The organism is Sphingomonas sp. S6 (genome assembly GCF_043498045.1).
In the GTDB taxonomy this organism is placed as follows: domain Bacteria; phylum Pseudomonadota; class Alphaproteobacteria; order Sphingomonadales; family Sphingomonadaceae; genus Sphingomonas.
Map to the genome: position 1 here is coordinate 227218 of NZ_JBIEOE010000003.1, position 225314 is coordinate 452531.

Consider the following 225314-nt stretch of genomic DNA (forward strand, 5'->3'; position numbering starts at 1 on the left):
TGGACGCCGCTTTCGGTCTTGGCATAGCCATAGGCGTTCTCGCCCTTCACCAGCAACGTCGCGGACTTGATGCCCGCCTGTTCGCCGGCGTGATAGTCGATCAGCTCGACCTTCATGCCGCGGCGTTCGGCCCAGCGCGTGTACATGCGCTGGAGCATGCCCGCCCAGTCCTGGCTCTCGGTGCCGCCGGCGCCCGAGTTGATCTCGATATAAGTGTCGTTGGCGTCGGCCTCGCCCGCCAGCAGCGCCTGGATCTTGTCGTGGTCGGCGCGTTCCGCCAGCGCGGCAAGTGCCTCGACGCCCTCCGCCTCCATCGCGGCGTCGCCCTCGGCCTCGGCCATTTCGATGAGTTCGACGGTGTCGTCCATCTCGGACTGGATGGCGCGGGTGGCGGTGATCGCCTCGTCCAGGCGGCGGCGTTCGCGCATCACCTCCTGCGCGGCCTTGGGATCGTTCCACAGCGCCTGGTCCTCGACGCGCGCGTTCAGCTCGTCGAGACGACGCAGCGCGCGGTCCCAATCGAGGAACCGGCGCAGCAGCGCCAGCGCGTCATTGATACGGTCGACGTGGGACTGCGCTTCGGCGCGCATGAAACTTCTCCAATCAGAATCGTCATCCCAGCGCAGGCTGGGATCTCGTGCCGCAAGAGCGGGCTTCGCGGCGAAAGATGCCAGCCTTCGCTGGCATGACGTATATGGGACGGCGCTAGTAGATTCCGCCTTCCCTTTGCAAGAAATCGCTGTCGCGCTGGGTGTTGGTGGCGCGTTGCGGGGCGGCGGCGGTAGCGGTCGCGGCGGGCGTGGGCCCGCGGTGGATCGCGCGGCGCGGCTCGCTCTGCGGCTTGAACGCTTCCCAGATCACCGCCGCCTTGGGATCGGTGTCGGTCGGGAAGGTGCCATAGACCGGGCGGCCGGTGGCGCGATCGATGCGGACCATGCGGATGCCGGCGGGGGCGCGGAAGGGGATCTTGTCGAGCCCCTCATAGGCCTTCACCGCGAATTCCTTGAAGATCGGCGCGGCGAAGGTGCCGCCCTGCGCATAGCCGCCGAGGTTCGAAGGCGTATCGTAGCCGACGTAGAGGCCGCCGATGAACTGTGGCGTGCCGCCGACGAACCAGACGTCGGTCGGGCCGGTGGTGGTGCCGGTCTTGCCCATCATCGGCCGGTCGAGGTCGCGCAGCACGACGGCGGTGCCGCGCTGGATGACGCCTTCGGTGATGTGGACCATCTGGTAGGCGGTGAGCGGGTCGATCGCCTGGCGCGTGCGGTCGCCCGGGCGCGGCATCGGCTTGCCGTTGTAATCGGGGGCGTTGCAGCCGTCACAGCCGCGCCAGTTTTCCGGCCAGATGACCTTGCCGTGGCGGTCCTGCACGAAGTCGATCAGCGTCGGCGCATGCGCGCGGCCCTGGTTGATGAGCGTCGCATAGGCGTTGACCATGCGGCTGACGGTGGTGACGCCCGCGCCCAGCGCATTGGCGAGATAGGGCTGGTATTCGCCCACGCCCATCCGCTTCATGACGTCGACGACGCGCGGCATGCCGGTGGTCGCAGCGGCGCGCACCGTCATCAGGTTGCGCGACTGTTCGATGCCCCAGCGCATCGTATGCGGCCCCGCCCCGCGCGAATTGCCGAAGTTGCGGAAGCACTTCTGCCCCAGCCGCGCGCCCTGGTAGACGCAGAACGGGCCGTCGACGATGATGCTGGCGGGCGTCATGCCGTTTTCGAGCGCGGCGGAATAGACGATCGGCTTGATGGTCGATCCGGGCTGGCGCATCGCCTGCGTCGCGCGGTTGAACGCCTGCAACCGGCTGTCGAACCCGCCCTGCATCGCGAGCACGCGGCCGGTCTGCGGTTCTTCGACGACGAAGCCGCCGCTGATCTTCGGCACCGAGCGGATCGCGTAGCTGTTGCCCTGCGGCGCGACGGCGATGATGTCGCCGGCCTTCAGCGCGGCGAAGGCGGTGCCGCCACGCCCACGGACGGGCATCTGCGCCGCGCCGCGCGGCAGCGTGCCGGTCTTGCCGTCGGCGAAGCCGATCTGCCAAGCATCGCCCTCCCGCGCGATCACGATGGCCGCGCGCCAGTCCTTGTAATCGAGGCCGATGTTGGTGTTGAGCAGCGGCTGCAGCCAGCCGTCCGCGTCGTCCAGCGCGACGTGGCGCAGCGGGCCGGACCAGCCGCGCCCCGCATCGTAGCGGAGCAGGCCGTCGCGCAACGCCTGCGCGGCAAGGTCCTGCAACCGCGTGTCGAGGCTGCTGCGCACCCACAGGCCGCCGGCATAGACGCTGAACGGGCCATCGCGCTCGGTCTCGCCGAACTTGTCGATCAGCTGGCGGCGGACCTCTTCTACGAAATAGCCGCCGACGCGTTCGTATTTCGGCGTGCGGCGCAGGATGGTGCCGAGCGGTTCGGACACCGCCTGATCGTGCTGTGCTTGCGTGATGAAGCCGTTCTTCAGCATCTCGCCCAGCACGTAATTGCGGCGGGCGAGCGCGCGATCGGCGTGGCGGACGGGATCGTAGTTCGACGGGCCCTTGGGCAGGATGGCGAGATAGGCAAGCTGCGCGAGGTCGAGCTCGTTCAGCTCCTTGTCGAAATAGGCATGGCTCGCCGCCTCGACGCCGAAGGCGTTCCGGCCGAGCGCGATCTGGTTGAGGTACAGTTCCAGAATCTGCGGCTTGGTGAGCGTGTCCTCGATCTTATAGGCGAGGATCGCTTCCTTGAACTTGCGCGTCGGCGAATATTCGTTGCCGATCAGCAGGTTCTTGGCGACCTGTTGGGTGATGGTCGACCCGCCCTTGGCACGGCGGCCGGTGCCGAACTTGCGCACGTAATCGATCACCGCGCCGCCCAGGCCCGGATAATCGACGCCGTGATGTTCGAAGAAGGTCTTGTCCTCCGCCGCCAGGAAGGCGCGGACGAGCAATGGCGGATATTCGGCGTAGCTCAGCTCGACGCGGCGTTCGCGGGCGTAGGACTGGATCGGCGCGCCATCCGCACCGCGTACGTTGGTGGGCAACGGCGGTTCGTAGCTGCGCAGCTGGTCGACCGACGGCAATTGCCGCAGCACCGTCACCCACAGAACGCCATAGCCGACGACCGCCAGCACGGCGAGGATGGCGAGCCCCTTCACCCACCAGCGCCCCCAGGAGCGGCTGACGAGGCCACGCACGCCGCCGGCGTCGCGGAAGGCGGTGAATCGGCTGGTGCGGGGGGGATCGGACGCCATAGACTGGAGCGCGCATCTACACGGCTTTGGCCGCGCTTGCCAGCCTGTGGGCCGGCATACTGGCGCGAAGGCCGACGAGCCGATAGGCGGCGGCGATGCTCGTCGCGATCCTCCTCGTCCTGACGCTCGGCTATCAGGCGCTGATCCTGTGGCGCGGGCAGCTGATGGCGGGGTGGCGGATCAGCTTTGCTGCACGGCACCTGCGCTGGGCGTCGGGGCTGTGGCTGGGATACGGCCTGCCGGCGCTGCTGGGGCTGGCGGCGATCGGCGGTTTGGGGGCGATCGGGGGCATGCCCCTCGCCTTCCTGCCGCTGGCGCAGGCGCTCGGCCTGCCGCCGGGGGCGATTTCGGCGACGACGATCGCGCTGGGGCTGGCGGGCGGCAGCGCGCTGGGGCTGGCGCTGACCTGGTGGCGGGCGCGGCGCGGGCGCGGCCCCTGGACGATCGGCGATGCCAGCGCGCTGCTGCCGCGGCGCGACGGCGATCTGTGGCCGGCGGCGGTGCTGGCGCTATCGGCGGGGGTGACGGAGGAGCTGTTCTTTCGTCTGTGGCTGCCGCTGATCGTGACGCTGGCCTGCGGGTCGGGCGCGGTGGGGATGGGCGTGGGCACCGCCGCCTTTGCCGCGATGCACCGCTATCAGGGATGGGCCGGGATGGCGGCGAACCTGGTCGGCGGCGCATTGCTCGCGGCGCTGTACATGGGGACCGGCAGCCTGTGGGTGGCCATCGCGGTGCATGCGCTGGTCGACCTCAACGCGCTGGTGCTGCGGCCGTGGGTGGCGTCGCGGGTGCGGGCGTCGGATTGACGTCCCACTCCGTCACCCCGGCCAAAGAGCCGGGGTCCCGCTGATCCCGACGCCGCGGAACAAGCGGGACCCCGGGTCAAGCCCGGGGTGACGGAGTCAGTTCTTCAACCGCCAGCTGCTCATGAAGATTCGAGCCATGATGGCGAGGCGGGGGACGAGGACGCCGAGCGTCATGCCGCAGTTGAGGTCGATGGCGGTCGCTACGGCTTCAGGCTGGCTGTCAGAGCTTCATCGAGACGCACGCCCAAGGCGTTGAGACAGTTCGGAGACCGCATCTCGCGTCCGCCTTTCGTGACCACGAAATACAATGGCCCCGGCAATGGATGGACAGGCACGCTGCGACAGGAGATCTGCGCCATGCCTTCCGCCTCGACGCGAGACGACAATATGCGCAAGAGCGCGAGATCATAGGGTCGGATCGGCTTTGACGTCACGATCGGCGGCGCGGCGCTATAAGGATCGCACCCTCCTTCGGCTATGTTCAGCCTTCCCCGCTTCAGGTCCCATGTCAGCGTGGTCGTGGCGCAGAACTCGCGCGCATCGTATCGGACGATGCGCCAGTCGTCGCCTGCCCTTGCAAGTGCCGGAGATGTCGCAACAAGCGGCAGCGTGGCTGCGATGACGAATGCGGCAACCATGTGCCAAGCGTAACGCGACGTTCGGCGGCCGTCCACGCCCTTCAATTCTTCAGGCGCCAGCCGCTTTTGAAGATCCAGGCGATGATGGCGAGGCAGAGGATGAGGAAGCCCAATGTGACGCCGAGGCTGACGGCGATGTCGACGTCGCCCTTGCCGAAGAAGCTCCAGCGGAAGCCGCTGACGAGATAGACCACCGGGTTGAACAGGCTGACCGTCCGCCACGGCTGGGGCAGCATGTCGATCGAATAGAAGCTGCCGCCGAGGAACGTCAGCGGCGTGATCAGCAGCATCGGCACGAAATTCAGTTGCTCGAAGCTCTTCGCCCAGATGCCGAGGATGAAGCCGAACAGGCTGAACGCGATCGCGGTGAGCAGCAGGAAGGCGACCATCGCGGCGGGATGATCGACGCGGATCGGGACGAAGAAGGCCGAGGTGACGAGGATGATGACGCCCAGCACGACCGACTTGGTCGCCGCCGCGCCGACATAACCCAACACCATTTCCATCGCCGACACGGGGGCGGACAGCAGTTCGAAGATCGTGCCGGTGAATTTGGGGAAATAGATGCCGATCGAGGCATTGCCGACGCTCTGCGTGAGCAGCGACAGCATGATGAGGCCCGGCACGATGAAGCTGCCATAGCCCACCCCGTCCACCGTCTGCATCCGGCTGCCGATCGCGCCGCCGAAGACGATGAAATAGAGGCTGGTGGTGAGCACCGGCGCGACGAGGCTCTGCCAGAGCGTGCGCAATGCGCGGGCCATTTCGAAGCGATAAATCGCCCAGACGCCGTGGAGATTCATGCGCGGCCCGCCTTTCGGAAAGTCACAAAAGTCGCGTCAAAGAGGGTGTTTTGCGCGCTCATGCCCGCTCGCCTACCAGGTCGACGAAGATGTCCTCGAGGCTCGACTTGGAGGTTTCGAGGTCCTTGAACGCGATGTCGCGTGCGGAGAGTTCACGCAGGAGCGAGGGGATGCCGGTATGCTCCTCGGTCGCGTCGAAGACGTAGCGCAGCGTCTTGCCGTCGTTTTCGAGGGTGAGGTGCCAGCGATCGAGGCCATCGGGCACCGCCGACAGCGGTTCGACCAACGCGAGGTCGAGTTCGCGCTTGCCGAGCTTCTTCATGAGTGCCGATTTCTCGTCGACCAGCAGCAGCTGCCCCTTGTTGATGACGCCGACGCGGTCGGCCATTTCCTCGGCCTCTTCGATGTAATGCGTCGTCAGGATGATGGTGACGCCGCGTTCCCGCAGGCCGTGAACGAGCTTCCACATGTCGCGGCGCAGTGCCACGTCGACGCCGGCGGTGGGTTCGTCGAGGAACAGGATCTCGGGTTCGTGCGCGAGCGCCTTGGCGATCAGCACGCGGCGCTTCATGCCGCCCGACAGCTCCATGATCTTGGCGTCGCGCTTGTCCCACAGCGACAGGTCGCGGAGGATCTGTTCGATATAGGCGCTGTGGCCCGACCGCCCGAACAGCCGCCGCGAAAAGGTGACGGTGGCGAGCACGGTTTCGAACATGTCGACCGACAGTTCCTGCGGCACGAGGCCGATGCGGCGGCGCGCGGCCTTATAGTCGGTGATGGCGTCGTGGCCGGCGACGTGGATCGTGCCGGTCGACGGCGTGACGATGCCGCAGATGATGCTGATCAGCGTCGTCTTGCCGGCGCCATTGGGGCCGAGCAGCGCGAAGATTTCGCCCTTGTTGATCGTCAGGTCGACGCTGTGGAGTGCGGTGAAGCCACCCTTATAGGTCTTGGACACGCCGGACACGGCGAGGATCGGTTCCGGCATCGTTGCGCCCCCTTTGCGGGGCGGGAGATAGGGTCCTGAGTCGGCTGGGAAAAGGGGGGCACCGATCCGTCTGCGACCGGCGCCCGTCCGTCATTCCGCCGCGAGGGGGATTTCCGCCATTGCGTCGCGTGCGCGATCGGCGCTCATCACGCGGTTGCGGCCTGCGGATTTGGCGTCGTAAAGCGCGGCGTCGGCGGCGGCCATCAGCGCCGGGATCGTGCGGCCGTGGCGTTCCGAGGTGGCGACGCCGAGCGATGCCGAAATCGGGAAATTATAGGCGCTAGACAGCTCGGCGATCCGGCTGCGGATCACCTCGGCCCGGGCGACGGCGTGGTCGTGATCGCAATTGGGCAGGACGACGACGAGTTCCTCGCCGCCATAGCGACAGGCGACGTCGGTCTTGCGCAGCCCGACCAGCAGCAGCGGGCCGACGTCGCGCAAAATGTTGTCGCCGACGGCGTGCCCATGTTCGTCGTTGATGCTCTTGAAGTGATCGAGATCGATCATGATGATCGACGAGGCCGGCGCGGCGGGGCCGTTTCCGTCGAACAACCGTTCGAGCGCGTCCTCCATGTAGCGGCGATTGTACAGGCCGGTCAGCCCGTCGCGCAGCGCCTGGGTGCGCAGGCGTTCGCGCAGCGCGATGTTCGACAGCGCGAGCGACATGCCGTCGGCAAGCGCGGTGGCGACGAGGCGCAGTTCGCCGGTGTCGGCGGACTCCCCTTCCGGGGCGACCATCACCAGCATGCCGAGGATGTTGCCGCGCGCGATCATCGGCACCTCGATCGAGGCCGACGCGCCGTGGTGCGCATGCATGCAGCGCAGCGACTGGTCGCCATCGCCGTTGACGTGCGGCTTGCCCCGCTTGAGCGCCCAGCATTCGTTGGGCGTGATCGTCATCGGCAACAGCTGATCGGCGCGCGCGTCGCCCCACTGGGTGGACAAGTGCAGCCGGTCGCCCGAATTGTTGAAGACATACAGCGCGCCCGGCACGCTCGGCGCGAGCTGCGATGCGGTCGCCGACAGGATCAGATTGGCGTCGCGATGATCCTCCGCCGCCTGCAGCATGTCGTGCATGCCGAACAACAGCTCCAGCCGACGCCGGGTCGCCGCCTCGCTGGTCATCGCATCCAGGCGGCCGCGCGATTCGGCGATCACCCGACGGTAGGACCGGCCGATCGCCAGCGCGAGCAGGATGACCGACGCGATCTGAAACCAGAACAACAGGTTGAAGATCATCCAGATGCGCATCGATGCGGCCGCGGCATCCGCCCGGCTGCGATCGATCGCCTGCCCGACCGACGCCTGCACTTCCTCCATCGCCTGCTCCGCGGCGGGCAGGGTGAGGATACCGACCGCGCGCGCGTCATCGTGCGTTTCATAAGCGGCGACGGTGCGGCGCCACCCCTGTACCAGCGTCTGGATTTCGCCGTGGATGCCCGGATCCAGCGCATAGCTGCGCTGGTCGATACGCAGGCGCGGCACGATGGTTTCGACGTCGCGGAGCGAGGTGTAGAATTGCGCGATCGCCCTGCCATCATGGCGGACGCCCGCGACGTTGTGGAGCGCGTCCTCCGCGTTGGACAAAGCACGCGACAGATCGGCGAGCGCGGCGGCATGCGCGTCGAACCGGGTCCGCTGTTCGCGGCTGGCGTGGATCAGGGCGTAAGCGGTCAGCTGCGCAAGGACGATCGCGAGCGTGGCCAGCAGGATTGTCCGCGGTGCCGAGAACCGCCGGGATAGCGACCGGTCGAAATGCAAGCGCTTGAAGACCGTCATGAAATGTCCTTTCGACGGGACTATCATTCCGGACTTTGACAAAGTGCTAATGCGATAACCGGTCCGCTTACCGTGCCCGCGCCGCCTGTATCGCCTTCTCGATCTCCTCGATCGGCAGCGCGCCGGACAGGATGCGGTCGCCGACGACCCAACTCGGCGTGCCGTTCATGCCGAGCTTGACCGCAGTCTGCATGTTCTTCGCGATCTCGGCGGTGATGACGGGGCTTTGCAGGCCCGACAGGCTGACGCCCGCCTTCGTCGCCGCCGCCTGGATCGAGGCGTCGCTGACCGGGCCGCCGGCGTAGAGCGCGTCGTGGAAGGCCTGGAACTTGCCCTGCTGCGCGGCGAGCAGGCTGGCGCGGGCGGCGACGCGGCTTTCGTCGGACAGGATGGGCAGGTCGCGGTAGACGACGCGCAGCTTGGGATCGCGCTTGAGGAGATCGGCGATCATCGGCAGCGAGGCGCGGCAATAGCCGCAATTATAGTCGAAATATTCGACCAGCGTCACATCGCCCTTGGGGTTGCCGGCCCAGGCGCTGCCGAACGGGGTTTCGATATCGCGGCGATTGGCGGCGACGGCCTGGCCCGATTGCTGGTCCTGCAACTTCTGCATCGCCTGCGGAATGATCTCGGGATGGCTGAGGACGTAGTCGTGGACGACGCGCTCGATCCGCGCCTGGTCGGGGCCGCCCGGCGAGGCGAAGCGATCGTAGCTCCAGACGGCGCCCGCGCCGATCACGGCGCCGAGAGCCGCGATCAGCGGGAAAGTGTATCGGGTCATCTCTTCTTATATTTCTTGGGGTTGTCGTCCATGTCGTTCTGCGCGGCCATGGCGATGTCCTGCGCCCGAATCCAGTCGGGCGTGTTCTTAGGGATATTGGCGAGCGCGTAGCGCGCGCTTTGTGCGGCGGTGCGCATGTCGCCGTCCATGCTGGCGCGTTCGGCGGTGGCAAGCGCGGCGCGCGCGGTGTCGCCGGTTAGTTCGTAGGCGGTGCCGAGCTGATACCAGGCGAAGGGATTCTGATCGTCGCGCCCGGTGGCGACGCGCAGCACGCGGATCGCTTCAGGATAATGCGTCTTGTCCTCGGTCGCGATTAGCGCGTGGCCGAAGGTGGTGGCGATCAGCGGGTTGTTGCGCGAGCCTTCGGTCGCGGCGCGCAGGGGCGCGATGGCGTCGGCGGGCTTGCCGGCTTCGAGCAGGATCTGGCCGCGGATTTCCTGGAAATAGGGATCGTCGGGCTTGGCCTTGATCAACGCCAGCGATTCGGCGTCGGCTTTGTCGGGATAGCCCGCCTTATGATAGGCATAGGCGCGGGCGTAATGCGCGTAGACGCTGGTGTCGGTGTCGGGGAAGTCGCGCAGCGTCCGCTCGGGCGGCATGACATAGCCTTCGAGCTTCGCCTTCACGCGGCGGAAGCGTTCCTCGAGCGCCGGATCGGACGGCGTATTCCACGACGGCGCGGCGGTGAGCACCGCGGTCAGATTGGCGATACGCTCGCCCGACAGCGGGTGGGTTTGCATGAACGGGTCGATATTCTCGACGCCGTAGCGATATTCCTGCTGCTGCAACGTCTTGAAGAAGGTGAGCATCCCCTTCCCCGTGATCCCGGCGGTAGTGAGGAAGCGCGCCCCGGCCGCGTCGGCGGAGGATTCCTGCGTACGGCTGAACGAGAGATACTTGCCCATGCCGGCCTGCTGGCCGAGCGCCATCAGCCCCGCCCCCGCCTCGCCCGCGCCGGCCGCGACGGCGGCGAGGCCGAGGACCATCGACAGAAGCGTGATGTGCATCGCAGGCTTGATGCCGGCATCGGCGAGGACGACGTGCCCGTCGGCGATATGCCCCAGTTCGTGCGCGATGACGCCCTGCACCTGGTTGGCGTTGGTCGCCGCCTGGAGCAGGCCCGAATGGACGTAGACGGTCTGGCCGCCCGCGACGAAGGCGTTGATCGAATCGTCGTTGATCAGCACGACCTTGACGTCGCGCGGCGACAGGCCCGCCGCCTTGACCAGCGGCGTGGACATGTCGGCGAACATCGCCTCCGTCTCGGCATCGCGCAGGATCGACTGGGCATAGGCCGGCTGGGCGGCCAGCAGCACGCTGGCGGCTGCGGCGATGACGAGGCGCTTCATGGCAGGCACGCACGCGATCATAGGCGGGGCGGACGGCGGGGTCACGGGCAAACGACGGATGCTGGCGGGCATGCGACGGATGGCTAGCGGCGGGCGGGTGAACGGGGGGTGAGCGGGGTTATCCAAGGCCGTCGCCCCAGCGAAGGCTGGGGCCTCCGGCGGCTCCTGCTGCGTGCGAGGGTTTGAAACCTCAACCCCGATCGTCGCCCCAGCGAAGGCTGGGGCCTCCCGCAGCTCCTGCTGGGTGCTATCACGGGGAGATCCCAGCCTTCGCTGGGATGACGGTTGGTGAGGCGACAGCGGATGCTGCGGGGGACGGTTGGCGGGCGTAGCGGCGCCCGCCCCCTCCCCTTACGCGGTGCGGTGTTCGCCCTTGACCCAGCGGACGGTGCCGGTGGAGGCGCGCATGACGACGCTTTCGGTGGTCATCTTGCCCTTGCGGCGCTTGACGCCTTCGAGCAGCGAGCCGTCGGTGACGCCGGTCGCGGCAAAGATGCAGTCGCCCTTCGCCAGTTCCTCGAGGTCATATTGCTTGTCGAGGTCGGCGATGCCCCATTTGCGCGCGCGGGCACGTTCGTCGTCGTTGCGGAACAGCAGCCGGCCCTTGAACTGGCCGCCGACGCAGCGCAGCGCGGCGCAGGCGAGCACACCCTCCGGCGCGCCGCCCGAGCCCATGTAGACGTCGATCGTCGTGTCCGGATCAGCGGTGGCGATGACACCCGCGACGTCGCCATCGCCGATCAGCATCACGCCGACGCCTAGCTCACGCAGCTCGGCGATCAGCGCTTCGTGGCGCGGGCGATCGAGGACGCAGGCGATGATCTCATTGGGAGCGACGCCCTTGGCCGCGGCGATCGCCTTGATGTTCTCGGTCGGCGACTTGTCGAGGTCGATGACGCCGGCGGGCAGGCCCGGGCCGACCGCGATCTTGTCCATATAGACGTCGGGCGCGTTGAGCAGGCCGCCGGCTTCGGCGATGGCGAGGACCGCGAGGCTGTTGGGGCCGGCCTTGGCGCAGATCGTCGTGCCTTCCAGCGGATCGAGCGCGATGTCGATCGCCGGGCCGTTTCCGCTGCCGACCTTTTCGCCGATGAACAGCATCGGCGCCTCGTCGCGCTCGCCCTCGCCGATCACGACGGTGCCGTCGATGTCGAGCTCGTTGAGCGCGGCGCGCATTGCCTCCACCGCCGCGGCATCCGCCGCCTTTTCGTCGCCGCGCCCGGTCAGCGTCGAGGCGGCGATCGCCGCCGCTTCGGTGACACGCACCATTTCGAGGACGAGAACCCGGTCGAGGAGCGTGCTGGCGTCGGACATGGGAGCCTTCCGTTTAACGTGTATAACGGGCCTGATAGACGCTGGCGGGGCGGGGTACAACGCTGATTCGACGGGGTGTGGCAGTGCGCCCCATTCGTCATCCCCGCGAAGGCGGGGATCCATAACCTCTGACGTCAGCGATAGAATCGAGACGATAGCGCGTCTGGATTCCCGCCTTCGCGGGAATGACGGAGTGGGTTGGGTGGAAACTCAGTCCCTCAGCAGGTCGTTGATGCTGGTCTTCGATCGCGTCTGGGCGTCGACGCGCTTGACGATGACGGCGCAGTACAGGGACGGCTTGCCGTCGCCGCCGCCCATCGAGCCGGGCACGACCACCGCATAGGGCGGCACTTCGCCCTTGAAGACTTCGCCCGTCTCGCGGTCGACGATCTTGGTCGACGCGCCGAGGTAGACGCCCATCGACAGCACCGCGCCTTCGCCGACACGGACGCCCTCGGCAACCTCGGCGCGGGCGCCGATGAAGGCGCCGTCGCCGATGATGACGGGATCGGCCTGGAGCGGTTCGAGCACGCCGCCGATGCCGGCGCCGCCCGACAAATGGACGTTCTTGCCGATCTGCGCGCACGAGCCGACGGTCGCCCAGGTGTCGACCATCGTGCCTTCGCCGACATAGGCGCCGATGTTGACGAAGCTCGGCATCAGGATCGCACCGGGGGCGACATAGGCGCCGCGACGCACGACGCTGCCCGGGACGGCGCGGAAACCGGCGGCGCGGAATTCCGCCTCACTCCAGCCGGAGAACTTGCTCGGCACCTTGTCGAACCAGTGGCCGGCGCCGGGGCCGTTATCGATCAGGCTGTTGTCGTTGAGACGGAACGAGAGCAGCACCGCCTTCTTGAGCCACTGGTTGACGCGCCAGCCGCCATTGCCGTCCGGTTCGGCGACGCGCGCCGTGCCGGCATCGAGCAGCGCGAGGGCGCTGTCGACCGCATTGCGCACCTCGCCCATCGTGCCGAAGCCCAGATCGGCGCGGGCCTCCCACGCGGAATCGATGACGGGCTGAAGATCCTGGCTCATGATGCCTCCATGACGTGTTGCAGCCACGGCGCGAGGTCGTGGACGGTGAAATCGATATGGTCGCGCGCGTCCTCCGGCCCCTGTTCGGAGCCATTGTCGATCCAGACCGTGGTCATGCCGATCGCCTTGGCGGGCGTGAGGTTGCGCGCCATGTCTTCGAAGAAGATCGCGCGGGTGGGATCGATACCGAAGGCGGCGCAGAGACCGGCGTAGGCTGAAGCGTGGGGTTTCGGCACCAGGTCCATCGCGTGGATGTCGTGCACCGCCTCGAACGCATCGCCCAGGCCCAGGCGGTCGAGGACGCGCAGCGCATAGGGCTTGTCGCCGTTGGTGAAGACGAGCTTGCGGCCGGGCAGTTGCGCGATCGCGGCGGCGAGCGGGGCGTCGGCCTCCAGCACGTCCATCTCGATCGCGTGGACATCGGCGAGGAAATCGTGTGGATCGACGTGGTGTTCGGCCATCAGCCCGGTCAGCGTCGTGCCGTGGCGGTGGAAATAGTCCTTCTGGAGCCGGCGCGCCTCGTCCCACGGCAGTTCGAGCAGCCGCGCGACATAATCGGTCATCCGCTGGTCGATCTGCGCGAACAGATTCGCGCGCGCCGGATAGAGCGTATTGTCCAGATCGAAGATCCAGGTGTCGATATGGGCGAGCGCGGGCAGCATCGTCGGCGCGTCTAGGCGGCACAGCGGGCGGGCACAAGCGAAGGCGAGGCGCTTTGGCTTGGGGAGCGGCAAGCAGGACTAGGATTGCGAGCGATCGTTCGCATTCCCATGTTAAGGGCATGACACGCTTTTCCCTGCTCGATCTGGTGCCCGTCGTCGAAGGCGGCACCGTCTCGCAATCGCTGGCCAATGCCGCCGATCTGGCGCGGCATGCCGAAACCTTGGGCTTCCAGCGATATTGGGTGGCGGAGCATCATGGCATGCGCGGTATCGCCAGCGCGGCGACCGCGGTGGTGATCGGCCATGTCGCGGCGGCGACCCAGACGATCCGCGTCGGCGCGGGCGGGATCATGCTGCCCAACCATGCGCCGCTGATCATCGCGGAGCAGTTCGGCACGCTGGACGCGCTGTTCCCAGGGCGGATCGACCTGGGGCTGGGCCGCGCGCCGGGATCGGACCAGCGCGTCGCGCAGGCGATGCGGCGGACGCTGGACAGCGACCCCAACGCCTTCCCTCGCGACGTGATGGAATTGCAGAGCTATTTCGCCGACGACGGACGGACCGGGATCGCGGCGACTCCCGGCGCGGGGGCGAACGTGCCGTTGTGGATTTTGGGGTCGAGCACGTTCGGGGCGCAGCTCGCGGCGGCGCTGGGGCTGCCGTATGCCTTCGCCTCGCACTTCGCGCCCGATGCGCTGGATGCGGCGCTGGCGATCTATCGGCGCGATTTCCGGCCCTCGGCACAGCTCGACCGGCCGTATGCGATGGCGGGGTTCAACGTCTTCGCCGCCGATACCGACGAAGAAGCGGAGCTGCTGGCGAGTTCGCAGCAGCAGTCGTTCGTGGCGCTGCGGACCGGCAATCCGCGCCAGCTGCCGCCACCGGTCGCCGGCTATCGCGCGTCGCTGGGGCCGCAGGGGTCGGGGATCCTCGACCATGTGCTGCAATGTTCGGCGGTGGGATCGCCCGACACCGTGGCGCGGCAGACCGCGGCGTTCCTCGAACGGACGGGCGTCGACGAGGTGATGGTGGCGAGCGCGATCTACGACCACGAGGCGCGCAAGCGGAGCCTGGCGATCACCGCCGAGGTGCTGAGCGGCCTGGCGGTGCCTGCCTGACGCGCGCGTGATGCGCGGCGCGGGCGAGCAGCGCGTCGAGGTCTTCGCGGGCGATGTCGAACGTCTCGTGCATGTCGGCAAGTGCGGCGTCGATGTCAGCAGTCGTGAAGGGTGACGCGGGCGCTGCGGCAACGCGGTGCGGATAGGCGTGGCCGGACACGCGGTGGAAGGCGAGTCCGGCGAGGACGAGCAGCGCCGAATCGAGCGCGACCGGCGATAGCGGAAACCACGGGCTCGCCGGCGTATGCGCGGCGGTCATCAGCACGACGCTCAAGGCCACCGCGCCGCCGGGCGGATGCAGGCAGCGCGCCAGCGACATGACGACGATCGCGCCGCCGACCGCGATCGCGGCGGCGAGCGCCGTATGCGGCACGAGCGCGACGACGAGCAGCGCCCACAGGCCCGAGACGGTGTTGCCGCCGATCACCGACCAGGGCTGCGCGAGCGGACTGGCGGGGACCGCGAAGACGAGCACCGCGCTCGCGCCGATCGGGGCGACGAGCAGGGGCGATACGCCCGCGTGGGTGGCGAGCGCGGCGATCAGGCCGGCGAACAGGATACCGCAGGCGGCGCCGAGGCCGGCGCGGAGGCGGTCGCCGAACTGGGCGCCGGCGAGGATCGGGCGGAAGGCGGGCATTGGGCGCGCGTTAGCGGGGGAGGTGGAGTGTCTGCAATCCTCCCCGGCACGGGGGTCGCGCCGGAGGCGTGGTGGAGGGGCTCGCCGCGAGTGTTGCGTTTGGGGAAGCCCCCCTCCGTCACCGCTGCGCGGTGCCACCTCCCCGTGCCGGGGAGGATTGGCCCGTCCGGCACCTGGACGTGTTCCGGGGTGACGGGGGAATCGGGGGGCCGTGCCGCGCTTCAGTTGGCGGCGGGCAGTCGCAGGCGGACGAGCAGGCCGCCGAGGTCCTCGCTTTCCTCCAGCGCGACGGTGCCGCCGTAGATTTCGGCGACGTCGCGGACGATCGCGAGGCCCAGCCCGGTGCCGGGCTTGCCCGTGTCGAGGCGGACGCCGCGGTCGAAGATGCGGATGCGGTCTTCCTCGGGGATGCCGACGCCATCGTCCTCGATCATGAGTTCGACGAAGCCCGCCTGGCCCGTCACCGTCACGAAGACGCTGCCGCCGCCATACTTCGCGGCATTCTCGACGAGGTTGCCGAGCATTTCGTCGAGGTCCTGCCGCTCGACATGGACCTGCAAGTCCTTGGGGCCGGTGATGTCGATGCGGACGTGGCGGTACAGCCGCGCCACCGCGCGTTCGACCGATTCGAGGCTGGGCCAGACGTCCGCACGGCTGTGCGCGGAGCCGCGGCGGCCGACGGCGCGGGCGCGGGCGAGGTGGTGGTCGACCTGGCGCCGCATCGTGCGCGCTTCGCGGATCACGGTGTCGGCGAGGTCTTCCGATTGGGCGGTCGCGGCATTCATGATGACCGTCAGCGGCGTCTTGAGCGCATGGGCGAGATTGCCGGCGTGGCGGCGCGCTTCTTCGGCCTGGCGTTCGTTATGTTCGATGAGCGCGTTCAGCTCCTCGACCATCGGCGCGACCTCGTCGGGCATGGCGGTGTCGATGCGGTTCGACTGGCCGGCGCGCATCCGCGCGATCTCTTCACGCACGCGGCGCAGCGGCCATAGCCCGTAAGAGGTCTGGAGCCACGCCAACACGACGAGGCCCAGCCCGAGCAGCGCGAAGCTGCGCACCAACGTTCGCCGCAGCACGGTGATCTGCGCGTCGAGCGTGCCGCGCCCCTGCGCGACCTGGAAGCGCCAATGGACCTTCGACCCCGGCAGCTGCGCGTCGCGTTCGACGATCCGCAGCTTTTCGTCGGGGAACTGGCGGCTGTCGTAGATGTGGATGTTGCGGTCTTCGTGCCGTCCGCCGAATTGCAGGCGCCGGTCCCACAGCGAGCGCGAGCGGAAGAAGGCGTCCCCGCCGACCTGCGCGCCGGGCGCCGACACCTGCCAGTAGAGGCCCGAATAGGGTTCGACGAAGCGCGGATCGGTGGCGGCGTCGCGGCTGAACAGCACCTCGCCATCGGGCCCGATCTCCGACGAGGCGAGTAGCGAACGCAGCACATATTGCAGCTGGTCGTCGAAGTTGCGCGTGACGGCGGATACCAGCACGCGATCGAGCGCGAAGCCGCCGCCGACGAGCAGCAGCCCGATCCACGCCGCCGCGATCAGGATCATGCGGCGCGACAGCGATCCGGTGGTCTTCGCGCGGGCGCGGGGCGGCGCTTCGGCGAGCGGGGGCGTATCCATGCGCGTCAGCTATGTCCGGCCGTGCCCTGCGCCGGTCAGGCGTCGGGGTCTTCGAGGCTGTAGCCGAGGCCGCGGATCGTGGTGATGACGTCCTGGCCCAGCTTCTTGCGGATGCGCGTTACGAACACTTCGATCGTGTTCGAATCGCGGTCGAAATCCTGATCGTAGATATGTTCGATCAGCTCGGTACGGCTGACCACCTTGCCCTTGTGATGGAGCAGGTAGCTGAGCAGCTTATATTCCTGCGCGGTCAGCTTCACCGGTTCGCCGGCCTTGGTGACTTTGCCCGATCGGGTGTCGAGGCGGACGTCGCCGGCGGTGAGCTCGCTCGACGCATTGCCCGACGCGCGGCGGATGAGCGCGCGCAGGCGGGCGATCAGTTCCTCGGTCTGGAACGGCTTGGCAACGTAATCGTCGGCGCCGGCATCGAGGCCCGCCACCTTGTCGGACCAGCTGTCGCGCGCAGTGAGGACGAGGACGGGCATCGTCTTGCCTTCCTTGCGCCAGCGATCGAGCACGGTCAGGCCATCGATCTCCGGCAGGCCGAGGTCGAGCACGATCGCGTCGTAATTCTCGGTGGAACCCAGGAAGTGCCCCTCTTCGCCGTCGGTGGCGAGATCGATGGCATAGCCCGCGCCTTCGAGCGTGTTCTTGAGCTGTGTTCCGAGATTCGGCTCGTCCTCGACGATCAGAACGCGCATGTCAGTCCCTCTTTATCTTCCGGTGCGGCCGATGATCTGGCCCGAGCGGCCATCGACATCGACCCATACCACGACGCCATCGCGCATGAACTTGAGCGTGTAAACCGAGCTGCCGAAATCGAGGTCGAAGCCCAGATATTCATAGCCCTTCATCGTCGGGATCACCCGCGCCTCGATCGCGCGCGGCGACAGCATCTCGCCCTTGCGGCGGGCGTCATAGGCCCGTTCCTGGTCGCTGCGACGCTGGTCGGGCGCCTGCGCGAACGCGGGCACCGGCGCGGCCAGGGCGAAGAGCAACACGGGCAGAACCATCTTCATGACGCCTTGCATAAGCGGGAGGCATTGAACACCCTGTGAATGACACGGTTGCATACCATTCAGGCACAAGCCCTCGCCACGCTTGCCGGGACACGCGCCGCCGCCTACCTGCGGGCGCATCATGGCTGCCCCCATTCTCGCTTACGAAGACCTTGGCGTTATCCAGGGCCACGGCTGGCTGTTCCGCCACCTCGACATCCATATCGGCGCACGCGACCGGCTGGCGCTGATCGGGCGCAACGGCGCCGGCAAGACGACGCTGCTGAAGCTGATCGCCGGTGCGATCGATGCCGACGAGGGGCGCCGCGTGATCGTGCCCGGCACGCGCGTGGTGCTGCTGGAGCAGGAGCCGAGCCTGGCAGGCTGCGCGACCCTGGCCGATTACGTGCTGCGCGGCGACGATGCGCCCTTGCCGCACGAGGCGGAGGCGATCGCCGACCAATTGGGCATCGACCTCAGCCGCGAGGCGGCGTCCGCGTCGGGCGGCGAGCGGCGGCGCGCGGCGATCGTGCGCGCGCTGGCGCAGGACCCCGACGTGCTGCTGCTCGACGAGCCGACCAACCACCTCGATATCGCCGCGATCGACTGGCTGGAGGAATGGCTGGGGCGGTTCAAGGGCGCGTTCGTCGTCATCAGCCACGACCGCACGTTCCTGACGCGGCTGACCAAGCAGACGCTCTGGATGGATCGCGGGTCGATCCGCCGCGCGGAGATCGGCTTCGGCGGGTTCGAGGCGTGGACCGAGCAGGTGTACGCCGAGGAAGAGCGCAATGCGCAGCGGCTCGACGCCAAGCTGAAGATCGAGGAGCATTGGCTGCAACGCGGCGTCACCGGGCGGCGGCGGCGCAACCAGGGGCGGCTTGCGAAGCTGAAGGAGATGCGCGCCGAACGCGCGGCGATGATCGGGCCGCAAGGGTCGGCGAACCTCGCGACGGCGGCGGACGATTCGAAGACCAAGGTCGTGATCGACGTGAAGCATGCGTCGAAGAGCTTTGGCGAGCGCGCGATCATCAAGGACCTCAACCTGCGTGTCACGCGCGGCGACCGGATCGGCATCGTCGGCCGCAACGGGGCGGGCAAGACGACGCTGCTCAAGCTGCTGACCGGCGAGATGGCGCCCGATGACGGCGAGGTGAAGCTCGCCAAGACGCTGGACGGCATCGTCATCGATCAGCAGCGCAGCCTGATGGCACCGACCAAGACGGTGCGCGAGGTGCTGGCCGATGGCGGCGACTGGATCGACGTGCTGGGGGTGCGCAAGCACATCCACGGTTACCTTAAGGAGTTCCTGTTCGACCCGAGCCTCGCTGAGGCGAAGGTCGGGACGCTGTCGGGCGGCGAGCGGTCGCGGCTGCTGCTGGCGCGCGAGTTTGCGCGCGAATCGAACCTGCTGGTGCTCGACGAGCCGACCAACGACCTCGATCTGGAGACGCTCGACCTGTTGCAGGAGGTGATCGCGGATTATGCGGGCACGGTACTGATCGTCAGCCACGACCGCGACTTCCTGGATCGCACGGTGACGGTGACGCTGGGGCTCGACGGATCGGGAACGGTCGACGTGGTCGCGGGCGGATATGAGGATTGGGAGCGGCAGCGCAAAAGCCCGGTCGCGGCCAAGAAGGCGGCGCCCAAGCCGGTTGCGGCCGCGCCGGTGCAGACGAAGACGAAGCTCAGCTACAAGGACCAGCGCGATTACGATCAGCTGCCCGCGCGGATCGAGGCGCTGGACGCGGCGATCGCGCGCGACGAGGCGGCGATGGCGGACCCGGCCTTGTACACGCGCGATCCCAAGCGCTTCGCGGCGCTGAGCGCGGCGATCGAGGCGGCGCGGGCGGAGAAGGACGCGGCGGAGATGCGGTGGCTGGAACTGGCGGAGCAGGTCGAGGGGATGGGGTAGCGCGCTACCCGCGTTCGCATCTGTCATTCCCGCGCAGGCGGGAATGACGGATGCGCTGACGTCGGTGAAGGCGCCGCAGCGGTAGCGGTTCTGGATTCCCGCCTTCGCGGGAATGACGGGGTTTGGGGTGGCGGACGGTTCGCCTCCCCTCTTTCGTCATCCCGGCGGATGCCGGGATCCATGGCTGCGGGCGGTTTGTAGGTCGCCCGCGCTCGCCGGTTTCGCCGGGTCCATGGATCCCGGCGTTCGCCGGGATGACGAAGGGGGGCATCTTTATTCGAGTTAGGGCAGGCTGCGCCCCAGGCGGCCTGCGACTTCGGTGACATATTGCCACGCCACGCGGCCCGAGCGGCTGCCGCGGCGGGTGGCCCAGTTGATCGCTTCCGCAGCGTCGAAGGGCAGGTCGTAGCGGGCGGCGTAGCCGGCGACGATCGCGCAATAGCCGTCCTGGTCGAGCGCGTGGAAGCCGAGGCTGAGGCCGAAGCGGTCGGCGAGCGCGAGCTGGTCGTCGATACTGTCGCGCGGGTTGATCGCGCTGCTTTGCTCCTCGATGTCGCGCGGCATCAGGTGGCGGCGGTTGGCGGTGACGAGCAGGCGGACGTTGGCGGGGCGCGCCTCTGCGCCGCCTTCGAGCAGCGAGCGCAGGATACGCCCTTCCGCAGGCGCTTCGACGCCGAGGTCGTCGAGGAACAGCGCGAAGGCGCGGGGGACGTTGGCGAGGCGGGCGAAGAGCTGCGGCAGCGTGTCGAGCGCCGCGACCTCGACCAGCGCGATGGCGCCGCCCTCCGCCTGCACCGCGCCGACCGCCGCCTTGACCAGCGCCGACTTGCCGGTGCCGCGCGCGCCCCACAGCAGCACGTCCTGCGCCGCAGCCCCGGCGGCAAGGCGGCGGAGGTTGTCGATCAGCGCGGTCTTCTGCTTGTCGATACCGACGAGCAATTCGGGCGACAGCGGCGCGAAGGCGCGGGCGGCGACCAGCACGTCGCCCCGCCAGACATACGCAGGGTGCGCGGCGGGGTCGGCGCCCGGCGGCGGCGGGGGCGACAGGCGGTCGAGGGCCGCGGCGATACGCAGCAGCGGGTCGGTGGCGGGATCGGCCATGGCGTGCGTCATGGCTTGGCCATCCGCCGCGCGCAAGCGGTCAGCGGGCGAGCGCTCGGGCATGCGCGGCGATACGCGGGTCGCCGGGGGCAAGCGCCAGCGCCTTGGCCGCGAGCTGGCGCGCGCCGGCAAGGTCGCCGTCCGCGGCGAGGGCGAGCGCATAAGCGTCGCACACGCCGGGGTTCATCGGCGACAGCGCATAGGCCGCGCGGGCGTAGCGGCGGGCCACTGCGCCGTCGTCGGTCGCCGCATAGCCGCGCGCGAGATCGGCGAGCAACGCGGCGTCGCGGTTGCCGGCGATGCGGCGCACCGCCTCCAGCGTCTCGATACCGGCATCGACCTCGCCAGTCTCGATCTGGAGTCGGCCACGCAGGCCTTGCGCGGTCAGGTTCTGCGGATTCTGTTCGAGGAACAGCGACAGCGCCGCCGCCGCCTGTTCGGGACGGCCCGCGCGACCCCAGGCGTCGACCAGTCGCAGCATCGTCGCCTCGTCGAACGACAGGCTCGCGGCGCGCGCGTAGACGGGTCCGGCTTCGGCATAGCGGCCCGCGGCGGCAAGCGTATCGCCGAGCGCGAGCTGTGCGGGCGGCGCGCCGGGGCTTTGCGCAACGAGGACACGCGCCTGGGCGATGGCGCCCGCGGTATCGCCGGCGGACAGCTGGCCGCGGATCACCTCGATCAGCGCATGTGGGTCGCCGGGATCGCCCGCCGCCGCGGCGCGCAGCGTGCCGACGGTGTCGTCGCTGGCGAAGCCGCCCGCGCTGTCGGCGGCGCCGCGCGCCGCGCGGTCGAGCAATTGCCCGGCGGTCAGGCGATCGCCGCGCGCTTCGTAGGCGCGGGCGGCGAGCGTCAGCGTATAGGCGTCGGCGTCACGACGCTGGATCGCGGGCCCCAGCCAGTCGAGCGCGCCAGCGGGATCGCCCGCGCGCAGCATTGCGTTGCCGAGCAGGCGGCGGACGACCAAATTGGCGGGCTGTGCCTCGGCAAGCCGGCGCCACGTACCGGTCGCGCCCTCGTACCGGCCGGCCTGGAGATCAACTCCGCCGTCAAGCAGCATCGCCCCCGGCGTGGCGGCGAGCGCGCCGCCGGCATGGTAGAGCATCGCGCGGGCGAGGCCCGGTTTGCCCGCGCGCGCGGCGAGGACGGCTTGCAGATACAGCGCCTGCGGATGGCCCGGCCGGGCGGCGAGCGCGGCGCGGGCCGCGTCGAGCAGATCGGCGTTGCGCCCCACCTCGCCCAGCGTCGCGGCATAGCCGATCAGCGCTGGCGTGTAATAGGCATCGCGCTGCAACGCCGCCTCGAACCACGGCAATGCGGCGGTGAGGCCGTAGCGGGTGCGCACCACCTCCGCCTGCAGGGTCAGCGGGCCGGGATCGCCGGGGGCGAGCCGCACCGCACGCGCCGCCGCCTGCGTGGCGCCGGTGAGTTCGCCGGCATCGAGGCGGATGCGGCCGAAGTCCATCACCGCCAGCGCGTCATTGGGATGCGTTGCGATCCAGTCGGTCAGCAGCCGGGCGCCCTGCCCCGCGTCGCCGCCGAGTGCGGTGGCGCGCGCACGGGCGCGGACCGCGTCGCCATCGTTGGCCGCGGCCTGATCGGCGCGATCGAGCGCACCCTGCGGGTCGCCCTGCAACAGCCGCGCCTGCGCTTGCAGTCCGGCGAGCGCCGCCGCCGGTTCGCCGAGCTTGCCGGCGCGCGCGAGCGTGCCCTCCGCCGCAGCGCCCTCGCCCAGCCGCAGATAGCTGCGCGCGAGCAGCAGCATCGCGGGGCGTGACGCGGGGTCGCCAGCCAGCGCGGCGAGCGCGTGATTGCGTGCGGCGCTGAAATTGCCGAGCCCGAAGGCGGTGCGCGCATCGGCAAGCGCCTGGGCAGGCGCTGGGCGCGATGTCGGGCGCAGCGCGAGTGCGGCCGCTGCGATCAGCACCAGTATGAGGACCCCGAGCGCAACCGCGCGGGCACGGGTGAACGTCGGCAGCGTGAGCCGCATCCCGCGCCGCCGCCGACGACGGCGCAGCATCGGATAGCGCGGATCAGCCATGCAGGTCGTAGCTTTTCAGGAGGTCGTACAACGTCGGGCGGCTGATGCCGAGCAGCCGCGACGCGCCCGAAATGTTGCCGCCCGCCTGCGCCAGCGCCTGGCGGATTGCCTGCCGGTCAGCCGCCTCGCGCGCGGTGCGCAGGTTGAGGGGCAGTCCGTCGTCGGACGCGGCGACGAGATCGAGGTCGGCAGCAGTGACCAGCTTGCCGTCCGCCATGATGACCGCGCGCTTGATGCGGTTTTCGAGCTCGCGGACGTTGCCGGGCCAGCCCCATGCCTCGATCGCGGCGAGCGCATCGGGGGCGAGGCCGGTGACCGGCAGCTTCATCGCCGCGGCATGACGGTGGACGAGCGCGCGCGCGAGCAGCGCGGCATCGCCCGGCCGTTCGGCGAGCGACGGGATGCGCACGACGATCTCGGCGAGGCGGTAATAGAGGTCGTCGCGAAAGCTTCCCCCGGCGACCATCGCATCGACGTCGCGGTGCGTCGCGCACACGATACGCGTGTCGACCGGAATGGCCTTGCGCCCGCCGATGCGTTCGATGACGCGTTCCTGCAGGAACCGCAGCAATTTGACCTGGAGCGGCAGCGGCACGTCGCCGATTTCGTCGAGGAACAAGGTGCCGCCCGCGGCCTGTTCGATCTTGCCGGGCGTCGTCTTCACCGCCCCCGTGAACGCGCCCTTTTCGTGGCCGAACAATTCGCTTTCGAGCAAGGTTTCGGGAATGGCGGCGCAGTTGATCGCGACGAAGGCACCGGTGCGCCGCGCAGACGCCTCGTGCAGCCCGCGCGCCAGCAATTCCTTGCCGGTGCCGCTGGCGCCGAGCAGCATGACCGAGACGTCGGCCGGCGCGACGCGTTCGACGGTACGCACCACCTTCACCATCGCATCCGAGGCGTAGATCAGGCCGCCGAATCCTGCGTGACCGGTATCCCGCGCGGCGAGGCGGCGGTTTTCCGCCTCGAGTCCGTGGACGTGAAAGGCGCGCGCGACGATCAGCCCCAGCGCGTCGATGTCGATCGGTTTGGCGTAGAAATCCCAGGCCCCCAGCGCGATGGCGTCCAGCGCACTCGCGCGGGCGCCATGGCCGGAGGCGACGATGATCTTGGTATCGGGTTTCAGCGCCAGCATCTCCGCCAGCGTTGCAAAGCCTTCGCTGGTGCCGTCGGGGTCGGGCGGCAAGCCGAGGTCGAGCGTGACGACGGCAGGTTCGTGGAGGCGCAACGCGTCGATCGCCTCGGCCCGGGTGGCGGCGGTGACGATCTCATAGCCTTCATAGGCCCAGCGCAACTGGCGTTGCAGTGCCAGGTCGTCCTCGACGACGAGCAGGACGGGACGCAACTCGCTCATGCCGCCGCCTCCAGTGCCGTCGCGGCCGGCAGCGTGATGCGGAACCGCGTTCCGGCGCCTTCGCGGCTGGTGACGGTCAGCGTGCCGCCCATCGCCGCCGCCAGTTCGCGCGCCTCATAGGCGCCGAGGCCAAAGCCGTCGGGCTTGGACGAGGCGAAGGCGCGGAACAATTGGTCGCGGATGAAGGCGGCGCTCATGCCACAGCCCTGATCGACCACGTCGATCTCGACGCGCGCGCCCTCCGTCGTGATCGCGATCGCGATCGGCGCGTCGGCGGGCGAGGCCTCGACGGCGTTCTGCAGCAGGTGACCGAGCAATTGTTCGAGCCGCCCGGGCTGCGCCAGTGCCGTCCCCTGCCCCGCGACCTCGATCGCGTGCTGCGCGCGGCGGGCGCCGGCCAGGCGCGCGGCGAGCGCAGCGACGTCGACCGGCTGTAGGGGTTCGGGCAGGCTGCGGTGATGCTGCGACAGGCGGGCGAGCAGCGCGTTCATACGGGCGGCGGAGTCCTTGAGGGTTTCGACCATGTCGGCGCGGAAGGCGGGATTGTCGGCATGCCGCTCCGCATTGCGCGCGACGAGACTGAGGCCGCTGACCATGTTCTTGATATCGTGGAGGATGAAGGCGAAGCGTCGGTTGAATTCGTCGAAGCGCGCGGCATCGGCGAGCGCGGCATGCGCGCGATCCTCGGCAAGGTAGCTCGCCGCCTGCCGTCCGGCGACACGCAGCAGATCCAGGTCTTCCCAGTCGAGCGCGCGGTCCACCGCCGGGCGGGCCAGCAGGATCGCCCCGATCAGGCTGGTGCCGTGCAGCAGGGGCACAAGCGCCCAGGCCTCGTCCTGCGCACACATCCAAGCCGGCACCGCCGCGCCCTCGCCCTCCGGTGCGTCGCCGCGGCGAACCTGGTCGAGCGCGATGATGCGACCGGTCGCGGACAGATAGGCGAAGAGCGCGGTGTCGCCCGCTGCCGCTTCGGGCGGGTGTTCGGGCCAATGCCATGCCGCCCCTGCCTCAAGGGCCATGCCGGCGGGGATCAGCAGCAGGCCGGCGGGCGATCCGGTCAGCTCCGCCATCGCGCGGACGATGCGGCGGTCGAGCGGGTCGGCGCCCTCGCCCGGCGAGCCCAGCGTTGCGGTAAAGCGCTGCCATTCGGCACGATAGTCATAGCGGTGGTCGAAGAAATGCTTGGCGACCTTCACCTTGGTCCAGGCGCGCAGCCAGGGCGTCGACAGCAAGGTCATCAGCGCCGTGGTCGCGCCGAGCACGATCGCGGTCTGCGCCACGCGCGCGGCATCGCCCGCATAGCGGCCGGCGACCTGCGTCGCGAGCAATGTCGCGCCGACATAGGCGGCGATCGCGGTCGCGACGAACAGCCGCATCGCGACGTCATGCGACAGCGACAGGCCGCGCCGATCGGCCTGCAACGGCACCGCGAGGAACACGGTGGCAGCGGTCAGGGCGACGCCGCGGACCACCACCACGGCGGGCGACGCGCCCCAGCCCCAGTCCGCCGCCGCGACGAGCAGGTCGAGGCCCCAGATGGTGGCGATCGCCGCCGCGATCAGCACGATCCGCCCGCGTTCCCGCTCGCGACCGACGAAGGCGAGCTGGTGGACCAGGATCAGCCCGCCGACCGCCGCCAGCATGCGCGCGATCAGCCGCAGGTCGGCGAGCGTCGCCAGCGTCGTCGCCGCGAACGGCAGCGTTTCGAGCAATGCGCACCCGATCGCCAGCGCGCTGACCGTCGCGGTCGCTGCGTAGAGCGCGTACACCGCCGCCGCGCCGGCGCCGGTCCGCCGGACCAGCACCAGCATCGCCGCGAGCCAGGTGAGGTTGCGCAACGACTGTACGACGCGGGTGACGAGGTCGGCTTCGCCGATTCCCGCCACCGCCAGCGCCCACAGCGCCGTCACCGCCAGCGCCGCGACCAGCATGCGACTGGGCAGGCCGACCGCCGCCGCCCGACGCGCCCAGGCCAGTGCCAGCGCTGCAAAGCCGAGCGCGGCGAGTGCATGCCCCCACAGGATCAGCATAACCATGGTGCTAGCGCGCGCCCGACGGCCACAGGATGACGCGCAACGTCTGCAACAGGATCAACAGGTCGAGGAACGGCGAATAGTTCTTGGCATAATAGAGGTCGTATTCGAGCTTGTGGCGCGCGTCCTCGATCGATGCGCCATAGGGGTAATTGATCTGCGCCCAGCCGGTGATGCCGGGCTTCACCATGTGCCGCTCGGCATAATATGGCAGCTGCTGCTCGAGCTGCGCGACGAATTGCGGGCGTTCGGGGCGCGGGCCGACGAAGCTCATTTCGCCCTTCAGCACCGACCAGGCCTGCGGCAGCTCGTCGATCCGTACCTTGCGAATGACGCGGCCGATGCGCGTGATGCGGGGATCGTCCTTTTCCGCCCAGACCGCCTGACCGGGCACCTCGGCATCCTGGCGCATCGAGCGCAGCTTCAGAATGTCGAAGCCCTGGTTGTACAGGCCGACGCGGCGCTGGCGGTAGAAGGCGGGGCCCTTCGATTCGAGGCGGATTGCCGCCGCGGTCAGCAGGATGACCGGCAGGGTCAGCGTGAGCAGCAGCAGGCTGACGGTGACGTCGAAGGCGCGTTTGAACGCGCTCGACACCATGCGGCCCGAGGCGAAACCGTCCGAGAAGATCAGCCACGACGGGTTGACCGAGCGGAGATCGATCCGCCCCGTCTCGCGTTCGAGGAAGCTTGAGATGTTGGTGACCGCGACGCCGGTGGTGCGGACACGCAACAGGTCCTGCAACGGCAGGGCGCCGCGGCGCTCCTCCAGCGCCAGCACCACTTCGGCAACCTGATTGTCGAGGACGTGCGCAGCTAGGTTGGGGATGGCGCCGCGCGGGATCGCATCCGGCACCGCCGACTCGCCATCGCGCATCGCGATGAAGCCGGCGACGATGACGTTGGCGCCGGGCTGCTGCGCCAGATCGCGGATACGGTTCGCCTGCGCGCCCGCCCCCAGCACGAGGATGCGCCGCTTGAGCAGGTCTCCACCGACGAGACGCCCGACGACGCCGCGCACGATGACGAGCAACACCGCCGCGATCAGCGTCGCATAGGCAAGGTTCGACCGCCACAGCGCCAGCGGCGGGATCAGGAAGAACAGGATCGACAGGCACGACACGCCGATCAGCAGCGCGACCGCCAACCGTGCCGCCGCGAAGCGGAGCGACAGGAGCGAGGCGACGCCATAGGCACCGACCGCGATCAGGGCGATCTGCAAGGCGAAGGCGAAGGACAGCAATTGCGGCAGGCGCGTCGTGATCGGATCGACGTGCATGCCGATCTGATAGGCGCGCAGCACCCAGCCGAGCTCGCCGGCCAGCACCAGCAACATCGCGTCGACCAGGCCGAGCAACAGCACGACATGCGGCACGTAATGCTTGAACAGGCGGATCATGCCCGGCTCCTCCGACGCCGTCCTGTAAGCTTTTCCGACAGGCTGTCAGCGGCGTCGCAGAAAAATACGAAGAAAGCTTGAACAAGCGGCGAGGATTATCGTTACGTTTCCGGTCCCTTCTGGTCTAAGCGGGGATGTCTTGGGAGTTTCCTGACCTTTATGACGATCGTTCCTGTGATCCTTTCGGGAGGATCCGGCACCCGGCTGTGGCCTATGTCGCGCCCCGAAATGCCTAAGCAGTTGCTGCCGCTGACCGCGGACGAGACGATGCTGCAACTGACCGCGCGGCGGGCGCATGGCGAGGCGTTTGCGGCGCCGATCGTCGTGGCCAATGCGCGGCATGCCGATGCGATCGACGAACAGCTCGCGGCCGCCGACGCCAAGCCGCAGGCGGTGATCCTGGAACCGGTCGGTCGCAACACCGCGCCGGCGATCGCGCTGGCGGCGCTGGCGGCGGGAGCGGAGGACGCGCTGCTCGTCATGCCATCCGACCACGTTATCGCGGATGTCGAGGCGTTCCGCGCCGCGGTCGACGCCGCAATGCCGATGGTCGCGGATGGCTGGCTGGTGACGTTCGGGATCGCGCCCGATGCGCCGGAAACCGGCTATGGCTGGATCCAGGTCGGCGACCGACTGGCCGAGGGTGTGCATCGCGTCGCGCGCTTCGTCGAAAAGCCGCCGCGGGATCGTGCCGAGGCGATGCTGGCGGCGGGCGACCATGTGTGGAACGGCGGCATCTTCCTGTTCCGCGCCGACATGTTCCTGGGCGCGCTGGCGGCGCATGCCCCGACGATCCTGACCGCGGCGCAGACGGCGATGCGCGATGCGCGGCGTGAGGGCGTGCGGGTCTATCCGGATGCGGACGCCTTCGGGGCGTCGCCGTCGGATTCGATCGATTATGCGGTGATGGAACGCGCCGATCGCGTGGCCGTGGTGCCGGTGGCGATGGGTTGGAGCGACGTCGGCAGCTGGGACGCGCTGCTCGCGATCAGCCCGTGCGACGAGCGTGGCAACCACCATCGCGGCGAGGTGCTGGCGATCGACACGAACAATTGCCTGATCCGATCGGACGGCGTCCGCATCTCGGCGGTGGGCGTCAGCGATCTGATCGTGGTGGCGTGCGGCAACGACGTGATGATCGTGCCGCGCGGCCGCAGTCAGGACGTCAAGAAACTGATCGAGGCGATGCAGAGGTAAGCGACGCGCCGGGCCGTCAGGCGATGACGGCCCGGGCAAACAGCGCGGCGATGCCCGCCGCGCCCATCAGCAGCTGGCGCAGCCGGAGCGCCGCGAAATAGGCCGGCGCGTTGCCGGCGATCGCGGCGCGGCGATCGAGAAAGCCCGCCGCGACATAGCCGACGAGCAGCAACAGCAATGCCGTCGATGCCTGTTCGACGACCAGCGCCAGACCGGCGAGCGTGAAATAGGCGATGCAGGTCGCGATCTCGACCGGCTTCGATGCCCCCGGATTGCCGAACCCGAAGCCGCGCCGCACCCCGGCGATAAAGGCGAGGATCAGCGCCCCCCAGATGATGCCGAGATGGGTCGCCCAGAATGGCCAGGGCGGCGGGAGCAGCCATGCGCCGATCCCGGCAGCGACTAGCGGCAGCATCGGGCCGTAGCCGAGGATGGCGCCGTCGGTGGGAATGTCGGTGCGGGTCGCGTCGTGGTTCATGGCCGGCGTAACGAGCGGGGCGCGGCGGGGTTGCGGGGTCAGTCCCGGGCAAAGATTTCGGTGTGCGGGATGGTCAGGTCGAGCGCCGGCAGCATGACGTCGTGGGGCTGGGCGAACAAGTCGTCACGCCATGATTGGGGGCCCAGGCGCTGGATGACGCGAGCCGTTTCCGTTTCGGGATCGACGAAGACGATCGTGTCGAGCGACGGCAGGTGGCGATACTGACCGAGCTTCTCGCCCTCATCGTTGCGGGTCGTCGAGGGAGACAGCACTTCGACGATCACGACGGGATCGGTGAAGACGCGCGCCTCTTCCCGCTCTCGTGTTGCCGGATTGCCGCAATAGACCGAAACGTCCGGGTAGCGGATGTCGGTGTCCGTGACGCGGACGCCCATATCGGAATTATACGGGCGACAGCCGGTGCCGCGGAGTTTGTTATGCAGAAAGGCGAAGATGTTACCAGCCACCCGCGAATGCGCGGGTGTGCCGCCGGTCATCGAGCGGATGACGCCATCGACCAACTCGTATTTCCGATCGCTCGGAAAATCGATGGCGAGGAACTCCTCGACCGTGATTGGCTTGTAGAGCGCGTCCTTCCGCATGGCCTCTAAATAGCATTGCCGAGCTGACAAACAAAGGGCCGGGGGATTGCGCCCCCGGCCCTCGTTTTGCTTGGCGGACAGCGGCGGAGCCGCTGTCTTGACGTCAGACCGGTCCGGCAGAGCCGGCCGGCTGGCCGTTCTGATTTGGTGTCGGGCGGAGCGATGCTCCGCCCGTCCCAAATCAGAAGTCCATGCCGCCCATGCCGCCCATGCCGCCGCCGCCGGGCATGGCCGGAGCCTTGTCCTCGGGCAGTTCCGAGACAGTCGCCTCGGTGGTGATGAGCAGGCCGGCGACCGAAGCTGCGTTCTGCAGCGCGGTGCGGACGACCTTGGTCGGATCGATCACGCCGGCGGCGACCAAGTTCTCATACTGGTCGGTCGCGGCGTTGAAGCCGAACGACGTGTCGGTCTGGTCGAGCAGCTTGCCCGAGACGACGGCGCCGTCATGGCCAGCGTTCTGCGCGATCTGACGCACCAGCGCGGTCAGCGACTTGCGGACGATGTCCACGCCGCGGGTCTGGTCTTCGTTGGCGCCGGTGACGCCTTCGAGCACCTTCGTCGCGTACAGCAGCGCCGTGCCGCCGCCCGGGACGATGCCCTCTTCGACGGCCGCGCGGGTCGCGTGCAGCGCATCGTCGACGCGGTCCTTGCGCTCCTTCACCTCGACCTCGGTCGCACCGCCGACCTTGATCACGGCAACGCCGCCGGCGAGCTTGGCGAGACGCTCCTGGAGCTTCTCACGGTCGTAATCGCTGGTGGTGTTCTCGATCTGCGCACGGATCGCCTCGGTGCGGCCCTTGATCGCGTCGGCTTCACCCGCACCATCGACGATGGTGGTGTTGTCCTTGTCGATCGTGACGCGCTTGGCGGTGCCGAGCATGCCGACGGTGACGCTCTCGAGCTTGATGCCGAGGTCTTCCGAGATCATCTCGCCCTTGGTCAGGATCGCGATGTCTTCCAGCATCGCCTTGCGACGATCGCCGAAGCCCGGAGCCTTGACCGCTGCGACCTTCAGGCCGCCGCGCAGCTTGTTGACGACGAGCGTGGCCAGAGCCTCACCCTCGATATCCTCGGCGATGATCAGGAGCGGACGACCCGACTGAACGACGGCTTCCAGGATCGGGAGCATCGCCTGCAGGTTGCTGAGCTTCTTCTCGTGGATCAGGATGTACGGGTCGTTCAGTTCGACCGTCATCTTTTCCGGGTTCGTGATGAAGTAGGGCGACAGGTAGCCGCGGTCGAACTGCATGCCTTCGACGACGTCGAGTTCGAATTCGAGGCCCTTGGCCTCTTCGACGGTGATGACGCCTTCCTTGCCGACCTTCTCCATCGCTTCCGCGATCTTCTCGCCGACTTCCTTGTCGCCATTGGCCGAGATGATGCCGACCTGCGCGACTTCCGACGAGCCCGAGACGGGCTTCGAACGGCTCTTCACGTCCTCGACCACCTTGGTGACGGCGATGTCGATGCCGCGCTTCAGGTCCATCGGGTTCATGCCGGCCGCAACCGACTTCATGCCCTCGCGCACGATCGCCTGGGCGAGCACGGTCGCGGTGGTGGTGCCGTCACCGGCGATGTCGTTGGTCTTCGAGGCCACTTCGCGCACCATCTGCGCGCCCATGTTCTCGAACTTGTCCTTGAGCTCGATTTCCTTGGCGACCGACACACCGTCCTTGGTGATGCGGGGCGCGCCGAAGCTCTTGTCGATCACGACGTTGCGGCCCTTCGGCCCCAGCGTGACCTTCACCGCGTCGGCGAGGATGTCGACGCCGCGCAGAATGCGTTCACGCGCGTCGCGGCCGAATTTTACGTCCTTGGCTGCCATGGTGGCTACCCTTTCGTGAAATGTGCGTCACCCCAGCGAAGGCTGGGGTCTTGCAGTAACAGGGAGACCCCAGCCTTCGCTGGGGTGACGAAATCGGATCAGCCGACGATCCCGAGGATGTCGCTTTCCTTCATGATCAGCAGGTCTTCGCCGTTGACCTTCACCTCGGTGCCCGACCACTTGCCGAACAGGATGCGGTCGCCAGCCTTGACGTCGAGCGGCGTGACCTTGCCGTCTTCGGCCTTCAGCCCGGTGCCGGCGGCGACGACCTCGCCCTCCTGCGGCTTTTCCTTGGCGGTGTCGGGGATGATGATCCCGCCGGCCGTCTTCTCTTCCGCCTCGACACGGCGGACGAGGACGCGGTCATGCAACGGACGAAAGTTCATTGCGAAGTCCCTCTTTTCAGTCAGTGTTACAAAAATCTGGCACTCACGATGCGCGAGTGCCAACGGCCGGGATATGTGGCGCGGGCCGGGGACCGTCAAGAGATCGGCGGGACGGGAACCGAAGAAAGTCGTCGACGTTTTGGCGCGGCTCGTCGCGCTGGCCCGAAAAGCGACGACTTAGCTGCCGTGTGCCGCGGTGCCGGTCGAGGCGAACAGCGCCGTCGCGGCACGCCGTTCGGGGGAATCGAACGGGCCATGGATCAGCGTGAAGGCGACCCGCCCGGCCAGATCCGCCTTGCCCTGCTTCACCAGCGATTCGGCGAGGAGCAGCCGCGGCATCGGTGCGGCGGGCAGACGGCGGATCACCTGCGCAAGGCCGAGCACCGCATCGTCGGACGGGGCCTGACCCGCATCGAGGAAGCTGCGGACATAGGCAAGGCGCGGCGCAGGGGCGTCCCGATCGAGCGCGATCGCCCGGCCGAGGAGCTGCCGCGCGGCGGTAAGGCCGGTCGTGCGATCGGTGCCGGTTGCGGCGATCGCCTTCAGCGTCAGCGCGCGCCCCTTCGAAGCAAGCGCCGCGGAATCCTCCGGGCGGCTGGCCAGCACGCGATCGGCGGCGGCAAGGCAGGCGTCGGCATGTCCGCCGCCGCATTCCGCCGTCGCGGCGACGCGCAGCGCGTCGGGATCGTCGACACCGGTGGTGGCGGCGCGGACGGTGTCGAGCCAGCCCTCGCCAAGGCCGCCCAGCGCGAGGCGCGCCTCGACCAGCGCCGAGTCTGCGGGCGAGAGTTGCGTGACGGCGGGCGGCGGCACATCGGGCTGCGGCGCCTGACCATGGGCGTAAGCGAAGTCGCGGCGCGCATACCGACCGATCTCGCGCTGCAAGGCGCCAAGGTCGCCGAAGACGGTCGCGGCCTCGGCGAGCGATGTGCCCTGCCGTACCGCGGCCATGTACCGCCGGAACTGGTCGCTGCGCTGCGGCGACAGCGCCGAATAGAGGAAGAAGTGGCTGACCAGCCAGGCGTGATAGGGCGACCAGCGCGCGGCATCACCGCTATCGGTCAGGTAGCGGCCGGTAAGAACGCCCGCCACGTCGACCGGCCCATAGGCGGTCAGCACCTGCTGGAACCGATCGGGCACGCGGGCATAGTCGATCGCGCCATCGGGCCGGATCGCGATCGACGAAAAGAGCGCGCCGATGCCATCCAGGTACCAGCGCGGATCGCTCGCCGGCGCATAGGTGAGGATGAAACGTTCGGCGTAGGCCGCATAAAGCGAGCGTTCCCACGCCACGCCCAGCGGATCACGACGCGCTGCCATCTTCGAACACAGCGCGACCGCGTCGGTCCCGGCATTCTGCACGACGTCGTCGCAATCCTCGTTGAAGGCACGCACGGTATTGAGCTTGATCGACGTATCGCGGCGCGACACGGCCATCACCTCGCCATCCTCGCGCGGGTCGTAATAGACGGTGGATGCGAAGGGCGCCATGAACGGCCCCTGCTGCCAGCGCGCATTCTGCAGACCCAGGCTCGACAGATCGGTGTCGGGATCGAGCAGCGTGATCTGCGGCCGGACCATGTCGTCGGCGCCGCCGCCCCGCCGGTACAAACGGGTCAGCAGCTGGTGCAGCCGTTCGATGTTGCGGGTGACGCGGATCAGCTCGTCGGCGCTCCCCTTGCTGTAGACGACAACATGCGCGCCATCGGCCCGGCGCCACGTGCCCCGCTTGCGGTCCTTCAGCCCTTGTACGACGATGTCCGGGCCGGGAGCCTTGTCGCCGGCCTTGGCCACAGGCGTGGGCGCGGTCGTCGCCTGCTGGGCCACGGCGGGACTCGCCATCGTGCAGGCGAGCAGGACGGTGTGGCAGCGGGCGCGGATCATGGCCTTGGGTCCCCTTGCGGTTCGACCGGATCGTAGCAGGGGAGCGCCCTGTCCGGAACGGTTCGAATCCGATGACGGCACAGTCTGCGCGCGCCGCGCGACCGCATGATGACACCTGACGACGACACGGCCGCCTTTCGGGCGGATCGAACGATTTCAGCGGCTTGGGCGCGAGCGAAGATGACAAGCATGATATGTTGTCTCTTGTTCAGCTTTTAGACAGCTTTGCTCGTGTCGGGACGGGGCGGGATGAGACACACGCGACCCTGCCAGCGCCGGCCGCAGCCGGGCGTGCTGATGCTTGCGCTGTTGGCGCTGTGCGCGCTGCTGGGCGGCGGCGGCATCGCGCAGGCGCATGTCCATCCGCTGCATGCCACCGCGCGCGACGGCACGGACCGGTCGACGACGCTGGCGACGGCGGACGCGGATTGCGCGCTCTGTTATGCCCGCGCGGCATTCGAACCGCTGCTGCCCGATGCGGTGCCGACCGCGATCGCGGCGGTGCCCGCGGCGGCGATCAGGCCGATCCAAGCCGTCGCCGCCTATCCCCTGCCCGCGCCGCGCGGCCATGGCTGGCGCAGTCGCGCGCCGCCGATCGACTCTCCGCTCTGATCCCCCCCTCGCGCGTCGCCGAGTGCGGCCGATGCGCGCCTGTGCCCGATTTCCCGGAGACGTCGATGCGTTCCTTCCTGTTCCTCGGCGCGGCCAGTGCCGCGCTGTTCCCCGCCTGCGCGCTCGCCCAGACCGCCGCCCCCACCCCGACGGCCGACACCGGCCGCGACATCATCGTGACCGCCAGCCCGATCCAGCACGATCGCGACGACACGCCCGCCATCTCTGCCAAGGTGGATGCCGAGGACATCCTGAAGGCCGGCGGTGCGAGCATTTCCGATGCGCTGGCCAAGGTACCCGGCATCGCCGCGACCGGCTTCGCGACCGGCGCCAGCCGCCCGATCATCCGCGGCATGGACGCGACGCGCGTGCGCATCCTGGAAGACGGGCTGAGCTCCTCCGACGTCTCCGACATCGGTCCCGACCATGGCATGCCGATCGATCCGCTCGCCGCGCGCAGCATCGAGGTGGTGCGCGGCGCGGGCACGCTGCGCTACGGCAGCCAGGCGATCGGCGGCGTGGTCAACGTGCTGAACGATCGCGTGCCGATGCACCTGTCCGACCGGCCGTTTTCGGGCGAGGTCAACGGCACCTATGGCACCGTATCCGATCTGTACCAGGGCGCGGCATTGGTCGATGCGACGGTCGGCGACCTGGCGCTGCACGCCGATGGCTTCGGCCGGCACGAGGGCAATTACGACACCCCGCTCGGCGTCCAGCAGAACAGCTTCTTCAAGGGCTTCGGCGGATCGGTCGGCGGGTCGTATTTCTTCGGCAGCAACAAGGACAGCCACGTCGGCGCGGCGATCACGCAATATGACGCGCAATACGGCATCCCCAGCGACACCACCTATATCGACATGCGCCAGACCAAGGTGATGACGCGATCGTCGTTCGCGCTGGGATCGGGCCTGCTCAAGTCGCTGAGCCTGGATGGCAGCTACGCCAATTACAGCCACGACGAAAAGGAGCCGGACGGCACGATCGACACGACGTTCCGCAACAAGGAATATAATGCACGCGCCGAGCTGCTGACCAACCGGATCGGCTTCATCGACAATACCGCGCTGGGCGTCGAATATCAGCACCGCAACTTCTCGGCGGTGGGCGACGACAGTTCGTACCTGTTCCCCGCGACGATGGAGAGCATCGCGGGATACGTCTTCACCGACACGAAGATCGCCGGGCCGCTGCACGTCGAGGCGTCGGGCCGGATCGAGCAGGTGCATCTGACCGGCACGCCCGCATCGAACGTCGCCGCCACGCCGCGCTACACGCCGCTGAGCGGTGCGATCGGCGCGCTGTACACGGTCAGCCCCGCGGTGAAGCTGGGCGTCACCTTCTCCAGCACCGGCCGCGCACCGGCGCTGACCGAATTGTTCGCGCGCGGCGGGCATGACGGGCCGAACACGTTCGAAACGGGCGATCCGCGGCTGAAGATCGAGCGCGCCAATTCGCTGGAGGGCACGCTGCGCATCCGGTCGGGCAAGTTCCGCTTCGACGGCAGCGTCTACAGTTCGTGGTTCAAGAACTACATCTACGGCGACCTGACCGGCCTGTATTGCACCGACGACGGCGCGTGCCAGGCGACGCAGGACGACGACCACGATCTGCGCGAGCTGAACTACCGCCAGCAGGGCGCGCATTTCCGCGGGTTCGAGGGCGAGGCGAGCTACGACCTCGTTCACACGTCGCACGGCGTATACCGGTTCAACGTGCTGGCCGATTACACGCGCGCGACGCTGGACGACGGCAACAACGTGCCGCGCATCCCGCCCTATCGCATCGGTGGCGGACTGAACTGGACCGGCGATCGGCTGGATGCCGGGTTCAACCTGATCTACGCCGGCCGCCAAGACAAGGCGGGCGTGTTCGATACGCCGACGCCGGGCTATGTCGCATTGGACGGCCAGCTGGCGGTGCGGCCGTTCGCCTCGCATCCCAATATGGAGATCGCGCTGGTCGGCCAGAACCTGACCAACGACACGCAGCGGCTAAGCACCGCGCTGAACAAGGACCTGGTGGTGATGCCGGGCCGCCGCCTGATGGCGACGCTGCGCATCGCGACCAACTGAGGCAAAAGGGGGAGCCGGCCACAGGGGCTGGCTCCCGATCCTCTCAGCCTCCGATATGCAGAGCGGTGCGCAGGAAGGCGTCGCTCTTGCCGAGCATGTCGGTGCGCACGTCGCTATCGTCGAGCTGGTGGGTGAGGCCCTTATATTCGACGAAGGTCACGGGCTTGCCCGCCCCCCGCAGCTTGCTGGCCATCAGGCGCGATTCGCCGATGCCGACATTCTGGTCGAGGTCGCCGTGGAACAGCAGCACCGGCGCGGCGATACGATCGACGTTCTGCGCGGGCGAGCCGTCACGGATATGGGCGCCGTGGCCGATGAAGCCGTCGACCAGTTCGAAATTGGTGAAGTTGCGATGTTCGCCGCGTAGCGTTTCGAGGTCGGTGACCGGCGCGATCGCGACGATCGCCTTGAACAGCGCAGGGTCGAGCACCGCCGATTGCAGCGCCGCATAGCCGCCGTAGGACCAGCCGACGATCGCGAGCTTGTCGGGCGCGGCGATGCCCTGCGACACTAGGTAGCGGCCGGCATCGTTGACGTCGCCGATCGCGGTGCGCCACGATTGGAAGCCGTTCTTTTGGAACCACGCCGCGCCATAGCCGGTCGAGCCGCGGAAATTGGGCTGGAGCACCGCATAGCCGCGCGCCGCGAAGAACTGCGGCAGCCAGTCGAAGCCCCATTCGTCGCGGTCGCCGGGGCCGCCGTGCGGCAGGACGATTGCGGGTAGCCCCTTGCCGCTGCTGCCGGCGGGCAGCGTGAGATAGGCGGGGATCATCGTGCCGTCCGCGGCCTTGAAGCTGATCGGCTTGACGCTGGCGAGCGTGCGACCGCCAAGCGGCGGGCGCACCGACAGGATCGGCGACAGCTTCTTCGCGGTGCGATCGAACAGATAGAAGCTGCCAGGATCGACGTCGCTGCCGGCGAACAGCACCAGCTTCTGTTCGTCGGCGCTGGCATCGACGATGCTGACGATCGGCTGTTTCGGCAAGGCGCGGCCGAGCGAGGCGGCGAGCGCCTTCAGCGCGGGATCGAAGATCACGCGTTCGCGCCGGTCGGTCGCGAAGCTGGCGCCGACGACGCGCTGCTGGCGGCCGATGCGGATGAGCGAATCGACGTCGACGTCCGGGCGGTCGAGCACCAGTTCGCGCTTCAGGCTGCCGTCGAGCGCGACGCGGTACAGCGCCTGGCGCCCGCCATGATCGTCGAAGCCGTAGGCGACATTGGCGTCGCGATCGACGGCATAGGGATCGAAGCCGTGCGATACGCCGCCATCGTCGTTGACCACGGACAGCGGCTGCCAGCTGCGATCGCCCGCCTTGCGGTACATGTAGGTCGTGCGGCCGCGCAGCATGCCGCTGTCGCTGGCGGCGGTGATGCCCATGATGCGGACGGTGCCGTGGCCGTCGGTGATATATTCGCTGGCGCGACCGCTGGGGCGTTCGACCTGCTGGCGGCGCAGCGTCGTCGTATCGACGCGCTCGACACCCAGGCCCGACGCGGTGGAGGCGGTGATCGAGCCGGTGGTCATCTGCGCACCGTAATCGCGCGTCATCAGCACCGAGCCGCCTTTCGCATCGCCGCCCGCCGCGTCATCGGCGAGGAAATCGATGATGCCGCCGCCGAACTGGCCAAAGCCGTCGATGCGGTCGCGCGTCTCGCCCGACAAGGGCTTCATGTCGCTGCCGTCGGCGTTGAGCGTCAGCACGCGGCTGTAGCCCAGCCGCATGCCGTTGGTCGTCATCAGCGTCGAGATGTTGCAGACGAGCCGCGTCGCGGTCGACCAGCTGCACCCCGTCAGCTGATCGGGCCGGCCGCTCGAGGTGAGGATCGGTCTGGGCGTGGCGTCGCCGGTCAGGTCGGCGACATAGAGCGCGGTGCCCGCCCCCGCCGCGGCGCGAACCATCGCGAGCCGCTTGCCGTCGGGGGAAATGCTGACCTGCCGGACGTCCTCACGCGCGCCGAATGCGCGTGCGTCGACAGCACCGGCACCGGTCTGCGCGCGCAACGCGCCGGCTCCGCCGATCGCCAACGCCAACGCCAATACCGCCACGCCGCCCAGCACGATACGCATACATCTTCCCCCCAAATACTTGCGCCCGACGCCGTTGTCGCGGTGCGCGCCAACAGGTTAGGCGAGGCGCAATCATTCCGCCAGTGGCATCCTGTTGCAGCGCCGCGCCGCAATGCTAGGCTCTTAAAAAATACTGGGGGTTACGCATGATGATCGGACTGGTCGCACTGGCGTTACAGGCCGCCGCACCTTCGGGCGGCAGTATAGATGCGGCAGGCAAGTGGGGCGTGGACTACAGCCCCGAACAGTGCATCATCAACCGGCAGTTTGGGTCCGGCCCGGTCAAGTCGTTCCTTGCCGTCGATGCAAGTCCGGTGACCGGCACCGGCAATATCGTCCTGCTCGTTCCCGGCGTTGCGACGAAGGGGACTTTCGGCACTGCCACGATGACCGTCGCCCCGGGCGGCGCAACGCTGCAGCAGATGTGGTTCGCGCGCGGATCGAAGGACGCGCGGGCGGCGATCGATATCGGAATCACCCAGGACGGCTGGGCCGCGATTGCGGCGGGCGACACGCTGACGATCAAGGGGCCGTTCGCGTCGCCCGTGTCCGTACCGGTCAAGGGGATCGACAAGGCGATCGCCGCCGCCAAGACGTGCGGCCGGACGCTGCTGCAATCCTGGGGCGCGGACCCCGATGCGATGATCGACACCTCCAGTCCGAAGAGTCCCGGAAACTGGATAAGCTATTCGGACTATCCAGCCGAAGCGCTGCGCAATGGCGAATCGGGTACGGTGAAGATCCTGCTGACGATCGATCCCAAGGGGCGGCCACGCGACTGCAAGGTGGTGGCGAGTTCGCGTTCGCCGTCGCTCGATGCGACGACATGCCGGATCATGACGGCGCGCGCCACGTTCGAACCCTCGTCGCGAGAGACGCGCTACGTGTTTAAGCGCACCGACTGGAGGGTGCCATGATGACGGCGGGCGCGATCATCGCCCTCGCCCTGCAAGCCGCGACTCCGGCGGCGCATGTCGACCGCTCCGCCGCCAAATGGGGCGTCGAATATGCACCAAACCAGTGCATCATCAACCGCGCGTTCGGGGATGGGCCGAAGCCCGCGATTCTGGCGATCGACGTCGATCCCCAATCCGATCGTGGCGACATCGTCCTGCTGATGCCGGAGAAAGCGTGGCGTGGCACATCCGGCACCGCCGCAGTCACGCTGACGCCCGGCGTGGCAAAGTTCCCGGCGCGTTGGGTCGGGGGCGCCACCGGACACGACATGTACGCCATAAAACTGTCACTCGCCGACGACCAGTGGAAGGCGGTGCCGACCGCCGAGACGCTGTTGGTCGATGCCGGTGCGGATCGCCCGATCGACGTTCCGATCAAGGGGATCGGCAAGGCCTTCGCCGCCGCCAAGACCTGTGGACGGGATCTGCTGCAATCCTGGGGTGCAGACCCGGATGCGATGATCGACCTGGAGCCGGCGGTCGCCGCACGGTTGTTTACGGCCGATGATTACCCGGTAGATGCGTTGCGTGGTGATCAGCAAGGCTTGGTCAAAACACTGGTGACAGTCGACGCACAGGGAAAACCCACAGCGTGCCGCGTCGTGGTCAGCTCCAAAATCGCCTCGCTGGACGACACGAGCTGTCGCGTGTTGATGACACGGGGCACCTTCCCATCCTCGGACAAACAGGTTCGCTATCATTACCATCGCACGCGCTGGGTGATCCCCGCCTACTGACCTATCCGTATTACCGGCCCAACACGCCCCGTTGCGCGGCGCCTCCGCCTGCTCTAGCGCTAGAGGCAACGATAAGGAGCATCGCGTGAAGCTGGTTCGGGGCGCTTGGAAGCTGCTGGTGGCGATCAAGGACGGGTTGGTCCTGATCGCGATGCTGTTGTTCTTCGGCTTGCTGTTCGCGGCGCTGAGCGCGCGGCCGGGGATGAAGGCGATCAGCCCAGGTGCGTTGGTGCTCGACCTCAACGGCACGATCGTGGAACAGCCCGAGGAACAGGCGCCGTTCGCGATGCTGTCCGGCCAGCAGGCGCCGCGCCAGTATCGGGCGCGCGACGTGCTGCGCGCGATCGACGCGGCGCGGACCGACGACCGGGTGAAGGCGCTGGTGCTCGACCTCGATCGCTTCGGCGGCGGCTATCCGGCGACGCTGAACGAGGTGGCCGACGCGATCCGCAAGTTCCGCGACACCAAGAAGCCGGTGCTGGCCTATGCCACCGCCTATACCGATGCGGGCTATCGCCTGGCCGCCAATGCCAGCGAGATCTGGGTCAATCCGCTGGGCGGCACGATCTTCATGGGGCCGGGCGGCAACCAGCTGTATTACAAGGGCCTGATCGACAAGCTGGGCGTCACCACGCACGTCTATCGCGTCGGCAAGTTCAAGAGCTTCGTCGAACCCTACACCCGCACCGACCAGAGCCCGGAGGCGCGCGAGGCGAGCCAGGCGCTGCTGGGATCGATCTTCGGCCAATGGAAGGAGGCGATCGCCAAGGCGCGGCCGCGCGCGCAGGTCGCGCAATTCCTCGCCAGCCCGGACAAGCTGATCGTCGCGGCGGGCGGCAATATCGCCGAGGCGAACAAGGCGGCGGGTATCGTCGACACGCTGGGCGATCGCACCGCCTTCGGTGCGCGCGTCGCGGCCATCGTCGGCGGCGATACCAAGAAGGCGGCGGGCTTCTACAACCGCATCGGCTTTGACAGCTGGGTCGCGGCGCATCCGCTGTCCAAGACCGGCGATGCGATCGGCGTCATCACCGTCGCGGGCGATATCGTCGACGGCGAAGGCGGTCCCGGCAGCGCCCATGGCGACACGATCGCCAAGCTGATCCTGAACGGCCTCGCCAAGAAGGACCTGAAGGCGCTGGTAGTGCGCGTCGATTCGCCGGGCGGATCGGTTCTGGCGTCGGAGCGCATCCGCCTCGCCATCCTGCAGGCCAAGCAGAAGGGCCTGCCGATCGTCGTATCGATGGGCGGGCTGGCCGCGTCGGGCGGCTATTGGGTGTCGACGCCGGGCGACGTGATCTTTGCCGAACCGTCGACGATCACCGGGTCGATCGGCATCTTCGGCATCATCCCGACGTTCGAGAAGACGCTGGCCAAGATCGGCATCTCCACCGATGGCGTGAAGACGACGCCGCTGTCGGGCCAGCCCGACGTCTATGCCGGCACCACGCCCGAGCTGGACGCGATCCTGCAGGCGGGGATCGAGAACGGCTATCGCCAGTTCCTGACCCGCGTCGCGCAGTCGCGCCACATGACCGTCGATCAGGTCAACGCCATCGCGCAGGGGCGCGTGTGGGACGGTGGCACCGCGCGGCAGATCAAGCTGGTCGACCGCTTCGGCGGGCTGGACGATGCGGTGGCGGAAGCCGCCAAGCGCGCCAAGCTGGACCCGGCCAAGGTCCATGCCGAATATCTGGAGAAGGAACCGAGTGCCGCCGCGCAGTTCGCCGCCGCGCTGGCCAGCCGCAAGGACGACGACGACGCGTCGAGCCCGTCGGCGGACGTGTTCGGGCGGATCGCGGCCGAGCGCCGCGGCCTCGTCGCGCAGGCGGTGGGTGACGTCAGCCGCCTCGCCCGCAGCGGATCGGTGCAGGCGCGCTGCCTGGAATGCGGCGGCATCGGGCCGAGCGCGACCGCCGAGAGCGACGCCAAGCTGTTCGACCTGGTGCTGGCGAAGCTGGGCTTCGGCGCATGATCGGGGTGCGCGCTGCGACGCCGGAGGATGCCGGCGCGATCGCCGCCATCTATGCGCCGCACGTGCTCGCCGGGACGGTGTCGTTCGAGACGGAGGCGCCGGACGCGCGCGCGATGCGGACGCGGATGGCATCGTCGCAGGGGCTCTACCCCTGGATGGTCGCGACCAACGGCGCGGAGACGGGCGGCGTGCTCGGCTATGCCTATGCAACGCGCTTTTCGGAACGCGAGGCGTATCGCTGGGCGGTCGAGACGACGATCTACGTCGCCGATGTCGCGCAGCGGCAGGGCGTCGGGCGGCTGCTGTACGAAGCGCTGATCGACACGCTGCGCGCGCAGGGCTTTACCCAGGCGATCGGCCGGATCGCACTGCCCAACAACCAGTCGATCAAGCTGCACGAGACGGTGGGCTTCCGCCGCGCTGGCGTGTTCCGCGAGATCGGCTACAAACAGGGCCAGTGGATCGACGTGGGCTATTGGCAATGCGAGCTGGCCGACCCCGCCAGCCCGCCTGCCGAGCCTAAGCGGTTTGCGGATGTGGGTGTCGTAAGGGTCTGAGGCGATGCGTCGGTGTGCTGCGGTCGTGCTTGCGTTGGGCGTGGCGGCGGCACCGGCCGCGGCACAGGACCGGCGAACCGTGGTGGAGCCGCAACTGCCCACCGCCGCCTGCGTCACGCTGTCCCCCACCTCCGGTGACCGGAGCCGCGATATCGAGGCGGCGTTGCGGCGCTGTCGCGGGGCCGCGGTGCGGCTCGGCCCCGGTCTTTACGACAGCGGGCCGATCGAGATGCCGGCACGCGTTACCTTGTGGCTCGACCCCGGTGCGACGCTGCGTGCGATCCCCGATCCGCGGCGGTTCGATGCCGGGCAGGGACTGTGTGGGACGATCGATACCAAGGGCCATGGCTGTCGCCCGCTGATCCACATCGCCGACGCCACCGATGCCGCGATCATGGGAGCAGGCACGATCGACGGCGCGGGCGGTGCGGCGATGGCGGGCGGCACCGAGACGTGGTGGCAGCTCGCACGCCGGGCGCAGCGTGAAGGCGGCAAGCAGAACGCGCCGCGGCTGGTGACGGTGGATGGCGGACGCAATCTGGTGCTGTACGCCACGCGCTTCGCCAATGCGGCGAACTTCCACGTTGCGGTCAATCACGTGCGCGGCTTCACCGCCTGGGGCGTGACGATCGATGCGCCCGCCGATGCGCGTAACACCGACGGCATCGATCCGGGTGCGAGCGAGGACGTGACTATCGCGCACAGCCGCTTCAGCACCGGCGACGACGATATCGCGATCAAGGCCGGCAACGGCGGCGGCGTGCGCTACGTCTCGATCCTCGACAGCCACGTCCATGCCGGGCACGGCGTGTCGATCGGCAGTGAGACGGTGAGCGGTGTGTCCGACGTACTGGTGCGCGGGCTGACGTTCGACGGCACGACATCGGGCCTGCGGATCAAGAGCGACCCAAGCCGCGGCGGGCTGGTGCAGCGCATACGCTATCAGGACATCTGCCTGCGCGGGGTGGCGCGGCCGATCGACTTCGACACGCGCTACGATCCCAAGGCGCAGGGCGGATCGATCCCCGTCTATCGCGACATCGTGCTGGCGAATGTGCAGGGCGATGGTGGCCAGCTGATCGCGCGCGGCTATGACGCGCGGCACCCGTTGGACGTGACGCTGGATGGCGTCCGCTTTCCCGCCGGCACGCCCTGGCAGGTCGCCAATGCGACGCTGCATATCGGACCGGGCGGCGCGACGCCGCTGCCGCCGGGTGTGACCGGCCCCGCCGCAACGGTCGGAACAGCTTGCGCGGGGGCGGGCAATGATACTGGCCATGTTGCTGGGTGCGGCGCAAGCGGCCGCGCCACAGCCGTTGCTCGATTGCACGCAGATTAGTCAGGCAGCCATGACGTCCCGCGAGGAAGGCGTTCCCGAACCCAGGCATGCCACCGATGTTCAGTTGATGGCGAGCCATTCGCTCTGCCATGGATGGGAGATCATCGACATGTGGCGGAGCGGGTACGCCGCATCGGGTGTGTGGCGAGCGCGGCGCAAGGTGATGGATTCGCTGGGTCGCCTGACCGTGACGACGACCGATGCCGCCGCCTGTCCGGCGGTGATGAACGTACTGAAGAATTTGAACGACGTACCCACCGTTTTGTCGGTGATTCCGGCCACCGCTCCTGCCCATTCACTATGGCCGCCGATCGTCTGGACAGACGGGACGAGGTATACCCTAAAGCTCTTATCCAGCGATCAGCCCGACCGATCGAGTGCGAGCATCACCGTGTCCAGTAACAACGGCGCATTGGCGGACTGGGCCGAGGCCAGCATGAAGCAGTTGGAACCCTGCTGGCGCCCCGCCGCCTGACCGTCCGTCAGGACGTACGGTCCAGATAATCGCGCAGCGCCAGCCAATGGTTGGCGCCCGCTTCCACCAGCACCACCGCGCCCGGCGTGGCATTCGCATCGATCAGGCGGGCGAGATTGCGGGTGCGGGCGATGCTTTCGAACTTGACGATCGCGCTCGCCGGGCCGGTGCCGCAGGGGGTGCCGGCCATTGGATCAAGGCGGGAGCCATACGCGCCGCGATACCAGGCGGCGAAATCGAAGTCCTTGGGCTGGCGCAGATGCGGGATCGATCGCAACTCGTCGGCAAGGCGGTTGGCGGGCACCGAGCCGAAGGGATCGACATGCGCGCGCAGCAGATGCGCGCCGAGCGCGTCGCGCATGTCATAGCCGGCGTCGATATCGGCGCGATATTCGTCGCGGGGGCTCATATCCCAGCCGGCAAACGCCGTCTTCGCATCGGTCGCGAGCTCCACCGCGTAGAGGTTCTCCTGGATGCGCCCTTGCGCGAACTGGTCGGCGGCGCGCTGCGACAGGAAGGCGCGATAGGCGGGGTCGGCGCTCTTGTCCGCCGAGGCGCCTTCGACCAGCACGATCGTCGGGTGGACGCGATCGAATGCCGCCTTGATCGCGCGTGCCGAGAGTGACTGCGCATCATACTCATGCGCGACCGCGACGAAGACGATCGTGGCGCCGTTGCGGCGATGATAGACCTGTGTGGCGGGTACAGCGATATCGGCGCGCGCGGCGCACAGGTCGCCGACGGGATCGCGCGGCGTCTGGCCGGTCGCCGGAGTTGCCGCGAGCGTGAGAAGGGCGAGAACCGTACCGATCGTCGTGCGCATGATCGTCTCCAGCCGCCGTATGCGGGTGGCGTCAGAATGCGCGCGGTTGGTGGCGGATTCGTGTCGGATCGACGGCAGACCGCCCTCACCCCCGCCCGCGATAGGCGGGGAGCGCGAGGTGATAGCGGATTGCGAAGGCGCGCAGCGTGAAACCGGCGGCGGCGGCGATGATCGCGGCGGGGGCGCCGGCGAGGCCGAGCAAGCCCAGCGCGACGTAGAGACCCGACGCCAGCGCGGCGGCGGTGACATAGAGTTCGGGGCGCATCAGGATCGAAGGCTCGCCCGCGAGCACGTCGCGGATGATGCCACCGACACACGCGGTCACCACGCCCATCAGCGCGGCGGGCAGCGGCGGGATGCCATAGCCCAGCGCCTTGGCCGCGCCGTAGACGGCATAGGCGGCGAGGCCGATCGCGTCGAACCAGGCGAGCGCCTCGTCCCGCCACCAGCGTTCGGGCGTCACCCAGATCGCCGCGGCCATCGCGAGGCAGACGGTCGCCGCGCGCGGATCATGGACCCAGAAGACCGGCGCACCGATCAACAGGTCGCGTACCGTCCCGCCGCCGACGCCGGTGATCAGCGCGAAAAAGGCCAGAGTCACCGCGGTCTGCCCGCGCTTTGCCGCGGCGAGCGCGCCCGAGGCGGCGAACACGGCGAGGCCGGCGACATCGAACCAGGGTGCGAAGGCGGGCAGGATCAGGTCGGCGGACAATTCGCCATGGGGCAAGGGCGGCAGCATCGCCGGCGACCCTAGGCGAAGCGGCAGCGCGATTGAACGGGTCGTGTGGCGTGATCGCCGGATCGGGTCAGAAGCGCCGACCGAACGAGACGTTGACCACGGGGTTGATCGGGCCGTTGCCCACGCCGCCGCGCTCGCCCGCGGTCGGGCGGGTCAGGCGACCGCCGATCTCATAGGCGCGGCCCTTCATTGCGCCGACCTCCAGCCCGATCGTGGTGTCGGCGAGCATCGTGCCCGTATAGCCGAAGGTCAGCGCCGGGGTGCGGCGCAGGCCGATGCGGCCGCCACCGGCGCCCAGCGTCGGCCGCTGCGAGAGCATCAGCGGGCGGTTGCCGACCTGCTCGCCCGCTCGCACGTCGTACAGACGTCCCCCGGCGGACAGGTGGAAGCCGCTGTCGGCGAAGGGATAATATTCGACCATCGAACTCGCGAGACGCTGATGCACGCGCTCATTGGGTCCCGCGCTGGTCGTCATCGTCGCCACCCGCAGCCGCAGCCGCGCGGTGAGCGGCGTCGAGCGGTCGAGCGTGCCGCCGAGCGCGATCGGCGCGAGCAGCGGCGTGCGCTGCGCCGCCATCGGCGCGGGCGCCGTCAGGATCGCGAGCGGCGCGACCTGGGCCTGCGCACCCGTGGCGGCCGCCGCCGCCAGCCCTGCCATCATCCACCCCGACCAACGCATAAGCCCCCGTTGCAGCGCGCGTTTGTGTCTGCCGTCGTTCCCGCGACGTATTCGCTGCACGACATAGACGACGCGGTATCAATCAAGGCACAATTGCGGCAGCCAGCCTCTGCGACGAGCCGTTGGATTCCATCGCCGAAGCGCGAAAGCGGCGGAACGACTGGTCAATCGCGCGTCATGTGGCTAAGGCCGCGGCCTCCATTCCCTTTGCAGAAAACAGAGCACGACCCATGGGTTTCCGCTGCGGCATCGTTGGCCTGCCCAACGTCGGCAAGTCCACGCTTTTCAACGCGCTGACCGAAACGGCAGCGGCGCAGGCGGCCAATTATCCGTTCTGCACGATCGAACCCAATGTCGGTAACGTCGCGGTGCCCGACCCGCGGCTGTACAAGCTCGCCGAGATCGCCGGCTCGGCGAAGATCATCGAGACGCAGCTCGCCTTCGTCGATATCGCCGGCCTGGTCCGCGGTGCGTCGAAGGGCGAAGGGCTCGGCAACCAGTTCCTGGGCAATATCCGCGAGGTGGACGCGATCGTCCACGTGCTGCGCTGCTTCACCGATGGCGACGTCACGCACGTCGAAGGCAAGGTCGATCCGATCGCCGATGCCGAGACGGTCGAGACCGAATTGATGCTGTCAGACCTCGAAAGCCTGGAAAAGCGCGTGCCCAACCTCATCAAAAAGGGGCAGCAGGGCGACAAGGAAGCCAAGATCGGCGCGGCCGTGCTCGGCCAGGCGCTGGAGCTGCTGCGCGACGGCAAGCCCGCGCGCCTAACCCAGCCCAAGGATGCCGAGGAAGCGCGCGTCTTCGCGCAGGCGCAGCTGATCACGGCGAAGCCCGTGCTCTACGTCTGCAACGTCGACGAAGCCGATGCGGCGAACGGCAATGCGCTGTCGGCCAAGGTGTTCGAAAAGGCGAAGGCGGAGGGTGCCGAGGCGGTCGTCGTCTCCGCGGCGATCGAAGCGGAGATCGCGACGATGGCGCCCGAGGATCGCGACGAGTTCCTGTCGGAATTGGGCTTGGAGGAAACCGGCCTCGCCCGCGTCATCACCGCCGGGTACAAACTACTGAAGCTGCTGACCTTCTTCACCGTCGGCCCCAAGGAAGCACGCGCCTGGACGGTCCATGCCGGCGCCAAGGCCCCCAATGCCGCGGGCGAGATCCACACCGATTTCGAACGCGGCTTCATTCGCGCCGAAACCATCGCCTTCGACGATTACGTCGCCTGCAAGGGCGAAGCGGGCGCGCGCGAGGCGGGCAAGCTGCGGCAGGAAGGCAAGGAATATGTCGTCCACGACGGCGACGTGATGCTGTTCCGGTTCAACGTGTAAGCGAGCGGGGCTGAGGCGCGGCCTGTGGGGTGCGCCTTTCCCCACTCTTTGCCATCCCCGCGGCGGCGGGGTTGACGTGGGATGGGCGGACGGAAGCGCCGCCGGCTCTACCCTTGTCGCCCCTCCCCGCTCGCGGCTAAAGGCAAGCAGGCCTGCCATGATCGGGGTGATCGCCGCGTGAACCTTCGTCCGACCGCTTTTCTCGCTACCCTCGCGCTCGGCGCCTGCGCGCTGCCCGCCACTCCGCCGGCGCTGTCGCCGGTGACGCAGCCCGCTCCTGCGCAAACGGCGGCCCTGCCTGCCGAGCCGGACGCGCCCCCCGCCCCGCTGCCGCGCATGACGACGCAGCCGGTGACGATCCTCGTGTCGATCGACGGCTTCCGGCCCGATTATCTCGACCGTGGCGTCACGCCCAATCTCAACGCGCTGGCGGCGGGCGGGGTGTCGGCGTCGATGCGGCCGTCCTTCCCGTCGGTGACCTTTCCCAACCATTGGACGCTGGTGACGGGCAAGGTGCCCGACCACCACGGCATCGTCGGCAACACGATGGAGGACGCCGCCCGCCCCGGCGAGACCTTCACCATGGCCGACGACGATCCCTTCTGGTGGAACCAGGCCGAACCGATCTGGGTCACTGCGGAAAAGGCGGGCATCCGCAGCGCGACGATGTTCTGGCCGGGCGCCAATGTCGGCTGGGGCGGCACGTTGCTGCCCGACAGTCATGGCGCGGTCGAGCATGCCACCCGGCCCGAGGACTGGCAGCAGTTCAACCAGGCGGTGACGGGCGAACAGCGGGTCGATTCGGTGATCGACTGGCTGCGACGCCCGGCGGCGACACGGCCGCGCTTCGTGACGCTGTATTTCGACATCGTCGACAGCGCCGGCCACGCTTATGGTCCGCAATCGCCCGAGGTGACGCAGGCCGCCGCCAAGGTCGACAGCCAGATCGGGCAGCTGGTGGCGGGGCTGCGCGACCTCAACCTCCCGGCCAATCTGGTCATCGTCGCCGACCACGGCATGTCCGCGACCAGCAGCACGCGCACGATCGCGATCGACCAAATCGCGGATCCGCGCACGTATCGCACGCTCAACAGCGGACCCTATATGGGTCTGTATCCCATGCCGGGGCGGCAGCTGGCGCTGGAGGCGGCGCTGCTGAAACCCCACGCGCACATGCAATGCTGGCGCAAGGGCGAGATCCCGGCGCGGTTGCGTTACGGCACCAATCCGCGCGTGCCGCCCTATATCTGCCTGGCCGAGCCGGGCTGGATGATCACCAAGACGGCGGTGAAGACCGCGTTCAGCGGCGGCGCGCATGGCTATGACAATCAGGCGCCCGACATGGCCGCGCTGTTCATTGCCAACGGCCCTGCGTTCGTCGGCGGCAAGCGCCTGGCCAGCTTCGACAATACCGACATCAACCCCTTGCTGCGCGATCTGCTGAACCTGCCCGCGGGCCAGGGGCTGGACGGGAACGACGCACCGTTTAGGCAGGTGCTTAAACGATAGGAGAGCGACGGGTGCAGTATTTCGAGGACATTGAGGTCGGCAGCACGGCGCGCTTCGGCGATTATGCCGTGACGCGGGACGAGGTGATCGCCTTTGCCGAGAAATACGACCCCCAGCCCTTTCACCTGTCCGACGAGGCGGCGGCGCAGACGCATTTCGGACGGCTGTCGGCGAGCGGCTGGCATACGTGCGCGATGACGATGGCGATGCTGGTCGAGCATCTGAAGGCGAACGACCAGGCGGGGCTAGGATCGCCCGGCATCGACGAACTGCGCTGGCTGAAGCCGGTCTATCCGGGCGATCGCCTACGCTGCGAAAGCGAGGTGCTGGAAAAGCGCCGGTCGGCGAGCCGTCCGGAAATGGGCATCTTCAAAAGCCGGATGACCGTATTCAACCAGCATGACGTGCCGGTGATGACGTTCGTGTCGAACGGACTGATTGCAACCCGCGAGCAATAGGGGCGCCGGCAGCGCGGCGCCCCCGCCAATCAGCGGCGACCGCGGTCGCCGCGCGGGCCGCCGCCGCGATTGCCGCCCCAGTTCCGATTGCCGTTCCAGTTGCGATTCCCGCCCCAATTGCGGTTGCCGTTCCAGTTGCGCTGGCCCTGCCAATTGGGTTGCGGATTGGGCGTAGGTGCCGCGCCGGTCGGCGGCTGGGGCGCAGGCGCGGGTTGGCTCGAGAAATTCTGGCGGTTGCCGCGCCAATTGCCGCGATTGCCCCAGTCCGGGCGGCCCGGATTGCCCACGCCCGGCCCGCCGGGGCCGCCCGGCCGATCGCCGCGCCAGCCGGGGCGACGGTCGAACCCGTTCCAGTCGTTGCGGAAGTTGCGGTCGCCGCGCCATTGGTTGCGGCGCTGCTCCCAGTAACGGCGCTGGCCATCGTTCCACCGATAGGGCCGGCGGTACTGATCGTAGACGTAGATGCCGGTGCCCGGATAATAATAGTCGCCATACCAGCCGAAATAGCTGGGATAGCCGCCATAGCCGTAGCCGCCGTAATACGGGTCGGCGAAGCCGTCGTCGTAATAGCCATAGCCGCCGGTCCCGTAACCGACCGACACGCCGCTATAGCCATAGCCGTCGGTGCAGGCGCTGGTGACGACACCGGTTCCGAACAACAGGCCGACCAATGCCAAACGCCTGAAGATCATGGATGCTCTCCCATCATCGAAGGGCGCCGGCGAGTCGGATTGGCGAATCGGGGACGCAACCTATTGTCGTTCAACGAGGGCGGATCGTCGCGGGTTCCGGCTGAATGGGTGATGAGCGGGCGATGAGGCGTGGCCGGCTGCTACCGCTGACGAAGCTGGGCGGTCGTACGTCGTTCGCGGCGGACCCGGTGTAGCGCTGCATTGCCCGTGCGCGGGTGGGGTTGAGGCAAATAGGGCTTCGCCCGCCGGATCGTCGTGCGGGTGAGCCTCGCTCAGTGCCCCTCGAACGCGAACAGCGCGTCGGCCTGCACGCCATCGGCGCGCAGGGCGTCTGCACCGCCGAGGTCGGGCAGGTCGATGACGAATTGCGCCTGATCGACGACGGCGCCCGCCTTGCGCAGCAGCCGTACCGCGGCGCGTGCGGTGCCGCCCGTGGCGATCAGGTCGTCGACCAGCAGCACGCGCTGGCCGGGCACCAGCGCATCTTCGTGCATCGCGATCCGGTCCTGCCCGTATTCGAGTGCATAATCTTCGGCGATCGTCGCGCCGGGCAGCTTACCGTCCTTGCGGATCAGCAGCACGCCTGCCTTCAGGGGCACGGCAAGCGCTGCCGCGAACAGGAAGCCGCGGGCTTCGATCCCGGCGATCAGGTCGACGGGACCGGTGGTGGCGGCGACCATGCGGTCGATCGTCGCGGCGAGGCCGGCGGGATCGAGCAGCAGCGTGGTGATGTCGCGGAACTGGATGCCGGGCTTGGGGAAGTCCGGGATCGTGCGGATCAGCGCTTTCAGATCGTCGTTCATGGGGGTGCTGTCGCGTGTGGCGGGTGCGGGGTCAATGGGAGACGCCCCCCTCCGTCATCCCGGCGCACGCCGGGATCCATGGCTGCGGCGTGGCTGGCGGTAGCGCACCGACACTCCCTTATCCTGTCCATGGATCCCGGCGTGCGCCGGGATGACGAACGAAGGTATGCCCCATGCCTCCCCAGAACCGTCATTCCCGCGCAGGCGGGAATCCATAACCTCTGACCTCGCGGCCGGAGGTGCGACGGTAGCGCGTCTGGATTCCCGCCTTCGCGGGAATGACGGGGGAGTGGGGGGCGGTCGTATTCTGCCCGCCCGCGAACGAAAAGGGCGGGCGGTGCCCTGTCGCACCGCCCGCCCCGTCCATCCGAACCGCCGGTCAGGCGATCGGGATCAATGCTTAATGTCGCGCCAGACGTTCTGATAGGCGCCCCAGGCGAGGAAGCAGAACACCAGCAGGAACAGCGCCGCGGCGAGGCCGGCACCATGGCGGGTGTTGAGGTTCGGCTCGGCGGTCCAGGTCAGGAAGGCGGCGACGTCACGGGCCATCTGGTCCTTGGTCGCCTTGGTGCCGTCCGAATAGGTCACCTGGCCGTCCTGCGTCAGCGGGGGCGGCATCGCGATGTTCAGGTTCGCGAACCAGGGATTGAAGTGCAGGCCCTTGGGCGTCGCCGCATCCGGGAACAGCTTGAGCAGTTCCTCGCCCTTCTCGTTCTTATACCCGGCCTGGTTACGATAGCCCATCAGCAGCGCGTGGACGTAGTTCGACCCGTCGTGGCGCGCCTTGGTCATCAGCGACAGGTCGGGCGGCAGCGCGTTGTTGTTCGCGGCGCGCGCGGCGACTTCGTTGGCGAAGGGCGACGGGAAGCGATCGCTGGCCACGTTCTTGCGCGTCGAGGCTTCGCCCGTCTCCGGGTTCACCGTCGGCTGTTCGATCACCCACTGGTTGGCGATCGCCTTCACTTCGGGTTCGCTGTAGCCGATCTTCTGCAGGTCGCGGAAGGCGACGTACTTCAGGCTGTGGCAGGCCGAGCAGACTTCCTTGTAGACCTGGAAGCCACGCTGCAGCTGCTGATTGTCATATTTGCCGAAGAAGCCGTTCGACGACAGCCCGATATTCTCGGGGTGCATGTGGAACAGCTGTTCGACGGTTTCCTTCGCCGGATCCTCGATCGCGGTCTTGGCAGTGCCGAAGAGCGCGAGCGCGAGGACGAAGATGAAGGCGGCGCCGACCAGGGAGGCGATGATGCGAGGCATGGTTCTGATTGTCCCCCAGTCGGTTCAGGCTTGCGCCGCGCTGTGCGCGAGGCTGGTGCCACCGTGCTTTGCCAGCACCGCTTCGGTGATCGAATTGGGCAGCGGGCGCGGACGCTCCGACCGGGCGACCCAGGGCAGGATGATGAGGAAGTGCGCGAAATAATAGGCCGAGGCGATCTGCCCCAGGATCACGTTGCGCGCATTCGCCTCTGCCCCGCCGACATAGCCGAGCACCAGCACGTCGAGCAGCAGGATGCCGAGGAAAATGCGGTACTTCGGACGGTAGTTCGCCGAGCGCACCGGCGACGTGTCGAGCCAGGGCAGGAAGAACAGCAGCAGGATCGAGCCGAACATCGCCAGCACGCCCCACAGCTTCGCGTCCAGGATGAAGTTCGCGGTGAAGCTCTTCAGAATCGCATAGAACGGCAGGAAGTACCATTCGGGCACGATATGCGCGGGCGTCGAGAGCGGGTTCGCCTCGATATAATTGTCCGGGTGGCCGAGCAGGTTCGGGCTGAAGAAGATCAGCAGCGCGAAGATCAGCATGAACACGCCGACGCCGACGCCGTCCTTCGCCGTGTAATAGGGATGGAAGGGCACCGTGTCCTGCTCACCCTTCACTTCGACGCCGGTCGGGTTGTTCGACCCCGGGATGTGCAGCGCCCAGATGTGCAGGATGATGACGCCCGCGATCACGAACGGCAGCAGATAGTGGAGCGAGAAGAAGCGGTTGAGCGTCGCATTGTCCGGTGCATAGCCGCCCAGCAGCCACACGCGGATCGTTTCGCCGACCAGCGGGATCGCCGAGAAGAAGCCGGTGATGACCTGCGCACCCCAGAAGCTCATCTGCCCCCAAGGGAGCACATAGCCCATGAACGCGGTGGCCATCATCAGCAGGAAGATGACGACGCCGAGCAGCCACACCATCTCGCGCGGCGCCTTGTACGAGCCGTAATAGAGCCCGCGGCCGATGTGGATGTAGACGACGGCGAGGAACATGGACGCGCCGTTGGCGTGCGCATAGCGCAGGAACCAGCCGGCGTTGACGTCGCGCATGATGCTTTCGACCGAGCCGAAGGCAACGCCCGCATTGGCGGCATAATGCATCGCCAGCACGATGCCGGTGATGATCTGGATCGCGAGCGCGGCACCGGCAAGAACGCCGAAGTTCCAGAAATAGTTGAGGTTGCGCGGCACCGGATAGCCCGCACCGACGGCATTGTAGACGAGGCGCGGCAACGGCAGCTTCTCGTCCAGCCAGCGCATCAGCGGCTGCTTGGGTTCGTAATGCTTGGCCCAGGGAAAGCTCATCTGTTCTACCTTTCCCTTAACCGACCGTCACGACGGTGTCGGAGTTGAACGCATAATCGGGCACGTGCAGGTTCTTGGGCGCCGGTCCCTGGCGAATGCGCGCCGCGGTGTCGTACGCCGAGCCGTGGCACGGGCAGAAATAGCCGCCGAACGGCCCCTTGTTCTCGCCCTCGCCCGCGCCCAGCGGCACGCAGCCGAGGTGGGTGCAGACGCCCAAAGTGATGAGCCAGTTTTCCTTGCCCGGCTTGGTGCGTTCGGCGAGCGTCTGGGGATCGCGCAGCGTCTTGATGTCGACCGCATTCGCCTCGGCGATTTCCTTCGGCGTCAGGTTACGCACGAACAGCGGCTGCTTGCGGAACTGCGCCTTGATCGCCTGGCCCGGCTGGATCTTGGACAGATCGACCTCGGTGGTCGACAGCGCCAGCACGTCCGCCGACGGGTTCATCTGGTTGATGAGCGGCAGCACGATCGCGAGCGCGCCCACCCCGGCGAACGACACGGCGGCGATATTGATGAAATCGCGACGGCGGGGATCGTGGACTTCCTCGTGGAACGGCGCCGGCGATTCACCGGGAGGTACCATGTCGTCAATCGCCATTCGTCTCTGCCCTTGCGTATGTTCTTGCGGAAGTGCCGGAGTGCAGCCCCACCGAACCCTGCCGTCCCCACGGCGGGCTGCTCGCCTGATAGACGGCGCCGCTGCGCTTTGCCAACAGCATTTTACGGCCGCCCGGCCCGTCGCTAAGGACGCGGGCCATGACCAGCCCCCTGCGCCTCGCCCTTTACCAGCCCGATATCGCCGGCAATGTCGGCGCGGTGATGCGCACCGCTGCCTGCCTGGGGGTAGCGCTGGACCTGATCGAGCCGATGGGTTTCCAGTGGGACGACAAGCGCGTCGCGCGGGCGGCGATGGACTATATCGACCATGTGTCGGTGACGCGGCATGCGGACTGGGAGACGTTCCAGGGACAGGCGCCGGGGCGGCTGGTACTGCTGACGACGCGTGGGGCGACGCCGCTGCATGACTTTGCGTTCCGCGCGGACGACGTGCTGCTGTTCGGCCGCGAGAGCGCGGGCGTGCCGGAGGAGGTGCATGCACGGGCCGATGCGCGCGTGGTGATCCCGATGGCGCCGGGGCTACGATCGATGAACCTGTCGGTGTCCGCGGCGATCGTCGCGGCGGAGGCGCTGCGGCAGACGGGGGGATGGCCGGGGTGAACGGCTGGTAGCCATTGGGTATCGGCACCAGACGCAATTCGCTGCGGGAACGTGAGCATGACGTGGTTACTAGAAGCACTTGTCGAGCCGATCGCAGGCGCGTTCGGCTATCACATCGGCCGGGGAAAACCGTGGTGGGTCGAATGTCTCGCGTCCTTAGGTTGCCTGCTCTCTCTATTGCTCATTGCTGGCGTCCTGATTTGGATCGTCCGTTAGCGCAGCGGCGGCCGCCACGGCGAGCAGGCGGGCTGAGACAATCCGCCCCATCGACACCCCCTCCCCCCCGCCGCTAAGCCGTTCCCCATGCTGAGCCTCGACGACCAACAGACCGCCGCCCGCCACTGGTTCGAATCGCTTAGGACACGCATCTGCGCGGCGTTCGAGAGCATCGAGCGCGAGGCGGGGTCGGATGCGGCGTTCGATTATACCCCTTGGGACCGCGTCGATCCGTCGGGAGAGCCGGGTGGCGGCGGCGTGCGCGGCGTGATGAAGGGGAAGGTGTTCGAGAAGGTCGGCGTCAACGTCTCGACCGTCGGCGGCACGTTCGAGGGCGAGTTCGGCAAGACGATTCACGGCGCCGGCGAGGACCCCCGCTTCTTCGCGACCGGGATCAGCCTGGTCGCGCACATGGCCAATCCGCACGTTCCGGCGGTGCATATGAACACGCGCTTCCTGCGCACGACCAAGCAATGGTTCGGCGGCGGTGCCGATCTCAACCCGCCGCTGCCAGTCGAGGGTGACACGGCGGAATTCCATGCCGTCCTGCAAGCCGCGTGCGATGCGCATGGGGCGGACTATTATCCGCGCTTCAAGGCGTGGGCGGACGATTACTTCTACTTGCCCCACCGGAAGGTACATCGCGGCGTCGGCGGCATCTTCTACGATCATCTGGAGGGCGATTTCGACGCCGACTTCGCGTTCACGCGCGCCGTGGGCGAGGCGTTCCTCGACGTCTATCCGCGCATCGTGCGGCGGCGGATGCACGACGCCTTCGACGCGAACGACGAGGCGCAGATGCTCGAATGGCGCGGGCGTTATGCTGAGTTCAACCTGGTCTATGACCGGGGCACGTTGTTCGGGCTGAAAACCGGCGGCAATATCGACGCGATCCTGATGAGCCTGCCGCCGCGCGCGAACTGGGCTTGATGTTGGGGGGCCTGAGGCGATGGCGCTGATCCCGGTCGACAGCGGCGATCTGGCGACGATCGTCACGACGCTGGAGATGACGCGGCGCCCGCCGCTGCGGCCCCTGCCCGCGTCGCCGCTGCGGCTGGTGCGCTGGGCAACGCCCGAACCGGAGAAATACCGGATGCTGTTCCGGCGGGTCGGCGGTCCGTGGCTATGGTATTCGCGGCTGGCGATGGACGATGCGGCGTTGACCGCGATCGTCCACGATTCCAACGTGGAGGTCTATGCCGTCACCGATCGCGCGGGAATCGAGGTGGGGCTGCTCGAACTGGATCTGCGCCATGCGGGCGCGTGCGAGCTGTCCTATGTCGGGCTGGTGCCCGAGCTGGCGGGGCATGGCCATGGCCGCTGGCTGATGGCGGAGGCGATGGCGCGCTGCTGGCGGCCGGGGATCGCGCGGGTGTGGGTGCATACCTGCACGCTCGATCACCCGTCGGCGCTGAATTTCTATCGGAAGCAGGGTTTCGTGGCGGTGAAGCGGACGATCGAGACGTTTCGCGACCCGCGGCGGCTGGGGCTGCTGCCGGTAGAGATGGGGGCGCACATTCCGTATTTCGGGTGACGTGTTGCAACCGTCACCCCAGCGCAGGCCGGGTCTCTCGCGGCGCCTGTCGCGCGCTACAACCGGCAGGTCCCAGCCTTCGCTGGGATGACGGATGCCCCCACGTCTAGCGCGGGCGCGTCCACAGGCCGGCGCGGGGCGTGTCGGGGATATCGTGCCGGCCGCGCGCCTCGATCGCCGACTGGATGATGAAGGCGATCTTTTCGCCCTTCGAGGTGGTCACGCGCGCATCCCACGCCGCCGGGCCGAGTGCGGCGACCTTGCGCCCGATCGTGCCGTAGATGCGCGCCGCCGCCAGCACCGCCCAGGCCGAGCGGAACGACAGCGCGCGCGTGCCGACGCGGGCGCTCGCCTCGAACGCCGCGGCGCGATCCGTCAGCCGCCGCGCCAGCTCGGCCAGCGCCGGGCGGTTTTCGGGCGCGAGAATGGCGTCGGGGGCAATGCCCTTCTCCGCCAGCCAGTCGGACGGCAGGTAACATCTGCCGCCGCGTGCATCCTCGTCGATATCGCGGGCGATGTTGGCGAGCTGGAAGGCGAGGCCCAGGTCGCAGGCGCGATCGAGCACCGCGTCATCGCCCGGATCGACGCCCATGATCACCGCCATCATGCAGCCGACGACGCCGGCGACATGGTAGCAATAGGTGAGCAGATCGTCCTCGGTACGAGGCCGCCAGCCGTCGCCGTCAAGGCGGAAGCCCTGGATCAGATCGTGCGCGAAGCGGCGCGGCAGGCGCGTTTCGGCAGCGACGATGCGCAGCGCGTCGAAGGCGGGGACGCCGACCGTCTCGCCGGCCAGCGCCGCGTCGGTCAGTGCCGCCATCTCCGCGATGCGGCGCGGCGCGTCCTCAACCGGGCGCAGGTCATGACCGTGATCCTGGCCGTCGGCGATATCGTCGCACGCGCGGCACCAGGCGTAGAGCAGCCACGCCCGTTCGCGCGTCGCCGGATCGAACAACAGGCTCGCCGCCGCGAAGCTCTTCGATCCCCTAGCGATCGATTCGTGGGCGGTCGCTACGATAGCGTCGCGGGAGGGCGCGTCGCGGCTGGGATGCGCCTCAGAGGTCAGACGTCTTCATCCGCACGATCGGCTGCGTCGGGACATGCGCCGCCATCTTGTCGAGCAGGCCGTCGAGCGTCGTGTCGACGATCAGCAGGTCGCGGTGCTGTGGGCGCAGGAATCCGACCTCCGCGGATTTTTCCCAGAAGGCGATCAGGTGATCGTAATAGCCCGCAACGTTGAGCAGGCCGACCGGATCGGCATGATAACCAAGCTGTGCCCAGCTGAGCGCTTCCCACAATTCGTCCATCGTGCCGGTGCCGCCGGGGATGGTGACGAAGCCGTCGGCAAGGTCGGTGAACGCGGCTTTTCGCGCGTGCATGCCGCTTACGACGTGCAATTCGGTGAGGCCGCGATGCGCGACCTCGGCATCGACCAGCGCCTGCGGGATCACGCCGATCACCTCGCCGCCCGCGCTGAGCGCGCTATCGGCGATCGCGCCCATCAGCCCCAGCCGGCCGCCGCCGTAGACGACGCCGATACCGCGCTCGGCGAGCGTACGCCCGATCGCACGCGCCGATTCGATATAGACGGGATCGGCCGGCGTCGCCGAGCCGCAATAGATAGCGAGACGTTTCATGGCGCTGCCGCTACGCCGATGCGTCGCCAGCGGCAAGCTCAGCGCGTCTCCATCCAGCGCTGGCGGAGCATGGCGAGCGTGTCGGGCGACGCATCGGGACGTGGGCTGGCGGACTTGCCGGCACGCAGCCGGGCGCGGTCGCGTTCGGGTGGATCGACCAGCCGGACGCGTACCGCGGCGGTGCCGCTCGCGCGGATGCCGAGCGCGTCGGCCGCGCCGCGCGACAGATCGATGATCCGCCCGCGGACGAAAGGGCCGCGATCGTTGACGCGCAACAGGATCGTGCGGCCGGTGTCGAGCGCGGTCACCTCGACATAGCTCGGCAGCGGCAGCGTCGTATGTGCGCCGCTGATCCCCTTGGCGCGGAACCGCTCGCCGCGCGCGGTGCGATTGCCCGATTCGCCGCCGTACCAGCCGGCATAGCCGAGCGCGTCATAACCCGGCGCGGGCGCGGGGACGTAGGTGACTCCACGGACGGTGTAGGGGCGGCCGATCTTGACCGGCACGTCGCTGACCGCGCGGCCGCCGCAGGCGGCGAGGAGGAGGGCGAGTGCCAACGGTATCAGACGCCGCATCACCTCCCCTCCCTGGCAGGGAGGGGCCGGGGGTGGGTCGGCCCGCCGCATTGCGCAACGGCGGCCACGATCGCTTCAGCCACGCCGTGAGGATTGGCGACGACATCGCTGTTCCAGAACCGGATCACCCGCCACCCCAATCCTTCGAGCCACCGCGTCCGCTCGTCGTCGCTGGCGCTATCGACGTGCTGGCTACCGTCGAACTCGATACCCAGCTTCACGCTGCGACACGCGAGATCGATGATGTATCGCCGGACTGGTAACTGCCGAGTGAAACGCGGCCGATGGCCCCGCAGTCGCAGCCAGATCAGCCGCTCGGCCTCCGTCGCGCCGGTGCGGAGCGCCCGGGCGTTGGCCGTCATATAGGGCGCGATCCGCGGCATCGCGTCAGGCTGGCCGATCGCGATGCGGAGGGCAACCCACCCCCGGCCCCTCCCTTGTCAGGGAGGGGAGAGATTACGCTTACCGACCCGACAGCATCAGCGCCGCGGTGGCCTTGGCGCTGCCGACGACGCCGGGGATGCCCGCGCCCGGGTGCGTGCCGGCACCGACGAAATAGAGGTTCGGGATATGGTCGTCGCGGTTGTGGACGCGGAAATAGGCGCTTTGCGTCAGGATCGGTTCGAGGCTGAAGGCGCTGCCGAGATGCGCGTTGAGGTCGGCGGCGAAGTCGCTCGGCGCGTAGCTGAACTTCGTCACGATCCGATCGTGGATGTCCGGGATCAGGCGGCGGCCGACCTCGTCGAGGATGCGCTTTTCGAGGATCGGGCCGATCTCGTTCCAGTCGACCGGGAATTTGCCCATGTGCGGCACGGGGGCGAGCGCGTAGAAGGTCGAGTGGCCCTCCGGCGCGAGGCTGGGGTCCGTGACGGTCGGGTGGTGGAGGTAGAGCGAGAAATCCTGGCTCAGCACGCCATGGTCGTAGATGTCCTCGAGCAGACCCTTATAACGCGGGCCGAACAGGATCATGTGGTGCGGAATGCCGGGCCACGCGCCCTTGATGCCGAAGTGAACGACGAACAGCGACGGCGAATAGCGCTTCTTTTCCAGCGCCGCCTTGGTGCGCTGGCCGCTGCGCGAAGTCTTCAGCAGATCGCGATAGGTGTGCATGATGTCGCTGTTCGCGGCGACGGCATCGGCCTGCATCGTCCAGCCGCTCTGCGTGGTGACGCCGGTCACCCGGTCGCCCAAAGTCTCGATCGCAGTGACGGGGTCGCCGAGGCGTAGCGTGCCGCCGATGCGTTCGAAATGCGCGACCATGCCGGCGACGAGGCGGTTGGTGCCGCCCCGCGCGAACCAGACGCCGCCGTCGCGCTCCAGCTTGTGGATCAGCGCGTAGATCGCGCTGGTCGTCATCGGATTGCCGCCGACCAGCAGCGTGTGGAAGGATAGCGCCTCGCGCAATTTCTCGTTCTTCACGAACTTCGACACGATCGAATAGACCGACCGCCATGCCTGGTATTTCGCCAGCGCCGGCGCCGCCTTCACCATCGACGCAAAGTCGAGGAAGGCGACATGGCCGAGCTTTTCATAGCCTTCGCGGTACACGCCCTCGGCATATTCGAGGAAGCGATGGTAGCCGGCGATGTCGGCGGGATCGAGCTTGCCGATCTCGCGCTGCAAGGCGGCTTCGTCGTTGGTGTAGTCGAAGTTCGTGCCGTCGGGCCAGTTGAGGCGGTAGAAAGGCGTCACCGGCTCCAAAGTGACGTCGCGCGCCATGTCGGCGCCGGTCAGTGCCCACAATTCCTGCAGACAGGCCGGATCGGTGATGACGGTCGGGCCGGCGTCGAAGGTGAAGCCGTCCTTTTCCCAATAATAGGCGCGGCCGCCCGGCCGATCGCGCGCTTCGACGATCGTCGTCGCGACCCCTGCCGATTGCAGCCGGATCGCCAGCGCCAGCCCGCCGAACCCCGATCCGATGACGATCGCCGACTTCATGTCCTATATCCCTGTCCTACCGCCATGCCGTCGACCGCAGCGCGTGCAGCGCGCGACCAACCGGCACCGGCGGTTTCCCTGTTACGATGCGAGCCTTGTCCCCGATGCTCGACCGCCCCGCATAGAAGCGGGTGATGAGCGCCGGGTCCAGACGGTAGAAGCGTTCGATGATGCGCCAGCGTTCCGCCGGATCGCCCGCACGGAACATCATCGTGTTGAGCATGCGGTAGAAGGCCCCGCGCCGCCAGTGTTCGCGCGCATGGGCATAGGCGAAGGTGGCGAGGCCCGCGCCGGACCAGTCGCCGCTGTCCGCCAGCGCGATGGCGAAGCGCACCGCGTCGGGCAGCGAATAGCCGGTCGCCGGCTGGAACAGGCCTGCGCGCATGCCCGCCTTGGCGATCCCCTTGCCGGTCGAGCGCCAATAGGCGTCGAAATCGCCACCCAAGGTGATCGGCAGCGACCCCGCCTCGCGCCGCACGACCTCTGCGCCCGCCCAGCCACGCGCCTGTGCATAATCGGCGATACGTGCGCGAAGGGCTGGCACGTCGAGACCGGGCGTGTCGCTGTAATAGGTGTCCTCGACAAACATCCGGTCGGGCGCGAAGGGCAGGCAATAGACGAAGCGATAGCCGTCGATCTGGTCGACGGTGGCGTCCATCACCCGCGGCCGCTCGATGCCGTGGGGTGCGGGGAGCGCCAGTTCGTGGCCGACGAACTTCTGCCAGCCCAATTCCAGCGTATCGAGGTCGCCGGGGCCGCGGCAGTCGATGACGCCGCCCGCCTCGATCCGGTCGCCGTCGCCCAGCACCACGGCGGTCGCGGACAGTGCCAGTACGCGCCGGCCGGTCATGATCGCCTGCGCCGGCAGCTTGGCGCGCAGCACGGCGTCGAACCGTTCGCTGGTGATCGAATAATAGGTCGCGTCGACATCACGCGTCAGATTTGGGAAGACTACGTCATAGCCGCGCCAGCCATGCACCACCATGTCCTGCACCAGCGCGCGATGGGCCTGGGCGACGTCGCTGCCGAAGAACGACCAGACGTGATCGCCGCCCAGCGTCGAGCCGCTTTCGACGATGCGCACGTCGCATGAGGGCGCGCGCGCCTTCACCCCCAGCGCGATCAGGCCACCGGCCAGCCCACCCCCGACGATCGCCAGGTCGCAACGGATCGTCGTGCCCATGGATGAGCGCGTAGCCGAAAGACGGGGGGGAGAGAACCCGGGTTCGGGGCGGAACTGTTGGTTCGATGAGGCGCGCGATCGGACGGCGCGCGGCGAGGCTTGCCACCTCCGGTTCGTCATTCACGCGAAGGCGGGAATCCATAACCTCTGACGTTTCCGCTGGAGGCGTGACGGCAGCGCGTCTGGATTCCCGCCTTCGCGGGAATGACGATGAGAGGAAGGCGGCAATGGCCCCACTCACGCCGTCACCCCTGACGTGTTCCAGGGTCCACCGGGTCGCAGAGGGACGGCAAGAGGCTCGAAACATCCCCCCGTCACCCCGGAACACGTCCGGGGTGACGGGGGGCAGAACGACGGGCCTGCGCATCACCCGGCAGGCGCCGCCTCACCATCAATCAGCCGCTTCCATACCGGCGTCATGCATGCCGTCACCGCCGCGCTCGTCCGTGCTACCGGCGCGCAGGCGAGCAGGCCTGCGCACATCCCCGCATCCAGTGCGGCATCGCCGCTGCGCCGTTTGAAGACGCAGCGTATGTCGCCGGTGCGGCGGTCGGTCTTGGTCACGATCCGCAGCCGTCTCGCCGCTTGGCGCCGTCCGGTCACCACGATATCCTCCGCCGACGGCTCCGCGACGGGCGTTACCGCCTGCACCGACAGCAGCAGCGCGAGCGCGATCACCGGCCCAGCGCCCGCACCAGCCGGATGCCGACATTGTCGATCCCCGGATTGACGTCCGAAAACAGCCGCCGGTGGCTGAAATGCTCCCAGGTCGCCTCGACCGCCCAGCGCCGGTCGATCCGCACGCCGATCGAGGCATTGGGGTTGAACAGCACGCGCGATCCGAAGCCGGTGCGGCTTTGATATATCTCGTAACGGCGCCATGCCTCGGCGCTGTCCAGGCCGGGCAGGAAGGGGTTGGGCAGGTAGCGATAGCCATCGTGGATCGTCACGCCGATGCCGATCTGCGCGTAGACACGGCCCTTAAAGGCATGCTGCCGCCATTCCGCGCCGAGGCTGGCGAAGCTCGTCTTGCCCGCGGTGTTGATCTGCGCCTTGGCGGTCAACCGCGGTTTGAGCACCCAGCGGATCGGCAGCATCTTGGTGCGATAGACGAGCTGGATATCGGTGGTGCCATGCTCTTCCATGCCCTCATACACCTCGCCCGGCCCTAGCGCGGGGAAGGTCAGCTGGCTGCCCAGCGGATGGAAGTTCGCGCCGTGCCGCAGCACGCCGATCGCCACTTCGGGCGCATGCATCGTTAAATCCTGCGCCATGGCCGGCATCGGGCCAAGCAGCATCGTGGCGCCCAACAGGCGCATCATCCCGGTCTTCATGGCGTGTGTCCCCTTCGTGCGGCTGTCGACCAGCCGGCCTCATTCGTGTATGAAGCTAAGAAATTTCTGTCAAACAGAAAGAATATGATGAAGGACGGATATTGGCTGCCGCCGCGCAAGGCGTGGCTCTGCCGGCTTGCGGGGTTGGCGTTTCTGATCGGCGCCGCGGTGATGCTGCCGGTGATCGCCTTTGCCGGGCTGACGCCGGGCGCGTCGCCGGGATGCGGCGGCGGCTACGGCTGCGTGTGGGGGGCGCGGCCGGTCACGCTGATCGACAGCGACGAGCGACTGCGCGTGGAGGCGTCGCCCGCCGCGCTGAAGGCGTTGAACGCCTTTGCCGCGCAGGGCCGGGTGCGCTGGGGCCTTGCGGGGATCGAGGCGATCGACGCTTTGCCCTTTGCCGCGTTGCTGTTCAGCGTCGGCGTGGCCCTGCGCCGCCTCGGTGGACGCGGTGCCGATCCGTTGCAGCGGGCATTGCTGTGGCTGCGCCGCGCCTCGATCGCCGCCATCGTCTGGACGCTCGCCCATGCGGTGTATCAGACCGCACTCGAATCGTGGCTGTCGCCCGGCACGCCGGCCGGACCGACCCTGTACACGAACATTTACCTCGCCGACATCGCTACCGGGCTGCTGCTCGCCATCGCCGCCTATGCCGCGATCTGGGCGATAGAAGCAGGGTTGCGCGCGCAACGCGATCTGGACGATTTCGTCTGATGCGCCCGCCGCTCGACCCCCGCACCCGAATCGCCCGCAAGGCGCGCCGCTGCCGACTGGCGGGCGTTCTGTTCCTCGCGATCGCAGCGCTCGCGGCGGCGACGATCCCGCTGGCCGGTCTCTGGCCGGCGCCGCGCATCCATTGCGGCGAACAAGGATGTAGTCGGACATCGGCCCCGGCAGAGCTGTTCGACACGGAGGATGCCGCCCGCCTGTCCCGCTCTCCCGCCGACCTCCGCCGCCTCGACGCCTATGTCGCCCGGGGCCCCGTCCGGCTGGCGTTGGCGGGAATCGAATTGATCGACGTCGGCCCGTTCGCCATCCTGATGGCCGCGGTCGGACTCGCGCTGCGCCGGCTCGGCGGGCCGCCGACCGATGCCTTCGCCCGGGCGCTGCCGTGGCTGCGCCGTGCGACGATCGCCGCGATCCTGTGGGCGATCGCACAGCCGCTGTCCGACGCGCTGCGCCAGATGCTGCTGTACCGGGGCACCTCTTGGGGGCCGCACTGGATTTTGCCCCTCGACGTCAATGCGATCGTGCCGCCGCTGCTGCTCGCCATCGCCGCCTATGCCACGGTCGGCGCGCTCGAATCGGGATTGCAGGCGCAGCGCGATCTGGACGATTTCGTCTGATGCCGGTCATCGTCAACCTCGACGTCATGCTCGCGCGCCGCAAGGTGCGGTCGAAGGAGCTTGCCGAAGCGATCGGCATCACCGAATCAAACCTGTCGCTGCTGAAGTCGGGCCGGGTGAAGGGCGTGCGCTTCGGCACGCTCGCCGCGATCTGCCGCTATCTGGAGTGCGAGCCGGGCGACATCCTGGGCTACGAGCCGTCGGACGACGACCTGAAGGCGGCGGACTGATCGAGCAGCCAGCGACGGAACGCCTGCATCGCCGGGCCTTCCTTGCGCGACAGCAGGCGGGTCAGCCAGTAGCGGCCGGCGTCGACCTCGATGGCGAAGGGCTGGACCAGGCGTTCGCTGGCGAGATCGCGCAGGCACATCGCGCGCGGGGCGAGCGCCACCCCCAGCCCCGCCGCCGCCGCGCCCGCCATCAGCGCCGAACTGTCGAACATCGGCCCGCGCAACGGCGGCGTGGCGGCGCCCGCCGCGGCGAACCACAGGCCCCATTCGCTGGGGCGATAGGAGCGCAGCAGCCGCTCGCGCGCCAGATCGGCCGGGCTGCTCAGCCGCGCCGCGACGGAGGGCGCGCACAACGGGGTCAGCGGCGCGTCGAGCACGGGCTCCGCCGCCGTACCATGCCACGCGCCGTCGCCGAAGCGGATCGCATAATCCAGGCCCTCGCCCGCCAGATCGACGCGGTTGTTGTTGATCGCGAGGCGCAGGTCGATGTGCGGATGCGTCGCGTCGAAATCGTCGATTCGCGCGATCAGCCAGCCGGTGGCGAAGGTGCCGACCACGCCGACGTGCAGCGGGTGGCGGAAGCGCCCGTCGGCATAGCCGTCCAGCGTCGCGCCAATCCGGTCGAACGTCTCGGCGAGCACCGGCACCAAGGCATGGCCGTCATCGGTCAGTGCGAGTCCGCGCGGCAACCGGTGGAACAGCCGCGTGCCGAGCCGGCGTTCGAGCTGCGCGACCTGGTGGCTGACCGCGCCCTGGCTGACGCACAATTCGATCGCTGCTCGGGTGAAGTTGAGATGCCGCGCCGCCGCCTCGAAGGCACGGAGCGCATTGAGGGGTAATTGAGCGCGGTCCATGAACCGAGGCATGAGGCGAATTCATGCCTGTGTCGAGAGAAGATGGTTTGTTGGCGGCCCCAGCACCGAGGCATTCTGCGCGGCGAAGGAGACCGCCGATGCTCGTTACCTTGTTTGCGGCCATGCTTGCCGCCGTTTCCCCGACCGCGGACGATCCGCTGACCCGTCCGCTCGCGGTCGAACAGGCGAAAGACTGGCTGCGCCCCGCCCCGCCGGTGCGGGTGTTCGGCAAGACCTATCTTGTGGGCTTCGGCGGGCTCAGCGTCGCGCTGATGGATACCGGCGACGGCCTGATCCTGATCGACGGGGCATTGCCGCAGGCCGAGCCGGCGATCCTCGCCAATGTCCGTAAACTGGGTTTCGACCCGCGGCGCATCCGCTACATCCTCAGCACCGAACCGCATTTCGACCACGCCGGTGGCCTCGCCGCACTGGCGCGCGATACCGGTGCGACGGTGGTCGCCAGTGCGCGCGGGGCGGAGGGACTGCGCAGCGGTCGGCTGGCCGCTGACGATCCGCAGCGCGGCTATGACAGTCGCTTTCCCGCGGTGCCGGCGGTGCGCACGATCCGCGATGGCGAGACGCTGCGGTTGGGCGATACGGTCGTTACCGCGCGGGCGACGCCGGGGCATACGATGGGCAGCATGAGCTGGAGCTGGCGTGCGTGCGAGGGGCGGGCGTGCAAGACCATCGTCTTCGCGAGCAGCCTCAACCCCGTGTCCGCGCCCGGCTATCGGTTCAGCGCGCCCGCCGCGCGGCCGGTGCTCGCGGCCTTTCGCCGTGGGCAGGCGGCGATGGCGGCGCTGCCGTGCGACCTGCTGATCACCGCGCATGCCGATCAGGACGATGCGACCGATCGCTTCCGCACCGCGCCCGGTGCCTGCCGTGCCTATGCCCGCGCGTCGGCGGTGAAGGTCGCCAAGCGGTTGCGAGACGAGCGGGTGCGCTAGGCGATCAGATCGGCTCCCCCGCCGCCCGCGCGCGCGCTTCGCGTGACGCTTCGGCGGCGGGGACAAGGCGATAGGCGGCGATCGCGCAGGTAAGCGTCACCGGCATGATCGCGAGCAGCGACAGCATGCCGACCGACAGGCTGCCCGACAGCGTCGAGATGCGGCCCGCCAGATACGGCCCCATCGCAAGGCCCATCAGCGTCGTGCCGATGAAGAAGGTCGCGGTCGCGGTGCCACGCATGCGGGGCAGCACCAGATCCTGCGTCGTCGCCGCCGCCGATCCCAACGCGCCGCTGGCGGTGAGGCCCGACAGGAACAGGCAGGGATAGAAGACCCAGACGCTGGAGGCGGTAAAGGCACCGATCAGGAACGGAATCGGCACGGTCGCGCCGAAGATCACGACGATCAGCCGCCCGGCGGGATCGGTACGGCGCAGACGGTCGGCCACGATGCCGCCGATGGTCAGCCCCAGGAACCCGGCCAGCGCGCCGCTGCTGCCGAGCAACAGGCCGGCTCGGGCCGGCGTCTCGCCCAAGGTGCGCAGCACATAAGGCGCCGCCCAGAAGCTGGCGGCGTAGCTGAGGAAGGAATTGAGACCGTAGGCGACGACGGTGCAGAGGAAGGCCGGCGTGCCGACAATCAGCGCGAATGTCGCGGGATCGCGGCGCTTGAGCGCGCAGGCCCAGGAGAAGACCGCATAGACGCCGATCCCGATCGCCAGCCATTGCGGCTTGGGTTCGCCGATGCCGATCAGGAAGGCGACGACCGCCACCACCGCGGCAAGACCGGTGAGATTGATGAGAAATGCCCGCGTGCCGCCGCGTGCCGCGCCGATCAGCGTGAGCGGCGGAATGATCGTGAGCAGTTCCTGGAAGAAGGCGCGGAAGGGGGCGGGATGCTTGTCCGGTTCGGGCAGCCCCTCGACCAGCCCGCGGATCGGTTCGCGGATCGTCGCGACCCACAGCGCCACGATCAGGCCGGGAATACCGACCGCAAGGAACGCCGCCTGCCACCCGACGAGACCCAAAGGCCCGCCGCCGGGATAGGCGCGGTTCCAGCCCTGGACGATCAGTCCGCCGATGAACAGCGATACGCCGCCGCCGACGTACAGGCCCGCCGAATAGATCGACAAGGCCGTCGCGCGCAGCCGCTTGGGGAAATAGTCGGAAATCAGCGAATAAGCGGCGGGACTCGCGGTCGCCTCGCCGATCCCGACGCCGATGCGCGCCGCGGCGAGCTGGCCACCGGTGCGCGAAAAGCCGGACAATGCAGTCATCGTCGACCAGAGCGCGAGGCCGACGGTCATGAGCCGCACGCGATGCCAGCTGTCCGCCAGGCGGCCAAGCGGAATGCCGAACAGCGCGTAGAACACCCCGAAGGCGGTGCCATAGAGGAAGCCGAGATCTTCGTCCTTCAGGTTCAGGTCGCGCTTGATGTCCTCTGCCAGGATCGAGATCACCTGCCGGTCAACAAAATTGAGGACATAGACGACGAACAGGATGGCAAGCACATACCAGGCGTAGCGCGGCGCGGGCGCCTGCGCCGCCACGTTCCCGGACGCGGTGGGACCAGCCATCGACCTCTCCTTCGATTTTTTCGAAGGCTAACAGAGGTTCCGGGGTCCGATAACCCCAAAAGCGATACCCGATATTCTAAAGTGTGTCTGGCGGTGTGCGCCTCACCGCTTCGGACGGCGACGCGTGACACGCTCCAGCCGATCGATCAGCGATTCGATCGTCGGCGGGGCGGCGGGGGCAGAGGGCTCCTCGGCGGCCAACTTGGTGGGCACGCGCAACGGCGGCACGGGGCGCACCGGCGTCAACGGCACGGACGGCAGTGCGCCGGGGTGGAAGGCGGCGAGCGGCAAATCGAGGTCCGCCGGAATCGGCTGTTCGACCGGCGGCGGGGGTGCCGGGCTGATGACAGGGCGCGCAAAAACGGCGTCGTCGTCATCCTCCAGATCCGCAGCCGACAGCGGGCGACGCGCGGGAGCGTCGGGGTGCGCGTCGGCGCGACGCAGGACGGGGACGCCATCGCTGGAAGCGGCGCGCGGTGCGAGCAGGCCACCCGGGCCGAACAGCAGGAACAGCGCCGACCAGGCGACCGCACCGGCCAGCGCGCCACCGGCCAGCGCCAGTACGGCGCGCGCGGTCGCGCCCAATGGCGGTTCCGCCGCGCCGATCAGCGACGGCAGGCCGCTGCGCCATACCCAATCCTCCAGCACGCTGGCAGGTAATGCGACGAACAGCCCGGCGACGGCCAGCGCGGCCACCGCGCCACCCACGGGGGCGATCCAGTGCATCATCGCGGCGCGCGACGGCATGGTCTGGGTCATAGGCTGGCCGGGGAATGCTGGCATGCTGTGTCCATCAGCGCGGCCGACGTGAGCCGCTGGTAAACGGGATCGTAACGACGAATGTTTGACGACCAGTTACGCTCCGCCTCGACGAATGCGCGCCCGCGGGCGCGTCGCGCGTCCCAGCCGCTGCGGTCGGCGAGCAGGCCGGCGAGCGCGGTGGCGATGGCGGCGGGATCGTCGGGGGCGAAGAGCGTGCCGGTGTCGCCGTCACGGATCAATTCGCGATGGCCGCCGACGTCGGACGCGGCGACCAGCTTGCCTTGCGCCATCGCCTCCAGGGGTTTGAGCGGCGTGACGAGATCGGTGAGGCGCATGCGCTTGCGCGGATAGGCGAGCACGTCGACGAGCGCGTAATAGCGCTCCACCTCGGTATGCGGTACGCGGCCGACGAAGCGGATCGCGTCCGCTGCCGGCGATGCCGCCGCCTGCGCGCGCAACGCCGCCTCCATCGGGCCGCCGCCGACGAGCAGCAGCCGCGCCTTGGGCCGAGCGGCAACCAGCGCCGGCATGGCGGCGATCAGATCGTCCAACCCCTCGTAATCGTAGAAGCTGCCGATGAAGCCGATCGTCTCGGCATCCTCCAGCCCCAAGGATGCGGCGAGCGCGGGATCGCGTGCGACCGGTTCGCCGAACAGCGTCAGGTCGACGCCGTTGGGCGAGACGACGATCTTGTCCGCCGCCACGCCGCGCGCGATCAGGTCACCACGCAGGCCGTCGCAGATCACGGCCACCGCATCGGCGCGCTGCACCGCCCAGCTCTCCATCGCCCGGGTAACGCGATATTTGGCCGACCCTTCGGTGCCCGTCCCGTTGCCGACCGCCGCATCCTCCCAAAAGGCGCGGATTTCGTAGACCAGCGGCAGGCCGCGTGCGCGCGCAACGCGCAACGCCGCGATCGCATCGAGCACGGGCGAATGGGCGTGGAGGATATCGGGGCGAAAGGCGTCGACCGCCGCATCGATCCGCCGGGCAAAGGCGGCAAGGCCGGCGACCTCGCCCAGCACGCCACCCTTTCGCGTTGCCTGGGTGCGATAAAAGGTCAGGCCATCGACCGATTCGACCGCGTCCGGCGCAACGCCGTGGCGTGGGCCGGTGACGGCGGCGACGTGCCAGCCGCGCGCCTCCTGCGCCTTCAGGATTGCGCGCGTGCGGAACGTATAGCCGCTTTGCAAGGGCAGTCCGTGGTCGAGGACATGGAGAATCCGCATGACCCAAGCCCTTGCACCCGCAGTGCTTAATGCCGCGTCAACCGCAGCCTAGCCGGCGGTAAAGGTCAGCCCCGCCTTGTCCTGCAAGCGATCGCGCAATCCGGTGCCGAGCAATGCGCCCGGCGTCCAGATGCCGCCCGCCCCCTCCGTCTCGATCAAACAGCGCGCGGTTTCGGCGATCATCTTGCTGGTCGAGCCGTAACCGGGATCGCGATCGCCGGTGACCACCGCGTCGAACCGTGCGCCATCGGGCATCAGGCCGACGAACAGCAGGTCGTAATGGCCGCTGTCGCGCTCCTCCTTGCTGGGGCCTTCGCCGGGCTTGGGGCCCTTGTCACCGGCGAGCGGGTTGAGCTTGGCGATCGCCTCCGCCGCGGCCTTGCCCATCTCGCCGAGCCCTGCGACCATCATCTCGTCATACACGAAGTCGGTGCCGTAGCGGTGGCCGAGCAGATAGTTGGTGCGGTGGACGTTCTTGGTGTTGATCGCCGCCATGATGAACGGTGCGACCCAGGTGTTGAGCGTCGCGTCGAATTCGGGGAGCATGCCGGTCGGCTGATGCGGGCCGCTGAAGCCGGGCGTCAGCGCGAACGGGCTGGTGAGCAGCGCGACGATCGACGGATCGCGCGCCGCGGCGGCGAGCGTCGCCTTCAGGCTGGCGGCGGTGCCACCCGAAAAGCCGCCCTTCATCGCGCGCACCCGGCCCTTCACCCGCGGCGCGGGCATGCCGTATTTGGCGCGCGCGCATTCCTGCAACGTCAGCACGCCGAGGTCGAAGGGGATCGAATCGAAGCCGCAGGAAAAGACGATGCGGGCACCGGTGCGCTGCGCCTCGGCATGATGCGCGTCGATCATGTGGCGCATCCACGCCGGCTCGCCGCACAGGTCGACATAGGCGGTGCCCGCAGCGACGCAGGCGGCGATCAGCGGGGCGCCGTAGAGCTGGTACGGGCCGACGGTGGTCAGCACGACCTCGGTCGATTCGGCCATCGCCTTCAGCGAGGCGGGATTGTCGGCATCGGCGACGACCATCGGCGTATCGGCAGGCGCGCCGATCAGGTCGCGCACCTCCTCCAGCTTGGCACGGCTGCGGCCCGCCATCGCCCAGCGGGTGACGCCCTGTTGGCTGAGATATTCGGCGACGAGACGCCCGGTGAAGCCGGTGGCGCCATAGACGATGATGTCGAAGTCGCGCATTGCCCTCTCCCGTTGCTTGACGTTCACGTCATGCGCTTTGGGGGACGTGGGGGCAAGGGGGTGGCCCTTTTCCCCTCTCCTTCGTCATCCCGGCCTGCGCCGGGATGGCGAGGGAGAGTGGGGCGCCCCTACCCTGCCCGTCATTCCCGCGAAGGCGGGAATCCAGAGCCGCTACCGGTGCGGCTCAAGCGGGACCTGCGCGTCTGGATTCCCGCCTTCGCGGGAATGACGGATGTGTGCGTGGGGGGGCGCCCCTTACGCCGCTTCGTTGAACTGCAACCGGGCGAGTCGCGCGTACAGCCCGCCGCGTTCGATCAGGCTGGCGTGAGTGCCGTCCTCGACGATGCGGCCCTGGTCCATCACCACGATCCGCTGTGCGGCGCGGACCGTCGCCAGCCGGTGCGCGATGACCAGCGTCGTGCGGTTCTGCATCAGCCGTTCGAGCGCCTGCTGCACCAGCCGTTCGCTGGCGGCATCGAGCGCACTGGTCGCCTCGTCGAGCAGCAGGATCGGCGCGTCGCGCAGCAGGGCGCGGGCGATCGTCACCCGCTGGCGCTGGCCGCCCGACAGACGCGCGCCGCCCTCGCCCAGGTGGGTGTCGAGCCCCTGCGGCAGCGTGCGCAGGAATTCGGCGGCGTTGGCCGCCTCCGCCGCGGCCCAGAGTTCGTCGTCACTCGCCTCCCACCGGCCATAGCGCAGATTGTCGCGCGCGCTGGCACCGAAGATCACCGCATCCTGCGGCACCATCGCCATCTGCGCCCGCACCGCGGCGGGGTCCGCCTCGCGCAGATCGACGCCGTCGAGCAGCACGCGGCCCGCGGCGGGATCGTAGAAGCGTTCGGCTAGCTGGAACAGCGTCGACTTGCCGGCGCCCGAGGGGCCGACCACCGCGACCGTTTCGCCCGGGCGGATGGTCAGCGTCAGGTCGTCGATCGCCGCTGCATCGGGGCGCGTGGGATAATGGAAGCGCACGCCTTCGAACGCGAGCGCCCCCGCCACCGGCACGGGCAAGGGGATCGGAGCGGCGGGCCGGGCGATCTCCGGCGTTTCGCGCAGCAGTTCGGCGATACGGCTTGCCGCGCCGGCGCCGCGCAGCAGGTCGCCATAGACTTCGGTCAGCGCGCCGAACGCGCCCGCAACGATGCCGCCCGTCACCACGAAGGCGAACATGCCGCCGCCCGACAGGCGCCCAGCGGTGACGTCGGCGACGCCCTCCCACACGACCAGCACGATCGACCCGAAGACGAGGCCAATCATGATCGCGGTCATCGCGGCGCGCAGCGCGATGCGGCGCTTCGCCGCGGCGAAGGTCGCGTCCACCGCCGCGCCGAACCGCGCCGCCTCGCGCGATTCCTGACCGAACGCCTGGACGATCTTCATCGCGCCCAGCGTCTCGGTCACCAGCGCGCCGACATCGGCGATCCGGTCCTGCGAGGTGCGCGAATGCGCGCGGATGCGCCGACCGAAGATGGTGATGGGCAGCACCACCAGCGGGATGCCGAGCAGCAGCATGCCGGCAAGCTTGGGCGACAGCACGAACAGATAGACCATGCCGCCGATGCCGGTCGCGGTGTTGCGCAACGCGATCGACACGGTGGTGCCGACGACCGTCTCGATGAGCGTCGTATCGGAGGTGAGACGCGAGGCGATTTCCGACGGGCGGTTTTCCTCGAAGAAGCGCGGCGTCAGCGCCAGCAGGTGCGCCTGCACCTTCAGCCGGAGGTCGGCGACGGCGCGCTCGCCCAGCCACGACACATGGTAGAAGCGGATCGCCGTCGCCACCGCGAGTACTGCGACGATCATGAGCAGGTAATGGAAGGACGCATCCACCGTCCCCTGCCCGCCCGCGACGAAGCCGCGGTCGATCACCCGCTTGAAGCCATAGGGGATGCCGATCGTTGCCGCCGAGGTGGTGGCGAGCGCGGCCAGCGCGATGGCGATGTGCCGGGGATAGCGCAGCGCGATATCCCATACGAGGCAAAGGTCGCCGAGCCGGCCCTTGCCGGCGGCGGGAGTGGGGGAAACGGGGGAACGCGCCATCGCTCGCGCCTAGCAGCCGGGGCAAGGCGGCTCAACGCCGCGCGCATTCACTCGGACTGGCGCTTATCGCGCGTCTCGGGCGTTCAGACGATTGCAGCACCCGCGAATGCCGTTACGTATACGGCAACCAATACAGGCTACGACACGATCATGCTCTACGACGCCTATGAAATGCAGCGCTCGATGCTGGCCGGGGCCAGCGCCATGGCGACCTTCGGCGCGGACTGGATGCGCAATCCGGCCAATCCCTGGTCCTATGTCGGTGGCGGCCAGCTGGTCAGCTCCGCGCTGGAGGTGTTCGCCCATGCCTCCGCGACGCGCGGCAAGCCGGCCTTCGGCCTCGACCACACCGTCATCGACGGCAACGAGGTGGCGGTGCATGAGGAGATCGTGCTGCAGAAGCCATTTGGCCAGCTGAAGCGCTTCCGCCGCGACGGCGTGGAGGGCGGGCCGAAGCTGCTGATCGTCGCGCCGATGTCGGGCCACTATGCGACGCTTCTGCGCGGTACGGTGGAACGGATGCTGCCGAGCGCGGACGTCTACATCACGGACTGGCGCGATGCGAAGCTGGTGCCGCTGAAGGACGGCCATTTCGACCTCGACGATTATATCGACTATTTGGTCGCCTTCCTGGAAGCGATGGGGCCGAACGAGGGCCAGGGCGGCACGCATATGCTCGCGGTCTGCCAGCCGTCGGTGCCCTGCTATGCCGCAGTCGCGCTGATGAGCGCGGACAAGCACCCCTGCCGACCCAAGACGCTGACGATGATGGGCGGACCGATCGACACGCGCGAGGCGCCGACCGCGGTCAACACGCTCGCCACCGAACGCCCGCACGCCTGGTTCGAACAGAATGTCGTCGTGACCGTGCCGATGATGTATCCGGGCGCGGGGCGGAAAGTGTATCCGGGCTTCCTGCAGCTCGCCGGCTTCATGTCGATGAACCTCGGCAATCACATGATGAGCCATTGGGAGATGTTCAAGCATCTGGTCCAGGGCGACGGCGAAAGCGCGCAGGCTACCAAAAACTTCTACGAGGAATATCGCGCGGTCTGCGACATGACGGCGGAATTCTACTTGCAGACGGTAGATCTGGTCTTCCAGACGCATGCCCTGCCGCGTGGCGAGATGCTGCACCGTGGACGCCGCGTCGATCCGGGCGCGATCACCGACGTCGCGGTGCTGGCGATCGAGGGCGAGCGCGACGACATTTCCGGGCTCGGGCAGACCAAGGCGGCGCTGACTCTCGCCACCAACCTGCCGGCCGAGCAAAAGCGCTATTACATGGCCGAGGGCGCCGGCCATTACGGCATTTTCAACGGCTCGCGCTGGCGCAACAAGGTGGCGCCGATCGTCGAGGAATGGATGGCGGCGCACGCCTGATACGCGAAGGGGCGGCTCCCGTCGGAACCGCCCCTCCCGTCGTTTACGAGGCCAGATGCCTCAGGCGACCGAGTCGACCACAGCGTGGCTGCTCGATTCGTCGCTGCGGATCGTGCCGCCGAACAGCATCTTGAGCCGGCCACCGATCGAGATGTCGGTTTCCCACAGTTCGGCGCTGTCGATGTCGAAACGCAGCAGCGTCAGGTTGGGGTCTTCCTTGCCGCCCGGGAACCAGGCTTCGACCTGATTATTCCAGAGCTTGTCGATCTGCGTGCGATCATCGTCACGGCTGACGTTGCCTGCGAGACACGCGAAGAAGTCGTGCCCCTTGCCGACGAACTGCGCCATGGCGTCGCCGCCCTTGGCAATGCGGTTGTCGCGACCGGCAAAGAAGAACAGCGTATTGGGCTGATCATCGTCGATTTGCGCGGTCATCGGCTCCGAATGCTCGCCGTCCATCAGGCCGATCATCACGAACGGGCTGGACTTCAGCTTGTCGAGGAACTTGGCGGCCACTTCCTGCGGGCTGTCTTGATCGGCCATGCATCGTCTCCTGTACCGGGGGTTCGGTCGAGAGAACGAGCGCATAGGGGGTTGGTTGCGCGGAAAGACCGCTTCGGCCACGATCGCCGGTGGCGGCAATCCTGCCGTCATAGCAGAGGAGTGGGCCTATGACGCTCGCCGATCTGTGCCTGATCCTAGGCGTGCTCTTCGCCTTCGGGACCTTGGTCCTGAAGATCATCGAAGTGGCGCGTAGCAGGTAAGGTGCCGGGCGGGGCTCGCGCTGACACGCGAGTCCCAAACGTTTTTGGGCCTCGGTCGCTGACACAACCGAGGCCCAAGCAGAGGGCGCCTATGACATCGCCAAAACCTACATACCCTTTCCGGGCCTAATTTTCAACTTATAGGACCTCGAACAATCCCGCCGCGCCCATGCCGCCGCCGACGCACATCGTGACGACGACATATTTCGCACCGCGGCGCTTGCCCTCGATCAGCGCGTGGCCGGTCATGCGGGCGCCGGACATGCCGTAGGGATGTCCAATCGAGATCGCGCCGCCGTTCACATTGAGCAATTCGTCGGGAATGCCGAGCTTGTCGCGGCAGTAGAGGACCTGGACGGCGAAGGCCTCGTTCAGTTCCCACAGGCCGATGTCCTTCATCGTCAGGCCGTTCTTTTCGAGCAGCTTCGGGATCGCGAAGACCGGGCCGATGCCCATTTCGTCGGGCTTGGTGCCCGCCACAGCCATGCCGACGTAGCGGCCGAGCGGGGTCAGCCCCTTCGCTGCGGCGACCTTTTCCTCCATCAGCACCGATGCCGAGGCACCGTCCGACAGCTGGCTGGCATTGCCCGCGGTGATGACGCCGTCCGGCCCGACCACCGGCTGCAACGCCTGCAGGCCTTCCAGCGTCGTATCGGCACGATTGCCCTCGTCCTTCGACAGCGTGACGTCCTTGGTGCTGACCTCCTTCGTCACCTTGTCGATGACGTTCATCGTCGCCGCCATCGGTACGATCTCGTCATCGAACTTGCCCGCCGCCTGCGCCGCGGCGGTGCGCTGCTGCGACTGGAGGCCGTAGGCGTCCTGCGCCTCGCGGCCGATGCCGTAGCGCTTGGCGACCGTTTCGGCGGTCTGCAGCATCGGCATATAGATGTCGTTGTGCATCGCGAGCAGCTGCTTGTCGGGGGCGACGCGCATCTGCGGAGTCTGGACCATGCTGATGCTTTCGACGCCGCCGCCGATCGCGACGTCCATGCCGTCGATCACGATCTGCTTGGCCGCCGTAGCGATCGCCATCAGGCCGCTGGCGCACTGACGATCGAGCGACATGCCCGACACGGTGATCGGCAGGCCGCCGCGCAATGCCGCCTGGCGCGCGATATTGCCTGCCTGATGCCCCTGCTGAAGCGCGGCGCCGAACACCACGTCCTCCACTTCGGCGCCGTCGATGCCAGCGCGCTTCACGGCATGTTCGATCGCATGGCCGGCCAGCGCCTGCGGCGTCGTGTTGTTGAAGGCGCCGCGATAGGCGCGGCCGATCGGCGTGCGGGCGGTGGAGACGATGACGGCGGAGCGCATGGGCTGGCTTCCTTGATGGGGCGCGACGCGGCGCGCGGGTTCGGTGACTATGGGGTTGGCGTCAGACGAAAATCTGGCTGATCCATTCGGCAATCAGGGCAGGCTTGTCCTGCCCTTCGATCTCGACGACGAAGTTGGTGGTCTGCTGGAACTGGCCGGGACGCTTTTCGTCGAAGGCGAGCAGCGTGAAACGGCCGCGCACGCGCGATCCCGAACGGACGGGGGTGAGGAAGCGGACCTTGTTGCCGCCGTAGTTGACGCCCATCCGCGCGCCCTCGATCTGCGGCGCGTCGGGCACCTTGCTGCTGAGCAGCGGCATCAGCGACAGCGTGAGAAAGCCATGCGCGATCGTGCCGCCGAAGGGCGTCTGCGCCGCTGCGACGGGATCGATATGGATGAACTGATGGTCGCCGGTCGCTTCGGCGAAGCGATCGATCATGTCCTGCGTTACTTCGACCCAGTCGGACACGGTTTCGGTGCCGACCCTGTCCTTCATCGCCTGCGCGGTGATCGTCGTCACGAAGAATCGCCCTCCCGATTGCGGCACGCGGATGGCGTTCCGCGTCGCGCCATCCTGTAGGCGGAGGCGGGGGCATTCCGCAAGCCCCTCTCCCGACCGAAAGCTTGAACCCTGGCATTCCTACGCGATGAATCGCGCCCAAGCGGACGGACCCGATGTTCGAAAAAGCCTAGGGCGCGGTGGCGTAGGGCATCACCAGCTTGCCGTCCGGGCCGGCGGTGTAGGTCGTCTGCGTCGGGTAGGCGATGCCGATCCCTTCCGCGGCAAAGCGGCGGATCAACGACACCATGATGCGGTCGCGCATCGGGTGTGCGGTCGCCCAATCGTCGCCCGGAATGTCGAATTGCAGCACGAAATCGAGGCTGGAGGCGCCGAAGGTTTCGAAGCTGGACCGCGCGACCTTGCCGCCTTCGCCCTCGACGATCTCACGCATGATCTGCGGCACGCGGGCGAGCGTATCGGGCGGCGTTTCGTAGGTGACGCCGATCGTGAACGCGAGCCGGATATGGTCGCGCACGCTGGTGTTCTGGATTTCCTTGTCGAGCAGCTGCTTGTTGCTGATTACGCGCAATTCGCCGGTGAAGGCGCGGATGCGCGTGCTCTTCAGGCCGATCGATTCGATGACGCCGTTGGTCGTGCCGTAGCTGATCTTGTCGCCGCGGCGGAACGGCCGATCGAAGATGATCGCGAGCGCGGCGAACAGGTCGCCGAAAATGCCCTGCGCGGCGAGACCGATGGCGATACCGCCGACGCCCAAACCGGCGATCAGCCCGGTGACGTTGACGCCGAGATTGTCGAGCACGACGACCAGCGCGATCGCGAACAGCGCGACGGTGACGAGCAGGCGGATGAGGCCCATCGCGCTGAGCAACGCCTCGCCCGAATAATGTTCGCTGCTGGTGCGGTGTTCGATCGCGCCGAGGATCAATTCACGCGCCCAGATCGCCGCCTGGAACACCGAGGCGACGGTCCACAGGAAGTTGATCGTCGTCGACACCTGGCTCGGCGCGCCGGCATAGCCCGCGACCAGTTTGGCGGCGAGCATGACGATGAAGAAGTTGTTGGTGCGCGCGATCGCCCGGCCGACGATCGCGCCCCAGCCGCGGCGCACGAGCGTTTCGGCAACGCCCGAGACATCCTTGCGTCGGCACAGGCGTTCGCCCAGCCGACGCAGGCCGTGCAACGCGACGACGATCACCACGCCGACGGCGAGCGCGATGAGGATTTGCAGCCAGTGGGTGTGCAGCCAGACCTCGCTGGCGGTGTACAGGCCGGTCAATTGGTCCTGGACGCCGTTGCTGTCGAAGATCGGCGAAGAGGTGGCGGTCGTGTTCTTGGACATAATGGGATCAGGCCGCGGCTTTCAGCGGCGCCGTGCTGGGCGTGCCGGCTTCGAGGAAGGCGATGAGCCCCCGCTCTTCACGGCTGAGATGACGGGCGGAGCGCGGCAGGCGCAACGCGCGGCGGAAGGCGCCCTGCCCCGTCTTCACCAAGGCGATGAGTGACGGGTGGACGTAGCTCTTGCGCGCGATGGCAGGCGTATTGCCCAGGCGGGCGACGACGGGTTCGAGCAGCGCCTTCAGGCTGAGGTCGGCTTCGGCACGCGCCAAGGCCTCGAACGCGGTGACGCTGGCGCCCCAGGTGCGGAAATGCTTCGCCGTGAAATCGCCGCCGGTCGCGCGCTTGATATAATCGTTGACGTCCGACGAGGTGACGGGGTGCGCCTGTCCCTCGTCGTCCACCCAGGCGAACAGATGCTGTTCGTCGAGATCCTGCATCTTGCGTACCGTGGCGGCGAGCCGCTTGTCGGTGATCGCGACGTCGCGCTCCTTGCCGGACTTGCCCTTGTAGCGGAGCTTCAGCGTGTTGCCGCGGACGCTGCCGTGGCGCTTGCGCAGCGTCGTCGCGCCGTAGCTCTTGTTCGCTTCGGCATAGGCTTCGTTGCCGACGCGCAAATGGCCGATGTCGAGCAGGCGCACCACCGCGGCGATGGCGCGGTCCCGCGGCAGGCCGCGCGCCGCAAGGTCTGCCTCGACGCGCGCGCGCAGTTTGGGCAGGCAATGGCCGAAATCGGCGCACTTTTCGTATTTCGCCGCTTCCTGCGCCTCGCGGAAGCCGGTGTGATAGCGATATTGCTTGCGGCCCTTCTCGTCCCAGCCGACCGCCTGGATATGGCCGTTGGGCTTGGGACAATACCAGGCGTCGCGATAGGCGGGCGGCAGGCCGACCGCGTTCAGCCGGTCGATCTCGTCACGGTCGGTGATGCGATCGCCGTCGGGGGCATAATAGGCCCAGCCATTGCGAACCTTGCGGCGCGTGATGCCGGGCTTGGAATCATCGCAATAGACTATGCGTGCGGCCAATTGGGCACTCCCTTCCTAGTAGGAAATGCCCAGGCGTCGCAGGCGGTTCCGAGGGTTACCGCGCGCCGCGTGGTCGCCCGAGCGCGTTGAGCCGATGTTGCGCAGGCCGTTCGACCCAGCGGTAGAGGAAGACGGATGCGGCAAGGACGAGCGCGAGGTAGAGGGCGATGAGCGGCCAGGGCACCGACGCGGCGTCGCGGACGGCGACGAGCTTGAATGCCTTCCACAGCAGGAAATGCGACAGATAGGTTGCGTAGCTGATCTCGCCGAGCGCGTGGAGCCAGCGTCCCTCGAGCGGATGGCGCGGCGTGCCGGCGGTCAGTGCCAGCGCCAGCAGCAGGGCGGCAAACGTGACGGGCGCGGCGAACGTCTCAGGCAAGCCCAGCGCCCAGGCCGCCGTGCCGACCGCGGCGATGCCGAGCGGCCATGCGAGCGGCGGGCGGCGCAGGAACAGCGCGGCGAGAATCGTGCCGGTCGCAAATTCGGCGAGACAGCGGACGAGGCCGTAGCGCGGAATGTCCCAGCCCAGCGTCGGCGCACCCTGCATCGCGACGTAGAGGCCCGCGAGGATTGCCGCCGCGATAGCGACCAGCGCGAGCGCGGGCAGGCGCCGCCAGTCGATCGTCAGGACGAGCAGCGGGAACAGCAGATAGGCGGCGAGTTCGCAGCTGATCGACCAGGCCGGATCGTTCCAGTGCAGCGCATCGGTGAACCCCCAATTCTGGACCAGCAGCACGTGCAGCGGCAGTTCCGCGAAGGGAAAGGCGGGGTCGCTGCGCCCGGTGGCCCGCAACGCGAGCGCGAGGGCGACCGCGAAGACGAGCATCACCGCATGCAGCGGCCAGATGCGCGCGACGCGCTTTTGCAGGAAGCGGGCGATGCCGGCGCCCCCGTGCCCGCGCAGACGGTCGTGCCAGATCAGCCAGATGACGAAGCCGGACAGGAGGAAGAAGAAATCGACCGCCAGATAGCCTTTGGCGAACACCGCCTCGACGCTCCGCGGCAGGCCGCCAATGCTGGCACGGATATGGTAGAGGACAACGAGCCACGCCGCGATGCCGCGCGCAGAGGTGAGCGCGCGCAGTTCGCTCATGCCGGAATGGTGGCGACCCGCGGCTTGCGCAGCGGTGCCTGCCCCTCTTCGCTGCGGCGGCGGGCGAGATAGGTGTCGAGGCCGATCTGCGCGCCGAGCAGCATGTAGATGAACGGCTGGAAGGCGATGGCGATGAACGCCGCGCCGAGCAAATAGACGAGGTGCGCGGTCTGGAGCGCGGCGGCAAGCGGGCCCGCCCAGCCGAAGGGGCCGGCGGGATCGCGATAGCGGCGGCGCAGCACCTCCATGCGGACGAGGCCGATCAGGCTGATCGCCAGCCACAGGGCAAGGCCGGGATAGCCCTGTTCGCCCAGCATCTCGAAATAGGCGCTGTGATAGCCGCGGGCCTTGTCGGTCACTGCCTGATCGGTGACCGCGGCGGGTGTGCTGCCGTCGGCCGCGGTGGTCTTCTTGATCTCATAGCGGATGTGATTGCCGCGGAACGCCTCGAACCCGCCGCCGAAAGGGTGCGCCTTGGCATAGTCGATCGTCCACTGCCACACGGCGATGCGGGTGGAGGCGGATTCGTCGGCGTCATGGCTCTTGATCGTGCTCATCCGCTCGGTGAAGCTGGCGGGGAGGAACGGCACCGCGAGCAAGCCGGCCGCGCCGATCATGGCGAGATAGGTGAACTTGCGCTTCGTGTTGCGCAGCGAGAGGAGGGCGACGAGGACGGTGCAGAGCGTGCCGGTGCGCGTCGACGTGCCGATCGGGATCAGCAGGCAGGCGAAGATCAGGCACAGGCAAAAGCCCTTCACCTTCCAGTCGGGCGGGAAGATCGTGCCCCAGCGCATGAACCAGGCGATCAGCGGCACGATCGCGATCGCGACGGTGGAAATGGTCGACCCTTCGTACAGGCCCGAATTGTTGGTCACCATCAGGTCGAGCTGGCCATAGCCGCCGCCGCCCGCCGCGGTCTTGATGCCGCCCACGATGATGATCGTCGCTGCCGACAGGATCATGAACACTAGCAGCGACTCGATGCGCAGGCGCGTGCGCAGCGTCAGCGGCAGGAAGGCGGCGAAGGCCAGACACTTCCACACCCAATCCCATTTGTCGCGCGCGTCGACCGGGAAGTCCGCGCTCATCGTCGTGATCCCGCAATAGAGCAGCAGCAGGATGATGAGGCCCTGGCGCGGTGCGAAGCGGCTGTCGCTCTTGTCGTCCATCAGCAGCCAGCCCCCGACCGCCAGCACCACCGCGATCAGCGAAATGGGCACGGCGTTGAGCAGGATGTACGTCAGCCGCTGCGGCGAGACGATGTCGATATAGACGTACGCGCACACCAGCAGGAACGGGCGCCGGAGGCCCATTCCGAACAGCGCGGCGAGGAAGGCGACGAAGACGAGATCACGCACCGGCGGGCGGCTCCTGCGGCGCGGTGCGGCGCGCCCGCCAGTGGCGGGGCGGCGGCGATTCGGAATCGAGATCGGGCCGGCGCAGCAGGCGCCAGGCGGCGAGCAGCATCAGGCCGTGCGTCAGCGCCAGCGACAGATTGTCGATCATCGCGTGCGAGCGCTCCTTGTTCAGGCGGCGGGTGTAAGGAGTTCGGGTTGATGCGGCGTTAAGGGATTGCTCGCCTCGTCATCCCGGCGGACGCCGGGATCCATGGTCGCGGTGCCTCTGATGGTGTGACCGCCACAGACGCCGCGTGTCCATGGATTCCGGCGTTCGCCGGAATGACGAGGGGAACTAGATTCGGTAGAAGGCCACCGCCACCGCAGCGATCAGCAGCGCGACCATCAGCAGCACCGGCACGCGCTTCGCCCGGCGGGCCGCGGCGGCGGTTTCGTAGGCATGCATGTCGAACCAGAAGCGGCCCTGCCCCACGGCGCGGATCGACCCGTCGGCGATCATCGCGGCAAAGGCCTTCGCCTCGCGCGCATCGGCGGGGACGAAGGACATGGCATCGGCGGCGATCACCGCATGCGCGGCGACGAAGCGCGGGGCGATCGTGCCATGGACCAGATAGCGGTCGCGCACGGTGCCGCGCGGGCCGGATGTCGCGATACGGGTCAGCCGGTCGCTCACCGCCGCTTGCCGTTGTGGCGGATGTTGCCGGGCCGGCCGCGGCGCGCGACGACGCGATCCTTGCGGCCGCCCTTGATGCCCTTGCCGAGATGCCGCGGCCCGGGCGCGGCGCCCTTGCCGCCCGGCAGTTCGAAGCGCAGCGCGCCCGACACGGGGTTCGCTTCGGCAAGGCGCAATTCCAATCGCTGGCCCAGCGCATATTCTTCGCCGCTGTCCTCGCCGATCAATGTGCGCGCCGCCTCGTCGAAGCGGAAATATTCGCCACCGAGGTCGCGAACCGACATCAGGCCGTCGCCGCCGATCCCCTCCACGGTGGCGAAAAAGCCGTAATTCTGCACGCCGGTGATCCGCGCCGACACCGTTTCGCCGACCTTTTCCGAGAGGAAGGCCGCGACATAGCGGTCGATCGTGTCCCGCTCCGCCTCCATCGCGCGCCGCTCCAGCGCGCTGATCGTCGTACCGATCTGCTCCATCGCCTCGGCATCCGCCTTGGTGAGGCCACCCTCGCCCAAGCCATAGGCCGCGACGAGTGCGCGGTGGACGACGAGGTCGGCATAGCGGCGTATCGGCGAAGTGAAGTGCGCGTAGCTACCCAGCGACAGGCCGAAATGCCCCTGGTTGGCGGGCGCATAATAGGCCTGCGTCTGCGTGCGCAGCACCTGCTCCATCACCTGCGGGCGGAAGTCCGCATCGCCGATCCGTTCGAGAATGTGATTGAACGTCGCCGGGCGGATCACCTGGCCGAGCGCAAAGGGCACATCGAAGGTTTCGAGATAGTCCTTCAGCGCGACGAGCTTTTCACGGCTGGGCGGTTCGTGGACGCGGTACATGACCGGCGCCTTCTTCGCCTCCAGCGCCTTGGCGGCGGCGACGTTGGCGGCGATCATATAATCCTCGATCAGCCGATGCGCATCGAGTCGCTCGCGCGGGGCGACCGACATGATCCGGCCCTGCTCGTCGAGCACGACGCGGCGTTCGGGCAGGTCGAGATCGAGCGGTTCGCGCGCATCGCGCGCCTTGGCCAGCGCGCGCCAGCAGGCCCACAGCGGGCGCAGCACCTCGATCATCGCGCCGGCATCGGCGTCGATCGTCGCCTGCGCCTCCTCATAAGCGAGGTTCGCCGCGATGCGGACGCGAGCGCGGGCGAAGCGCCAGCTTTCCAGCTTGCCCGATTTGGAGATGTGAAGGTGGCAGACGAGCGCCGCGCGGTCCTCGCCTTCCTTCAGCGAGCACACCTCTGCCGACAGGATTTCGGGCAGCATCGGCACGACGCGATCAGGGAAATAGACCGAATTGCCGCGCCGCCGTGCCTCGCGGTCGAGTTCCGAGCCGGGGCGGACGTAGAAACTGACATCGGCGATCGCGACCACCGCCTGCCAGCCGCCATCCTCATGCGGTGCGGCCCAGACGGCATCATCATGATCGCGCGCATCGACCGGATCGATCGCGACGATGGGCAGATGGGTGAGGTCTTCGCGATCCTCGCCGAGCGGCAGTTCCGACACGCGCTTCGCCTCGTCGAGCGTATCGCCCGAGAAGACGTCCGGGATGCCGAGCTTGTGGATCGCGATGAGCGAAAAGCTGCGCGGCGCAAAGGGATCACCCAGCCGCTGGACGACGCGGACGCTGATCCGCGGCGGACGGCCGGTCATTTCGGTCATCACCAGATCGCCCGCCGCAGCGCCGCCAGTGTCGGAGACGGGAAATTCGCGCCGCTCCTTCTTCTCGACACCCGTCAGCCAGAAGCGTTCGCCGTCCTGCCGCAACACGCCGAGGATTTGCTCCGATGCCTTGGCGAGCACCTTCATCGGATGCGCGATCCAGCCGTTGCCCGCCTCTTCGGTGCGGGCGAGAATACGTTCGCCGATGCCGAGCGCGCCACGCTTGCGTTCGCGGACGCGCAGCCGCGGCACGGGGCCGTCCGCCTCCCAGCGATCGGGCACCGCCCAGACGTTGCCGCCATCGTCGACGTCGGCGATGCGCAGCACCGTCACCTTGGGCAGGCCGCCCATCTTGTGAAAGGCGCGGCCGGGGGCGCTGTCGATCAGGCCTTCGTCGGCCATGTCCTTCAGCATCGCCTTCAGCGCGATCTTTTCCTGCGCGGTCAGGCCGAACGCCTTGGCGATCTCGCGCTTGCCGGCGGGAACCTCCGATTGCGTGATGAAGTCGAGGATCTGCGCCTGCGTCGGCAGGCCGGGTCTGGGTTTCTTTGCCACGGACGAGAGATAGGGTTTGCGGGCGGGTTCGTCACCGCAAGTTTGTTCACGCGAAGACGCGAAGACGCGAAGAGGTTGCGGATGAGCGAGGCCACCCTGCGTCTTCGCGGCTTCGCGTCTTCGCGTGAACCGACTAAAGGCCTACCCATGTCCGTCACCGTCGCCGCGCTGTACCACTTCACCCGTTTCGCCGATCCCGCTGCGCTGCAAGGCCCGCTGCTCGCCTTATGCGAGGCGCAGGGCGTGCGCGGCACGCTGCTGCTCGCTGGGGAAGGCATCAACGGCACGATCGCCGGGCCGGCCGCAGGGATCGACGCGGTGCTTGGCCATATCCGTGGCCTGCCGGGCTGCGCGGGGCTGGAGGTGAAATTCTCCGCTGCGGACACGATGCCGTTCCATCGGACGAAGGTGCGGCTGAAGCGTGAGATCGTCACGATGGGCGAGCCGCTGGTCGACCCGACGGACCCCGGCACCTACGTCGATCCCGCCGACTGGAATGCGCTAATCGCCGATCCGGGTACGGTGCTGATCGATACGCGCAACGATTACGAGGCGGCGGTCGGCACGTTCGATGGTGCGGTCGATCCGGAGACACGGTCTTTTCGCGAATTTCCGGGCTGGTTTCGGGCGCATCGCGACGAATTGCTCGCCGGCACCAAGCGGGTCGCGATGTTCTGCACCGGGGGCATCCGCTGCGAAAAGGCGACGGCGTTCCTGAAGGCAGAGGGCGTGCCCGACGTATTCCACCTCAAGGGCGGCATCCTGAAATATCTGGAGGAGGTGCCCGCCGAGCAGAGCGCGTGGCGGGGCGAATGTTTCGTGTTCGACGAGCGGGTTGCGGTGGGGCACGGCTTGGCGCCGGGTAGCCATGGCTTGTGCCGGGCGTGCCGGATGCCGGTGTCAGAGGCGGATCGCGCCTCGCCGCTGTACGAGGAGGGCGTGAGCTGCCCACGCTGCCATGACACACGCGATGCGGCGGATCGGGCACGCTACGCGGAGCGGCACCGGCAGGCGCAGCTGGCGGAGGCGCGTGGCGAGGCGCATGTCGGGCGACGGTTCGAGGATTGAGAGCGTCTCGCACCCACCCTCACCCTATCGACGGCTTCGCCGTCTCTTCCCTCTCCCAGCGGGAGAGGGAGGGAGGCGCGTAGCGTCGGAAGGTGAGGGCCGAAGGGAAACGCTGCGCCTGTCGGATGAACCAACCCCCGGCATCGTCGTTATGCTGCCGTAACAGGAGGCTCGACGGATGCTGTTCACCACCACCACGCAATTCGCCGCGCTGGCGCTGTGCCTGATCGCAGGCTGGTTCTTCGGATTGGCGAGCAGCAGCGGCGGCAAGAAGTGGAAAGCGCGCTATGCCGCAGAGCGCGAGGCACACGGCACCTATCGCAAACAGGGCGACACCAGCCTCACCGCCGCGAATGCCCGCGTCGCCGAACTGGAGCGCGAGAATGCGCGGCTGACCGAAGCGGCGCAGGCCCGCCCGGTCGCGGCGCCGGTCGCTGCCACCACGGCGCCGACGATCGGTGAACGCCTGACCGGCCGCCGTCAGACCGCTGCCCGTCCGGCCTATCCGGCAGGCCAGCGTCCGGGCTGGTTCGACTTCGGTCCGCGGTCGCGGGTGTAATCGAACCGACGCAATACTCGGCCCGTCATTGAGAGCGCAGCGAAGCAACCCAGGACGTCCTGGTCCGGTTCTGGATTGCTTCGCTGCGCTCGCAATGACGGTAAAGGAACGATGCAACCCTTCATACGAGGGCCCGCTTCCTCAATAGGCCAGGCGCAATCCGGGTCGCGGCCAGCGCATCGTCACGAGCCGGCCGCTGCCCGACATCGTGACATACGCGTCGTGCAGATCGGGCCCGCCCCAGCAGATGTTGGTCGTGAACACGTCGTCGGTCGCGACGAATTCGACGAGGTCGCCCGTTGGTGACACGACGCTGATCCCGCTTTCGCCGATCGTCGCCACACAGATGTTCCCGCTGGCCTCGACACCCAGCGAATCGAAGAACTTATACCCCGCCGGTCGATAGATCGGGATGCCGGGTCCGCCCGGGCCGCCGCCGGGCGCGACCTTGCCGGGCGCGGTCACGTCGAACGCCATCAGCCGGCATGTGTAGGTCTCGGCCGCATAGAGGCGGCTGCCGTCGGGTGACAGGCCGATGCCGTTCGGGTTTTCCGACGGGAACACCACCTCTTCCAGGAAACTGCCGTCCGCCTTGGCGTAGAAGATGCCGGTGACGTCGCGCGCGCGGGGGCGCGTCTTGCCGTGATCGGTGAACCAGAAGCCGCCATGCGCGTCGAACACGATGTCGTTGGGGCCGCGCAGGGAACAGCCGAAATCGCCGTCGGCGTACAGCACCTCGACCGTGCCGCGCACCGGGTCGATGCGTTCGATCCGCCCGCCGCTATAATCGTCGGCCTGCCCGTGCGGCGCCAGAAAGCCGCCCGCCTCATGCCAGTTGAACCCGCCGTTGTTGCAGCAATAGAGCTTGCCGTCCGGCCCCATCGCCAGGCCATTGGGGCCGCCACCCGGCTCCGCGACCGCGTCGATCCGACCCTCGGCATCGATACGGGTGATCCGCCCGGCCGCGATCTCGACCAGGATGACGCTTCCGTCGGGCATCGCCACCGGTCCTTCGGGAAAGCGCAGCCCCTGCGCCACCGTCCGCCACGTCATCCCCGCGCCTCTCCCACGTCGTCGATGATGTCGCAGCATCGCCATGGCCGGCGGCGCTGGCAAGTCCCTTCCTCGACATCGCCGCCGCCGCGGGGCACAGTCGCGCGTATGGAGAGACAGACCCGGACCGGCGGCCGTATCCTCGTCGATCAATTGCTCGCGCAAGGCTGCGAGCGCATCTTCACCGTGCCGGGCGAAAGCTTCCTCGCGGTGCTCGATGCGTTGCACGATACGCCGCAGATCGAAACCGTGGTGTGCCGGCAGGAAGGCGGCGCGGCCTTCATGGCGTGCGCCGACGGCACGCTGACGCACCGACCCGGCATCGCCTTCGTGACGCGCGGGCCGGGCGCGACCAACGCATCGATCGGGGTGCATGTCGCGCGGCAGGATTCGCAGCCGATGATCCTGTTCATCGGCGACGTCGACCGCGGCACGCGCGATCGCGAGGCGTTTCAGGAGGTCGATTTCGCGGCGATGTTCGCACCCCTCGCCAAATGGGCGGCACGGATCGACGATGCGTCACGCATCCCCGAATATGTCGCGCGCGCCTATGCGGTGGCGATGAACGGGCGGCCGGGGCCGGTGGTGCTGGCGCTGCCCGAGGACATGCTGCTCGACGTGGTCGAGGCCGTCGACCGGCCGCGCGTCGAGCGCGCGGCGCAGGGTTGCGACGAGGGCGCGATGGCGCAGCTTGCCGATCTGCTCGCCACCGCCGAACGCCCCGTCGCGATCGTCGGCGGAGCGGGGTGGGACGGGATCGCGGCGCAGGATTTCGCCGCCTGGGCCGATCGCACCGGCGTGCCGGTCGCCGCCGCCTTCCGCCGGCAGGATGCGATCCCCAACGCCTGCCCCGCCTATGCCGGAAACCTGGGCTATGGTCCGAATCCGAAGCTCGTCGCGCGGATCAGGGCCGCCGACCTGTTGCTCGTCGTCGGGCCACGGCTGGGCGAGGCGACAACCGATGGCTATGCGCTGATCACCCCGGAGCATCCGGGGCAGCGGCTGATCCACGTCCACCCGGACGCCGACGAACTGGGCATGACCTACCGCACCGACCTCGCGATCTGCGCCGGCATGGCGGAGTTTGCGGAGGCCCTGAACGCAATCGACGGGCCGCCGAATGCCGGTGGCGCCGCCGCGCATGCCGATTGGCAGGCGTGGTCGACGCCCGCGCCGCGCGACGGCGTGGCGATGGACCTAGGACCGTGCGTCGCAGCGATGCGCGAGGCGCTGCCCGCGGATACGATCATCTGCAACGGCGCGGGCAATTATAGCGGTTGGTGGCACCGCTATTGGCCCTATGCCGCGCCGGGTACGCAGCTGGCGCCGACGGCGGGGGCGATGGGATATGGCCTGCCGGCCGCCGTTGCCGCGGCGCTGCGCCATCCGGGGCGGCAGGTGGTGGCGCTGGCCGGCGACGGCTGTTTCCTGATGAACGGGCAGGAACTGGCAACCGCGGTGCAATATGACGCGCAGCTGCTGGTGCTGGTGATCGACAATGGCGGCTACGGCACGATCCGCATGCATCAGGAGCGCGAATTTCCGGGTCGCGTGTCGGGCACGGCGCTGGCCAACCCCGATTTCGCGGCGCTGGGCCGGGCCTATGGCTGCTGGGCGGAGACGGTGACGCGGACCGAGGATTTCGCGCCGGCCCTCGCGCGGGCACAGGCGCAACGCGGGGTGCGCCTGTTGCATATCCGGACCGATATCGAGGTCATCACCGCCGGCACCACGCTGAGCGCGGTGGCGCGGCGGGGGTGACGCCGAGCCGCGTTACGCCAGTTCGATAATCGCGTCGACTTCGACCGCCGCGCCCAGCGGCAGGACGGGGACGCCGACCGCGCTGCGAGCGTGCTTGCCGGCGTCGCCGAACAGTGCAACCATCAGTTCGGACGCGCCGTTCGCGACCTTGGGCTGATCGGTGAAGTCGCCGTGGCTGTTGACGAACACGCCCAGCTTCACGACACGCTTGATGCGCGACAGGTCGCCGCCGAGGTGCTTCTTGACCTGCGCGACGATCATCAGACCGCAGAGGCGCGCGGCCTCTTGCCCCTGTTCCAGCGACACGCCGTCGCCCAGGCGGCCGGTGACAAGCTGGCCGTCCTTGAAGGGCAGCTGGCCCGACAGATGCAGCATGCCGCCCGCCTCGACCACCGGCACATAAGCCGCGACCGGCGCCGCCGCTTCGGGCAGGGTGAGGCCAAGTTCCTCGAGCTTGCGATCGACGTGCGTGGTCATGCCAGAATCCTTCGATGATGCGTTGCCCGCGCGTCTAGCCGATGGCGTGGCGCGCGGTAAACCGTCAGGCGGCGGGTTGCCCCGCGGCGAAGCGGGCGGCGATCCAGTCCGCCGCCTCGCGCCAGTCGTCGATGCGTGCGTGTGCGTGCGGCGCGGGGGCGACACTGGGCGCGAGGCTGGGTTCGGAGACCATGTGCAACCGGTGGACCTGCGGCGCGTGACGCGACACCGATTCGTGGTGGACGGCCAGATCGTCGACGAACACCGTCACGGGGTTGCCATGCTCCTCGACCAGCCGCGACACGGGATCGCCCTTGCCCCCCTGATTGCATTCGACGCGGTGGTGGATGCCGAAGACGGCGAGCTGGTCGATCCGCGCGGTGCGGCAGCTGTCGAGCAGATTGGTGAGGACGACGATGTCCGCCACCTCGCTGAGCCGCGCCAGCGCCTCGGCCGCGTGGGGGACCAACGTCTGGCGGTGCATTTCGGACGGGAAGAAGCCGCCGAGCATCGACCACATCTCCGCCTGCGTCGGCGTCTCGCCCGTCGAGCGGCGGCGCATCGAATTGGCGAAATCGGCACCATCGGGCGTGAAGTCGATATCGTGCGTCTCGCGCACCCATGTGCCGAAATGCTTGACCATATGCAGCAGCACTTCGTCGCAATCGGTGATCAGCAAGGGTCGGGGTGTCCGGGTCATCAGCGAGCCTCCAGCATCTGGTGTGCGGCGACCAGCGCCGACGGGGGGACGCCCAGCGCATCGGCGCAGGCGATGAGATCGGGTTCGTATGCCTCAAGATAGGCCAGCACTGCGGCGAGCACGGCGGGTTCGCCGGCACGGGCGCGCAGATCGTCGGGGTAGAGGCCGGTGGTCGCGATCAGCCGATCGGCACGCGCCTGTTCGCCGAGCGTCCAAGCCAGCGCCTGAAGCCCCAGCAATTCCGCATCGGGGGTGTTTGTATCGCGACCGCGCATTGCCTATCGTCCGCTGACTGGAAAGGATCGGTGACCCACGTGGCGAAACGGGTGCTCGTTGTCGAGGACAACGAACTCAATCTGAAGCTGTTCTGCGACCTGCTGCGGGCGCACGACTTCGTCGCCGAACCGGTGCGCGACGGGCGCGAGGCCGTGGCCCGCGCGCGCGAGGTGATGCCGGAGCTGATCATCATGGATATCCAGATGCCGCATGTGACGGGATATGAACTGATTCTGGAGCTGATGGCGGACGAACAGCTACGCGATATCCCGGTGATGGCGGTCACCGCTTATGCAGGACGCGACGACGAGGAGCGAATCCGGGCGGCCGGCGCGCGATCCTACGTCTCGAAGCCGATCAGTCTGGCGCGCTTCATGGATGCGGTGAACACTCTGATCTGAACCGGAGCGACAATCAAAAGGCACCCTGCCGCGGCGATCGGGCCGCGACAGGGTGCCGCGCGCTCTCAGCGCCCTTACCCCCCGAAAAGGGCGCGGGAGCTGCGAGCTGTGGATAAAACGACGATTCCTCAGCCGGGTTCCCGGCGTCATCCCGCCAGCATCATCCACACGGCCATCGCGACCATCATCAGATTTTCGGTCAGCGACACGAAACCCAGCGGCACGTTGCTGTCGCCGCCGACGCAGGCGCATTTGAGTTCGCGCCGGTCGACATACACCGCCTTGTACACCGACACCGCGCCAACACTGCCGATGACCAATGCGACCGGCACCGACAGCCATGTCGCGACGCCGGCGATCATCAACACGCCCGCCAGCCCCTCCAGATACGGGTAGAGCGTGGCATAGGGCACCCAGCGCTGCGCGAGCATGTCATAGCCCAGAAACATCGTCGCGAATCGGTCGACGTTCTGGAGCTTCAGGATCGCGAGCACGACCATGCTGAACGCGATGAACCATTCGCCTGCGCGGACCGTGACCGGCGTGCCGAAGGCGGCAAGGCTGGCGGCCATCGCCATCAGCGCGGTCATCGCGAACACGGCCAGAACCGGACGATAGCTGACGGCCTTGGGGTCCGGCACCGACAGGCCGAAGTAGCGGCGCAGATCGTCGTAGCCGCCGATCCGCGCGCCATCGATGAACGTCTGCGGAGTGGTCTTCACGCCATGTTCGGCCTTGAACGCATCGGTTTCGGCGCGGGTCGTCAGGTGGACATCATCGACCGCATAGCCCTTGCGGCGCAGCAGATCGCGCGCCTTTAGGCCATAAGGACAGATGTGGGTCGGCATGACCATGCGATAGAGGACGGCGCGCTTCGACATGGCAGGCATGTGGGAACGCCGACGACATGCTGCCAGCACCCCACATAAACCAAGGGCGGCCCCCTCGATTCGAGAGGACCGCCCTTAGCCCGTAGTGACGCGATACAGGGCGGCCGGATCGTCCGGCCACCACGGTCCGCTATGCCGACCGAACATGAACGCAATGTGGCCGAACCTAGCCCCCACCATGGCTTCGCCACAAAAACGCATACGTTGCCCGTAGGTCATCTTCCGCGCACACGCACGCGAAGAGCCGCCGATGCGCGGGGCACCGGCGGCTCTTCGCGATTCGATTCGGCAAGCAGCGCGGGGCGGTGGCGCCCCGCCAGCGGCTTACTTGATCTTGGCTTCCTTGAACTCGACGTGCTTGCGTACGACGGGATCGTACTTGCTGAAGCTCAGCTTCTCGGTCTTGGTGCGCGGGTTCTTCTTCGTGACGTAGAAGAAGCCGGTGTCGGCGGTGCTGACGAGCTTGATCTTGACGGTAGTCGGCTTGGCCATGAGCCCTAATCCTGAAAACAAGGAGAGCGGCAGCACCAACGCCGCCGCTCGATCAGTCGCGGCGCATGGGCCAGACGGGAGCGAAAGTCAACCGTGCATGCCCCCGCCCGCACCGTTAACCACCACGTTACCGGTGCGGGCGCATGAAAGCCACATGACATGATGGGAGCGGACCATGGGGCATCAGGGGCATATCAACGACATGGCGCTGAACGCGGTGCGCGCCGATTTGGCCGCGCGAATCGCCGCGATCGACGTGAAGGCGCCCTATACGCGCGCAGACGACCTGAAGCCCGATATCAACCAGATCCGACTGATCGCGCATCGGCACGGTCTGAATCCTGCGGTGACGGTCGCGCATTTCGTCGATTCGGCCTTGTCGCGCGGCGAACATGGCGCGCTGGTGCATGGCTGGCTGTCGATGCTGGGTGACGCGGTCGCCTGCGACCGGCAGGATGTGCGGGCGTGCGACACGTTTGCGGCCGCCTGTTCGGTGCGCCTCGCAAGCTAAACACCGACGACGGGACGGGACGGCATGGATGCACTGATGGCGGCGCTGGTCGCCGCCGCGCTGGCACAGGTGGGCGACCGCCCCGCCTGGCTCGCCGCGATCCTGGCCGATCGCTATCGCGCGCCCGGCCTCGTCATCGCGATGGCGGCCATCGCAGTTGCTGTTGCCGCGGGATTGGCGGGCGCGGCCGGAGCCTTGCTCGCCCCGCAGCTGACCCCTGAGGCAAAGCAGCTGTTCCTGGGGCTGGCGCTCGTGCTGCAGGGCGGTGGCGCGCTGTTTCCCGCCAAGGCCCCCGACCGGCTCGAACGCTGGCGACTCGGTGCTGCGGCGACCAGCCTGCTCGGGTTGTTCATCCTTGCCTTCGGCGATGGTGTGCAGTTCATCGTGCTGACCCTGACGGCACGGGCGAATGTGATGTGGCTCGCACCGCTGGGTGCGACGCTGGGATCGCTCGCCGTGATCGCGCCCGCGGCGCTGCTCGGTGAGGCGGGATGGCGCGCGCTGCCCCTGCGACCGCTACGGATCGGGATCGGCATCCTGTTTGTGATCGTGGGGCTCTGGCTGGGCGTGGGAGCGCTACGTCTGATCTAGTCGGGCGATCAGCCTGACCATGATTCCTGACGCAAAATCGGGACGCGGATGGGACCATTTGCGCTATCGGATCGTTGCCGCAACGAACCCATTTCTGTCAGGAGCTTCCCATGGCCGACGTCAATCCGGCGCTCAGCACCCCCACCGACCTGTCGAACACGCGATCGGTGGCCGATGCGCTGAATGCCTCGCTCGCCGATTGCTATGCACTGTATCTGAAGACCAAGAACTTCCACTGGCACGTGTCCGGCCCGCACTTCCGCGACTATCACCTGCTGCTCGACGATCAGGCCGCGCAGATTCTGGGCGTGACCGACGCGATCGCCGAACGCGTGCGCAAGACCGGCAACGTCACGTTGCGCTCGATCGGCGACATCAGCCGTCGCCAGACGATCGCCGACAACGACAAGGACTTCGTCGAAGCGGGTGCGATGCTGGCCGAATTGCGCGAGGACAATCTGAAGCTGGTCGAAAGCTTCCGCGCGGTGAAGGACGCGGCCGAAGCGGCCAAGGACAATGCGACCAGCGGCATCGTCGACGAATGGACCGATCAGGCCGAGGAGCGTGCCTGGTTCCTGTTCGAAGCCAGCCGTAAGGGCTGACCTCGACTTTTTCCGTCACCCCGGACTCGATCCGGGGTGACGGTTCGATCCCTGTGTCCAGCTGTTAGCGGGAGGGGATCGGACCGACTCCCACCAGCCACATGTCGGGCGGTGCGCCGAAGCGGATCGGCAGGTTGCTGGTACCCAGCCCCGCCGTCACCACCGTCAGCCGATGCGGATCGCGTACGATGCCGCAGCGATAGCGCGGGTTGGTCACCTCGACCGGCGCGCCGATCAGCGGCAGCACCACCTGTCCGCAATGCGTGTGGCCGGCGAGCAGCAGCGTCGTGCGCCGCGACAGCTTCACTGCGACATCAGGCGAATGCGCGACCATCACGCCAGCGCCCGCGAGCGTCGCCAGCGCCGCCTGGGTCGGGGCGATGCGATCGTGATGTGTCGCCGGATCGTCGAGGCCACCCAGCGCGAGCGGCCCGAGCCCCTCACCCTGATTGACCAGCACCACCACGCCGATCCGCCTCAACATCGCTGCAATTGGCGCAGGATCGGTCCAGTGATCGTGATTGCCGAGCACCGCGACGACCCCCAGCGGGGCCTTCAATTGCGACAGCGGGCGCGCCAGCAGCGGGATTGCCCGCTCCGCCTCGCCGGCGCCGCGCCCCTCGATGAAATCGCCGGCCAGCACGACCAGATCGGGGTGGAGCGCATTGACCTGCCCGACGATGCGGGCGAGCCGCCCCTCGTCCATCGCCATGCTTTCCATGTGGATATCGCTCATCAGCGCGATGGTGATCGGCGGTTTGCCGGCCGGCCAGTCGGGCAGCGCCATCGTCACGCGCCGAACGACCGGATCGGCGCGGGCATTGAGATAGCCGATGAGGAAAACGGCGCCGGCGATAAAGGCGACGATCAGCGCGGCACTAAGAAGCGGACGTTTCACGATGCGGGTCCTAGCGGGAGCGCTTCAGCGGCGCCATGCGTTCGTTACCCATGCAAGCCTTTGCCGCGCTTCTCGATTCGCTGATCTACACGCGGGGGCGCAATGCGAAGCTCAAGCTGATCGTCGATTATCTGCATGCGACGCCCGATCCCGATCGCGGCTGGGCGATGGCGGCGCTGACCGGCGATCTCGACCTGCCCGGCGTAAAGCCCGCGCAGATTCGAGCCCTCATCGAGGCGCGGGTCGACCCCGTGCTGTTCCGGATGAGTCGCGACTATGTTGGCGACACGGCCGAGACGGTCGCGCTGCTGTGGCCCGCACCGGTGGTGCCGCCGCCCGATGCCGGCCCGCTGTCGATCACCGCTGCGGTCGACGCGCTGCGCCATTTGTCACGCTCCGACGCGCCTGCCGTACTCGCCGGCATGCTCGACCGGCTGGACGCGGAGGAACGGTTCGCGCTGCTCAAGATGGCGACCGGGGGGCTGCGTATCGGCGTGTCGGCGCGGCTTGCCAAAACCGCGCTGGCGCAGGCGTTCGGGCTCAACGTCGATGCGGTGGAGGAGGTGTGGCACGGCCTGTCGCCGCCCTACGCCAGCCTGTTCGCCTGGGCGGAGGGGACTGGCGAACAGCCGACCCCCGCGGACGTGCCGGTCTTCCGCCCTTTCATGCTCGCGCACGGGCTGGAGGATGCGCAGATCGACCTCGTCGATTATGCCGCCGAGTGGAAATGGGACGGCATTCGCGTCCAGATCGTCCATGTCGCGGGGCAGACGCGCCTGTACAGCCGCACCGGCGACGACGTGACCGGCAGCTTTCCCGACGTCGCCGCGGCCTTCACCACCCCCGGTACGGTCGATGGCGAGTTGCTGGTGAAGGGCGAATTCCAGGGCGGTGCGCTTGACGACGGTGGCGGGGCGGCGAGCTTCAACGCGTTGCAACAGCGGCTGGGTCGCAAGCAGGTGTCGGCAAAGATGCTGGCCGACTATCCCGCCTTCGTCCGCCTCTACGACATCCTGTTCGACGGGCCGGAGGATCTGCGCGAGCTGCCCTGGCATGCGCGGCGCGAGCGGCTGGAGGCGTTCGTGCCGCGGCTCGATCCCGATCGCTTCGACCTCAGCCAGGTGATCGCCGCGGACAGCTTCACGGAACTGGAGGCGATCCGCGCCGGTGCCCGCGATGCGGCGATTGAGGGCGTGATGCTGAAACGCCGCGACAGCCCCTATGTGGGCGGGCGACGCGCCGGCCTGTGGTACAAATGGAAACGCGATCCGCTGACCGCCGATTGCGTGATGATGTACGCGCAGCGCGGCAACGGGCGCCGATCGTCCTATTACAGCGACTACACCTTCGGCTGCTGGACCGAAGAGGGCGAACTGCTGCCGGTCGGCAAGGCCTATTCGGGGATTACCGACGAAGAGTTGCGCATGCTCGACAGCTTCGTGCGCCGCCATACGGTGAAGCGCTTCGGGCCGGTGCGCGAAGTGGAAAAGACGTTGGTGCTGGAGATCGCATTCGATTCGATCCACACGTCCACACGGCACAAGTCGGGCGTCGCGATGCGCTTCCCCCGTATTGCCCGTATCCGCACCGACAAGCCCGCCGCAGAGGCGGATCAGGTCGAGACGCTGCGGCGGCTGGTGACGTAAGGCGGGAGCGAATTACAGGCCCGCCCCTGCCCGACGTCACCCCAGCGAACGCCGGGATCTCCCCGTTGCAGCGCCTGGCAGGAGCCGCTCGAGGCCACAGCCGTCGCTGGGGCGACGTTTCCGGGGCGCGTAACGGCGTCCCCGGACCTATCGGTCAATATGCCCGCGCGAGCAGCACGCGTTCGACGGCCGGCGCGCCGGTGAAGACGCAGGCGCCGACCGCCGGGGCCTGATCGCCCGGCGCGTTGCGGATCGTCAGCTTCAGCGCCTTCAGCCGCTCCACCACCTGGTCGAGTGCGGCGCCGGTGGGGCGCGACCATTGCACCTCGACCCAGCCGGGGTTCTTCTGCCCTTCGGCGAAATGGGCCTCGACCGCGGCGAAGTCCGCCACCGGCACGATCGCCGCCTGCATCCGCGCGGTCGCCTGTTCGTGCAGCGCCTGCTGGATCGCGGCGAGCAGTGCGGGCGCATCCGCCTCGAAATCGCCGCGCGGCATTACGGTCGCGTCGAGCTTGCCGTCCTCGCGGTACAGCCGGTCGCGGCGGATCACCGAGACGTTGCCGCCCGCCATGTCGCGACCGCCGATCTCGATCACGATCGGCGCGCCCTTCTTCACCCAGCCCCAGCGCTTCGTCGCGGCCTTAGCGGGCTTGAGATCGAGCAATGCGCGCACCGGCTCACCAAGCGCAGTCAGGCCGGCGAGGTTCGACTGGATGTCCTTGGCGTAGGCGATCAGCGCCTCGTCCTCGGGCTGGTCGCGCAACATCGGCACGATCACGATCTGCCACGGCGCGATGCGCGGCGGCACGCGCAGCCCGTCGTCGTCGCCATGCACCATGATCACGCCGCCGATCATGCGGGTGCTGACGCCCCAGCTGGTCGTGTTCGCCAGCTCCAGCTCGCCGCTGGCATTCTGGAAACGAATGTTCTGCGCATGGGCGAAATTCGTGCCGAGGAAGTGGCTGGTGCCCGCCTGCAGCGCCTTGCCGTCCTGCATCATCGCCTCGATGCTGTAGGTCGCGACTGCGCCGGGGAAGCGCTCGTTCTCGGGCTTCTCACCCGCGACGACAGGCAGCGCGAGGCAGGTTTCGGCGAAGTCGCGATAGACTTCGAGCATCTTGCGCGTCTCTTCGCGCGCTTCGTCGGCGGTTGCGTGGGCGGTATGCCCCTCCTGCCACAGGAATTCGCTGGTGCGCAGGAACATGCGTGTCCGCATCTCCCAACGCACGACGTTCGCCCATTGGTTGATCAGCACGGGCAGATCGCGCCAGGACTGTACCCAGCGCGCGAACGCGGTGCCGATCACCGTCTCCGACGTCGGGCGCACAACCAAAGGCTCTTCCAGCTTGGCAGCGGGATCGGGCTTCAGGCCGCCGTGGCCGTCGGGGATCAGGCGATGGTGGGTGACGACCGCCATCTCCTTGGCGAAGCCCTCGACATGCTCGGCTTCCTTTTCGAAATAGGACAGCGGGATGAAGAGCGGGAAGTAGCAATTCTCATGGCCCGTCGCCTTGATCCGGTCGTCGAGCAGGCGCTGGATCCGCTCCCAGATGCCATAGCCCCACGGCCGGATGACCATGCAGCCGCGCACGCCCGATTCCTCGGCGAGGTCGGCCTCGGTGATGACGGATTGATACCAGGCGGCGAAATCGGCGTCGCGGGTGACGGGGAGAGCGTGCTTCATGGGTGGGCGAATTATCCACTATCTGGATATTAGGCCAGCCCAGACGTCGCCCCGCCACTCTCCCCGTCATTCCCGCGCAGGCGGGAATCCATAACCTCTGAGCTCCCGGCAGGAGCGGAAAGGGTAGCGCGTCTGGATTCCCGCCTGCGCGGGAATGACGAAGAAAGCAGGCCGTGCCGCAGCTAGACCGATGCGCCGACGGGTACTTCCCGCTACAGCCCGCGGCATGAACGACCGCATCCTGCCCGCGATCGGCCTGCGCCTGCTGTCGGTCGTGTTCTTTGCCGCGATGAACGCGAGCATCAAGCTCGCCGAACATGCCGGTGCGAGCGTGGTCGAGATCCTGTTCTTTCGCCAGTTCGGCGCGGCGCTGCTGGTGTCGGCCGTCATCGCCAGCGGCCCCGGCATGACGAGCGTCGCGACGCAGCGGCTGCCGGCGCATGTCGCCCGGGCGGTGGTGGGGCTGAGTGCGATGGCGCTGACCTTCCACGGTATCGTCCTGCTGCCGCTCGCCGAGGCGACGACGATCGGCTTCACCGTACCGCTGATCACGACGATCCTCGGCGCGCTGGTGCTGCGCGAGCCGACCGGGGTGTGGCGCTGGGGCGCGGTGGTGGCGGGGTTCGCCGGCGTGCTGATCGTGGCGGCGCCGGGCCTTGCCGCGAACGACGGGCATCTGCCGCTGGGCGGCGCGGCCTTCGCGCTGGGCGGCGCGTTCGGGACGGCGTGCGTCACCATCCTGCTGCGCCAGATCGGGCGGACCGAGGCGGCGCTGACCACCGTTTTCTGGTTTTCGACGCTGTCGCTGGTGCCGCTGACGCTGTTCTACGTGCCGGTCGCGCAAAGGCATAGCGTGTTCGGCTGGGCGTGCCTCGCCGCGGTCGGCGTGCTGGGCGGTTGCGCGCAGATCGCGATGACGAACTCATTGAAGCTGGGCCCCGTGTCGGTGGTAGTGCCGATGGACTATTCCAGCCTGTTGTGGGCGACCGCGCTCGGGTGGCTGATCTTCGACACGCTGCCCGGCAGCGCCACATGGATCGGGGCGCCGGTGATCATCGCGAGCGGCCTGATCATCGTCTGGCGCGAGCGGGTGCGCCAGCGGCAGGAAACGATCGCGGCGAGCGCCGACGACGTCGCCTAGCCGTCGGGGCGTCGCAATCCGGCGCTTCCCGTCGAGTCGATCAGCCCCCATATGGACGCCATGTCGTCGCGCGCCCGCGTTCTTGTCCTCAATTCCGCGCTCGGCCCGCTCGACTATCGCGTGCCGGCGGGCTCGCATGTCGAGCCGGGATCCGTCGTCATCGCGCCGCTGGGACCGCGCCAGTTGCTCGGCGTGGTGTGGGAGCCCGAGCGGATGCCGTCGGATGCGGAGGTCGGCGACAATCGCCTGCGACCGCTGCTCGGCGTGGTCGACGTGCCGCCGCTCGCTGCGCCGTTGCGCCGGCTGATCGAATGGACCGCGGACTATTATCTCGCGCCGCCGGCCGCGGTGGTGCGGATGGCGCTCGCCTCCACCTCCGCGCTGGAGGGGGCACGGACCGCGACCGAATATCGCGCCACCGGCATCGTGCCGCCGCGCCTCACCCCGCAGCGCGAACAGGCGCTGGAGCGGATCGGCGACCGGCAGGGGCTGATCCGCGAGCTCGCAACGCTCGCCGATGTGTCCGACGCGGTGGTGCGTGGGCTGGTGAAGGCCGGCGCGCTGGAGGCGGTGAGCGTCGATATCGACAGCCCCTATCCGCACCCCGACCCCGCTTTCGGTCCGCCGACGCTCGCCGAGGCGCAACAGGCGGCGGCGGACGAGCTGGTCGCCGGGGTCGCGGCGCATGACTTCCGCCCGACGTTGCTCGACGGCGTCACCGGATCGGGGAAGACCGAGGTGTATTTCGAGGCGGTGGCCGAGGCGATCCGGCAGGGGCGGCAGACCCTCGTGCTGCTGCCCGAGATCGCGCTGACCGAACCGTTCCTGAAGCGCTTTCACGACCGCTTCGGCTGTGAGCCGGTGGCGTGGCATTCGGGGCTGCGCTCCACCCAGCGGCGCCGGGCGTGGCGCGCGATCGCGAGCGGCGAGGCGCTGGTGACCGTGGGCGCGCGTTCCGCTTTGTTCTTGCCCTACCGCAACCTCGGCCTGATCGTCGTCGACGAGGCGCACGAGACGAGCTTCAAGCAGGAAGAGGGCGTCCATTACCATGCCCGCGACGTCGCGGTGATGCGTGGCAAATTCGAAGGCTGTCCGGTGATCCTGGCCAGCGCCACCCCGGCGATCGAAACGCGGCAGCAGGTGGCGCTGGGCCGCTATGCCGAACTGAAGCTGCCCGGCCGCTATGGCCCGGCCGAGATGCCGACGATCGAGGCGATCGATCTGATCCAGCACCCGCCCGAACGCGGCACGTGGATCGCGCCGAAGCTGGTGACGGCGCTGCGCGAGACGTTCGGAAAGGGCGAGCAGTCGCTGCTGTTCCTGAACCGCCGTGGCTATGCGCCGCTGACGCTGTGCCGCAATTGCGGGCACCGCTTCCAATGCCCCAATTGCACCGCGTGGATGGTCGAGCATCGCCTCACCCGCCGGCTCGCCTGCCACCATTGCGGGCATGTGATGCCGACGCCGCGGGCCTGCCCGGAGTGCAAGGCGGAGGACAGTCTGGTCGCCTGCGGGCCGGGCGTCGAGCGCATCGCGGACGAGGTGGCGACGCTGTTCCCCGAAGCGAAGACCGCAGTCGTCACCAGTGACACGATCTGGTCCCCGGCGAAGGCGGCGGAGTTCGTCGGGCGGATGGAGGCGGGCGATATCGACATCGTCGTCGGCACGCAGCTCGTCACCAAGGGCTATCATTTTCCCAATCTGACGTTGGTCGGCGTGATCGATGCTGATCTGGGGCTGGAGGGTGGCGACCTGCGGGCGGCGGAGCGAACGTTCCAGCAGATCCGGCAGGTGTCGGGGCGTGCGGGGCGTGGCAGCAAGCCGGGGCATGTGTTCATCCAGACGCACAGCCCGTCGGCGCAGGTGATGCAGGCGCTGATCACGGGCGATGCCGAGGCGTTCTACGAGGCGGAAACCGAGGCACGGCGCGATGCGGGTGCTCCCCCGTTCGGCCGCTACGCCGCGATCGTCGTATCGTCGGAGGAGCAGGCGTGCGCGCATGAGGTGGCGCGGGCGGTGGCGCAGAGCGCGCCGCGCGTCGACGGTATGGCGGTCTATGGCCCCGCCCCTGCGCCGCTCGCCATGCTGCGCGGGCGGCATCGCTATCGGTTGCTGGTGCATGCCCGGCGGGCGCTCGACGTGCAGGATGTGATCCGCGACTGGCTGGGCGGGCTCGACTGGCCGGCGAAAGCGCGCGTGACGGTGGACGTCGATCCGTATAACTTCCTCTGAACCGCCGCCCCGGGCTTGACCCGGGGTGCCGCTTCTTCCCACGCTATCCGACGACAGCGGGACCCCGGGTCGAGCCCGGGGTGACGAAAGGGATATGGCATGACGACGCGACGCACCTTCCTTGGCGGCATGGCCGCGACCGGCCTGGCCAGCGCAGCGAGCGCACAGGCGAGCCCGGATCGCGCGCTGATCGTCTCCACCTGGGATTTCGGCGCGGCGGCGAACGATGCGGCGTTTGCGCGGATGAAGGCGGGGGGCACGTTGCTCGACGCGGTGGAGGCGGGGGCGATGGTGCCGGAGGCCGACCCGGAGAACCATTCGGTCGGCTATGGCGGTTATCCCGATCGCGACGGGCATGTGACGCTGGATGCGGTGATCATGGACGATGCCGGCGGGGTCGGCGCAGTCGCGGCGCTGGAGGACACCGTCCACGCCATTTCGGTCGCGCGGCGGGTGATGGAGAAGACGCCGCACACCTTCATCGTCGGCGAGGGCGCGACGCGGTTCGCGCGCGACCAGGGGTTTCCGAAGGTCAATCTGCTGACCCCGCCGGCGGAGAAGGCGTGGCGCGAGTGGCTGAAGACGTCGCAGTACAAGCCGGTCGCCAATATCGAGAACCGCCGCGCCCCGCTGGGGGGTGCGCTGGATCACGACACGATCGGGTTGCTGGCGCGCGATACGTCGGGGCGGATGGCGGGGGCCTGCACGACGTCGGGCATGGCGTTCAAGATGCGCGGGCGGGTCGGCGATTCGCCGCAGGTCGGCAGCGGATTGTACGTCGAGGCGGGGGTCGGTGGCGCAACCTCGACGGGGCTGGGCGAGGAGGTGACGCGGATCGCGGGGACTGCGCGCGTTGTCGCCTCGATGCGTGCGGGGCTATCGCCGCAGGCGGCTTGCGAGGAAGTGGTGCGGCATATCGCCAAGCTGCGCGGCGATGCGATCAAGGGCGTGCAGGTGGGCTTCCTGGCGCTGTCGCCGCAGGGCGAGGTGGGGGCGTTCTGCCTGTTGCCCGGCTTTACCTATGCGGTGACCGATGCGGCGGGGCGGACCGTGGTGCACAAGGGGCGGTCGCTGTTCGCTGCGTGAGCGAAGTTAGACAACATGGACACCTGAACGGAAACGATGCGGGGGTATCGTTTCCGGTTCTTTGGGAATTGGTGCCTTGCGTTCGTCATTGCGAGCGAAGCGCGGCAATCCAGGGCGTCCTGGTCCGGCTCCGGATTGCTTGGCTGCGCTCGCAATGACGGTGAATGGGAGGCGCGGGGGCGCTTCGTTACGGGGAGATCCCAGCCTGCGCTGGGATGACGTTGGGGGAAGCGGTGGTGAGAAAGAGCCGGGGTCGTGCCGGCTGCTGTATCGGGGTGACGGGCTGTAGGACAGCCGGTGCCGATTATACCCCTTCGCGCAGGGACTTGGCGGGAGGGTGATCCAACAGCCTGGATCGCGGCCCTCCCCGGTCGATTACGCCGCGTGTTCGGCGAGGACGGTCAGGCCCTGGGCGTTGACCTCGGCGAAGCCACCCTGGATCGCGATGGTTTCGGGCTGGCCGCCTTCGGTGCGGTAGACCGAGAGCGCGCCGTCGCGGACGGTGGACATCAAGGGCGCATGGCCCTCCAGCACGCCGAAGTCGCCTTCGGTGCCGGGCACGACGACCATGTACACGTCCTCGGAGCGGACGAGCTTTTCGGGCGTGACGAGTTCGAAGTGCAGCATGTCAGAGTCTCGTTTCAATCACGCGATCGAACGCGGTGATGGCCGCGTCAAATTTGTCCCGGCAGCCGGGATTGCAGAAACCGACCACCGCGCCGCGATAGGCCGTCAAGGCATCGTCGCTGATCGGCTTACCCGACCAGGGACAGATGGTGTTGACGGCGTCCTCGCGGCGCAGCGCAGGCATTAGGCCTCGGCGGCCATCTTTTCGGCCTTGGCGACGACTTCGTCGATACCGCCGACCATGTAGAAGGCTGCTTCGGGCAGGTGATCGTATTCGCCGTCGACGACCGCCTTGAACGAGCGGATCGTGTCTTCGATCTGCACGAACTTGCCGCTGATGCCGGTGAAGACCTCGGCGACGTGGAACGGCTGCGACAGGAAGCGCTGGATCTTGCGGGCGCGCGTGACGGTCAGCTTATCCTCTTCGGACAGTTCGTCCATGCCGAGGATGGCGATGATGTCCTGCAGCGACTTGTAGCGCTGGAGCAGCGACTGGACGGCGCGCGCCGTGTCATAATGCTCCTGGCCGACGATGCGCGGTTCGAGAACGCGGCTGGTCGAATCGAGCGGATCGACCGCCGGATAGATGCCGAGTTCCGAGATCGCGCGGTTGAGCACGGTCGTCGCGTCCAAGTGGGCGAACGAGGTCGCCGGCGCCGGGTCGGTCAAATCGTCCGCAGGGACGTAGACGGCCTGCACCGAGGTGATCGAGCCCTTGTTGGTCGAGGTGATGCGCTCCTGCAGCGCGCCCATGTCGGTCGACAGCGTCGGCTGATAGCCCACGGCCGACGGAATACGGCCGAGCAGTGCCGACACTTCCGCGCCCGCCTGCGTGAAGCGGAAGATGTTGTCGACGAAGAACAGCACGTCCTGGCCTTCCTGATCGCGGAAATATTCCGCGATCGTCAGGCCCGACAGCGCGACGCGAGCACGGGCGCCCGGCGGCTCGTTCATCTGGCCGAACACCAGCGCGACCTTCGACCCCTCGCTGATCGGATTGCCGTCGGCATCCTTGGCGATGACGCCCGCGTCGAGGAATTCGTGATAGAGGTCGTTGCCCTCACGGGTGCGCTCACCGACGCCCGCGAACACCGAGGTGCCGCCGTGGCCCTTGGCGATGTTGTTGATCAGTTCCTGGATCAGCACGGTCTTGCCGACGCCGGCGCCGCCGAACAGGCCGATCTTGCCGCCCTTCGCGTAGGGCGCGAGCAGGTCGATGACCTTGATGCCGGTGACGAGAATCGCGCTGTCGGTCGACTGGTCGACGAATTCCGGCGCCTTCGCGTGGATCGGCGCGCGCAGGTCGGTGGCGACGGGGCCACGCTCGTCGATCGGCTCACCGACGACGTTCATGATGCGGCCGAGCGTCGCCGGGCCGACGGGAACGCTGATCTGCGAACCGGTGTCGCGGACGGTCTGACCGCGGGTCAGGCCCTCGGTCGCGTCCATCGCGATCGTGCGGACGGTGTTCTCGCCCAGATGCTGCGCAACCTCGAGCACCAGCTTGGTGCCGTTGTTGTCCGTTTCCAGCGCCGACAGGATCGCCGGCAGCGTTTCGGGGAAGTGGACGTCGACGACGGCGCCGATGACCTGCGCGATCGTGCCGGTGGTGTTGCTGCTGCCCGTGCTCTGGGTCGGGCGGATGTCGTCTGCGGCGGTTGCCATGGCGGTTCTTCCTGCTTCGGATTCGTTAGAGCGCTTCGGCGCCGGAGATGATCTCGACCAGTTCGGTCGTGATCGCGGCCTGGCGCGTGCGGTTGTACTGGATGGACAGGCGGTTGATCATGTCGCCCGCGTTGCGCGTCGCATTGTCCATCGCGTTCATGCGGCTGCCCTGTTCCGACGCGGCGTTTTCCAGCATCGCGCGGAAGATCTGGATCGCGACGTTGCGCGGCAGCAGGTCGGCAAGGATCGACTCTTCGTCCGGCTCGTATTCGACCACCGCGGCGGGGGCGGAAGTGTTGCCGGAAGTGGACGAAGTGGAGGGTACGTCCTTGTCCAAAGCGTCCACCGCGACCGGGATGATCTGGCGGCCGACGGGCAGCTGGACGAGCGCCGAGACGAACTTGGCGTAGAACAGGTGTGCGACGTCGAATTCGCCCGCGGCGTAGCGCGCGAGCAGATCGTCGGCGACTTCGCGCGCCTGCTGGAAGCCGAGCACCTTGTGCTGGCCGAGCTCATGATCGGCGAGGATCGCGTTCGGGTAGAAGCGACGCAGCACGCGGCCCTTCTTGCCGGCGAGGTAGAAGCGCACGGTCTTGCCCTGCGCCTCCAGCTCCTCCGCCTTGCGGCGGGCGGCGCGGACGATGTTGCTGTTGAACGCGCCGGCGAGGCCGCGTTCCGAGGTCGCGACGACGAGCAGGTGCACCTGGTCCTTGCCGGTACCCGAGAGCAGCGGCGAGACGCCCGCGCCGCCCGACAGCTGGCGCGACAGGCTGGCGACGACCGCCTCCAGCCGCTCGGCATAGGGACGGCCGGCCTGCGCCGCTTCCTGCGCACGGCGCAGCTTGGCGGCGGCGACCATCTTCATCGCCTTGGTGATCTTCTGGGTCGACTTGACCGAGTTGATCCGGATCTTGAGGGCCTTCAGGCTTGCCATCTATTGTCCTCTTGCCGTCATGCCGGACTTGATCCGGCATCCCGCTTTTCGCCCCGATCGAGGCAGAAGCGGGACCCCGGCTCAAGGCCGGGGTGACGTGGTGGGCTTACGCGAAGGTCTTCGCGAACTGGTCGAGCGCGGCCTTGAGGCCCGCCTTCGCTTCGTCGCCGAGATCGCGGGTTTCGCGGATCTTGGTGAGGACGTCGGCGTGGTTGGCGCGCAGGTCGGCGAGCATCGCGGCTTCGTAGCGGGTCACGTCTGCGACCGGCACGGTGTCGATATAGCCGTTGGTGCCGGCAAAGATCGACGCGGTCTGCTCCTCGAACGGCATCGGGCTGAACTGCTTCTGCTTCAGCAGCTCGGTGAGGCGCGCACCGCGGTTCAGCAGCTTCTGCGTCGAGGCGTCGAGGTCCGAGCCGAACTGCGCGAAGGCCGCCATTTCGCGGTACTGGGCGAGCTCGAGCTTGATGCTGCCCGACACCTTCTTCATCGCCTTGGTCTGCGCGGCCGAGCCGACGCGGCTGACCGACAGGCCGACGTTGATCGCCGGACGGATGCCCGCGAAGAACAGGTCGGTTTCTAGGAAGATCTGGCCGTCGGTGATCGAGATCACGTTGGTCGGGATGTAGGCCGACACGTCGCCCGCCTGGGTTTCGATGATCGGCAGCGCGGTGAGCGAGCCGCCACCATTGGCGTCCGACATCTTGGCGGCGCGCTCCAGCAGGCGGCTGTGCAGATAGAAGACGTCGCCCGGATAGGCTTCACGGCCAGGCGGACGGCGCAGCAGCAGCGACATCTGGCGATAGGCGACCGCCTGCTTCGACAGATCGTCGAACACGATCAGCGCGTGCATGCCGTTGTCGCGGAAATATTCGCCCATCGCAGCGCCGGTGTAAGGTGCGAGGAACTGCATCGGAGCCGGCTCCGACGCCGTCGCGGCGACGACGATGGAATATTCCATCGCGCCATTTTCTTCGAGCGTCTTGACGAGCTGCGCGACCGTCGAGCGCTTCTGGCCGACCGCGACATAGACGCAGTACAGCTTCTTCTTCTCGTCGGTGCCGGCGTTGACGCCCTTCTGGTTGATGAAGGCGTCGATCGCGACGGCGGACTTGCCGGTCTGACGGTCGCCGATGATCAGCTCGCGCTGGCCGCGACCGACGGGAACGAGCGCGTCGATCGCCTTCAGGCCCGACTGCATCGGCTCGCTGACCGACTGGCGCGGGATGATGCCCGGCGCCTTCACTTCGACGCGGCTGCGCTGGTCGGCGACGATCGGGCCCTTGCCGTCGATCGGGTTGCCGAGACCGTCGACCACGCGGCCGAGCAGGCCCTTGCCGACGGGCACGTCGACGATGGTGCCGGTGCGCTTGACGGTGTCGCCTTCGCGGATTTCGGCGTCCGAGCCGAAGATCACGACGCCGACGTTGTCGGCTTCGAGGTTCAGCGCCATGCCCTGCACGCCATTGGCGAATTCGACCATCTCGCCCGCCTGGACGTTGTCGAGGCCGTAGATGCGCGCGATGCCGTCGCCGACGCTGAGCACCTGGCCGGTTTCGCTGACCTGGGCCTGGTCACCGAAGTTGCTGATCTGGTCCTTGATGACCTTCGAGATTTCTGCGGCGCGGATATCCATTTGCGTTAGCCCTTCATCGCGTGCGCGAGAGTGTTGAGACGGGTGCGGATCGACGAATCGATCATCTGGGAACCGATACGGACGACCAGGCCGCCGAGCAGTTCGGGGTCGACCGACAGGTCGACGGAAACGTCGCGGCCGACGCGGGTGCGCAGCTGCTGCTTGAGTTCGCCGACCTGTTCCTCGGTCAGCGGATGCGCGCTGGTGACTTCCGCCGACACTGCGCCGCGGTGGCGGCTGGCGAGCGCGCGGAAGGCGCGGATGATCTGCGGCAGCGCGGCGAGGCGACGGTTTTCGGCGAGAACGCCGAGGAAGTTCTTGGTCGTCGCATCGAGGCCCATCGCATCGGCGGCGGCGAGCACCGCCTTCACCGCGGCGCCGCGGGCGACCAGCGGGCTGGTGGTGAGCTTGGCGAATGCGTCGCTGTCGCGCAGCGCGTCGCGGACCGCCACGAGGCTTGCCTCGACGGTGTCGATGCTCTTCGAATCGCGGGCGAGTTCGAACAGCGCGATCGCATAGCGTCCGCCCAGGCTCGCCTGGATACCGCCGCCCAAATTACCGCTGGATGTCTCCACGGAATCGAAGTCCTCGTGCCGAAATGTTGGCCCATGGGGAAGAGGGCGCGCGAGTTCGCGCACCACTTATGGGTGGCGGGCGGCTAGCATGGGGGGCGAACAAGCGCAAGTAGAGGCTAGCCTTCCCGCGCAGCTTGCGTTCAGGAACGGGGCCGTAACGGTGGCAACAGGAAAAAAACGGGAGGCGGATGATGCGGTGGGCGGCGATCGTATTGGCGGGACTGGCGATCACGGGCACGGCGCGGGCCGAGGTGCTGCACGTGGCCGGCGTGTTCGGGGCCAATGCGCGTGCGGCGAGCCTGCTGCCGACGATCGGAATCGGGCCGTTCGACGGCGCTTACGGCGGCACGCTGGCCGATGCGATCGAGCGGCGGCTGAGCAAGCTGGGCGCGGACGGCGTGCCGCATGCGGTGCTGGTGCCCGCGGGCCTGCGCCCCGACGGGCTGCTGTCCGGCCATACCGGCGTCGACGTATCGACCAACGACTATACCGAAAGCCGCGAGCGCTGCGTCGAGAAGAACAAGGACGGCAAATGTGTCGCCAAGCAGCGCTATCAGGTGCGCTGCACCAACCGCACGATCGACATTCGTGCCGATCTGGTGCTGCGCGAGGCGCGGAGCGGCGAGAAGCCGTACGATACCACCAAGACGCGGCACGACTTTTCGAGCTGGTGCGAGGATCGCGGCGTCGCCAGCGACGTCGGCTTCACCGTCGGCAGCATGGCCGATTCGATCGCGCAGGAGGTGCGCCTCGACCTCGCCCCGCATGCCGAGGACTATAAGGTGCGCATCCGCGAGGAGCGCGACGGCCTGCCGCCCGACATCGCGAAAGACTTCAAGGCCGCGGTCCATCTGACGAAGAGCGACGAACGGGCGGCGTGCGACGCCTTTGCCGCGATCGACAAGGCGGTGCCCGATCAGGGATCGACGACGTTCAACCTGGCTTTGTGCGCCGAAGCGGCGGGGCGCTATGCCGAGGCGGCGGACCGCTATACGCGGGCGCGGCTGTTCGCGCCGGATGCGGGCAGCGCAGTGAGCAAGGGGCTGGAGCGCGTGGCGAGCCTGGCCGCCGGGCGCGACGATGTCGCGATCATGCGCGCGCGGCCGCCGGTGCGGGGCACGGGTTTTTGACCGCAAGCCGCGGGATGAGCGGCGCGGCCGCGCGCGCTATGACCGGGGCATGAGCATAGTCGATCAGGATACGGCCTGGGCCGCCTTCGTGGCGCGCGACCGGAGGCAGGACGGGGCGTTCGTGGTCGCGGTTAAGAGCACGGGCATCTATTGCCGGCCGAGCTGTCCCGCGCGGCGACCGGCGCGGACGAACGTGATCGTCCTGGCGGATGGCGCGGCGGCGCGGGCGGCGGGCTATCGTGCGTGTCGGCGCTGCCTGCCCGATGGCGTGGCGCGCGATACGCAGGCGGTGGCCGACGCCTGCGCGGCGATCGCGGCGGCGGAGGGGCCGGTGACGCTGGCGGAGCTTGCCGGCGCGGTCGGCTATGCGCCGCATCATTTCCAGCGGGTCTTCACGCGGGCGACGGGGGTGAGCCCGGCGGCGTACGGCCGGGCGGTGCGCGCCGGGCGGGCGGCAGCGTCGCTGGACGCGGGCGCGGGCGTGACCGAGGCGATCCATGCTGCGGGCTATGGCGCGGCAAGCCGCTTCTATGCCGACGGCGCCGTGCGGCTGGGCATGGCGCCGCGGGCGCGGGCGAAGGGCGCGGCGGGGCTCACGGTCCGCTGGACCGTGGCGGCGACGAGCCTGGGGCCATTGCTGGTCGCGGCGACGGACACGGGCTTGTGCCGGATCGCGTTCGACGAGGATGCAGACGCGCTGGCGGCACATTTTCCGCAGGCGACGATCGTGCCGGGCGATGCCGCGCTGGCGACGCTGGCGGCGGAGGTGGTGGCGCTGGTCGAGGCGCCGGGACGCGACGCGGGCCTGCCGGTCGATGTGCAGGGCACGGCGTTTCAGGAGGCGGTGTGGCAGGCGCTGCGCACCATCCCGGCGGGCGAGACGCGCAGCTATGCCCAGCTTGCCGCGGCGGCCGGACGGCCGGGGGCCACCCGCGCGGCGGGGACGGCATGCGGGCGCAACCCGCTGGCGGTGCTGGTACCGTGCCATCGCGTGACGCGCGGCGACGGCGCGATGGGCGGCTATGCCTGGGGCGTGGAGCGCAAGCGTGCGCTGCTGGCGCGCGAGCGGGGGTAGCCGGGGAAAGCGCTCGGGATCGATCCATCCGTGTCGAACCCGCCGTCACCCCAGCGCAGGCTGGGATCTCCCCGTCATGGCACGAGACAAGAGCCGCGGGAGACCCCAGCCTGCGCTGGGGTGACGTGTCCGGGGCATTGAGATCGACCCCTCGCCTATTCCAGCGCGTCGTCGACCTTCGCCGCGGCCGGCGCGGCTTCGCCCGACTTGCGCGTGTCGATCTGTGCGACCCTTACCTCCCCCTCCGTCATACCTGCGGCATGCCACCTCCCCTTGGCGGGGGAGGAATTGGCGGCTCCGCTAGATGTGATCGGCTGGGGATGCGGCGCGCGCTAGTCTAGCGTTGCGTCTTCCTTCTTGCCGCCGGCTGCGGCGAGTGCCGCGGGGCCGGTCTTGCCGGCATCGATTTGCGCGAGCAGCCGGGCGGCGGGATTGTCCACCGGCGCATGCGGGGAAAAGGCAAGCGGCCGTAGCGCGGCGCGGGCTTCGTCCGCCTTGCCGTCGAGCAGCGACTGGACCCCATAGGCAAAGCCGAGCGATTCATCCTGCGGCACCAGCATATGCGCCTGCCGCAGCGCCGCCTTGGCGTTGGCGGTGGGCACTTCGTGCGCCATGCCGAAGCTGGAGTAATAGAGCATCAAAGCGTAAGCGTCGTTGTTATCGAGCTTGTTCGCTTTCAGCAGCCACGAGCGCGCCTCCTTCCAGACTGCCGGGTCGGTGGCATGCGCATCGGACGCGCGCCGCATCCGCACCTGCGCCTTGTAGACCAACGCCTGCGCCGATTTGGGATCGAGCGTCAGCGCGCGATCCGCCGCCGCCTCGGCCACGTCGTAGCGACGCGCGTCGAGTGCCATTTCGGCCAGCCACCCCTGCACGACCGGGTCGTCGGCATATTGCGCGGCGATCGGCATCGCTTCGGCCAGAATCGGCTGCGCGGTCTGGCGGTTGACGCCGCGGTCGGAGCGCATGCGCAGCGCGATCATCGCCCGTTCGCCCGGGCGCAGAGGGCGCAGAGGGCGCAGGCTGACCTCGGGCTTGGGCAACCGGTCATTGCCGAGCTTGTACGCGGGAATTCTCGACGCGCTCAGCCGGGCGTTCATGTCCTTGTTCAGCGCCTTCAGGTCGCCAAAGGCCCTGGTCGCCGCCTCGACGCTGGGCACGCCCTGGTTGAACAGCGTCAGATAGTCCTTGAACTGCGCACTGCGCGCCTTGTCGAGCGTGACAAGATGAGTCAGCAGCCAGCCGCGGGCGTATAGCTCCGACGTTTCTGCTTCCGACAGTTTGCGACGGTCCGTCGCGAACAGCTTTTCCGCGGACATCCCCTGCCCTTCCAGCAGCGTATAGGCGCGATGCTGTGCCGGCGCGCCGATCCAGAAGACGTCCTTATCGAAGCGCGTCGTCGACATGAATTCGGCGAAGCCTTCCGAATACCAGCGCGGATAGGCGAGCGCGAAATGGCCGAGCAGGGCGTGATGCGCATATTCGTGGAAGAGAACGATCTGCGGATCGAGACCGCCTTCCGAGCGATTACCGCGACCGGGCGTGAAGGCGACCGACCCGCTGGCGCGACCGTCGTAGAAGCCGGCGATATTCTTGCCGCCGGCGCCGAACAGCCGCTGTACCGCCGAATCGTTGGCCACGACATACACGGTCAGCTTGTTCGATGCCTCGCTGGCATCGTCCGGCAGGTTGCTGATGAGACGCAGCGCGCCGTCGAACCGTTCGAGCTGTTCGGCCTGCTTGCGCACCGCCTCTGCATTGTCGTTGGCGTAGACGATGAAATGCTTGCTGGTCGCTTCATACCATTCGGCCTGCGCAGGCCCCGCCGCGCCCATCGCCAAGCCCGTCGCCAGCGCCGTCGCCACCACGCCCCGTATCGCGAATCGCATCCCCCGCCCCCCTTCGGTCCGATAGGATCAGCGTAGCGCGGCGTACGTGGGGGGCCAGCGGTGATTTTCGAATGCCGCGGTGGCTTTGCGGCTCGTCGTTGCGGTCAGGCGGGCTCAGCCTGCGCGGCGGCAGGTGTAGACGAGCTTTTCGTTGGGGAGCGGGGGCAGCGCGGCGCGCTGGGCGGATTGCTGCTGGACCAGGCGTTCGGTGGCGACCGGATCGACGGTGCAGCGCTGGCCGACGGTCTTCGCACTGAGGCTGCGCAGCGCCTGCATCGCCTGCGCGCCGAGCATGTAACGCGTAACCGTCAGACGCCGGGTGACGGGATCGAACACGCGCGACGACACGGTCTGTTCGTCGTCGGGGACGGTGAGGCGCTGCCACGCATCGCCGGTGGCGAGATATTGCGTGCGACCGTCGGCGCAGCCGCTCTTGCCCCAGTCGAGCGTCACGTCGTCGGTCGACGAGACGGTGACGCGGCTGGTGTCGGCCTGCAATGTGCAGACGAGCTTGCCGAGCGGCGCGTTGGGCACCGCCTGGCGCGCGACAATGGGGACGGGCGGCAGATCGGCGCGCGCGGAAGGGCGCAGGATGAAGGTCGCGATGCCCGCCGCCATCGTCGCGGCCCCGAGGCCCGCAGACCAGAGCGCGGCGCGGCGGCGGCCCTTCTGGTCGAGCAGCCCGGCGCCGCCCAGCCCCATCGCACCGAACACCAGCAGCAGGCCGGCGATCCCCATGACATTCTCGCGCCGCGCCTGTGCGGCCTCGCGCGCGGTCGCCAGCGCTTCCTCGCGGCCCATCGCGGCGCGGGTCGCCGCTTCGCGTGCGGTGGTAAGCGCGTCGGCGCGGGCGCGGGCGTCCGCCTCGCTATCCTGGCGCAGCCGCTCCTCGATCGAGGTGCAGGGCGCGCCGGTGGTGGCGAAGGGCTGTTTGGCGTTGCGCAGGAAGGCGGCGAGTTCGGTGTCGGCGATGGCGAAGCCGAACGAGCTGTCGCCCTCTTCGCCGCGGGTGATCGCGGAGTTGATGCCGATCACCCGGCCGCAGCGATCGAGCAGCGGCCCGCCCGAATTGCCGCGCGCGATGCTGGCGGTGTGGAGCAGCACTTCGGTGCCGGTGAGGTTGCGCCGGCCGGAGAACACACCCTCCGACCGGACCGGCGAGGTGGGGCGGATATAGTCAGCGGCGGACTTGGCGGTCGCGAGGTCGACGTTGCCGGGATAGCCGAGCGCCACCACCGCATCGCCTTCGCCGATCGGCCCGGTATAGAGCGTCGCGGGCGGCAGGCTGGCGCCGGTGAATTCGATCAGCGCGAGGTCGGCGCGCGCATCATAGGCGATGACGCGGCCCTGGTAGCTCTTGTCGCCTTCGGACGGCACGACGCCGACGACGACATTGTCGGGGTAGCGTTCGGCGAGGTCCACGACATGCGCGTTGGTGACGACGCGATTGGGCGCCACCGCGACGCCGCTGCCATGGCCGAAGCCCACCACCTGCCCGTCGACCACCGCGATGGTGACGACGCGCACCACGCCGCGCGCGGTGGCACCGATATCGTCGGCGCGCGCCGGCTGGGTCCAGCCGAGGAGCAGCAGCAGGGCGAGGAACAGGCGGGTCATGACGGCGGTGTCGAAGGCGAGGCCGGCGCGCCTGTCAAGCCGGCTGCGGCGCATCGTGGTTAGGAAAATGTCAAACCTTGCCCCCTACCCCTCTCGCCAGGACCATATTGGAATTGGGTATGAGCGCGTTCGGGCGTCGGAACGGAATGGGTGGCGGACAGCCGGCGAGGCCGGCGTTCGGCGTCGCGCGCCCGATGCAGAGCAGCGGCGTGGCGCCGCGGCCGGCGGAGGATATCCCGCCGGGCAGCCAGTTCCCGCCGATCGAATCGGCTTTGCTCGCCCCCGAGGACCCGCTCGCCGCTGCGCCGCCCGCCGGCACCGTCGATGCGATGGCCCGGCTGACCGAGCGGCAGAATGCCAGCGGCGATGCCGGCAGCAGCCGCAACGAGGGGTTCGAAGCCTCGATCCACAAGATCAAGGAACAGGTGCTGCCGCGCCTGCTGGAACGCGTCGACCCGGAAGCCGCGGCGACGCTGAGCAAGGACGAACTGGCCGAGGAATTCCGCCCGATCATCGGCGAAGTGCTGGGCGAACTGAAGCTGACGCTGAACCGCCGCGAACAGTTCGCGCTGGAAAAGGTGCTGGTCGACGAGTTGCTCGGCCTGGGGCCGCTCGAGGAATTGCTGGCCGATGCGGCGGTGACCGACATCATGGTCAACGGCCCCGACCAGACCTACGTCGAGCGCAAGGGCAAGCTGGAGCTGGCGCAGATCCAGTTCCGCGACGAAGAGCATCTGTTCCAGATCGCGCAGCGCATCGTCAATTCGGTCGGCCGCCGCGTCGACCAGACGACGCCGCTGGCCGACGCGCGCCTGAAGGACGGCAGCCGCGTCAACGTGATCGTGCCGCCGCTCTCGCTGCGCGGCACCGCCATCTCGATCCGTAAATTCTCCGCCAAGCCGATCACGCTCGACATGATGGCGGGCTTCGGCAGCATGAGCCCCAAGATGGCGACCGCGCTGAAGATCGCGGGCGCGAGCCGGTTCAACGTCGTCATTTCGGGCGGCACCGGCTCGGGCAAGACGACGATGCTCAACGCGCTGTCGAAGATGATCGACCCGGGCGAGCGCGTGCTGACGATCGAGGACGCGGCCGAACTCCGCCTGCAGCAGCCGCACTGGTTGCCGCTGGAAACGCGGCCGGCAAACTTGGAAGGCCAGGGCGAGATCAGCATCCGCGACCTCGTGAAGAACGCACTGCGTATGCGCCCGGATCGCATCATCCTGGGCGAAATTCGCGGCAGCGAGTGTTTCGACATGCTCGCCGCGATGAACACCGGCCACGACGGGTCGATGTGTACGCTCCACTCCAACAGCCCGCGCGAAGCGCTGGCGCGTATGGAGAACATGGTGATGATGTCGGACATCAAGGTGCCCAAGGAAGCGATCAGCCGCCAGATCGCGGACTCGGTCGACATGATCATCCAGGTCAAGCGCCTGCGCGACGGCAGCCGCCGCGTGACCAACGTCACCGAGGTGATCGGCATGGAAGGGCCGGTGATCGTGACGCAGGAATTGTTCAAATTCGAATATCTGGACGAAAGCGCCGACGGCAAGATCATCGGCGAATATCGCTCGATGGGCCTGCGCCCCTATACGCTCGACAAGGCGAAGCAATTCGGCTTCGACCAGGCGTTCCTCGAAGCCTGTCTGTAAGGCGGGGCGGGATGGCGAGCCTTCCCAGCGCGGTGGACGGGTTTGCCCCCGTGGCAGCCCGGCCGGCCGACCCGGCCATGTGGCAGCGATGGATCGCGCCGGTGCTGCTGCTGGCGTTGCCGCTGCTCGCCTTCGCCGCCTTCTTTCACCTCGAAACTTTGCGCATCGACAATGCCGGCTGGCTGATCCGCGCCAGCGACAATGGCGAGAATGCACTGGGCGCGCATGCCTATTGGCATGATCGCGCGGCGGGCGTGTCGCTGAAGACGCATCTGCTGAACGCGCCCGACGGCATCCCGGTGCTGTTCACCGACAGCAATCCGCTGCTGACGCTGCTGGTGAAGCCGTTCGCCGGCCTGCTGCCCGCCGATGCGCAATTCGTCGGGCCGCTGATCCTGTGCAATTTCGTGTTGCAGGCGCTGTTCGCGTGGCTGTTGCTGCGCCGGCACGCGCCGGGACCGCTGGCGCTGTGGGCGGGGGTCGTATTGCTCGCCTTCCCGCCGACGCTGATGAACCGGTTTATCCACGTCAATCTGATGGCGCACTGGACGATCCTGGCGGCGCTGTACCTGTTCCTCGATCCCGTTCGCCGCGACCGGCTGGGCTGGTGGGCGGCGCTGGTTGCGGTCACCGCGCTGATCCACAGTTATCTGCTGGTGATGGTCGGCGCGATCTGGGCATCGACGATCCTCGTCCGCGTGACCGAGGGATCGGGGCGATCGCGGCTGGTGACGATGGCACAGGCCGCGGCGATGCTGGTGCTGGTCGGGCTGCTGGCGATCTGGCTGGGCGTCGGCGACCAGATCGCGGCGCGCAATTTCGGCCAATATTCGATGCCGCTCGACGCGCTGTGGAACCCGGGGCTCGACCATTTCTCCACGCTGTTGCCGGGACATGAGCCGACGCCGGGCCGCTATTTCGAAGGCTTCCAATATATGGGAGCGGGCGCGCTGATCCTGGTGATCGCGGCGATCGTCATCGCCCGGCGCGTGCCAGAGGCGCCGCGCCAGCGCGCGGTGCGCGAACGCCTGCGTCAGCTGGCCCCTGCGCTGATCGTATTGGCGATCCTGGCGGTGACGCGCATGCACCTGCCGCCGTTCCTGCAAGTCGCGCTCGATCCGGTGCGCGCGTCCGGCCGGCTGTTCTGGCCGATCGGCTATGTGCTGATGATCGTGCTGCTGCTGACCGTCTATCGCCTGCCGGCGCGGCGTAGCGGGCTGCTGCTCGCCGGGCTGCTCCTGATCCAGCTGCTCGACCTGACCGGCATGGCGCGCGCGGTGCGGGCGCAGAGCCAGGATGCCGCGTCCGGGCCGATGTACGTCCGCACGCAGGATCCGCGCTGGCAGCCGCTGATCGCCGGATCGCGATCGGTCGCCTTCATCCCCGGCGACGTGACGCACGATTTGGGCCTGTTTCAGGAGGTGGCGTGGCGGGCGATCAATGCCGGGCATCCGGTGTCCAACGTCTATGCCGCGCGCACCAGCGGTGAGACGCTGCACCGGCTGCGCCTGGAGCGCGACGCCTTCGATTCGGGGGCGCTGGTGCCCGGGCGTCTCTACGTGATCCAGTCGCCGGTGCCGCTGCCGGCCAAGGCCGACCATCGCGCCATCGCACTCGACGGCGTCACCGTGCTGGCACCGATCGCCCACCGCTAACCACCTGTCGCGTTTGTCGGGCCGCTGCGGCTATAGGGAGGCATGCGGCGCCTGTTCCCCATCCTGCTTGCCACCTGCCTGATCGCCGCGGCGCCCCCGCCCGCGGGACGCGAGGGCGTCGCGACGCTCGCCGCGGATACCGATGCGCGCTGGGTGCCGTTCGACCTGACGCCGGGCAACCAGATCCGCTTCACGCTGACGCTCGACGGCGCGCCGTTGACCGCGATCCTCGATACGGGGGTGAGCTATTCGGTGCTCGCCCGCGCCGCCGCCGACCCTGCGCGCGTGCAGAGCGACGGGCAGGCGACCGCGATCGGCGGCGCCGGCAGCGGCGCGGTGGCCGTCGGCTGGCAGCCGACGCGGACGCTGACGATCGGCGGGCTGACGCGCACCGGCGGCGGCGTCACCGTCGCCGATCTGCCCGCGCTGGCGACGGGCAGTGCCAAGCCGGTCGAGATGCTGATCGGGCGCGATGCGATCGGCGGCCAGGCGCTCGACATCGATTATGCCAACCACCGCTTTCGCCTGCTGCCGTCAGGGCGGTTGCCGTTCGTGGGATCGCTGGCGCCGCTGACGATCTCGCCCGCGCGCCATGTCTACGAAAGCCAGGTCAGGATCGGGCGTCGCACGCTGTCGCCGGTGATCGTCGACACCGGCGACGGATCGGCGCTGACGCTGTCGGAGAGCGCGGCGAAGCGTGCGGGCGTGACGCGGCTGCCGAGCACCACCACCGTCTCGTTCGGCCTGGCCGGCGAAACTGTGAGCACGCTGACGATCCTGCCGATGGTGACGATCGGCGAACAGGCGATCCGCAGCGTCGAGACGCGGATCGAGCCCGCGAACGGCTTTTCGGAGACGATCGGCGTCGCCGGGCGGATCGGATCGGGGCTGCTGCAGAATTACCGCGTCCTGCTCGATCCCGCCGCCGGACGCATGGTGCTGAAGCCCGGCCCGGATGCGAACCGGCCGCCGCTGCGATCGACCAGCGGACTGCTCGTCGGGCTGGAGCGCGACCGGCTGAAGGTGCTGCACGTCATGCGCGGCGGCCCCGCGGCGGCGGCGGGATGGCAGGTCGGCGACCTCATCTGCCAGATCGATGGCCAGCCGATCGGTGCAGACTATCCGACGAGCGCGCTCGCCAAATGGTCGATCGGGACGCCGGGCACGATCGTGCGGCTGGGGCTGTGCGACGGCACCGTCCGGTCGCTGACGCTGAAACGCTTCTACTGAACGTGGCGCTCGCATCGATCCTCTTGGTGCTCGCCGCGATCGGCGGCCCCGATGCAGCGGTCAGCAGCGTGGAGCGTCCGGCAGCCGTGGCAGCCGCTCCGTCACGGTTGACGGGGTATGTCGTCGACCAGGCGGGCGTGCTCTCCTCGCCGCAGCGGCAGCAATTGACACAGCAGCTGAGCCGGTTTCAGCGGGAAACCGCGCATCAGATGGTCGTCGTGACGGTGAACAGCCTGAACGGCGAAGATGTGGCGCGCTTTACCGACCGGCTGGGGAACCGGTGGGGTATCGGCCGAAGGGGCATCAACGACGGCATCGTCGTCCTGGTATCGCCCCATGACAGACGGGCGAGGATATCGGTCGGTTCGGGACTGGCCCGGCAGCTGCCCGATGCATTGTGCCAGCGCGTCATGGACCAGATCATGATTCCAGCGTTCAAGGCAGGCCAGATCGGGCTCGGAATCGAGCGAGGTGTCGCAGCGCTTCTCCGGCGGCTGTCCTTTCCGGGTACCGACATCCGCTAACCGGCGCGCGACGCGAAGAATACGGGCCGGCACTCCCGTCTGGCGCGCTGTGGAGGACCAGCCCCCCTTACTTCACTTCACCGGCTGGTGGCCGCTGAACGTCACGTTGGTCTTCAATTCGCCCGACTTGCCCATCATCGAGCCTGCCATCGTCAGCGCGAAGGATTCGGGAACCATGCCGATGCCCGGCGCCACGACATAGCGGCTGCTGCTGTCGATCCGCTTGACCGAGGCGACCAGCATCATGCGGAACCCCTTGGTCGAGGTGAAGCGCACGCGTTCGACGAAGGGGGTGGCGCCCTTGGTGTTGACCAGCACGTCGGCCGCGGTGTCGGCGGAGGCGTCGTGGCTGCCGATCTTCAGTTCGCCGGCGGGCAGGCGGTCGAAGTGATAGGCGGCATAGCCCGCCGGCGCCTCGACCCGGCGCGCGGGCGTGCCGAACCAGTCGGCAAGGTCGCCGTAGGAACCGGGTTTCTTCTTGCCCTCGCGCGCCTTGGCGATGTCCTTGGCGGTGGGGGCCTTGCCGTCGACGCTGACCAGCGTCCAGCGCTCGGCGGCGGGGCGACGGGGGTCGTAGCGTTCGACGATCGTGCGCCGCGCCTGCCCGGTCGTCTCGACGACGATCGTCTGCTGGAACGCGAAGGCGGTGGCACGCGCCGCCTGCATGCCCGCGAGCAGCCGCGCTTGCAGTTCGTCGGCGTGGGCGGGCGCGGCGAACAGGACGGCCGCCGCGGCGGTCGGGATCAGCATATGGCGCACGGATGTCGCTCCCCGGGAAAACGGCGGGGAGATAGGCCCGCGATGGCCGCAAGCCTAAGCGATTGATGGCGCGGCGCAATGACCTTTTTCGGGTCGCCCCCGCCCACCCGTCAGCGCGTATGCAGCCCGACGCTGACCAGCAGGATCGTCGCGAGCAGCGCCGCCATCTGCACCGTCCGCCAGTCGATGAACCCGACGCGATCGGGATCGTGGCGCAGCCGCCGCCGCCGGTCGGCGAACGCCGCGACGAGGGCGACGCACAGGCTGGCGCCCGCGCTCCAGAACATCACCGGCACGGGCGCGCGCCGTCAGCCGAGCTTTTCGACCTTGTCCTGCAACCGCGTCAGCTCCGCCTTCAGCGCGGCGATCTCGTCATCCTTGCTGGCGGGTGCAGAAGGCGCAGGCGCGGCGGCGGGCGCCATCGCGGGCGCGACGCCGAACGCCTGCGTCGCGGCTTCGAACATCTGCATGTTGCGCTTGGCGATTTCGGCGAAGGGGGAATGGGCGAACGCGCCCTCGACCGCCGACTTGAACTGTTCCTGGTTGCGGCGGAAGCTGTCCATCGATGCCTCCAGATAGCCCGGCACCATCGACTGCATCGAATCGCCGTACATGGCGATCAGCTGGCGCAGGAAGCTGACGGGCAGCATCGTCTGCCCGCGGCTTTCCTCTTCCATGATGATCTGGGTCAGCACGTTGTGCGTGATATCGTCGTCGGTCTTGGCATCGACCACCTTGAAGTCGCGGCCTTCGCGGGTCATCGTCGCGAGATGATCGAGCGTGATGTAGGACGAGGTCTCGGTATTGTAGAGCCGCCGGTTGGCGTATTTCTTGATGATGACGACGCCGTCGCCCGGCTGTTGCTTCTTCATGCGCGTCCCCTGCCCGTTCCGGTGTTGTGCCCGTGATCGAACCGCATGCTACGCCTCAATTTTCCGCACCGCAACACGGTCCGCGGCCGCTGCCCCTGTTCCTCGATATGCTGCGCAGCGAAACCGCAGCATATCCCGAACGGATGGCCGCCGCGCTTGCCGGGCTGACTGCGTATCAGCAGGCTTACCGCCCCCCCGCTCCGCCGTCGATGCCGGCGCTCGCCACCGCGGGCCGGGCGGCGTTGCGCTATTACGGCGGGCGGGGGCGGATGGTGGTGTGCGTGCCGTCGCTGATCAATCCGCCCGCGATCCTCGACTTGGGCGAGGTATCTTTGGTGCGGTGGCTGGCGGCACAGGGCTTTCGCGTTGCGCTGGTCGATTGGGGGGCGCCGGGCGCCGCGGACCGGGACATGGACATGACCGGCCATGTCGAATCGCTGCTGCTGCCGCTGATCGAGCAGCTCGATGCGCCGCCCGTGCTGGTCGGCTATTGTCTGGGCGGCACGATGGCCACCGCGGCGGCGGCAGGTACGACCGTGGCGGGCCTCGCGACGGTCGCGGCGCCGTGGCGGTTCGATGGCTATGGCGAGGCGCGGGGCGGGATGCGCGACCTGTGGCAGGCGGCGCTGCCGACCGCGGAGGCGCTGGGCGTGCTGCCGATGGAGGTGCTGCAGGCGGGATTCTGGCGGCTCGACCCGGCGCGCACGATCGCCAAATACGAGGCGTTCGGGCGGGTGGCGCCCGACAGCGAGGCGGCGCGCGCGTTCGTAAGGCTGGAGGATTGGGCGAATGCCGGCGAGCCGCTGCCCCTCGCCTGCGCGCGCGACCTGTTTGACCGCTTCATCACCGCCGATGCGCCGGGGCAAGGCCAATGGACGATCCGCGGGCACAGCGTGGTTCCCGAGGCGCTCGCCTGCCCGACGGTCGAATTCGTCTCCACCACCGACCGGATCGTCCCCGCCGCCACCGCGGCAGGGATTGCCGATCATCGCGAGTTGGCGCTGGGCCATGTCGGCATGATCGTCGGCGGGCGCGCGCGCGCATCGCTATGGCAGCCGCTTGCCGACTGGATCGCGGCCCTGCCCGCCGCTAGATAGGCGGCGCATAAGGAGATCATCATGACCGAGATCGTCATCACCGCCGCCAAGCGTACCCCCGTCGGCAGCTTCCTCGGCGCGTTCGCCGCCACCCCGGCCCACGAGCTGGGCCGCGTCGCGATCGAGGCCGCGCTGGAACAGGCGGGCGTGAAGGGCGAAGAGGTGTCGGAGGTGATCCTCGGCCAGGTGCTCACCGCGGCGCAGGGCCAGAACCCGGCGCGCCAGGCGTCGATGGCCGCCGGCATCCCCAAGGAAGTGCCAGCCTGGGGCGTCAACCAGGTGTGCGGATCGGGCCTGCGCGCGGTGGCGCTCGCCTGCCAGGCCATCCAGACCGGCGATGCGTCGATCGTCGTCGCCGGCGGGCAGGAGAGCATGTCGCTCAGCCCGCACGCACAGACGATGCGCGGCGGCACCAAGATGGGCAACGTCAGCCTGGTCGACACGATGGTGAACGACGGCCTGACCGACGTGTTCAACGGCTATCACATGGGCATCACGGCGGAAAATCTCGCCGAGCAATATCAGGTGACGCGCGGCGAGCAGGACAGCTTCTCGGTCGCCAGCCAGAACAAGGCGGAGGCCGCGCGCGGCAGCGGCCGGTTCAAGGACGAGATCGCGCCGGTCACGATCAAGGGTCGCAAGGGCGATACCGTCGTCGCCGACGATGAATATATCCGCGCCGGCGCGACGATCGACAGCGTCAGCGGCGTGCGCCCGGCGTTCAAGAAGGACGGCACCGTCACCGCCGCCAACGCCAGCGGCCTCAACGACGGCGCCGCCGCGCTGGTGCTGATGAGCCGCGAGGAAGCCGACAAGCGCGGCGCCCCGGTGCTCGCGACGATCAAGAGCTGGGCGAGCGCGGGCGTCGACCCGTCGGTGATGGGCATCGGCCCGGTGCCGGCATCGAAGAAGGCGCTGGAAAAGGCCGGCTGGACCGTCGCCGACCTCGACCTGATCGAAGCCAACGAGGCGTTTGCCGCACAGGCGCTGTCGGTATGCAAGGAACTTGGCCTCGACCCCGACAAGACCAACGTCAACGGCGGCGCGATCGCCATCGGCCACCCGATCGGCGCCAGCGGCGCCCGCGTGCTGACCACGCTGCTCTACGAAATGCAGAAGCGCGACGCGAAGAAGGGCCTGGCGACGCTGTGCATCGGCGGCGGCATGGGGATCGCGATGTGCGTGGAGCGGTGATTGGGTAAGCACCTCTGACGCAACTAACAGGCTACGGAAACAATCCGTACGTACTTTTGTGTCTTTTCGGCGACAGTTTCGCGTAATGTGACGCTTCGTTCATCGCGCTGACAGAAATCGGCTTGTTTCACTCCGACGGACTGCGTCAACATGCTCCCCTGTTTAAGGCAAATGTGCCGAAAATAGGGGACCATAATGAAGACTTGGCTGCTTTCCGCGAGCGCGCTCGCGGGCGGGCTGTTGCTCGCCCCGACCGCTTCCGCTCAGACGACGACACTCCCGCCATGCTCGGACACCGTAACGACACAGTGCCAGCGGCAGGAAGCGCCCGCTGGTGCCTCGATCGCCGACGCCAACAAGGATGATTCGGCACGTCCGGGCGAAGACATCGTCATCACCGGTTCGCGCATTCGCTCGCCCAACGCCGAATCGGTTGTTCCGATCACCACGGTGTCGGCTGCTGAACTGACGCAGACCGCGCGCACCTCGATCGGCGACGTGCTGAACGACCTGCCACAGCTCAACAGCACCTTCAGCCAGTCAAACTCGACCCGCTTCCTTGGCACGTCGGGCCTCAACCTCCTCGATCTTCGTGGTCTGGGCACCGCACGCACACTGGTTCTGGTGAACGGTCGCCGCCACGTCGGTTCCGACATCCTCAGTAACGCCGTCTCGGTCGATACCAACACGATCCCGACGGACCTAATCGAGGCCGTCGACGTCGTCACCGGCGGCAACTCGGCCGTTTATGGTTCGGATGCGCTTGCGGGCGTCATCAACTTCCGCCTCAAGCAGACGTTCGATGGCCTGCAGATTCGCGCGCAAGGCGGCGTCAGCGACCGCAAGGATGCGGGCAGCTATTTCGTCAGCATGACCGGCGGTAAGAACTTCGCCGATGGTCGCGGCAACGTTGCGGTCAGCCTGGAATATGCCCGTACCCAGGACCTGTTTGCATCGAACCGCAAAGAATATCGCCAGACCGACGGCTTCATCACGACCAACATCGACGCCGCCGGCCCGGGTCTGGACGGCAAGCTGAACTATGACGGCGTACCCGACGCGGTCTTCTTCCGCGACATTCGCGTCGGTTCGTTCTCAGACGGCGGCCTCGTGTCGTTCCCCGGCGCCGGCCTGGGTGCGACGGCGGCAGCCCGCTGCGGCCGCGACCCCCTGGGCCGTGCCTACAGCTGCAACTATCTGTTCCAGCCGGGCGGCGCGCTCGCGCAGCAGACCGGCACGCGCGTCGGTATCGCCGCGGGCAGCGCAGCAGCTCCGTCGGCAACGCCGTCGGGCTCGTTCATCGGCGGCAACGGCAACACCCGTCGGGAAGGCGTGCTGCTGCAGCTCCTGCCGCAGCTGGACCGCTATTCGGCGAACCTGATCGGCCACTTCGACGTATCGGACGCGTTCAAACCGTTCGTGGAAGCGAAGTACGTCCGCCTCGACAGCGTTGGCCTCGGCGGTTCGGGTCCCGCGTTTTTCACCGGTTCGACGATCGACGCATTGTACGAGCGTCCGCGCCTCGACAACCCGTTCCTCGACGCGAACTCGCGCGCTACTTTGACCGCGCAGGCACTGGCAGCGGTCGATGCCGGGATCAGCCCGACCACTGGCGCGGCCATTACCGCGGCACAGGCCGCGACGCTGCGCGCGCAGATCAATAGCGGTGCGTATCGCTTCATTCTGCGTAAGAACCTGACCGATCTGGGTTCGCGTCGTGAGGATGCGCGTCGTGAGACGTACCGGATCGTGGCGGGTGTCCGCGGCGACATCACCGACACGCTGAACTACGAAGTGTCGGCGAACTACGGCGAATTCAAGGAAGCCACCCGGGTCCTTGGCAACGTCGACGTCCAGCGTCTCAGCCTGGCGCTCGACGCGGTCCGCAACGCCAATGGCCAGATCGTCTGCGGCGCGCAGCTCGATCCGACCCGCTTCGCGTTCGGCACCGACTTGGGCGGTGACGCCGCCAACCTCGCCAACGACATCAGGAACTGCCAGCCGCTCAACCCGTTCGGCGTCGGCAGCGTTTCGGACGCGGCGCGCAATTTCGTGCTTCGCAACACGACGTCGCGCGGCAAGATCACGCAGCTCGATATTCTCGCCAACGTCGCGGGCGATACGTCGAAGTTCTTCAACCTGCCCGGCGGCGGCATCGGTTTCTCGATCGGCGCGGAATATCGCCGTGAGACGAACTACTTCAAGGCCGATCCCTACGTCGAGAAGGGCTACACCTTCTACAACGCGCTGGCCGCCTTCACGCCCCCGGCGTTCGAGGTGAAGGAAGCGTTCGGCGAACTCCGCCTGCCGCTCCTGAAGGACATCACGCTTATCAAGGAGCTGACGCTCAGTGGTGCAGGCCGCGTGTCGGATTACAAGGGTTCGGCAGGTACGGTTTACACGTACAACCTGAACGGTACCTATGCGCCGTTCGAAGGCCTGCGCTTCCGTGCAAACTATGGCCGTGCGGTTCGTGCGCCAAACCTGTCGGAACTGTATTCGGCAGCGGGTCAGAACTTCGCGCCCGGCTTCGCCGATCCCTGCTCGGCCGACAATCTGGGTCGCGGCACGCAGTTCCGCCAAGCGAATTGCGCCGCTGCGGGCATTCCGACGAGCTATAACTACCAGTACGCCCAGTCGCTTGAAATCCGCAGTGGCGGCAATCCGAACCTGAAGGTGGAGAAGTCCGACTCCTACACCTACGGTGCGGTCATCAGTCCGACTTTCGCGCCTGGCCTCGTCTTCACCGTCGACTATTATAACATCAAGGTGAACGACGTTATCACGGCGGTCAGCGCCCAGGGTATCGTCAACAACTGCTACGATTCGCCTTCGATTGCGAACAACCAGTTCTGTTCGCAGTTCCAGCGCGTCGCAGCCGGCGGTACGGGTCCTCGTGGTGAGCAGTCCTATCGCATCATCGAAGGCAGCCTGCTGCAGTCTTCGCTGAACTTCGCAAGCCTGAAGCGCCGCGGCATCGACATGGACCTCAGCTACTCGCGGCGGTTCGGCGAGACCCGGATCGGTGCGGAGGTGATCTACACGCACATCCTCGAAAGCAGCAGCTTCCTCAATCCGCTGCAGCCTGCTTTCGCGGATACCACCGTGGGTGAACTTGGGTATCCGAAGGATCAGTTCACGGTTAACCTGGGTGCAGATTTCGGTCTGATCACGCTCGACACGCAGTTCCGCTATCTGTCGAAGCAGTCAGTCGGTGCCATCGAGAACCACATCGCGTTCCAGGGCCGTGCGCCGCAGAACCTCGACGACTTCGACATCCCTTACTATCCCGACGTCCTGTACATCGGCATGAAGCTGGGCATCGACATCGGCGAGAAGTCGAACTTCTACATCGGCGTCGACAACCTGACCGACCGCCTGCCGCCGCTCGGCGCGACCGGCATCGGTGCGGGCAGCGCGATCTTCGACAACATCGGCCGTCGTTTCTACGCAGGCGTCACCGCTCGCTTCTGATCGCGATCGATATCGAAAAGACCTTGGGGGTCGGTGGTTTCCACCGGCCCCCTTTTCGTTCATCATTCCATGATGGCCGAGGATACCAGTGCGACCGCGCAGCGACTGTTGATGGAAGGGCGACGGGACGCTGCCGTGGCGCTGATCGAAAGTGCAGCCGCCAAGCACGATCCTCACGCCCTGTTCCAGCAGGGCCTCTGGCGATTGACGGGGGATATCCTGGCCCGCGACCTGCCTGCGGCGCGTATGGCATTCCGGCGTTCCGGAAGTTTGGGCCACGGGGAAGCACGGCTGATTGACATCGCCTTGACCGCCAATGGAAGCGGAGCGCGAGCGAACTGGTCGGAGGCAATGCGGCTTTTATCTGGGGCGGTCGCCGCCAGCGATCCCCATGCGAAGCAGCTGGACATGCTGCTGGCGGCGATGCGTTTGGATGAGCGTGGCGACCCGGTCCGCCTGCCAACAATCGAGGCCCTTGTCCCGAACGGTAGCGTCCGGCGGGCGCGTGCATTTATGACGCCAGACGAATGCGCCCACATCGCGCGCAGTGCGGCCGATCTACTGGCGCCGTCGCAGGTGATGGATCCGCGAACCGGCCGGGCGATTCCGCACCCGATCCGCACATCTGACGCTGCCGTGATCGGCCCTGTGCGGGAGGACCCCGTCATACGGGCGATCAACGTGCGCATTGCGCGGATCAGCGGCACCGCCGTCGCGCAAGGCGAAGCGCTTACCGTGCTACGCTATTCGCCTGGCCAGCATTTCAAACTGCACTCCGACGTTTTGCCGCATGTTCGCAATCAACGCGTGGCGACGGTCATCGTCTATCTCAACGAAGGTTTTGCCGGGGGCGAGACACTCTTCCCCCATCACGACCTAAAGATCGTGCCGAATGGCGGCGACGCCATCATCTTCGATAATGTCGATGCCACCGGCCGACCGCTCGACAGCGCACGCCACGCCGGTGTCGCGCCGCATTCAGGCGTCAAATGGATCGCCACCCGCTGGATCCGTGCCCGGCCGTTCGACGTGTGGCAGGGACCGGAGTCGGTTTAGGCGCCCCACACCCGCCCGTAGCGCGCGCCCAGCCCCGTCAGCAGCTCGTATTGCGAGAGGCCGCTCTGCGCTGCCGCGTCTGGCAGGGCGAAGTCGATCGCCAGCCAGTCGCCCTCTGCCACGTCCGGCGCGGCCGTCACGTCCACCGCCAGCAGGTCCATCGAGACGCGGCCGACCACCGGCAGCGTGCCGCTGCGTGCGCTGCCGCGATCGGAGAAGGCGCGGAGGTAGCCGTCGGCGTAGCCGAGGTTGAGGATGGCGATGTCCGTCTCGCGGGGGGCGGTCCAGGTGGCATTGTAGCCGACGGTGTCACCGGCGGCGACGGTGCGGCGCTGGAGGATCTGCGCTTCGGGCTGGACGACCTGGCGGATCAAACCAGCGAAGTCGGACCGCGGGATACCGCCGTACAGCGCTATGCCGGGGCGGGTGAGGTCGAAGGCATAATCGGCGCCGAGTGCGATGCCGGCGGAATTGGCGAGGCTCATCCGCCTTGCGCCCGTCGCCCCGCGTAAGGCGGCAAAGGCGGCGAGCTGGCGTGCGTTCATCGCGCTGTCCTCGTCAGCGCAGGCGAGGTGGCTCATCAGCGTGTCGATGGCGAGGCCGTCGAGCAGGCCGGTCCGCACGGCGTCGGGTGAGACGCCGAGGCGGTTCATGCCGGTATCGACCATCACGTCGCACGCGCCGCCGCCCGCTGCCCGCCAGCGCGCGACCTGCACGTCGGTGTTGAGCACGGGCCGCGCGATGCCGGTGCGGGCGATCGCCATGTCCTCGTCGCGTACGCCGTGCAGCACCGACAGCGGCAGCCGCAGCGGGGCCAGCCGTTCCGCTTCTGCCCAGGTCGCGACGAAGAAGTCGCGGCATCCTGCCTCGCGAAGGTGCGATGCGACCTCGGTCGCGCCCAGGCCATAGCCGTTCGCCTTGAGCGCCGCGCCGCAGGCTGCGCGGCCGCTCATCCGATCGAGCGTGCGCCAATTGTCGGCGAGGGCGGCGGGGTCGAGGCGGAGGCGAAGAGGAGCAGTCACGCCTCAGCGCATAATCGCGCAGGTTCCTTGCGTCGATGCCTCGCAGCCCGCGGTCAGCGGACGATGCGGCCGATCGGTACCATCACGCGCGTGCCGGGAAGGCTGGCGACGGTGACCTCGAACACCTCGGCGATGCGCGCGGCGGTGAGGGTACAGCTGGCCGGCCCGGCAGCGACGATGTCGCCGTCGCGCAGCAGGATGACGTCGTCGGCGATACGCGCGGCTTGGGCGAGATCGTGGAGGACGAGCACGACGCCGCGGCCGGCGACGGCGCTACCGCACAGGCGATCGAGGATGTCGATCTGATGCGCGGGATCGAGGCTGGCGAGCGGTTCGTCGGCGAGCAGCCAGTCGGGTTCGCCGGCCAGGACGCGGGCGAGCAGGACGCGGGCCCGCTCGCCACCCGACAGATCGGCGATGGGGCGGTCGGCAAGGTCGGTGGCGTGGGTCGTGGCGAGCGCGGCGTCGATCGCGGCCCGGTCCGCGGGCGACGGGCCGGCGAAGGGCGCGCGATGCGGCACGCGGCCGAGCGCCACGACATCGCGCGCGGGCACGTTCCAATGGACCGCAGCCTCCTGCGGCAGATAGCCGATGCGGCGCGCGCGCTGGCGGGGGGCGAGCGCGGCAAGCGGCGCGCCCTCCAGCGTCACGCTGCCCGCGGCCGGGGTGACGAGGCCGGCGAGCGCCTTCAGCAGCGTGCTCTTGCCCGCGCCATTGGGGCCGAGGATGACGGTGACGCGGCCGCGGCGGATGGTCGCATCGACGTCGTACAAGACCCGGCGCGAGCCGAGATCGACCGACAGGCGGTCCGCGATCAGATCCATGCCCGCCCCCGATGGCGCAGCAGCAGGCCAAGGAAGAAGGGCGCGCCGATCAGCGCCATGGCGACGCCTAGCCGTACCTCGCCCGCGCCGGGGGCGAGGCGGCAGAGGCTGTCGGCGACCAGCACCAGCGCCGCGCCGCCGAGGCCGCTCGGCAGCAGCAGTGCGGACGGGCGGTGGCCGAAGACGGGGCGGAGCAGATGCGGCACGACGAGCCCGACGAAACCGATCACGCCGGTCGCCGCGACGCCCGCGCCAACGCCGAGGCCGGTGCCGAGCACGACCAGCGCCTGGACGCGGCCGAGCCGGATGCCGAGCGAACGGGCGGCGCCCTCCCCCAATGTCAGCGCGTCGAGCGCGGGGCCGGCCGCCGCCAGCAGGATCGTGCCGACGATCAGGAAGGGCGCGGCACGCGCGAGGTCGGCGAGGCCGCGGTCGGTAAGGGCGCCCATCAGCCAGTCGAGGACGCCCGCGACCGCATAGGGGTTTGGCGCGATCGAGATGAGAAAGGCGGTGAGTGCGCCCGCAAGGCTCGACAAGACCGTGCCGGCGAGGATGAAGGCGACCGGGTCCGCGTTGCGCCAGGTGAGCGCGACGAGCAGCAGCATCGACAATACCGCCGCGCTCATCGCCGCGGCGAAGATGCCGAGGCTGGACGCGCCGGCATAGAGGATCGCGGCGACCGCGCCGAAGGCGGCGGACGACGACACGCCGATCACGGCGGGGTCGGCCAGCGGGTTGCGCAGGAAGCCCTGCAGTACCGCCCCCGACACGCCCAGCATCGCGCCGAGCAGCAGGCCGAGCAATGCGCGCGGCAGTCGCAGTTCGATGAAGATCGCGGTGGCAGGGTCGCTGCCCCAGGGCAGCCACTGCTTGCCGGCGACCAGCGACAACGCAAAGCCCGCGACGACGAGCGCGGCGAGGCACAGGAGGCGAAGCGTGCGGCTCATGACAGAACCTGCGCGCGGATCGCGGACAGGCGGCGCAGCGCGGGGGCGATGGCGGGACCGCCGCAGTTCATCAGGTGCCGGGGAAACCGCACCTCCGCGACATGCGCGCCCGTGCGCGCGAGGACGCGGCGGCGTACGGTCGCAGTGCGGCCGTCGCCGTCGCTGAGGATCAGCGCGGGCGGGTGCGCGACGATGGTTTCGATCGGCAGCGTACCAGTAAAGGCGAGGCCGTAATCGGCGGCGGCGTTGCGCAGGCCGGCGCGGGTCATCAGGTCGTCGAGCAGGGTGCCGCCGCCATTGGCGAGGTCGCCCGAGATGTAGAGCAACGCGGCGGGCTTCGCGCCGGTCGCGGGCGGGATCGCGCTCTGCATCGCGCGGACCATCGCCGCGCCGCGCGCGGGGACGCCGGCGGCGGTGGCGATCTGCATCACCTGCGCTTCGCTGGCGGCGATGGTGGCGGGGGAATCGAGGGTGAGCACCTTCAGCCCGGCGCGGTCGTAGGCGGCGCGCGTCGCGGCGGGGGCAAAGGTGTCGGTAACGACGAGATCGGGGTGGCGCGCGATCACCTCTTCCGCCGTGCCCGCGGTCGCGGGATAGCGGCGCGCAAGGGCGAGCGGCATCGAGGTCGCGGCCGGATCGTGCGAATAATGGCTGACCGCGGCGAGGCGATCGGGCGCGATCTGCGCCAAAATCGCGTCGGCGCAGGGATTGGTGGAGACGATGCCGCCCTGCCGGGGGGCAGGGGCGCAGGCGGTGAGGGTGAGGGCCGCGCTCAGCCACACGCCCGCCGTCACCCCGGACTTGATCCGGGGTCTCCTCTGCGGCGAGGGGGGCGGCAGGCAGGTCGGGCGGCACCCCTGCGGACCGGTGGACCCCGGAACAAGTCCGGGGTGACGGGGGATTTGGGGCACGCGGTTGCGCACCCGATCGGCAAGCCCCCGCCACGGCGCCGTGCCGTCAACGGTGAATATCAGGGCGGCAACCTTCGCCATCCACCCCGTCATCCCCGCGAAGGCGGGGATCCAGACTGGCTGGCCTTGCGGCGCTTGCGAGACGGTAGCGCGTCTGGATTCCCGCCTGCGCGGGAATGACGGACAGACGATTCGCGGCCGCACAAACGACGAACGGCCACCCTCACCCTTCCGGCGCTGCGCGCCTCCCTCCCTCTCCCGCCGGGAGAGGGACCAGGCGAAGGGTGTGGGCGGACGCGTCATCAATCCAGCTTCACGCGCACGCCGCCATAGGCGGCGCGGCCGTAGGTGCCGTATTCGGCCACCGTCTGGTAGCGCGCGTCGGTGACGTTATCGATGCGGCCGTAGATCGACAGGCGATCGCCGATCGGCAGTTCGGCACGCACGCTGGCCAGCGCATAGCCGTCGACGCGTACGCGGCTGCCGTAGCTGTCACTGTCGAAGCTGTCGCCGACGATCTGCACGGTGCCACCGATACCCAGGCCGAACGGCAGGCGATAGTCGACGACGAACGCCGCGGTTTCCTTGGGCCGGCGCAGCAGGTCGGTACGGAAGGCGGTGCCGGGCGTGCGGTTTTCGGCATCGATGTACGACACGTTCGCCGACACGGTCAGCGCGTCGACCGGACGCAGGCCGATCGCGAACTCGACGCCCTCGGCATGGGTGCGCTGGATGTTGTCGTAGACGCCGAATGGGCGGTTGACGCAGATCGAGCCGGTCGTGGTCTGTTCGGTGCGCGAACAGCCGCGGAAGCTAATCTGGTTGCGCGTGTCGCGGTTGAAGTAGGTCGCCGAAACGCGGGCACGGCCGTCGAGCAGCGCCTGTTCGATGCCGGCATCCCAGTTGCGCGCGGTTTCGGGATCGAGGCGCGTGTTTCCGTACGGGCTGTACAGCTGGTACAGGGTCGGCGCCTTGAAGCCCTCGCCATAGCTCGCGCGCAGCGTCGTGCCGGTGCGCAGCGCCAGCGCGGCGTCGGCGCCGAAGGTCGTGTGGTTGCCGAACGTTGCGTGATCGTCGTTGCGCACGCCGCCGGTCAGGGTCAGCGCGTCGAACGGCTTCACGATCGCTTCGCCATAGACGCTGGTGATGCCGACCGAGCGACGCAGGCTCGAATCGCGATAGCGGCTGTCTTCATGTTCGACGCCGGCGACGATGCGGACCTGCTCGATCGGCTGGTAATCGCCCTGATATTCGTAGCGTTCCGAGCGGCCGCGGAACGGCGACGGGGTGGCGCCGGGCTGCGCATAGGTGTCGCGGTTGATGTCGGCGATGGTGAAAGCGACGCGGTTGCGGAACGTGCCGAAGTTCGCGTGCAGGCCGGCATAGCCGTACAGCTCGTTCGCGGTCGAGAAGCTGGGGTCGTCGGTGAGGATGTAGTTGGGCGCCGGGTAACCGTCGGTCTGCGTCTTGCTGTCGGCCCAATAGCCACGCAGATCGAGGCCGATGCCATCGGTGAAGTCGACGCCCAGGCGGCCGGTCGCGCCGTACTGGCGGTAGCCGTCACGCTCGGTGCCGTTGGCCGCGGCCGAGATGCCGTCGCTGCGCAGATAGCCGCCGGTCAGCGCGCCCGAGATCGCGCCGCTGCGACCCGAGATGCCGCCCTGCGCGAACACGCTGTCGGCATAGCCATATTCGGCGCTGGCACGCGCCTTCAGCCGCTCGGTCGGTTCTTCGGTGATGACGTTGACGACGCCGCCGATCGCCTGGCTGCCCCAAGGGACCGAATTGGGGCCGCGGAGCACTTCGATGCGCTGGACGCTGGCCGACAGCAGATTGGCGAAATCGAAGCCGCCGCCGGGCGACGAGGGATCGTTGACGCGCACGCCGTCGATCACGACCAGCGTCTGCTCCGCCTCGGCGCCGCGCAGGCGTACGCCGGTGAAGCCGCCAAGGCTGCCGTTGCGCGTCACGGTGACGCCGGGGGTGGTGGACAGCAGATCGGCGACCGACACGGTCTGGCGGCGATCGATCTCGTCGCGGGTGATGACGGTCACGGCCTGGCCGACTTCGGCCGCGGGCTGGGCGACGCGCGTCGCGGTAACGACGATGTCGTCGCTGTTGGCCGGATCGGCGGTCGGCGCGATCTGCGCGGCGGCGGGCGCGGCGAGAAGCAGGCCGAGCGTCAACAGCGACGGACGGACAACGGAAACGGATAGGCGAACAGTCATTGGGCACACCCCTTATGACCGCACGCGACGGATCGCGCGCGGCGGCCTTTTGACCGCGCGCGACCATTCGCGCACGGCGGATGTCGCTCGCATCGAGGGGGTTCCCTCGTCCGCCCGGCACACCCCGTCCGCGCGAAGGATCGACGGCGAAAGGCAGGTCTCCTGGCTTCCGGGTCGTCGCCTGTGTCCCCGCCTTCCCAGGTCCGTCGCGGACCCAGTGGCTCGATGGGGACCGGCTCGCCGGTCACAGTTGCGGGGGCAGCGCCGGATCCGCGCCTCCCGTTGCGCATCCCGGCTTCCCTTTTGACCCCGTCTCCGGGGACCTTTCACGGCCGCGCCCTTACGGTCAGACGGGCCAAGGCGTCAATGCCGTGCCGCTGCCATGCCGGTGCCGGAGCGACTTCATTGATCCAGATTGATATGTCGGAACGGGGGCGCGGGCGATCGGTTGGCCGGAGCGAAGGAGTTGCCCCATGACCGATTACCCCACCCCGCCCTATCCCGAACAGCAGCAGGCGATCCCCGGCCGTACCGAGGACATGGACCCGCGCCCCGATCATGGCGAGGCGAGCTACAAGGGCTCCGGCCGGCTGGCGGGCAAGAAGACGATCGTCACCGGCGGCGACAGCGGCATCGGCCGCGCGGTCGCCTTGGCCTTTGCGCGCGAGGGCGCCGACGTGCTGATCGCCTATCTGGACGAACATGACGATGCCGACGCGACCAAGGCGCTGGTCGAGGCGGAGGGGCGGCAGGCGGTGCTCGTCGCGGGCGACCTGTCGCAGCCCGACCATTGCCGCACCGTGATCGCCCAGGCGGCGGAGGCGTTCGGGCGGATCGACGTGCTGGTCAACAATGCCGCGCACCAGCGCAGCTTCGAAAAACTGGAGGATATCGCCGACGAGGAATGGCAGCTGACCTTCGCCACCAACATCCATTCCATGTTCTATCTGTCGAAGGCGGCGGTCGCGCACATGGGCGAAGGCGCGTCGATCATCAACACGACGTCGATCAACGCGCAGGACCCCAACCAGCAATTGCTCGCCTATGCGACGACGAAGGGTGCGATCTACAATTTCACCTCCGGCCTGGGGCAGATGCTGGCGGAGCGGAAGATCCGGGTGAATGCGGTGGCACCGGGGCCGGTGTGGACGCCGCTGATCCCGTCGACGATGCCGCCGGAAGCGGTGAAGACGTTCGGCGAGAACACGCCGCTCGGCCGCGCCGCACAACCGGCGGAACTGGCGCCCGCCTATGTGCTGCTGGCGAGCGATGAATCGAGCTATATCACGGGCGCGACGATCCCGGTGACGGGGGGACGGGCGTTTTTGTAGAGCGCCCTTTCCCTGACCATACGCCACATGGCGTCACCCCAGCGCAGGCTGGGGTCTTTGGCGATGGCGCGGGACAAGAGCCGCGAAAGACCCCAGCCTGCGCTGGAGTGACGGATGGGGTTGAAGGCTGCCGGCAATCGGTCATTGTCCCCGCCGGCCTGCCACCCTACAATTAGTCAGACATTATCTTCGACAAGAGGCACATCCATGATCGACGGCGCCCTGCTGATCGGCGGCGACACTCGCCAGGCCGAGACCCGTTTCACCGCGGTCAACCCTGCGACCGGCGAGACGCTCACGCCTGATTTCTCGTCGGCGGGTGCCGATGCGGTGGCGGAGGCGTGTGCGCTGGCCGATGCCGCCTTCCCCGCCTTTGCAGCGACCGACCCGGAGAGCCGGGCGGCGTTCCTCGAGCGGATCGCCGACAATATCGTGGCCATCGGCGATGACCTGATCGTGCGTGCGATGGCGGAAAGCGGCCTGCCGCGGATGCGGCTGGAGGGCGAGCGCGGGCGGACCGTCGGCCAGCTGAAGCTGTTCGCGGGCGTCGTACGGCAGGGCGACTTCCTCGACGCGACGATCGATCCCGCGATGCCGGACCGTGCGCCGCTGCCGCGCCCCGATCTGCGCCGCGTCAATGTCGCGATCGGGCCGGTCGCGGTGTTCGGCGCATCGAACTTCCCGCTCGCCTTCTCGGTCGCAGGTGGCGACACCGCCTCGGCGCTCGCCGCGGGCTGCCCCGTCGTCGTGAAGGGCCATCCGGCGCACCCGGGCACCGGCGAGCTGGTCGCGCGGGCGATCGCCCAAGCGGTGAAGGACAGCGGCCTGCCCGCGGGCGTCTTCTCGTACCTGCCGGGCGAGACTAACGAGCTGGGTGGCGCCTTGGTGCGCGATCCGCGCATTCAGGCAGTGGGCTTCACCGGATCGCGCGGCGGTGGTCTTGCGCTGGTCCGTATCGCTGCCGAGCGTGAGGAACCGATCCCGGTCTATGCCGAAATGTCGAGCATCAACCCGGTGGTGCTGTTCCCCGCCGCGCTCGCCGCGCGGGGCGAGGCGCTGGGCAAGGAATTCGTCGCGTCGCTGACGATGGGCGCGGGCCAGTTCTGCACCAACCCCGGTCTGGTGCTGGCGATCGACGGCCCCGATCTCGATGCGTTCATCGCCTCTGCCGCGGCGGCGATGACCGAGGCGGCACCGGCGACGATGCTGACGCCGGGCATCCATGCGAGCTTCGAACAGGGCGTCGACGCGCTTGCCGGCCATGACGCGGTGAAGACCGTCGCGCGCGGCAAGGTGGGTGACGGCGTCAATCAGGCGGTCGGCGCGATCTTCGACACGACGGCCGAGGCGTTCCTGGCAGACCCCGCGCTGAGCCATGAGGTGTTCGGATCGTCGTCGGTCGTCGTGCGCTGCCGCGACATGGGGGAGATCGCGCGCGTGATCGCAGGGCTGGAAGGCCAGCTGACCGCGACGCTGCAGATGGATGCTGCCGACGAGGCCGATGCCGCACGCCTTGTGCCGGTGATCGCGCGCCGCGTGGGTCGCATCCTCGCCAACGGCTGGCCGACGGGTGTCGAGGTCGCGCCGGCGATGGTGCACGGCGGCCCCTTCCCCGCGACAAGCGATGGGCGGACCACCTCGGTCGGCACGCTCGCCATCGCGCGCTATCTGCGGCCAGTGTGTTTCCAGAACCTGGCACCGGCGCTGCTGCCGGCGGCGCTGGACGATGCCAATCCGTGGGGCATCGCGCGGCGGCTTGACGGCAAGCGTGAGGCGAGCCCGCGGTAAGGGTTCCTCTCCTTCCGTCACCCCGGACTTGGTCTGGGGTCCACTTTGCGGCAAGGGGGGAGGCTGGAGGCGCTTGCCGTCCCCCTGCGGCCCGGTGGACCCCGGAACGAGTCCGGGGTGACGGAGTGGGCGGGGCGGCCGTCTTTCCCCCACTGTCGTCATCCCCGCGGAGGCGGGGATCCATAACCTCTGACGTCCGCGATGGAATCGAGACGGTAGCGCGTCTGGATTCCCGCCTGCGCGGGAATGACGGTGGTGGTGAAGGCAAACGTCTTTGGCCAAACGCTTTTCCGGCTGGAGCCTTGCCGCACACTCGATTAGCCTCCCCGCAACATCAGGAGAGGCCGTATGTGCGACGAGATCACCGAAGCCGATAACGCCACCCATCTCACCCGCCGCCAATTGGGCGCGTCTGCCGGTGCGGTGGGCATGGCGGCGCTGCTGCCGACCTCGGCCGACGCCAAACCGGTGAAGGGCCGCGACGTCACGATCACGACGCCCGACGGGCAGTGCGACGCCTATTTCACCGCACCGGCCAGCGGCAAGCATCCGGGTGTGCTGATGTGGCCGGACATCATGGGGCTGCGGCCGGCGTTCCGGCAGATGGCGGACCGGCTGGCGGGCGAAGGCTATGCGGTGCTGGTCGTCAATCAATTCTACCGCTCGACCAAGTCGCCAATCGTCCAGCCCGGCGAATCGTTCGATCAGCCCGCGGTGCGCGACAAGATCATGCCGTGGCGTGCGGCGCTGACCGCGGATGCGGTGACGCGCGACGGGACGACCTTCGTCGCCTTCCTCGACAAGCAGAAGGAGGTCGACACCAAGCGGCACATCGGCAGCGCCGGCTATTGCATGGGCGGGCCGATGGTGTTGCGCACCGCCGCCGCGGTGTCGAACCGCGTGCATGCCGGCGCATCCTTCCATGGCGCAGGCCTGGTCAGCGAGGCGGCGGACAGCCCGCACCGGCTGATCCCGAAGCTCGCCGGCGGCTATCTGATCGCGATCGCCAGCAACGACGATGCGCGCAGCCCGAACGACAAGACCGTGCTACACGACGCCTTCGCCGCGGCGAAGCGGCCGGCGGACATCCAGGTCTATGCGGACGCCATGCACGGCTGGTGCGTCATCGACAGCAAGGTCTACAATCAGCCACAGGCCGAGCGCGCCTGGGGCCGAATGCTCGACCTGTTCCGCAAGCAGCTTTGAGGGGGGATGTGCGATGACCGCCGATCTGACGCTGTACACCAACCCGATGTCGCGCGGCCGGATCGCGCGTTGGATGCTCGAGGAAACCGGCGCGCCTTATGACGTCGTGCTGCTCGATTATGCGACGACGATGAAGGCCGAGCCGTATCTGTCGATCAACCCGATGGCGAAGGTACCCGCGATCGTCCATCGCGGCCATGTGGTGACCGAAGGCGCGGCGATCTGCGCCTATTGCGCGGAGGCGTTTCCGAACGCCGGGCTGGCGCCGACCGACGACGAGCGCGCGGACTATTACCGCTGGCTGTTCTTCGCCGCCGGGCCGGCGGAGCAGGCGATCACCAACCGGTCGATGGGCGTCGCGCCGACCGCCGAGCAGGAGCGGATGGCGGGGTACGGCAATTACGATCGCATGGTCGACGTGCTGGAGCACGCGGTCGCGGCACATCCCTACATCGCCGGCGATCGGTTCACCGCGGCGGACGTCTATGTCGGGGCGCAGGTGATGTGGGGGCTGCAATTCGGGTCACTGCCCAAGCGCGCGGCGTTCGAGGATTATGCGGGCCGGTTGGCAAGCCGCGAGGCGCTGGTGCGCGCGGCGGCACTGGACGACGCGGCGATCGCGGCGGGGTAGAGCCGGCTGGGGTTCACGTGACGGTGATGTGATCGCGCGAAGACGCGAAGGGGGTCGTGCCTTGCCGCACGCGCGGCCTTTTCAGGATCGGTCGATTGTCAGGGTTTTGCGTCGCCCCAGCGAAGGCTGGGGCCTTTCGCGGTATGCGGGGCGCGCCCTCACTAGGAGATCCCAGCCTTCGCTGGGATGACGGCTAGTTTCACGCGCATGCATTGGGGACGGAACGCGCCATCGTCGCGTCTTCGCGTGATCCGAGAAAAGCCGGCCACCCGATGAGGGCAGCCGGCTCGTCACATCAGCGCGCCGGAGCGGCAGGCGGCGGCGCGATGGGGGCGCCTGCCGCGGGAGCGGGCGGACGGACCCCTGCGGGCGGCGGCACCGGGGCGCCGGCGGCCGGCGGAGCGCCCGCTGCACCCGGCGGGGGAGGCGGCGGGGCGACACCGTTCGGGCCGGCAGGCGGCGGCGGCGGTGCGCCGGTCGGACCGGCTCCGGCAGGTCCAGCGCCGGGCGGCGGCGGCGGGGGCGCACCGGCGGGGCCGGCTCCCGGCGGGGGCGGCGGCGGGCCGGCAGGGCCGGCGCCCGGAGGCGGGGGCGGCGCGCCGGGGCCGTGCGGCGGGTGCGCCGGGCCGACGGCTTCGACCGCGCCGTTCGGGCCGACGAGGAACTGCGCCCGCAGCTGGCCCTGGTCGTAGCGGCCCTGCACCATCACCGGCGCACCGGTAGTGAGGTTGCTTGCGCCATCGGGCCCGGCGTCGATCATCGCGCGGCCGCTGGCGTCCTGCACGACGATGCGGTTGCCGAACACCTCGGCGACGCGGCCCTTCACCGTGACGATACCGCTGCTCGAGGCGAGCTTGGCGATCGGCGTGGCGACGGTCGGCGCCATTTCGATCGACGGCCGCGTCATCGCCATCGCGCCGGCACCGCCCGCGCTCGCGGCGAGCACCACCACCGCGCCCAGCGCCGCCCATTGGCGATGCTCCAGCGTCAGCTTTTCCTTCAAACGGTTCCTGAAACTACCCATGCTGCGTCTCCATGACTTGGGGTTGATGGAGACGGTCTACCGATTCGCATCCGACGCCCGCTGAACCATGCGGTTCAGTTTCGGTTTAGCCTGCGGACATAGTGGAGCGTCCTGGGGGACAAGCGGCATGCGGATATTGCTGGTCGAGGACGATGGCGAACTGGGCCCGGCGATCGCGCGCGCGCTGCGTGCCGAGAATTGCGCGGTCGACCTGATCGCCGACGGCATCGACGCCGCGCACCTGGGCGAGACCGAGGCCTATGACGCGGCCGTCCTGGATCTGGGGCTTGCCGGCAAGGACGGCATCACGGTGCTGCGCGAATGGCGGGCGGCGGGGCGCGCGCTGCCGGTGCTGATCCTGACCGCGCGCGATGGCTGGTCCGACAAGGTCTCCGGGTTCAAGGCAGGCGCCGACGATTATCTGGTAAAGCCCTTCCGCGTCGAGGAGCTGATGATGCGGCTGCGCGCGCTCGTCCGCCGCGCCGCAGGGCATGCGCAGCCGGTGTTGACCTGCGGGCCTTTGTCGTTCGACACGCAGATCGGGCATTTCGAACTCGATGGCCTGCCGCTGAAGCTCACCGCGTTCGAATGGCGCGTGCTGTCTGCACTGATGCTGCGCAAGGAAGCGGTGATCGAGCGGCTCGACCTGCTCGAACGCGTCTACGAAGGCGATGCCGATGTCGATTCGAACAGCCTGGAGGTGATCGTGGGCCGGCTGCGTCGCAAGATCGGCGCCGACCGGATCGAGACGATCCGCGGGCGCGGGTATCGCCTGACATGCGGGGGTGCCGGGTCGTGATGCCGCGGTCGTTGCAGGGGCGGATGCTGCTGCTGTCGGCGGTGGCAATTCTGGCGGCGCTGGGCATCGCCGGCTGGGCGATCGCGGGCGTGCTGGAGCGCGTCGTCACCGAAGGCATCGACCGGCGGCTGGATGCTGAGATCGCGCTGATGGCGAGCGTCGTCGATGGCGACGGCCGGGTCGATCGCGCGGCGCTGGCGCAGCGACAGGGGGCGCTGGACGCGGGGCGCGACTGGCTGTGGCGGATCGAGGTACCGGGCGGCGCGATCGGCTCGACCGACCGGTTCGTGCCCCGGCCCGACGCCGCACGTCCCGGCCCGCACCTGCCGGGACCGCCCGCTCCGCCGCCGCCGGGCGCGGCGCCGCTACCCGATGCGGGGCCGCAGGGCGTGGACGGCACCGATGCCAGCGGCGCGCGCCTGCATGCGCGACGACTGGTGCTGACGACGCGCAGCGGCCCGGTGACGCTGTTCGCCGCCGCGCCGCACGGGGTGATCGCGCGGCCGTTGCGCGAGGCGCTGGTGCCGCTGCTCGCTGCGCTGGCGATCCTCGCCGGGCTGCTCGCGACGGCGACCTTGGTGCAGCTGCGGCTGGGACTGAAGCCGCTTGCCCGGCTGCGCGCGCAGCTCGCCGCGATCCGCGCCGGCGAAGCGGAGCGGGTCGATGAGGACCAGCCCGTCGAGCTGCGGGGCCTCGCCGCCGAACTCAACGCGCTCGCCGCAGATCGCGCGCAGGCGCTTGCCACCGCGCGCCAGTCCGCGGCGAACCTGGCCCATGCGCTTAAGACGCCGGTCGCGACGCTGGCGTTGCGGCTCCGCGCAGATGCGGAGGGCGCCGCGCAGGTCGAGCGGATCGACGCGACGATCCGCCATCACCTTGCCCGTGCCCGTGCCGGTGTCGTCGATACGCGTGCCAGTACGGCGGTACGCCCCGCGGTTGCGGATCTGGTGCAGGCGATCGGCCGGCTGCATGGCGACCGTGGCTTGGCGGTCACCGCCGACGTGCGCGGCGATCCGGTCGCGGCGATCGAGCCACAGGATTTCGACGAATTGCTCGGCAATCTGCTCGACAATGCTGCGCAGCATGCGCGCAGCATGGTGCAGGTGTCCACGTCGCTCGATCCTGAGGATGCGCGACGTCTGGTGCTGACTGTCACTGATGATGGGCCCGGCATTCCCCAGGAGGAACGCAGCCGCGTCACCCAGGCGGGTGTGCGGCTGGACGAACGCGGCGAAGGCCATGGCTTCGGCCTGGCGATCGTGCGCGAACTCGCCAGCCTGCATGGCGGCGCGCTGACGCTGGACGCACGCGAGGGCGGCGGCCTCGTCGCGCGGGTGACCCTGCCGGCGCGTGCATTTGTCTGACTAGACGCCGGCCGCGCGAGCGGGAATGGTGCGCAGGATAGACGAGAGGATGATTCCCGATGCGCCATGATGTTCGATCCGTCCTGCCGGTCCAGGCGACGCTGGGCGAAGGCCCGGTGTGGATCGGCCGCGACGCAGCCTTGTGGTTCGTCGACATCAAGCAGCGCCACGTCCACCGCTTCGATCCGGCGACCGGCACCGCGCATCGCTGGGACGCCCCCGAACAGGTCGGCTGGGTCCTGCCCGCCTCGGACGGCAGCATGATCGCCGGGCTGCAGAGCGGCCTGTATCGCTTCGATCCCGCCGACGGCACCTTCCGCCCGCATGCCACGCCCGATGGCCATCCGACGCACAACCGGCTGAACGACGCGGCAACCGATTCGCACGGCCGCATCTGGTTCGGAACGATGGACGATGGCGAGAGCGCCGATACCGGCCGGCTGTTCGCGCATCACGGCGGCGCGATCCGCGACAGCGGGCTTACGGCGGTGTCCATCACCAACGGGCCAGCCGTGCATGGGTCGACGCTCTACCACACCGATACGCTGGGCAAGACGATCTGGCGCGCGGCGATCCGCGATGACGGCACGCTGGCGCCGGAAGAGCGCTTCGTCACGATCGAGGAGGGCGCGGGCTGGCCCGACGGATCGGTCGCGGACGCGGACGGGTGCCTGTGGGTCGCCTTATGGGGCGGCTGGGGCGTGCGCCGCTACGATCCCACGGGCCAGCTGATGGGGACGGTGCGGCTGCCCGCATCGAACATTACCAAGATCGCGTTCGGCGGACCCGATCTGCGCACGGCCTATGCGACGAGCGCGCGCAAGGGGCTGGATGCGGCGGCGCTGGCAGAGCAGCCCGAGGCAGGGAATCTGTTAGCCTTCGATCCGGGCGTGGCAGGCGTCGCGGTGACGCCCGCGGTGGTGTGAGGGAGGGGCCGAGCGAACGGCCCATCATGATCGTCACCCCGGGCTTGACCCGGGGTCCCGTTTGTTCACGCGGGCGGGGCAAGAAGCGGGACCCCGGGTCAAGCCCGGGGTGACGGGAGGGGGGTGCGCCCCCTCGCCCACAAATCAGCGCTTGAACGGATCCTGGAACAGCGCCTGTGCGGCTGCCGCCGGATCGTTCTCGTACGAATCGACCTCGCGGTTCGCCGCGTCGCGCTCGGCGCGCAGCGAGGCGATCAGCGCTTCGCGATCGCCTTCCAGGCGGGTGTCGGCCGGGGCGGCTTCGCCGGTGCCCTTCGACGCCTTGGCGACCGCGGCGTCGAGTTCGCGCTGCGTCGTCAGGCCCAGCGTCACCGGATCCTTGGGCGTGATGTTGGCGATGTTCCAATGGCTGCGGTCGCGGATCGCGGCGATCGTCGTGCGCGTGGTGCCGATCAGGTTGCTGATCGCGCCATCGGTGATTTCCGGATGGTTGCGGATGATCCAGGCGATGCCGTCCGGCTTGTCCTGACGCTTCGACACCGGCGTGTAGCGCGGGCCTTTGGTGCGGCGGACCTGCTCGGGGCCTTTGATCATCTTCAGGCGATAGGCAGGATCGGCCTGGCCCTTGTCGATTTCGTCCTGCGTCAGCTCGTGCGCGCGCACCGGATCGCGGCCGGTCAGCTTGGTCGCGGCGGTATCGTCGGCGATCGCCTGCACTTCGAGGATGTGGAGACCGCAGAAGTCCGCGATCTGGTCGAACGACAGCGAGGTGTTGTCGACCAGCCAGGAAGCGGTCGCATGGGGCATGAGCGGCTGGGCCACGGGAAAACTCCGTCGGAAATAAATAGGGCCGCCCCTTACCGGAGCGGCCTGCTGCACCCTTCGATGTACGGTACGCGCACGCGAAGGGCAAGGCGTGTGGTGGAATTGCGCGGTTTTTGGCGCCCCTCCCCTCGTCATCCCTGCCTTGAGCCGGGATGACGCTTCTTCCTCCCGCGGGAGTAAAAGCGGGACCCCGGATCAAGTCCGGGGTGACGGGGGGCACATTCTGGGCGACCGGCGCCCGGCCCGCCTCACACCGTCAGGACGATCTTCCCGACATGGTCGCCCTCTTCCATCCGCGCATGGGCCGCGGCGGCGTCGGACAGCGGAAAGACCTTATCGATCACCGGGCGCAGGCGGCCCGCCTCGACATGCGGCCACACGGTGCGCGCGATCTCGTCGGCGACCAAAGTCTTGAACGCGGTGTCGCGCGGGCGCAGCGTCGATCCGGTCAGCGTCAGGCGGCGGCGCATGATCTCGAAGATCGGGATCGTCGCGGTCGGGCCGCCCTGCACCGCGATCGAAACGTGGCGGCCATCGTCGGCGAGGCATTGCAGGTTGCGCGGCACATAGTCGCCGCCGACCATGTCGATCACGGCGGTGACGCCCTTGCCGTCGGTGATCGCCTTCACGCGCTCGACGAAATCCTGCGTCTTGTAGTTGATCGCATGCGCCGCACCCAATTCCAGCGCGCGCGCGCATTTGGCGTCGCTACCGGCAGTGATGATGATCGTCATCCCGAACAATTGGCCCAGCGCGATCGCCATCGTGCCGATGCCGCTGGTGCCGCCGTGGACCAGAACGCTGTCGCCCTCGGTCGCGAAGGCGCGTTCGAACAGGTTCGTCCACACGGTGAAGAGCGTTTCGGGGATCGCCGCCGCCTCGACCATCTCCAGCCCGTGCGGCACCGGCAGGCACTGGCCTGCGGGTGCGACCGCATATTCAGCATAGCCGCCGCCGGCGATCAGCGCGCAGACCGGCTGGCCGATCATCGTATCCTCGACGCCCTCGCCCACGGACACGACGGTGCCGGAAACCTCCAGCCCCATGATCGACGGCGCGCCCGGCGGCGGCGGATAGCCGCCCTTGCGCTGGAGCACGTCGGGGCGGTTCACCCCGGCCGCGGCGACGCGGATCAACACCTCGCCCGATTGCGGCTGCGGCACCGGGCGTTCCACCAGCCGCAGCACCTCCGGCCCGCCATGCGCCTCTGGATCGATCGCCTGCATCGTCTCGGGGATCGTTGTCCCGTGCTGCCGTTCGTCCATCCGCCCATCCTGTCCCTGTTGCCCGCCGCAAACGCAGCGCGCGCCCTATGGTGCCTTATTGACATCGCACCGGCGGGGGTCAACGTTAGCCCCGCATGGATATGGACGACGCCCCCTCCCGTCCCGACGACGCCCTCGGCCTGCTGCTGCGGCAGGACCTCGATCCGCTGTCGGTCGCCGAGCTGGAGGCGCGCATCGCCGCGTTGGAGGGCGAGATCGCGCGCACCCGGCGACATATCGAACGCTCCGTTAACCATCGCGCAAGCGCCGACGCGTTATTCCGGCGATGAGCGACGCGCGTACCGGATCGGGTTCCCGCCAGCCCCTCCCGGTGTGCCGCCCGCCGCTTGATGCACGGCCCAACGATACCGACATAGGTGGAAAGGGCCGGGCATCACGATCCGGTCCGACTGGAGTAAGCTGAATGCCATCCTTCGCCCCCGCGCTCGAGACCACGCTGCACAAGGCGCTCGAGGCCGCGTCCTCGCGGCGGCACGAATATGCGACACTCGAGCATCTGCTGCTCGCGCTGATCGCCGACGAACATGCATCCCAGGTGATGGAGGCGTGCCACGTCAACCTCGGCGATCTGAAGACCACCGTCGCGCATTATCTCGACACCGAACTCGATGCGTTGAAGGTCGATACCGCGACCGATCCGTCGCCGACCAGCGGTTTCCAGCGCGTCGTCCAGCGCGCGATCCTGCACGTCCAGTCGTCGGGCCGCGACGAGGTGACCGGCGCCAACGTGCTCGTCGCGCTGTTCAGCGAGCGCGAATCCTACGCGGTCTATTTCCTGCAGCAGCAGGACATGAGCCGGCTCGACGCGGTCAGCTTCATCAGCCACGGCGTCGGCAAGGGCGGCGCGCAGACAGAAGCCTCGACCCCCAAGGGCGCCGAAGAGGAAAAGCCGGCGAAGGGCCAGGACAAGGGCAAGAGCGAAAGCGCGCTCAAGCAGTTCACCGTCGACCTCAACGAAAAGGCGAAGATCGGCAAGGTCGATCCGCTGATCGGTCGCGGGCCGGAGGTGGATCGCACGATCCAGATCCTGTGCCGCCGCAGCAAGAACAACCCGCTCTACGTGGGCGATCCCGGCGTCGGCAAGACCGCGATCGCCGAAGGTCTCGCGCGCAAGATCGTCGAGGGCGAGGTGCCCGACGTGCTGAAGGAAGCCGTCATCTACAGCCTCGACATGGGCGCGCTGCTCGCCGGCACGCGCTATCGCGGCGATTTCGAAGAGCGGCTGAAGGCGGTCGTCAACGAACTCGAAAAGCTGCCGCATGCGGTGCTGTTCATCGACGAGATCCACACGGTGATCGGCGCAGGCGCGACCAGCGGCGGCGCGATGGATGCGTCGAACCTGTTGAAGCCCGCGCTGTCGGGCGGTTCGATCCGCTGCATCGGCTCGACGACCTACAAGGAATTCCGCAACCACTTCGAAAAGGATCGCGCGCTGCTGCGCCGGTTCCAGAAGATCGACGTCAACGAACCGACGATCGAGGATACGATCAAGATCCTCGCCGGCCTGCGGTCTGCGTTCGAGGACCATCACAGCGTCAAATATACGCCCGATGCGATCAAGTCGGCGGTGGAACTCAGCGCGCGCTACATCAACGACCGCAAGCTGCCGGATAAGGCGATCGACGTGATCGACGAAGTCGGCGCGATGCAGATGCTGGTGCCCGCCAACAAGCGCAAGAAGACCATCACCGCCAAGGAGATCGAGGCCGTGATCGCGACGATGGCGCGCATCCCGCCCAAGTCGGTCAGCACCGACGATCGTGCCGCGCTGGAAAGCCTGGAAACGGACCTGAAGCGCGTCGTGTTCGGCCAGAATGCGGCGATCGAGAAGCTGTCGGCGGCGATCAAGCTGTCCCGTGCCGGCCTGCGCGATCCCGAAAAGCCGATCGGCAACTATCTGTTCACCGGTCCGACCGGCGTCGGCAAGACGGAAGTCGCCAAGCAGCTGTCGTCGATCCTGGGCATCCCGCTGCAGCGCTTCGACATGAGCGAGTATATGGAGCGCCATTCGGTCAGCCGGCTGATCGGTGCGCCTCCGGGCTATGTCGGCTTCGATCAGGGCGGCCTGCTGACCGATGCGGTCGATCAGAACCCGCATTGCGTGCTGCTGCTCGACGAGATCGAAAAGGCGCATCCCGACCTGTTCAACATCCTGCTGCAGGTGATGGACAATGGCCGCCTGACCGATCAGCACGGCAAGACGGTCGATTTCCGCAACGTGATCCTGATCATGACCACCAATGCGGGCGCCGCCGACATGGCGCGCGAGACGGTGGGCTTCGGCAACCTCACCCGCGAGGGCGAGGACGAGCAGGCGGTGCAGAAGATGTTCTCGCCCGAATTCCGCAACCGGCTCGATGCGATCGTGCCGTTCGGCTACCTGCCGACGGAGGTCGTCGCCCGCGTCGTCGACAAGTTCATCCTGCAGCTCGAACTCCAGCTCGCCGACCGCAACGTCCACATCAACCTGGACGACGCCGCCAAGAGCTGGCTGACCGAGAAGGGCTATGACAAGCTGTACGGTGCGCGTCCGATGGGCCGCCTGATCCAGGAAAAGATCAAGCAGCCGCTCGCCGAGGAACTGCTGTTCGGCAAGTTGGTCCATGGCGGCGAGGTGACGGTGAAGATGAAGGATGGCGCATTGTCGTTCGCGATCGAACCCGCCGCGCCGAAGAAGCCGCGCAAGAAGGGCAAGGCGGAACCCGTCGACGCCAAGTAACACGGCCAAGCGCAACTGCGTCCGAAACGGATCGGATCCACCCGGATCCGGTCCGTTTTCGTGTTAGCGAGCCGGCGTGGACCTGCCCGATCCTCTTGCCGGCCTGCCGCTCGACGCGGCCGCTCCCGCCGATGCGGCGGCGCTGGCCGATCTGGCGGCGGGGCGGGTGGTCGACAGCGAACAGGTCGTCGGCTGGCTCGGCGGCTGGCAGATGGCGCGGCAGGCCGACGCGTTCGCGCATAGCGCGCCGATCGCCGATCCCCAGCCGCACGCGCATGGCGACGCGGAGACGCGGTCCCTGGTCTGGACGAAGAGTGCGTACGATGCCTGCCGGCGCCTGCGCGCGGATTTGGCGGCGCTCAGCAGCGACAGCGACCTCCGCCTCGTCGCCGCGCTGGTCGCCAATATGGTCTCGCTGATCGTCGAGGGGCGCCATCCACCCGGTTTCGCCGAGGTGGCGCTGATGCCGCCGCTGTACCTGCGCATTGCCGTCACCCCCACCCGCATCGCCGTGCTCGGGCTACGCTGGAACGGCACCCTCAGCTGATCGGGCCAGCGCGGCGACCGCCGCCCGCGTCGGCGTGGTGAGGTTCGGCGGCAACGCATCCAGCGGATACCAGACCGGCCCGTCGTGCTTGGCCGGCTCGCAATTGCGCGGGGTGCCGGTGAAGCTCAGCACGCGATAGATGGGCGCGACCCAATGCGTACCCGCCGCGACGTCGATCTGGTCGACGAAACACAGCAGCGCCACCGCACCTACGACGATGCCCAATTCCTCGCCCACCTCGCGGCGCATCGCAGCCTCTGCCGTCTCGAACAGATCGATCTTGCCGCCGGCGAGGCCCCAGCTGCCCGCCTCGGGATCGGTCAGCCGGCGCAGCAGCAGGATGCGGCCGTCGACGACAATCGCCGCCCCGCAGCCGGCCCTGGGTTCGCTCTGCGTGCCCGGCATGCGCGTCGGGGTGGTGACGGGGGACGATACCATGGTTCGCGATTCAGCCGGACCCATGCCATAATGTCAATCGAAGGGCCCGACACGGCCGTATAGCCCACGGATAACGCTGCATTTTTTAATCTATGTCAACTATGGCCGCGTTTACCGAAGCTTTGTAAAACGGGTGCTAGGGACGAGCCATATGCCGGCGGGTTTTCAGTGGCGACGCATCGCGATGATCGTGCTGAGCTTCGCGATCGCCTGCTGCATCGTACCCGCGGCGGCGCAGGCGCGCACGTCGCTGAAAACCTGCGTGCTGCGCGACACGGGATCGCAGGACCCCGCCGCCCTGTTCGCTGCGCCCGGTCGGTTCGACTGCACGACGCCGCAGCGCGCCTTCGGCCCCGGCAGCTACTGGCTGCTGTCGCAACCCTTACCTGCCGAACAATCGGGCGAGCTGCTGCGGCAGGGCAGCGTGTGGCAGGACCGGGTGACGCTGTACGTCCGCTACACAGATGGCGCGATCCGCCATGTCGCCTTCACCAGCCGGACGACGTGGCGGCTGCTGCAACTGGGGGCGGTGATCCAAATCCCCCTGCCCGCCCATTCCGCCGCACCCGAACGATTGCTGTGGCATATCGAGGGATCGCTGAACCGCCGCGGCATCCTCGTCGCGCCAGTGCTGGTCGACCGACACAGCGCGCAGAACAGCGATCGCCAGATGGTCGCGCTATATGCCGCCTTCGCCGGCATGTGCCTGGCGCTGCTGATCTACAATCTCGCGATCTGGGCGGCGCTGCGCCAGGGATTCCAGCCTGCCTATTGCGTCATGGTTCTGTGCCTGCTCGCCTATGCGCTCAGCGCGTCGGGCCTGCTGGGTCAGCTGACCGGGATGGACAATAACGATCGCCAGAGATTGAGCTATATGCTGCTCGCGCTGATCGCGGCCAGTGCGGTGATGTTCGTGCGCGCGTTCATGGAACGTCGCGTGTTCGAAGGATGGCTGCGGCCGGCGAGCAACGTGGTCATCGGGTTCCTGCTGCTGTCGGCGGCGAGCTTCACCGTGTTCGTGCCCCGTTATGCCGGGGTGACCGATCTGATGTGTACGATCGGCTATTGCATGGTGGTCGCGCTGACCGTGCCGGTGGTATGGCGCGCCTGGCGGCTGCGCAGTCGCTTCCTGCTGCTGTTCGCGCTCGCCTGGGGCCCGCCGGTGCTGTGCGCGGTCGTCCGCATCCTCGCGTCGATGAATTTGGTCAAGTGGCAGCTGTGGATCGACAATTCCACCTTCATCGCGCTCGCGCTGGAAGCGTCGATGTCCTCGGTCGGGATCGCCTATCGCATCCGGCTGCTCAGCCGCGAACGCGACGAGGCGCGCGCGCAGGAGGTGGCGGCGCTGCGTCTCGCCGCGGTCGATCCGCTGACCGGCCTGCTCAACCGCCGCGCGTTCCTGGAAGCGGCGATGGCGCGGGCGGGCGAACACCAACTGGTTTTGATCGACATCGATCACTTCAAGGCGGTCAACGAAACCATCGGCCATGACGGCGGCGACGAGGTGTTGCGCGTTTTCGCCCGCGCGCTGCGCTCCGTCGCCACGCCCGAATCGCTGATCGCGCGCATCGGCGGCGAGGAATTCGCGATCCTGACGCCCGCCGCCGCGCCGCTCGACGCGCGGCTGGTGCTCGACGGGCTGCGCGGCCATCGCATGCCGTTCGACCTCGGCGTCACCGCGAGCATCGGCACCTGCGTCGGGCCGCTCCATCGCGAAATCGACTGGAAGACGATGTACCGCAACGCCGACCGCGCGCTGTTCGAGGCAAAGGCAGCGGGCCGCGACCGCGTCCGCCACGGGCTACGCAGCGACGCGGCCTGACGGAACGGCACCGCCTCGAAATTCGTATTCCGCGAAATTCCGACCACAGCCTGCGCTATGGCCGTGACGGCCGCGACATGATATGTCCTGCCCGCAGAAGGGGATGGGACACGACATGACCGACCGGCGCAAATGGACGATCGCAGCGGCAGCGGCCGTGTCGCTCGTCGCGCTGCGCCATCCGACGCCGGACATCCGCCTCATCACGCACGACATCGGCGACCAGAGCCCGCGCCGTTTCCAGGCCGCGATCGACCTGGGTCTGGTGGGCATCTCGTTCCTCTACACCTGGACCGCCCGGCGCGGCTGAGGGCAAGCCCCCAGCCAGACGCCTCAGCCGAACACCGTCTTCAGGTTCATGAATTCGTGCAGGCCGTACGGGCCCAGCTCGCGGCCATGGCCTGACCGCTTGATACCACCGAACGGCGCTTCGGGTGTCGAGGACAGCATCGCATTCACCGCGACCATCCCCGCCTCGATATCCCGCTCGAACCGCGCGCGTTCCTCGGAATCGTTGGTCCATACCGACGATCCCAGGCCGAACGGCACGTCATTGGCCAGCGCGATCGCCGCATCGATGTCGGCGGCGCGGAACACCATCGCGATCGGGCCGAACAATTCTTCCTGCGCGGCGGGATCGTCGATCGGCACATCGACCAGGATGCCGGCCGACATATAGGCGCCCTTGCCCGGCAATGGCTCGCCGCCGAACAGCAACCGCCCGCCGGCCTTCTGGATGGCGGCAAGCTGGTCGAGCGTGGTCTGCCTCTGCTCCTCGCTCGACAGCGGGCCCATATCGGTGTCGGCATCCATCGGATCGCCCGCCTTCACCGCGCGCATCGCATCCGAAAAGCGGTCGAGGAACGCGTCGTAGATATCGGCATGGACGATCATCCGCTTGCCGCAGATGCACGACTGGCCGGTATTCTGGATGCGCGCGGTCACCGCCTGCTTCACCGCCGCGTCGAGATCGGCGGAGGGCATGACGATGAACGGATCCGATCCACCAAGCTCCAGCACCACCTTCTTGAGGTTGCGGCCGGCCGCTTCGGCGACCTTGATGCCGGCGCCTTCGCTTCCCGTCAGCGTCACCGCGACGATACGCGGGTCGGCGATCAGCGCGTCGACCTTGTCGGAGCGGATGGCGAGGTTCTGGAACAGGCCGGCGGGCGCACCGGCGGCAACGATCATCCGCTCGATCGCAGCGCCGCAGCCCTGCGTCAGCGAAGCGTGCTTCAGCAGTCCGACATTACCGGCAAGGATCGTCGGTGCGGCGAACCGCACCACCTGCCAGAAGGGGAAGTTCCACGGCATTACCGCAAGCACCGGCCCCAGCGGCTGCCACAGCGCGGTCGCCGGGCCGCCGGGCGTGTCGAAACGGCGCGGCTCCAGCATCGCTGGCCCTTCCTGCGCATAATGGCGGAAGGCGGCGGCGCATTTCTGCACCTCGGCGATCGCCGATTTCAGTGTCTTGCCCATCTCGCGCGTCGCGATTTCGGCAAGTTCGCGCGTGTTCGCCTCGAACTGTTCGGCGATCCGTTCGAGCAGCGCCGTGCGCTCCGCGATCGGGGTCAGCCGCCATGCGCGATAGGCGCTGTCGGCGCGGGCGATCGCCGCGTCGAGCGCGTCGGCGGTCAGTTCGGGGATGCTGTCGCCGGGCTGGCCGGTCGCGGGATTGATGCTGGTAAACATGCCCGCCCAACGCGCAGGGGAGACGCGCGATCCGCCCCCGATCCGCCTACGCCGCCCGCCGCGTGCGCTGCCAGCGCCGCACCGTGCCGATCGCGCCGTCCCACAGCAGCGTCTCGAGGCCGGCATAGCCCAGCCCCAGATGCGGTGGGCGCGCGGCGACCACGTCGGCGATATGGACGCTGCCCGATCGCAGCCCCGCCCGCCCGATCCGCGCCCAGCGCCGCGCGGTTTCCCAGCGGATCAGCCGCGCATCGTCACGGCTCGGCCGCACGTCTGCCAGAAACGCCGCCTGCAAGGCTGCGATGCCATCGCCCAGCTGCATCAGCGTCGTACGATCGGGCACCGGCACGCCGCCCATATTGTGCAGCACCAGCAGTCGCGCGAGCGTCGCGGCATCGTCCGCCCCCAGCACGGCGGCATGCCGCTCTGCCAGCACGCGCGTCGCCGCCGCGTACATCGTGTCGATAAAGCGCTTGGACACGCCGCCCGCATGCTGGCGATACAGGACCAAAGGCGAATCGATCCGCGCGATCCGGCCGAGCGGCTGGACGCGGTGGTACAGGTCGAAATCCTCGGCATAGAGCAGGTCGGGCCGGGTGAAGGGATCGAGCGCGCGTGCGGCGTCCGCGCGCAACATCACGGTCGACCAGACGAGCGGATTTTCGATCCAGCTGAGCCAGGTGATCAGCGCAGGCGTCGTGTTCGGCGCATAGTGCATCTGCGACACCCGCTCGTCCTGCAGCTGGCATGCCTGCGTACCGACCAGCACCACGTCGGGATGCGCCTCCAGATACGCGACCTGCCGCGCCAATCGCTCGGGCAGGCATAGATCGTCCTGGTCGAGGCCCGCGACATAGCGCCCGCGCGCCGCCGCAACGCCGCGATTGCGCGCGCGCACCGGCCCCATATTCTCGGCATTCTCGATCAGCCTCACGCGCGCATCCGGCCAACTCCGCATCAGCGCGCGGGTCGCGTCGGTCGATCCGTCGTCGATGACGATCGCCTCCCAGTCGGTCAGCGTCTGGCGCTCGAGCGACCGGAGCGTGTCGGGCAGGAAATATTCCCCGTTATACGCGGGGATGATCAGGGAAACGATGGGCATGGCTACGCAGCGACTGCGCGCGCCTCCGGTTCCAACAATTGGTCGACGATCATCTGGCCGACGTCATTCTGCCACAGCCAGAGGCCGTTCGCCTGCCCGCGGAAGCTCGCTTCGCCGCCCAGGCGCCCCCAGGGCACGAAGCCTGCCGACAGGCCGATGCCATAGGCGCCCGGCACCGGCCGATCCGTTGCATCGAGCAGGCGGCAATGCCGGTCGACCATCGGCCGTCCGACGTGATGCGCCAGCGACAGCGGCGCGCCATCGACGCCGATCAGCGGCACGCAGCGCGGCCGATAGCCGAGCGCACCGATCACCAGATCCGCGCTTTCGATGATCGCGCGCGCGGCGGCATCGCCGTCGCCGGTAATGCGGTGCGTCGTCACGCGCGGATCGGGCGTCCGGCCGCCCAGCGACAGCATCCGCAGCACCAGCTCGCGCGATTCGAGCCGCAATCCGGCAAGGCGCAGCACGAAACCGCTGACCGGGCAAATGTCATTCTCGTCGAAATCGTGGAAGCCCTCGGCATGCGCCGCGGCGATCGTCGGGTAGAAGGGCTTGAGCGGCTGGCGATGCACGATGGTGATCGCGGCGGCGCCGAAGGCGAAGCCGGGCTGGCTCTTCAGCAGCAGTACCGCCGCCGCGATCGCGCTAGTCGAGGCACCGACGATCGCGATGCGCGGCGCCCTGCACGCCCGCAACCTTTCCTGCACCGCCGCGATGCCGCCCTGGCGCAAGACGATGTCGGAGCGCATCAGCCGCCGGCCCGCCATCACGCCCAGCGGCATGCCGGCGACGCGTTTCGCGGCAACCTGTTCGTCGGTCTGATAGCCGCCGGTCGCCACGACGATCCGATCGGACAGGATCGTGCGCACCGCGCCTTGGCCGTCGGCGACGCGTGTCGCCCAGCGCCCGTCGGCGGTCCGCCGCACCTCCTGCGCCTCATGGCCGGTCAGCACGCTGCCGCCATGCGCGCGGACGATGGCGCCCAGCCGCTCGCCCGTCGCCTCCAGCAGCGGCGCGGTGTCTGCCAGCGGTGCGCCGAGTTCGCCGATATAGCGCTCCATCAGCCGCGCCGCGGGATGCTGCGCCAGCGCCGCCAGCTCGGGGTGGGGGTTGTCCTTCACCGCCGACAGGAAGGTTTCGGCGGTCGTGTCCGAGCGGATCGCATAGCCGCCCAGCGCCCCGGCGCCCAGGCGCGGCCCCCGCTCGACGATCGCCAGCCCGGCCTCGACCAGCGGCACCAGCCGGTTCTGCTTGCTCGCCGCGGTCAGCATCGCCGTGCCGGCCGGTCCGCCGCCGATCACCACTGTCCTCACGTCATCCCCCGCACCCTGCGTGGCCGTCTGCTCCGCCCCGTGGGACACCAGCATCCGCGCCATTTCCGCGTCCACCACCCGTTCGATCGCGCGGACCAGCCGGTGCGCGATCTCGGTCGCATCGGCCGGCGTCATCGCATCGGTGATCGGCAGGCTGAGCATGCGCGCGGCGACATCGTCGGCGATCGGCGTCGGCTCGATCACCGCCACGTCGCGGAACAGCGGCTGCTCGCCGATATGCGGGCTGAAATACTGTCCGGCGCCGACGCCCTCCGCCGCCAGCGCGGCGACGATCGCGGCGCGATGGCCGGTGAGTTCGGGCGGCAGCAGCACCGGCATGAACTGCGTCGCCTGCCGCCGCGCGGCGGGTGCCTGCATGGCGAAGGCAGGCAAAGCGGCGCGATAGGCGGCATCGATCGCGGCCCGCGCGTCGCACAGCGTATCGATCTCGGTCAGCTTCGCGCGTGCCATCAGCGCGATCACCTCGGGCAGCTTCGCGTTGATGCCGGGCAGCGTCGCGCTGCGGGTGGCCGCCGATCCGGACGGGGCGAACCCGAAGTTGGCCATCGCCCGCAACGTCGCGATCCGGTCCGCGTCGCCGCAATGAATCAGCCCGCCTTCCGCCACGGCGAAGGTCTTGGTCGCATGCATCGAATAGACGATGGCGAAGGGCGCGCCTGTGCCGAAGCCACGGCCCGCCGCATCGATCGTCCCCAGCGACGCCGCCGCATCCACGACGACGCCGACATCATAACGGCGCGCCAGCCACGCATAGCGATCGAGGTCCAGGTCGGTGCCGAAGGTCGCATAGGGCACGATCACGCCCACCCGATCGCCGTGGCGCGCGAGCAGCGCCTCTTCCTGCGCGGGATCGGATATCCAGCGAGACGGCTCGATATCGCCGATCAGCGGCGTCAGCCCCGCCCACAGCGCCGCCTGCGCGGTCGCGGCAAAGGTCAGCGCGGGCATCAGCGCGAGCGTGCCAGCCCGGGGCATCGCCCCGCCACACCGCGCCGGCACCGCCTGCCGGATCGCCAGCATCAGCCCCAGCGTCGCATTGCCGACCGCCAGACACTCGCCCACCCCATCGAACAGCTGCGCCGTCGCCTCGCGCTCGAACGCCTGCACCTCGGGCCCGTTGTTACTGAACACGCCCGACGCCTCGACGCGCAGCAGCCCGTCGGTCAGCGTGCTGAGCCGGGGCGGCCGGGGGGCGATCAGCGGAAATTTCATGCGTGGCGGGTCCCGGACAACGAAGCCCATCGGTCTAGTTACGTGACCCTAAGAAGCGGTTAGCGATGGAATGCGTGCGCCCGTTCGCCTGCGGGATCAGCAACATACAGAAACATGATTGACTGCCTTGGCAACGGTTGCCATGGCAACCACATGCCCTTCTACACCGAGTCGGATTTCGCGCCGGAGCGCTCGATCGGGTATCTGATCCGCCGCGCCGAACAGCTCGGTACGCAGGCGCTGGAACCGGTGTTCGCCGCCGCCGACATCACCAAGACGCAATGGAGCGCATTGGTCGCGCTCCACTTCAACCAGGCGACGACCTGCGCCGAAATCGCGCGCGACCTCGGCCACGACAAGGGCGCGACGACACGGCTGGTCGATACGCTGGAAGAGCGCGGCTGGATCGTGCGCACCCGCAACGACGAGGATCGCCGCGTCGTCCGCCTGTCGCTGACGCCCGCGGGCGAAGCGATTGCCGCGGACGTTCGCAATACCGTCATCCGCCTGTGGAATGCGTGGCTGGCCGATTGGCCGGACGGCGACGTCGAACAGGCGATCCATCTGCTCCAGCGGCTGCGCGACACGCTGCAACGCGCGGCCGACGAAAGGGCGACTGCATGACCCGAACGAAACCCGCCCTGCTGCTCGCACTGATGGCGAGCGCCTGTGCGGTGCCGCACAGCCCGCCCGCGGTCGCACCGGTCGCACCTGCCGCGCTGGGCCTTGCCGCCGACGCATCGCCCGCCATCGCCGACGATTGGTGGTCGGCGTTCGGCGATCCGCAGCTCGACCGCCTCGTCGCCGATGCGACGAAGGGCAATCCCAATCTCGACGCCGCGCTCGCCCGCGTCGCACAGGCGCAGGCGATGCTGGCCGCACGCGATGCGGAGCGCGGCCCCGACGTGACGTTCGACGGTTCGGCGCAGGTCGCGCGCCTGTCGGGCCGCTACACCATCCCGCCACCCTATGCGGGATCGGTGCGCTTCCTGGGCAGTGCGCAAGCGAACCTCAACTGGAACCTCGACCTGTTCGGCCGCCAGAAGGCCGCAATCGAGGGCGCGCGTGCCTCCGCCCGCGCCGCCGCGCTCGATGTCGCCGCCGCGCGCCTCGCCATCGCCGGATCGGTGGTGCAGACCTATATCGATCTCGCGCGCGCCGAAGCACAGGCGACGCTCGCCCGGCGCACGATCGCGACGCGCGAACGCTCGGTGCAGCTGGTCGACGTGCGCATCCGCAACCGGCTGGCGAGCAACCTGCAGGCGACCGCCGCGCAGACCCTGCTGTCGCAGGCGCGCGTCGCGCTGGCGGAGGCGGACGGTGCCCGTACCCGCGCGGTGAATGCGCTGGCGGCACTCGCCGGCCGCGGTCCGGATTATGCCGCCGCGATCCGCCCGGCGACGCTGCGCCTCGACACCGCCTTGCCGCTGCCTGCGCGCGTCCCCGCCGACCTGATCGCGCGCCGCCCGGACATCGCCGCCGCACAGGCGCGAATCGAGGCCGCCGCCGCCGGCCGCCAGGTCGCGCGCCGTGCTTTCTATCCGAACATCAACCTCGCTGCGTTTGCCGGCTTCCAGGCGGTCGGCCTCGGCAATCTCTTCAGCCTCGATGCCGGCACGGCGGGTGCGGGACCGGCGATCCATCTGCCGATCTTCGACAACGGCCGGTTAAAGGCGGACCTGGCCGGTGCCACCGCGGGCGTCGACCTTGCCACCGCCGACTATAACCAGCGCGTCGTCGGCGCGGTGCGCGAGGCAGCGGATGCGATCGCCGGCATCACCGCACTGACACAGGAGCGCGCCCGCACCGCTGAGGTGGTCCGCGGCTTTGCCGAAACCAACCGCCTCAATGCGGTGCGCGTCGCCAGCGGCCTCGACAGCCAATTGTCGCTGATCGACACCGACGTCCGGCTGCTCGACGCCGAACGCGCCCAGACCAACCTCGTCGCCGATGCGGCCCGCCAGCGCGTTGCGCTGGTGCTGGCGCTCGGCGGTGGCTTTTCCTCCCAGGAACCCGCCCGATGACCGACGCGCCCGATTCCAAGACCGACACCGACGGCGGCGCACAGCCCGCCGCCCCCGCGCCTGCGCCCGGCGGCAAGCCCAAAGCGCGCCGCACCGGCCTGCTGATCCTCGCTGCGGTGGTGGTGATCGCCGCGATCGTCTGGGCGGTATTCCACTTCCTGCTGGCCAAGCCCGAGGAAGAGACCGACGACGCCTATGTCGCGGGTGACGTCGTCGCGATCACCGCGCGCGATCCCGGCCAGATCACCGCGATCCACGCCGACAACACGCAGACGGTAAAGGCCGGGCAGCCGCTGCTCGACCTCGATCCGGCGACGGCGGACGTCCAGCTCGCCTCCGCCGCGGCGGAACTGGCGCGGGCGGTGCGCGCGACGCGCGCCGACTTCTCCAAGGTCTCCGAAAGCGGCGCCGCGATCGTCCAGGCGCGCGCGCAATTGTCCGCGGCGCAGGCCGATTACGCGCGCCGTCAGGGCGCTGCCGCGCAGGGCGCGATCTCGGGCGAAGAATTGGCGCATGCCGCCGATGCGGTGAAGGTGGCGCGGGCCAACCTCGCCCTCGCACAGAGCCAGCAGGCGCAGGCGCGCTCGGCCGTGCAAGGCACCGACACCAGCACCAACCCCGCCGTGCTCGCCGCGATCGCCGCCTATCGCCGTGCCGCGATCACGCGCAGCCACATGCATATCGTCGCCCCGATCGACGGCGTCGTCGCGCAGCGCACCGTGCAGATCGGCCAGCAGGTCGCCGCCGGTACGCCGCTGATGGCGGTGGTGCCGCTCAATAAGGTGTGGGTCGATGCCAACTTCCGCGAAACGCAGCTGAAGGACCTGCGCATCGGCCAGCCCGCCACCGTCACCGCCGACATGTATGGCGGCGACGTGGTGTTCCACGGCCGTGTCATCGGCGTCGGCGCGGGATCGGGCAATGCCTTCGCGCTGCTGCCGCCGCAGAATGCCAGCGGCAACTGGATCAAGATCGTCCAGCGTGTACCGGTGCGCATCGCGCTGGAGCCGAAGGAACTGACGCAGAACCCGTTGCGCATCGGCCTGTCGGTGAAGACCGTCGTCGATACCGGCGACCAGTCCGGCGCACGGCTCGGCCGACCCGCGACGCAGGTCTATGGCGATAAGCCCACCGACGCGCGCGATCCCGAGGTCGAGGCGCGCATCCGCCAGATCATCGCCGCGAACCGTTGATGTCGTCACCCTCCCCCTTCGCCGCGAAGCGCCGGACGGGGGAGGGTGAGCGCAAGCAAGGCCACATCTGATGCCCGATCAACCCGCCCCCCTAACCGGCGGCAAACTGGCGCTGATCGCCTTCGCACTGGCGCTCGGCACGTTCATGATGGTGCTCGACAGTACGATCGCGAACGTGTCGTTGCCGACGATCGCCGGCAACCTCGGCGTGTCGAGCGACAATTCGACCTGGGTCATCACCGCCTTCGCAGTGGCGAACGGCGTCGCGGTGCCGCTGACCGGCTGGCTGATGGGTCGGTTCGGCGTGGTGCGCACCTTCTGCACGGCGGTGGCGGCGTTCACCGTATCGTCGTTCCTGTGCGGCATCGCCTGGGATCTGCCCTCGCTGATCGTGTTCCGTATCCTGCAGGGCGCGTGTTCGGGGCCGATGATGCCGGGTAGCCAGGCGCTGCTCATTTCGATCTTCCCGTCCGACAAGCGGTCCACGGCGCTCGGCGTCTGGTCGATGACGACGCTGGTCGGTCCGGTCATGGGCCCGATCCTGGGCGGCTATATCAGCGACAATTATCATTGGAGCTGGATCTTCCTGATCAACATCCCCTTCGGCATCTTCGTGACGCTGACGTGCTGGAACGGCCTGAAAAGCCGCGAGACGCCGACGCGGAAGCTGCCGATCGACACGGTCGGGCTGATGCTGCTGGTCGTCTGGGTGGGGTCGCTGCAGATCATGCTCGATCTCGGCAAGAACGCCGACTGGTTCAACGATCCGGCGATCTGCGTGCTCGCGATCATCGCAGCGGTGGGCTTCATCGCGTGGATCATCTGGGAGCTGACCGATGCCAATCCGGCGGTCGATCTGACGCTGTTCCTGAACCGCAACTTCGCGATCGGCACGCTCGCCTTCTGCCTGGGCTATGCGGTGTTCTTCGCCAACACCCTGATCCTGCCGCTGTGGCTGCAGACGCAGCTGGGGTATACGGCAACCTGGGCGGGCCTGATCGCCGCACCCAGCGGGGTGGTCGCAGTGATCATCTCGCCGCTGGCCGCGCGCCTGTCGGGCAAGATCGACGCGCGGTTGCTTGCGACGGTGGCGTTCCTCGCCTTCGCCACATCCTATTGGATGCGCTCCAACCTCGTGACCGGGGCCGCCGTCTTCGATTTCATGGCGCCGCTGCTGGTGCAGGGGGTGGCGATGAGCGTCTTCTTCCTCGCGATGGTGACGATCCTGCTCGACGGCATTCCGCCGCAGCGGATTCCGTCGGCGACCGGCATCTCCAACTTCGCGCGCATCGTGGCGGGGTCGTTCGCCGCGTCGATCATCACCACCGCCTGGGACCGGCGCGAGGCGCTGCACCAGAGCCGTCTTGCCGAGGCGATCGGACAGGGCATGCCGTATCAGATGGCCAGCGAGCAGTTGCAGAAACTGGGCGCGACATCGACGCAGGCCGCCGCGGCGATCACCCGCCAGATGGTGGGGCAGGCGTATCTGCTCGCGTCGACCGACCTGTTCCGCGTGTCGGCATGGCTGTGCGCGGCGATGGTCGTGATCGTCTGGTTCACGCGTCGGCCGCAGGGTGGCGGCGGGCACGTAGCGGCAGACTAACCTCGCGCAATGTTGCGGGCCCGTTGCGGGGTCGTATCCAAAGCTTGAACATAGGTCCGGCGCGGTTGACCGCCCCGGCACCCGTGCCTAACTTTCCAGCATGACCGCCCCCACCATCCTCCTGGTCGAGGACGATCCCGCCCTTCGCACCCTCACCACCCGCGCGTTGCAGGAAAACGGCTATCTCGTGCGGCCCGCCTCCGCCGCGCCGGAGATGTGGCTGGCGCTGGAAGCCGGGCCCGTCGACCTGATCCTGCTCGACATCATGCTGCCCGGCACCAGCGGCATCGACCTGTGCCGCACGCTGCGCCAGAAGAGCGAAGTCCCGATCATCTTCATCAGCGCCAAGGGCAGCGAGACCGACCGCGTCGTCGGGCTGGAGTTGGGCGCGGACGATTATATCGCCAAGCCGTTCGGCACGCGCGAGCTGATCGCGCGCATCCGCGCGGTGCTGCGCCGCGGCTCGCTGGAGCGCAATCCCGGTGAGCGCGAGGAGGGCGTGCTGACCTTCGATGGCTGGCAGGTCACGCTGCCGCGCCGCGAGCTGACCTCGCCCACCGGTGCGGTCGTCGACCTGACCGGCGCGGAATTCGACCTGCTCGTCAGCCTGGCCGAACATGCCGGCCGCGTGATTGCGCGCGAACGGTTGATCGAACTGTCGCGCACGCGGCTGGGCGATAGCTCCGATCGCAGCATCGACGTGCTGATCAGCCGCCTGCGTCGCAAGCTGTCGAGCGCGGGCAAGGATGCGCCGATCATCACCGTGCGCGGCGTGGGCTATATGCTGAACACCGAGGTGACGCGGCGTTGAGGGGCGCGTGACGCCGACCGATTCCCTCCATCACCCCGGACTCGTTCCGGGGTCCACTTATCCGCAGGGGAGTGACCGGAGCCTCCTGCCGTCCCCCTCGCCGCAGAGTGGACCCCGGAACGAGTCCGGGGTGACGGAACAGGTGGGGCGTCGGCCCGCCCTCCCCATCGCATGAAACGCTTCGTCCAGCCCTCGATCGGCCTGATCGGCCAGATCGTCGCGATCCTGTTGCTCACCATGGTGATCGAGTTCGGGATCAGCACGCTCCTGTACGAACGCGCGAGCCAATTCTCAGTGCGCGACGACGAGGCGCGGCGGCTTGCCGAACATCTCGTCATCGCCCGCCGCCTCGTCGCCGAACAGCCGCCAGCGCGCCGCGGCGACATGGCGAACGACCTCACCACCGAACGCTATGCCCTCCACTGGCAGCGCGACCTGCCGCCGCCCCCGCCGATCGCGCCTGCGCTCGACAGCATGCGCCATCAGGTGGTCGATTGGGAGCCGACGCTGGCGACCGCCGACCTGCGGCTGAAGCTGACCTCGCCGGGGCGCAGTTCGGTCGTCACCGGGGGACTGAAGCTGTCCGATGGCAGCTGGCTGTATTTTCGCACGCTGGAGCCGCTCCAGAACCTCAATCTCGCCGCCGAGCGCATCCTGCTCGCGCTGATCCCGGCGCTGGCGCTGATGGTGATCGGCGGGTTGCTGATCCGCCGCATGCTCCGTCCGATGCGCCAGCTCGCCTTCGCCGCCGACACGTTCGGCGATGCCGAGCACGATCCCATTCCCGAAACCGGCCCGCGCGAGGTGCGCCACGTCGTCGCCGCGTTCAATCGCATGGCGGCACGCATCCAGAGGCTGATCGCCGACCGGACGCAGGCGCTCGCGGCCGTCGGCCACGATCTGCGCACGCCGCTGGCCCGCCTGAAGCTGCGCGCCGAAGGCGTCGACGACGCGCCGGTGCGCGAGGCGATCGAGCGCGATATCGGCGAGATGGAGGCGATGGTGACGTCGCTACTCGCGTTTTTAGGCGGCGACAGCGATCCCGAAACGCCGGTGCTGGTCGACGTAGCGGTGCTGTGCGCGACATTGATCGACGATGTCGAGGATCGCGACCTGCCCGGCGTCTATGACGGCCCGGCGCATTGCGAGGTGACGGTGCGGCCGACGGCGCTGAAGCGCGCGCTCGGCAACCTCGTCGAAAACGCGCTCCATTATGCCGGCAACGTCGCGATCCGGCTGTCGAGCGCGCCGGGGCGCGTCTGCATCGCGGTGGAGGACGACGGCGCGGGCATCCCGGAAGACCAATTGCGCCGCGTCCTCGAACCCTTCGTCCGGCTCGATTCGGCACGGCCCCGCGACACCGTGGGCTTTGGCCTGGGCCTGCCGATCGTCGCCCGTATCGTCGAGACGGAAGGCGGCACGCTGACGCTGTTGAACCGCGCCGAGGGGGGCCTGCGGGCGGCGATCGAATTGCCGGCGTAAGGGGAACACCCTCGGTTCTTCGGTCTTCGTCACCCCGGACTTGTTCCGGGGTCCACTCATCCGCGCGGGGACGGCAAGAGGCTCCGGCCATACCCCTCGCCGCGGAGTGGACTCCGGAACAAGTCCGGGGTGACGGGTAGGAGATTTCCGGTGCTCTAGAGAAAAAACCAACCCGACCGAACGCCTTCCACGCCCCCCGTTTCCGCCCCTTTTTGTCCGGCAACATTTTAACACGAACCTGCGGCATCGCAGCAAAACGTACCCGGTAGATACCCTGTTCAATGCGGCTCATGCCGCCCGTGACAGGAGTATCCACCCGTGAACGAACTGATCGGTCGCGTCGTAAGCTTCGAGAAAAAGGTCTTTCAGGACCAGCAGGCGCTGTATTCGACGCTCGCGCATCATGGCCAATTTCCCAAGGCGCTGATGATCTCCTGCGCCGATTCGCGCATCGTGCCGGAGCATATCATGCAGGCGCAGCCGGGCGATCTGTTCGTCTGCCGCAACGCCGGCAACATCGTTCCCCCCTTCTCGGCGCATACCGGCGGCGTGTCGGCGACGGTGGAATATGCCGTGTCGGTCCTGGGCGTGCGCGACGTCATCGTCTGCGGCCATTCGGACTGCGGCGCGATGAAGGGCCTGTCGGGCGATCCCGCCGCGCTCGCCGCGGTGCCGACCGTCGCCAACTGGCTGAAGCACGGCGCCGCCGCGCGTCAGGTCGTCGACCAGAGCTATCCCGAACTGACCGACGGCGAACGCGTTCGCGCGCTCAGTCTCGAAAACATCGTCTCGCAGCTTCAGCACCTGCGCACGCACCCGTCGGTCGCCGCCGCTGTCGCGCAGGGCAATATCACGCTGCACGGCTGGTTCGTCGACATCCATGAGGGCGTCGTCCTCGGCCTCGACGGCGAATCGGGTCGTTTCGTGCCGATCCGCGAAGGCGAGCCCTTCCCCGTCGCGCAGGCCGCCGCACCGCGTCAGGCCTCCGACGTCCCCTTCCTCCAAGCCGCGGAGTAGTCCCCATGCTGGGCGCCCTGAAACTTCCCAAGATGTCGATCGTCGGCCGTGACCTCACCGCCTCGATCGTCGTCTTCCTCGTCGCGATGCCGCTTTGCATGGGCATCGCCGTGGCGTCCGGCGTTCCTCCGGAAAAAGGCCTGATCACCGGCATCATCGGCGGCATCGTCGTCGGTGCGCTGGCAGGTTCGCCGCTGCAGGTCAGCGGCCCCGCCGCGGGCCTCGCCGTCGTCGTGTTCGAACTGGTGCGCGATCACGGCATGTCCGCGCTCGGGCCGATCCTGATCCTCGCCGGCATCATCCAGTTCGTCGCCGGCGTCGCGCGCCTCGGCGGCTGGTTCCGCGCGATCAGCCCCGCGGTCGTCCACGGCATGCTCGCCGGGATCGGCGTGCTGATCGTCGTCGGCCAGTTCCACGTGCTGTTCGATGCCAAGCCGCTGCCCAGCGGCCTGCAGAACCTGTCGGCGATGCCCGGCCGCCTGCTCGGCCTGTCGCCCGACAATATCGCCGCGGCAGAGCTCGCCTTCGGCATCGGCGTGCTGACCATCACCGCGATGATCGGCTGGGAGAAGTTCCGCCCCGCGTCGATGAAGCTCGTCCCCGGCGCGCTGGTCGGTGTGCTGACCGGCACCTTCGTCGCGATGGCGTTCGGCCTCGACGTCGCGCGCGTCAACGTGCCCGAATCGATCGCCGGTGCGGTCGCGCTGCCCGATGCCGGCGTCCTTGCCCGCTTCATGGACCCGTCGATCATCGCCGCCGCGCTCGCCATCGCGTTCATCGCCAGCGCCGAAACATTGCTGTCGGCCGCCGCGGTCGACCGCATGCACGACGGCGTGCGCACCAACTACAACAAGGAACTGCGGGCGCAGGGCGTCGGCAATCTGCTGTGCGGCATCGCCGGCGCGCTGCCGATGACCGGCGTCATCGTCCGCTCGTCCGCCAACGTGCAAGCCGGCGCCACCACGCGCCTGTCGACGATGTTCCACGGTATGTGGATCCTCGGCTTCGTCGCGCTGCTGCCGTTCGTGCTGCGCGAGATCCCGATGGCGGCGCTGGGCGCGATCCTGGTCGTCACCGGCTGGCGCCTCGTCTCGCTCCACCATGCGCGTCACCTGTTCTCGCATTATGGCGCGCTGCCCGCGTTCATCTGGGCGGCGACGCTCGTCACCGTGGTGGCGGCGGACCTGCTGACCGGCGTGCTGGTCGGCATCGGCCTGTCGATGCTGGAACTGGTGCCGCACGCCCGCGGCCTGAAGCTGAAAGTGTCGGAAGGTCCGCAGGGCGCAGAGCACGCGATCAACCTGTCGGGCGCCGCGACCTTCGTGTCGCTGCCCAAATTGTCCGATACGCTGGAGCGCGCGCCGGCGGGCACGCCCGTCCGCCTCGACGTCAGCGGCCTCAGGACCGTCGACCACACCTGTTCGGAACTGATCAAGGACTGGTTCCAGCGTCGCCGGGCCGCAGGCGACAGTGTCGAACTGCTCGGCGGGCGTGGCAAGACTGCCGCACTCGCGCACTGATCGACCGGGGGATCGCGGCGACCCCGCGATTCCCCATTGTCGAAGGGAAAATGCTGCGATAGCGAAGTGACGTCCGGGAAAGACCGGCGCCCCTCTCTCGAGTGAGCGCGCCGGCGGCCTGGACGCAGGAGGGACCCCAACGACACGGAAAGGGGTTCCATGAAGTATCTCAGCCTGGCCGCAGCATCGCTCGCGGCGTTCGTCGCCCTCCCTGCCGCCGCGCAGGAGACCGCACCCCCCAAGGACGTCACCGTCACCGGCTCGGTCGCGCTTGTCTCCGACTATCGCCTGCGCGGCGTGTCGCAGACCGACAAGGAAATGGCGGTCCAGGGCGGCCTCACCATCACCCATTCCAGCGGCCTGTACGTCGGCACCTGGGCGTCCAACCTGTCCGGCTGGGGCACGTTCGGCGGCTCGAACATGGAACTGGACCTGATCGGCGGCTACAAGGTGCCGATCAGCGGCGGCGCGCTCGACGTCGGCCTGACGTGGTACATGTATCCGGGCGGTGCGTCGAAGACCGACTTCGCCGAACCCTATGTCAAACTGTCGGGCACCGCCGGCCCCGTCTCGATGCTGGCGGGCGTCGCCTATGCGCCCAAGCAGCAGGCGCTGGGCAAATGGTATAACAACGCCGCCGCCTATGCGACCGGCGTCCCGAACAACCCCGGCAAGGGCAACGACAATCTGTACCTGTGGGGCGATTTCAGCGCCGCCATCCCGCAGACGCCGCTGACCGCCAAGGCGCATATCGGCCATTCGGACGGCAATTCGGGCCTCGGCCCCAACGGCACGTCGGCCGCACCGACGGGGCATTACTGGGATTGGCTGCTCGGCGCCGATTACGCGATCAAGGGGACGCCGCTGACGCTCAGTGCCTATTATGTCGACACCGACATCAGCAAGGCGAAGGCCGCCTATCTGCAGCCGAACTTCGCCTCGACCAAGGACGGCAGCACGATCGCGGGCAGCCAGGTGGTGTTCTCGATCAGCGCGGCGTTCTGACGACCCACCCCTCCCCTGCACGGGGAGGGGGATCGGCCGGCGCAGCCGGCTGGTGAAGGGGGCTTCCGCGAGCGGTGCGCTACGCCGAAGCCCCCCCGTCGCCGCTTCGCGGCGCCACCTCCCCGTGTCGGGGAGGATCTGGACGATGGAACCACCCGCCCGCCCCGGCGCTAACGCCACCATGCACGACGCGCTGATCTTCACCCCCGACGACGTCGACCTGACGCGCTCGCCGCTCCGGCGCGGGATTACCGAGCCGACCTATGTCCTCGGCGCCTTCAACCCCGGCTTCACGCGGCTGCCCAACGGCAATCTGCTGCTGATGGTGCGCATCGCCGAAGCGCTGGCGGAGCCGGTGCGTGATGGCCATGTCCATGCGATCCGCTGGACGCCCGCAGGCTATGTCCTCGACGCCTGGCCGTTGACCGACGTCGACATGACCGACCCGCGCCAGTTCGAGCTGAAGGGCCGCCGCCACCGCATCCTTGCGCTGACGTCGCTGTCCTGGCTGCTCCCGGTGGAGCTGGACCCCAGCGGCGAACGCATCGTCGCGGTCCATTACGATGCCGCGATCGAACCCGCCGCGGCCTATCAGGACTATGGCGTCGAGGATGCGCGGATCACCCGCGTCGGCGACACCTGGTATATGACGACCTGTTCGGTCGGCGCCGAGCGACATTGCACCACGCTCCACACCTCGCGCGACGGACTGCACTACCGGCTGGAGGGGATCGTCCTCGACCATCAAAACAAGGATATGATCCTGTTCGAAGGTCTGGTCGCCGACAAGTTCATGGCGCTCACCCGGCCCTTGGGCGAGGTCTATTTCGCCTATCCGCCCGACAGCCCCTGGGTCGGCGGCCCGTCGATCAACTTCGCGGCATCGCCGGACGCGCTGCACTGGAAACCGCTCGACGCACCCGGCGTGCGCGCGCGCAAGGGCTCCACTTCGGCGATGAAGATCGGTGGCGGCACGCAGCCGATCCTGACGCCCGACGGCTGGATGATGATCTACCACGGCGTCGAGGCGCGCGAGAGCGTGGGCATCTACCGCAGCTTCTGGGCGCTGCTCGACCGCGACGATCCCGCGCGCATCCTGCGCGTCGAGGACGAGGTGCCGTTGCTCGAGGCCAATCCCGCCCTCACCGCGCATATCGCGCATCAGATGTATCTGCCGACCCCCGTCGTCTTCTCCACCGGGCTCGTGACGGACGGCGACGATTACCTCGTCGCCAGCGGCGAAGCCGACCTCGCCTGCCGCATGACGCGCCTGCCGAAGAGCCGTTTCACGTAGAGTCCGTCATCCCAGCGCAGGCCGGGATCTCCCCGGTGGACGCGCGGCAGGAGCCGCGAAAGGCTCCAGCCTTCGCTGGAGCGACGGACTTATGAGGAACCGCCCAGCCCCTTCCCCGTTCGACCGGGCAGACAGGGGGACGCGCGATGACGTGGTGGAAGACGGGCAGCATCTACCAGATCTATCCGCGCTCGTTTCAGGACAGCGACGGTGACGGCGTCGGCGACCTTAAGGGCATCGAGGCGCGGCTCGACCACCTCGTCGCCCTCGGCGTCGATGCGATCTGGATATCGCCGATCTTCGTCTCGCCGATGCATGACTTCGGCTATGACGTCGCCGATTATTGCGACATCGACCCGCGCTTCGGGACGCTCGCCGATTTCGATGCATTGCTCGCGGCCGCGCATGCCCGCGGCTTGAAGCTGCTGCTCGATTTCGTCCCCAACCACAGCTCGACCGACCACCCCTGGTTCCGCGAGAGCCGGTCGTCGCGCGACAACCCCAAGCGCGACTGGTACATCTGGCGCGACCCCGCCCCACATGGCGGCCCGCCCAACAACTGGATCAGCGACTTCGGCGGCTCCGCATGGGAATATGACGCCGCCACCGGTCAATATTATTACCACGCCTTCCTGAAGGAACAGGCCGACCTCAACTGGCGCAACCCCGATGTGCGGCATGCGATGATGGACGTGCTGCGCTTCTGGTTCGATCGCGGCGTCGACGGCTTCCGCATTGACGTGCTGTGGCACATGGTGAAGCACGCCGACTTCCCCGACAATCCGGCCAACCCCGCCTATCGCACCGAGATGGGCGAGATGCACGCCGTGCTCCAGTCGAACTCCACCGACCAGCCCGAAGTCCACGACATCGCCGCCGAGATGCGCAGCATCGCGGACAGCTATTCGGGCGATCGCGTGCTGATCGGCGAAATCTACCTGCCGATCGAAAAGCTGATGCACTATTACGGCATTGCTGCCCCCGAAGTGCATCTGCCCTTCAACTTCCAGCTGATCGAGGCGGCGTGGGACGCGCGCAGCCTCGCGACCATGATCGCCGAATATGAAGCGGCGCTGCCCCCCGGCGGCTGGCCGAACTGGGTGCTCGGCAACCACGACCGCCCCCGCATCGCGACACGCGTGGGCCTAAGCCAGGCGCGTGTCGCCGCGATGCTGTTGCTGACCCTGCGCGGGACGCCGACGATCTATTATGGCGACGAACTCGGCCTCACCGACGTCGCCATTCCGCCCGACCGGGTGCAGGACCCGCGCGAACTGCGCGAACCGGGTTGGGGTCTGGGCCGCGACCCGGTGCGCACGCCGATGCCGTGGAATGCGAGCGACCACGCGGGCTTTTCGAGCGTGGAGCCATGGCTGCCGCTCGGCCCCGACTGGCCGACGCGCAACGTCGCTGCGCAGGCGCAGGACGCGGGATCGATGCTCGCCCTGTACCGCGACCTGCTATCGCTCCGCCGCAAGCATGCCGCATTGGCGGAGGGCGATTTCCGCCTGATCGAAACGACCGGCCCCATCCTCGCCTACGAACGCTGGCGGGGGGACGAACGGATCGTCGTGGCGCTGAACCTGAGTGGGGAGGATCAGCCGTTCGCGCTGCCTGCGGGCGATGTGCTGCTCGGCACGTTGCCGGGGGGTGCTGAGGCTGACGTGCTGCGGGGGAACGAGGGGCTGATGATACTCCTCCGCTAACCCCACACCCCCCGTCACCCCGGAACACGTCCGGGGTGACAAGCGACATGAGGCAGCCCCGGGCCACATCAGGGGCGACGGGGACAGCCCCCGGAACAACTCCGCCACGCCGGAGTATCACCACCGGGCCTTATCGTTACGCCCCCGTACCCCAATACATTCCTCCGTCTCAGGCGACCGCCACCCATGAAAATCGCGATGCTCGCCCCGATCTCCTGGCGCACGCCGCCCCGCCATTACGGCCCGTGGGAATTGGTCACGAGCCTGCTCACCGAGGCGCTGGTCGCGCGCGGCATCGACGTCACGCTCTTCGCGACGCAGGACAGCCTGACCGCCGGCACCCTCGCCGGCGTCGTCCCCGCGCCCTATTCCGAAGACCCCAGCATCGACGCCAAGGTCTGGGAATACCGCCACCTTGCGCATGTCTTCGAACGCGCCGGCGAATTCGACCTGATCCACAATCAGGCCGATTTCCCCGCCCACGCCTTCGCCAACCTCGTGACCACGCCGATGGTCACGACGATCCACGGCTTTTCGTCCGACCGCATCCTGCCGATGTACAAACCGTACGAAGATCGCGTGCACTATGTCGCGATCAGCGATGCCGACCGCTCGCCGCAGCTCCGCTATGCCGAAACGATCCACCACGGCATCGTGCTGGACGACTTTCCCTTCGATCCGACCGGCAGCGACGACCTGCTGTTCTTCGGCCGCATGCACCCCGACAAGGGCGCCGCCGAAGCGATCGCGGTGGCGCAGGCGACCGGTCGCGCGCTCGCCATGTACGGTATCGTGCAGGATCAGGGCTATTACGAGCGCGCCGTCGTGCCGCACCTCGGGCGCGACATCACCCACCCCGGCGCAGTCGGCGGTGCGGAGCGCACCCGCGCGCTCGGCCATGCCGCCGCCTTGCTCCACCTCATCAACTTCGACGAACCCTTCGGCCTGTCGGTCATCGAGGCGATGGCATGCGGCACGCCCGTCATCGCGATCAACCGCGGGTCGATGCCCGAACTGATCGACGATGGCGTCACCGGCTTCCTGGTCGATAGTGTCGACGCGGCCATCGCCGCCGTCGCGCGCCTGCCCGAGATCGACCGCGCCGCCTGCCGCCGCGCGGTGGCGGAGCGCTTTTCGGTCGAGCGCATGGCCGACCGCTATATCCAGCTCTACCGCCGGATCCTGGGCGGATGAGCGAAGTGGCTGACCTGACACTCTTTCCGGGTCTATAGGCGGGCCATGTTCGCCCGTCTCCGCCGCTTCCTGTCAGAGGAACACTGGGACTTCCTGCCCCATGAAATACCGGCAATTCCCGGTTCGCCGGGATCGGTCGAGCATCAGCTGCGCCACCGGATCGCCTATGGCGTCATCGCGGTGCTGCTGGGTCTGACGGGCGGGTTCGGCAATGCGCTGATTTCGGCGAACACCTACACGCTGCAAGGCGCGCTGGGTCTCGATCCCGCCGAGATTGCCTGGCTGCCGACCGTGTATGTGATGACCAACGTCAGCATCAATCTGCTGCTGATCAAATTCCGTGCGCAGTTCGGCCTCAGGCCGTTCGCGATGATCTTCCTCAGCCTCTACGTCGTCTTCACGCTGGGCCACCTGTTCGTGCGTGAATTCGACACCGCGATTCTGGTCCGCGCCGCCAGCGGCATGGCGGGTGCCGCCGTCTCCAGCCTGTGCCTCTATTATATGATGCAGGCGCTCCCGCTGCGCTGGCGACTGAAGGCGGTCGTGGTCGGGATCGGCATTCCGCAGTGCGCGACGCCGCTCGCGCGGCTGTTCTCGCCCGATCTGCTCGCCATGTCGCAATGGCGCACGCTCTATCTGTTCGAACTCGGCCTTGCGCTCCTGAGCCTTGCGGCCGTCGCCTTTCTCCGCCTGCCGCCGACATCCCGGTCGAAGGCGTTCGAGCCACTCGATTTCCTCACCTTCGTCCTGTTCGCGGGCGCGATGGCGCTGTTCGCGGCGGTATTGGGCGAAGGCCGCATCGTCTGGTGGACCAATGCGGCATGGATCGGCTGGGCGCTGATCGCCGCCATTCCGATGCTGGGCGCGGCGCTGGTCATCGAACATCACCGCGTCAATCCGCTGCTCAACACGCGGTGGCTGGGCAGCGCCGACATCGTCCGCTTCACGATCGTCACGATCATGGCGCGCATCGTGCTGAGCGAACAGACCTATGCCGCGGTCGGCCTGCTGACGTTGCTGGGCCAGAACAACGATCAGCTGATCCCCTTCTTCACGATCATCTTCCTCGCCTCGGCGGCGGGCGTGGTGCTGAGCGCGGTGACGCTCGACGTGACGCGCCTGACGCATCCGATCATGCTCGCGATCGGGCTGGTCGCCATCGCCGCGTTCGTCGACAGCCATGCGACCAGCCTCACCCGCGCGCCACAGCTCTACGTCACGCAGGCGATGATCGCGTTCGGCGCGACCTATTTCCTGGGGCCGGCCCTGCTGTTCGGCATGACGCGCGCGCTGCAGGCCGGATCGGGCCATATCATCAGCTTCGTCGCGCTGTTCGGCATGATCAATTCGATCGGCGGCCTGGCCGGCACCGCGCTGCTCGGCAGTTATCAGGTGATCCGCGAAAAGGCGAACAGCGCCGCGCTGGTGCAGGGCATCGACCCCACCGACCCGATCGTCGCACAGCGCCTGCAGGCAGGCGGCGCGGCGGTGTCGCGCGTCGTCGGCGACCCCGCGCTGCGCAGTGCGGAAGGCGGCGCGATCCTGTCGCAGACCGCCACGCGCGAGGCGAACGTCCTCGCCTATGACGACGTCTTCCGCCTGATCGCGGTGCTCGCCGCGCTCACCTTCTGTTACCTTGCTTTCCTGTTGATCCGCCGCGCGTACCGAGCCCGCCGCGCCGCACTTGCCGAGGCTGCCTGATGACCGACATCCGCAACCCTGTGGATTCCACCCCCGCGACCGAAGAGGCGCAGGCCGAGGCCGCAACGCCGCCCAGCGCGCCGTCCGGGTCCGGCTGGCGCCCGCAGCCGCCCAGCCGCACCGCGATGATCGTCATTGCGATCCTGGCGATCGGTGGCGTGCTCGCGGTGCTCGCGGCGTGGCGCCTGCCGCCCTTCGCCACCGCCAATCAGTCGACCGACAATGCCTATGTGCGTGGGCGCACGACGGTGATCGCGCCGCAGGTGTCGGGCTATGTCACCAAGGTCTATGTCCGCGACTTCGCCGACGTGACCGCGGGCCAGCCGCTCGTCCAGATCGACGATCGCATCTATCGCCAGCGCGTCGATCAGGCGACCGCGCAGGTCGATGCGCAGAACGCCACGCTCGCCAACGCGCAGCAGACCGAACGCAGCCGCACCGCCAGCCTTGCCGCGCAGACCGCCGCCGTCGCCAATGCCGAGGCGCAGTTGATGCGCGCGCAGGCGGACATGAACCGCGTCAACGATCTCGTGACGGACGGTTCCGTCTCGCAGCGCGAACGCGACCAGACGCTCGCCGCACTTCGCCAGGCACAAGCCGCGGTGCAACAGGCGCGCGCCGCGCGCGAGATCGCGCAACAGGACATCCGCACCGTCCAGGTCGGCCGCGGCGGCCAGCGCGCCGGCGTGTCGGGCGCGGAAGCCGCCCGCCGCCTCGCTCAGATCGACCTCGCCAACACCGTCATCCGCGCGCCCGAGGCCGGCCGCCTGTCCGAAGTCGGCGTCCGCGTCGGCCAATATGTCACCGCCGGATCGCAGCTGATGTTCCTCGTGCCGCCCGAAACCTGGGTCATCGCCAATTTCAAGGAAGCGCAGACCGCGCGCATGGCGGTGGGCCAGCCCGCGACCTTCACCGTCGATGGCCTCGCCGGCGCGAAGCTGACCGGCCGCGTCGAGCGCATCTCGCCCGCCGCCGGTTCGGAATTTGCGGTGTTGAAGGCGGACAATGCGACGGGCAATTTCACCAAGGTGCCGCAACGCATCGCCGTCCGCATCCGCATCGATCCCGGCCAGCAACTGATCCAGCGCCTGCGCCCCGGCATGTCGGTACAGGCCAGCGTCGACACCACCACCGGCCCGACGGTGAAGTGATGCGGACGATAATGATTCACGCGAAGACGCAAAGACGCGAAGAGGGCGTGCCCGCGGCGAAGCCGCCCTCCATCGCTCACATCCGGGATGAAGGATCGGCCGATACGTCGAGCGCCCCCCCTCCGCGTCTCCGCGTCTCCGCGCGCACAATAACAACCCTCGCAGCCGCCGCCACGCTTGCCGCCTGCATCGGCCCGCGACCGGCCGCGCCGGCCGCCGGTGCCGTCGCCCCGCCCCCGGCATGGCGCACCGCGCTCGGCCAGGGCCAACCCATTCAGGCCGACTGGTGGAGCGCATTCGGCGACCCCGTCCTCACCGATCTCGTCGCCCGCGCGCTCGCCAACAACGTCGACCTCGCGCTCGCCGCATCGCGTATCGACGAAGCGCGCGCCGCCGCGCGCCTCGCCGCCGCGCAGCGCACGCCCACGCTCGGTGGCAGCCTGCCGTCGACCTCCGGCCAGACGGTCAGCCCGTTCGGCACCCCCAGCGACGCGATCGGCGCGCAGCCGCTGATCAGCGCCAGCTACGATCTCGACCTGTTCGGCCGCCTTCGCCAGGCCAGCCGCGCCGCTCAGGCGCAATTGCTTGCCAGCGAAGGCGCGCGCGACACCGTCCGCCTCGCCATCGCCAGCGGCGTCGCCAGCAATTACATCGCCCTGCGCGCGCTCGACCAGCGGCTTGCGGTCGCGCAACAGACGCTCGCCGCGCGCACCGAAGCGCTGCGCATCGCCCGCCGCCGCGCGGAAACCGGCTATACCTCCAACCTCGAACTGCATCAGGCGGAGGCGGAATATCGCGCCACGCAGCAACTCGTCCCCGCCGCGCAGCTCGCGATCAGCCGGCAGGAGAATGCGCTGTCGCTGCTGCTCGGCGAAAACCCCGGCGCGATCCCCCGCGGCGCTCCGCTCGACCGGCTCACCCCGCCGCCGATCCCCGACGGCCTGCCCGCCGATCTGCTGCGCCGCCGCCCGGACCTGTTCCAGGCCGAACAGACGCTGGTCGCCGCCGATCGCAGCCTCGACAGCGCCCGCGCGGCGATGCTGCCCAATATCGCGCTCACCGGCAGCGCGGGCGTCGTCCTGTCGACGAAGCTCGCCGATCCGATCGGCGTCTTTTCGATCGGCGCGAGCATCCTGTCGCCGATCTTCGACGGTGGACGCCTGCGCGCCCAGACCGACGCCGCCACCGCGCGCCGCGATCAGGCCGCCTACGCCTATCGCCGCACCGCGCTCGTCGCGTTCCAGGAGGTCGACAACGCCCTCGCCGGCGTCCAGCGTTCGGGCGAACAGGCGGCCGCGCTCGGGTTGCAGGTGGATGCGCTCGCCGCCGCGCTGCGCAATGCCACCAACCGCTATCGCGCCGGCTATACGTCGTACATCGAACAGCTCGATGCGCAGCGCGGCCTGCTCACCGCCGAACTGGCGCTGGTGCAGGCGCGCGCCGACCGCCTGACCGCTTATGCGCAGCTTTACCAGGCGATGGGGGGCGGCTGGTCGCGCGAGGCGATCGAGGCGACGCAGCGCTGACGATCGGATCGCCTGCCGCCATCACGCGTTGGGGCAGCGATCCTAACCAACAATCCTTTCCGTTCCGATGAGTTACATGCCGCTTATGCCCCACAACGACCCGCAGATCGCCGGAGCGACCAGCGTCGGCAGCTGGGACTGGGACGTGGTGGCCGACCGGATCACCGCCGACCCCGCCTTCGCCCGCCTGTACGGCGTCGATCCCGAAGCCGCGCGCCAAGGCACGGCGATCGAACGCTTCTTCGGCGGCATCCACCCCGAGGATCTGCCCCGCGTCCAGGCCGAGATCGCCGAGGCGCTGGCAAGCGGCGCGCCCTTCGAAAGCGATTATCGCCTCACCCAGCCCGACGGCCGCGCCCGCTGGGTCGCCGCACGCGGACAGGCGCAGCTCGACGATCTGGGCCGCGCGATCCGCTTTCCCGGCATCAGCTTCGACATCGACGCGCGCAAGAGCGCCGAACTCCGCCTGCAGGCGCTGGTCGAACTCAACGACCGGCTGCGCACGGCGGGTGATCCCGACGACCTCGCTTATGCCGCGGTCGAGATTCTCGGTCGCCTGTTCGACGTCAGCCGCTGCGGCTACGGCACGATCGACGCGGAGGCCGAAACGATCGTCGCCGCCCGCCCCTGGTGCGCGCCCGGCATCCAGCCGCTGCCCGGCCTGCTGCATTTCCGCGACTATGGTTCGTATATCGAGGATCTGAAGCGCGGCGACACGGTCGCGATCGGCAACGTCTACGACGACCCGCGCACCCGCGACACGGCAGAAGCGCTGAAGGGCCTCGCCGCCTTGTCCTTCATCAACATGCCCATCACCGAACAGGGCGGCTTCGTCGCGCTGCTCTACCTCAACAACGAGGTGCCGCGCCCCTGGTTGGCCGAAGAGATCGCCTTCATCCGCGACGTCGCCGAACGCACCCGCGACGCGACCGAACGCCGCCGCGTCGAACAGGAACTGGGCGCGCTCACCGCCAGCCTCGAACAGCAGGTCGAGGAGCGCACGCACGCGCTGATGGTCGCCGAAGCGCATCTGCGGCAGGCGCAAAAGATGGAGGCGGTCGGCCAGCTTACCGGTGGCCTGGCGCACGATTTCAACAACATGCTCACCGGCATATCGGGCGCGATCGAGATGATGCAGGTCCGCGTCGCGCAGGGGCGCATCGGCGACCTCGATCGCTACGCCACCGCCGCATTGGGGGCGACGCGGCGTGCGGCGGCGCTGACCCACCGGTTGCTCGCCTTTTCGCGCCGCCAGACGCTCGATCCCAAGCCGACCGACGTCAACCGGCTGATCGCCGACCTCAGCGACCTCATCCAGCGCACCGTCGGCCCCGGCGTGACGCTGGAGGTGGTCGGCGCGGCGGGCATATGGCCCGCGATGGTCGATCCCAACCAGCTCGAAAACGCGATCCTGAACCTCTGCATCAACGCGCGCGACGCGATGCCGGAGGGCGGCCGGATCACGATCGAAACCGCCAACCGCTGGCTCGACCAGCGCTCCGCGCGCGAACGCGATCTCGAACCCGGGCAATATCTGTCCGTGTGCGTCACCGACACCGGCACCGGCATGACGCCCGAGGTGCAGGCGCGCGCCTTCGACCCCTTCTACACCACCAAGCCGATGGGCGAGGGCACCGGCCTTGGCCTCTCGATGATCTACGGCTTCGCGCGCCAGTCGGGCGGGCAGGTGCGCATCTATTCCGAGATCGGGCAGGGCACGACGATGTGCATCTATCTGCCCCGCCATTATGGCGATGCGAGCGACGATGACGGCGCGGTCGCGCTCGATACCGCCGCCACGCCAGTCGAGGGGCGGCACAGCGTCATGGTCGTCGACGACGAACCGACGATCCGCATGCTGGTGGTCGAGATCCTCGAAGAGATGGGCCATGTCGTGCTGGAGGCGGGCGACGGCCCCTCCGCGCTCCGCCTGCTCGGCACCGGTGCGCATGTCGATCTGCTCATCACCGACGTCGGCCTGCCCGGCCAGATGAACGGCCGCCAGGTCGCCGACGCCGCGATCGAGATGCTGCCGCACCTCAAAGTGCTGTTCATCACCGGCTATGCGGAGAACGCCGTGATCGGCAACGGCCCGCTCGGCCCCAATATGGCGCTGATGACCAAGCCCTTCGCGATGGACATCATCGCGGATCGCATACGGACGATTCTGGCGGGGTAGGCGCAACACCCCTTTCAACGCCCGTCATCCCAGCGAAGGCTGGGATCTCGCAGTTGGCGCGCACGGCAGGAGCCGCAAGAGACCCCAGCCTCCGCTGGGGTGACGGTTTCGTTGATAGGGATCAGGCGCCCGGGTCACCCCACCAACGCCAACACCCGCTCCGCCTCGGCGAGGTGCAGCCGCTCCACCATCGCGCCGTCCAGCGGGATCGCCCCCTTCCCCGCCGCCTCGGGGGTGGCGAACGCCGCGACCACGCGCTCCGCCCAGGCCACCGCCTCCGCCGACGGCGCGAACGCCGCATTCGCCACCTCGACCTGCACCGGATGGATCAGCGTCTTGCCGTCGAACCCCAGCATCGCGCCCTGTTCGCACTCCGCCGCAAAGCCTGCCGTGTCACGGAAGGCATTGTAGACGCCGTCCAACACCACCAGCCCCGCCGCCCGCGCCGCAATGACCAGCTGCACCAGCGCCGGCACCAGCGCCGTGCGCCCGCCATCGACCCGGCAGCGCATCTCCTTGGCCAGATCGTTGGTGCCTGCGATCAGCAGCTCGGTCCGCGTCGCCGCCGCCGCGCCGACGATCTCGGCCAGCAGCAGCACCGCCCCGCACGTCTCGATCATCGCCCAGATCGGCGGCCCATCCGCCCCCAGCGCCGCGCGCACCGCCTCTAGATCCGACGCCGACCCGACCTTGGGCACCACCACCGCGGCCACGCCCGGCGCCGCCGCCAGCGCCGCCGCATCCTCCGCGCCCCATGGCGTATCCAGCGCGTTCATCCGCACCGCGCAGGCTCGTCCGCCGAACCCCTCCGCCGCCACGGCTAGCGCTGCCGTGCGTGCCGCGCCCTTCGCCTCCGGCGCCACCGCATCCTCCAGGTCGAGGATCACCGCATCGCACGCCAGATCGCGTGCCTTCGCCATCGCGCGCGGATTGGAGGCCGGCATGAACAATACGCTACGCCGCCGCAGCGCGCGGCCTTTGGGATCGTCGGTCATGGCACGACTCTAAGCCTAAAGGCTCCGTACCCGCCAGCACCCCATCTGCAATCCTGTATCCGTCGCCCCAGCGCAGGCTGGGGCCTCATGCGGCTCCTGCCCCGCGCTCTCACCGAGAAATCCCAGCCCTCGCTGGGATGACGTCGAGGCTGAAAAGCGACCGTCAGCCCCTCACGCGCTTACCAGCCGCGCCAGGTCGATCAGCACCCGCGGCATCGCCGCGCCCGGCGGCGTCGCGATATAGCGCGACACCCAGTCCGGCCCATATTTCGCCTTGAACGCGCGCAACCCCGCAAAGCCGTACAAGCGCTCGCCATTGGCGAACAGCGCATGCCCCAGCTGCGCCCACACCGGCGCCAGTCGCCCGCTGGGCATGCCGGACAGCGGCGCCATGCCCAGGTTGAACCGCTCATAGCCCTGCCCGCGCGCCCATTCGATCAGGCGCACCATCATCATTTCCATCGTGCCGTACGGCGCATCGGGATGGTGGCGCATCAGGTCGCACGATGCCTCCTCGCCATCGCCCGATACCCAGATATTGGCGAAGGCGACGATCCGTCCCTCCACCCGCACCAGCGCCACCGGAAAGCGCTCCAGGTACGCGGGGTCGAACGCCCCCAGGCTGAACCGTTTCTCACGCCCCGCCTTCGCCGCCAGCCATGCATCGGACACGGCGCGCATCTCGTCGATCAGTGCCGGCACCGCGCTCGCCGGCTCGACCGAGAAGACCGCCCCCGCCGCCTCCGTGCGCCGCACCGCATGACGCAACGATTTCGCGCGCGGCCCCGCGATCGTGAAGCGATCCAGCGCCACATGCGCCTCCTCGCCATATTTGATCGCGTGCAGCCCCAGCTCGACGAACAGGGGCAGCATCCGCTCGCTCGCCTGATAGAAGCACAGTCGCCCGGCGCGCGCATCGCACGCCCGCCGAATACTCCAGACCAGCTCGCTCCACGCCGCCACCGGCCCGACGGGATCGCCCATCACCACCCAGCTGCGCCCGCGCACGCGGTACATCAGGAACGCGTCGCCCGCCGCCGATACGATGAAGCTCTTGTCGCCGGTATAGGCCAGCGCCGCATCGGTGCGCGGACTGTCCGCGCGCGCCGCCGCGATCGCGTCTTCGGGGATGACGCTTTCGGGCAGACTCTTCGTGCGGCTGCCGGTGAGCAATTGGTACAGCGACGCCGCCGTCAGCAGCACCCCCGCCGCAAAGCTCGCGCGCAGGAACCGCGGCGCATTGCCGTTGAGCGCGAAGTGCCACCACAGATCGTCGCTGTACGGCGTGCGCTTGTACGCGAAGAACCCCGCCCAGACACTCAGCGCCAGCGCCGCGGCTGCGGCGACCAGCCACGGCCAGTGCGGCCGATCGGTCAGGATGCCGCCTTCGCGATAGAAGCTTTGCCGGCAATATTGCAGCACGCCCGCGACGATCAGCTGCAACGCCGCCTCCTCGTAATCGAGGCCCTTCATCAGCGAAAACAGCGCGCCGCCGATCAGCAGCAGCCGCGCCGCCGCAAAGCCCGACCGCAGCCGCGCATTGAGCGCCGGCGCGACCAACAGCATCGCCGTACCGATCAGGCTGCCCGCCATGTGCGAGCCTTCGATGAACGGCAGCGGCAGCATGTCGTCGAGGTCGGACAGCCGGTCCTTCACCCCGGGCAGCGCCCCCGACACCAGCAGGATGAAGCCCGCGACGAACACCAGTGCCGTGACGGCGGTCGGCGCCAACAATTGCCCGGCGCGATCGACGTACGACAGGCCGCGCCGGATCGGATGGCGCAGCCGCCACCCCTCCGCCGCCGCGATGCCGATCGCCGCGACCATCAGCGGCAACAGATAATAGATCAGCCGATACAGCAGCAGCGCGGCGAACAGCGCCGGGCGGTCGCCCGGCACCGTCGCCAGCACCACCGTCTCGAACACGCCGAGGCCTCCCGGCACGTGCAGCACCAGCGCCACCACCACCGCCACCGCATACGCGACGACGAAGGCGGGATAGGCTTGCGCCGCCGCCCCCGGCACCAGCACGAACAGCGCCGCCGATGCCGCGCTCAGGTCGGCGAGCGACAGCAGCGCCAGCGCGCCCATCTGCCTGAGGCTCGGCAGCGCCACGCCCAGCCGCTCCGGCCCCAGCATCGCGACGCCGCGCGCGCGCAGCACCGGCAGGATGGCGAGCAGCGCCAGCAGGCCACCGCCCAACGCCCGCGCCCAGGTGGGATCGAGCGTCACCGGCCCCAGCGTCACGCCCTGTCCCACGACCAGCCCGAACCCCGCCGCCCCCGCGACGCCCGCCCAAAAGGCGATCGCGCAGATCGCCGCCACCTGCGCCACCTCGCCGAAGGTCAGGCCCGCGGCGCTGTACAGCCGCAACCGCGCGGATCCGCCGGTCAGCAACGACAGCCCCAGATTGTGGCTCAGCGTGTAACTGGTGAACGATCCCGCCGCCGCGATCCGCCACGGCAGCGGTTTGCCCACCGCCCGCAACGCGACCCAGTCGAGGCCGGTCAGCATCAGGTAACTCGTCCCCGTCAGCGCCAGGCTCGCCGCGATCCGCGTATCGGGCACCGCCGCCAGCGATGCGCGCACGTCGCGCAGATGCACCTCGCGCAGCACCAGGTGCAGCGCCTCGAAGCCGATGGCGGCGACCAGCAACACCGCGGCGATCACCAGCTCGCGCCGATGCCGCGCGACGAAGGCGCCGCCCGCATCCAGCCACCGGTCCAGCCGGGACGCGCCGCGCGGCGCGTGCGCGGGTGTGCTCACCGAAACGCCCCGGGCGCGTCCTGCCGGATCGCGGTCAGCACATGCGCGAACAGGCCCTTGCGATCGTTATCCAGGAAATGGCCGCCGGGCATCGCGATGATCGTCGCATGCGGCAGATGGACGTCGGGACAGGCGCTATCCTGCTCCTCGCGGCCATAGATGCAGGTCACCGGCAACCAGTCGAGCCGGTCGAGCGACGCCGCCCCGATATGGTCGGGCATGCCGCGATAGCCGAGGCCTGAGGGGTCGGCGCGGAAGAACACGCTCTCGCCCGGCACGACCAGTACCGCGCCCGCGATGCGGCTGCGCAGCGTCGGCGGCAGCGACGCCAGCCCGGTTTCCAATATGTCCGCGCCATAGGATTGCCCGATCACCACGATCCGCGACGCCCCGCTGCGCGCGAGCGCGGTCCGTACCGCATCGGCCACGATCCGGTCCACCTCGCCACGCGTGCGGTGAAAGCGGAACAGCGTCGGCGATTTCAACGCGACGACGGTCACGCCGTTCGCCGCCAGCGTGCGCGTCGTGGTGGGATTGGGGCCGAAGCGCAGCCCCATATCGCCCGACAGATACAGTGCGGCGACGGGCCGCGTCGGGCCTTCCGCGGGCAGCAGCACGACGGGATCGCGATCGAAAAACCCCGCCAGCGCCGCCACGCCCGCCATCAGCGCCACCACGCCGAGCGCGATCCCGCCCACCCAGGCGAGATGATGCCGTATCGACCGCGACGCAAACCAACCCATCCTACCGACATGCCCGCCCCGGCCTGTCCCCCCCATGGCAGCCAGATGAAGTTTTCGTCATTTTAGAGGTGCGGGTGGGTGCGCGTCGCGTTGATGCGCGGCGGTCAGCGGGGAGCCCGTTGGTGGGCGACGGGCGATCGCACTGATGGACCCGCGAGCGACGGGCAGCGGGCAGCGGGCAGCGGGCAGCGGGCAGCGGGCAGCGGGCAGCGGGCAGCGGGCAGCGGGCAGCGGGCAGCGGGCAGCGGGCAGCGGGCAGCTGGGTCAAACACACACCCGCCCCACAACCCCCGTCATTCCCGCGAAGGCGGGAATCCATATCCTCTAACGCCACTGATAGAATCGCACTTCCAGCCAGCCTGGATTCCCGCCTCCGCGGGAATGACGATTGAGGGGAAGCGTATGCGCCACAACCCAATCCGCTCCGCGGCTTCCCCACCCAAAGCCCATCCGTCATCCCGGCGAACGCCGGGATCCATGGTCCCGGAACATCGGTTGCCACCCAATACAGCACTTCCCCCGCATCCATTGATTCCGGCCTCCGCCGGGATAACGGAAGAAGGCAGCCCCCCGCGCGTGCCACCACCGCCACACATTCCCAACAACCACCCTTGCGCCGCGCCGTCACCACGTCATGATAGCGCAACCGATCCGGCCGCAACGCGCCGGGCGGGGACGGGGGACAGGATGACCGACGACCAGGCGCAGCGCATCGCGAGCGATCCCCGCTACCGACGGCTCGTCCAGGCGCGCGGCCGCTTCGGGTGGATGCTCGCCACCATCATGTTCGTCGCCTATTTCGGCTTCGTCGCGCTGATCGCCTTCGACAAGCCCTTCCTCGCCCAGCCGATCATGGCAGGCGGCGTCACCTCGCTCGGCATCCTGATCGGCTTCGCGCTGATCCTGCTCGCGATCCTGCTCACCGGCCTGTACGTCGCGCGCGCCAATCGCGATTACGACGCCGCGCTCGCCGCCCTGCGCGCGGAGTATGACGCATGACCCGCCGGATCGCAGCGCTCGCCGTCGGCGCGCTCCTGCTCGCTGCCGGACCGGCCTATGCCGATGCCATCGCCGGCCAGACCCGGCAGCAGCCGACGAATTGGACCGCGATCCTGATGTTCGCGGCCTTCGCGCTGTTCACGCTCGGCATCACCCGCTGGGCAGCGCGCCGCACGCGCACCGCGGCCGATTTCTACACCGCGGGCGGCGGCATCACCGGTTTCCAGAACGGCCTCGCCATCGCCGGCGACTATATGTCCGCGGCCAGTTTCCTCGGCATTTCCGCACAGATTTTCACCGACGGCTATGACGGGCTGATCTATTCGATCGGCTTCCTCGTCGGCTGGCCGATCATCCTGTTCCTGATGGCCGAACGCCTGCGCAACCTCGGCAAATATACCTTCGCCGACGTTGCTAGCTTCCGCTTCGCGCAAGCGCCGGTGCGCAGCTTCGCCGCGACCAGCACGCTCGTCGTCGTGCTCTTCTACCTGATCGCGCAGATGGTCGGCGCGGGCCAGCTCATCAAACTCCTCTTCGGCCTGCGCTACGAATATGCGGTTGGCATCGTCGGCGTGCTGATGACATTGTACGTCCTGTTCGGCGGCATGACCGCCACCACCTGGGTCCAGATCATCAAGGCGGTGCTGCTGCTCGGGTCCGCCACCTTCATGGCGCTGATGGTCCTCGCCCAATTCGGCTTCAGTCCCGAAGCCCTCTTCGCCCGCGCAGTCGAGGTGAAGACCGGCCTCGCCGCCGCCACCGGCCTGGCCCCCGCAGAGGCCGCCGCCAAGGGCGGATCGATCATGGGCCCCGGCAATTTCATCAAGGATCCGGTGTCGGCGATCTCGTTCGGCATGGCGCTGATGTTCGGCACCGCCGGCCTGCCGCACATCCTGATGCGCTTCTTCACCGTCCCCGATGCCAAGGCGGCGCGCACGTCGGTACTGTGGGCGACGGGCTGGATCGGCTATTTCTATTTGCTCACCTTCATCATCGGCTTCGGCGCGATCGTGCTGGTCGCGACCAACCCCGGCTATCTCGATGCCGATGGCGTGCTGATCGGCGGCACCAACATGGCGGCGATCCATCTGGCGCAGGCAGTCGGCGGCAATCTGTTCCTGGGCTTCATCTCCGCGGTCGCCTTCGCCACCATCCTCGCGGTCGTCGCGGGCCTCACCTTGTCGGGCGCGTCGGCGGTCAGCCACGATCTCTACGCCACCGTCTTCCGTAAGGGGCACGCGGACAGCGCCGCCGAACTCGCCGTCTCGCGCCGCACCGTGCTGGTCCTCGCCGCGGTCGCAATCCTGCTCGGCATCGTGTTCCAGAAGCAAAACGTCGCCTTCATGGTCTCCCTCGCCTTCGCGGTGGCTGCGTCGGGCAATTTCCCGGTGCTGATCCTGTCGCTGCTGTGGCCGGGCGCGACCACGCGCGGCGTCGTCGCAGGCGGTACCCTGGGCCTCGTCCTCGCGGTGGGGCTCACCATCCTGTCGCCGGCGGTATGGGTCACGATCCTCGGCCACCCCGCCGCGATCTTTCCCTATTCGTCGCCCGCGATCATCTCGATGCCGATCGCCTTCCTGACGATCTGGCTGGTCTCGATCCTCGACACCTCGCCCCGCGCCGTGGTCGACCGCGCCGGCTACGCCGCCCAGCGCGTCCGCGCCGAGACCGGCATCGGCGCGAGCGGGGCGTCGGCGCACTAAGCGCCCTCTCCGTCACCCCGGGTCAAGCCCGGGGTGACGACCGAGTCAGCTTCCCAGCCACGCCTTGCGGAACGCCAGCTGCGCCGGCGTCACCGCCGCCCCCACCGTTTCGCCGCGCACGACCGTGAACGCGGGATCGACGGCCAGACGCAGCGGCGCCGTCCGCTCGACCCCACGCTGGCGATAGCGGACCGCCACCGCGTCCCCCGGCTTGTGCGAGGCGAGCAGCGCCGTCACATCCTCGGCCGAATTGGCCGGCATGCCGCCGACGCTCAGCAACACGTCGCCTTCATCCAGTCCCGCAGCATAGGCCGGCGAAGACGGCGCAGGCGGAGCGGCGACCACCACCCCGCTTCCCCCATCATCCGCCTTCAGCGCAAACCCCGCCCAGGCCGCGCCGGGCGCGCGCGGCTGCATCGCCAGCCCCGCCTGGGCCAGCAGCGGCGCGAAATCGGGCAGCCCGCTCGCATGGACATATCGGTCGAAGAAGCCCCTCGCGAACGCCGGATCGCGCGTCACCTCGGCGAGGCCGCGCTCCAGGTCGGCGGGCGTATAGGGCTTCTCGGCATCGCCCCGCGTCTCCCACAGATGCCGCATATAGCTGTCGAGCGTCACGCCCGGAAACCGCTGCCGCAGCGTGAGGTCGAGCGCCAGCGCCACGACGGCGCCGTACGGATAATAGGAAATGAAGATATTGGGGTTGGTCCGGTCGATCGACTTCGCCGCATCGACGAAGGGCGCGCGCAGGCTCATCTCCTCCGGCCCGCCGTACCGCCGCCCAGTGCCGTTGACGACGCCGTTCAGCGTGCCGCCCAGTCCGCGCAGGAAATCGTCCACGCTGCTCTCGCCCGCGCGGCGGATCAGCAGCGGCCCGTAATATTGCGTGAAGCCCTCCGCGAACCACAGGCTCGGCGTCGGATTGGCGCGCGTGAAGTCGAACGGTTCCAGCTCGGCCGGGCGCAGCCGCTCGACGTTCCAGCTGTGGACGAACTCGTGGCTCAGCGTGTTCAGCTGCGCATAATTCGCCTCCGCCAGCCCGCGCGGCTGGGTGATGATCGTTGAGTTGCGATGCTCCATCCCATCGCCCGCGATTTGCGGCATATAGTCGGCGATGAAGGTATAGGTGCCGTAATCGTAGCGCGGCGCACGGCCGAACAGCGCATAATGCTGCGCGATCACCCGCTTCGTCTTGGCGGCATAGGTGTCGACCTCCGCCTCCGTCCCCATGTGATGCACCGCCAGCCGGATCAGATACGTCTTGCCCGTCGCATCGGTCATCGGCCACTGGCGCAGCGAAAAGGCGCTGAGTTCGGTCGGGCTATCCATGAAATACTGGAAGTTCGGCGCCCAATACGTCCCCTCCGCCTTGCCCGCCGGCAGCTGCGTCGCGACGCGCCACTTGGGGTCGAAGGCGTGGAAGCGCACCCGGATCGGCTTGGCGTCATATCCCACCGCCCACAGGAAGGTCGCCGGCATGTTGAGATGCGCGTGATCCGCATCGATCTGTGCGTAGGTTCCGTCACCCCAGTCGCCGAACAGCGTGTAGGTGACGACGACCGTGCCGTCATGCCCCGCCACCGACCAGCCATAGGGATCGGTCCGCGTCAGCGCGAGCGGCCGCCCGCGCCCGTCCTTCGCCGACACCGCATAGACGTTCTTCGCAAATTCATGGATCGCATAGCGTCCGGGCGACGAGCGCGCCATCTGCACGCGTAGCGGCCCCGCCGGCACGCCGCGGAACGTCGCGGTCACCTGCGCCTCGTGATGCACCGCATTGGGAAAGGACACGTCGTACGCCACGGGTGCGCCCTCGCCCGGATCGCCCGCCTGCTGCATCGCCAGCGCCTGCGCCGCGAGCTGGTCGGCGGTCTGCGTCCCGGTTGCCGCCATCGCAGGCACCGCCGCGCCCAGCGCGCCTGCCCCCAACACCGCTGCCGCCACCATCGCCCGCATACCAATCCTTCCCTATTCGGCGGCGACGATGCCCGCCCGCGCTTTGCCCGCGCAACAAAAAAGGGGCCCCGCCGCAGCGGAGCCCCCCAGGTACCAGGTATGCCGTCAATGACCCGCTTAGAAGCGGAACGACGCCCCCGCGCGATACTGGCGCCCGATCAGGCCGGCGTAATGCCAGGTGGTCAGGAAGTTCGGCGCGCTCGAATAGGCGGCCGGCGCGACCGGCGCCTTGGCGTCGAACACGTTCTTCACGTTGAGGAAGAAGGTGAACTTGTCGTTGACCTTCACCGTGCCGTTCAGATCGACGTTGATGAACGGGCTGACGTAGCAGAAGGCTTCGTTCTGCGGCGACGAACGCGTGTACAAATTGCCGTTGGCGCAATCGAGCGGCAGGCCCTGGTCTTCCGACACCGCCTTGATCCGGCTGACGTAGAACGCCGTCGCCGACAGCGAGTAATCGCCGAAGTCCAACGTGTTCTGCCAGTTGCCGCGCCACGACGGCGTGCCGTTGCCCGACGACAGGTCGTACGGGCCCATCGTGCCGGCATAATGCTGCACACCCGCGGAGGTGACGAGGTTGTACTTGATGACGTGCGTCGCTTCGATGCGGCTGGTGAACTTGATGCCATCGCCCAGCGGCACGGTCGCCGTCGCCGAGAAATCGATGCCCGAGGTCAGCGCATAATTGGCGTTCACATACGGCACGTTGATGATCAGCACGCGCGGCAGCGCGTTCGGGAACAGCGGATCGACCGCGTCGGTCGTGTTCACCGAATAGCCCTGGCCAACCGCGGCCACTGCGGCCGCACCGGCCGCGGCGTTCGCTGAATTGTAATAGGCCGCGACCGCCTTGCCGAAGTCCGGACCGGTGACGATCAGGTTCTTCTTGCGGACATTATAGTAATCGACCGTCAGGCTCAGCCAGCGCACCGGCTGAAAGATGACGCCGCCGGTGAAGCTGCGCGAAATTTCCGGCTGGAGGTTGGGGTTGCCGGCAAGGCCGCGACCCAGGCTGTAGTTGAGGTTGTACGGGTTGCCCGCTGCCGAGCACGACGCCGCCGTGCCGGTGCCGCCATGGTTCAGAATGAAGTTACACGGCGGGGTCGTCGACACGAAGCCCGCATACTGGCTGCGCGGACCCGATTCGGCGAAGGTCGGCGCGCGGAAGCCCTCGGCATAGGTGCCGCGGATCGCCAGTTCCTTGATCGGCGTGAACTTGACACCGACCTTCGGCGAGAAGTGGCTGAAGCCTTCCGAATAATGATCGTAGCGGCCCGAGACGTTCAGCTCGACCTGGTCGAGGATCGGCGCGTCGGCTTCGAAATAGGCGGCCGACACGGTGTGCGATCCGAACGCCGAGGCGGTCGTCAGGCCGTACGTATCCAGCGCCGCATTCTGGTTGTTGTTCTCCAGCGTTTCGCGGCGCACCTGCCCGCCGACGGCCAGCTGCAACGGACCGCCCGGCAGGTCGGCGAGGCGTGCCGTCACCGACGCATCCAGCGCCGCCTGCGTCGACAGTGACGGGGTCACCTTGTTCGGCGAGATCGCATTGCGCACCGCCGCGCTGTTCTGCGACGGATTGATGAAATTGTACGACCCCGTGTTGATCGCGGTAGCGAGACCCGCAATGTTGAGCAGGCCGCGCTGCGTCAGCGTCAGCTCGTCGCGGGCATAGACGCCCTCGATCCGCCAATTGTAGCGACCGTCACCGAAATTGCCGTTCAGGCCGGCGGTGGCGCGGTAGATTTCGTTCTTGCGATCGCTGCCCTGCGGGATGTCGCCGAACAGGTAATAGATGCGCGCGGCGTTGGCGGCTGCGATCGCCGGTGTGGCGGCGGCGTTGGTCGCATAGGGGTTGTTCGGGTTCAGCTGGCGGTTCGCCGCCGTCGCGCAGTTCGTGCCGGCCGAGCAGATGAAATACGGCAGGACGATACCGGGGTTCGACGATGCCACCGTAGGCGCGGCGCCGAACGGCTGCGTCGCGCGGATCGCCGAGGGCGTGCCGTTGATGCTGACGTCGCTGCGGCTGTAGCTGCCGGTGATATAGCCTTCGACGTTCTCGCCGATGCGCACGCTGACGCGGCCCTGCAGCGAGTAACGCTCCTGCAGCGGCTGGATCTGGCGATACAGGTCGACGAGGTCGTACTTGCAGCCCGTGCCGCGCGCGCCGCCGCCGGTCACGGTGAACGTATCGCGCGCGCAATTGCCGAGGCCCAGCGCCGTGTAATTGCTATAGTTCTGCGTCCGGCCGTTCGCATCGACATAGGTGCCGTCCGGGATCAGCGCGGTGCCGCCTGACAGCGGGTTGTTGAGGTCGCTCTGCGTCGTGCGCGCGACATAGGCGGTCGGCACGTTGACGGTCAGCGACTGGTCGGCCGCGTTGTTGTCCAGGCCGCCGATCGAGGTCAGGTCCTGGGTGTTGTACGGGAAGCCGCGGCTGTGGTTCGAAACGCGGCCGTCGCGCTGATATTCGCCGTTCAGATAGACGTTGAAGCCCTGGCGGTCATAATCGCCATAGCCCAGCGTTAGCTGCGCGCGCTGGTGGCTCGCATCGCCGCGCTCGGCGACGCCGCCCTCGACCAGGCCGTCGATGCCGGTGAAGTGCTTCTTCAGGATCACGTTGACCACGCCGCCGATCGCGTCCGCGCCATAGGTCGACGATGCGCCATCCTTCAGCACTTCGATCCGGTCGACCAGGCTGAACGGGATCGAGTTGAGGTCGACATAGGCGTTATGGCCGTCGTCGTTCAGCGGGAAGTTCGCCGAACGCAGGCCGTCGATCAGCACCAGCGTCGACGACACGCCGAGGCCGCGGAGCGACACGGCCGAACCGCCGGCCGAGAAGCCCGACTGGAAGCCGGTGCCGATCGAGCCCGCGCTGTCGGCCGAGATCGAGCGGATCGCGTCCGACGCGGTGGTGATACCGGCCTTTGCCAGCGTGTCGCTGGTCAGCACGGTGACGGGCGACGGGGTTTCGGTGTCGGTGCGACGGAACAGCGAACCGGTGACGACGATGTCGCTCGCCTTGTCCTGATCGCTCGCGCCCTGCGTCGTCGTCGGATCGGTCTGCTGATCCTTGATCTCGAGCTGCGCAGGCGTCTGCGTCGCGGTCTGCGCGAACGCCGGAGCGGCCCCCAGCATCAGCGCCAGCGGCGTCGCCGCGGCGAGCAGAGCCGCCTTGCGCGTCACATCGAATCGAGCGGTTTTCGTCACGTATATCCCCTTTGCAACGGCGCCGTTTTCGGTCGCCCCATGCGTCATCGATTTGGAATGTCAGTCTTCTGGACTGCGTGACGCTTGTGTGACTGTCTTGCTTGCGTAAAGCACGCATTGCTGACCTATTTCCGCTTTCAGCAACGTTGCGTTGCAAAACAGCCACAGCGAGTGCCGCTATGTTGCGCGAAGGGGCAGGTGAGGACGCCCAAGTTGCGCGGTGGGCTGACGCGGAGAAATTGCGGCCAGAGGCGGGCGCGAGGCCCACGCAAAAAGGGCGGCGGTCCTCTCGAACCGCCGCCCCTCAGGCCTTTGCAGATCGTCAAGCGATCACAAGCGCACGCGGGCGCCCATCGTGAACGAGCGGCCGATCACATCGTACAGCTGCGGGCTGATGGATATCGCTCGTGGGGCGAGATGGAAATTGTCACGGGCGCAGCTTGGATGGTCCTGGCTCCGCAGCGCCGGTCCTAGGCTGGACGGACAGCGAACGCCGCGCAAACCTCGCCGTTCAGTCTTTACGCCCAAATAGCCGCCCCAGCATCGCTTCCGCGGCCTTGCCCACCGCATCGGCGATCGCCTGCGGATCGGGCTGCGTCTGCGTCCCCTGCGGCGGTACCGGGGGAACGGGCGGCACCGGGGGAACGGGCGGCACCGGCGCCTCGGGCGGGCGCGGCGCCTCCGGCTTCGCGGCGCGCTCGGCCCGCCCCTTGGCCAGCGCCGCGGTCGCCGCCGCCGCAGCCATCGTCAGCCCCGCCGCCAGCATCTCGCGCCCCTGCGGGCTGTTCGCCTTCTCCAGCAGCGCCCCGCCTACCTCGCGCACTTCCTTGGGCAGCTTCACGCCCAGCACTTCCTTGGGAAGCTTCGCCTTCTTGTGCTTCTTGCCCATCGCGCATTCTCCTCGTGTGGCACAGACGTAAGACACCGCTCGGATGCTTTCAATGCGGCTCGAAATTCGCGCGGTGCGTTCCTACCTGCCAGACTAGCATCAGAAACAGAACAGAAGTAGAACCCGCTTCATGCTGACCAAAATTTCCGTCCGCGGCGCGCGCGAGCACAATCTCAAGGACGTCGATGTCGACATCCCCCGCGACACGTTGACGGTCATCACCGGCCTGTCGGGCTCGGGCAAATCCAGCCTCGCCTTCGACACCATCTATGCCGAGGGGCAGCGCCGCTACGTCGAATCGCTGTCGGCCTATGCACGCCAGTTCCTCGAGCTGATGCAGAAGCCCGACGTCGACCATATCGAGGGCCTGTCGCCCGCCATCTCGATCGAGCAGAAGACGACGTCGCGCAACCCGCGCTCGACCGTCGCGACGGTGACCGAAATCTACGATTACATGCGCCTGCTCTGGGCGCGCGTCGGCATCCCCTATTCGCCCGCCACCGGCGAGCCGATCGCCGCGCAGACGGTCAGCCAGATGGTCGACCGCGTCATGGCGCTGCCCGAAGGCACGCGTCTGTACCTGCTCGCCCCCGTCGTCCGCGGGCGCAAGGGCGAATATCGCAAGGAACTCGCCGAATGGCAGAAGGCGGGCTTTACGCGCGTCAGGATCGACGGCACGATCCATGAGATCGACGAAGCCCCCGCGCTCGACAAGAAGTACAAGCACGACATCGAGATCGTCGTCGACCGCCTCGTCGTCCGCGCCGACGCCGCCACGCGCCTGGCGGAATCGTTCGAAACCGCGCTGAAGCTCGCCGACGGCCTCGCCTATATTGACCCGGCGGACCCGGTCGAACCGCACACCCCCAAGTCCGAAGTCCTCGGCGACAACGCGCCCGCCGGCCGCATCGTGTTCAGCGAAAAGTTCGCCTGCCCGATCAGCGGCTTCACCATCGCCGAGATCGAACCGCGCCTGTTCAGCTTCAACGCCCCCCAGGGCGCCTGCCCGGCGTGCGACGGCCTCGGCGAGAAACTGCTGTTCGACGAAGACCTCGTCGTCCCCAACCACGACCTCAGCATCAAGAAGGGCGCCGTCGTCCCCTGGGCGAAGTCCAACCCGCCCAGCCCCTATTACATGCAGGTCCTCGGCTCCCTCGCGCGCGAATACAAGTTCGACCTCGATACGCCGTGGAAGGACCTGCACCCCGAAACGCAGGACGTCATCCTGTTCGGCACCAAGGGCAAGGCGGTCACGCTTACCTTCGTCGACGGCAAGAAGAGCTACGACGTCAAGAAACCGTTCGAGGGCGTGATCGGCAACCTCAACCGCCGCCTGCTCCAGACCGAGAGCGCGTGGATGCGCGAGGAGCTGGGCAAATACCAGTCGTCGCGCCCCTGCGAAGTCTGCCACGGCGCGCGCCTCAAGCCCGAAGCGCTCGCGGTCAAGATCGCGAAGACCGACATCGCCCATGCCACGCACCTGTCCGTGGTCGACGCGCTCGCCTTCTTCACCGACCTGCCCAACCACCTGGGCGACCAGCAGCGCGCGATCGCCGAACGCATCCTGAAGGAGATCGTCGAGCGCCTGGGCTTCCTCAACAACGTCGGCCTCGATTACCTCAACCTCGATCGCACCAGCGGCACGCTGTCGGGCGGCGAGAGCCAGCGCATCCGCCTGGCGTCGCAGATCGGCAGCGGCCTGTCGGGCGTCTTGTACGTCCTCGACGAACCCTCGATCGGCCTCCACCAGCGCGACAACGACATGCTGCTCGCGACGCTCAGGCGCCTGCGCGATCTCGGCAACACCGTGCTCGTCGTCGAGCATGACGAGGATGCGATCCGCACCGCCGATTACGTCATCGACATGGGGCCGGGCGCCGGCGTCCACGGCGGCCAGATCGTCGCGCAGGGCACGCTCAAGCAATTGCTCAAGAGCAAGACCAGCATCACCGCCGATTACCTCAACGGCACGCGCGAAGTCCCCGTCCCCGAAACGCGCCGCAAGGGCAACGGCAAGAAGCTGACCGTCCATAACGCCCGCGCCAACAACCTTACCGGCGTAACGGCGTCGATCCCGCTCGGCACCTTCACCTGCATCACCGGCGTGTCGGGTTCGGGCAAGTCCAGCTTCACGATCGACACGCTTTACGCCGCCGCCGCGCGGGCGCTCAACGGCGCGCGCATCCTGGCGGGCAAGCACGACAAGGTCACCGGGCTGCAACACCTCGACAAGGTGATCGACATCGACCAGTCGCCGATCGGCCGCACGCCGCGGTCGAACCCGGCGACCTACACCGGCAGCTTCACGCAGATCCGCGACTGGTTCGCCGGCCTGCCGGAGGCGCAGGCGCGCGGCTACAAGCCCGGCCGCTTCAGCTTCAACGTCAAGGGCGGCCGCTGCGAGGCGTGCCAGGGCGACGGCGTGCTCAAGATCGAGATGCACTTCCTCCCCGACGTCTACGTCACCTGCGACGTCTGCCACGGTGCCCGCTACAACCGCGAGACGCTGGAGGTGAAGTTCAAGGGCAAGAGCATCGCCGACGTGCTCGACATGACCGTCGAGGATGCCGCCGAATTCTTCAAGGCCGTGCCGCCGATCCGCGACAAGATGGAGATGCTGGTCGAGGTGGGCCTGGGCTACGTCAAGGTCGGCCAGCAGGCGACCACCCTGTCGGGCGGCGAAGCACAGCGCGTCAAGCTCGCCAAGGAACTCTCCCGCCGCGCCACCGGTAACACGCTTTACATCCTCGACGAGCCGACGACGGGCCTGCACTTCGAAGACGTGCGCAAGCTGCTCGAAGTCCTCCACGCGCTGGTCGAGCAGGGCAACACCGTCGTCGTCATCGAACACAATCTCGACGTCATCAAGACGGCGGACTGGATCGTGGACTTAGGGCCGGAAGGCGGCGTGAAGGGTGGCGAGATCGTCGCCACCGGCACGCCGGAAGAGGTGGTGAAGGAACCGCGGAGCTTTACGGGGAAGTATTTGGCGCCGTTGTTGAAGGCGTAAAAAACCAACGCCATTGACCATACGACGCCCTATAGTAGACAGATATCCTCCTTATCTGTACGCCTAGCCTACTTAGTTGTCAGGATGAAAATGGTAACCCAGGCAGACCAGCTCGATTTGCAGAAACGTACGGTTTCTTATGACATGTACGACATGTCAGTGAGACAGCTGATTGATATGGTCGAAAGTGGTGTTGTAGACATAGCTCCTGACTATCAGCGGCATTTCGTATGGGATGATCAGAGAGAGTCTGAGTTAATAGAAAGTATTTTCTTAGGCATACCTGTTCCAAGCCTGTACATGGCTACCAATTCGGACGCGACTTGGGAGGTCGTAGATGGCGTACAAAGATTAAGTACACTTATACATTTTTGCGGAAGCGATGATGCTAGACGACGTATCGAACGACCCAAGAAGCTTGAACTAAACGGACTTAGAAAACTTGATAGTTTCAACGGTGCAAACTTCGACAACCTTCCACGTTCAATCCAGCTGACTTTCACTCTCCGCCCTTTGAGAGTGACAACTCTTAATGATAAGAGTGATAAGCATGTGCGATATGATCTGTTTGAAAGGCTTAATACAGGCGGCGTAAAGCTCCATGCCCAGGAGATCCGGAACTGCGTTTTGGGAGGGAGGTTTCGCGATATCATCAAAGAGCTTGCGTCTGATGAAAATTTTAGGAGCGTTGTCGCATTGCCCAACAATGAGATTCGTGAAGCAACGTATGAGGAGATGATTTTACGCTTTTTTGCATTTTACCAAAGTTATTTAGATTTTGATCATGATGTTGAGTCCTTTTTGACAAGCTACATGGAAAATCACGCGCGCACCGGACCACCCGACGAAGCGACAGCTGTTTTCCTCCAAACCATGGAGAAGCTGAAAGAGGCACTTCCAAACGGGATCAGTCGAAACAATCGTAAAACCACTCCCATCAATTTGTACGAGGGGGTTGCGGTTGGTGCAGCACTAGCGATCGCCACCGCGCGTCCTCTTGATTGGTCCAAGCTCCAAGCTATTACGGAAGGCGAACCGATCAAGAAATTTACGACGGCTGCCACGAACAGCAGACCGATGGTGCGGGGACGGATCGAAATGGTGCGAGATGGTCTATTCGCTCAATAGTTTTGATACCGTTGAGCAGGAAATCTCTCGAAGATTTACAGAGCTTCGGACGTTTTGGAGCAATGTCAAACAGGGCTGGATGCCGCCGCCCGCAACTCAAAACTATGCCTACACGGCGGGCGCAGGCTTCACTATTGTCTTCATATATTCTTCACTTGAGTTTTCTATAAATCGCTCGGTCAGGCAGCTGTCTCAACTAATATCCGACTACCAAGTCCGAAAGTCCGATGTTTGCTCGGCAATTATGAGCTTAGTACATGATCCAAAAACCAAAGCTTTAATGTCAGCAGGCAAGAAAACTCGTTTGCAGGCCCGATACGACCTATATGTTAGCACACGCTCCAACACTATTGCAACCATACATGACGAGCTTTTGGCACCCGAACTTCAGAATGTTTGGGCAAAATCGATAAAAGATGTTTTCCAGTCGTTTGGCATTACCGACAATATAACGAGCGACCCTTCAAGTCAGGATTATATCGACCGCATTGTAAACGATCGCAACGCGGTGGCTCATGGCCGAGAGGCGCCGGACGAGATTGGTGCGCGATATACAGTTGCAGAAATGGACGCTCTTATTACCCGCATCGAGCACGAGGCTCGACATATCGTCGAAAGCTTCCGCGTTTTCTATGACGCTCGTCACTTTGTTAGTGACAGTGTCCGCTATAGGTATTTGCGCAGAGATGCTCGCCCTTCGCGGTAACTCTGATGAGATTTATATGATACCTAGATATTTTGACTGGTGCGGCCTCTTATCCCGCCAATAATCAAAGCCCCGCCGCCTTGCGCAGCGCCGCGTTCATCCGCCCCTGCCAGCCCGGCCCATCCGCGCGGAACCGCTCGATCACATCGGGGTCTAGCCGCAGTGTCACCTGGCGCTTGGCCTGCTCGCGCAACGGTGGACGGCCACGTACGACACCATCGGGTCCGAGATAGCCGCTCGCCGGGCGAACCACCCTGCCGCCGACGCGAACCTCAGCGATCGCCGCCATGTCCTCCGTCAATTCGGGGGCATCATCGGGGTCAATCCAATCCGACATATCTGATCTCCCATTGGTGCATTCGTCGCATCGAGATCACGCGGCGTGCGCCGTCGCGCTCCGTCCAGACCACCGCCACCGCGACCTGCTCCATCCAGCCATACGTGATCTGCCGCACCTCACCGTAATCGACACGGTCGTCGATGACGGTCCGGCTTCGCCCCTCGAACACCCGAGCTGCGGCGGCAAAGTCGAGGCCACGCTCACGCAGGACCTTATCGCGTTTCTTGGGATCGAAGCTGATCTCCACATCCGCCCATTTTATGTAGCTACATAAATTCCGCAGTCAAGCCACCCGCTTCCACATGCATCCATGTTGGACATTCCACGAGACAAACTGTCCTACACGCCCCCGCCTCGCCTACACCGCGCGACTCGCTTTGCACCGGAGCCGCGCTGCCGATGTCCGATCTCGCCGTCCTGTCGCCCGCAATGCTCGCTTCCGCGAAACACGTGCGTGGGCGTGACTTTTGTGACTTTCCGCGGCCGCACGCCCTGTCCCCTCGCCGCGATCCATGGCATCCTAACTCTATACGAAAGAGAGAGGATCACCCATGGCCACCGCTCTACGTCCCGATTCCGTTACGGCGTCGCGGCGCGACTCGATCAGCCCGGAGGAATGGGCGCTGCGCGTCGATCTTGCCGCCGCCTATCGCCTGGTCGCGCATTATGGCTGGGACGACCTGATCTTCACGCATCTGTCCGCGCGCGTGCCGGGGCCGGAGCATCACTTCCTCATCAATCCGTACAATCTGATGTTCGAAGAGATTACCGCCTCGTCACTGGTCAAGATCGACCTCGACGGCAACAAGATCGACGATACGCCCGCGCCGGTGAACCGCGCCGGCTTCGTCATCCATTCGGCGATCCACGCCGCACGCGACGACGCCGCCGCGGTGCTCCACCTCCACACGCCGCACGGGCAGGCGGTGTCGGCAATGCGCGAAGGGCTGCTGCCCCATACGCAAACCGCGATGATCGCCGGCCACGACGTCGCCTATCACGACTTCGAAGGCATCGCGACCGAGCTGGACGAGCGCGAGCGGCTGGTCGCGGATCTGGGCACGAAGAGCAGCATGATCCTGCGCAACCACGGCACGCTCGCGGTCGGCGCCAGCGTCGCGCAGGCGTTCGTGCGCATGTACTTCCTCGAACGCGCCTGCGAAGCGCAGATCCTGATGCTCAGCGCCGGCCGCGAGAACCTCAACACGCCCAACCAGGGCGTCGCCGAAAAGGTTGAGGAACAGTCGAGCGGCGCCGGCATGGCGATGCTCGCGCAAGGCCTCGCCTGGCCTGCACTGCTGCGCAAGCTCGACCGCATCGACCCGAGCTATCGCACCTGACGCCCTCCCCTTTCGTCACCCCGGGCTCGACCCGGGGTCCCGCTTCTTCGGGCCGGCCGCAGAAACGGGACCCCGGCGCAAGGCCGGGGTGACGGCCCCAAAGAGGAAAGCCCCACCCGATGCCCCATTACGGCGACTATCAGAACGCGATCTACTTCGCCGGCCTGTCCGGCGTGGTGCCCAAGGTGCCGGTCGACTTCGCCACGCTCGCCGCGCGCGCCACCGCGGCGATGCCGGCATCGGTGCGCGATTACGTCCAGGGCGGCTGCGGCGACGAATATACGCAGGATCATAACGCCGCCGCCTTCCGCCACTGGGGCATGGTGCCGCGGATGATGGTCGATTGCGCCACCCGCGACCTGTCGATCGATCTGCTCGGGGTGCGCCTCCCCAGCCCGATCTTCATGGCCCCGATCGGCGTCACCGGGCTGATGACCCCGGACGGCCACGGCGACCTCGCCGCCGCCCGCGCCGCCGCCGAAACGCGCGTGCCGCTGATCGCCTCCACCTTGTCGAACGATCCGCTGGAAGACGTGGCCCGCGCGATGGGCGACACCCCCGGTTTCTTCCAGCTCTACACGCCCAAGGATCGCGACCTCGCCGCCAGCCTCGTCTCCCGCGCGGAGGCGGCCGGCTATAAGGGCATCGTGGTGACGCTCGACACCTGGGTCACCGGCTGGCGCCCGCGCGACCTCAACACCGGCAACTTCCCGCAACTCCGCGGCCATGTGCTCGCCAATTATTTCAGCGACCCCGTCTTCCGCCGCCTGCTGCAAACCCCGCCCGAGCAGGACCCTGCCGCCGCGGTGCGCACCTGGGCGGCGACCTTCGGCAAGGTGCTGACCTGGGACGACATGCCCTGGCTGCGCTCGCTCACCAAGCTGCCGCTGATCCTGAAGGGCATCTGCCACCCCGACGATGCCCGCCGCGCCATCGATACCGGCGCCGACGCCATCTATTGCTCGAACCACGGCGGCCGGCAGGCGAACGGCGGCATCGCTGCGATCGACATGCTACCCGGCGTCGTCGCCGCGGCGGGCAGCACGCCCGTCCTGTTCGATTCCGGCGTCCGCTCGGGCAGCGACGTGGTGAAGGCGCTGGCCCTGGGCGCCTCGGCGGTCGGTGTCGGCCGCCCCTATAGCTATGGACTGGCGCTCGACGGCGCGGCCGGCGCGGCGCATGTCCTGCGCTGTATCTTGGCCGAGGCGGATCTGCTGATGGCGGTCAACGGCTATCCGGATCTTGCCGCCGTGCGGGCCGCAGGCGCGTCACGATCGGTCTGATCAGTCTTAATGACAGTATTTTCATTCTCTTTTCTAAATTTGACTTGATCTACCTATCAATTCGGGTCGTCGCAGGGTTGACGCGCCTTGTCTCTGGTCTAGGGCTATTGTCAGTCAAAGGAGCAAACTATGACTGATGAAACGTCCGACCTGAACGCCGTCGAATTGGCAACCGAACTGACGATTGCTTGGCTCGGCAACCCCAACACCCGTATTTCCGCTGATGAGGTCCCGGCCTTCCTCGGCAAGATGCACGACACCGTCTCGGCGCTGCTTGGCACCGGCACCACGGAAACGGAAAGCGCACCGGCGACTGAATATACGCCCGCGGTTTCGGTCCGTAAGTCGCTGGCGTCGAAGGATCACATCATCTCGATGATCGACGGCAAGCCGTACAAGACCTTGCGTCGTCACCTCGCCACCCATGGCATGACGCCGGCCGAATATCGCGAACGTTATGGCCTGAAGCCGGATTACCCGATGGTCGCCGAAACCTATTCGGAAAGCCGCCGCGCGATGGCCAAGAAGATCGGTCTCGGCCGCAAGCCTGGCGCGCGCAAGGGCGACGGTGCCGCCGCTGCCAAGCGCGGTCGCAAGCCCGCGGACGCCGTCGAGGCTTAATCTCTCCCCCCCTCCGCCGCCGCCCCCACGGCGATGGAGGGGACGAACGCAAGACCCGCGCGGAAGGCAATCCTCCGCGCGGGTCTTTCGTATCCGGCAATGACGCAGGCCTATTATTGGCCGAACACGCCCTTGCGATAGAGCAGGGTGATCGCCACGCGGCGATTGCGCGGATCGCCGGGGTCGTTGACCACGATCGGCTCGCGATCCGCCACGCCCTCGATCCGTTCGAAGCGCGATTCCGGAATGCCGCCCAGCGCCAGGCGCCGCCGCGTCGATTCCGCGCGGCCCGATGACAGCATCCAATTGTTCATCGCCCTGGGGTCGCCATAGGGCACGCTGTCGGTATGGCCGCGGATCATGATCGTGTTGGGCGTCCCCGCGATCGTGCCGGCGATCATCCCGATCAGGTCCGACGCCCGCGAATCCAGCGCCGTCGTACCCAGCGCGAACATCGAATAATCGGCATCGTCGACCAGATCGATACGCAGCCCGTCCTGCGTCGGCACGAAGCGGATATGGCTCGCGAGCTTCGACAGGCTCTTTGAACTCATGATCTGCTTCTCGATCTCCTGCTTGATCGCCTCGAACGCCTTCTGGTCGAGCGCGGTCGCGGTCGGATTGCGCAGCGATCCCTTGTCGCCCGTGCCGCTACGGTCGCCGCCGGTCTGCATGATCGGCACGCCGATCGATGCGATCGGCGCCGCGGCCGCCTTCGGACCCAGCTTGTTGTTGCTGAGGATCGATTCACCGCCCAGCACGCCGTTGCCGCCCAGGCCCAGCGACTTCTTGTCGATCAGCGTCGGCGCGAAATAGTCGGCGATGCCCTTGCGCTGCTTCTCCGTGGTCGCGCCGAGCAGCCACAGGAGCAGGAAGAACGCCATCATCGCGGTCACGAAGTCGGCATAGGCAACCTTCCACGCACCGCCATGGTGACCACCACCCGCGATGGTGATCTTCTTGACGATGACGATCTTGGGCGGCTGGTTGTTGCCGTGCGGTGCTGCGCGCGCCATCGGATCTTACTTGCCGCGCAAGCCGTCGAACACCTCGGCAAAGCCGGGCTGGTTCTTGTGCGCGATGCCGCTGCGCGCGGCCTCGATCACCAGCGGCTGCGGGTGACCGTGCAGCGAGGCGATGATGATCTGCTTGACGACATGATAGATGGCGGCGTCGGCATGGATGATCTGCTTCAGGCGCCCGGCGAGCGGATTGACGATGCCGTAGGCCAGCAACACGCCCATGAACGTACCCACCAGCGCCGAGCCGATCATGCCGCCGAGCACCGACGGTGGCTTGTCGATCGAGCCCATCGTCTTCACGATGCCGAGCACCGCGGCGACGATGCCCAGCGCTGGCAGCGAATCGGCGAGGCTGGTCAGCGTATGCTCCGGCCCTTCGACCTCGTGGTGGTGCGACTTGATCGCGTGGTCCATCACCTCTTCCACCGCATGCACGTCGAGCGTGCCCGACGACACCACGACCAGGCGCAGCGTATCGGCGATCAGATTGACCAGCGTGTGGTCGGCGAGCAGCCGCGGATATTCGCTGAACACCGACGACGACTTGGGGTCCTCGACATGCGGTTCGAGCGCGATCGGACCGTCCATGCGCAGCATCTTCATCAGCTTGCTGACGAGGAAGATGACGTCGAGATAGTCCTGCTTCTTGTACTTCGGCCCCTTGAACACCTTGGCGAGGCCGCCGCCCATCGCCTTCAGTTCGGCGCCGGAGTTACCGATGATCAGCGCGCCCGCTGCGGCGCCGCCGATGATGAGCATCTCGTGCGGGATCGCCTCGAACACGGGGCCCAGGGCACCGCCGGTGATGGCGAAACCGCCGAACACCATGCCGAGTAGAACGACGAGACCGATCGCAGGAAACACTGTGGGAACCCCCGTTTAGCCGGCGATGCCGACTCTTGTGGCTTACCGGGTTAACCGCATTTCCTAGACAAGTGGTTACCATGCCCCGGATTTGGCCGTTTCGGACAAAAACCTGTTGTTGCGCTCCGCCGTGCGAACGGCACGCGGCCACGACCGCCGCTCGCGCGGCGACGGGACTACACGCACGTCGGCTCGAGCGGCGTTACTTCAGGTAATCGAACAGTGAGAGCTGCGAGAGCTTGGTGAAGCTCGCCTGCGACGCCGACAGCGCGGTCATCATCTGCTGCAACTGGACGATCGCGTCGGTGACGTCGACCTGTTCCAGCTTGCCGCGCAGCTCGGCGCGATCGGTGTTCGCGGTGGTCAGCAATTGCTGTTGCAGATCGACGCGCGCCGACCGCGACCCGACCGAGGCCTGCACGTTGGCGACCTGATCGACGGCCTGGCTCAGCGAATCGAGCGCCGTGCTCATCGACGACGACACGTCGCCGCCGCCGTTCAGCGTTGCCGCCATGCGGCTCAGCATCGCCAGCGTATTGTCGCCATTACCCAGGTCGAAGATCGTCTTGGCGCTCTCGGTCGCCTGGATCGTCTGTCCGTCGGCAATCGGCACTTCGGACACGAGCGTGTTGTTCGCCGGGAAGGTGAAGGTGCCGTTGCCATTGTCGGTCACCGCCTTGGTGCCGTCGACGGTGCCGAACAGCGGCTGGCCGCGCACGTTGCGCGAATTGGCGAGCGTGACCAGCGACTGAACGACCGAGGTGATTTCGGTCGCGATGCTCTTGCGCGCGGCATCGGTCTGCGTGCCGGTCGCCGCCTGCGTTGCGAGTTCGGTCGCGCGCGTCAGCTGCGTGGTGATCTGCTTGAGTACACCATCCGCCTGATCGAGCAGCGAGCTCGCCAGCGTCAGATTGGTACCGTACACCGCCGCATCGGCGTCGCGACGATCGAGTTCGGCGAGCTGCTGCGCGCCGGCGGGATCGTCGGACGGCTTGATCAGCTTCTTGCCTGTGGCGATCTGCGTCTGCAGCTCGGACGCCTTGTCGCTCATCTTGGACAAGCGGCTGGAGGCGTTGCTGTAGAACAGGCTGGTCGAAATCTGCATGGGCAATCCTACCGCATATCCAGAAGCGTCTGCATCGTCTCGCGCGCGACCTGGATCACGCGGCTCGAGGCGGCATAGGCCTGTTGGAAGCGAATGAGATCGACCGCCTCCGAATCGAGATTGACGCCGGTCGATGAGGACAGCGCCGTCGCCGCGCCGTCGCGGATCGACGTCTGCGCGTCCGCGATCGTGTTTTTCTGTTTGTAGGCGGTGGCATTGTCGGTGACGAGCGTCGTCAGCTGCGCCTCATAGCCCTTGCTGTTCCGCGTCGCTTCCAGCGCGGCGAGGTTCGATGCATCGCGCGATCCCCCACCGGTGCCCGCCGCGATCTGGCTGCCGACGAAACCGTCAGCGACGCTCATCTCGGTCGCCGGCCGCGTCTGGTCGATGACGAACATCGCGGCGCCGGTCTGGTTGTTCTGGTCCTTGCCAGCCGCCTGGCTGTCGTTGACCGTTTTTACGAACTGCCCCGCGACCGAATTGAGCACGTCGCGGATCGACGAGGCGCGCTGCGCGCCATCGACCAGACCGCCGAGCGTGCCGCCGCCGGGGGTGATCTGAGTCTTCTCGATACCCACCGTGATGCTGAAGGCGATCTTGCCGGTGTCGTCGCGTGCATATGTGACGGTGCCGGCACCGGTGCCGCGTACGAACGGCGCGCCGCTCGATCCGCCGAGGTTGACCGTCGCACGTCCGATCGAATCGAACGTCGTCGTGATGTCGCTGAGGTTGCTCATCTGCGACAGGATGTCGTCGCGCTGGTCCATCAGCTGCGCCGCGGCGGTGCTGCCCGGCTGCGAGCGGCTGATGCCTTCGTTGATCTTCGACAGCGACACGCCGAGCGAGGTCAGATCCTGCGCGGCCTGGTTGCCGGCGGTATCGATATCGGCATCGATCTGGTCGAACGCCCGGCCCGTCGCGGTAAAGGCGATGGCGGCGGAGGTCGCGGCGCTCACCATGCCGGTGCGCAACGCGGTCGAATCGGGTTCGGCGGCGAGCGCCTGCGCCGCGCCGAAGAAATTGGTGACGCGCGACGTCAGCGCATTGCCGGTCAGCGCGCCCTGGATACGGTCCAGCCAAGCCGCACCGCTGGTCGTGCGCGACAGGTCGCTGTTCGCGGCGCGCAGCGCGCGGCTGGAATAGATGTCGGTCGATCGGGTAACGCCGGTCAGCGTAACGCCGTTGCCAGCGGCATAAGCGAAGGTCGTGCCGACGCCGGCCACTTCGTTCAGCGCGACCTGTCGACGCGTGTAGCCGGCCGAATTCACGTTGGCGATGTTCTCGCCAACGGTCGCAAGCGCGGTTTGATACGCGCGGACGCCGGACGCGCCGATCGACAGCATATCGCTCATTTGGGCGGATCTGCCGTGGAGTCGTTAAGATCCGATTGCTTCTTGGCGAGGAAGGCGGTCATCGCCTTGCCGATGCCGAGCGGTGTCGTCTCCGACATCGTCTGCGCGACACGAGCATCCTGCATCTCGGTGAAGGTATCGATCGCCTTCGAATCGAACAGCGGATCGGCCAGCTTCGCCTGCCGCATGCTCTTCAGCATCATGCCGGTGAACACCGCCTCGAACTGCTGGCCGGCCTTCTTCAGGTTGTCCGCGGTCTTGAGGCGCGACGTATCGGTCGAGATACCCCCGGCGCCAGAGACGCCATTCGAGATCGATGGCCCGGTCACAGGACGATCAACTCCGCCTTCAGGCTGCCGGCTTCCTTCAGCGCCTCGAGGATCGCGACGAGGTCGGCCGGGGACGCACCGATCGCGTTCACCGCCTTTACCACATCGGCGAGCTTCGGCCCGGGCGTGAGCAGGAACATCGGCTTCTTCTCCTCCTCGACCGACACGTTGGACTTGCGCTCCAGCGCGGTCTGGCCCTGGCTGAACGGAGCAGGCTGGCTGATCCGCTGGTTCTCGTCGATGCGCACGGTCAGCTTGCCGTGCGTCACCGCGGCCGGACCCACCCGCACCGCAGAATTGATAACGACCGTTCCGGTGCGTGCATTTACAATTACTTTTGCCGGAGGCTCGGCCGACACGACGTCGAGATTCTCAATCGTCGACATCAGCGTCGCGCGCACGTCGGCCCCCGGCGGCGCGCGCACCGCGATCGAGACCCCGTCGATCGCCTCGGCGGTGCCGAAGCCCAGCTTCGCATTGATCGCCTGCGCGACATTCTGCGCCGTTGTGAAATCGGCCCGAGCCAGATTGAAGGTCAGGTTGGGCGTCGAATCGAACCCGGTCGCGACCGCACGTTCGACGGTGGCGCCATCCGGAATACGCCCGGCGGAGGGCACGTTGACGACGATCTTCGATCCGTCCGCGCCCTCGGCACCCAGGCCACCGACCGCAAGGTTGCCCTGCGCCATGGCGTAGATCTGATTGTCCGCACCCAGCAGCGGCGTCAGCACCAGGCTGCCGCCGCGCAAGGACTTGGCCTTGCCCATCGAGGCGACGGTGATGTCCAGCTTCTGCCCCGGCTTGGCAAAGGGCGGCAGGTCCGCGGTGATCATGACGACCGCCGCGTTCTTCATCCCCGGATTGGCACCCGGTGGCAGCTGCAAGCCGAAGCGCGACGCGACGGCCTTTAGCGACTGGACGGTATATTCCAGATTGTCGTCGCCCGTGCCGGGCAGGCCGACGACCACGCCATAGCCGGTCAGCTGGTTCGAGCGAATGCCCTGGAAACCGCCCAGATCCTTGATCCGGTCGGCCTGCGCGGGCGCAGCGACGAAGGCCAAAGCGGCGGCGAGCGAGAGGATCAGACGGCGGAACATGGGCAGCAGCCTGCGCTTCCTATGGTTAACAACGCGTCAAGACGGCCGTCAGAACGGCGACACGACGGAGAAGAAGCGGCCGAGCCAGCCCTGCCGCCCGGCGCGCGCGACGTCGCCCTTGCCGGTGTAGGAGATCTGCGCGTCGGCGACGCGGGTCGACAGAACGCGATTGTCGGCGCTGATGTCGGCGCTGCGCACCAGCCCCTTGATCCGCACGAATTCGTCGCCGCGGTTCAGCGTCACGCGCTTCTGTCCCTGCACCAGCATCGTGCCGTTGGGATAGACCGCCGCGACCGTCACCGAGACTTCGCCCGACAGCGAATTGGCCTGGTTCGCCTGCCCCTGCCCGTTGAAGCCGCGCGTGCCGCTCATCGACGCATCGGTCGCACCGAACAGGCTCAGCGGTCCGGTGGTCGGCGGCGTGATGCCGCCCTGCCCGCTCGAATCGAGCTTGGAGCTCGACGACTTGGACGCGGCGGTGTTTTCGACCAGTACGATCGTTAGCGGATCGCCGACGCGGCGCGCGCGCCAGCCTTCGTACAGCGGCGCATAGCCATCGCTCGCCTGAAAGATCGCGCCATTGGCTGGGGCCGGCGGCGGCGTCATCGGCGCGCGCACGACGGTGAAGTCCTCCGCCGGCTTCTTCTTGCCGAAGATGCTGGCGTTCGCCTCGCCCGGCGTAAGCGCGGCGAGCACGAGCAGGCTGGATGCCGCGGCGAGCGCGATCTCGGCCCAGTGGCTGACGACGAACGCGCCGGGGCGGAAGGGGTTGGGTGCGGAGGCCATGTTACAGGTTCTGGTTCACGTATTTGAGCATTTCGTCGGAGGACGAGATCATCTTGGAATTGACCTCATAGGCGCGCTGCGTCTCGATCATGTCGACCAGTTCTTCGACGACGTTGACGTTCGACGCTTCCAGGCTGCCCTGGCGCACGTTGCCGCGGCCGTCCTGCCCGGCGATGCCGAGGTTGGCCGCACCCGACGAGGCGGTTTCGCGCAGGTAATTGTCGCCGGTCGATTGCAGGCCGGTGGGATTGGGAAAGCTCGCGATCTGGATCTGACCCAGCGTGCTGCCCGTCGTCTGCCCCGGGATCTGTGCGGTCACGGTGCCGTCGGTGCCGATCGACACCGAGGTCGCGTTCGCCGGCACGGTGATGCCCGGCTGGACCTGATAGCCCTCCGACGTCACCAGCAGGCCTTCCGGACTGCGGTTGAAGTTGCCCGCGCGCGTATAGCCCAGCTGGCCGCCCGGCATCTGGATCTGGAAATAGCCGTCGCCGTCCAGCGCCAGGTCGAAGCTGTTGCCGGTCTGCGTCAGCGATCCCTGCGTATCGATCCGCGCCGTGCCCTGCACGCGCACACCGGTGCCGAGGTTCAGGCCCGTCGCGTACTTCGTTTCCGCGGTCGACTGAGACCCCGGTGCCGTGACCGTCTGATAGGCCAGCGTCTCGAATGCGGCGCGATCCTTCTTGAACGCCGTCGTGTTGACGTTCGCGAGGTTGTTCGAAATGACCCGCATGCGCGTATCCTGGGCGTCGAGCCCGGTGCGCGCGATATGCATGGCGGAGGATGACATGCTCTTCGTCCCTTAGCTCGGCAGGCGCATCACGGATGAGCCGCCTTCGTCCAGTTCCTTGGCCGATTTCATCAGATTGGCCTGAATTTCGTAGCTGCGCTGGTTTTCCAGCATATCGACGAGCACCTGCGTCATATTGACGTTGGAGCCCTCCAGCGCGCCGCCCTGAACCTTGGCGTCGAGGTTCGCGGGCAGCGTGCCCCCGCCCTTCACGCGCAGCAGGTTGTCGAGGCCCTTGACCGTCTGCGACCCCTTGGTGTCGACGATCTTCAGCCGGTCGACCACCTGCGGATTGGCGGCATCGCCCCCTTGCGGGATGATGCTGATCGTCCCGTCGCCGGCGATCGTCAGGCTGGTGTACGGCGGCAGCGTGATCGGGCCGTTCTGACCCTGCACGATGAAGCCGTCGCCGGTCTGCAACACGCCCGACGGCGCGACCTCCAGGTCGCCTCGGCGGGTATAGGCTTCGGACCCGTCGCTCGATTGTACCGCCAGCCAGTCGTTGACGCCGGTCACCGCCACGTCGAGCGCGCGGCCGGTATGCTGGATGGCACCCGGCGCGCGGTCGGCGTCGGTGACTTCCTCGCTGGTCGGCGCGCGCGCCTCCAGCTGCGCACCGCCGCCCTTCAGCTCGATCCGGTCGAAGATGACGCGATCGGCGCGAAAGCCCGTGGTGGACGCGTTCGCCATATTGTTGGCGATCGCGGCCTGCGCCTGCATGTGCGCGCGCAGACCCGTCGCCGCCGTGTAGACCAGTTTGTCCATCTAGCGCTCCCGCGTCCCCACCGACTCGTTTAGCCGCGGATCTGGATGATGGTCTGCGAGACCTGGTTCGCGGTATCGAGCGCCTTCGAGTTCGCCTGGAAGTTGCGCTGCGCGGCGATCAGGTTGACCAGTTCCTCGGTGATGTCGACGTTCGACCCTTCGATCTGACCCGACATCAGCGATCCGAAGCCGTCGGCGGCCGCCGACCCCATCGTCGCGGTGCCCGACAGACCCGTCGCCGACCAATAGCTGTTGCCGATCTGGCGCAGACCGGTCGGCGTCGAGAACTTCGCCAGCGCCACCTTGCCGAGCGGCACGATGTCACCGTTCGAGAAGCTCGCCTGGATCAGGCCTTCCGACGTCACCGTCACGCCGGCGAGCTGACCGACGGGCACGCCGTCCTGGCTCTTGCTATTGACCGCGAACGCCGACGCCAGCTGCGTCGAATTGCCGAGGTTCAGCGTCAGGTTCTGCGCCGCGGCGCCCGACAGCGGGATGAACGTATCGTACTGGATCGGCGTCGCCGGTGTCTTGATCGCACCGGTGTTGGCAAAGGTGATTTCGACGGGGTCCTTCTTGCCGCCGACTTCCAGCTGCTTGTCGCCGACAAAGGTGTAGACCGCCCAGGTGCTATCCGTGCCCTTCGTCGCATCGGGCACGGCGGTGCGCACATAATAGCTGGTCATCGTCATCGGATTGCCGTTCGCGTCGTAGACGCGGGTGGCGACCGAGTTGTTGTACGTCGTCGTGTCGGTGCGGTCGAATACCTTCTTGTTGACGGTCGTCGTGCCCGACAGGTTGATCGCGGTCGACACGGACTGCGTCGCCTTCGGCGTACCGCTGGTCTGCTGCAGCTGCAGGTTGGTCAGGCCGTCCTCACCGGTGGCGGTGACGTTGCCGTCGCCGTCGACGGGATAAACCATCAGGTAGCTGCCCTGGCTGTCGACGACGTTGCGGCTGGCATCGACCGAGAACGAACCGTTGCGGGTATAGGCGATCGCGTCGCTGGCGCCGGTCGTCTTCACGGTGAAGAAGCCTTCACCCATGACCGCGAGGTCGAGCGCGTTGGTCGTGCCCTGCAGGTTGCCGTTCTTGAACTGCTGCTGCGTCGCCTTCACGATGACGCCCGAACCGACCATCTTGCGCGGATCGGTCGACACGCTCGATGCGATGACGTCCGAAAACTCGACGCGGCTCTTCTTGAAGCCCGTGGTCGAGACGTTGGCGAGGTTGTGCGAGATGGTGTCCATGTCGGTTTGAGAAGCCTGAAGACCGGACAGCGAGGTGAAGAAGGACATTGGGTTTCTCCTGGAATGCGGAAAACGGGGGGAAGATCAGGCGGCGGAACGGACGTTGGACGGATCGACGTCACCGACGCCGACGACCTTCAAAACGGGCTTGCCGCTGGATGGCAGGGACACGGATTCGACCGGCGCCCAGACGAGCGTGCGGCTGGTGATCGTCTTGTCGCCACCGGTGGCGAAGGCACTGATGGTAAAGGGGCCCTTGCCGACATCTTGGCCAGACCCGTCCTTGCCGTCCCAGTCGAAGGCGACCGAACCCTTCTTCTGCGCGCCGAGGTCGAGCTGGCGCAGCATGCCGCCGTTGGCGTCGCTGATCGACACCGTGACCTGCGTCGCGTCGTCGTCCAGCTCGACCGCGCCGTCGATCCCGCCGGTCGAGCGCGGATAGGCGGTCGATCCTTCGGTCAGCACGGTCTTGCCGACATAGCTCATCGCATCGCTCGCGCTGGTCGAGCCGAGCTTGTTCGAAATGCCGGCCAGCGACTTGTTCATCTCACTGATGCCGGCGACGGACGAGAATTGCGCCATCTGGGCGACCATCTGCGTGTTGTCCATCGGTGCGAACGGGTCCTGGTTCTTCAGCTGCGTAGTCAGCAGCGTCAGGAAGTCGGACTGGTCCAGCGTCGTCTTGGTGACGCCGGTGACGGTCGATGCACCGCTGGCGGTCGTCGTACCGGTGTTGCTCGCGGCCCGCTTGATGCCAAGGTTGGCGAGCGTCGTGTCGAACGATGAACCCGATGCGGATGTCGTGGTGGTCATGATCAGCGGCCCAGCTTGAGGGTATCGATGGTGAGCTGCTTGGCCGTGTTCATCACCTCGACGTTGTTCTGGTACGAGCGCGCCGTCTCCATCATGTCGACGAACTCGCGGCTTTCATCGACGGCGGCCTGGTAGATATTGCCGTCCTTGTCCGCGACCGGGTTGTTGGGGTCGTAGATCTTAGTCGGCGCTTCGCCCGCGGTGACGATCTTTTCGACGTCGACGGTGGCGAGGCCGCTCGCGGCGTCGAAGCTGGTGCGGAACACCGGCTTCATCGTCTTGTACGCGGTGTCCGCCGACCCGGTCGTACCGCCGGCATTGGCAAGGTTGGAGGCGGTCGTGTTCAGGCGGACGAGCTGCGCGCTCATCGCGCGGCCTGCCACCTGAAAGACGCTCATCGGATCGGCCATGGCCTTACTCCCCCTTCAGCGCGCGGGTGATCTGGCCGATGCGTCCGTTCAGGAACGACAGCGTCGTCTGATACTGGACGGCATTTTCGGCGAAGGCGGTCTGTTCCTGGTTCAGCTCGACGGTGTTGCCATCCATCGAGGTCTGCACCGGCACGCGATATTTGGTCGCGGCGGCGATCCCCTTTTCGCCCGCATCGCTCTCCATCGACGCGAGCGCCGATTTGAAATCGATGTCCTTCGCCTTGAACCCGGGGGTCGAGGCGTTGGCGATATTCGACGCGAGCACGCCCATGCGCTGCGAACGCACTTCCAGGGCGGATCCGTGAATTCCGAACAGACTGTCAGCGGCCATCGGGCCAAATCTCCGGCGCACCATTGCGCTGCCGAGACGCTAAGCAACCGCCGTGCCAGTTTTTCGCGGCAGGAGGGCGGGGGTCCGATTTTTAAGCGTCTAAGGCGTGTTATCGGGTAAGCGGCAAGCGTGACGGCAAGCGCTTGCCGGTCGTTGCCGCTGCGCTTGCCGGGCTTGCCGCATTTGTCTCGAAGACAGCGCCCACCCCACTTTCGTCGTCCCGGCGAAGGGTGCGTGCAGCCGAACAGACGCCCCCAAACCCAACTGGCCCACCCCTTGCATTATATCCGCGCATGATCGCCCAGCTCTTCGATCCGATAGCATTCGCCATCGTCGGCGGCGGCACGCTCGTCGCCACGGTGCTGCGTGCGCCGCTCCGCGACGTCGGCCGCGCGGTGGTGGCGCTCCGCGTCCTGCCACGCCGCGCCTTCTCGGCCGATCCGCTGCTCGAACAGATCGCGGCACAGGACCGGATCGCCAAGCGCCACGGCGTCGTCGCACTCGACAAATCGGTGATCGCCGATCCCGATGTCGCCGCCGCGATCGCCGCGATCGTCGACGGAGCGGTCGCCCGTGAGGTCGAGGCCCTGCTACGCTTTCACCGGCAAAAGCGGATCGATCGCCAGGCCGCCGCCGCCGACGTCTGGTCCGGCGCCGCCGAGGCCGCGCCGGCGATGGGCATGGTCGGCACGCTGATCGGCCTCGCCGGCATGTTCGCGCAGATGACCGACCCGCAGGCGATCGGCGGCGCGATGGCGGTGGCGCTGCTCGCGACGCTCTACGGCGCGCTGTTCGCCAACCTCATCTTCATGCCGGTCTGCCACCGCCTGCGCGCTGCGGGCAAGGTCGAGGCGTTCGAACGCGCGCGGATCGAGGCGCCGCTCGTCGCGCTCGCGCTGCGCGAAACGCCGCGCCACCAATTGCACAGCGTCGCATGACCGCCCCCGCGCTTCCCGTCTGGCCGGAGCCTGCGCCGAGCCGTCCCGTGTGGCTGGTGACGCTCGCCGATCTCGCGCTGCTGCTCGTCGGCTTCTTCGTCCTGTTGCAGGCGAGCGAACGCCCACGCGCCGTCACCGAGGCGCTTCGGCGCAGCTTCGGCGGCGAGGCGGCACTGCACGCCCCCCCGCCCCCACCGATGCCGGTCATGGCGGCGGGTCTGTTCGATTTCGCCCCCGGATCGGCGGCGCTGCCCGGCGTTTCCGCGGCGGTCGTCGCCTGGGCCAGGGAAGCCGTGCGCGACCCGCGCGTCGCGCTCACCGTCACCGGATCGACCGACGGCAGCAGCGCCGACGTCGATGCCGCGACCGGCAGCACCGCAATCCTCGCTGCCGATCGTGCCCGCGCGCTCGCTGCGCTGCTGGCGCCGGTCAGCCACCGCATCACCGTCACCACCGCGCCGCGGCCCGGACGCCGCGCCGCCATCGTCACGCTCGCCTTTGCCGGAGACGCCCCGACCACGAGCGGCCCCCGCACCGACCCTCAACACGGACATCAGCCATGATCCTCCTGCCCCTGCTCCTTGCCGCCGCGCCGATGGGCACGCTGCCCGTGTTCCAGGACACCGGCGGGCTCGATCGCGCGGTCGCCGCCTTCACCAGCCGCCCGATCGGGGCAGAGGGCGGCGCACGGACCGCGATCGACACGCGGCTGCGCCTCGCGCAATGCCCCACCGTCTCGCTCGCCTGGCGCAGCGACGCGCATGACGCGGTCGTCGTGTCCTGCACCGGGCCCGACTGGCGCATCTTCGTGCCCGTGATCCGCCCCGCGGACGCGCCCGCCGCACGCGCGGTGCCCGCCATGCTTGCGCCCGCCAAGGCAGAGCCGGTGATCCGCCGCGGCGATCCCGTGCTAATCGAGGCGGGCTCGCCCGGCTTTTCGATCAGCCGCGAAGGCGTGGCCGTCGGCGACGCACCGCCGGGCGGCCGCGTGATGATCAAGGTCGACGGCAGCAGCACGCCCGTGCAGGCGGTCGCGATCGAAGCGGGCCGCGCCACGCTGCCCGGCTGGACCGACTGACGCAGGCATCTTTTTTCGCGAGCGAATCTTTTTTGCTAAAGCGCGCTCGCAGACGGCCGTTTAGTCGCCTGTCAGGCAACATACACAGGTGCGGACATGGTGGACTCAATCGGCGCAAAGCCGCAGCAGGCAAGTGGAAGCGTATCGCGCGTCGCCGCACCCGCGGCCGCGCCGACGGTGCAGCCAGTGGTACAACAGGCAACGACGCGGCAGCCCGTCGCGGCAGCCCCGGCGACGCAGCTGAGCGGCCTTGCCAAATCGATGGCCGCGTCGGCCCCGGTCGACAGCGACCGCGTCGGCGAGATCAAGAAGGCGATCGCAACCGGCACCTTCCCCATCCTGCCGGCGACCATCGCCGACCGACTGCTCGCCCTCAAGCTGAACTGGGACGGCCATGAATCGGCGTGATGCCCTCATCCGCGTGATCGACGCACTCCATGCCGAGATCGACGCGCTGAAGACCAACGATTGCGCCGCGCTGGAACGCGCGACGCAGGACAAGCTGGCCGGCATCGAAGAGATTGCCGCGATGGGCACCGGCCCTGCCGGCGACGAGATCCGCGAACTGGCCGACGAGGCGAACCGCCTCAACGAAACCTGCCGCATCTACGTCAACCTGATGGCGGCAAATGTCCGCCGCCGCCTGCAAATTCTGACCGGCGATGCCGGCCACGGCTACCGCCCCTCGCTGATCCAGGCCTACGCGTAAGACCTCCGGTCACGGTCCTCCATACGTCATCCCGGCGCATGCCGGGATCCATGGACGTGCGACGCCGCTGACGACGCACACCCTCTAAGATTCAGCCATTCCATGGATCCCGGCGTTCGCCGGGATGACGCAGGATAGTGGCGGCACCGCTCCCTTAACCAAATCTGGCACGGCTCTTGCTGAAAGCCACCCGGCAACAGGGGTGTGTTTTCGTCGCAATGACCGTCAATCCGATTTCTGCCGGGCGCGTCCAATCCGCCATCCAGCTTGCGAGCAGCAAGACGGGTGTGGATTTCGACTATCTGCTCGGCCAGGCGAAGATCGAAAGCGGGCTGAACGCGCGTGCGCGGTCGGGCACGTCGTCGGCGACGGGCCTGTACCAGTTCGTCGAACAGAGCTGGCTCGCGGTCGTCAAGAAGCACGGCGCGGAGCACGGCCTCGGTTGGGCCGCCGACAGTATCGGCCAGACTGCGGGCGGCCGCTTCTCGGTCAGCGACGGCGCGACCCGCTCCGCCATCCTCGCGCTGCGCAACGATCCCGACGTCGCCTCGCTGATGGCGGCCGAACACGCCTCCGACAATAAGAGCGCACTAGAAGGATCGCTCGGCCGCGACGCCAACGGCACCGATTTGTACATGGCGCACTTCCTCGGCATCGGCGGCGCCAGGAAGTTCCTGTCGGCGATGGCGAACAACCCCGGCGCCTCCGCCGCCTCGCTGTTTCCGCAGGCCGCCGGCGCCAACCGCTCGATCTTCTACGCCTCCAACGGTCAGCCGCGCTCGCTCTCCGCGATCTACCAGCGCTTCAGCGACAAGCTGAACGCCGCGTCGGACAGCGTCAGCGAAACCCGCAGCGCGAACCTCGCCTTTGCCGCACAGGCCCTGGCGATGGGCGATTCCACCGTGGTCACCGGCAACAACCAGACGCCGGAGGACGCCTTGAGCTGGGCGACGCAGGCGCTGACCCAGGCCGGCGGCCGCTTCGGCAGCCGCGCCGCCGATGCCGCCAACAGCCTGCTGCGCCCGTCGCCGCAGAATGCGCAGCTCGCCTATATGATGCTCGCCAGCATGGGGGGCCGCTGACGTGAACAAGCTGCTCAGCCAGGGCCGCGGCGCCGCGCTGCCGCTCGCCATCCTGCTGCTCGTCGTCGTCATGGTCGTGCCGATCCCGGCCTTCCTGCTCGACGTCTTCTTCGTCGCCAATATCGCGATCAGCCTCGCCGTGCTGATGGTGTCGCTGAACGCGCAGAAGCCGCTGGACTTCTCGTCCTTCCCGACCGTCCTCCTGTTCGCGACCCTCTTCCGCCTCGGCCTCAACGTCGCCTCGACCCGCATCGTGCTGGTCCACGGTCACGAGGGCGAAAGCGCCGCGGGCCATGTCATCGAAGCGTTCGGCAGCTTCCTGATCGGCGGCGACTATGTCGTCGGCATCTTCGTCTTCGCGATCCTGATGATCATCAACCTGATCGTCGTCACCAAGGGCGCGGGCCGCGTGTCGGAAGTCTCGGCGCGCTTCACCCTGGACGCATTGCCCGGCAAGCAGATGGCGATCGACGCCGATTTGAACGCCGGCCTGATCACCCCCGACGACGCCAAGAAGCGCCGCGTCGAAGTCGCCACCGAAGCCGATTTCTACGGTTCGATGGACGGTTCGTCGAAGTTCGTGAAGGGCGACGCGGTTGCCGCGATGCTGATCCTCGCCGCCAACGTCATCGGCGGGCTGATCCTCGGCCCCGTCAGCCACGGCATGACGATCGCCGCCGCCGCGAAAAGCTACATCCTGCTCGCGATCGGCGACGCGCTCGTCGCGCAGCTCCCTGCGCTGATGCTCTCGATTGCCGCCGCCGCGATCGTCACCCGCGTCAATTCGGACAAGGACCTCGCCGGCCAGATCGGCAGCCAGTTCGGCTCCCCGCGCACCTGGACCCCGGTCGCGGTCATCCTCGGCCTGCTCGGCGTCTTCCCAGGCATGCCGCACCTCATCATGCTGCCGGCCGCCGGCATCGCGGGCTTCACCGCGTGGAAGCTGCGCCAGATCGAAAAGCGCCCCGTCGTCGAAGCGCCCAAGGCGGCCGAGGAACCCGTCGATCCGTCCAAGATCGGCTGGGACGAAGTCACCGAGGGCATGCAGGTCAATCTCGACATCGGCTACGGCCTGGTGCCGCTGGTCGATCAGCGCCGCGGTGCGCCGCTGATGGGCCGCATCACCGGCGTCCGCCGCCAGCTCTCGCGCGATCTCGGCTTCGTCGTGCCGCAATGCCGCGTGCGCGACGACATCAACCTCGCGCCCTACACCTATCGCATCATGATCAACGGCGTCTGCGTCGGCGAGGATCAGGTTTCCCCCGACGAGATGCTGGCGCTCGACACCGGCCAGGCGTTCGGCGAGCTGCACGGCAAGAAGGCGAAGGACCCGACCTTCGGCCTCGACGCCACCTGGATCCCCGCGGGCGATGCCGATGCCGCCACCGGCGCGGGCTTCCTCGTCGTCGATGCCGGCACCGTCATGGCGACACACCTCAACCATTTGCTCGGCGCCAACGCGACCGACCTGCTCGGCCCCGACGAGGTCCAGTCGCTGCTCGACGGGCTGAAGGAACGCGCCGCGCAGCTCGTCGCCAGCCTCACGCCCAATCCGTTGCCGCTCACCACCCTCACCCAGGTCCTGAAGGGCCTGCTCGCGGAGAATATTCCGTTGAAGGAATTCCGTCGTATCGCGCAGGCGATTGCGGTCGCCGCCACGCGCAGCGCCGATGCCGAGGAGATCATCGAACTGATCCGTCCGGAGCTTGGCCCCCTCATCATCCAGAAGCTGTGCGGCGTGCGCGAGCCGCTGCGCGTGATGACGCTGGAGGGCCAGCTGGAAGGGCTGCTCGGCCAGGCCGCGCGCGCCGATGCCTCGCGCCGCCACGTCATCGAGCCAGACCTCGGCCGCCGCATCGTCGAGGCGCTGCAACAGGCCGCGCAGCCGCTGATCGCCGAGGCCAAGCCCTTCGCGCTCGTCGTCCAGCCCGCGATCCGCATCGCGATCCGCAAGCTGGTGAAGACCGTGCTGCCCGACACGCCCGTCCTGTCCTTCTTCGAAGTGCCTGAAGAAAAGGCGGTCGAGGTCGTCGCGGTCATCGGCGCACCGCAGCAGCAGGCGCTGGCGGCATGAGCGCCGAACCGATGAGCGGCGCCTTCGCCGGCGCCCAGCCCGCGCCGCAGGCCATGGTGCCGTCCGGCCCCCTCACCTATTCGCCGCGCCAGCGTCCCGGCGGCAATACCGAGGCGCTGATCCGCCAGCATCTGCCGCTGGTCCGCCGCATCGCCTGGCATGTCCATGGCTCGATGAGCACCATCGTCGATGTCGAGGATCTCGTACAGATCGGCCTCGTCGCGCTGGTCGAGGCGGTCGGGCAGGCCGCGGAACAGGGCGCGCAATTCCGCGCCTATCTCCAGACCCGCCTGCGCGGCGCGATGATCGACGAACTGCGGCGACAGGCGACGACGACGCGCGGCGCGATGCGGCGGCGCCGGCAATATCAGGCCGCCATCGCCACCGTGACGGCAAGAACCGGCCGCGCGCCCGACGAAGCGACGATCGCCGCCGAACTCGGTGTCACGATCGAACGGCTGCGCGCGGAATATGAGACCGCCGACACGGTGCGGTTCGAATCGATGGACGAAGTCTATGCCGACGACCTTCCCTGGTTCGCCGACGACACGCCCGACGCCTTCGAACAATTGGCCGAAAGCGACCTGCGCGACACGCTGATCGCCGCGATCGGCGCCCTGCCCGAACGTGAAGCGATAGTGATCCAGCTCTATTACGTCGAGGAATTGAACCTCGAGGAGATCGGCCAGGTATTGGGCGTAGGCTCGGCCCGCGTCTGCCAGATCAAGGCCGCCGCCCACGCCAAACTGAAAAAGGCGCTGGCGCGGAAGGTCTAATCAAATCCTCCCCGGCACGGGGAGGTGGCATGCCGCAGGCATGACGGAGGGGGGCTTCCTCGGGCGATGCGCTTCGGGGAGAGCCCCCTCCACCATTCGCTTCGCGAACGGTCCCCCTCCCCGTGCCGGGGAGGATTGGTTTACACCACCGCCTTCGACCGCGCGGCAAAGCTCTTGCGCAGCTTCTGCAGCTTCGGCGGGATCACCGCCATGCAATAGGGGTTCGACCGGCCCGACGTTTCCCAATAATCCTGATGGTAATCCTCCGCCGGATACCAGTCCGCCATCGGCTCCACCGTCGTCACGATCGGCTTGTCCAGCCCCGCCTGCGCCCGCTCGATCGCCGCGCGCATCTCCGCCTCTTGGTGCGCGTCCGCCGGAAACACCGCCGAGCGGTATTGCGTGCCGACGTCATTGCCCTGCCGGTTCAGCTGCGTCGGATCGTGCGTCGCGAAGAAGATGTCGAGCAGGTCGCCGAGCGCCAACTGTTCGGGGTCGTAGCCGATGCGGATCGCCTCGGCGTGGCCGGTGTCGCCGCCGCACACCTGCTTGTACGTCGGGTTCGGCACGTCGCCGCCGATATAGCCGCTCTCGACGCTTTCCACGCCGATCACGTCCTTGAACACCGCCTCGGTACACCAGAAGCAGCCGCCCGCCAGCGTTACATAATCCGTCATGCTGAAGTCTCCTTTGCAGCCCATGTAGGAAGGCGCTACGCCGCGCAAAAGACGAAGGACACGACGCATGGCATTGAACGGCAAGGTGATGGTGACGGGCGGGGCCGGCTATATCGGCAGCCATGCGGTGCTGGCTTTGTGCGACGCGGGCTATGACGTCGTCGTCGTCGACAATCTCGTCACCGGCTTCGCCTGGGCGGTCGATCCGCGCGCGACGCTGGTGGAGGCGAACGTCGCCGACGATATCGCCATCCGTGCCGCGATCCGCGATCACAATGTCCGCGCGATCATGCACTTCGCCGGATCGGTCGTGGTGCCGGAATCGGTCAGCGATCCGCTCAAATATTACCGCAACAACACCGCCGCGACGCGCAGCCTGATCGAAAGCGCCGTCACCGAAGGCGTGCCGCACTTCATCTTCTCGTCCACCGCCGCGACATATGGCACGCCCGTGAAGGTGCCGGTCGAGGAAACCGACCCGACCGTGCCGATCAATCCTTATGGCATGTCGAAGCTGATGACCGAGGCGATGCTGCGTGACGTCGCCGCCGCGCATCCGATGAACTATTGCGCGCTGCGCTACTTCAACGTCGCCGGCGCCGATCCGCAAGGCCGGTCGGGCCAGTCGACGGTGGGCGCGACGCACCTCATCAAGATCGCGGTCGAAGCGGCGACCGGCAAGCGCGCCGCCGTCTCCGTCTTCGGCACCGACTTCGACACGCCCGACGGCACCGGCGTGCGCGACTATATCCACGTCAGCGATTTGGCCGCCGCGCATGTCGCCGCGCTCGAATTGCTGGTCGCCGAACCGACGCAGAGCCACACGCTGAACGCCGGTTACAATCGCGGCTTCTCGGTCAACGAAGTGCTCGACGCAGTCGATCGCGTCACCAACATGACGATCGAGCGCCGCTACGAAGGGCGCCGCGCCGGTGACCCCGCCGCGCTCGTCGCCGACAACCGCGCGATCCTCGCCGCTTTGCCTTGGCGCCCGCAGCGCGACGATCTCGACACGATCGTCCAGGACGCGCTCGCCTGGGAACGCAAGCTGAGCGAACGCCAATAGGATCGCGCTAGCGGCAAGCCGCTGTGATCACGGCGAAATCGCGCGGGCTCTGTCCTACACGCGCGCGACCTGCCATTCTCTCCGGGCCAATGGATTGCGCTCTTTGAACCGGTGAAGAAACGGAAACGATAGACCCCGATCGTTTCCGCCAAGGTGTTCACGTTGTCTATGTTGGACGGCGGCATAGTGGCGTTCGAGCCGTCCGCCTAAGCACGTCACCCCAGCGCAGGCTGGGGTCTTGCGCGGCTCCTGTCACGTCAGCTCAGCGGGGGAAATCCCTGCCTTCGCTGGGATGACGCTTCATGGATCGGCCCCTATCGTTCCCCACCGATTGCCACGCGCGCCCGCGCCGTGGCGGTCCACCAACCCAGCGCCCAGAGCGTGCCGAAGCTCCAGCCGGCCAGCACGTCGCTCGGCCAATGCACGCCCAGATACACGCGGCTGCACCCGATCGCGCCGACCAGCAGCACCGCGGCCACCAACAGGTACAATCGCGCCGCACGGTCGGGCGTCACCTGTCCGGCGAGCGCCGCCAAGGTCAGATAGCAGACGGCACTCGCCGTCGCATGCCCGCTCGGAAAGCTGTAGCCGTTGGCGGACACCAGATGCGGTACCAGCTCCGGCCGTGCGCGCAGCACCACGCCCTTGACCAGCTCGATCACCCATCCGCCGGTCAGCGTCGCCAGCGCGGTGGCGAGCGCGGTCAGCAACAGGCGCTGGACCAGCAGAAACCCGACGACGAGCGTCACGATCAGCGTCAGCACCACGCCACCGCCCAGATCGGTGATGTCCGCCGCCACCTTCGGCAGCCATGTGGGACCACTCCACTGGCGCAGACCGACGATGATCGCCCGGTCGAAGGCGAACGGATAGCGACTGGTCGCCACCGCGCCGATCAGTAGCACCGCCAGCCCCGCCGCGATCAGCGCGAGTCCTACCAATAGGGGCGGCAGCCGGCGCCCGCCGGTTCGATCCGAAATCCGTGTCATCCCGTGCCAACGCCTGCGGGACGAAAAGGACGCGCGCCGCGCACGGATCGCCACGTCGCACCGCCCGGTCCGCCAACTTCTGGCGCCGCGCACCCGGTGCGCGACACCGGGCCTTCAGGAAATCCACGCAAATCCGGTGTATTATTCAAATGGCACACTTATCGCATGGCGCCCGCCAACCTGCACGACATCATGTCGCGCGGACGACCGGGAGCTCCACCATGTCCATCTTGCCGCCCTTGCTCGCCCTCGCCGCGCTGGCCGCGTCACCGGCCGCCGCCGTGGACCGGGCGGATGCGCCACCGCGCGCCTACACGGTCCGGTACGATGCCAGCCGCGACGTCTATTGCATCCGCTTCTTCTCGGATGCGCTCGCCGCCGATCCGCATCCGGGGCGCAGCGCCATCACCTGCCAGAGCCGCGAGCGCTGGGCCGACGAACAGGTGTTCATCCATCACGCCGGCCGCCCTGCACTGGCGGCGCGCTAAGGCGTATCAGGCGAGCAGGGCTGCGGCCGAACCCTTGGGTTCGGCCAGCGCACGCTCCACCGGGGTCAGGCCCGACATCCGTTCCGCCCGATACGCATCTGCGGCGGTATCGCTCGTCGCGATCAGGCGATCCTGTGCGACGGGACGGGGACGGGCGGCACCGAACAGGCCCAGCGTGGTACGGCTCATAGATTCCTCGAACAGGGCAGCGGGATCATTCCCGCGCGCTGCCCGTATCAATGCCGCACTGCACCCACGGGTTCCGGCTTACCCCTCGATCACGTGCGGCACAAAGCGGGCGGTGTTGCCGGTGATCAGCCCGTCCTCGCGAATGCCGATCCCGGCCGGCTCGCCATCGACCAGCCAGCTGCCGATCACGGGAAAACATCCCGGCGCCGTCTCGGGCAGCCGGTACAGCGCCTGATAGACATAGCCCTCGTCGCCATACTCCCCCGCCGCCTCAGCGACGACGCGTCCGTTCTGCCGGATCGACACGTTCGCGCCCTCGCGCGCCAGCAGCGGCTTGGCGACGGCATCGCCTTCCGGAATGTCGAAGCCGGCGGGCAGCAGGTTGGGATGATCCGGAAACAGCTGCCACAGGATCGCGAGGATCGCCTTGTTCGACCAGATCATCTTCCAGATCGGTTCGATCCACAGCGTATCGTCGAGGCTTTCGAGCAGCGGCGCCGCAAAGGCCTCCGCGGTCAGCCATTCCCACGGATACAGCTTGAACAGCGCCTCGATCCGCTGCTCGGCCAGATCGACGAAACAGCGCCGGTCATGGTCCCAGCCCAGATCGTCGACCAGGATCGGCACCGTCGTGATCCCCGCCGCCTCCGCCGTGTCGCGCAGATAGGATGTCGTGACGATATCCTCGCCCGCCTCGTCCGAGACATGCGCGAAATGGACGACCGGCGGCAGCAGCGGCGCGATATCGCGCCACTTGGCGATCAGGCGGTCGTGCAGGCTGGTATATTGGTCGAGGTGCGGGAAGCGCTCCTCCTTCCAGCTCCACTGGATCACCGCGGCTTCCAGCAGCGACGTCGGCGTATCGCAGTTGAACTCGAACAATTTGGGCGGCCCGGCCCCGTCATACCCCAGATCGAACCGCCCGTAGTTCAGCGCGGGCGGCTCCACCTCCCACGCGTCGCGGATCGCCTGGTGGAAGGGCGCCGGAATGCCGAACCGGTCGAACAGTGCGGGATCGTCGACGATCGCCTGCCCGGCGGCGAGGAACAGTCGGTACAGCTCTGCCGTCGCCCCCTCGATCGTGGCGATCTGCGCGGCCGAAAAGCGGTAATAGACGCTTTCGTCCCAATAGGGCCGGCCATCGACGCTGTGCCAGATTAGCCCCTCCGCCTCGACCTTCGCCTGCCAGTCGGGGCGCGGCGCGATGCCGACGCGAATCATGCCCGGCCGCTGCCGAAGCTGTGCGCCGATGCGCCGAACCCGCCACGGCTGATCGCGCCCGATCGGCTGACGAAGGTGTTGGCCGGCGCGCGCGCATAGCTGACGCCGCCCGCACGGCTGAACGATCCCCCGCGCGCCGTCTCGCCATAGGGCGGGATCACACTGTTGCGCCCGAGGAAGTACCACAGGAACGCGTTGCTGCCGCCCCCGCCATGATAGCCGCTCGTCAGCGCCTGCCGCGGGCATTGGTCGTCGGCGACCCGCCGCCCCTCACGATCGGTACAGATCGCGGTATCGGTCTGCGCGGTCCAGCCATCCGGCTCCGGTTCCGACCGGCCACACCCCGACGCCAGCAGCGCCGCGGCGATCGCCGTCGTGATCCTCAGATCCGTCCTCATGCCCTTCCCCCAAAGCCACCGAAACGGCGCGCACCATAGGGCAGGATCACGGCAGCCACCATGACCTGATGCGCTGTCGATGCACGGAGTGTGGAACACACCATCGAGGTCTGCCGCGCATCCTAGGCTGTGCATTGTCGCGACGTTCAGCCTGCCCCCCGGATTAACCACTCTATTGCATCGCCGCGTAACGCTTCGGGGCAAAGAGGCGTCCGATGAATACCGGCCTCACCCGTGAGCTTCTGCAACGCCGCATCGAGGATCAGATGGCACTCGCCACGCTGGCGACCAGTGACGCCGTGCGCGCCATGCATCGCGATCTCACCTGCCTGTATCGATCGCAGCTGGCATGCCTTGTCGCTGGCGACGCGCTCACATCCCCTGTGGAGCCGCTTGAGTTCGACCTCGCGGCTTAATCCCTGCCGCGGGACTTTGCGCAGGACGCCAAACCCCTGCGACGGAACCTAAGGCAGCCCATAGGCCATCCAAGCGGCTCGTTGCAGGCGTATGTTCACGACCAAACTGCATGAAATTAAAACAAATTTGATGTTTGAATGAGAATGGCCTGAAAAAAGGGTCAATCCGGATGCGCTTCCTCTCGTGTCTCACGCAGGATCATAACCTCTGGCTGGTCGGCCTGGCGGCTTTGTTCTGCCTGGTCGGGTCGACGATCACGGTTCAGCTGCTGGGTCGCATCCGTCAGGCCGAGCCAAGGACGCGATTGGCGTGGATCTTCATGGGCGGCGTTTCGACCGGCGCGACGATCTGGTGCACGCACTTCATTGCGATGATCGCCTATCAGCCGGGCGTCCGCGTCAGCTACGAGCCACGTCTGACCGGGGTGTCCCTGCTCCTCGCAATCGCTGGCAGCGCGATCGCCCTGAATGCGGCGACGAAGAAGGGGCGCTGGATGCCGGTCCTCGGCGGCGCGATCTTCGGTCTGGCAGTGGCCGTGATGCATTACACCGGCATGCGGGCATTCGCCGCTCAGGGCTTCATCTCCTGGTCCCCCGACTATGTCACGGTATCGATCGCGGGCGTCGTGGTGCTGGGCGCCGCGGCCTTCGATCGAGCCCTTGCGCGCGGGCGTTTTGCTGGGCCCTTACGCGCGACAGTATTGATGGTCGGCTCCATCGTAGTGCTGCACTTCACCGGCATGGCAGCCATGGCCATCGTCCCCTTCGCACCCGCACCAGGTCAGCCGGGATCGGACGACGCCGCGACGATCATGGCCCTCGCTGTCGCCGGCGTCGGCATGCTGGTGTTGGGCACGGGCCTGTCGACCTATGTCCTCGACGCGCAGGCCAGCGCGGAGTCGAAGCGGCGCCTGGACGAAGTGCTGGAGGGCAACGTCGATGGCATGGTCGTGACCTCTGCAGGTCGCATTGTGGCCGCCAATGCGGCATTCGCGGCGCTCGCCGGTATTGCGTCCGCGGACATCATCGGAGAGCCGATCGAGCGCTGGATCGCGGGTGCCACGGCGATCACCGCCGACCGGCTGACGCAATCGACGATGATCGGCGTCGACGGAAGTGCCATCGCGATCGAGATCGCGGTCCGGATCGATGCGCGCGGACGCGAACCGCATACGATCTACTCCATCCGCGATCTCAGGGCTCGCCTTGCGCAGGAACGCCGGATTACGCATCTGGCGCGCAACGACAGTCTGACCGGCCTGCCGAACCGGACGTCATTCCTGGAGTGGTTGACCAAGCAGGCGTCGCCGGACACCGGGCACGCTGCCGTCGCGCTTTTATCGATCGACCTCGACCGCTTCAAAGAGGTCAACGATGTTCATGGCCATGCCGCGGGCGACCAGCTGCTGATCACGATCGGTGAGCGCATGAAGGCAGCGATGGGCCCGGGCGAATTCGTCGCGCGCCTTGGCGGCGACGAGTTCGTGGCGGTCATGCCCGTCAAACAAGCGGCCGATGCGCTTGGCCTTGCCGAACGGCTGCGCGCCGCGATCATGGAACCGGTCGTGCTCGATCACAGCGAGGCAAGTTGCGGCGCCAGCGTCGGCATCGCGCTATGGCCGCAAGACGCCGACGATGTCTCGGCGCTCATCAACAACGCTGACCTCGCAATGTACCGGGCCAAGGGGTCGATAGCGTCGAACGTCTGCTTCTACGAAGAGGAGATGGATCGCGCCGTCCGCGATCGCCGGCGGATGGTGCAGGAATTGCGCCACGCGCTCGACCACGACGAACTGGCTCTTCATTGGCAGGTACAAGGCGACGTTCGCACCGGCAGAACCACGGGCTATGAAGCCCTGCTCCGGTGGACGAAGGCGGACGGCTCATCGGTGTCGCCATCCGACTTCATCCCGCTTGCCGAACAGTCGGGACTGATCCTGCCCATCGGCGAATGGGTCTTGCGTACCGCATGCCGCGAAGCGGCGGCCTGGACGGAGCCGCACAAGATCGCGGTGAACCTGTCGCCAGTCCAGCTCGGCCACGTCGATCTTCCCAGTCTCGTTCACCAGATTTTGCTGGAAACGGGTCTGCCGGCGTCGCGCCTCGAACTCGAAATCACCGAAACGGCGATGATCGAGGATCACGCACGCACGACCCACGTCCTCCGCCAGCTGAAGGCGCTGGGCGTATCGGTAGCAATGGATGATTTCGGAACCGGCTATTCGTCGCTGTCGACGCTGCGATCTTTCCCCTTCGACAAGATCAAGCTCGACAAGTCCTTCATGGTCGACCTGGACTGTGGGCCGCAATCGGCCGCTATCATCCGTGCGGTGCTGGCCCTCGGCGAAAGCCTTTCGATCCCGGTTCTGGCGGAAGGCGTAGAAACCACAGAGCAGCTGGAGTTTCTGCGCCAGCAAGGTTGCGACGAAGCGCAAGGGTATCTGCTCGGACGGCCGGCTCCCATCCATCAGGCGGACGCAGCGCAGCCGATGACGATGATGGCAGCGCGTGCCGGGTGAGCGGCACCCGATACGCCTGCCTTTTGCCCAATCCCCGCCACCGTCCGATTGCGGCGCGCCGCGTGTCAACCAACATGGCGAT

The 225314-nt window shown here is 67.9% G+C and carries 208 protein-coding genes and 1 riboswitch (2 of these 209 only partly in view); of the genes, 92 read left to right on the forward strand and 116 right to left on the reverse strand.

Features of this window, described 5'->3' with window-relative positions; all coding sequences use genetic code 11:
• Both prfB and ACGVWT_RS06640 read right to left on the reverse strand, forming a co-directional pair.
• Nucleotides 1–590: the 5' portion of a peptide chain release factor 2 gene (gene prfB / locus ACGVWT_RS06635; RefSeq protein ID WP_315461833.1), read on the reverse strand. 538 nt of this gene lie to the left of the window's left edge; 590 of the gene's 1128 nt are visible here — the first part of the coding sequence; it begins with the start codon at nucleotides 588–590; its stop codon lies beyond the left edge, outside the window.
• A gap of 115 nt (nucleotides 591–705) precedes the next feature.
• Nucleotides 706–3228, reverse strand: a complete 2523-nt coding sequence (locus ACGVWT_RS06640) for a transglycosylase domain-containing protein (protein WP_315461834.1) — start codon at nucleotides 3226–3228, stop codon at nucleotides 706–708.
• 95 nt (nucleotides 3229–3323) lie between these two features.
• Between ACGVWT_RS06640 and ACGVWT_RS06645 the strand changes: the two genes are divergently transcribed.
• Nucleotides 3324–4034, forward strand: coding sequence for a CPBP family intramembrane glutamic endopeptidase (locus ACGVWT_RS06645; RefSeq protein ID WP_315461835.1), 711 nt, complete (start codon nucleotides 3324–3326; stop codon nucleotides 4032–4034).
• Between the two features lie 200 nt (nucleotides 4035–4234).
• On the opposite strand, the gene ACGVWT_RS06650 is transcribed toward ACGVWT_RS06645, so the two are convergent.
• From ACGVWT_RS06650 to ACGVWT_RS06690, 9 genes are all read right to left on the reverse strand, one after another.
• The gene (locus ACGVWT_RS06650; protein WP_315461836.1) at nucleotides 4235–4672 is read right to left on the reverse strand and encodes a hypothetical protein; all 438 of its coding nucleotides are present in this window, start codon (nucleotides 4670–4672) and stop codon (nucleotides 4235–4237) included.
• 41 nt (nucleotides 4673–4713) lie between these two features.
• On the reverse strand, nucleotides 4714–5475 hold the full coding sequence (locus tag ACGVWT_RS06655; protein ID WP_315461837.1) for an ABC transporter permease: 762 nt from the start codon (nucleotides 5473–5475) through the stop codon (nucleotides 4714–4716).
• Between the two features lie 58 nt (nucleotides 5476–5533).
• The gene (locus ACGVWT_RS06660; RefSeq protein ID WP_294286182.1) at nucleotides 5534–6463 is read right to left on the reverse strand and encodes an ABC transporter ATP-binding protein; all 930 of its coding nucleotides are present in this window, start codon (nucleotides 6461–6463) and stop codon (nucleotides 5534–5536) included.
• Nucleotides 6464–6553: 90 nt separating this feature from the next.
• Nucleotides 6554–8242: a sensor domain-containing diguanylate cyclase gene (locus ACGVWT_RS06665; protein WP_315461838.1), complete on the reverse strand. Its 1689-nt coding sequence runs from the start codon at nucleotides 8240–8242 to the stop codon at nucleotides 6554–6556.
• Nucleotides 8243–8309: 67 nt separating this feature from the next.
• Nucleotides 8310–9023, reverse strand: coding sequence for a DsbA family protein (locus ACGVWT_RS06670; protein ID WP_315461839.1), 714 nt, complete (start codon nucleotides 9021–9023; stop codon nucleotides 8310–8312).
• Nucleotides 9020–10372 carry a M48 family metalloprotease gene (locus ACGVWT_RS06675; RefSeq protein ID WP_315461935.1) on the reverse strand — a complete coding sequence of 451 codons (1353 nt, stop codon included), beginning with the start codon at nucleotides 10370–10372 and terminating at the stop codon, nucleotides 9020–9022. The genes ACGVWT_RS06670 and ACGVWT_RS06675 overlap by 4 nt, the downstream gene beginning before the upstream one ends.
• 351 nt (nucleotides 10373–10723) lie before the next feature.
• The gene (gene glpX, locus ACGVWT_RS06680; protein ID WP_315461840.1) at nucleotides 10724–11686 is read right to left on the reverse strand and encodes a class II fructose-bisphosphatase; all 963 of its coding nucleotides are present in this window, start codon (nucleotides 11684–11686) and stop codon (nucleotides 10724–10726) included.
• Between the two features lie 210 nt (nucleotides 11687–11896).
• A complete protein-coding gene (gene dapD / locus ACGVWT_RS06685; RefSeq protein WP_116462011.1) occupies nucleotides 11897–12724 on the reverse strand; it encodes a 2,3,4,5-tetrahydropyridine-2,6-dicarboxylate N-succinyltransferase in 828 nt (275 codons plus the stop codon).
• Nucleotides 12721–13386, reverse strand: coding sequence for a pyrimidine 5'-nucleotidase (locus tag ACGVWT_RS06690; protein ID WP_063687551.1), 666 nt, complete (start codon nucleotides 13384–13386; stop codon nucleotides 12721–12723). The genes dapD and ACGVWT_RS06690 overlap by 4 nt, the downstream gene beginning before the upstream one ends.
• Before the next feature lie 119 nt (nucleotides 13387–13505).
• Here ACGVWT_RS06690 and ACGVWT_RS06695 point away from each other — a divergent pair, with 119 nt between their 5' ends.
• Complete coding sequence (locus ACGVWT_RS06695) at nucleotides 13506–14504, forward strand: LLM class flavin-dependent oxidoreductase (RefSeq protein WP_315461841.1); 999 nt, start codon at nucleotides 13506–13508, stop codon at nucleotides 14502–14504.
• Here ACGVWT_RS06695 and ACGVWT_RS06700 read toward each other — a convergent pair.
• The 4 genes from ACGVWT_RS06700 to ACGVWT_RS06715 form a co-directional block, all read right to left on the reverse strand.
• Complete coding sequence (locus tag ACGVWT_RS06700) at nucleotides 14464–15141, reverse strand: HPP family protein (RefSeq protein ID WP_315461842.1); 678 nt, start codon at nucleotides 15139–15141, stop codon at nucleotides 14464–14466. The two genes, ACGVWT_RS06695 and ACGVWT_RS06700, sit on opposite strands and share 41 nt — an antisense overlap.
• Before the next feature lie 221 nt (nucleotides 15142–15362).
• Entirely contained in the window at nucleotides 15363–16760 is a 1398-nt protein-coding gene (locus ACGVWT_RS06705) for a HAMP domain-containing sensor histidine kinase (protein ID WP_116462008.1), read from the reverse strand.
• 35 nt (nucleotides 16761–16795) lie between these two features.
• Nucleotides 16796–17461, reverse strand: coding sequence for a response regulator transcription factor (locus tag ACGVWT_RS06710; protein WP_017977544.1), 666 nt, complete (start codon nucleotides 17459–17461; stop codon nucleotides 16796–16798).
• A 12-nt stretch (nucleotides 17462–17473) separates the two neighbouring features.
• Nucleotides 17474–17779: a hypothetical protein gene (locus ACGVWT_RS06715; RefSeq protein WP_394425680.1), complete on the reverse strand. Its 306-nt coding sequence runs from the start codon at nucleotides 17777–17779 to the stop codon at nucleotides 17474–17476.
• Between the two features lie 121 nt (nucleotides 17780–17900).
• Here ACGVWT_RS06715 and ACGVWT_RS06720 point away from each other — a divergent pair, with 121 nt between their 5' ends.
• A complete protein-coding gene (locus tag ACGVWT_RS06720; protein WP_315461844.1) occupies nucleotides 17901–19676 on the forward strand; it encodes an ATP-binding cassette domain-containing protein in 1776 nt (591 codons plus the stop codon).
• A 282-nt stretch (nucleotides 19677–19958) separates the two neighbouring features.
• Here ACGVWT_RS06720 and ACGVWT_RS06725 read toward each other — a convergent pair whose 3' ends face one another.
• The 5 genes from ACGVWT_RS06725 to ACGVWT_RS06745 are packed head-to-tail and all read right to left on the reverse strand — an operon-like array spanning nucleotide 19959 to nucleotide 27595.
• Nucleotides 19959–20789, reverse strand: coding sequence for a DUF815 domain-containing protein (locus ACGVWT_RS06725; protein ID WP_315461845.1), 831 nt, complete (start codon nucleotides 20787–20789; stop codon nucleotides 19959–19961).
• 28 nt (nucleotides 20790–20817) lie between these two features.
• Entirely contained in the window at nucleotides 20818–22815 is a 1998-nt protein-coding gene (locus ACGVWT_RS06730; protein ID WP_315461846.1) for a tetratricopeptide repeat protein, read from the reverse strand.
• Nucleotides 22808–24166, reverse strand: coding sequence for a PEP-CTERM-box response regulator transcription factor (prsR, locus tag ACGVWT_RS06735; protein ID WP_315461847.1), 1359 nt, complete (start codon nucleotides 24164–24166; stop codon nucleotides 22808–22810). Before prsR ends, ACGVWT_RS06730 begins: the two co-directional genes overlap by 8 nt.
• Nucleotides 24163–26202 carry an XrtA/PEP-CTERM system histidine kinase PrsK gene (gene prsK / locus ACGVWT_RS06740; RefSeq protein WP_315461848.1) on the reverse strand — a complete coding sequence of 680 codons (2040 nt, stop codon included), beginning with the start codon at nucleotides 26200–26202 and terminating at the stop codon, nucleotides 24163–24165. The genes prsR and prsK overlap by 4 nt, the downstream gene beginning before the upstream one ends.
• Before the next feature lie 4 nt (nucleotides 26203–26206).
• Nucleotides 26207–27595, reverse strand: coding sequence for a TIGR03013 family XrtA/PEP-CTERM system glycosyltransferase (locus ACGVWT_RS06745; protein WP_315461849.1), 1389 nt, complete (start codon nucleotides 27593–27595; stop codon nucleotides 26207–26209).
• Nucleotides 27596–27754: 159 nt separating this feature from the next.
• Here ACGVWT_RS06745 and ACGVWT_RS06750 point away from each other — a divergent pair, with 159 nt between their 5' ends.
• Nucleotides 27755–28792: a mannose-1-phosphate guanylyltransferase/mannose-6-phosphate isomerase gene (locus ACGVWT_RS06750; RefSeq protein WP_315461850.1), complete on the forward strand. Its 1038-nt coding sequence runs from the start codon at nucleotides 27755–27757 to the stop codon at nucleotides 28790–28792.
• Between the two features lie 16 nt (nucleotides 28793–28808).
• Here the strand turns inward: ACGVWT_RS06750 and ACGVWT_RS06755 are convergent, their stop codons facing one another.
• The 5 genes from ACGVWT_RS06755 to ACGVWT_RS06775 form a co-directional block, all read right to left on the reverse strand.
• On the reverse strand, nucleotides 28809–29270 hold the full coding sequence (locus tag ACGVWT_RS06755; protein ID WP_315461851.1) for a DUF3429 domain-containing protein: 462 nt from the start codon (nucleotides 29268–29270) through the stop codon (nucleotides 28809–28811).
• Nucleotides 29271–29308: 38 nt separating this feature from the next.
• Complete coding sequence (locus ACGVWT_RS06760) at nucleotides 29309–29872, reverse strand: Uma2 family endonuclease (RefSeq protein WP_315461852.1); 564 nt, start codon at nucleotides 29870–29872, stop codon at nucleotides 29309–29311.
• Between the two features lie 181 nt (nucleotides 29873–30053).
• A complete protein-coding gene (groL, locus tag ACGVWT_RS06765; protein ID WP_017977533.1) occupies nucleotides 30054–31697 on the reverse strand; it encodes a chaperonin GroEL in 1644 nt (547 codons plus the stop codon).
• A gap of 98 nt (nucleotides 31698–31795) precedes the next feature.
• Nucleotides 31796–32083: a co-chaperone GroES gene (gene groES, locus ACGVWT_RS06770; protein ID WP_017977532.1), complete on the reverse strand. Its 288-nt coding sequence runs from the start codon at nucleotides 32081–32083 to the stop codon at nucleotides 31796–31798.
• Nucleotides 32084–32260: 177 nt separating this feature from the next.
• Nucleotides 32261–33967, reverse strand: coding sequence for a M48 family metallopeptidase (locus ACGVWT_RS06775; protein WP_315461853.1), 1707 nt, complete (start codon nucleotides 33965–33967; stop codon nucleotides 32261–32263).
• A 297-nt stretch (nucleotides 33968–34264) separates the two neighbouring features.
• Between ACGVWT_RS06775 and ACGVWT_RS06780 the strand changes: the two genes are divergently transcribed.
• Together ACGVWT_RS06780 and ACGVWT_RS06785 are read left to right on the forward strand one after the other, a co-directional pair.
• Nucleotides 34265–34579, forward strand: coding sequence for a DUF2946 family protein (locus ACGVWT_RS06780; RefSeq protein WP_315461854.1), 315 nt, complete (start codon nucleotides 34265–34267; stop codon nucleotides 34577–34579).
• Between the two features lie 65 nt (nucleotides 34580–34644).
• Complete coding sequence (locus ACGVWT_RS06785) at nucleotides 34645–36654, forward strand: TonB-dependent receptor domain-containing protein (protein WP_315461855.1); 2010 nt, start codon at nucleotides 34645–34647, stop codon at nucleotides 36652–36654.
• 43 nt (nucleotides 36655–36697) lie between these two features.
• Here the strand turns inward: ACGVWT_RS06785 and ACGVWT_RS06790 are convergent, their stop codons facing one another.
• On the reverse strand, nucleotides 36698–38722 hold the full coding sequence (locus ACGVWT_RS06790; RefSeq protein ID WP_315461856.1) for a S9 family peptidase: 2025 nt from the start codon (nucleotides 38720–38722) through the stop codon (nucleotides 36698–36700).
• Between the two features lie 146 nt (nucleotides 38723–38868).
• Between ACGVWT_RS06790 and ACGVWT_RS06795 the strand changes: the two genes are divergently transcribed.
• From ACGVWT_RS06795 to ACGVWT_RS06820, 6 genes are all read left to right on the forward strand, one after another.
• Entirely contained in the window at nucleotides 38869–39639 is a 771-nt protein-coding gene (locus ACGVWT_RS06795) for an energy transducer TonB (protein WP_315461857.1), read from the forward strand.
• Nucleotides 39639–40415 (forward strand): energy transducer TonB, encoded by a 777-nt coding sequence (locus ACGVWT_RS06800; RefSeq protein WP_394425697.1) that lies wholly within the window; start codon nucleotides 39639–39641, stop codon nucleotides 40413–40415. The genes ACGVWT_RS06795 and ACGVWT_RS06800 overlap by 1 nt, the downstream gene beginning before the upstream one ends.
• An 85-nt stretch (nucleotides 40416–40500) precedes the next feature.
• Nucleotides 40501–42390: a signal peptide peptidase SppA gene (gene sppA, locus ACGVWT_RS06805; protein WP_315461859.1), complete on the forward strand. Its 1890-nt coding sequence runs from the start codon at nucleotides 40501–40503 to the stop codon at nucleotides 42388–42390.
• Nucleotides 42387–42947 (forward strand): GNAT family N-acetyltransferase, encoded by a 561-nt coding sequence (locus ACGVWT_RS06810; RefSeq protein WP_315461860.1) that lies wholly within the window; start codon nucleotides 42387–42389, stop codon nucleotides 42945–42947. The genes sppA and ACGVWT_RS06810 overlap by 4 nt, the downstream gene beginning before the upstream one ends.
• 4 nt (nucleotides 42948–42951) lie before the next feature.
• A complete protein-coding gene (locus ACGVWT_RS06815) occupies nucleotides 42952–44286 on the forward strand; it encodes a glycosyl hydrolase family 28 protein (RefSeq protein ID WP_315461861.1) in 1335 nt (444 codons plus the stop codon).
• Nucleotides 44225–44761, forward strand: a complete 537-nt coding sequence (locus tag ACGVWT_RS06820) for a hypothetical protein (protein WP_315461862.1) — start codon at nucleotides 44225–44227, stop codon at nucleotides 44759–44761. Before ACGVWT_RS06815 ends, ACGVWT_RS06820 begins: the two co-directional genes overlap by 62 nt.
• A 7-nt stretch (nucleotides 44762–44768) precedes the next feature.
• Here the strand turns inward: ACGVWT_RS06820 and ACGVWT_RS06825 are convergent, their stop codons facing one another.
• The 3 genes from ACGVWT_RS06825 to ACGVWT_RS06835 form a co-directional block, all read right to left on the reverse strand.
• Nucleotides 44769–45584 (reverse strand): hypothetical protein, encoded by an 816-nt coding sequence (locus ACGVWT_RS06825; RefSeq protein WP_315461863.1) that lies wholly within the window; start codon nucleotides 45582–45584, stop codon nucleotides 44769–44771.
• Nucleotides 45585–45669: 85 nt separating this feature from the next.
• Nucleotides 45670–46323, reverse strand: a complete 654-nt coding sequence (locus tag ACGVWT_RS06830) for a trimeric intracellular cation channel family protein (RefSeq protein WP_315461864.1) — start codon at nucleotides 46321–46323, stop codon at nucleotides 45670–45672.
• A 67-nt stretch (nucleotides 46324–46390) separates the two neighbouring features.
• Nucleotides 46391–47002, reverse strand: coding sequence for a hypothetical protein (locus ACGVWT_RS06835; protein ID WP_315461865.1), 612 nt, complete (start codon nucleotides 47000–47002; stop codon nucleotides 46391–46393).
• 230 nt (nucleotides 47003–47232) lie between these two features.
• Here ACGVWT_RS06835 and ychF point away from each other — a divergent pair, with 230 nt between their 5' ends.
• The 3 genes from ychF to ACGVWT_RS06850 all read left to right on the forward strand — a co-directional run bounded on the left by ychF (nucleotide 47233) and on the right by ACGVWT_RS06850 (nucleotide 50300).
• Nucleotides 47233–48333, forward strand: a complete 1101-nt coding sequence (gene ychF / locus ACGVWT_RS06840; protein WP_394425708.1) for a redox-regulated ATPase YchF — start codon at nucleotides 47233–47235, stop codon at nucleotides 48331–48333.
• Between the two features lie 177 nt (nucleotides 48334–48510).
• Complete coding sequence (locus tag ACGVWT_RS06845) at nucleotides 48511–49842, forward strand: ectonucleotide pyrophosphatase/phosphodiesterase (RefSeq protein ID WP_315461866.1); 1332 nt, start codon at nucleotides 48511–48513, stop codon at nucleotides 49840–49842.
• Nucleotides 49843–49853: 11 nt separating this feature from the next.
• Nucleotides 49854–50300: a MaoC family dehydratase gene (locus ACGVWT_RS06850; RefSeq protein WP_315461867.1), complete on the forward strand. Its 447-nt coding sequence runs from the start codon at nucleotides 49854–49856 to the stop codon at nucleotides 50298–50300.
• Between the two features lie 29 nt (nucleotides 50301–50329).
• On the opposite strand, the gene ACGVWT_RS06855 is transcribed toward ACGVWT_RS06850, so the two are convergent.
• The 5 genes from ACGVWT_RS06855 to petA all read right to left on the reverse strand — a co-directional run bounded on the left by ACGVWT_RS06855 (nucleotide 50330) and on the right by petA (nucleotide 54946).
• Nucleotides 50330–50992, reverse strand: coding sequence for a hypothetical protein (locus ACGVWT_RS06855; protein ID WP_315461868.1), 663 nt, complete (start codon nucleotides 50990–50992; stop codon nucleotides 50330–50332).
• 272 nt (nucleotides 50993–51264) lie between these two features.
• Nucleotides 51265–51795, reverse strand: coding sequence for an adenine phosphoribosyltransferase (locus ACGVWT_RS06860; RefSeq protein WP_315461869.1), 531 nt, complete (start codon nucleotides 51793–51795; stop codon nucleotides 51265–51267).
• 393 nt (nucleotides 51796–52188) lie between these two features.
• The gene (locus ACGVWT_RS06865; protein ID WP_116461982.1) at nucleotides 52189–53052 is read right to left on the reverse strand and encodes a cytochrome c1; all 864 of its coding nucleotides are present in this window, start codon (nucleotides 53050–53052) and stop codon (nucleotides 52189–52191) included.
• Between the two features lie 24 nt (nucleotides 53053–53076).
• Nucleotides 53077–54363: a cytochrome b N-terminal domain-containing protein gene (locus tag ACGVWT_RS06870; protein WP_116461981.1), complete on the reverse strand. Its 1287-nt coding sequence runs from the start codon at nucleotides 54361–54363 to the stop codon at nucleotides 53077–53079.
• Between the two features lie 16 nt (nucleotides 54364–54379).
• Nucleotides 54380–54946, reverse strand: a complete 567-nt coding sequence (gene petA, locus ACGVWT_RS06875) for a ubiquinol-cytochrome c reductase iron-sulfur subunit (RefSeq protein ID WP_116462123.1) — start codon at nucleotides 54944–54946, stop codon at nucleotides 54380–54382.
• Nucleotides 54947–55119: 173 nt separating this feature from the next.
• Between petA and ACGVWT_RS06880 the strand changes: the two genes are divergently transcribed.
• The 3 genes from ACGVWT_RS06880 (at nucleotide 55120) to ACGVWT_RS06890 (ending at nucleotide 57331) form a co-directional block, all read left to right on the forward strand.
• The gene (locus tag ACGVWT_RS06880; RefSeq protein WP_315461870.1) at nucleotides 55120–55581 is read left to right on the forward strand and encodes a tRNA (cytidine(34)-2'-O)-methyltransferase; all 462 of its coding nucleotides are present in this window, start codon (nucleotides 55120–55122) and stop codon (nucleotides 55579–55581) included.
• Between the two features lie 303 nt (nucleotides 55582–55884).
• Complete coding sequence (gene hemF / locus ACGVWT_RS06885) at nucleotides 55885–56727, forward strand: oxygen-dependent coproporphyrinogen oxidase (RefSeq protein ID WP_315461871.1); 843 nt, start codon at nucleotides 55885–55887, stop codon at nucleotides 56725–56727.
• Nucleotides 56728–56746: 19 nt separating this feature from the next.
• Entirely contained in the window at nucleotides 56747–57331 is a 585-nt protein-coding gene (locus ACGVWT_RS06890) for an N-acetyltransferase (protein ID WP_315461872.1), read from the forward strand.
• Nucleotides 57332–57437: 106 nt separating this feature from the next.
• On the opposite strand, the gene ACGVWT_RS06895 is transcribed toward ACGVWT_RS06890, so the two are convergent.
• The 8 genes from ACGVWT_RS06895 to ACGVWT_RS06930 form a co-directional block, all read right to left on the reverse strand.
• Nucleotides 57438–58397 (reverse strand): phytoene/squalene synthase family protein, encoded by a 960-nt coding sequence (locus ACGVWT_RS06895; protein ID WP_315461936.1) that lies wholly within the window; start codon nucleotides 58395–58397, stop codon nucleotides 57438–57440.
• Complete coding sequence (locus ACGVWT_RS06900; RefSeq protein ID WP_043060303.1) at nucleotides 58387–58968, reverse strand: TIGR00730 family Rossman fold protein; 582 nt, start codon at nucleotides 58966–58968, stop codon at nucleotides 58387–58389. Before ACGVWT_RS06900 ends, ACGVWT_RS06895 begins: the two co-directional genes overlap by 11 nt.
• 38 nt (nucleotides 58969–59006) lie before the next feature.
• Entirely contained in the window at nucleotides 59007–59543 is a 537-nt protein-coding gene (locus ACGVWT_RS06905; protein ID WP_315461873.1) for a septal ring lytic transglycosylase RlpA family protein, read from the reverse strand.
• Nucleotides 59543–59926: an endonuclease domain-containing protein gene (locus ACGVWT_RS06910; protein WP_315461874.1), complete on the reverse strand. Its 384-nt coding sequence runs from the start codon at nucleotides 59924–59926 to the stop codon at nucleotides 59543–59545. The genes ACGVWT_RS06905 and ACGVWT_RS06910 overlap by 1 nt, the downstream gene beginning before the upstream one ends.
• 79 nt (nucleotides 59927–60005) lie before the next feature.
• Complete coding sequence (locus ACGVWT_RS06915) at nucleotides 60006–61481, reverse strand: phytoene desaturase (RefSeq protein ID WP_116461975.1); 1476 nt, start codon at nucleotides 61479–61481, stop codon at nucleotides 60006–60008.
• 16 nt (nucleotides 61482–61497) lie between these two features.
• Complete coding sequence (gene crtY, locus ACGVWT_RS06920; protein WP_315461875.1) at nucleotides 61498–62664, reverse strand: lycopene beta-cyclase CrtY; 1167 nt, start codon at nucleotides 62662–62664, stop codon at nucleotides 61498–61500.
• A gap of 366 nt (nucleotides 62665–63030) precedes the next feature.
• Nucleotides 63031–63342, reverse strand: a complete 312-nt coding sequence (locus ACGVWT_RS06925) for a hypothetical protein (protein ID WP_116461973.1) — start codon at nucleotides 63340–63342, stop codon at nucleotides 63031–63033.
• A complete protein-coding gene (locus ACGVWT_RS06930; protein ID WP_315461876.1) occupies nucleotides 63339–63998 on the reverse strand; it encodes an acyloxyacyl hydrolase in 660 nt (219 codons plus the stop codon). The genes ACGVWT_RS06925 and ACGVWT_RS06930 overlap by 4 nt, the downstream gene beginning before the upstream one ends.
• Before the next feature lie 84 nt (nucleotides 63999–64082).
• On the opposite strand from ACGVWT_RS06930, the gene ACGVWT_RS06935 reads away from it, so the two are divergent.
• The 3 genes from ACGVWT_RS06935 to ACGVWT_RS06945 are packed head-to-tail and all read left to right on the forward strand — an operon-like array spanning nucleotide 64083 to nucleotide 65574.
• The gene (locus ACGVWT_RS06935; protein ID WP_315471937.1) at nucleotides 64083–64712 is read left to right on the forward strand and encodes a hypothetical protein; all 630 of its coding nucleotides are present in this window, start codon (nucleotides 64083–64085) and stop codon (nucleotides 64710–64712) included.
• Nucleotides 64712–65344, forward strand: a complete 633-nt coding sequence (locus ACGVWT_RS06940; RefSeq protein WP_315461878.1) for a hypothetical protein — start codon at nucleotides 64712–64714, stop codon at nucleotides 65342–65344. The genes ACGVWT_RS06935 and ACGVWT_RS06940 overlap by 1 nt, the downstream gene beginning before the upstream one ends.
• A complete protein-coding gene (locus ACGVWT_RS06945) occupies nucleotides 65344–65574 on the forward strand; it encodes a helix-turn-helix transcriptional regulator (RefSeq protein WP_017977498.1) in 231 nt (76 codons plus the stop codon). Before ACGVWT_RS06940 ends, ACGVWT_RS06945 begins: the two co-directional genes overlap by 1 nt.
• On the opposite strand, the gene ACGVWT_RS06950 is transcribed toward ACGVWT_RS06945, so the two are convergent.
• On the reverse strand, nucleotides 65535–66428 hold the full coding sequence (locus ACGVWT_RS06950) for a LysR family transcriptional regulator (protein ID WP_315461879.1): 894 nt from the start codon (nucleotides 66426–66428) through the stop codon (nucleotides 65535–65537). The two genes, ACGVWT_RS06945 and ACGVWT_RS06950, sit on opposite strands and share 40 nt — an antisense overlap.
• A gap of 98 nt (nucleotides 66429–66526) precedes the next feature.
• Between ACGVWT_RS06950 and bla the strand changes: the two genes are divergently transcribed.
• Nucleotides 66527–67378 carry a subclass B3 metallo-beta-lactamase gene (gene bla / locus ACGVWT_RS06955; protein WP_315461880.1) on the forward strand — a complete coding sequence of 284 codons (852 nt, stop codon included), beginning with the start codon at nucleotides 66527–66529 and terminating at the stop codon, nucleotides 67376–67378.
• 4 nt (nucleotides 67379–67382) lie between these two features.
• Here the strand turns inward: bla and ACGVWT_RS06960 are convergent, their stop codons facing one another.
• The 5 genes from ACGVWT_RS06960 to ACGVWT_RS06980 all read right to left on the reverse strand — a co-directional run bounded on the left by ACGVWT_RS06960 (nucleotide 67383) and on the right by ACGVWT_RS06980 (nucleotide 74182).
• Nucleotides 67383–68954, reverse strand: a complete 1572-nt coding sequence (locus tag ACGVWT_RS06960) for an MFS transporter (RefSeq protein WP_315461881.1) — start codon at nucleotides 68952–68954, stop codon at nucleotides 67383–67385.
• Nucleotides 68955–69056: 102 nt separating this feature from the next.
• Nucleotides 69057–69737: a hypothetical protein gene (locus ACGVWT_RS06965; protein ID WP_315461882.1), complete on the reverse strand. Its 681-nt coding sequence runs from the start codon at nucleotides 69735–69737 to the stop codon at nucleotides 69057–69059.
• A complete protein-coding gene (locus tag ACGVWT_RS06970; RefSeq protein ID WP_394425728.1) occupies nucleotides 69710–70945 on the reverse strand; it encodes a TIGR04063 family PEP-CTERM/XrtA system glycosyltransferase in 1236 nt (411 codons plus the stop codon). Before ACGVWT_RS06970 ends, ACGVWT_RS06965 begins: the two co-directional genes overlap by 28 nt.
• 48 nt (nucleotides 70946–70993) lie before the next feature.
• Nucleotides 70994–72142, reverse strand: a complete 1149-nt coding sequence (locus ACGVWT_RS06975; RefSeq protein ID WP_315461884.1) for a saccharopine dehydrogenase NADP-binding domain-containing protein — start codon at nucleotides 72140–72142, stop codon at nucleotides 70994–70996.
• A 255-nt stretch (nucleotides 72143–72397) separates the two neighbouring features.
• Nucleotides 72398–74182: an ABC transporter transmembrane domain-containing protein gene (locus ACGVWT_RS06980; protein WP_394425731.1), complete on the reverse strand. Its 1785-nt coding sequence runs from the start codon at nucleotides 74180–74182 to the stop codon at nucleotides 72398–72400.
• Between the two features lie 150 nt (nucleotides 74183–74332).
• On the opposite strand from ACGVWT_RS06980, the gene ACGVWT_RS06985 reads away from it, so the two are divergent.
• Nucleotides 74333–75565 (forward strand): polyhydroxyalkanoate depolymerase, encoded by a 1233-nt coding sequence (locus tag ACGVWT_RS06985; protein WP_116461962.1) that lies wholly within the window; start codon nucleotides 74333–74335, stop codon nucleotides 75563–75565.
• Between the two features lie 60 nt (nucleotides 75566–75625).
• On the opposite strand, the gene ACGVWT_RS06990 is transcribed toward ACGVWT_RS06985, so the two are convergent.
• From ACGVWT_RS06990 to rnr, 10 genes are all read right to left on the reverse strand, one after another.
• The gene (locus ACGVWT_RS06990) at nucleotides 75626–76108 is read right to left on the reverse strand and encodes a pyridoxamine 5'-phosphate oxidase family protein (protein WP_116461961.1); all 483 of its coding nucleotides are present in this window, start codon (nucleotides 76106–76108) and stop codon (nucleotides 75626–75628) included.
• A gap of 359 nt (nucleotides 76109–76467) precedes the next feature.
• Entirely contained in the window at nucleotides 76468–77646 is a 1179-nt protein-coding gene (locus tag ACGVWT_RS06995) for an acetyl-CoA C-acyltransferase (protein ID WP_315461886.1), read from the reverse strand.
• 61 nt (nucleotides 77647–77707) lie between these two features.
• Nucleotides 77708–78166, reverse strand: coding sequence for a MaoC family dehydratase (locus ACGVWT_RS07000; protein ID WP_116461959.1), 459 nt, complete (start codon nucleotides 78164–78166; stop codon nucleotides 77708–77710).
• Between the two features lie 169 nt (nucleotides 78167–78335).
• Entirely contained in the window at nucleotides 78336–79508 is a 1173-nt protein-coding gene (locus ACGVWT_RS07005) for a mechanosensitive ion channel family protein (RefSeq protein ID WP_315461887.1), read from the reverse strand.
• 7 nt (nucleotides 79509–79515) lie between these two features.
• Nucleotides 79516–80529, reverse strand: coding sequence for a DNA topoisomerase IB (locus ACGVWT_RS07010; protein WP_116461957.1), 1014 nt, complete (start codon nucleotides 80527–80529; stop codon nucleotides 79516–79518).
• Nucleotides 80530–80584: 55 nt separating this feature from the next.
• On the reverse strand, nucleotides 80585–81622 hold the full coding sequence (locus ACGVWT_RS07015; RefSeq protein ID WP_315461888.1) for an acyltransferase: 1038 nt from the start codon (nucleotides 81620–81622) through the stop codon (nucleotides 80585–80587).
• Nucleotides 81619–82980: a DUF5935 domain-containing protein gene (locus tag ACGVWT_RS07020; protein WP_315461889.1), complete on the reverse strand. Its 1362-nt coding sequence runs from the start codon at nucleotides 82978–82980 to the stop codon at nucleotides 81619–81621. The genes ACGVWT_RS07015 and ACGVWT_RS07020 overlap by 4 nt, the downstream gene beginning before the upstream one ends.
• Nucleotides 82973–83128 (reverse strand): hypothetical protein, encoded by a 156-nt coding sequence (locus ACGVWT_RS07025; protein ID WP_315461890.1) that lies wholly within the window; start codon nucleotides 83126–83128, stop codon nucleotides 82973–82975. Before ACGVWT_RS07025 ends, ACGVWT_RS07020 begins: the two co-directional genes overlap by 8 nt.
• Before the next feature lie 186 nt (nucleotides 83129–83314).
• Complete coding sequence (locus ACGVWT_RS07030) at nucleotides 83315–83653, reverse strand: hypothetical protein (protein WP_315461891.1); 339 nt, start codon at nucleotides 83651–83653, stop codon at nucleotides 83315–83317.
• Entirely contained in the window at nucleotides 83650–85869 is a 2220-nt protein-coding gene (rnr, locus tag ACGVWT_RS07035) for a ribonuclease R (protein WP_315461892.1), read from the reverse strand. The genes ACGVWT_RS07030 and rnr overlap by 4 nt, the downstream gene beginning before the upstream one ends.
• Before the next feature lie 147 nt (nucleotides 85870–86016).
• Here rnr and ACGVWT_RS07040 point away from each other — a divergent pair, with 147 nt between their 5' ends.
• Together ACGVWT_RS07040 and ACGVWT_RS07045 are read left to right on the forward strand one after the other, a co-directional pair.
• A complete protein-coding gene (locus tag ACGVWT_RS07040; RefSeq protein WP_394425742.1) occupies nucleotides 86017–86937 on the forward strand; it encodes a rhodanese-related sulfurtransferase in 921 nt (306 codons plus the stop codon).
• 178 nt (nucleotides 86938–87115) lie between these two features.
• A complete protein-coding gene (locus ACGVWT_RS07045) occupies nucleotides 87116–87496 on the forward strand; it encodes a hypothetical protein (protein WP_315461894.1) in 381 nt (126 codons plus the stop codon).
• 141 nt (nucleotides 87497–87637) lie between these two features.
• On the opposite strand, the gene ACGVWT_RS07050 is transcribed toward ACGVWT_RS07045, so the two are convergent.
• Nucleotides 87638–88549: an SMP-30/gluconolactonase/LRE family protein gene (locus ACGVWT_RS07050; protein ID WP_394425746.1), complete on the reverse strand. Its 912-nt coding sequence runs from the start codon at nucleotides 88547–88549 to the stop codon at nucleotides 87638–87640.
• Between the two features lie 108 nt (nucleotides 88550–88657).
• Between ACGVWT_RS07050 and ACGVWT_RS07055 the strand changes: the two genes are divergently transcribed.
• Nucleotides 88658–90310: a thiamine pyrophosphate-binding protein gene (locus ACGVWT_RS07055; RefSeq protein WP_315461896.1), complete on the forward strand. Its 1653-nt coding sequence runs from the start codon at nucleotides 88658–88660 to the stop codon at nucleotides 90308–90310.
• A 12-nt stretch (nucleotides 90311–90322) separates the two neighbouring features.
• Here the strand turns inward: ACGVWT_RS07055 and ACGVWT_RS07060 are convergent, their stop codons facing one another.
• The 3 genes from ACGVWT_RS07060 to ACGVWT_RS07070 form a co-directional block, all read right to left on the reverse strand.
• On the reverse strand, nucleotides 90323–90787 hold the full coding sequence (locus ACGVWT_RS07060; protein ID WP_017977474.1) for a RidA family protein: 465 nt from the start codon (nucleotides 90785–90787) through the stop codon (nucleotides 90323–90325).
• Between the two features lie 64 nt (nucleotides 90788–90851).
• Nucleotides 90852–91487, reverse strand: coding sequence for an HAD family hydrolase (locus ACGVWT_RS07065; RefSeq protein ID WP_315461897.1), 636 nt, complete (start codon nucleotides 91485–91487; stop codon nucleotides 90852–90854).
• Complete coding sequence (locus ACGVWT_RS07070) at nucleotides 91487–91762, reverse strand: DUF3572 domain-containing protein (RefSeq protein ID WP_116461948.1); 276 nt, start codon at nucleotides 91760–91762, stop codon at nucleotides 91487–91489. Before ACGVWT_RS07070 ends, ACGVWT_RS07065 begins: the two co-directional genes overlap by 1 nt.
• 39 nt (nucleotides 91763–91801) lie before the next feature.
• On the opposite strand from ACGVWT_RS07070, the gene ACGVWT_RS07075 reads away from it, so the two are divergent.
• On the forward strand, nucleotides 91802–92164 hold the full coding sequence (locus ACGVWT_RS07075; RefSeq protein ID WP_315461898.1) for a response regulator: 363 nt from the start codon (nucleotides 91802–91804) through the stop codon (nucleotides 92162–92164).
• Nucleotides 92165–92310: 146 nt separating this feature from the next.
• On the opposite strand, the gene ACGVWT_RS07080 is transcribed toward ACGVWT_RS07075, so the two are convergent.
• Together ACGVWT_RS07080 and rpmG are read right to left on the reverse strand one after the other, a co-directional pair.
• On the reverse strand, nucleotides 92311–93054 hold the full coding sequence (locus ACGVWT_RS07080; protein ID WP_315461899.1) for a MauE/DoxX family redox-associated membrane protein: 744 nt from the start codon (nucleotides 93052–93054) through the stop codon (nucleotides 92311–92313).
• Nucleotides 93055–93378: 324 nt separating this feature from the next.
• Nucleotides 93379–93546, reverse strand: coding sequence for a 50S ribosomal protein L33 (gene rpmG, locus ACGVWT_RS07085; protein ID WP_017977469.1), 168 nt, complete (start codon nucleotides 93544–93546; stop codon nucleotides 93379–93381).
• A 175-nt stretch (nucleotides 93547–93721) separates the two neighbouring features.
• Here rpmG and ACGVWT_RS07090 point away from each other — a divergent pair, with 175 nt between their 5' ends.
• From ACGVWT_RS07090 to ACGVWT_RS07100, 3 genes are all read left to right on the forward strand, one after another.
• Nucleotides 93722–94057 carry a hypothetical protein gene (locus ACGVWT_RS07090; RefSeq protein WP_315461900.1) on the forward strand — a complete coding sequence of 112 codons (336 nt, stop codon included), beginning with the start codon at nucleotides 93722–93724 and terminating at the stop codon, nucleotides 94055–94057.
• 24 nt (nucleotides 94058–94081) lie between these two features.
• Nucleotides 94082–94648, forward strand: a complete 567-nt coding sequence (locus tag ACGVWT_RS07095; protein ID WP_315461901.1) for a TMEM165/GDT1 family protein — start codon at nucleotides 94082–94084, stop codon at nucleotides 94646–94648.
• A 110-nt stretch (nucleotides 94649–94758) separates the two neighbouring features.
• Nucleotides 94759–95250, forward strand: coding sequence for a DNA starvation/stationary phase protection protein (locus ACGVWT_RS07100; protein ID WP_315461902.1), 492 nt, complete (start codon nucleotides 94759–94761; stop codon nucleotides 95248–95250).
• A 64-nt stretch (nucleotides 95251–95314) separates the two neighbouring features.
• Here the strand turns inward: ACGVWT_RS07100 and ACGVWT_RS07105 are convergent, their stop codons facing one another.
• Complete coding sequence (locus tag ACGVWT_RS07105) at nucleotides 95315–96148, reverse strand: metallophosphoesterase (RefSeq protein WP_315461903.1); 834 nt, start codon at nucleotides 96146–96148, stop codon at nucleotides 95315–95317.
• A gap of 50 nt (nucleotides 96149–96198) precedes the next feature.
• On the opposite strand from ACGVWT_RS07105, the gene ACGVWT_RS07110 reads away from it, so the two are divergent.
• On the forward strand, nucleotides 96199–97794 hold the full coding sequence (locus ACGVWT_RS07110) for a cisplatin damage response ATP-dependent DNA ligase (protein ID WP_315461937.1): 1596 nt from the start codon (nucleotides 96199–96201) through the stop codon (nucleotides 97792–97794).
• Nucleotides 97795–97948: 154 nt separating this feature from the next.
• Here ACGVWT_RS07110 and proS read toward each other — a convergent pair whose 3' ends face one another.
• The gene (proS, locus tag ACGVWT_RS07115) at nucleotides 97949–99478 is read right to left on the reverse strand and encodes a proline--tRNA ligase (protein WP_315461904.1); all 1530 of its coding nucleotides are present in this window, start codon (nucleotides 99476–99478) and stop codon (nucleotides 97949–97951) included.
• Between the two features lie 226 nt (nucleotides 99479–99704).
• Here proS and ACGVWT_RS07120 point away from each other — a divergent pair, with 226 nt between their 5' ends.
• The 3 genes from ACGVWT_RS07120 to ACGVWT_RS07130 all read left to right on the forward strand — a co-directional run bounded on the left by ACGVWT_RS07120 (nucleotide 99705) and on the right by ACGVWT_RS07130 (nucleotide 103937).
• On the forward strand, nucleotides 99705–100619 hold the full coding sequence (locus ACGVWT_RS07120) for a DMT family transporter (RefSeq protein WP_315461905.1): 915 nt from the start codon (nucleotides 99705–99707) through the stop codon (nucleotides 100617–100619).
• A gap of 60 nt (nucleotides 100620–100679) precedes the next feature.
• Entirely contained in the window at nucleotides 100680–102851 is a 2172-nt protein-coding gene (locus ACGVWT_RS07125) for a primosomal protein N' (RefSeq protein ID WP_315461938.1), read from the forward strand.
• A gap of 99 nt (nucleotides 102852–102950) precedes the next feature.
• A complete protein-coding gene (locus tag ACGVWT_RS07130; protein WP_315461906.1) occupies nucleotides 102951–103937 on the forward strand; it encodes a N(4)-(beta-N-acetylglucosaminyl)-L-asparaginase in 987 nt (328 codons plus the stop codon).
• A gap of 375 nt (nucleotides 103938–104312) precedes the next feature.
• Here ACGVWT_RS07130 and ACGVWT_RS07135 read toward each other — a convergent pair whose 3' ends face one another.
• The 6 genes from ACGVWT_RS07135 to ACGVWT_RS07160 all read right to left on the reverse strand — a co-directional run bounded on the left by ACGVWT_RS07135 (nucleotide 104313) and on the right by ACGVWT_RS07160 (nucleotide 109353).
• Nucleotides 104313–104564 (reverse strand): ATP synthase F1 subunit epsilon, encoded by a 252-nt coding sequence (locus ACGVWT_RS07135; protein ID WP_017977459.1) that lies wholly within the window; start codon nucleotides 104562–104564, stop codon nucleotides 104313–104315.
• 1 nt (nucleotide 104565) lies between these two features.
• Entirely contained in the window at nucleotides 104566–104748 is a 183-nt protein-coding gene (locus ACGVWT_RS07140; RefSeq protein WP_116461937.1) for a glutathione S-transferase, read from the reverse strand.
• Nucleotides 104748–106229, reverse strand: coding sequence for a F0F1 ATP synthase subunit beta (gene atpD, locus ACGVWT_RS07145; protein ID WP_063687416.1), 1482 nt, complete (start codon nucleotides 106227–106229; stop codon nucleotides 104748–104750). The genes ACGVWT_RS07140 and atpD overlap by 1 nt, the downstream gene beginning before the upstream one ends.
• Nucleotides 106230–106254: 25 nt before the next feature.
• Nucleotides 106255–107163 (reverse strand): F0F1 ATP synthase subunit gamma, encoded by a 909-nt coding sequence (locus ACGVWT_RS07150; RefSeq protein WP_315461907.1) that lies wholly within the window; start codon nucleotides 107161–107163, stop codon nucleotides 106255–106257.
• 106 nt (nucleotides 107164–107269) lie between these two features.
• The gene (gene atpA / locus ACGVWT_RS07155; RefSeq protein WP_116461935.1) at nucleotides 107270–108799 is read right to left on the reverse strand and encodes a F0F1 ATP synthase subunit alpha; all 1530 of its coding nucleotides are present in this window, start codon (nucleotides 108797–108799) and stop codon (nucleotides 107270–107272) included.
• Nucleotides 108800–108804: 5 nt separating this feature from the next.
• The gene (locus ACGVWT_RS07160) at nucleotides 108805–109353 is read right to left on the reverse strand and encodes a F0F1 ATP synthase subunit delta (RefSeq protein WP_315461939.1); all 549 of its coding nucleotides are present in this window, start codon (nucleotides 109351–109353) and stop codon (nucleotides 108805–108807) included.
• 209 nt (nucleotides 109354–109562) lie between these two features.
• Here ACGVWT_RS07160 and ACGVWT_RS07165 point away from each other — a divergent pair, with 209 nt between their 5' ends.
• Entirely contained in the window at nucleotides 109563–110504 is a 942-nt protein-coding gene (locus ACGVWT_RS07165) for a hypothetical protein (protein ID WP_315461908.1), read from the forward strand.
• Nucleotides 110505–110553: 49 nt separating this feature from the next.
• Nucleotides 110554–111579 carry a methylated-DNA--[protein]-cysteine S-methyltransferase gene (locus ACGVWT_RS07170; RefSeq protein ID WP_315461909.1) on the forward strand — a complete coding sequence of 342 codons (1026 nt, stop codon included), beginning with the start codon at nucleotides 110554–110556 and terminating at the stop codon, nucleotides 111577–111579.
• 332 nt (nucleotides 111580–111911) lie between these two features.
• Here ACGVWT_RS07170 and ACGVWT_RS07175 read toward each other — a convergent pair whose 3' ends face one another.
• Nucleotides 111912–113468, reverse strand: coding sequence for a hypothetical protein (locus ACGVWT_RS07175; RefSeq protein ID WP_315461910.1), 1557 nt, complete (start codon nucleotides 113466–113468; stop codon nucleotides 111912–111914).
• A gap of 114 nt (nucleotides 113469–113582) precedes the next feature.
• Nucleotides 113583–115085, reverse strand: coding sequence for a S1C family serine protease (locus ACGVWT_RS07180; RefSeq protein ID WP_315461911.1), 1503 nt, complete (start codon nucleotides 115083–115085; stop codon nucleotides 113583–113585).
• A gap of 119 nt (nucleotides 115086–115204) precedes the next feature.
• Between ACGVWT_RS07180 and ACGVWT_RS07185 the strand changes: the two genes are divergently transcribed.
• The 4 genes from ACGVWT_RS07185 to ACGVWT_RS07200 are packed head-to-tail and all read left to right on the forward strand — an operon-like array spanning nucleotide 115205 to nucleotide 120149.
• Nucleotides 115205–116740, forward strand: coding sequence for an ATPase, T2SS/T4P/T4SS family (locus ACGVWT_RS07185; RefSeq protein WP_315461912.1), 1536 nt, complete (start codon nucleotides 115205–115207; stop codon nucleotides 116738–116740).
• Nucleotides 116741–116751: 11 nt separating this feature from the next.
• On the forward strand, nucleotides 116752–118395 hold the full coding sequence (locus tag ACGVWT_RS07190; RefSeq protein WP_315461913.1) for a DUF6311 domain-containing protein: 1644 nt from the start codon (nucleotides 116752–116754) through the stop codon (nucleotides 118393–118395).
• Nucleotides 118396–118437: 42 nt separating this feature from the next.
• Nucleotides 118438–119625 (forward strand): aspartyl protease family protein, encoded by a 1188-nt coding sequence (locus tag ACGVWT_RS07195; RefSeq protein ID WP_315461914.1) that lies wholly within the window; start codon nucleotides 118438–118440, stop codon nucleotides 119623–119625.
• A 2-nt stretch (nucleotides 119626–119627) separates the two neighbouring features.
• Complete coding sequence (locus ACGVWT_RS07200) at nucleotides 119628–120149, forward strand: TPM domain-containing protein (protein WP_315461915.1); 522 nt, start codon at nucleotides 119628–119630, stop codon at nucleotides 120147–120149.
• A gap of 72 nt (nucleotides 120150–120221) precedes the next feature.
• On the opposite strand, the gene ACGVWT_RS07205 is transcribed toward ACGVWT_RS07200, so the two are convergent.
• From ACGVWT_RS07205 to phaR, 3 genes are all read right to left on the reverse strand, one after another.
• The gene (locus tag ACGVWT_RS07205) at nucleotides 120222–120899 is read right to left on the reverse strand and encodes a hypothetical protein (RefSeq protein ID WP_315461940.1); all 678 of its coding nucleotides are present in this window, start codon (nucleotides 120897–120899) and stop codon (nucleotides 120222–120224) included.
• 119 nt (nucleotides 120900–121018) lie between these two features.
• The gene (locus ACGVWT_RS07210) at nucleotides 121019–121204 is read right to left on the reverse strand and encodes a hypothetical protein (protein WP_116732672.1); all 186 of its coding nucleotides are present in this window, start codon (nucleotides 121202–121204) and stop codon (nucleotides 121019–121021) included.
• 12 nt (nucleotides 121205–121216) lie between these two features.
• Nucleotides 121217–121780, reverse strand: coding sequence for a polyhydroxyalkanoate synthesis repressor PhaR (gene phaR, locus ACGVWT_RS07215; RefSeq protein WP_116461926.1), 564 nt, complete (start codon nucleotides 121778–121780; stop codon nucleotides 121217–121219).
• Nucleotides 121781–121887: 107 nt separating this feature from the next.
• Here phaR and ACGVWT_RS07220 point away from each other — a divergent pair, with 107 nt between their 5' ends.
• The 4 genes from ACGVWT_RS07220 (at nucleotide 121888) to ACGVWT_RS07235 (ending at nucleotide 128601) form a co-directional block, all read left to right on the forward strand.
• A complete protein-coding gene (locus ACGVWT_RS07220; protein ID WP_315461941.1) occupies nucleotides 121888–122877 on the forward strand; it encodes an alpha/beta fold hydrolase in 990 nt (329 codons plus the stop codon).
• A gap of 21 nt (nucleotides 122878–122898) precedes the next feature.
• Nucleotides 122899–124071, forward strand: a complete 1173-nt coding sequence (locus ACGVWT_RS07225; RefSeq protein WP_116461925.1) for an acetyl-CoA C-acetyltransferase — start codon at nucleotides 122899–122901, stop codon at nucleotides 124069–124071.
• Between the two features lie 195 nt (nucleotides 124072–124266).
• Nucleotides 124267–127545, forward strand: a complete 3279-nt coding sequence (locus ACGVWT_RS07230; protein WP_315461916.1) for a TonB-dependent receptor domain-containing protein — start codon at nucleotides 124267–124269, stop codon at nucleotides 127543–127545.
• A 135-nt stretch (nucleotides 127546–127680) separates the two neighbouring features.
• A complete protein-coding gene (locus ACGVWT_RS07235; protein ID WP_315471936.1) occupies nucleotides 127681–128601 on the forward strand; it encodes a 2OG-Fe(II) oxygenase in 921 nt (306 codons plus the stop codon).
• On the opposite strand, the gene alr is transcribed toward ACGVWT_RS07235, so the two are convergent.
• From alr to ACGVWT_RS07260, 5 genes are all read right to left on the reverse strand, one after another.
• Entirely contained in the window at nucleotides 128598–129623 is a 1026-nt protein-coding gene (gene alr / locus ACGVWT_RS07240) for an alanine racemase (protein WP_315461918.1), read from the reverse strand. The genes ACGVWT_RS07235 and alr overlap by 4 nt on opposite strands.
• Before the next feature lie 53 nt (nucleotides 129624–129676).
• Entirely contained in the window at nucleotides 129677–130447 is a 771-nt protein-coding gene (locus ACGVWT_RS07245) for an ABC transporter ATP-binding protein (RefSeq protein WP_315461919.1), read from the reverse strand.
• Entirely contained in the window at nucleotides 130438–131394 is a 957-nt protein-coding gene (locus ACGVWT_RS07250) for an iron ABC transporter permease (RefSeq protein WP_315461920.1), read from the reverse strand. Before ACGVWT_RS07250 ends, ACGVWT_RS07245 begins: the two co-directional genes overlap by 10 nt.
• On the reverse strand, nucleotides 131391–132188 hold the full coding sequence (locus ACGVWT_RS07255; protein WP_315461921.1) for an ABC transporter substrate-binding protein: 798 nt from the start codon (nucleotides 132186–132188) through the stop codon (nucleotides 131391–131393). Before ACGVWT_RS07255 ends, ACGVWT_RS07250 begins: the two co-directional genes overlap by 4 nt.
• A gap of 419 nt (nucleotides 132189–132607) precedes the next feature.
• Nucleotides 132608–134533, reverse strand: a complete 1926-nt coding sequence (locus ACGVWT_RS07260) for a TonB-dependent siderophore receptor (RefSeq protein ID WP_315461922.1) — start codon at nucleotides 134531–134533, stop codon at nucleotides 132608–132610.
• Between the two features lie 134 nt (nucleotides 134534–134667).
• Nucleotides 134668–134875: riboswitch (cobalamin riboswitch) on the reverse strand.
• 131 nt (nucleotides 134876–135006) lie between these two features.
• Between ACGVWT_RS07260 and ACGVWT_RS07265 the strand changes: the two genes are divergently transcribed.
• From ACGVWT_RS07265 to ACGVWT_RS07280, 4 genes are all read left to right on the forward strand, one after another.
• The gene (locus ACGVWT_RS07265; RefSeq protein ID WP_315461923.1) at nucleotides 135007–135864 is read left to right on the forward strand and encodes an SDR family oxidoreductase; all 858 of its coding nucleotides are present in this window, start codon (nucleotides 135007–135009) and stop codon (nucleotides 135862–135864) included.
• 207 nt (nucleotides 135865–136071) lie between these two features.
• On the forward strand, nucleotides 136072–137652 hold the full coding sequence (locus ACGVWT_RS07270) for an aldehyde dehydrogenase (NADP(+)) (RefSeq protein WP_315461924.1): 1581 nt from the start codon (nucleotides 136072–136074) through the stop codon (nucleotides 137650–137652).
• 348 nt (nucleotides 137653–138000) lie between these two features.
• A complete protein-coding gene (locus ACGVWT_RS07275) occupies nucleotides 138001–138858 on the forward strand; it encodes a dienelactone hydrolase family protein (RefSeq protein ID WP_315461925.1) in 858 nt (285 codons plus the stop codon).
• Between the two features lie 13 nt (nucleotides 138859–138871).
• Nucleotides 138872–139489: a glutathione S-transferase family protein gene (locus tag ACGVWT_RS07280; protein ID WP_315461926.1), complete on the forward strand. Its 618-nt coding sequence runs from the start codon at nucleotides 138872–138874 to the stop codon at nucleotides 139487–139489.
• 295 nt (nucleotides 139490–139784) lie between these two features.
• On the opposite strand, the gene ACGVWT_RS07285 is transcribed toward ACGVWT_RS07280, so the two are convergent.
• Nucleotides 139785–140513, reverse strand: coding sequence for a hypothetical protein (locus ACGVWT_RS07285; protein ID WP_394425780.1), 729 nt, complete (start codon nucleotides 140511–140513; stop codon nucleotides 139785–139787).
• Between the two features lie 127 nt (nucleotides 140514–140640).
• Between ACGVWT_RS07285 and ACGVWT_RS07290 the strand changes: the two genes are divergently transcribed.
• The 3 genes from ACGVWT_RS07290 to ACGVWT_RS07300 are packed head-to-tail and all read left to right on the forward strand — an operon-like array spanning nucleotide 140641 to nucleotide 143602.
• A complete protein-coding gene (locus ACGVWT_RS07290) occupies nucleotides 140641–141312 on the forward strand; it encodes a response regulator transcription factor (RefSeq protein ID WP_315462812.1) in 672 nt (223 codons plus the stop codon).
• A complete protein-coding gene (locus ACGVWT_RS07295; RefSeq protein WP_315462870.1) occupies nucleotides 141312–142676 on the forward strand; it encodes a HAMP domain-containing sensor histidine kinase in 1365 nt (454 codons plus the stop codon). The genes ACGVWT_RS07290 and ACGVWT_RS07295 overlap by 1 nt, the downstream gene beginning before the upstream one ends.
• 59 nt (nucleotides 142677–142735) lie before the next feature.
• Nucleotides 142736–143602 (forward strand): SMP-30/gluconolactonase/LRE family protein, encoded by an 867-nt coding sequence (locus ACGVWT_RS07300; RefSeq protein ID WP_315462813.1) that lies wholly within the window; start codon nucleotides 142736–142738, stop codon nucleotides 143600–143602.
• Between the two features lie 144 nt (nucleotides 143603–143746).
• On the opposite strand, the gene ACGVWT_RS07305 is transcribed toward ACGVWT_RS07300, so the two are convergent.
• Both ACGVWT_RS07305 and ACGVWT_RS07310 read right to left on the reverse strand, forming a co-directional pair.
• Nucleotides 143747–144424, reverse strand: a complete 678-nt coding sequence (locus tag ACGVWT_RS07305) for a DUF1013 domain-containing protein (RefSeq protein ID WP_116461911.1) — start codon at nucleotides 144422–144424, stop codon at nucleotides 143747–143749.
• A 251-nt stretch (nucleotides 144425–144675) separates the two neighbouring features.
• Nucleotides 144676–145692: an NAD(P)H-quinone oxidoreductase gene (locus ACGVWT_RS07310; RefSeq protein WP_315462814.1), complete on the reverse strand. Its 1017-nt coding sequence runs from the start codon at nucleotides 145690–145692 to the stop codon at nucleotides 144676–144678.
• A gap of 95 nt (nucleotides 145693–145787) precedes the next feature.
• Here ACGVWT_RS07310 and ACGVWT_RS07315 point away from each other — a divergent pair, with 95 nt between their 5' ends.
• The 3 genes from ACGVWT_RS07315 (at nucleotide 145788) to ACGVWT_RS07325 (ending at nucleotide 148979) form a co-directional block, all read left to right on the forward strand.
• Nucleotides 145788–145982 (forward strand): DUF1192 domain-containing protein, encoded by a 195-nt coding sequence (locus tag ACGVWT_RS07315; RefSeq protein ID WP_017977424.1) that lies wholly within the window; start codon nucleotides 145788–145790, stop codon nucleotides 145980–145982.
• A gap of 134 nt (nucleotides 145983–146116) precedes the next feature.
• Nucleotides 146117–148432 carry an ATP-dependent Clp protease ATP-binding subunit ClpA gene (gene clpA / locus ACGVWT_RS07320; RefSeq protein ID WP_116461909.1) on the forward strand — a complete coding sequence of 772 codons (2316 nt, stop codon included), beginning with the start codon at nucleotides 146117–146119 and terminating at the stop codon, nucleotides 148430–148432.
• A 76-nt stretch (nucleotides 148433–148508) separates the two neighbouring features.
• On the forward strand, nucleotides 148509–148979 hold the full coding sequence (locus tag ACGVWT_RS07325) for a hypothetical protein (RefSeq protein WP_315462815.1): 471 nt from the start codon (nucleotides 148509–148511) through the stop codon (nucleotides 148977–148979).
• On the opposite strand, the gene ACGVWT_RS07330 is transcribed toward ACGVWT_RS07325, so the two are convergent.
• The gene (locus ACGVWT_RS07330; RefSeq protein WP_315462816.1) at nucleotides 148953–149417 is read right to left on the reverse strand and encodes an NUDIX domain-containing protein; all 465 of its coding nucleotides are present in this window, start codon (nucleotides 149415–149417) and stop codon (nucleotides 148953–148955) included. The two genes, ACGVWT_RS07325 and ACGVWT_RS07330, sit on opposite strands and share 27 nt — an antisense overlap.
• 151 nt (nucleotides 149418–149568) lie before the next feature.
• Here ACGVWT_RS07330 and ACGVWT_RS07335 point away from each other — a divergent pair, with 151 nt between their 5' ends.
• Both ACGVWT_RS07335 and ACGVWT_RS07340 read left to right on the forward strand, forming a co-directional pair.
• Nucleotides 149569–151239, forward strand: coding sequence for a diguanylate cyclase (locus tag ACGVWT_RS07335; protein WP_315462817.1), 1671 nt, complete (start codon nucleotides 149569–149571; stop codon nucleotides 151237–151239).
• 115 nt (nucleotides 151240–151354) lie between these two features.
• Entirely contained in the window at nucleotides 151355–151549 is a 195-nt protein-coding gene (locus ACGVWT_RS07340; protein WP_116462115.1) for a hypothetical protein, read from the forward strand.
• 23 nt (nucleotides 151550–151572) lie between these two features.
• Here the strand turns inward: ACGVWT_RS07340 and ACGVWT_RS07345 are convergent, their stop codons facing one another.
• Genes ACGVWT_RS07345 through ACGVWT_RS07355 form a run of 3 tightly spaced genes read right to left on the reverse strand, consistent with a single transcriptional unit; the run spans nucleotide 151573 to nucleotide 156582 of the window.
• Entirely contained in the window at nucleotides 151573–152931 is a 1359-nt protein-coding gene (locus tag ACGVWT_RS07345) for an NAD-dependent succinate-semialdehyde dehydrogenase (protein ID WP_315462818.1), read from the reverse strand.
• A gap of 46 nt (nucleotides 152932–152977) precedes the next feature.
• Nucleotides 152978–154033 carry a glycosyltransferase family A protein gene (locus ACGVWT_RS07350; protein ID WP_315462819.1) on the reverse strand — a complete coding sequence of 352 codons (1056 nt, stop codon included), beginning with the start codon at nucleotides 154031–154033 and terminating at the stop codon, nucleotides 152978–152980.
• A 2-nt stretch (nucleotides 154034–154035) separates the two neighbouring features.
• Nucleotides 154036–156582 carry a DegT/DnrJ/EryC1/StrS family aminotransferase gene (locus ACGVWT_RS07355; RefSeq protein WP_315462820.1) on the reverse strand — a complete coding sequence of 849 codons (2547 nt, stop codon included), beginning with the start codon at nucleotides 156580–156582 and terminating at the stop codon, nucleotides 154036–154038.
• A gap of 153 nt (nucleotides 156583–156735) precedes the next feature.
• Between ACGVWT_RS07355 and ACGVWT_RS07360 the strand changes: the two genes are divergently transcribed.
• From ACGVWT_RS07360 to ACGVWT_RS07435, 16 genes are all read left to right on the forward strand, one after another.
• Nucleotides 156736–157206: a MarR family winged helix-turn-helix transcriptional regulator gene (locus ACGVWT_RS07360; protein ID WP_315462821.1), complete on the forward strand. Its 471-nt coding sequence runs from the start codon at nucleotides 156736–156738 to the stop codon at nucleotides 157204–157206.
• Nucleotides 157203–158606: an efflux transporter outer membrane subunit gene (locus ACGVWT_RS07365; protein WP_315462822.1), complete on the forward strand. Its 1404-nt coding sequence runs from the start codon at nucleotides 157203–157205 to the stop codon at nucleotides 158604–158606. The genes ACGVWT_RS07360 and ACGVWT_RS07365 overlap by 4 nt, the downstream gene beginning before the upstream one ends.
• Nucleotides 158603–159799, forward strand: coding sequence for an efflux RND transporter periplasmic adaptor subunit (locus ACGVWT_RS07370; protein WP_315462823.1), 1197 nt, complete (start codon nucleotides 158603–158605; stop codon nucleotides 159797–159799). The genes ACGVWT_RS07365 and ACGVWT_RS07370 overlap by 4 nt, the downstream gene beginning before the upstream one ends.
• Before the next feature lie 70 nt (nucleotides 159800–159869).
• Nucleotides 159870–161402: a DHA2 family efflux MFS transporter permease subunit gene (locus ACGVWT_RS07375; RefSeq protein ID WP_116461899.1), complete on the forward strand. Its 1533-nt coding sequence runs from the start codon at nucleotides 159870–159872 to the stop codon at nucleotides 161400–161402.
• A gap of 100 nt (nucleotides 161403–161502) precedes the next feature.
• The gene (locus tag ACGVWT_RS07380) at nucleotides 161503–162213 is read left to right on the forward strand and encodes a response regulator (protein WP_017977411.1); all 711 of its coding nucleotides are present in this window, start codon (nucleotides 161503–161505) and stop codon (nucleotides 162211–162213) included.
• A gap of 171 nt (nucleotides 162214–162384) precedes the next feature.
• Entirely contained in the window at nucleotides 162385–163695 is a 1311-nt protein-coding gene (locus ACGVWT_RS07385) for an ATP-binding protein (RefSeq protein WP_315462824.1), read from the forward strand.
• A 318-nt stretch (nucleotides 163696–164013) separates the two neighbouring features.
• Entirely contained in the window at nucleotides 164014–164712 is a 699-nt protein-coding gene (locus tag ACGVWT_RS07390; RefSeq protein WP_017977409.1) for a carbonic anhydrase, read from the forward strand.
• 5 nt (nucleotides 164713–164717) lie between these two features.
• Nucleotides 164718–166232: a SulP family inorganic anion transporter gene (locus ACGVWT_RS07395; protein ID WP_116461898.1), complete on the forward strand. Its 1515-nt coding sequence runs from the start codon at nucleotides 164718–164720 to the stop codon at nucleotides 166230–166232.
• 159 nt (nucleotides 166233–166391) lie between these two features.
• Nucleotides 166392–167237: a TorF family putative porin gene (locus tag ACGVWT_RS07400; RefSeq protein WP_116461897.1), complete on the forward strand. Its 846-nt coding sequence runs from the start codon at nucleotides 166392–166394 to the stop codon at nucleotides 167235–167237.
• Nucleotides 167238–167418: 181 nt separating this feature from the next.
• A complete protein-coding gene (locus tag ACGVWT_RS07405) occupies nucleotides 167419–168531 on the forward strand; it encodes a glycosidase (RefSeq protein WP_315462871.1) in 1113 nt (370 codons plus the stop codon).
• Between the two features lie 146 nt (nucleotides 168532–168677).
• Nucleotides 168678–170237 carry an alpha-amylase family glycosyl hydrolase gene (locus ACGVWT_RS07410; protein ID WP_315462825.1) on the forward strand — a complete coding sequence of 520 codons (1560 nt, stop codon included), beginning with the start codon at nucleotides 168678–168680 and terminating at the stop codon, nucleotides 170235–170237.
• Between the two features lie 186 nt (nucleotides 170238–170423).
• The gene (locus tag ACGVWT_RS07415; protein WP_315462826.1) at nucleotides 170424–171431 is read left to right on the forward strand and encodes a glycosyltransferase family 4 protein; all 1008 of its coding nucleotides are present in this window, start codon (nucleotides 170424–170426) and stop codon (nucleotides 171429–171431) included.
• Between the two features lie 45 nt (nucleotides 171432–171476).
• Nucleotides 171477–173132, forward strand: coding sequence for an MFS transporter (locus ACGVWT_RS07420; RefSeq protein WP_315462827.1), 1656 nt, complete (start codon nucleotides 171477–171479; stop codon nucleotides 173130–173132).
• Complete coding sequence (locus tag ACGVWT_RS07425) at nucleotides 173132–174283, forward strand: HlyD family secretion protein (protein WP_116461892.1); 1152 nt, start codon at nucleotides 173132–173134, stop codon at nucleotides 174281–174283. Before ACGVWT_RS07420 ends, ACGVWT_RS07425 begins: the two co-directional genes overlap by 1 nt.
• Before the next feature lie 11 nt (nucleotides 174284–174294).
• Nucleotides 174295–175809, forward strand: a complete 1515-nt coding sequence (locus ACGVWT_RS07430) for an efflux transporter outer membrane subunit (RefSeq protein ID WP_315462828.1) — start codon at nucleotides 174295–174297, stop codon at nucleotides 175807–175809.
• A gap of 85 nt (nucleotides 175810–175894) precedes the next feature.
• The gene (locus tag ACGVWT_RS07435) at nucleotides 175895–177988 is read left to right on the forward strand and encodes an ATP-binding protein (RefSeq protein WP_315462872.1); all 2094 of its coding nucleotides are present in this window, start codon (nucleotides 175895–175897) and stop codon (nucleotides 177986–177988) included.
• Between the two features lie 134 nt (nucleotides 177989–178122).
• Here the strand turns inward: ACGVWT_RS07435 and ACGVWT_RS07440 are convergent, their stop codons facing one another.
• The 3 genes from ACGVWT_RS07440 to ACGVWT_RS07450 form a co-directional block, all read right to left on the reverse strand.
• Nucleotides 178123–178983 carry a CoA ester lyase gene (locus ACGVWT_RS07440; RefSeq protein WP_315462829.1) on the reverse strand — a complete coding sequence of 287 codons (861 nt, stop codon included), beginning with the start codon at nucleotides 178981–178983 and terminating at the stop codon, nucleotides 178123–178125.
• 171 nt (nucleotides 178984–179154) lie between these two features.
• Nucleotides 179155–181749 (reverse strand): bifunctional lysylphosphatidylglycerol flippase/synthetase MprF, encoded by a 2595-nt coding sequence (gene mprF, locus ACGVWT_RS07445; protein WP_315462830.1) that lies wholly within the window; start codon nucleotides 181747–181749, stop codon nucleotides 179155–179157.
• Nucleotides 181746–182492 (reverse strand): AcvB/VirJ family lysyl-phosphatidylglycerol hydrolase, encoded by a 747-nt coding sequence (locus ACGVWT_RS07450; RefSeq protein WP_315462831.1) that lies wholly within the window; start codon nucleotides 182490–182492, stop codon nucleotides 181746–181748. Before ACGVWT_RS07450 ends, mprF begins: the two co-directional genes overlap by 4 nt.
• Nucleotides 182493–183179: 687 nt before the next feature.
• Here ACGVWT_RS07450 and ACGVWT_RS07455 point away from each other — a divergent pair.
• Both ACGVWT_RS07455 and ACGVWT_RS07460 read left to right on the forward strand, forming a co-directional pair.
• The gene (locus ACGVWT_RS07455; RefSeq protein ID WP_315462832.1) at nucleotides 183180–183491 is read left to right on the forward strand and encodes a DUF485 domain-containing protein; all 312 of its coding nucleotides are present in this window, start codon (nucleotides 183180–183182) and stop codon (nucleotides 183489–183491) included.
• Nucleotides 183488–185194 carry a cation acetate symporter gene (locus tag ACGVWT_RS07460; protein ID WP_315462833.1) on the forward strand — a complete coding sequence of 569 codons (1707 nt, stop codon included), beginning with the start codon at nucleotides 183488–183490 and terminating at the stop codon, nucleotides 185192–185194. Before ACGVWT_RS07455 ends, ACGVWT_RS07460 begins: the two co-directional genes overlap by 4 nt.
• Nucleotides 185195–185239: 45 nt before the next feature.
• On the opposite strand, the gene ACGVWT_RS07465 is transcribed toward ACGVWT_RS07460, so the two are convergent.
• From ACGVWT_RS07465 to ACGVWT_RS07475, 3 genes are all read right to left on the reverse strand, one after another.
• A complete protein-coding gene (locus ACGVWT_RS07465) occupies nucleotides 185240–187147 on the reverse strand; it encodes a M61 family metallopeptidase (protein WP_315462834.1) in 1908 nt (635 codons plus the stop codon).
• Nucleotides 187148–187264: 117 nt separating this feature from the next.
• A complete protein-coding gene (locus tag ACGVWT_RS07470) occupies nucleotides 187265–190408 on the reverse strand; it encodes a TonB-dependent receptor domain-containing protein (RefSeq protein ID WP_315462835.1) in 3144 nt (1047 codons plus the stop codon).
• Between the two features lie 463 nt (nucleotides 190409–190871).
• Nucleotides 190872–191249: a hypothetical protein gene (locus ACGVWT_RS07475; protein ID WP_315462836.1), complete on the reverse strand. Its 378-nt coding sequence runs from the start codon at nucleotides 191247–191249 to the stop codon at nucleotides 190872–190874.
• A gap of 130 nt (nucleotides 191250–191379) precedes the next feature.
• Here ACGVWT_RS07475 and uvrA point away from each other — a divergent pair, with 130 nt between their 5' ends.
• The 3 genes from uvrA (at nucleotide 191380) to ACGVWT_RS07490 (ending at nucleotide 196093) form a co-directional block, all read left to right on the forward strand.
• The gene (uvrA, locus tag ACGVWT_RS07480; protein ID WP_315462837.1) at nucleotides 191380–194259 is read left to right on the forward strand and encodes an excinuclease ABC subunit UvrA; all 2880 of its coding nucleotides are present in this window, start codon (nucleotides 191380–191382) and stop codon (nucleotides 194257–194259) included.
• Between the two features lie 90 nt (nucleotides 194260–194349).
• The gene (locus ACGVWT_RS07485; RefSeq protein WP_315462838.1) at nucleotides 194350–195387 is read left to right on the forward strand and encodes a DUF262 domain-containing protein; all 1038 of its coding nucleotides are present in this window, start codon (nucleotides 194350–194352) and stop codon (nucleotides 195385–195387) included.
• Nucleotides 195368–196093 carry a HEPN domain-containing protein gene (locus ACGVWT_RS07490; RefSeq protein WP_315462839.1) on the forward strand — a complete coding sequence of 242 codons (726 nt, stop codon included), beginning with the start codon at nucleotides 195368–195370 and terminating at the stop codon, nucleotides 196091–196093. The genes ACGVWT_RS07485 and ACGVWT_RS07490 overlap by 20 nt, the downstream gene beginning before the upstream one ends.
• 64 nt (nucleotides 196094–196157) lie before the next feature.
• Here ACGVWT_RS07490 and ACGVWT_RS07495 read toward each other — a convergent pair whose 3' ends face one another.
• Nucleotides 196158–196430 (reverse strand): BrnA antitoxin family protein, encoded by a 273-nt coding sequence (locus ACGVWT_RS07495; protein ID WP_116462815.1) that lies wholly within the window; start codon nucleotides 196428–196430, stop codon nucleotides 196158–196160.
• Complete coding sequence (locus tag ACGVWT_RS07500; protein WP_315462840.1) at nucleotides 196414–196680, reverse strand: BrnT family toxin; 267 nt, start codon at nucleotides 196678–196680, stop codon at nucleotides 196414–196416. Before ACGVWT_RS07500 ends, ACGVWT_RS07495 begins: the two co-directional genes overlap by 17 nt.
• Before the next feature lie 304 nt (nucleotides 196681–196984).
• Here ACGVWT_RS07500 and ACGVWT_RS07505 point away from each other — a divergent pair, with 304 nt between their 5' ends.
• The 3 genes from ACGVWT_RS07505 to ACGVWT_RS07515 all read left to right on the forward strand — a co-directional run bounded on the left by ACGVWT_RS07505 (nucleotide 196985) and on the right by ACGVWT_RS07515 (nucleotide 199677).
• Nucleotides 196985–197773 (forward strand): class II aldolase/adducin family protein, encoded by a 789-nt coding sequence (locus tag ACGVWT_RS07505; RefSeq protein ID WP_315462841.1) that lies wholly within the window; start codon nucleotides 196985–196987, stop codon nucleotides 197771–197773.
• A 119-nt stretch (nucleotides 197774–197892) separates the two neighbouring features.
• Entirely contained in the window at nucleotides 197893–199056 is a 1164-nt protein-coding gene (locus ACGVWT_RS07510; RefSeq protein WP_315462842.1) for an alpha-hydroxy-acid oxidizing protein, read from the forward strand.
• 129 nt (nucleotides 199057–199185) lie between these two features.
• Nucleotides 199186–199677: a MucR family transcriptional regulator gene (locus ACGVWT_RS07515; RefSeq protein WP_017977383.1), complete on the forward strand. Its 492-nt coding sequence runs from the start codon at nucleotides 199186–199188 to the stop codon at nucleotides 199675–199677.
• A gap of 113 nt (nucleotides 199678–199790) precedes the next feature.
• On the opposite strand, the gene ACGVWT_RS07520 is transcribed toward ACGVWT_RS07515, so the two are convergent.
• The 13 genes from ACGVWT_RS07520 to flgB all read right to left on the reverse strand — a co-directional run bounded on the left by ACGVWT_RS07520 (nucleotide 199791) and on the right by flgB (nucleotide 210612).
• Nucleotides 199791–200693, reverse strand: coding sequence for a flagellar motor protein MotB (locus ACGVWT_RS07520; protein ID WP_116462819.1), 903 nt, complete (start codon nucleotides 200691–200693; stop codon nucleotides 199791–199793).
• Between the two features lie 6 nt (nucleotides 200694–200699).
• Entirely contained in the window at nucleotides 200700–201563 is an 864-nt protein-coding gene (gene motA / locus ACGVWT_RS07525) for a flagellar motor stator protein MotA (protein WP_020486342.1), read from the reverse strand.
• 202 nt (nucleotides 201564–201765) lie between these two features.
• The gene (gene flgL, locus ACGVWT_RS07530; protein WP_116462820.1) at nucleotides 201766–202668 is read right to left on the reverse strand and encodes a flagellar hook-associated protein FlgL; all 903 of its coding nucleotides are present in this window, start codon (nucleotides 202666–202668) and stop codon (nucleotides 201766–201768) included.
• Nucleotides 202669–202676: 8 nt separating this feature from the next.
• Nucleotides 202677–204020: a flagellar hook-associated protein FlgK gene (flgK, locus tag ACGVWT_RS07535; protein ID WP_315462844.1), complete on the reverse strand. Its 1344-nt coding sequence runs from the start codon at nucleotides 204018–204020 to the stop codon at nucleotides 202677–202679.
• The gene (locus tag ACGVWT_RS07540; RefSeq protein WP_315462845.1) at nucleotides 204017–204349 is read right to left on the reverse strand and encodes a rod-binding protein; all 333 of its coding nucleotides are present in this window, start codon (nucleotides 204347–204349) and stop codon (nucleotides 204017–204019) included. The genes flgK and ACGVWT_RS07540 overlap by 4 nt, the downstream gene beginning before the upstream one ends.
• A complete protein-coding gene (locus ACGVWT_RS07545; protein ID WP_017977377.1) occupies nucleotides 204346–205446 on the reverse strand; it encodes a flagellar basal body P-ring protein FlgI in 1101 nt (366 codons plus the stop codon). The genes ACGVWT_RS07540 and ACGVWT_RS07545 overlap by 4 nt, the downstream gene beginning before the upstream one ends.
• A 48-nt stretch (nucleotides 205447–205494) precedes the next feature.
• Nucleotides 205495–206232, reverse strand: coding sequence for a flagellar basal body L-ring protein FlgH (locus ACGVWT_RS07550; RefSeq protein WP_017977376.1), 738 nt, complete (start codon nucleotides 206230–206232; stop codon nucleotides 205495–205497).
• Between the two features lies 1 nt (nucleotide 206233).
• Entirely contained in the window at nucleotides 206234–207022 is a 789-nt protein-coding gene (gene flgG / locus ACGVWT_RS07555; RefSeq protein ID WP_024310426.1) for a flagellar basal-body rod protein FlgG, read from the reverse strand.
• 12 nt (nucleotides 207023–207034) lie between these two features.
• Nucleotides 207035–207787 (reverse strand): flagellar basal body rod protein FlgF, encoded by a 753-nt coding sequence (locus tag ACGVWT_RS07560; RefSeq protein ID WP_116462824.1) that lies wholly within the window; start codon nucleotides 207785–207787, stop codon nucleotides 207035–207037.
• Nucleotides 207788–207816: 29 nt separating this feature from the next.
• Nucleotides 207817–209085, reverse strand: coding sequence for a flagellar hook protein FlgE (locus ACGVWT_RS07565; RefSeq protein WP_116462825.1), 1269 nt, complete (start codon nucleotides 209083–209085; stop codon nucleotides 207817–207819).
• Nucleotides 209086–209121: 36 nt separating this feature from the next.
• Entirely contained in the window at nucleotides 209122–209850 is a 729-nt protein-coding gene (locus ACGVWT_RS07570; RefSeq protein WP_315462846.1) for a flagellar hook capping FlgD N-terminal domain-containing protein, read from the reverse strand.
• A 2-nt stretch (nucleotides 209851–209852) separates the two neighbouring features.
• Entirely contained in the window at nucleotides 209853–210260 is a 408-nt protein-coding gene (gene flgC, locus ACGVWT_RS07575) for a flagellar basal body rod protein FlgC (protein WP_116462827.1), read from the reverse strand.
• Nucleotides 210261–210264: 4 nt separating this feature from the next.
• Nucleotides 210265–210612: a flagellar basal body rod protein FlgB gene (gene flgB, locus ACGVWT_RS07580; protein ID WP_116462828.1), complete on the reverse strand. Its 348-nt coding sequence runs from the start codon at nucleotides 210610–210612 to the stop codon at nucleotides 210265–210267.
• A gap of 293 nt (nucleotides 210613–210905) precedes the next feature.
• Between flgB and ACGVWT_RS07585 the strand changes: the two genes are divergently transcribed.
• The 8 genes from ACGVWT_RS07585 to ACGVWT_RS07620 all read left to right on the forward strand — a co-directional run bounded on the left by ACGVWT_RS07585 (nucleotide 210906) and on the right by ACGVWT_RS07620 (nucleotide 217269).
• Nucleotides 210906–211550, forward strand: coding sequence for a MotA/TolQ/ExbB proton channel family protein (locus tag ACGVWT_RS07585; RefSeq protein WP_315462847.1), 645 nt, complete (start codon nucleotides 210906–210908; stop codon nucleotides 211548–211550).
• Nucleotides 211547–212113 carry a hypothetical protein gene (locus tag ACGVWT_RS07590; RefSeq protein ID WP_315462848.1) on the forward strand — a complete coding sequence of 189 codons (567 nt, stop codon included), beginning with the start codon at nucleotides 211547–211549 and terminating at the stop codon, nucleotides 212111–212113. Before ACGVWT_RS07585 ends, ACGVWT_RS07590 begins: the two co-directional genes overlap by 4 nt.
• The gene (locus ACGVWT_RS07595) at nucleotides 212110–212628 is read left to right on the forward strand and encodes a flagella basal body P-ring formation protein FlgA (protein WP_315462849.1); all 519 of its coding nucleotides are present in this window, start codon (nucleotides 212110–212112) and stop codon (nucleotides 212626–212628) included. The genes ACGVWT_RS07590 and ACGVWT_RS07595 overlap by 4 nt, the downstream gene beginning before the upstream one ends.
• 96 nt (nucleotides 212629–212724) lie before the next feature.
• A complete protein-coding gene (gene flgM / locus ACGVWT_RS07600; protein WP_017977366.1) occupies nucleotides 212725–213036 on the forward strand; it encodes a flagellar biosynthesis anti-sigma factor FlgM in 312 nt (103 codons plus the stop codon).
• Nucleotides 213023–213337, forward strand: coding sequence for a flagellar protein FlgN (locus tag ACGVWT_RS07605; RefSeq protein ID WP_116462832.1), 315 nt, complete (start codon nucleotides 213023–213025; stop codon nucleotides 213335–213337). Before flgM ends, ACGVWT_RS07605 begins: the two co-directional genes overlap by 14 nt.
• Nucleotides 213338–213555: 218 nt before the next feature.
• Nucleotides 213556–214419 carry a lytic transglycosylase domain-containing protein gene (locus ACGVWT_RS07610; RefSeq protein WP_116462833.1) on the forward strand — a complete coding sequence of 288 codons (864 nt, stop codon included), beginning with the start codon at nucleotides 213556–213558 and terminating at the stop codon, nucleotides 214417–214419.
• 1 nt (nucleotide 214420) lies between these two features.
• Nucleotides 214421–216493 carry a flagellar biosynthesis protein FlhA gene (gene flhA, locus ACGVWT_RS07615; protein WP_294211280.1) on the forward strand — a complete coding sequence of 691 codons (2073 nt, stop codon included), beginning with the start codon at nucleotides 214421–214423 and terminating at the stop codon, nucleotides 216491–216493.
• Nucleotides 216490–217269: a sigma-70 family RNA polymerase sigma factor gene (locus ACGVWT_RS07620; RefSeq protein ID WP_315462850.1), complete on the forward strand. Its 780-nt coding sequence runs from the start codon at nucleotides 216490–216492 to the stop codon at nucleotides 217267–217269. Before flhA ends, ACGVWT_RS07620 begins: the two co-directional genes overlap by 4 nt.
• 140 nt (nucleotides 217270–217409) lie before the next feature.
• Here the strand turns inward: ACGVWT_RS07620 and msrA are convergent, their stop codons facing one another.
• Nucleotides 217410–217946, reverse strand: coding sequence for a peptide-methionine (S)-S-oxide reductase MsrA (gene msrA / locus ACGVWT_RS07625; RefSeq protein ID WP_315462851.1), 537 nt, complete (start codon nucleotides 217944–217946; stop codon nucleotides 217410–217412).
• 67 nt (nucleotides 217947–218013) lie between these two features.
• Between msrA and galE the strand changes: the two genes are divergently transcribed.
• Complete coding sequence (galE, locus tag ACGVWT_RS07630) at nucleotides 218014–219012, forward strand: UDP-glucose 4-epimerase GalE (RefSeq protein ID WP_315462852.1); 999 nt, start codon at nucleotides 218014–218016, stop codon at nucleotides 219010–219012.
• A gap of 314 nt (nucleotides 219013–219326) precedes the next feature.
• On the opposite strand, the gene ACGVWT_RS07635 is transcribed toward galE, so the two are convergent.
• Nucleotides 219327–220001, reverse strand: a complete 675-nt coding sequence (locus ACGVWT_RS07635; RefSeq protein ID WP_315462853.1) for a phosphatase PAP2 family protein — start codon at nucleotides 219999–220001, stop codon at nucleotides 219327–219329.
• A gap of 221 nt (nucleotides 220002–220222) precedes the next feature.
• Here ACGVWT_RS07635 and ACGVWT_RS07640 point away from each other — a divergent pair, with 221 nt between their 5' ends.
• A complete protein-coding gene (locus tag ACGVWT_RS07640) occupies nucleotides 220223–220489 on the forward strand; it encodes a hypothetical protein (RefSeq protein WP_315462854.1) in 267 nt (88 codons plus the stop codon).
• 6 nt (nucleotides 220490–220495) lie between these two features.
• Here the strand turns inward: ACGVWT_RS07640 and ACGVWT_RS07645 are convergent, their stop codons facing one another.
• The 3 genes from ACGVWT_RS07645 to ACGVWT_RS07655 form a co-directional block, all read right to left on the reverse strand.
• Nucleotides 220496–220678 (reverse strand): hypothetical protein, encoded by a 183-nt coding sequence (locus tag ACGVWT_RS07645; protein ID WP_116462839.1) that lies wholly within the window; start codon nucleotides 220676–220678, stop codon nucleotides 220496–220498.
• A 78-nt stretch (nucleotides 220679–220756) separates the two neighbouring features.
• Complete coding sequence (locus tag ACGVWT_RS07650) at nucleotides 220757–221899, reverse strand: glutathionylspermidine synthase family protein (protein WP_315462855.1); 1143 nt, start codon at nucleotides 221897–221899, stop codon at nucleotides 220757–220759.
• Complete coding sequence (locus tag ACGVWT_RS07655; protein WP_315462856.1) at nucleotides 221896–222297, reverse strand: hypothetical protein; 402 nt, start codon at nucleotides 222295–222297, stop codon at nucleotides 221896–221898. Before ACGVWT_RS07655 ends, ACGVWT_RS07650 begins: the two co-directional genes overlap by 4 nt.
• 215 nt (nucleotides 222298–222512) lie before the next feature.
• Between ACGVWT_RS07655 and ACGVWT_RS07660 the strand changes: the two genes are divergently transcribed.
• Both ACGVWT_RS07660 and ACGVWT_RS07665 read left to right on the forward strand, forming a co-directional pair.
• Nucleotides 222513–222713 (forward strand): hypothetical protein, encoded by a 201-nt coding sequence (locus ACGVWT_RS07660; protein ID WP_315462857.1) that lies wholly within the window; start codon nucleotides 222513–222515, stop codon nucleotides 222711–222713.
• A 170-nt stretch (nucleotides 222714–222883) separates the two neighbouring features.
• Nucleotides 222884–225232, forward strand: a complete 2349-nt coding sequence (locus tag ACGVWT_RS07665) for a bifunctional diguanylate cyclase/phosphodiesterase (RefSeq protein ID WP_315472138.1) — start codon at nucleotides 222884–222886, stop codon at nucleotides 225230–225232.
• Between the two features lie 65 nt (nucleotides 225233–225297).
• Here the strand turns inward: ACGVWT_RS07665 and ACGVWT_RS07670 are convergent, their stop codons facing one another.
• Nucleotides 225298–225314 carry the 3' end of a hypothetical protein gene (locus tag ACGVWT_RS07670; RefSeq protein ID WP_315462859.1) on the reverse strand. The gene runs 316 nt beyond the window's last position, so the window shows 17 of its 333 coding nt (coding positions 317–333); the start codon falls outside the window, past its right edge; the stop codon is at nucleotides 225298–225300.

Coding starts and splice junctions, on each gene's coding strand:
- ACGVWT_RS06825 (WP_315461863.1), bottom strand. CDS start 45,584: ATGCGCACGACGATCGGTACGGTTCTCGCCCTTCTCACGCTCGCGGCA.
- ACGVWT_RS07245 (WP_315461919.1), bottom strand. CDS start 130,447: ATGGATCTGATCGCGGACCGCCTGTCGGTCGATCTCGGCTCGCGCCGG.
- ACGVWT_RS07340 (WP_116462115.1), top strand. CDS start 151,355: ATGACCGACCGGCGCAAATGGACGATCGCAGCGGCAGCGGCCGTGTCG.
- ACGVWT_RS06945 (WP_017977498.1), top strand. CDS start 65,344: ATGCCGGTCATCGTCAACCTCGACGTCATGCTCGCGCGCCGCAAGGTG.
- phaR (WP_116461926.1), bottom strand. CDS start 121,780: ATGAAGAAGCAACAGCCGGGCGACGGCGTCGTCATCATCAAGAAATAC.
- ACGVWT_RS07050 (WP_394425746.1), bottom strand. CDS start 88,549: ATGACGTGGCGGACGGTGGCGCAGGGGCTGCGCTTTCCCGAAGGACCG.
- ACGVWT_RS07370 (WP_315462823.1), top strand. CDS start 158,603: ATGACCGACGCGCCCGATTCCAAGACCGACACCGACGGCGGCGCACAG.
- ACGVWT_RS06760 (WP_315461852.1), bottom strand. CDS start 29,872: ATGCGGAAGGACGCGCTCTACAAGCCAATCACGGTCGAGGAGTTCCTC.
- ACGVWT_RS07355 (WP_315462820.1), bottom strand. CDS start 156,582: ATGAAATTTCCGCTGATCGCCCCCCGGCCGCCCCGGCTCAGCACGCTG.
- ACGVWT_RS07595 (WP_315462849.1), top strand. CDS start 212,110: ATGATCCTCCTGCCCCTGCTCCTTGCCGCCGCGCCGATGGGCACGCTG.
- ACGVWT_RS07040 (WP_394425742.1), top strand. CDS start 86,017: ATGTCCGTCACCGTCGCCGCGCTGTACCACTTCACCCGTTTCGCCGAT.
- ACGVWT_RS07460 (WP_315462833.1), top strand. CDS start 183,488: ATGACCCGCCGGATCGCAGCGCTCGCCGTCGGCGCGCTCCTGCTCGCT.
- ACGVWT_RS07660 (WP_315462857.1), top strand. CDS start 222,513: ATGAATACCGGCCTCACCCGTGAGCTTCTGCAACGCCGCATCGAGGAT.
- ACGVWT_RS06725 (WP_315461845.1), bottom strand. CDS start 20,789: ATGACGCACGCCATGGCCGATCCCGCCACCGACCCGCTGCTGCGTATC.
- ACGVWT_RS07560 (WP_116462824.1), bottom strand. CDS start 207,787: ATGGACAAACTGGTCTACACGGCGGCGACGGGTCTGCGCGCGCACATG.
- ACGVWT_RS07345 (WP_315462818.1), bottom strand. CDS start 152,931: ATGTTTACCAGCATCAATCCCGCGACCGGCCAGCCCGGCGACAGCATC.
- ACGVWT_RS06640 (WP_315461834.1), bottom strand. CDS start 3,228: ATGGCGTCCGATCCCCCCCGCACCAGCCGATTCACCGCCTTCCGCGAC.
- ACGVWT_RS07080 (WP_315461899.1), bottom strand. CDS start 93,054: ATGCCTGCCATGTCGAAGCGCGCCGTCCTCTATCGCATGGTCATGCCG.
- ACGVWT_RS07130 (WP_315461906.1), top strand. CDS start 102,951: ATGACGACGCGACGCACCTTCCTTGGCGGCATGGCCGCGACCGGCCTG.
- ACGVWT_RS07195 (WP_315461914.1), top strand. CDS start 118,438: ATGCGGCGCCTGTTCCCCATCCTGCTTGCCACCTGCCTGATCGCCGCG.
- ACGVWT_RS06815 (WP_315461861.1), top strand. CDS start 42,952: ATGCGTCGGTGTGCTGCGGTCGTGCTTGCGTTGGGCGTGGCGGCGGCA.
- ACGVWT_RS07430 (WP_315462828.1), top strand. CDS start 174,295: ATGATTCACGCGAAGACGCAAAGACGCGAAGAGGGCGTGCCCGCGGCG.
- ACGVWT_RS06665 (WP_315461838.1), bottom strand. CDS start 8,242: ATGACGGTCTTCAAGCGCTTGCATTTCGACCGGTCGCTATCCCGGCGG.
- ACGVWT_RS07290 (WP_315462812.1), top strand. CDS start 140,641: ATGCGGATATTGCTGGTCGAGGACGATGGCGAACTGGGCCCGGCGATC.
- ACGVWT_RS07260 (WP_315461922.1), bottom strand. CDS start 134,533: ATGACTGTTCGCCTATCCGTTTCCGTTGTCCGTCCGTCGCTGTTGACG.
- ACGVWT_RS06960 (WP_315461881.1), bottom strand. CDS start 68,954: ATGGCTGGTCCCACCGCGTCCGGGAACGTGGCGGCGCAGGCGCCCGCG.
- ACGVWT_RS07100 (WP_315461902.1), top strand. CDS start 94,759: ATGGCCGACGTCAATCCGGCGCTCAGCACCCCCACCGACCTGTCGAAC.
- ACGVWT_RS07140 (WP_116461937.1), bottom strand. CDS start 104,748: ATGCCTGCGCTGCGCCGCGAGGACGCCGTCAACACCATCTGTCCCTGG.
- ACGVWT_RS06800 (WP_394425697.1), top strand. CDS start 39,639: ATGACGGCGGGCGCGATCATCGCCCTCGCCCTGCAAGCCGCGACTCCG.
- ACGVWT_RS07310 (WP_315462814.1), bottom strand. CDS start 145,692: ATGGACGAACGGCAGCACGGGACAACGATCCCCGAGACGATGCAGGCG.
- prsK (WP_315461848.1), bottom strand. CDS start 26,202: ATGGTTATGCTGATCCTGTGGGGGCATGCACTCGCCGCGCTCGGCTTT.
- ACGVWT_RS06900 (WP_043060303.1), bottom strand. CDS start 58,968: ATGAAACGTCTCGCTATCTATTGCGGCTCGGCGACGCCGGCCGATCCC.
- ACGVWT_RS07515 (WP_017977383.1), top strand. CDS start 199,186: ATGACTGATGAAACGTCCGACCTGAACGCCGTCGAATTGGCAACCGAA.
- ACGVWT_RS07170 (WP_315461909.1), top strand. CDS start 110,554: ATGAGCATAGTCGATCAGGATACGGCCTGGGCCGCCTTCGTGGCGCGC.
- uvrA (WP_315462837.1), top strand. CDS start 191,380: ATGCTGACCAAAATTTCCGTCCGCGGCGCGCGCGAGCACAATCTCAAG.
- ACGVWT_RS07060 (WP_017977474.1), bottom strand. CDS start 90,787: ATGACCACGCACGTCGATCGCAAGCTCGAGGAACTTGGCCTCACCCTG.
- ACGVWT_RS07090 (WP_315461900.1), top strand. CDS start 93,722: ATGGGGCATCAGGGGCATATCAACGACATGGCGCTGAACGCGGTGCGC.
- ACGVWT_RS06690 (WP_063687551.1), bottom strand. CDS start 13,386: ATGCTGCCCGCGCTCGCCCATATCGACACCTGGATCTTCGATCTGGAC.
- ACGVWT_RS07590 (WP_315462848.1), top strand. CDS start 211,547: ATGACCGCCCCCGCGCTTCCCGTCTGGCCGGAGCCTGCGCCGAGCCGT.
- ACGVWT_RS06730 (WP_315461846.1), bottom strand. CDS start 22,815: ATGGCTGATCCGCGCTATCCGATGCTGCGCCGTCGTCGGCGGCGGCGC.
- ACGVWT_RS06890 (WP_315461872.1), top strand. CDS start 56,747: ATGGCGCTGATCCCGGTCGACAGCGGCGATCTGGCGACGATCGTCACG.
- ACGVWT_RS07185 (WP_315461912.1), top strand. CDS start 115,205: ATGAGCGCGTTCGGGCGTCGGAACGGAATGGGTGGCGGACAGCCGGCG.
- ACGVWT_RS06935 (WP_315471937.1), top strand. CDS start 64,083: ATGATGAAGGACGGATATTGGCTGCCGCCGCGCAAGGCGTGGCTCTGC.
- ACGVWT_RS07165 (WP_315461908.1), top strand. CDS start 109,563: ATGATGCGGTGGGCGGCGATCGTATTGGCGGGACTGGCGATCACGGGC.
- ACGVWT_RS07025 (WP_315461890.1), bottom strand. CDS start 83,128: ATGATCGACAATCTGTCGCTGGCGCTGACGCACGGCCTGATGCTGCTC.
- ACGVWT_RS07225 (WP_116461925.1), top strand. CDS start 122,899: ATGACCGAGATCGTCATCACCGCCGCCAAGCGTACCCCCGTCGGCAGC.
- ACGVWT_RS06700 (WP_315461842.1), bottom strand. CDS start 15,141: ATGCCCGCCTTCCGCCCGATCCTCGCCGGCGCCCAGTTCGGCGACCGC.
- ACGVWT_RS07570 (WP_315462846.1), bottom strand. CDS start 209,850: ATGACCACCACGACATCCGCATCGGGTTCATCGTTCGACACGACGCTC.
- ACGVWT_RS07120 (WP_315461905.1), top strand. CDS start 99,705: ATGAACGACCGCATCCTGCCCGCGATCGGCCTGCGCCTGCTGTCGGTC.
- ACGVWT_RS07435 (WP_315462872.1), top strand. CDS start 175,895: ATGCCCCACAACGACCCGCAGATCGCCGGAGCGACCAGCGTCGGCAGC.
- flgB (WP_116462828.1), bottom strand. CDS start 210,612: ATGGCCGCTGACAGTCTGTTCGGAATTCACGGATCCGCCCTGGAAGTG.
- ACGVWT_RS06790 (WP_315461856.1), bottom strand. CDS start 38,722: ATGCGTATCGTGCTGGGCGGCGTGGCGGTATTGGCGTTGGCGTTGGCG.
- ACGVWT_RS06745 (WP_315461849.1), bottom strand. CDS start 27,595: ATGATCCGCCTGTTCAAGCATTACGTGCCGCATGTCGTGCTGTTGCTC.
- ACGVWT_RS07465 (WP_315462834.1), bottom strand. CDS start 187,147: ATGCGGGCGATGGTGGCGGCAGCGGTGTTGGGGGCAGGCGCGCTGGGC.
- ACGVWT_RS06905 (WP_315461873.1), bottom strand. CDS start 59,543: ATGCGGCGTCTGATACCGTTGGCACTCGCCCTCCTCCTCGCCGCCTGC.
- ACGVWT_RS06950 (WP_315461879.1), bottom strand. CDS start 66,428: ATGGACCGCGCTCAATTACCCCTCAATGCGCTCCGTGCCTTCGAGGCG.
- hemF (WP_315461871.1), top strand. CDS start 55,885: ATGCTGAGCCTCGACGACCAACAGACCGCCGCCCGCCACTGGTTCGAA.
- ACGVWT_RS06755 (WP_315461851.1), bottom strand. CDS start 29,270: ATGAACCACGACGCGACCCGCACCGACATTCCCACCGACGGCGCCATC.
- ACGVWT_RS07450 (WP_315462831.1), bottom strand. CDS start 182,492: ATGGGTTGGTTTGCGTCGCGGTCGATACGGCATCATCTCGCCTGGGTG.
- ACGVWT_RS07295 (WP_315462870.1), top strand. CDS start 141,312: ATGCCGCGGTCGTTGCAGGGGCGGATGCTGCTGCTGTCGGCGGTGGCA.
- ACGVWT_RS07425 (WP_116461892.1), top strand. CDS start 173,132: ATGACCGACATCCGCAACCCTGTGGATTCCACCCCCGCGACCGAAGAG.
- ACGVWT_RS07175 (WP_315461910.1), bottom strand. CDS start 113,468: ATGCGATTCGCGATACGGGGCGTGGTGGCGACGGCGCTGGCGACGGGC.
- proS (WP_315461904.1), bottom strand. CDS start 99,478: ATGAAGCACGCTCTCCCCGTCACCCGCGACGCCGATTTCGCCGCCTGG.
- ACGVWT_RS07485 (WP_315462838.1), top strand. CDS start 194,350: ATGGTAACCCAGGCAGACCAGCTCGATTTGCAGAAACGTACGGTTTCT.
- ACGVWT_RS07610 (WP_116462833.1), top strand. CDS start 213,556: ATGACCGTCAATCCGATTTCTGCCGGGCGCGTCCAATCCGCCATCCAG.
- ACGVWT_RS06860 (WP_315461869.1), bottom strand. CDS start 51,795: ATGAACGACGATCTGAAAGCGCTGATCCGCACGATCCCGGACTTCCCC.
- ACGVWT_RS07470 (WP_315462835.1), bottom strand. CDS start 190,408: ATGACGCATGGGGCGACCGAAAACGGCGCCGTTGCAAAGGGGATATAC.
- ACGVWT_RS07065 (WP_315461897.1), bottom strand. CDS start 91,487: ATGACCCGGACACCCCGACCCTTGCTGATCACCGATTGCGACGAAGTG.
- ACGVWT_RS07125 (WP_315461938.1), top strand. CDS start 100,680: ATGTCGTCGCGCGCCCGCGTTCTTGTCCTCAATTCCGCGCTCGGCCCG.
- ACGVWT_RS07495 (WP_116462815.1), bottom strand. CDS start 196,430: ATGTCGGATTGGATTGACCCCGATGATGCCCCCGAATTGACGGAGGAC.
- ACGVWT_RS07385 (WP_315462824.1), top strand. CDS start 162,385: ATGAAACGCTTCGTCCAGCCCTCGATCGGCCTGATCGGCCAGATCGTC.
- ACGVWT_RS07270 (WP_315461924.1), top strand. CDS start 136,072: ATGATCGACGGCGCCCTGCTGATCGGCGGCGACACTCGCCAGGCCGAG.
- ACGVWT_RS07380 (WP_017977411.1), top strand. CDS start 161,503: ATGACCGCCCCCACCATCCTCCTGGTCGAGGACGATCCCGCCCTTCGC.
- ACGVWT_RS07490 (WP_315462839.1), top strand. CDS start 195,368: ATGGTCTATTCGCTCAATAGTTTTGATACCGTTGAGCAGGAAATCTCT.
- ACGVWT_RS07285 (WP_394425780.1), bottom strand. CDS start 140,513: ATGGGTAGTTTCAGGAACCGTTTGAAGGAAAAGCTGACGCTGGAGCAT.
- flgG (WP_024310426.1), bottom strand. CDS start 207,022: ATGTCATCCTCCGCCATGCATATCGCGCGCACCGGGCTCGACGCCCAG.
- ACGVWT_RS07180 (WP_315461911.1), bottom strand. CDS start 115,085: ATGACCCGCCTGTTCCTCGCCCTGCTGCTGCTCCTCGGCTGGACCCAG.
- ACGVWT_RS07375 (WP_116461899.1), top strand. CDS start 159,870: ATGCCCGATCAACCCGCCCCCCTAACCGGCGGCAAACTGGCGCTGATC.
- flgC (WP_116462827.1), bottom strand. CDS start 210,260: ATGGCCGATCCGATGAGCGTCTTTCAGGTGGCAGGCCGCGCGATGAGC.
- ACGVWT_RS06990 (WP_116461961.1), bottom strand. CDS start 76,108: ATGGCCGATCAAGACAGCCCGCAGGAAGTGGCCGCCAAGTTCCTCGAC.
- ACGVWT_RS06810 (WP_315461860.1), top strand. CDS start 42,387: ATGATCGGGGTGCGCGCTGCGACGCCGGAGGATGCCGGCGCGATCGCC.
- ACGVWT_RS07645 (WP_116462839.1), bottom strand. CDS start 220,678: ATGAGCCGTACCACGCTGGGCCTGTTCGGTGCCGCCCGTCCCCGTCCC.
- ACGVWT_RS07655 (WP_315462856.1), bottom strand. CDS start 222,297: ATGAGGACGGATCTGAGGATCACGACGGCGATCGCCGCGGCGCTGCTG.
- petA (WP_116462123.1), bottom strand. CDS start 54,946: ATGGTACCTCCCGGTGAATCGCCGGCGCCGTTCCACGAGGAAGTCCAC.
- dapD (WP_116462011.1), bottom strand. CDS start 12,724: ATGAGCCAGGATCTTCAGCCCGTCATCGATTCCGCGTGGGAGGCCCGC.
- ACGVWT_RS07205 (WP_315461940.1), bottom strand. CDS start 120,899: ATGCTGATCCCGACCGCCGCGGCGGCCGTCCTGTTCGCCGCGCCCGCC.
- ACGVWT_RS07365 (WP_315462822.1), top strand. CDS start 157,203: ATGACCCGAACGAAACCCGCCCTGCTGCTCGCACTGATGGCGAGCGCC.
- ACGVWT_RS06705 (WP_116462008.1), bottom strand. CDS start 16,760: ATGGATACGCCCCCGCTCGCCGAAGCGCCGCCCCGCGCCCGCGCGAAG.
- ACGVWT_RS06985 (WP_116461962.1), top strand. CDS start 74,333: ATGCTCTACGACGCCTATGAAATGCAGCGCTCGATGCTGGCCGGGGCC.
- ACGVWT_RS06865 (WP_116461982.1), bottom strand. CDS start 53,052: ATGCCTCGCATCATCGCCTCCCTGGTCGGCGCCGCCTTCATCTTCGTC.
- msrA (WP_315462851.1), bottom strand. CDS start 217,946: ATGACGGATTATGTAACGCTGGCGGGCGGCTGCTTCTGGTGTACCGAG.
- ACGVWT_RS07135 (WP_017977459.1), bottom strand. CDS start 104,564: ATGCTGCACTTCGAACTCGTCACGCCCGAAAAGCTCGTCCGCTCCGAG.
- ACGVWT_RS06830 (WP_315461864.1), bottom strand. CDS start 46,323: ATGCTGCCGCCCTTGCCCCATGGCGAATTGTCCGCCGACCTGATCCTG.
- ACGVWT_RS07015 (WP_315461888.1), bottom strand. CDS start 81,622: ATGAGCGAACTGCGCGCGCTCACCTCTGCGCGCGGCATCGCGGCGTGG.
- ACGVWT_RS07150 (WP_315461907.1), bottom strand. CDS start 107,163: ATGGCAAGCCTGAAGGCCCTCAAGATCCGGATCAACTCGGTCAAGTCG.
- prsR (WP_315461847.1), bottom strand. CDS start 24,166: ATGAGCGAGTTGCGTCCCGTCCTGCTCGTCGTCGAGGACGACCTGGCA.
- ACGVWT_RS07505 (WP_315462841.1), top strand. CDS start 196,985: ATGGCCACCGCTCTACGTCCCGATTCCGTTACGGCGTCGCGGCGCGAC.
- ACGVWT_RS07055 (WP_315461896.1), top strand. CDS start 88,658: ATGGAGAGACAGACCCGGACCGGCGGCCGTATCCTCGTCGATCAATTG.
- flgM (WP_017977366.1), top strand. CDS start 212,725: ATGGTGGACTCAATCGGCGCAAAGCCGCAGCAGGCAAGTGGAAGCGTA.
- ACGVWT_RS06715 (WP_394425680.1), bottom strand. CDS start 17,779: ATGAAGATGGTTCTGCCCGTGTTGCTCTTCGCCCTGGCCGCGCCGGTG.
- ACGVWT_RS06995 (WP_315461886.1), bottom strand. CDS start 77,646: ATGCGCTCCGCCGTCATCGTCTCCACCGCCCGCACGCCGATCGGCCGC.
- ACGVWT_RS06695 (WP_315461841.1), top strand. CDS start 13,506: ATGACACGCTTTTCCCTGCTCGATCTGGTGCCCGTCGTCGAAGGCGGC.
- ACGVWT_RS06650 (WP_315461836.1), bottom strand. CDS start 4,672: ATGGTTGCCGCATTCGTCATCGCAGCCACGCTGCCGCTTGTTGCGACA.
- ACGVWT_RS06780 (WP_315461854.1), top strand. CDS start 34,265: ATGCTTGCGCTGTTGGCGCTGTGCGCGCTGCTGGGCGGCGGCGGCATC.
- ACGVWT_RS07420 (WP_315462827.1), top strand. CDS start 171,477: ATGTTCGCCCGTCTCCGCCGCTTCCTGTCAGAGGAACACTGGGACTTC.
- ACGVWT_RS07330 (WP_315462816.1), bottom strand. CDS start 149,417: ATGGTATCGTCCCCCGTCACCACCCCGACGCGCATGCCGGGCACGCAG.
- ACGVWT_RS07510 (WP_315462842.1), top strand. CDS start 197,893: ATGCCCCATTACGGCGACTATCAGAACGCGATCTACTTCGCCGGCCTG.
- ACGVWT_RS07070 (WP_116461948.1), bottom strand. CDS start 91,762: ATGCGCGGTCGCGATACAAACACCCCCGATGCGGAATTGCTGGGGCTT.
- ACGVWT_RS07300 (WP_315462813.1), top strand. CDS start 142,736: ATGCGCCATGATGTTCGATCCGTCCTGCCGGTCCAGGCGACGCTGGGC.
- ACGVWT_RS07110 (WP_315461937.1), top strand. CDS start 96,199: ATGCAAGCCTTTGCCGCGCTTCTCGATTCGCTGATCTACACGCGGGGG.
- ACGVWT_RS06655 (WP_315461837.1), bottom strand. CDS start 5,475: ATGAATCTCCACGGCGTCTGGGCGATTTATCGCTTCGAAATGGCCCGC.
- ACGVWT_RS07650 (WP_315462855.1), bottom strand. CDS start 221,899: ATGATTCGCGTCGGCATCGCGCCGCGCCCCGACTGGCAGGCGAAGGTC.
- ACGVWT_RS06795 (WP_315461857.1), top strand. CDS start 38,869: ATGATGATCGGACTGGTCGCACTGGCGTTACAGGCCGCCGCACCTTCG.
- ACGVWT_RS07550 (WP_017977376.1), bottom strand. CDS start 206,232: ATGGCCTCCGCACCCAACCCCTTCCGCCCCGGCGCGTTCGTCGTCAGC.
- ACGVWT_RS07005 (WP_315461887.1), bottom strand. CDS start 79,508: ATGTCCAAGAACACGACCGCCACCTCTTCGCCGATCTTCGACAGCAAC.
- ACGVWT_RS07265 (WP_315461923.1), top strand. CDS start 135,007: ATGACCGATTACCCCACCCCGCCCTATCCCGAACAGCAGCAGGCGATC.
- ACGVWT_RS07315 (WP_017977424.1), top strand. CDS start 145,788: ATGGATATGGACGACGCCCCCTCCCGTCCCGACGACGCCCTCGGCCTG.
- glpX (WP_315461840.1), bottom strand. CDS start 11,686: ATGTCCGACGCCAGCACGCTCCTCGACCGGGTTCTCGTCCTCGAAATG.
- crtY (WP_315461875.1), bottom strand. CDS start 62,664: ATGGGCACGACGATCCGTTGCGACCTGGCGATCGTCGGGGGTGGGCTG.
- groES (WP_017977532.1), bottom strand. CDS start 32,083: ATGAACTTTCGTCCGTTGCATGACCGCGTCCTCGTCCGCCGTGTCGAG.
- ACGVWT_RS06940 (WP_315461878.1), top strand. CDS start 64,712: ATGCGCCCGCCGCTCGACCCCCGCACCCGAATCGCCCGCAAGGCGCGC.
- ACGVWT_RS07475 (WP_315462836.1), bottom strand. CDS start 191,249: ATGGGCAAGAAGCACAAGAAGGCGAAGCTTCCCAAGGAAGTGCTGGGC.
- ACGVWT_RS07220 (WP_315461941.1), top strand. CDS start 121,888: ATGCTGCGCAGCGAAACCGCAGCATATCCCGAACGGATGGCCGCCGCG.
- ACGVWT_RS07640 (WP_315462854.1), top strand. CDS start 220,223: ATGTCCATCTTGCCGCCCTTGCTCGCCCTCGCCGCGCTGGCCGCGTCA.
- ACGVWT_RS06855 (WP_315461868.1), bottom strand. CDS start 50,992: ATGATCTTCAGGCGTTTGGCATTGGTCGGCCTGTTGTTCGGAACCGGT.
- ACGVWT_RS07410 (WP_315462825.1), top strand. CDS start 168,678: ATGACGTGGTGGAAGACGGGCAGCATCTACCAGATCTATCCGCGCTCG.
- galE (WP_315462852.1), top strand. CDS start 218,014: ATGGCATTGAACGGCAAGGTGATGGTGACGGGCGGGGCCGGCTATATC.
- ACGVWT_RS07455 (WP_315462832.1), top strand. CDS start 183,180: ATGACCGACGACCAGGCGCAGCGCATCGCGAGCGATCCCCGCTACCGA.
- ACGVWT_RS07520 (WP_116462819.1), bottom strand. CDS start 200,693: ATGGCGCGCGCAGCACCGCACGGCAACAACCAGCCGCCCAAGATCGTC.
- flgK (WP_315462844.1), bottom strand. CDS start 204,020: ATGAGCGATATGCTGTCGATCGGCGCGTCCGGCGTCCGCGCGTATCAA.
- atpD (WP_063687416.1), bottom strand. CDS start 106,229: ATGGCAACCGCCGCAGACGACATCCGCCCGACCCAGAGCACGGGCAGC.
- ACGVWT_RS06645 (WP_315461835.1), top strand. CDS start 3,324: ATGCTCGTCGCGATCCTCCTCGTCCTGACGCTCGGCTATCAGGCGCTG.
- ACGVWT_RS07395 (WP_116461898.1), top strand. CDS start 164,718: ATGCTGGGCGCCCTGAAACTTCCCAAGATGTCGATCGTCGGCCGTGAC.
- ACGVWT_RS06880 (WP_315461870.1), top strand. CDS start 55,120: ATGACCAGCCCCCTGCGCCTCGCCCTTTACCAGCCCGATATCGCCGGC.
- ACGVWT_RS07045 (WP_315461894.1), top strand. CDS start 87,116: ATGCTGTTCACCACCACCACGCAATTCGCCGCGCTGGCGCTGTGCCTG.
- ACGVWT_RS07350 (WP_315462819.1), bottom strand. CDS start 154,033: ATGCCCATCGTTTCCCTGATCATCCCCGCGTATAACGGGGAATATTTC.
- ACGVWT_RS07280 (WP_315461926.1), top strand. CDS start 138,872: ATGACCGCCGATCTGACGCTGTACACCAACCCGATGTCGCGCGGCCGG.
- ACGVWT_RS07335 (WP_315462817.1), top strand. CDS start 149,569: ATGCCGGCGGGTTTTCAGTGGCGACGCATCGCGATGATCGTGCTGAGC.
- ACGVWT_RS06930 (WP_315461876.1), bottom strand. CDS start 63,998: ATGAAGACCGGGATGATGCGCCTGTTGGGCGCCACGATGCTGCTTGGC.
- ACGVWT_RS07095 (WP_315461901.1), top strand. CDS start 94,082: ATGGATGCACTGATGGCGGCGCTGGTCGCCGCCGCGCTGGCACAGGTG.
- ACGVWT_RS06710 (WP_017977544.1), bottom strand. CDS start 17,461: ATGCGCGTTCTGATCGTCGAGGACGAGCCGAATCTCGGAACACAGCTC.
- ychF (WP_394425708.1), top strand. CDS start 47,233: ATGGGTTTCCGCTGCGGCATCGTTGGCCTGCCCAACGTCGGCAAGTCC.
- ACGVWT_RS06820 (WP_315461862.1), top strand. CDS start 44,225: ATGTTGCTGGGTGCGGCGCAAGCGGCCGCGCCACAGCCGTTGCTCGAT.
- ACGVWT_RS07620 (WP_315462850.1), top strand. CDS start 216,490: ATGAGCGCCGAACCGATGAGCGGCGCCTTCGCCGGCGCCCAGCCCGCG.
- ACGVWT_RS06835 (WP_315461865.1), bottom strand. CDS start 47,002: ATGCGTTGGTCGGGGTGGATGATGGCAGGGCTGGCGGCGGCGGCCGCC.
- ACGVWT_RS07545 (WP_017977377.1), bottom strand. CDS start 205,446: ATGTTCCGCCGTCTGATCCTCTCGCTCGCCGCCGCTTTGGCCTTCGTC.
- ACGVWT_RS07635 (WP_315462853.1), bottom strand. CDS start 220,001: ATGACACGGATTTCGGATCGAACCGGCGGGCGCCGGCTGCCGCCCCTA.
- bla (WP_315461880.1), top strand. CDS start 66,527: ATGCTCGTTACCTTGTTTGCGGCCATGCTTGCCGCCGTTTCCCCGACC.
- ACGVWT_RS06980 (WP_394425731.1), bottom strand. CDS start 74,182: ATGGCGCGTTCCCCCGTTTCCCCCACTCCCGCCGCCGGCAAGGGCCGG.
- ACGVWT_RS06670 (WP_315461839.1), bottom strand. CDS start 9,023: ATGACCCGATACACTTTCCCGCTGATCGCGGCTCTCGGCGCCGTGATC.
- ACGVWT_RS07400 (WP_116461897.1), top strand. CDS start 166,392: ATGAAGTATCTCAGCCTGGCCGCAGCATCGCTCGCGGCGTTCGTCGCC.
- ACGVWT_RS06970 (WP_394425728.1), bottom strand. CDS start 70,945: ATGCGGATTCTCCATGTCCTCGACCACGGACTGCCCTTGCAAAGCGGC.
- ACGVWT_RS06915 (WP_116461975.1), bottom strand. CDS start 61,481: ATGAAGTCGGCGATCGTCATCGGATCGGGGTTCGGCGGGCTGGCGCTG.
- ACGVWT_RS07605 (WP_116462832.1), top strand. CDS start 213,023: ATGAATCGGCGTGATGCCCTCATCCGCGTGATCGACGCACTCCATGCC.
- ACGVWT_RS06785 (WP_315461855.1), top strand. CDS start 34,645: ATGCGTTCCTTCCTGTTCCTCGGCGCGGCCAGTGCCGCGCTGTTCCCC.
- ACGVWT_RS06965 (WP_315461882.1), bottom strand. CDS start 69,737: ATGCCAGCATTCCCCGGCCAGCCTATGACCCAGACCATGCCGTCGCGC.
- ACGVWT_RS07190 (WP_315461913.1), top strand. CDS start 116,752: ATGGCGAGCCTTCCCAGCGCGGTGGACGGGTTTGCCCCCGTGGCAGCC.
- ACGVWT_RS06775 (WP_315461853.1), bottom strand. CDS start 33,967: ATGATCCGCGCCCGCTGCCACACCGTCCTGCTCGCCTGCACGATGGCG.
- ACGVWT_RS06975 (WP_315461884.1), bottom strand. CDS start 72,142: ATGCGCGACTTCGACATCATCGTCTATGGCGCCACCGGCTTCACCGGG.
- ACGVWT_RS06720 (WP_315461844.1), top strand. CDS start 17,901: ATGGCTGCCCCCATTCTCGCTTACGAAGACCTTGGCGTTATCCAGGGC.
- ACGVWT_RS06870 (WP_116461981.1), bottom strand. CDS start 54,363: ATGAGCTTTCCCTGGGCCAAGCATTACGAACCCAAGCAGCCGCTGATG.
- ACGVWT_RS07250 (WP_315461920.1), bottom strand. CDS start 131,394: ATGAGCCGCACGCTTCGCCTCCTGTGCCTCGCCGCGCTCGTCGTCGCG.
- flgL (WP_116462820.1), bottom strand. CDS start 202,668: ATGCAGATTTCGACCAGCCTGTTCTACAGCAACGCCTCCAGCCGCTTG.
- ACGVWT_RS07405 (WP_315462871.1), top strand. CDS start 167,419: ATGCACGACGCGCTGATCTTCACCCCCGACGACGTCGACCTGACGCGC.
- rpmG (WP_017977469.1), bottom strand. CDS start 93,546: ATGGCCAAGCCGACTACCGTCAAGATCAAGCTCGTCAGCACCGCCGAC.
- ACGVWT_RS07665 (WP_315472138.1), top strand. CDS start 222,884: ATGCGCTTCCTCTCGTGTCTCACGCAGGATCATAACCTCTGGCTGGTC.
- ACGVWT_RS06660 (WP_294286182.1), bottom strand. CDS start 6,463: ATGCCGGAACCGATCCTCGCCGTGTCCGGCGTGTCCAAGACCTATAAG.
- groL (WP_017977533.1), bottom strand. CDS start 31,697: ATGGCAGCCAAGGACGTAAAATTCGGCCGCGACGCGCGTGAACGCATT.
- ACGVWT_RS07275 (WP_315461925.1), top strand. CDS start 138,001: ATGTGCGACGAGATCACCGAAGCCGATAACGCCACCCATCTCACCCGC.
- ACGVWT_RS06750 (WP_315461850.1), top strand. CDS start 27,755: ATGACGATCGTTCCTGTGATCCTTTCGGGAGGATCCGGCACCCGGCTG.
- ACGVWT_RS07230 (WP_315461916.1), top strand. CDS start 124,267: ATGAAGACTTGGCTGCTTTCCGCGAGCGCGCTCGCGGGCGGGCTGTTG.
- ACGVWT_RS06910 (WP_315461874.1), bottom strand. CDS start 59,926: ATGCCGCGGATCGCGCCCTATATGACGGCCAACGCCCGGGCGCTCCGC.
- ACGVWT_RS07360 (WP_315462821.1), top strand. CDS start 156,736: ATGCCCTTCTACACCGAGTCGGATTTCGCGCCGGAGCGCTCGATCGGG.
- atpA (WP_116461935.1), bottom strand. CDS start 108,799: ATGGATATCCGCGCCGCAGAAATCTCGAAGGTCATCAAGGACCAGATC.
- clpA (WP_116461909.1), top strand. CDS start 146,117: ATGCCATCCTTCGCCCCCGCGCTCGAGACCACGCTGCACAAGGCGCTC.
- ACGVWT_RS07415 (WP_315462826.1), top strand. CDS start 170,424: ATGAAAATCGCGATGCTCGCCCCGATCTCCTGGCGCACGCCGCCCCGC.
- ACGVWT_RS07440 (WP_315462829.1), bottom strand. CDS start 178,983: ATGACCGACGATCCCAAAGGCCGCGCGCTGCGGCGGCGTAGCGTATTG.
- ACGVWT_RS06675 (WP_315461935.1), bottom strand. CDS start 10,372: ATGAAGCGCCTCGTCATCGCCGCAGCCGCCAGCGTGCTGCTGGCCGCC.
- ACGVWT_RS07585 (WP_315462847.1), top strand. CDS start 210,906: ATGATCGCCCAGCTCTTCGATCCGATAGCATTCGCCATCGTCGGCGGC.
- ACGVWT_RS07565 (WP_116462825.1), bottom strand. CDS start 209,085: ATGTCCTTCTTCACCTCGCTGTCCGGTCTTCAGGCTTCTCAAACCGAC.